The 225,099-nt window shown below is 56.2% G+C and carries 220 protein-coding genes and 1 rRNA gene; 151 read left to right on the top strand and 70 right to left on the bottom strand.

Annotated features, from left to right (window positions below; all coding sequences use genetic code 11):
• From rrf to birA, 4 genes are all read left to right on the top strand, one after another.
• Positions 1-77: ribosomal RNA gene (gene rrf, locus QZH36_RS21495) — 5S ribosomal RNA — on the top strand; the annotation flags it as partial.
• Between the two features lie 135 nt (positions 78-212).
• Positions 213-431, top strand: a complete 219-nt coding sequence (locus QZH36_RS19890) for a hypothetical protein (RefSeq protein ID WP_301730956.1) — start codon at positions 213-215, stop codon at positions 429-431.
• 66 nt (positions 432-497) lie between these two features.
• Positions 498-1,535: a UDP-N-acetylmuramate dehydrogenase gene (murB, locus tag QZH36_RS19885; RefSeq protein ID WP_301253351.1), complete on the top strand. Its 1,038-nt coding sequence runs from the start codon at positions 498-500 to the stop codon at positions 1,533-1,535.
• On the top strand, positions 1,532-2,497 hold the full coding sequence (birA, locus tag QZH36_RS19880) for a bifunctional biotin--[acetyl-CoA-carboxylase] ligase/biotin operon repressor BirA (RefSeq protein WP_125289992.1): 966 nt from the start codon (positions 1,532-1,534) through the stop codon (positions 2,495-2,497). The genes murB and birA overlap by 4 nt, the downstream gene beginning before the upstream one ends.
• A gap of 39 nt (positions 2,498-2,536) precedes the next feature.
• On the opposite strand, the gene QZH36_RS19875 is transcribed toward birA, so the two are convergent.
• Positions 2,537-3,358 carry an alpha/beta fold hydrolase gene (locus QZH36_RS19875; protein ID WP_301253350.1) on the bottom strand — a complete coding sequence of 274 codons (822 nt, stop codon included), beginning with the start codon at positions 3,356-3,358 and terminating at the stop codon, positions 2,537-2,539.
• A 298-nt stretch (positions 3,359-3,656) separates the two neighbouring features.
• Between QZH36_RS19875 and QZH36_RS19870 the strand changes: the two genes are divergently transcribed.
• Complete coding sequence (locus QZH36_RS19870; RefSeq protein ID WP_301730955.1) at positions 3,657-5,831, top strand: TonB-dependent siderophore receptor; 2,175 nt, start codon at positions 3,657-3,659, stop codon at positions 5,829-5,831.
• A 294-nt stretch (positions 5,832-6,125) separates the two neighbouring features.
• Complete coding sequence (locus QZH36_RS19865; RefSeq protein ID WP_301730954.1) at positions 6,126-8,216, top strand: hypothetical protein; 2,091 nt, start codon at positions 6,126-6,128, stop codon at positions 8,214-8,216.
• A gap of 42 nt (positions 8,217-8,258) precedes the next feature.
• Here the strand turns inward: QZH36_RS19865 and gorA are convergent, their stop codons facing one another.
• A complete protein-coding gene (gene gorA, locus QZH36_RS19860) occupies positions 8,259-9,611 on the bottom strand; it encodes a glutathione-disulfide reductase (protein WP_301253347.1) in 1,353 nt (450 codons plus the stop codon).
• A 177-nt stretch (positions 9,612-9,788) separates the two neighbouring features.
• Between gorA and rnz the strand changes: the two genes are divergently transcribed.
• Entirely contained in the window at positions 9,789-10,703 is a 915-nt protein-coding gene (gene rnz / locus QZH36_RS19855) for a ribonuclease Z (protein ID WP_301730953.1), read from the top strand.
• Positions 10,704-10,741: 38 nt separating this feature from the next.
• On the opposite strand, the gene QZH36_RS19850 is transcribed toward rnz, so the two are convergent.
• Entirely contained in the window at positions 10,742-11,584 is an 843-nt protein-coding gene (locus QZH36_RS19850) for a 23S rRNA (adenine(2030)-N(6))-methyltransferase RlmJ (protein WP_253457340.1), read from the bottom strand.
• 91 nt (positions 11,585-11,675) lie between these two features.
• On the bottom strand, positions 11,676-12,500 hold the full coding sequence (locus tag QZH36_RS19845; protein ID WP_301730952.1) for a CPBP family intramembrane glutamic endopeptidase: 825 nt from the start codon (positions 12,498-12,500) through the stop codon (positions 11,676-11,678).
• Positions 12,501-12,681: 181 nt separating this feature from the next.
• Here QZH36_RS19845 and prlC point away from each other — a divergent pair, with 181 nt between their 5' ends.
• Both prlC and rsmJ read left to right on the top strand, forming a co-directional pair.
• The gene (gene prlC / locus QZH36_RS19840) at positions 12,682-14,730 is read left to right on the top strand and encodes an oligopeptidase A (RefSeq protein ID WP_301253344.1); all 2,049 of its coding nucleotides are present in this window, start codon (positions 12,682-12,684) and stop codon (positions 14,728-14,730) included.
• Positions 14,727-15,485 (top strand): 16S rRNA (guanine(1516)-N(2))-methyltransferase RsmJ, encoded by a 759-nt coding sequence (gene rsmJ / locus QZH36_RS19835; RefSeq protein ID WP_253457348.1) that lies wholly within the window; start codon positions 14,727-14,729, stop codon positions 15,483-15,485. Before prlC ends, rsmJ begins: the two co-directional genes overlap by 4 nt.
• A 63-nt stretch (positions 15,486-15,548) precedes the next feature.
• Here rsmJ and uspA read toward each other — a convergent pair whose 3' ends face one another.
• A complete protein-coding gene (uspA, locus tag QZH36_RS19830) occupies positions 15,549-15,986 on the bottom strand; it encodes a universal stress protein UspA (protein ID WP_125289982.1) in 438 nt (145 codons plus the stop codon).
• Positions 15,987-16,361: 375 nt separating this feature from the next.
• Here uspA and uspB point away from each other — a divergent pair, with 375 nt between their 5' ends.
• Positions 16,362-16,697 carry a universal stress protein UspB gene (uspB, locus tag QZH36_RS19825; RefSeq protein ID WP_125289981.1) on the top strand — a complete coding sequence of 112 codons (336 nt, stop codon included), beginning with the start codon at positions 16,362-16,364 and terminating at the stop codon, positions 16,695-16,697.
• A 53-nt stretch (positions 16,698-16,750) separates the two neighbouring features.
• On the opposite strand, the gene pitA is transcribed toward uspB, so the two are convergent.
• Complete coding sequence (gene pitA, locus QZH36_RS19820; protein WP_301730950.1) at positions 16,751-18,253, bottom strand: inorganic phosphate transporter PitA; 1,503 nt, start codon at positions 18,251-18,253, stop codon at positions 16,751-16,753.
• A 243-nt stretch (positions 18,254-18,496) separates the two neighbouring features.
• Between pitA and QZH36_RS19815 the strand changes: the two genes are divergently transcribed.
• Positions 18,497-19,678, top strand: coding sequence for a BaiN/RdsA family NAD(P)/FAD-dependent oxidoreductase (locus tag QZH36_RS19815; RefSeq protein ID WP_253457354.1), 1,182 nt, complete (start codon positions 18,497-18,499; stop codon positions 19,676-19,678).
• 22 nt (positions 19,679-19,700) lie between these two features.
• Here QZH36_RS19815 and QZH36_RS19810 read toward each other — a convergent pair whose 3' ends face one another.
• Positions 19,701-19,955, bottom strand: coding sequence for a hypothetical protein (locus QZH36_RS19810; RefSeq protein WP_301730949.1), 255 nt, complete (start codon positions 19,953-19,955; stop codon positions 19,701-19,703).
• A gap of 396 nt (positions 19,956-20,351) precedes the next feature.
• Between QZH36_RS19810 and QZH36_RS19805 the strand changes: the two genes are divergently transcribed.
• The 3 genes from QZH36_RS19805 (at position 20,352) to QZH36_RS19795 (ending at position 27,223) form a co-directional block, all read left to right on the top strand.
• On the top strand, positions 20,352-23,837 hold the full coding sequence (locus tag QZH36_RS19805) for an autotransporter outer membrane beta-barrel domain-containing protein (RefSeq protein ID WP_301730948.1): 3,486 nt from the start codon (positions 20,352-20,354) through the stop codon (positions 23,835-23,837).
• A 129-nt stretch (positions 23,838-23,966) separates the two neighbouring features.
• Complete coding sequence (locus QZH36_RS19800; protein WP_301730947.1) at positions 23,967-26,099, top strand: TonB-dependent siderophore receptor; 2,133 nt, start codon at positions 23,967-23,969, stop codon at positions 26,097-26,099.
• Positions 26,100-26,116: 17 nt separating this feature from the next.
• Entirely contained in the window at positions 26,117-27,223 is a 1,107-nt protein-coding gene (locus QZH36_RS19795) for an ABC transporter substrate-binding protein (RefSeq protein WP_301730946.1), read from the top strand.
• Positions 27,224-27,281: 58 nt separating this feature from the next.
• Here QZH36_RS19795 and proP read toward each other — a convergent pair whose 3' ends face one another.
• Positions 27,282-28,787, bottom strand: a complete 1,506-nt coding sequence (proP, locus tag QZH36_RS19790; RefSeq protein ID WP_253457366.1) for a glycine betaine/L-proline transporter ProP — start codon at positions 28,785-28,787, stop codon at positions 27,282-27,284.
• A 418-nt stretch (positions 28,788-29,205) separates the two neighbouring features.
• Between proP and QZH36_RS19785 the strand changes: the two genes are divergently transcribed.
• A complete protein-coding gene (locus tag QZH36_RS19785) occupies positions 29,206-29,679 on the top strand; it encodes a hypothetical protein (RefSeq protein WP_301730945.1) in 474 nt (157 codons plus the stop codon).
• 58 nt (positions 29,680-29,737) lie between these two features.
• Here QZH36_RS19785 and QZH36_RS19780 read toward each other — a convergent pair whose 3' ends face one another.
• A complete protein-coding gene (locus tag QZH36_RS19780) occupies positions 29,738-31,306 on the bottom strand; it encodes an EAL domain-containing protein (protein ID WP_301253339.1) in 1,569 nt (522 codons plus the stop codon).
• Between the two features lie 204 nt (positions 31,307-31,510).
• Here QZH36_RS19780 and QZH36_RS19775 point away from each other — a divergent pair, with 204 nt between their 5' ends.
• Positions 31,511-32,275: a class II aldolase/adducin family protein gene (locus QZH36_RS19775; protein WP_301730944.1), complete on the top strand. Its 765-nt coding sequence runs from the start codon at positions 31,511-31,513 to the stop codon at positions 32,273-32,275.
• Positions 32,276-32,284: 9 nt separating this feature from the next.
• Positions 32,285-33,229: an ABC transporter substrate-binding protein gene (locus QZH36_RS19770; RefSeq protein WP_301730943.1), complete on the top strand. Its 945-nt coding sequence runs from the start codon at positions 32,285-32,287 to the stop codon at positions 33,227-33,229.
• A gap of 3 nt (positions 33,230-33,232) precedes the next feature.
• Here QZH36_RS19770 and QZH36_RS19765 read toward each other — a convergent pair whose 3' ends face one another.
• Entirely contained in the window at positions 33,233-34,294 is a 1,062-nt protein-coding gene (locus tag QZH36_RS19765) for an AI-2E family transporter (protein WP_253457379.1), read from the bottom strand.
• Positions 34,295-34,541: 247 nt separating this feature from the next.
• Here QZH36_RS19765 and QZH36_RS19760 point away from each other — a divergent pair, with 247 nt between their 5' ends.
• Positions 34,542-35,738: an MFS transporter gene (locus QZH36_RS19760; RefSeq protein WP_301730942.1), complete on the top strand. Its 1,197-nt coding sequence runs from the start codon at positions 34,542-34,544 to the stop codon at positions 35,736-35,738.
• Between the two features lie 307 nt (positions 35,739-36,045).
• Here the strand turns inward: QZH36_RS19760 and QZH36_RS19755 are convergent, their stop codons facing one another.
• On the bottom strand, positions 36,046-36,861 hold the full coding sequence (locus tag QZH36_RS19755) for a TIM barrel protein (RefSeq protein WP_253457385.1): 816 nt from the start codon (positions 36,859-36,861) through the stop codon (positions 36,046-36,048).
• A gap of 545 nt (positions 36,862-37,406) precedes the next feature.
• Between QZH36_RS19755 and QZH36_RS19750 the strand changes: the two genes are divergently transcribed.
• Both QZH36_RS19750 and iolB read left to right on the top strand, forming a co-directional pair.
• Positions 37,407-38,912: a CoA-acylating methylmalonate-semialdehyde dehydrogenase gene (locus QZH36_RS19750; protein ID WP_301730941.1), complete on the top strand. Its 1,506-nt coding sequence runs from the start codon at positions 37,407-37,409 to the stop codon at positions 38,910-38,912.
• A gap of 18 nt (positions 38,913-38,930) precedes the next feature.
• Positions 38,931-39,752 (top strand): 5-deoxy-glucuronate isomerase, encoded by an 822-nt coding sequence (gene iolB / locus QZH36_RS19745; RefSeq protein WP_253457391.1) that lies wholly within the window; start codon positions 38,931-38,933, stop codon positions 39,750-39,752.
• 61 nt (positions 39,753-39,813) lie between these two features.
• On the opposite strand, the gene QZH36_RS19740 is transcribed toward iolB, so the two are convergent.
• From QZH36_RS19740 to ygfK, 5 genes are all read right to left on the bottom strand, one after another.
• Positions 39,814-40,047, bottom strand: a complete 234-nt coding sequence (locus QZH36_RS19740; RefSeq protein ID WP_301730940.1) for a hypothetical protein — start codon at positions 40,045-40,047, stop codon at positions 39,814-39,816.
• Between the two features lie 236 nt (positions 40,048-40,283).
• Entirely contained in the window at positions 40,284-41,615 is a 1,332-nt protein-coding gene (locus tag QZH36_RS19735; protein WP_253457395.1) for a nucleobase:cation symporter-2 family protein, read from the bottom strand.
• 148 nt (positions 41,616-41,763) lie between these two features.
• Positions 41,764-41,919 carry a hypothetical protein gene (locus QZH36_RS19730; protein WP_253457399.1) on the bottom strand — a complete coding sequence of 52 codons (156 nt, stop codon included), beginning with the start codon at positions 41,917-41,919 and terminating at the stop codon, positions 41,764-41,766.
• A 58-nt stretch (positions 41,920-41,977) separates the two neighbouring features.
• Positions 41,978-43,303: a putative aminohydrolase SsnA gene (gene ssnA, locus QZH36_RS19725; protein WP_301251895.1), complete on the bottom strand. Its 1,326-nt coding sequence runs from the start codon at positions 43,301-43,303 to the stop codon at positions 41,978-41,980.
• Between the two features lie 2 nt (positions 43,304-43,305).
• Positions 43,306-46,413: a putative selenate reductase subunit YgfK gene (ygfK, locus tag QZH36_RS19720; RefSeq protein ID WP_301730939.1), complete on the bottom strand. Its 3,108-nt coding sequence runs from the start codon at positions 46,411-46,413 to the stop codon at positions 43,306-43,308.
• Between the two features lie 341 nt (positions 46,414-46,754).
• Between ygfK and QZH36_RS19715 the strand changes: the two genes are divergently transcribed.
• Positions 46,755-46,877, top strand: a complete 123-nt coding sequence (locus QZH36_RS19715) for an XdhC family protein (protein WP_301730938.1) — start codon at positions 46,755-46,757, stop codon at positions 46,875-46,877.
• A 141-nt stretch (positions 46,878-47,018) separates the two neighbouring features.
• Here QZH36_RS19715 and arcC read toward each other — a convergent pair whose 3' ends face one another.
• From arcC to ygeW, 5 genes are read right to left on the bottom strand one after another with little or no spacing between them, the layout of a single operon-like run.
• Positions 47,019-47,951, bottom strand: coding sequence for a carbamate kinase (gene arcC, locus QZH36_RS19710; protein ID WP_301730937.1), 933 nt, complete (start codon positions 47,949-47,951; stop codon positions 47,019-47,021).
• Complete coding sequence (hydA, locus tag QZH36_RS19705) at positions 47,948-49,336, bottom strand: dihydropyrimidinase (protein WP_253457414.1); 1,389 nt, start codon at positions 49,334-49,336, stop codon at positions 47,948-47,950. The genes arcC and hydA overlap by 4 nt, the downstream gene beginning before the upstream one ends.
• A 29-nt stretch (positions 49,337-49,365) precedes the next feature.
• A complete protein-coding gene (locus QZH36_RS19700; RefSeq protein WP_301730936.1) occupies positions 49,366-50,577 on the bottom strand; it encodes a YgeY family selenium metabolism-linked hydrolase in 1,212 nt (403 codons plus the stop codon).
• Between the two features lie 16 nt (positions 50,578-50,593).
• Positions 50,594-51,790 carry a diaminopropionate ammonia-lyase gene (locus QZH36_RS19695; protein ID WP_301730935.1) on the bottom strand — a complete coding sequence of 399 codons (1,197 nt, stop codon included), beginning with the start codon at positions 51,788-51,790 and terminating at the stop codon, positions 50,594-50,596.
• 43 nt (positions 51,791-51,833) lie between these two features.
• Positions 51,834-53,024, bottom strand: coding sequence for a knotted carbamoyltransferase YgeW (gene ygeW, locus QZH36_RS19690; RefSeq protein WP_301730934.1), 1,191 nt, complete (start codon positions 53,022-53,024; stop codon positions 51,834-51,836).
• Between the two features lie 355 nt (positions 53,025-53,379).
• Between ygeW and QZH36_RS19685 the strand changes: the two genes are divergently transcribed.
• Positions 53,380-55,164, top strand: coding sequence for a sigma 54-interacting transcriptional regulator (locus tag QZH36_RS19685; protein WP_301730933.1), 1,785 nt, complete (start codon positions 53,380-53,382; stop codon positions 55,162-55,164).
• 3 nt (positions 55,165-55,167) lie between these two features.
• Here QZH36_RS19685 and QZH36_RS19680 read toward each other — a convergent pair whose 3' ends face one another.
• From QZH36_RS19680 to QZH36_RS19670, 3 genes are read right to left on the bottom strand one after another with little or no spacing between them, the layout of a single operon-like run.
• Entirely contained in the window at positions 55,168-55,734 is a 567-nt protein-coding gene (locus tag QZH36_RS19680; protein WP_253457428.1) for a nucleotidyltransferase family protein, read from the bottom strand.
• A gap of 7 nt (positions 55,735-55,741) precedes the next feature.
• Entirely contained in the window at positions 55,742-56,203 is a 462-nt protein-coding gene (locus QZH36_RS19675) for a (2Fe-2S)-binding protein (protein ID WP_253457431.1), read from the bottom strand.
• A gap of 11 nt (positions 56,204-56,214) precedes the next feature.
• The gene (locus QZH36_RS19670) at positions 56,215-59,433 is read right to left on the bottom strand and encodes a molybdopterin cofactor-binding domain-containing protein (protein ID WP_301730932.1); all 3,219 of its coding nucleotides are present in this window, start codon (positions 59,431-59,433) and stop codon (positions 56,215-56,217) included.
• Positions 59,434-59,797: 364 nt separating this feature from the next.
• On the opposite strand from QZH36_RS19670, the gene QZH36_RS19665 reads away from it, so the two are divergent.
• The 3 genes from QZH36_RS19665 to fdhF are packed head-to-tail and all read left to right on the top strand — an operon-like array spanning position 59,798 to position 64,408.
• A complete protein-coding gene (locus tag QZH36_RS19665) occupies positions 59,798-61,741 on the top strand; it encodes a glutamate synthase small subunit GltD family protein (RefSeq protein WP_301730931.1) in 1,944 nt (647 codons plus the stop codon).
• The gene (locus QZH36_RS19660; protein WP_253457440.1) at positions 61,738-62,265 is read left to right on the top strand and encodes a 4Fe-4S dicluster domain-containing protein; all 528 of its coding nucleotides are present in this window, start codon (positions 61,738-61,740) and stop codon (positions 62,263-62,265) included. Before QZH36_RS19665 ends, QZH36_RS19660 begins: the two co-directional genes overlap by 4 nt.
• Positions 62,258-64,408: a formate dehydrogenase subunit alpha gene (gene fdhF / locus QZH36_RS19655; RefSeq protein WP_301730930.1), complete on the top strand. Its 2,151-nt coding sequence runs from the start codon at positions 62,258-62,260 to the stop codon at positions 64,406-64,408. Before QZH36_RS19660 ends, fdhF begins: the two co-directional genes overlap by 8 nt.
• Before the next feature lie 271 nt (positions 64,409-64,679).
• Here fdhF and QZH36_RS19650 read toward each other — a convergent pair whose 3' ends face one another.
• Positions 64,680-65,519, bottom strand: coding sequence for a MurR/RpiR family transcriptional regulator (locus tag QZH36_RS19650; RefSeq protein ID WP_253457446.1), 840 nt, complete (start codon positions 65,517-65,519; stop codon positions 64,680-64,682).
• Positions 65,520-65,784: 265 nt separating this feature from the next.
• Positions 65,785-67,704 carry a bifunctional 5-dehydro-2-deoxygluconokinase/5-dehydro-2-deoxyphosphogluconate aldolase gene (locus QZH36_RS19645; protein ID WP_253457449.1) on the bottom strand — a complete coding sequence of 640 codons (1,920 nt, stop codon included), beginning with the start codon at positions 67,702-67,704 and terminating at the stop codon, positions 65,785-65,787.
• Positions 67,705-68,232: 528 nt separating this feature from the next.
• Here QZH36_RS19645 and iolD point away from each other — a divergent pair.
• From iolD to iolE, 4 genes are all read left to right on the top strand, one after another.
• On the top strand, positions 68,233-70,173 hold the full coding sequence (iolD, locus tag QZH36_RS19640) for a 3D-(3,5/4)-trihydroxycyclohexane-1,2-dione acylhydrolase (decyclizing) (RefSeq protein WP_301730929.1): 1,941 nt from the start codon (positions 68,233-68,235) through the stop codon (positions 70,171-70,173).
• A 79-nt stretch (positions 70,174-70,252) separates the two neighbouring features.
• A complete protein-coding gene (gene iolG / locus QZH36_RS19635; protein ID WP_253457454.1) occupies positions 70,253-71,266 on the top strand; it encodes a bifunctional inositol 2-dehydrogenase/D-chiro-inositol 1-dehydrogenase in 1,014 nt (337 codons plus the stop codon).
• Positions 71,267-71,326: 60 nt separating this feature from the next.
• Complete coding sequence (locus tag QZH36_RS19630; protein ID WP_301730927.1) at positions 71,327-72,208, top strand: sugar phosphate isomerase/epimerase family protein; 882 nt, start codon at positions 71,327-71,329, stop codon at positions 72,206-72,208.
• Between the two features lie 88 nt (positions 72,209-72,296).
• The gene (gene iolE, locus QZH36_RS19625; protein WP_301251880.1) at positions 72,297-73,193 is read left to right on the top strand and encodes a myo-inosose-2 dehydratase; all 897 of its coding nucleotides are present in this window, start codon (positions 72,297-72,299) and stop codon (positions 73,191-73,193) included.
• A gap of 203 nt (positions 73,194-73,396) precedes the next feature.
• Here iolE and QZH36_RS19620 read toward each other — a convergent pair whose 3' ends face one another.
• Positions 73,397-73,954, bottom strand: a complete 558-nt coding sequence (locus QZH36_RS19620) for a DcrB family lipoprotein (RefSeq protein WP_125289947.1) — start codon at positions 73,952-73,954, stop codon at positions 73,397-73,399.
• A 133-nt stretch (positions 73,955-74,087) separates the two neighbouring features.
• Positions 74,088-74,753 (bottom strand): 7-cyano-7-deazaguanine/7-aminomethyl-7-deazaguanine transporter, encoded by a 666-nt coding sequence (locus QZH36_RS19615; protein WP_253457463.1) that lies wholly within the window; start codon positions 74,751-74,753, stop codon positions 74,088-74,090.
• Between the two features lie 195 nt (positions 74,754-74,948).
• On the opposite strand from QZH36_RS19615, the gene tusA reads away from it, so the two are divergent.
• Positions 74,949-75,194 (top strand): sulfurtransferase TusA, encoded by a 246-nt coding sequence (gene tusA, locus QZH36_RS19610; protein ID WP_253457466.1) that lies wholly within the window; start codon positions 74,949-74,951, stop codon positions 75,192-75,194.
• A 40-nt stretch (positions 75,195-75,234) separates the two neighbouring features.
• Here the strand turns inward: tusA and QZH36_RS19605 are convergent, their stop codons facing one another.
• Together QZH36_RS19605 and QZH36_RS19600 are read right to left on the bottom strand one after the other, a co-directional pair.
• Positions 75,235-77,457 carry a zinc/cadmium/mercury/lead-transporting ATPase gene (locus tag QZH36_RS19605; RefSeq protein WP_301730926.1) on the bottom strand — a complete coding sequence of 741 codons (2,223 nt, stop codon included), beginning with the start codon at positions 77,455-77,457 and terminating at the stop codon, positions 75,235-75,237.
• Positions 77,458-77,541: 84 nt separating this feature from the next.
• Positions 77,542-78,168, bottom strand: coding sequence for a lysoplasmalogenase (locus tag QZH36_RS19600; RefSeq protein WP_253457472.1), 627 nt, complete (start codon positions 78,166-78,168; stop codon positions 77,542-77,544).
• 132 nt (positions 78,169-78,300) lie between these two features.
• Between QZH36_RS19600 and QZH36_RS19595 the strand changes: the two genes are divergently transcribed.
• Complete coding sequence (locus QZH36_RS19595) at positions 78,301-78,651, top strand: DUF2500 domain-containing protein (protein WP_253457475.1); 351 nt, start codon at positions 78,301-78,303, stop codon at positions 78,649-78,651.
• A gap of 29 nt (positions 78,652-78,680) precedes the next feature.
• Here QZH36_RS19595 and QZH36_RS19590 read toward each other — a convergent pair whose 3' ends face one another.
• Positions 78,681-78,950, bottom strand: coding sequence for a DUF1145 family protein (locus QZH36_RS19590; RefSeq protein ID WP_253457478.1), 270 nt, complete (start codon positions 78,948-78,950; stop codon positions 78,681-78,683).
• The gene (rsmD, locus tag QZH36_RS19585) at positions 78,940-79,545 is read right to left on the bottom strand and encodes a 16S rRNA (guanine(966)-N(2))-methyltransferase (RefSeq protein ID WP_253457481.1); all 606 of its coding nucleotides are present in this window, start codon (positions 79,543-79,545) and stop codon (positions 78,940-78,942) included. Before rsmD ends, QZH36_RS19590 begins: the two co-directional genes overlap by 11 nt.
• A 166-nt stretch (positions 79,546-79,711) precedes the next feature.
• Here rsmD and ftsY point away from each other — a divergent pair, with 166 nt between their 5' ends.
• The 4 genes from ftsY (at position 79,712) to rpoH (ending at position 84,106) form a co-directional block, all read left to right on the top strand.
• A complete protein-coding gene (gene ftsY, locus QZH36_RS19580; protein ID WP_253457485.1) occupies positions 79,712-81,340 on the top strand; it encodes a signal recognition particle-docking protein FtsY in 1,629 nt (542 codons plus the stop codon).
• A gap of 5 nt (positions 81,341-81,345) precedes the next feature.
• Entirely contained in the window at positions 81,346-82,014 is a 669-nt protein-coding gene (ftsE, locus tag QZH36_RS19575; protein WP_125289938.1) for a cell division ATP-binding protein FtsE, read from the top strand.
• Positions 82,004-82,990 carry a permease-like cell division protein FtsX gene (ftsX, locus tag QZH36_RS19570; protein ID WP_253457488.1) on the top strand — a complete coding sequence of 329 codons (987 nt, stop codon included), beginning with the start codon at positions 82,004-82,006 and terminating at the stop codon, positions 82,988-82,990. The genes ftsE and ftsX overlap by 11 nt, the downstream gene beginning before the upstream one ends.
• Before the next feature lie 261 nt (positions 82,991-83,251).
• Positions 83,252-84,106 carry an RNA polymerase sigma factor RpoH gene (gene rpoH, locus QZH36_RS19565; RefSeq protein ID WP_125289936.1) on the top strand — a complete coding sequence of 285 codons (855 nt, stop codon included), beginning with the start codon at positions 83,252-83,254 and terminating at the stop codon, positions 84,104-84,106.
• 286 nt (positions 84,107-84,392) lie between these two features.
• On the opposite strand, the gene panM is transcribed toward rpoH, so the two are convergent.
• Positions 84,393-84,779: an aspartate 1-decarboxylase autocleavage activator PanM gene (gene panM / locus QZH36_RS19560; protein WP_253457491.1), complete on the bottom strand. Its 387-nt coding sequence runs from the start codon at positions 84,777-84,779 to the stop codon at positions 84,393-84,395.
• Between the two features lie 384 nt (positions 84,780-85,163).
• On the opposite strand from panM, the gene QZH36_RS19555 reads away from it, so the two are divergent.
• The 14 genes from QZH36_RS19555 (at position 85,164) to ugpQ (ending at position 97,995) form a co-directional block, all read left to right on the top strand.
• Complete coding sequence (locus QZH36_RS19555) at positions 85,164-86,276, top strand: branched-chain amino acid ABC transporter substrate-binding protein (RefSeq protein WP_253457494.1); 1,113 nt, start codon at positions 85,164-85,166, stop codon at positions 86,274-86,276.
• A 189-nt stretch (positions 86,277-86,465) separates the two neighbouring features.
• Positions 86,466-87,392, top strand: coding sequence for a high-affinity branched-chain amino acid ABC transporter permease LivH (gene livH / locus QZH36_RS19550; protein WP_125289933.1), 927 nt, complete (start codon positions 86,466-86,468; stop codon positions 87,390-87,392).
• Complete coding sequence (locus QZH36_RS19545; RefSeq protein ID WP_253457497.1) at positions 87,389-88,657, top strand: high-affinity branched-chain amino acid ABC transporter permease LivM; 1,269 nt, start codon at positions 87,389-87,391, stop codon at positions 88,655-88,657. Before livH ends, QZH36_RS19545 begins: the two co-directional genes overlap by 4 nt.
• Positions 88,654-89,418, top strand: coding sequence for a high-affinity branched-chain amino acid ABC transporter ATP-binding protein LivG (livG, locus tag QZH36_RS19540; protein ID WP_253457500.1), 765 nt, complete (start codon positions 88,654-88,656; stop codon positions 89,416-89,418). The genes QZH36_RS19545 and livG overlap by 4 nt, the downstream gene beginning before the upstream one ends.
• 1 nt (position 89,419) lies before the next feature.
• Positions 89,420-90,127 carry a high-affinity branched-chain amino acid ABC transporter ATP-binding protein LivF gene (gene livF / locus QZH36_RS19535; protein WP_253457502.1) on the top strand — a complete coding sequence of 236 codons (708 nt, stop codon included), beginning with the start codon at positions 89,420-89,422 and terminating at the stop codon, positions 90,125-90,127.
• 244 nt (positions 90,128-90,371) lie between these two features.
• Positions 90,372-90,974 (top strand): DUF8812 domain-containing protein, encoded by a 603-nt coding sequence (locus QZH36_RS19530; protein WP_301730924.1) that lies wholly within the window; start codon positions 90,372-90,374, stop codon positions 90,972-90,974.
• Positions 90,964-91,392, top strand: a complete 429-nt coding sequence (locus QZH36_RS19525) for a hypothetical protein (protein WP_301730923.1) — start codon at positions 90,964-90,966, stop codon at positions 91,390-91,392. The genes QZH36_RS19530 and QZH36_RS19525 overlap by 11 nt, the downstream gene beginning before the upstream one ends.
• Before the next feature lie 361 nt (positions 91,393-91,753).
• A complete protein-coding gene (locus QZH36_RS19520) occupies positions 91,754-92,359 on the top strand; it encodes a pesticin C-terminus-like muramidase (RefSeq protein WP_301730922.1) in 606 nt (201 codons plus the stop codon).
• The gene (locus QZH36_RS19515) at positions 92,356-92,772 is read left to right on the top strand and encodes a hypothetical protein (protein ID WP_301730921.1); all 417 of its coding nucleotides are present in this window, start codon (positions 92,356-92,358) and stop codon (positions 92,770-92,772) included. The genes QZH36_RS19520 and QZH36_RS19515 overlap by 4 nt, the downstream gene beginning before the upstream one ends.
• A gap of 286 nt (positions 92,773-93,058) precedes the next feature.
• Complete coding sequence (gene ugpB / locus QZH36_RS19510; RefSeq protein WP_301730920.1) at positions 93,059-94,375, top strand: sn-glycerol-3-phosphate ABC transporter substrate-binding protein UgpB; 1,317 nt, start codon at positions 93,059-93,061, stop codon at positions 94,373-94,375.
• Between the two features lie 78 nt (positions 94,376-94,453).
• The gene (ugpA, locus tag QZH36_RS19505) at positions 94,454-95,341 is read left to right on the top strand and encodes a sn-glycerol-3-phosphate ABC transporter permease UgpA (protein ID WP_301730919.1); all 888 of its coding nucleotides are present in this window, start codon (positions 94,454-94,456) and stop codon (positions 95,339-95,341) included.
• Positions 95,338-96,186 carry a sn-glycerol-3-phosphate ABC transporter permease UgpE gene (gene ugpE, locus QZH36_RS19500; protein WP_253457522.1) on the top strand — a complete coding sequence of 283 codons (849 nt, stop codon included), beginning with the start codon at positions 95,338-95,340 and terminating at the stop codon, positions 96,184-96,186. The genes ugpA and ugpE overlap by 4 nt, the downstream gene beginning before the upstream one ends.
• A gap of 1 nt (position 96,187) precedes the next feature.
• Positions 96,188-97,255, top strand: coding sequence for a sn-glycerol-3-phosphate import ATP-binding protein UgpC (locus tag QZH36_RS19495; protein WP_301730918.1), 1,068 nt, complete (start codon positions 96,188-96,190; stop codon positions 97,253-97,255).
• Entirely contained in the window at positions 97,252-97,995 is a 744-nt protein-coding gene (ugpQ, locus tag QZH36_RS19490; RefSeq protein WP_253457528.1) for a glycerophosphodiester phosphodiesterase, read from the top strand. The genes QZH36_RS19495 and ugpQ overlap by 4 nt, the downstream gene beginning before the upstream one ends.
• Before the next feature lie 244 nt (positions 97,996-98,239).
• Here the strand turns inward: ugpQ and QZH36_RS19485 are convergent, their stop codons facing one another.
• Positions 98,240-98,530 (bottom strand): DUF2756 domain-containing protein, encoded by a 291-nt coding sequence (locus QZH36_RS19485; RefSeq protein WP_253457530.1) that lies wholly within the window; start codon positions 98,528-98,530, stop codon positions 98,240-98,242.
• 155 nt (positions 98,531-98,685) lie between these two features.
• Here QZH36_RS19485 and ggt point away from each other — a divergent pair, with 155 nt between their 5' ends.
• Positions 98,686-100,428: a gamma-glutamyltransferase gene (gene ggt / locus QZH36_RS19480; protein ID WP_301730917.1), complete on the top strand. Its 1,743-nt coding sequence runs from the start codon at positions 98,686-98,688 to the stop codon at positions 100,426-100,428.
• A 33-nt stretch (positions 100,429-100,461) separates the two neighbouring features.
• Here ggt and QZH36_RS19475 read toward each other — a convergent pair whose 3' ends face one another.
• Positions 100,462-100,959, bottom strand: a complete 498-nt coding sequence (locus QZH36_RS19475) for a GNAT family N-acetyltransferase (RefSeq protein WP_301730916.1) — start codon at positions 100,957-100,959, stop codon at positions 100,462-100,464.
• A gap of 387 nt (positions 100,960-101,346) precedes the next feature.
• Between QZH36_RS19475 and QZH36_RS19470 the strand changes: the two genes are divergently transcribed.
• The 4 genes from QZH36_RS19470 to gntU all read left to right on the top strand — a co-directional run bounded on the left by QZH36_RS19470 (position 101,347) and on the right by gntU (position 105,251).
• The gene (locus QZH36_RS19470; RefSeq protein WP_253457539.1) at positions 101,347-102,042 is read left to right on the top strand and encodes a pirin family protein; all 696 of its coding nucleotides are present in this window, start codon (positions 101,347-101,349) and stop codon (positions 102,040-102,042) included.
• A gap of 94 nt (positions 102,043-102,136) precedes the next feature.
• Positions 102,137-103,132, top strand: coding sequence for a gluconate operon transcriptional repressor GntR (gene gntR, locus QZH36_RS19465; RefSeq protein ID WP_253457542.1), 996 nt, complete (start codon positions 102,137-102,139; stop codon positions 103,130-103,132).
• Positions 103,133-103,370: 238 nt separating this feature from the next.
• Complete coding sequence (gene gntK, locus QZH36_RS19460) at positions 103,371-103,904, top strand: gluconokinase (RefSeq protein WP_253457545.1); 534 nt, start codon at positions 103,371-103,373, stop codon at positions 103,902-103,904.
• Positions 103,905-103,910: 6 nt separating this feature from the next.
• Positions 103,911-105,251, top strand: coding sequence for a gluconate transporter (gntU, locus tag QZH36_RS19455; RefSeq protein WP_125289912.1), 1,341 nt, complete (start codon positions 103,911-103,913; stop codon positions 105,249-105,251).
• A 420-nt stretch (positions 105,252-105,671) separates the two neighbouring features.
• Here the strand turns inward: gntU and QZH36_RS19450 are convergent, their stop codons facing one another.
• On the bottom strand, positions 105,672-106,151 hold the full coding sequence (locus QZH36_RS19450) for a hypothetical protein (RefSeq protein ID WP_301730915.1): 480 nt from the start codon (positions 106,149-106,151) through the stop codon (positions 105,672-105,674).
• A gap of 190 nt (positions 106,152-106,341) precedes the next feature.
• Complete coding sequence (locus tag QZH36_RS19445; RefSeq protein ID WP_125289910.1) at positions 106,342-106,935, bottom strand: YhgN family NAAT transporter; 594 nt, start codon at positions 106,933-106,935, stop codon at positions 106,342-106,344.
• A gap of 241 nt (positions 106,936-107,176) precedes the next feature.
• Here QZH36_RS19445 and asd point away from each other — a divergent pair, with 241 nt between their 5' ends.
• A complete protein-coding gene (gene asd / locus QZH36_RS19440; protein WP_253457550.1) occupies positions 107,177-108,286 on the top strand; it encodes an aspartate-semialdehyde dehydrogenase in 1,110 nt (369 codons plus the stop codon).
• Here asd and QZH36_RS19435 read toward each other — a convergent pair.
• Entirely contained in the window at positions 108,266-108,442 is a 177-nt protein-coding gene (locus tag QZH36_RS19435) for a hypothetical protein (RefSeq protein WP_253457553.1), read from the bottom strand. The two genes, asd and QZH36_RS19435, sit on opposite strands and share 21 nt — an antisense overlap.
• 385 nt (positions 108,443-108,827) lie before the next feature.
• On the opposite strand from QZH36_RS19435, the gene glgB reads away from it, so the two are divergent.
• The 7 genes from glgB (at position 108,828) to QZH36_RS19400 (ending at position 119,073) form a co-directional block, all read left to right on the top strand.
• Positions 108,828-111,014, top strand: a complete 2,187-nt coding sequence (gene glgB / locus QZH36_RS19430; protein ID WP_253457556.1) for a 1,4-alpha-glucan branching enzyme — start codon at positions 108,828-108,830, stop codon at positions 111,012-111,014.
• Complete coding sequence (gene glgX / locus QZH36_RS19425) at positions 111,011-112,996, top strand: glycogen debranching protein GlgX (RefSeq protein ID WP_301730914.1); 1,986 nt, start codon at positions 111,011-111,013, stop codon at positions 112,994-112,996. The genes glgB and glgX overlap by 4 nt, the downstream gene beginning before the upstream one ends.
• A 12-nt stretch (positions 112,997-113,008) precedes the next feature.
• Positions 113,009-114,298, top strand: a complete 1,290-nt coding sequence (gene glgC / locus QZH36_RS19420; protein ID WP_253457562.1) for a glucose-1-phosphate adenylyltransferase — start codon at positions 113,009-113,011, stop codon at positions 114,296-114,298.
• Positions 114,299-114,373: 75 nt separating this feature from the next.
• Entirely contained in the window at positions 114,374-115,807 is a 1,434-nt protein-coding gene (gene glgA / locus QZH36_RS19415) for a glycogen synthase GlgA (protein ID WP_125289905.1), read from the top strand.
• Between the two features lie 19 nt (positions 115,808-115,826).
• A complete protein-coding gene (gene glgP, locus QZH36_RS19410) occupies positions 115,827-118,274 on the top strand; it encodes a glycogen phosphorylase (protein ID WP_301730913.1) in 2,448 nt (815 codons plus the stop codon).
• 210 nt (positions 118,275-118,484) lie between these two features.
• Positions 118,485-118,805: a type II toxin-antitoxin system RelE/ParE family toxin gene (locus tag QZH36_RS19405; RefSeq protein ID WP_301730912.1), complete on the top strand. Its 321-nt coding sequence runs from the start codon at positions 118,485-118,487 to the stop codon at positions 118,803-118,805.
• A complete protein-coding gene (locus QZH36_RS19400) occupies positions 118,795-119,073 on the top strand; it encodes a helix-turn-helix domain-containing protein (RefSeq protein WP_301730911.1) in 279 nt (92 codons plus the stop codon). Before QZH36_RS19405 ends, QZH36_RS19400 begins: the two co-directional genes overlap by 11 nt.
• 75 nt (positions 119,074-119,148) lie before the next feature.
• Here the strand turns inward: QZH36_RS19400 and glpD are convergent, their stop codons facing one another.
• Positions 119,149-120,657, bottom strand: coding sequence for a glycerol-3-phosphate dehydrogenase (gene glpD, locus QZH36_RS19395; protein WP_301730910.1), 1,509 nt, complete (start codon positions 120,655-120,657; stop codon positions 119,149-119,151).
• Positions 120,658-120,883: 226 nt separating this feature from the next.
• On the opposite strand from glpD, the gene glpE reads away from it, so the two are divergent.
• The 6 genes from glpE to QZH36_RS19365 all read left to right on the top strand — a co-directional run bounded on the left by glpE (position 120,884) and on the right by QZH36_RS19365 (position 128,475).
• Complete coding sequence (gene glpE, locus QZH36_RS19390) at positions 120,884-121,213, top strand: thiosulfate sulfurtransferase GlpE (RefSeq protein ID WP_253457575.1); 330 nt, start codon at positions 120,884-120,886, stop codon at positions 121,211-121,213.
• A 48-nt stretch (positions 121,214-121,261) separates the two neighbouring features.
• On the top strand, positions 121,262-122,074 hold the full coding sequence (gene glpG, locus QZH36_RS19385; RefSeq protein ID WP_253461197.1) for a rhomboid family intramembrane serine protease GlpG: 813 nt from the start codon (positions 121,262-121,264) through the stop codon (positions 122,072-122,074).
• A 19-nt stretch (positions 122,075-122,093) separates the two neighbouring features.
• Positions 122,094-122,852, top strand: a complete 759-nt coding sequence (locus QZH36_RS19380) for a DeoR/GlpR family transcriptional regulator (protein WP_253457578.1) — start codon at positions 122,094-122,096, stop codon at positions 122,850-122,852.
• A 147-nt stretch (positions 122,853-122,999) separates the two neighbouring features.
• Positions 123,000-125,420 (top strand): maltodextrin phosphorylase, encoded by a 2,421-nt coding sequence (gene malP / locus QZH36_RS19375; protein WP_301730909.1) that lies wholly within the window; start codon positions 123,000-123,002, stop codon positions 125,418-125,420.
• On the top strand, positions 125,413-127,491 hold the full coding sequence (gene malQ / locus QZH36_RS19370) for a 4-alpha-glucanotransferase (protein ID WP_301730908.1): 2,079 nt from the start codon (positions 125,413-125,415) through the stop codon (positions 127,489-127,491). Before malP ends, malQ begins: the two co-directional genes overlap by 8 nt.
• Positions 127,492-127,956: 465 nt before the next feature.
• The gene (locus QZH36_RS19365) at positions 127,957-128,475 is read left to right on the top strand and encodes a ClbS/DfsB family four-helix bundle protein (RefSeq protein WP_253457587.1); all 519 of its coding nucleotides are present in this window, start codon (positions 127,957-127,959) and stop codon (positions 128,473-128,475) included.
• Here QZH36_RS19365 and QZH36_RS19360 read toward each other — a convergent pair.
• The 3 genes from QZH36_RS19360 to gntX all read right to left on the bottom strand — a co-directional run bounded on the left by QZH36_RS19360 (position 128,467) and on the right by gntX (position 130,123).
• A complete protein-coding gene (locus QZH36_RS19360) occupies positions 128,467-128,592 on the bottom strand; it encodes a hypothetical protein (protein WP_301289650.1) in 126 nt (41 codons plus the stop codon). The two genes, QZH36_RS19365 and QZH36_RS19360, sit on opposite strands and share 9 nt — an antisense overlap.
• Before the next feature lie 215 nt (positions 128,593-128,807).
• Positions 128,808-129,383, bottom strand: coding sequence for a Fe-S biogenesis protein NfuA (gene nfuA, locus QZH36_RS19355; protein WP_125289892.1), 576 nt, complete (start codon positions 129,381-129,383; stop codon positions 128,808-128,810).
• A gap of 59 nt (positions 129,384-129,442) precedes the next feature.
• Positions 129,443-130,123: a DNA utilization protein GntX gene (gene gntX / locus QZH36_RS19350; protein ID WP_301730907.1), complete on the bottom strand. Its 681-nt coding sequence runs from the start codon at positions 130,121-130,123 to the stop codon at positions 129,443-129,445.
• Between the two features lie 34 nt (positions 130,124-130,157).
• Between gntX and bioH the strand changes: the two genes are divergently transcribed.
• Together bioH and QZH36_RS19340 are read left to right on the top strand one after the other, a co-directional pair.
• On the top strand, positions 130,158-130,934 hold the full coding sequence (bioH, locus tag QZH36_RS19345) for a pimeloyl-ACP methyl ester esterase BioH (protein WP_253457593.1): 777 nt from the start codon (positions 130,158-130,160) through the stop codon (positions 130,932-130,934).
• Between the two features lie 142 nt (positions 130,935-131,076).
• Positions 131,077-131,346, top strand: coding sequence for a YdgH/BhsA/McbA family protein (locus QZH36_RS19340; protein ID WP_253461199.1), 270 nt, complete (start codon positions 131,077-131,079; stop codon positions 131,344-131,346).
• A gap of 18 nt (positions 131,347-131,364) precedes the next feature.
• Here the strand turns inward: QZH36_RS19340 and QZH36_RS19335 are convergent, their stop codons facing one another.
• The 5 genes from QZH36_RS19335 to greB form a co-directional block, all read right to left on the bottom strand.
• Positions 131,365-133,074 (bottom strand): alpha-amylase family glycosyl hydrolase, encoded by a 1,710-nt coding sequence (locus tag QZH36_RS19335; RefSeq protein WP_301730906.1) that lies wholly within the window; start codon positions 133,072-133,074, stop codon positions 131,365-131,367.
• Positions 133,075-133,169: 95 nt separating this feature from the next.
• Positions 133,170-135,473, bottom strand: a complete 2,304-nt coding sequence (gene feoB / locus QZH36_RS19330) for a Fe(2+) transporter permease subunit FeoB (protein ID WP_301730905.1) — start codon at positions 135,471-135,473, stop codon at positions 133,170-133,172.
• A 13-nt stretch (positions 135,474-135,486) separates the two neighbouring features.
• A complete protein-coding gene (locus QZH36_RS19325) occupies positions 135,487-135,711 on the bottom strand; it encodes a FeoA domain-containing protein (RefSeq protein ID WP_125289886.1) in 225 nt (74 codons plus the stop codon).
• A gap of 224 nt (positions 135,712-135,935) precedes the next feature.
• Entirely contained in the window at positions 135,936-138,251 is a 2,316-nt protein-coding gene (locus tag QZH36_RS19320) for a Tex family protein (RefSeq protein ID WP_301251846.1), read from the bottom strand.
• 98 nt (positions 138,252-138,349) lie between these two features.
• Positions 138,350-138,829, bottom strand: a complete 480-nt coding sequence (gene greB, locus QZH36_RS19315) for a transcription elongation factor GreB (protein WP_253457608.1) — start codon at positions 138,827-138,829, stop codon at positions 138,350-138,352.
• Positions 138,830-139,119: 290 nt separating this feature from the next.
• Between greB and ompR the strand changes: the two genes are divergently transcribed.
• Together ompR and envZ are read left to right on the top strand one after the other, a co-directional pair.
• Positions 139,120-139,839: an osmolarity response regulator transcription factor OmpR gene (ompR, locus tag QZH36_RS19310; RefSeq protein ID WP_001157751.1), complete on the top strand. Its 720-nt coding sequence runs from the start codon at positions 139,120-139,122 to the stop codon at positions 139,837-139,839.
• Positions 139,836-141,185 (top strand): two-component system sensor histidine kinase EnvZ, encoded by a 1,350-nt coding sequence (gene envZ, locus QZH36_RS19305; RefSeq protein ID WP_253457611.1) that lies wholly within the window; start codon positions 139,836-139,838, stop codon positions 141,183-141,185. The genes ompR and envZ overlap by 4 nt, the downstream gene beginning before the upstream one ends.
• 58 nt (positions 141,186-141,243) lie before the next feature.
• Here the strand turns inward: envZ and pckA are convergent, their stop codons facing one another.
• The 4 genes from pckA to QZH36_RS19285 all read right to left on the bottom strand — a co-directional run bounded on the left by pckA (position 141,244) and on the right by QZH36_RS19285 (position 146,726).
• Positions 141,244-142,857: a phosphoenolpyruvate carboxykinase (ATP) gene (pckA, locus tag QZH36_RS19300; protein WP_253457614.1), complete on the bottom strand. Its 1,614-nt coding sequence runs from the start codon at positions 142,855-142,857 to the stop codon at positions 141,244-141,246.
• A gap of 286 nt (positions 142,858-143,143) precedes the next feature.
• Positions 143,144-144,022: an Hsp33 family molecular chaperone HslO gene (gene hslO, locus QZH36_RS19295; RefSeq protein WP_253457617.1), complete on the bottom strand. Its 879-nt coding sequence runs from the start codon at positions 144,020-144,022 to the stop codon at positions 143,144-143,146.
• 23 nt (positions 144,023-144,045) lie between these two features.
• Positions 144,046-144,447: a ribosome-associated heat shock protein Hsp15 gene (hslR, locus tag QZH36_RS19290; protein ID WP_301251843.1), complete on the bottom strand. Its 402-nt coding sequence runs from the start codon at positions 144,445-144,447 to the stop codon at positions 144,046-144,048.
• A gap of 140 nt (positions 144,448-144,587) precedes the next feature.
• Positions 144,588-146,726 (bottom strand): intracellular growth attenuator family protein, encoded by a 2,139-nt coding sequence (locus tag QZH36_RS19285; protein WP_301251841.1) that lies wholly within the window; start codon positions 146,724-146,726, stop codon positions 144,588-144,590.
• A gap of 406 nt (positions 146,727-147,132) precedes the next feature.
• Between QZH36_RS19285 and nudE the strand changes: the two genes are divergently transcribed.
• Entirely contained in the window at positions 147,133-147,699 is a 567-nt protein-coding gene (gene nudE, locus QZH36_RS19280; protein WP_253457626.1) for an ADP compounds hydrolase NudE, read from the top strand.
• A gap of 83 nt (positions 147,700-147,782) precedes the next feature.
• Here the strand turns inward: nudE and mrcA are convergent, their stop codons facing one another.
• Positions 147,783-150,329 carry a peptidoglycan glycosyltransferase/peptidoglycan DD-transpeptidase MrcA gene (gene mrcA / locus QZH36_RS19275; RefSeq protein WP_253457629.1) on the bottom strand — a complete coding sequence of 849 codons (2,547 nt, stop codon included), beginning with the start codon at positions 150,327-150,329 and terminating at the stop codon, positions 147,783-147,785.
• Between the two features lie 116 nt (positions 150,330-150,445).
• On the opposite strand from mrcA, the gene pilM reads away from it, so the two are divergent.
• The 12 genes from pilM (at position 150,446) to trpS (ending at position 160,372) form a co-directional block, all read left to right on the top strand.
• Positions 150,446-151,270 carry a pilus assembly protein PilM gene (gene pilM / locus QZH36_RS19270; RefSeq protein ID WP_301730904.1) on the top strand — a complete coding sequence of 275 codons (825 nt, stop codon included), beginning with the start codon at positions 150,446-150,448 and terminating at the stop codon, positions 151,268-151,270.
• Positions 151,270-151,809, top strand: a complete 540-nt coding sequence (locus QZH36_RS19265; protein ID WP_301730903.1) for a PilN domain-containing protein — start codon at positions 151,270-151,272, stop codon at positions 151,807-151,809. Before pilM ends, QZH36_RS19265 begins: the two co-directional genes overlap by 1 nt.
• On the top strand, positions 151,802-152,299 hold the full coding sequence (locus QZH36_RS19260) for a HofO family protein (RefSeq protein WP_301730902.1): 498 nt from the start codon (positions 151,802-151,804) through the stop codon (positions 152,297-152,299). The genes QZH36_RS19265 and QZH36_RS19260 overlap by 8 nt, the downstream gene beginning before the upstream one ends.
• Positions 152,289-152,741, top strand: a complete 453-nt coding sequence (locus tag QZH36_RS19255) for a hypothetical protein (protein WP_301730901.1) — start codon at positions 152,289-152,291, stop codon at positions 152,739-152,741. Before QZH36_RS19260 ends, QZH36_RS19255 begins: the two co-directional genes overlap by 11 nt.
• Positions 152,641-153,903, top strand: coding sequence for a DNA uptake porin HofQ (gene hofQ / locus QZH36_RS19250; RefSeq protein ID WP_253457643.1), 1,263 nt, complete (start codon positions 152,641-152,643; stop codon positions 153,901-153,903). The genes QZH36_RS19255 and hofQ overlap by 101 nt, the downstream gene beginning before the upstream one ends.
• 389 nt (positions 153,904-154,292) lie before the next feature.
• Complete coding sequence (gene aroK / locus QZH36_RS19245; protein WP_034934892.1) at positions 154,293-154,814, top strand: shikimate kinase AroK; 522 nt, start codon at positions 154,293-154,295, stop codon at positions 154,812-154,814.
• Between the two features lie 38 nt (positions 154,815-154,852).
• Entirely contained in the window at positions 154,853-155,944 is a 1,092-nt protein-coding gene (gene aroB / locus QZH36_RS19240) for a 3-dehydroquinate synthase (protein WP_253457647.1), read from the top strand.
• A gap of 62 nt (positions 155,945-156,006) precedes the next feature.
• Entirely contained in the window at positions 156,007-157,014 is a 1,008-nt protein-coding gene (locus tag QZH36_RS19235; protein WP_301251834.1) for an SPOR domain-containing protein, read from the top strand.
• A 119-nt stretch (positions 157,015-157,133) separates the two neighbouring features.
• Positions 157,134-157,952, top strand: a complete 819-nt coding sequence (dam, locus tag QZH36_RS19230) for an adenine-specific DNA-methyltransferase (RefSeq protein WP_301730900.1) — start codon at positions 157,134-157,136, stop codon at positions 157,950-157,952.
• A 53-nt stretch (positions 157,953-158,005) separates the two neighbouring features.
• A complete protein-coding gene (rpe, locus tag QZH36_RS19225; protein ID WP_125289868.1) occupies positions 158,006-158,692 on the top strand; it encodes a ribulose-phosphate 3-epimerase in 687 nt (228 codons plus the stop codon).
• Positions 158,676-159,353: a phosphoglycolate phosphatase gene (locus QZH36_RS19220; RefSeq protein WP_253457655.1), complete on the top strand. Its 678-nt coding sequence runs from the start codon at positions 158,676-158,678 to the stop codon at positions 159,351-159,353. Before rpe ends, QZH36_RS19220 begins: the two co-directional genes overlap by 17 nt.
• Before the next feature lie 17 nt (positions 159,354-159,370).
• Complete coding sequence (gene trpS / locus QZH36_RS19215) at positions 159,371-160,372, top strand: tryptophan--tRNA ligase (protein ID WP_125289866.1); 1,002 nt, start codon at positions 159,371-159,373, stop codon at positions 160,370-160,372.
• A 59-nt stretch (positions 160,373-160,431) separates the two neighbouring features.
• Here the strand turns inward: trpS and cysG are convergent, their stop codons facing one another.
• The 3 genes from cysG to nirB are packed head-to-tail and all read right to left on the bottom strand — an operon-like array spanning position 160,432 to position 164,708.
• Entirely contained in the window at positions 160,432-161,796 is a 1,365-nt protein-coding gene (gene cysG, locus QZH36_RS19210) for a siroheme synthase CysG (RefSeq protein WP_301730899.1), read from the bottom strand.
• A gap of 57 nt (positions 161,797-161,853) precedes the next feature.
• Positions 161,854-162,180, bottom strand: coding sequence for a nitrite reductase small subunit NirD (gene nirD, locus QZH36_RS19205; protein WP_301730898.1), 327 nt, complete (start codon positions 162,178-162,180; stop codon positions 161,854-161,856).
• Entirely contained in the window at positions 162,177-164,708 is a 2,532-nt protein-coding gene (nirB, locus tag QZH36_RS19200; RefSeq protein WP_301730897.1) for a nitrite reductase large subunit NirB, read from the bottom strand. Before nirB ends, nirD begins: the two co-directional genes overlap by 4 nt.
• Positions 164,709-164,927: 219 nt before the next feature.
• Here nirB and QZH36_RS19195 point away from each other — a divergent pair, with 219 nt between their 5' ends.
• Positions 164,928-166,208 (top strand): cytosine deaminase, encoded by a 1,281-nt coding sequence (locus tag QZH36_RS19195; protein ID WP_301730896.1) that lies wholly within the window; start codon positions 164,928-164,930, stop codon positions 166,206-166,208.
• A gap of 30 nt (positions 166,209-166,238) precedes the next feature.
• Here the strand turns inward: QZH36_RS19195 and tsgA are convergent, their stop codons facing one another.
• The gene (gene tsgA, locus QZH36_RS19190) at positions 166,239-167,420 is read right to left on the bottom strand and encodes an MFS transporter TsgA (protein WP_253457673.1); all 1,182 of its coding nucleotides are present in this window, start codon (positions 167,418-167,420) and stop codon (positions 166,239-166,241) included.
• Between the two features lie 266 nt (positions 167,421-167,686).
• On the opposite strand from tsgA, the gene ppiA reads away from it, so the two are divergent.
• The 4 genes from ppiA to argD all read left to right on the top strand — a co-directional run bounded on the left by ppiA (position 167,687) and on the right by argD (position 170,804).
• Complete coding sequence (gene ppiA, locus QZH36_RS19185; protein ID WP_253457676.1) at positions 167,687-168,259, top strand: peptidylprolyl isomerase A; 573 nt, start codon at positions 167,687-167,689, stop codon at positions 168,257-168,259.
• Between the two features lie 73 nt (positions 168,260-168,332).
• Positions 168,333-168,893 (top strand): putative adenosine monophosphate-protein transferase Fic, encoded by a 561-nt coding sequence (locus QZH36_RS19180; protein ID WP_301251824.1) that lies wholly within the window; start codon positions 168,333-168,335, stop codon positions 168,891-168,893.
• Between the two features lie 32 nt (positions 168,894-168,925).
• On the top strand, positions 168,926-169,501 hold the full coding sequence (locus QZH36_RS19175; RefSeq protein ID WP_253457682.1) for an aminodeoxychorismate synthase component II: 576 nt from the start codon (positions 168,926-168,928) through the stop codon (positions 169,499-169,501).
• Between the two features lie 85 nt (positions 169,502-169,586).
• A complete protein-coding gene (gene argD / locus QZH36_RS19170) occupies positions 169,587-170,804 on the top strand; it encodes a bifunctional acetylornithine/succinyldiaminopimelate transaminase (protein ID WP_301730895.1) in 1,218 nt (405 codons plus the stop codon).
• A 94-nt stretch (positions 170,805-170,898) separates the two neighbouring features.
• On the opposite strand, the gene QZH36_RS19165 is transcribed toward argD, so the two are convergent.
• Both QZH36_RS19165 and crp read right to left on the bottom strand, forming a co-directional pair.
• Positions 170,899-172,977 (bottom strand): YccS/YhfK family putative transporter, encoded by a 2,079-nt coding sequence (locus QZH36_RS19165; protein WP_253457687.1) that lies wholly within the window; start codon positions 172,975-172,977, stop codon positions 170,899-170,901.
• A gap of 58 nt (positions 172,978-173,035) precedes the next feature.
• Positions 173,036-173,668 (bottom strand): cAMP-activated global transcriptional regulator CRP, encoded by a 633-nt coding sequence (gene crp / locus QZH36_RS19160; protein WP_017803012.1) that lies wholly within the window; start codon positions 173,666-173,668, stop codon positions 173,036-173,038.
• Positions 173,669-173,973: 305 nt separating this feature from the next.
• On the opposite strand from crp, the gene QZH36_RS19155 reads away from it, so the two are divergent.
• Positions 173,974-174,378, top strand: coding sequence for an OsmC family protein (locus tag QZH36_RS19155; RefSeq protein WP_301730894.1), 405 nt, complete (start codon positions 173,974-173,976; stop codon positions 174,376-174,378).
• Here QZH36_RS19155 and QZH36_RS19150 read toward each other — a convergent pair.
• The 3 genes from QZH36_RS19150 to QZH36_RS19140 form a co-directional block, all read right to left on the bottom strand.
• Positions 174,371-175,240, bottom strand: a complete 870-nt coding sequence (locus QZH36_RS19150; protein WP_125289852.1) for a phosphoribulokinase — start codon at positions 175,238-175,240, stop codon at positions 174,371-174,373. The two genes, QZH36_RS19155 and QZH36_RS19150, sit on opposite strands and share 8 nt — an antisense overlap.
• 221 nt (positions 175,241-175,461) lie before the next feature.
• On the bottom strand, positions 175,462-175,677 hold the full coding sequence (locus QZH36_RS19145; RefSeq protein WP_253457694.1) for a YheU family protein: 216 nt from the start codon (positions 175,675-175,677) through the stop codon (positions 175,462-175,464).
• Positions 175,634-176,668 (bottom strand): hydrolase, encoded by a 1,035-nt coding sequence (locus tag QZH36_RS19140; RefSeq protein ID WP_301730958.1) that lies wholly within the window; start codon positions 176,666-176,668, stop codon positions 175,634-175,636. Before QZH36_RS19140 ends, QZH36_RS19145 begins: the two co-directional genes overlap by 44 nt.
• A gap of 83 nt (positions 176,669-176,751) precedes the next feature.
• Here QZH36_RS19140 and QZH36_RS19135 point away from each other — a divergent pair, with 83 nt between their 5' ends.
• From QZH36_RS19135 to tauD, 5 genes are all read left to right on the top strand, one after another.
• A complete protein-coding gene (locus QZH36_RS19135; RefSeq protein WP_301730892.1) occupies positions 176,752-177,354 on the top strand; it encodes a LysE family translocator in 603 nt (200 codons plus the stop codon).
• Between the two features lie 277 nt (positions 177,355-177,631).
• Positions 177,632-178,609, top strand: coding sequence for a taurine ABC transporter substrate-binding protein (gene tauA / locus QZH36_RS19130; protein WP_253457700.1), 978 nt, complete (start codon positions 177,632-177,634; stop codon positions 178,607-178,609).
• A 9-nt stretch (positions 178,610-178,618) separates the two neighbouring features.
• Entirely contained in the window at positions 178,619-179,386 is a 768-nt protein-coding gene (gene tauB / locus QZH36_RS19125) for a taurine ABC transporter ATP-binding subunit (RefSeq protein ID WP_301730891.1), read from the top strand.
• Positions 179,383-180,210 (top strand): taurine ABC transporter permease TauC, encoded by an 828-nt coding sequence (gene tauC / locus QZH36_RS19120; RefSeq protein ID WP_253457706.1) that lies wholly within the window; start codon positions 179,383-179,385, stop codon positions 180,208-180,210. The genes tauB and tauC overlap by 4 nt, the downstream gene beginning before the upstream one ends.
• Entirely contained in the window at positions 180,207-181,064 is an 858-nt protein-coding gene (gene tauD / locus QZH36_RS19115) for a taurine dioxygenase (RefSeq protein ID WP_125289843.1), read from the top strand. Before tauC ends, tauD begins: the two co-directional genes overlap by 4 nt.
• 10 nt (positions 181,065-181,074) lie before the next feature.
• Here the strand turns inward: tauD and QZH36_RS19110 are convergent, their stop codons facing one another.
• Positions 181,075-181,800: an NUDIX hydrolase gene (locus tag QZH36_RS19110; RefSeq protein ID WP_253457709.1), complete on the bottom strand. Its 726-nt coding sequence runs from the start codon at positions 181,798-181,800 to the stop codon at positions 181,075-181,077.
• Positions 181,801-182,010: 210 nt separating this feature from the next.
• On the opposite strand from QZH36_RS19110, the gene prs reads away from it, so the two are divergent.
• Positions 182,011-182,883, top strand: coding sequence for a ribose-phosphate diphosphokinase (gene prs, locus QZH36_RS19105; protein ID WP_301251819.1), 873 nt, complete (start codon positions 182,011-182,013; stop codon positions 182,881-182,883).
• A complete protein-coding gene (locus tag QZH36_RS19100; RefSeq protein ID WP_253457716.1) occupies positions 182,873-184,360 on the top strand; it encodes a nicotinate phosphoribosyltransferase in 1,488 nt (495 codons plus the stop codon). Before prs ends, QZH36_RS19100 begins: the two co-directional genes overlap by 11 nt.
• A gap of 37 nt (positions 184,361-184,397) precedes the next feature.
• On the opposite strand, the gene QZH36_RS19095 is transcribed toward QZH36_RS19100, so the two are convergent.
• On the bottom strand, positions 184,398-186,299 hold the full coding sequence (locus QZH36_RS19095) for an ABC transporter ATP-binding protein (protein WP_301730890.1): 1,902 nt from the start codon (positions 186,297-186,299) through the stop codon (positions 184,398-184,400).
• 125 nt (positions 186,300-186,424) lie between these two features.
• Here QZH36_RS19095 and kefG point away from each other — a divergent pair, with 125 nt between their 5' ends.
• The 4 genes from kefG to slyD all read left to right on the top strand — a co-directional run bounded on the left by kefG (position 186,425) and on the right by slyD (position 189,719).
• Complete coding sequence (kefG, locus tag QZH36_RS19090) at positions 186,425-186,976, top strand: glutathione-regulated potassium-efflux system ancillary protein KefG (RefSeq protein ID WP_125289994.1); 552 nt, start codon at positions 186,425-186,427, stop codon at positions 186,974-186,976.
• On the top strand, positions 186,977-188,782 hold the full coding sequence (gene kefB / locus QZH36_RS19085; RefSeq protein ID WP_253457721.1) for a glutathione-regulated potassium-efflux system protein KefB: 1,806 nt from the start codon (positions 186,977-186,979) through the stop codon (positions 188,780-188,782).
• 67 nt (positions 188,783-188,849) lie between these two features.
• The gene (locus QZH36_RS19080; RefSeq protein WP_125289837.1) at positions 188,850-189,044 is read left to right on the top strand and encodes a YheV family putative zinc ribbon protein; all 195 of its coding nucleotides are present in this window, start codon (positions 188,850-188,852) and stop codon (positions 189,042-189,044) included.
• A gap of 126 nt (positions 189,045-189,170) precedes the next feature.
• The gene (slyD, locus tag QZH36_RS19075) at positions 189,171-189,719 is read left to right on the top strand and encodes a peptidylprolyl isomerase (protein ID WP_125289836.1); all 549 of its coding nucleotides are present in this window, start codon (positions 189,171-189,173) and stop codon (positions 189,717-189,719) included.
• 51 nt (positions 189,720-189,770) lie between these two features.
• Here slyD and QZH36_RS19070 read toward each other — a convergent pair whose 3' ends face one another.
• Positions 189,771-189,989, bottom strand: coding sequence for a protein SlyX (locus tag QZH36_RS19070; RefSeq protein ID WP_125289835.1), 219 nt, complete (start codon positions 189,987-189,989; stop codon positions 189,771-189,773).
• A gap of 275 nt (positions 189,990-190,264) precedes the next feature.
• Between QZH36_RS19070 and fkpA the strand changes: the two genes are divergently transcribed.
• The 43 genes from fkpA to QZH36_RS18855 all read left to right on the top strand — a co-directional run bounded on the left by fkpA (position 190,265) and on the right by QZH36_RS18855 (position 215,578).
• Positions 190,265-191,095, top strand: coding sequence for an FKBP-type peptidyl-prolyl cis-trans isomerase (fkpA, locus tag QZH36_RS19065; RefSeq protein ID WP_253457725.1), 831 nt, complete (start codon positions 190,265-190,267; stop codon positions 191,093-191,095).
• Positions 191,096-191,274: 179 nt separating this feature from the next.
• Positions 191,275-191,997 carry a helix-turn-helix transcriptional regulator gene (locus tag QZH36_RS19060; RefSeq protein WP_253457728.1) on the top strand — a complete coding sequence of 241 codons (723 nt, stop codon included), beginning with the start codon at positions 191,275-191,277 and terminating at the stop codon, positions 191,995-191,997.
• On the top strand, positions 191,997-192,383 hold the full coding sequence (gene tusD, locus QZH36_RS19055) for a sulfurtransferase complex subunit TusD (RefSeq protein ID WP_253457730.1): 387 nt from the start codon (positions 191,997-191,999) through the stop codon (positions 192,381-192,383). The genes QZH36_RS19060 and tusD overlap by 1 nt, the downstream gene beginning before the upstream one ends.
• Positions 192,383-192,742: a sulfurtransferase complex subunit TusC gene (gene tusC, locus QZH36_RS19050; RefSeq protein ID WP_301251816.1), complete on the top strand. Its 360-nt coding sequence runs from the start codon at positions 192,383-192,385 to the stop codon at positions 192,740-192,742. The genes tusD and tusC overlap by 1 nt, the downstream gene beginning before the upstream one ends.
• Positions 192,743-192,749: 7 nt before the next feature.
• Positions 192,750-193,037: a sulfurtransferase complex subunit TusB gene (tusB, locus tag QZH36_RS19045; RefSeq protein ID WP_253457734.1), complete on the top strand. Its 288-nt coding sequence runs from the start codon at positions 192,750-192,752 to the stop codon at positions 193,035-193,037.
• A 124-nt stretch (positions 193,038-193,161) separates the two neighbouring features.
• Complete coding sequence (gene rpsL, locus QZH36_RS19040; RefSeq protein ID WP_075182598.1) at positions 193,162-193,536, top strand: 30S ribosomal protein S12; 375 nt, start codon at positions 193,162-193,164, stop codon at positions 193,534-193,536.
• A 96-nt stretch (positions 193,537-193,632) separates the two neighbouring features.
• Positions 193,633-194,103 (top strand): 30S ribosomal protein S7, encoded by a 471-nt coding sequence (rpsG, locus tag QZH36_RS19035; protein ID WP_125289829.1) that lies wholly within the window; start codon positions 193,633-193,635, stop codon positions 194,101-194,103.
• Between the two features lie 87 nt (positions 194,104-194,190).
• Positions 194,191-196,305 (top strand): elongation factor G, encoded by a 2,115-nt coding sequence (gene fusA / locus QZH36_RS19030; protein WP_253457736.1) that lies wholly within the window; start codon positions 194,191-194,193, stop codon positions 196,303-196,305.
• 70 nt (positions 196,306-196,375) lie between these two features.
• Positions 196,376-197,560, top strand: a complete 1,185-nt coding sequence (tuf, locus tag QZH36_RS19025) for an elongation factor Tu (RefSeq protein WP_246761077.1) — start codon at positions 196,376-196,378, stop codon at positions 197,558-197,560.
• 171 nt (positions 197,561-197,731) lie between these two features.
• Positions 197,732-197,926, top strand: coding sequence for a bacterioferritin-associated ferredoxin (gene bfd / locus QZH36_RS19020; protein WP_125290986.1), 195 nt, complete (start codon positions 197,732-197,734; stop codon positions 197,924-197,926).
• Positions 197,927-198,009: 83 nt separating this feature from the next.
• Positions 198,010-198,483 (top strand): bacterioferritin, encoded by a 474-nt coding sequence (gene bfr, locus QZH36_RS19015; protein ID WP_125290985.1) that lies wholly within the window; start codon positions 198,010-198,012, stop codon positions 198,481-198,483.
• Positions 198,484-198,812: 329 nt separating this feature from the next.
• Positions 198,813-199,124, top strand: coding sequence for a 30S ribosomal protein S10 (gene rpsJ / locus QZH36_RS19010; protein WP_001181005.1), 312 nt, complete (start codon positions 198,813-198,815; stop codon positions 199,122-199,124).
• A gap of 32 nt (positions 199,125-199,156) precedes the next feature.
• A complete protein-coding gene (gene rplC / locus QZH36_RS19005) occupies positions 199,157-199,786 on the top strand; it encodes a 50S ribosomal protein L3 (RefSeq protein ID WP_301253465.1) in 630 nt (209 codons plus the stop codon).
• 10 nt (positions 199,787-199,796) lie between these two features.
• Positions 199,797-200,402, top strand: coding sequence for a 50S ribosomal protein L4 (rplD, locus tag QZH36_RS19000; protein WP_125290983.1), 606 nt, complete (start codon positions 199,797-199,799; stop codon positions 200,400-200,402).
• A complete protein-coding gene (gene rplW, locus QZH36_RS18995; protein ID WP_125290982.1) occupies positions 200,399-200,701 on the top strand; it encodes a 50S ribosomal protein L23 in 303 nt (100 codons plus the stop codon). The genes rplD and rplW overlap by 4 nt, the downstream gene beginning before the upstream one ends.
• Positions 200,702-200,718: 17 nt before the next feature.
• The gene (rplB, locus tag QZH36_RS18990) at positions 200,719-201,540 is read left to right on the top strand and encodes a 50S ribosomal protein L2 (RefSeq protein ID WP_125290981.1); all 822 of its coding nucleotides are present in this window, start codon (positions 200,719-200,721) and stop codon (positions 201,538-201,540) included.
• A gap of 16 nt (positions 201,541-201,556) precedes the next feature.
• On the top strand, positions 201,557-201,835 hold the full coding sequence (rpsS, locus tag QZH36_RS18985) for a 30S ribosomal protein S19 (RefSeq protein ID WP_013204132.1): 279 nt from the start codon (positions 201,557-201,559) through the stop codon (positions 201,833-201,835).
• Between the two features lie 12 nt (positions 201,836-201,847).
• A complete protein-coding gene (gene rplV / locus QZH36_RS18980) occupies positions 201,848-202,180 on the top strand; it encodes a 50S ribosomal protein L22 (RefSeq protein ID WP_000447532.1) in 333 nt (110 codons plus the stop codon).
• 17 nt (positions 202,181-202,197) lie between these two features.
• A complete protein-coding gene (gene rpsC, locus QZH36_RS18975) occupies positions 202,198-202,896 on the top strand; it encodes a 30S ribosomal protein S3 (protein WP_002919766.1) in 699 nt (232 codons plus the stop codon).
• 12 nt (positions 202,897-202,908) lie between these two features.
• On the top strand, positions 202,909-203,319 hold the full coding sequence (gene rplP / locus QZH36_RS18970) for a 50S ribosomal protein L16 (protein WP_002438716.1): 411 nt from the start codon (positions 202,909-202,911) through the stop codon (positions 203,317-203,319).
• The gene (gene rpmC / locus QZH36_RS18965) at positions 203,319-203,510 is read left to right on the top strand and encodes a 50S ribosomal protein L29 (protein ID WP_024966580.1); all 192 of its coding nucleotides are present in this window, start codon (positions 203,319-203,321) and stop codon (positions 203,508-203,510) included. Before rplP ends, rpmC begins: the two co-directional genes overlap by 1 nt.
• Positions 203,510-203,764 carry a 30S ribosomal protein S17 gene (rpsQ, locus tag QZH36_RS18960; RefSeq protein WP_024966581.1) on the top strand — a complete coding sequence of 85 codons (255 nt, stop codon included), beginning with the start codon at positions 203,510-203,512 and terminating at the stop codon, positions 203,762-203,764. The genes rpmC and rpsQ overlap by 1 nt, the downstream gene beginning before the upstream one ends.
• A 245-nt stretch (positions 203,765-204,009) precedes the next feature.
• A complete protein-coding gene (locus tag QZH36_RS18955; RefSeq protein WP_301730888.1) occupies positions 204,010-205,485 on the top strand; it encodes an 8-oxoguanine deaminase in 1,476 nt (491 codons plus the stop codon).
• Positions 205,486-205,790: 305 nt separating this feature from the next.
• On the top strand, positions 205,791-206,162 hold the full coding sequence (rplN, locus tag QZH36_RS18950) for a 50S ribosomal protein L14 (protein ID WP_002919748.1): 372 nt from the start codon (positions 205,791-205,793) through the stop codon (positions 206,160-206,162).
• Positions 206,163-206,172: 10 nt separating this feature from the next.
• A complete protein-coding gene (rplX, locus tag QZH36_RS18945; RefSeq protein ID WP_020322770.1) occupies positions 206,173-206,487 on the top strand; it encodes a 50S ribosomal protein L24 in 315 nt (104 codons plus the stop codon).
• A 14-nt stretch (positions 206,488-206,501) separates the two neighbouring features.
• On the top strand, positions 206,502-207,041 hold the full coding sequence (gene rplE / locus QZH36_RS18940; RefSeq protein WP_024966584.1) for a 50S ribosomal protein L5: 540 nt from the start codon (positions 206,502-206,504) through the stop codon (positions 207,039-207,041).
• Between the two features lie 14 nt (positions 207,042-207,055).
• Complete coding sequence (gene rpsN, locus QZH36_RS18935; RefSeq protein ID WP_052902737.1) at positions 207,056-207,361, top strand: 30S ribosomal protein S14; 306 nt, start codon at positions 207,056-207,058, stop codon at positions 207,359-207,361.
• Between the two features lie 30 nt (positions 207,362-207,391).
• Entirely contained in the window at positions 207,392-207,784 is a 393-nt protein-coding gene (gene rpsH / locus QZH36_RS18930) for a 30S ribosomal protein S8 (RefSeq protein WP_052902739.1), read from the top strand.
• An 11-nt stretch (positions 207,785-207,795) separates the two neighbouring features.
• Entirely contained in the window at positions 207,796-208,329 is a 534-nt protein-coding gene (rplF, locus tag QZH36_RS18925; protein WP_253457742.1) for a 50S ribosomal protein L6, read from the top strand.
• A 9-nt stretch (positions 208,330-208,338) separates the two neighbouring features.
• Entirely contained in the window at positions 208,339-208,692 is a 354-nt protein-coding gene (rplR, locus tag QZH36_RS18920; RefSeq protein ID WP_004160572.1) for a 50S ribosomal protein L18, read from the top strand.
• A gap of 14 nt (positions 208,693-208,706) precedes the next feature.
• Positions 208,707-209,207 carry a 30S ribosomal protein S5 gene (rpsE, locus tag QZH36_RS18915; RefSeq protein ID WP_004160571.1) on the top strand — a complete coding sequence of 167 codons (501 nt, stop codon included), beginning with the start codon at positions 208,707-208,709 and terminating at the stop codon, positions 209,205-209,207.
• Positions 209,208-209,212: 5 nt separating this feature from the next.
• Complete coding sequence (gene rpmD, locus QZH36_RS18910) at positions 209,213-209,392, top strand: 50S ribosomal protein L30 (protein ID WP_004160569.1); 180 nt, start codon at positions 209,213-209,215, stop codon at positions 209,390-209,392.
• Positions 209,393-209,395: 3 nt separating this feature from the next.
• Positions 209,396-209,830: a 50S ribosomal protein L15 gene (gene rplO, locus QZH36_RS18905; RefSeq protein WP_125290979.1), complete on the top strand. Its 435-nt coding sequence runs from the start codon at positions 209,396-209,398 to the stop codon at positions 209,828-209,830.
• A gap of 7 nt (positions 209,831-209,837) precedes the next feature.
• The gene (gene secY, locus QZH36_RS18900) at positions 209,838-211,169 is read left to right on the top strand and encodes a preprotein translocase subunit SecY (protein ID WP_124233601.1); all 1,332 of its coding nucleotides are present in this window, start codon (positions 209,838-209,840) and stop codon (positions 211,167-211,169) included.
• Between the two features lie 32 nt (positions 211,170-211,201).
• Positions 211,202-211,318: a 50S ribosomal protein L36 gene (gene rpmJ, locus QZH36_RS18895; protein WP_004160566.1), complete on the top strand. Its 117-nt coding sequence runs from the start codon at positions 211,202-211,204 to the stop codon at positions 211,316-211,318.
• Positions 211,319-211,453: 135 nt separating this feature from the next.
• Positions 211,454-211,810 (top strand): 30S ribosomal protein S13, encoded by a 357-nt coding sequence (gene rpsM, locus QZH36_RS18890; RefSeq protein WP_048917626.1) that lies wholly within the window; start codon positions 211,454-211,456, stop codon positions 211,808-211,810.
• Positions 211,811-211,826: 16 nt separating this feature from the next.
• Positions 211,827-212,216, top strand: coding sequence for a 30S ribosomal protein S11 (gene rpsK, locus QZH36_RS18885; protein ID WP_034899652.1), 390 nt, complete (start codon positions 211,827-211,829; stop codon positions 212,214-212,216).
• Positions 212,217-212,248: 32 nt separating this feature from the next.
• Positions 212,249-212,869, top strand: coding sequence for a 30S ribosomal protein S4 (gene rpsD / locus QZH36_RS18880; RefSeq protein WP_004160561.1), 621 nt, complete (start codon positions 212,249-212,251; stop codon positions 212,867-212,869).
• Between the two features lie 25 nt (positions 212,870-212,894).
• Entirely contained in the window at positions 212,895-213,884 is a 990-nt protein-coding gene (locus QZH36_RS18875) for a DNA-directed RNA polymerase subunit alpha (protein WP_002919219.1), read from the top strand.
• Between the two features lie 40 nt (positions 213,885-213,924).
• Positions 213,925-214,308, top strand: coding sequence for a 50S ribosomal protein L17 (gene rplQ, locus QZH36_RS18870; RefSeq protein ID WP_120458461.1), 384 nt, complete (start codon positions 213,925-213,927; stop codon positions 214,306-214,308).
• Between the two features lie 116 nt (positions 214,309-214,424).
• The gene (locus tag QZH36_RS18865) at positions 214,425-214,808 is read left to right on the top strand and encodes a DnaJ family domain-containing protein (protein WP_253457745.1); all 384 of its coding nucleotides are present in this window, start codon (positions 214,425-214,427) and stop codon (positions 214,806-214,808) included.
• Positions 214,796-215,218 (top strand): Zn(2+)-responsive transcriptional regulator, encoded by a 423-nt coding sequence (gene zntR, locus QZH36_RS18860; RefSeq protein ID WP_253457748.1) that lies wholly within the window; start codon positions 214,796-214,798, stop codon positions 215,216-215,218. Before QZH36_RS18865 ends, zntR begins: the two co-directional genes overlap by 13 nt.
• A gap of 54 nt (positions 215,219-215,272) precedes the next feature.
• Entirely contained in the window at positions 215,273-215,578 is a 306-nt protein-coding gene (locus tag QZH36_RS18855) for an alternative ribosome-rescue factor A (RefSeq protein WP_301730884.1), read from the top strand.
• Here the strand turns inward: QZH36_RS18855 and mscL are convergent.
• The 5 genes from mscL to def all read right to left on the bottom strand — a co-directional run bounded on the left by mscL (position 215,511) and on the right by def (position 220,304).
• Positions 215,511-215,921 carry a large-conductance mechanosensitive channel protein MscL gene (gene mscL / locus QZH36_RS18850; RefSeq protein ID WP_125290976.1) on the bottom strand — a complete coding sequence of 137 codons (411 nt, stop codon included), beginning with the start codon at positions 215,919-215,921 and terminating at the stop codon, positions 215,511-215,513. The two genes, QZH36_RS18855 and mscL, sit on opposite strands and share 68 nt — an antisense overlap.
• A gap of 140 nt (positions 215,922-216,061) precedes the next feature.
• Positions 216,062-217,438 (bottom strand): Trk system potassium transporter TrkA, encoded by a 1,377-nt coding sequence (gene trkA / locus QZH36_RS18845; RefSeq protein WP_301253468.1) that lies wholly within the window; start codon positions 217,436-217,438, stop codon positions 216,062-216,064.
• A 54-nt stretch (positions 217,439-217,492) separates the two neighbouring features.
• A complete protein-coding gene (rsmB, locus tag QZH36_RS18840) occupies positions 217,493-218,782 on the bottom strand; it encodes a 16S rRNA (cytosine(967)-C(5))-methyltransferase RsmB (RefSeq protein WP_301730883.1) in 1,290 nt (429 codons plus the stop codon).
• Positions 218,783-218,825: 43 nt separating this feature from the next.
• Entirely contained in the window at positions 218,826-219,770 is a 945-nt protein-coding gene (gene fmt, locus QZH36_RS18835; protein ID WP_301730882.1) for a methionyl-tRNA formyltransferase, read from the bottom strand.
• A 24-nt stretch (positions 219,771-219,794) separates the two neighbouring features.
• Entirely contained in the window at positions 219,795-220,304 is a 510-nt protein-coding gene (gene def, locus QZH36_RS18830; RefSeq protein WP_125290972.1) for a peptide deformylase, read from the bottom strand.
• A gap of 119 nt (positions 220,305-220,423) precedes the next feature.
• Between def and dprA the strand changes: the two genes are divergently transcribed.
• The 6 genes from dprA to QZH36_RS18800 are packed head-to-tail and all read left to right on the top strand — an operon-like array spanning position 220,424 to position 224,208.
• The gene (dprA, locus tag QZH36_RS18825; protein ID WP_301730881.1) at positions 220,424-221,548 is read left to right on the top strand and encodes a DNA-protecting protein DprA; all 1,125 of its coding nucleotides are present in this window, start codon (positions 220,424-220,426) and stop codon (positions 221,546-221,548) included.
• A complete protein-coding gene (smg, locus tag QZH36_RS18820; RefSeq protein ID WP_125290971.1) occupies positions 221,520-221,993 on the top strand; it encodes a DUF494 family protein Smg in 474 nt (157 codons plus the stop codon). The genes dprA and smg overlap by 29 nt, the downstream gene beginning before the upstream one ends.
• 25 nt (positions 221,994-222,018) lie before the next feature.
• Positions 222,019-222,576 carry a DNA topoisomerase family protein gene (locus QZH36_RS18815; RefSeq protein WP_253457762.1) on the top strand — a complete coding sequence of 186 codons (558 nt, stop codon included), beginning with the start codon at positions 222,019-222,021 and terminating at the stop codon, positions 222,574-222,576.
• Positions 222,566-223,138, top strand: coding sequence for an L-threonylcarbamoyladenylate synthase type 1 TsaC (gene tsaC / locus QZH36_RS18810; protein WP_394150428.1), 573 nt, complete (start codon positions 222,566-222,568; stop codon positions 223,136-223,138). Before QZH36_RS18815 ends, tsaC begins: the two co-directional genes overlap by 11 nt.
• Positions 223,139-223,141: 3 nt before the next feature.
• Positions 223,142-223,960, top strand: a complete 819-nt coding sequence (gene aroE, locus QZH36_RS18805; RefSeq protein ID WP_301253473.1) for a shikimate dehydrogenase — start codon at positions 223,142-223,144, stop codon at positions 223,958-223,960.
• The gene (locus tag QZH36_RS18800; protein ID WP_301730880.1) at positions 223,957-224,208 is read left to right on the top strand and encodes a DUF1488 family protein; all 252 of its coding nucleotides are present in this window, start codon (positions 223,957-223,959) and stop codon (positions 224,206-224,208) included. The genes aroE and QZH36_RS18800 overlap by 4 nt, the downstream gene beginning before the upstream one ends.
• On the opposite strand, the gene QZH36_RS18795 is transcribed toward QZH36_RS18800, so the two are convergent.
• Positions 224,184-224,738 carry a gamma carbonic anhydrase family protein gene (locus QZH36_RS18795; protein WP_253457770.1) on the bottom strand — a complete coding sequence of 185 codons (555 nt, stop codon included), beginning with the start codon at positions 224,736-224,738 and terminating at the stop codon, positions 224,184-224,186. The two genes, QZH36_RS18800 and QZH36_RS18795, sit on opposite strands and share 25 nt — an antisense overlap.
• Positions 224,739-225,099: the final 361 nt, after the last annotated feature.

The raw sequence follows: 225,099 nt of genomic DNA, 5'->3' as shown, positions 1-225,099 counted from the left end.
CCGAACTCAGAAGTGAAACGCCGTAGCGCCGATGGTAGTGTGGGGCCTCCCCATGCGAGAGTAGGGAACTGCCAGGCATCAAATTGCGATAACCCCGACCTCACGGTCGGGGTTTTTTGCGTTTGTGCGCCGGGAAAACCCGGATAGCGATCGTAAATACTCAGGCTAACAGAAGGACAGACGTAATCACCCGAGCCAAACGCGTATAAAAGATGCATAAAAGCTCGCCTCGTCCCACTGCTATCATATTTCAGCCCGCCACCAGGCTTGCTATTCAGCTTTTGGCTATTTTAAACGCCACTCAACGCTTTTTTTTGCTGCAAAAATATGCGAAAGTAGAGCCAAAAAAGCTTTTTTCCGTCATTATTTTTCTGCGTGCACAGCAGTTTTTTGAGCCTGCTCATCCTGGCGTAAGCGCCATTTCGCAGTAAATCCTTCCACGCTTCCACTCTGAAATCGGGTAAACTACGGGCAGATAAATTTGTTAAGGCCGTCTCATGTCCAGCCAGCAGCACTCTTTACAACCTTTCAATACATTTAATCTTGATGTCTCTGCACAAAATATCGTTATTGCTACCACGGCAGAAGCGTTAAGCGCCGCCTGGCAGGAAAGCCAGCGCCAGCAGCGACCGGCACTGTTAATAGGCGAAGGCAGCAATATCCTGTTTTTAAAGGACTTTAACGGTACCGCCATCGTCAATCGTATCAAAGGCATAACGGTAAAAGAGAGCGCGGAAGCCTGGCATCTGCATGTAGGCGCCGGAGAAAACTGGCATCAGCTGGTTCAGTACACGCTGGAAAACGGGCTGCCAGGGCTGGAAAACATGGCGATGATCCCCGGCTGTACGGGATCGGCACCGATTCAGAATATCGGCGCCTATGGCGTCGAGTTAAAAAACGTCTGCGAGTATGTCGATATTCTGCATCTGTCTGATGGTCAGGTCAGCCGCCTTTCTGCGCAGGACTGCCAGTTCGGCTACCGTGACAGTATCTTCAAACACCAATATCAATGCGGCTACGCCATTATCGCCGTTGGTCTGATCCTGCAAAAGCAGTGGTCACCTGTCATCACCTACGGCGATTTAAGCAGGCTTTCTTCAGCTACGGTCACGCCACAGCAGATTTTCGACTCGGTATGTGCGATGCGCAGCAGCAAGCTGCCCAATCCTGCCGAAACGGGCAATGCCGGCAGTTTTTTTAAAAATCCGGTGATCGCTGCGGAACAGGCGGCCGCTATTGCGGCAGACTGGCCAGATATGCCGCGCTATCCGCAGGCTGACGGCAGCGTAAAGTTGGCTGCGGGCTGGCTGATCGATCGCTGCGATCTTAAAGGCTATACGGTAGGTGGCGCGGCGGTTCATCAGCATCAGGCGCTGGTCTTGATCAATAAGGATCGGGCGACCAGTGACGATATTGTGGCGCTGGCGCATGAAGTTCGTCAGCGTGTTGGACAGAAATTCAATGTATGGCTCGAACCTGAAGTGCGCTTTATCGGCGCCGAAGGCGAGCAGGATGCCGTCGGAGTCATTGCATGAAAGATCAAACCGTTCCGTTAAAACTTGTCGCCATTCTGGCCGACGGCGAATTTCATTCCGGCGAACAGCTGGGCGAGCGGCTGGGCATGAGCCGTGCCGCCATTAACAAACATATTCAGACGCTCAAAGAGTGGGGCATTGATGTTTTTACCGTAACCGGTAAGGGCTATAGCCTGTCAGGCCCGATCCAGCTGCTGAATGAAGAAACAATCCTCTCACAGCTGGATCAGGGCGGCCTGGCGGTGATCCCGGTGATCGATTCCACCAATCAGTATTTGCTGGACAGAATGGCTACGCTTCAATCCGGCGATGCCTGCGTGGCGGAATATCAGCAGGCGGGTCGCGGTCGTCGTGGGCGTCAGTGGTTTTCTCCCTTCGGCTCCAACCTTTATCTCTCTATGTACTGGCGGCTGGAGCAAGGCCCGCTGGCTGCGATGGGGTTAAGTCTGGTTATCGGCATTGTGACGGCGGAAGTCTTACAGGCGCTGGGCGCAAGCGATGTCAGGGTAAAATGGCCAAACGATCTTTACCTGAACGATCGTAAACTCGCCGGCATTCTTGTGGAATTAACGGGAAAAGCGGGCGATGCGGCGAATATCGTGATCGGCACAGGCATAAACCTGGCGATGCGCTCGCCGGACGCCAGCGTAGTTAATCAGGCGTGGATTAACCTGGAGGAAGCGGGTGTCACCATAGACAGAAACAAGCTGGCTGCCAGCCTGGTCAATAATATGCGCGGATCCCTTCAGCTTTTTGAGCGTGAAGGCCTGGCACCTTTTATTGAGCGCTGGAGTAAGCTGGATAATTTCCTGAACCGGCCGGTGAAGCTGCTGATAGGCGACCGCGAGATACCGGGCATCGCCAGAGGCATCGATCAGCAGGGCGGCTTGATCCTGGAGCAGGATGGCGTGCGCAAATCCTGGGTTGGCGGCGAAATCTCTTTGCGTCCACAGGATAAATAAAAAGGGGCCGTAGCCCCTTATCGTCCTCTCGTGAAAGCGTTAACGGGCTTGCAGGAAAGCCAGCAGATCCTCGTTAAGCTGCTGCTGATGCGTAACGGCGAAGCCATGCGGTGCGCCGTCGTAAATTTTTAGCTGCGCGCCCGTGATGGTTTCGGCGGCCAGCTTGCCGGTAGCCTCAAAAGGCACGACTTGGTCGCTGCTGCCGTGAATAACCAGCGTCGGCACGTCGATCTTCTTCACGTCCGGGCGGAAATCGGTTTCTGAGAAAGCGGTCACGCAGTCGATAGTGCCTTTCAGCGAAGCCAGCAGCGCGATATTCAGCGTCTGCGTTTTTACGCCTTCCGATACCGTCATTCCCTTGTTGAGGCCGTAAAAGGGCGTGGCGAAATCGCTGATAAACTGCGCGCGATCCTTACGTAATCCTGCCTTGATATCGTCAAAAACAGATTTGTCCACGCCTTCCGGATGGTCATCGGTTTTGATAAAAATCGGCGTAACCGCACCCAGCAGCGCCAGGGCGCTAACACGTTCGGTGCCATAGCGGCCAATATAGCGGGTCACGTCGCCGCCACCCATCGAGAAGCCGACCAGCGTAATATCGTGCAGATCGAGATGTTCGATTAGGTCATTAATATCGGATGCGAAAGTGTCATAGTTATACCCTTCCCATGGCTGATCGGAACGGCCAAAACCACGACGGTCGAAGGCAATAACGCGGTAGCCGCGTTCGGCCAGAAAATTCATCTGGCTGTCCCACATATCGGCATCCAGCGGCCAGCCGTGACTGAACAGAACCGGCTTACCCTTGCCCCAGTCTTTGTAATAAATCTGCGTACCATCCTGCGTCCTGAACGTGCTCATGCGTGTTTCCTCAGCTTATGGTTGGGTTGACTCGTTAACCTTAGCCTCAATTACGCCAGAAAGAGAAAGCAAAATATTTAACAAGCGATGAAATAATGATGGAGATCCGCCTGGCTTAGATAACGCGTAGTCTGACTACTGCTGCTGGCAGTGACGCCCCTGCCATCAAAACCTGTTTTACCCGCTGCTTTGCAAGGAAAAGTAAATTGTGAAGTTCATCCTTTATTATTCAAAAGAGAATAGTTATCGTTATCATGCGCATTTACTAAATCATGATAAATAATCAGGGATATGATTAATGGTTGAAACAAAGAGTTTTAAAATCAAGCCGTTGGCGATGGTTATCGCCTGCTTTGCAAGCGGCCCGGCCTGGACGGCTGAAACAGAAGCAGTCAAAGATGACGAGGCGGAAATGGTGGTGACCCGCTCTGCTGAAGAGCAGTTAAAACAGCAGCCGGGCGTTTCTGTCATTACTGCGGAAGATATTGCCAAAGAGCCGCCCGTTAACGATCTTTCCGACATTATCCGCAAGATGCCCGGCGTAAACCTGACCGGCAACAGCGCCACAGGCAGCCGCGGTAACAATCGACAAATCGATATTCGCGGCATGGGGCCGGAAAACACGCTGATCCTGATTGACGGCATACCGACGAGGTCGCGCAATTCTGTGCGCTACAGCTGGCGTGGGGAACGCGATACGCGCGGCGACAGCAACTGGGTGCCGGCAGAGATGGTCGAGCGTATAGAAGTACTGCGCGGGCCAGCGGCGGCGCGCTACGGCTCCGGCGCGGCGGGCGGCGTGATCAATATCATCACCAAACGCCCCACCAACGACTGGCACGGTTCACTGTCGCTGTTTACCAGCCAGCCGGAAAACGACAAGGAAGGCGCCACCAGACGCGCCAACTTCAGCCTGAGCGGCCCGCTGGCGGGCGAAGCGCTGACCGCGCGGCTGTATGGCAATATCAATAAAACCGACGCCGATGCTTACGATATCAATACCGCAGAAAACGGTAGCCACGCGGCGGGTCGGGAAGGGGTACGCAACAAAGATATTAACGCGCAGCTCTCCTGGAAAATGACGCCGACGCAAATTGTCGATTTCGATGTGGGCTACAGCCGCCAGGGCAATATCTATGCGGGCGATACGCAGCACAGCAACGGCAATATCAGCGATCTGGTGCCGACGCTGTACGGCCAGGAAACCAACCGCATGTATCGTCAGAGCTATGGCATCACGCACAATGGCGTCTGGGACTGGGGGCAGTCAAAAGTCGGTTTCTACTACGAGAAAACCAACAATACCCGTCTGCATGAAGGCACGACAGGTCGCGTAGAGGGAATGATCGACAGCGAGACTTATGACACCAGCCGTCTGCAAAATTACCGCACCAGCGGCGAAGCAACTATCCCGCTGGAAAAATGGCTGGAGCAAACGCTGACGCTGGGAGCAGAGTGGAACCGCGAAGTGCTGAACGACCCCGCTTCGATGCGCGCTACCAATGCCAGCGGCGTATCGGGCAGCGGCATCACGGACAACCGCAGCGCTAAAAACAGCGCGGAGATGAGCGCGTTTTATCTGGAAGATAACATTGAGCCGGTCGTCGGCACCAACCTGATCCCCGGTTTACGCATTGACTATCACAGCAAGTTTGGCGCTAACTACAGCCCCAGCCTCAATGCTTCTCAGGCATTAGGTGAACACTTCAAGCTGAAAGCCGGTATCGCGCGCGTATTTAAAGCGCCTAACCTCTATCAGTCCAGCGAAGGCTATTTGCTGAAAACGCGGGGCAACGGCTGCCCGATCGGGATCGACAGCAAATGTTATTTGATGGGCAACGACGATCTGGATCCGGAAATCAGCATCAATAAAGAGGTTGGTCTGGAGTTTGCTAACGCGGGCTATGCGGCAGGGATTACCTATTTCCGTAACGACTACAAAAATAAAATCGTCTCCGGCACGGATTTTATTGGCATAGCTTCGGATGGTTATCATGTTCTGCGCTGGGAAAACGGCGGCAAGGCGCTGGTGGAAGGACTGGAAGGTAGCCTGACTATTCCTTTGATCGAAGAAATGCTGGAATGGCGTACCAATGCGACCTATATGATCACTTCGGAAAATAAAGACACCGGCAATCCGCTGTCGATTATTCCTGAATACACCATTAATACGATGCTGGATTATAAGGTGACCAGCAAGCTTTCTACCAACCTGAACTGGACGTTCTACGGCAAGCAAAAACCTCGTCAATACGCTGAAAGTAATACCGAAAATGGTTCACTTTCCGATAAGGAAGTTGCACCTTACTCTATCGTGGGCGTTGGCGTGAACTATGCCGTAATAAAGGATGTACAGCTGAAAGCGGGCATCAACAACCTGTTCGACAAGCGTATTTATCGTGAAAACGAAGGGGCTTCGACCTATAACGAGCCTGGCCGCGCCTGGTACGCGGGCGTTACGCTTTCGTTTTAAGCACGGATAAAGCCAGCCCCGGCTGGCTTTTATTTCCCTTCGCCGCTGGTGATTGATCGCGTACGCGGCCGCCACATTCGTTTTTTATTTTGAAATTACCTTTTCCCCTGCAGGTCGTTCCCTGCGTAAATATAAGCGTGCCTATACTCCCTTCAATATCCTCAGAAAAAGGCCCTAATCGCCTTACTACCAACGCAGCGGCAGACTTAACAAGGGGCGTCCACTATGGCCAGGCTAAAAGCATTTATTCGTTCCCATCGCTGGCTAACTTTACTGGCAGGATGCTTCATATTATTGGCCCTGACGCTTATCGCCTGCCGTTTATTTAGCGGTATGGCTGCTGAAAAAGTTTTTCCGGATCTGGCGCAGCCGGAAGAGACGGAAGCGCCTTCCACCTTTACCACCTACCGCGCTTCGCTGGCTACGGAAGCGATTCTGGGCGGCCAGGGCACGGGGCTGAACTGCTCCATCCCGAAACTGATGGAAAAAATCGCTTTCAGTCCTGCGGAAGACGGGTCGGCTATTTCTCTGCGCTTTCGTCAGGCCTGCGTGATGCACGACCTCTGTTACCGCCATGGCTATGCGACCTACGGTTATACCCAGGCGGACTGCGACAGCCAGCTCCAGCAGTCCGCCTATCGTTTATGCCGACAGATCAACCGGCAGGGAAACTCTCAGGATCCGCTGTCGGCGTACGCGGCTTGCGAACACGAGGCGAAAGAAGTGCTGCTGGGCGTAACGCTGGGCGGAGCAGGCTCTTTTCACAGCAGAAGAAGCTCGACCTGGTTTGAGTACGATCCGCAGCCGGCCAGGGCCGACGATTACATTGTAGGACGTGCCGTACCCCAGGAAACCGTCAGCGATCCGGGCCGGGATTTTGGCGTTCGCACCTTCTACTTTCGCCGCAACACCGTAAAAATGCGCGTGCTGGCGACGCCGCCGGAAAGCAGCCGCGTCAGCGCGCTGCCTTTTCCCGGCGTGCTGGTGGTCACGCCGCCGATAGTAACGGACAGGCCCTCAGGTGAAGATGCCGCGCTGCCGCCGCTGGTTTCCCTGGCTCGTAACTCCTATAGCGATACCAGCGTTCACCTGATCCCGTTTGCCATCGCCCGGCAGGAAACGCCGCAGAAGTCGAGCCATGCGCTGAGCTTTCCCGGCTGTGCTCAGGATGCCTGTTCGCAGGATGCCGACGCCTCAATCAATAAGCTGGCCGTTATTGATAACCAGCCGGTGCTGGTTTCGTTGACCCATCGCGGCGTACTGAGCAGCAACAAAACCACGGTAAAAATCGAGCAGAACGCGTTTATGCCGGGCGATGTCAGAAAGCCCATGACCGATTACGCGCTGAACGGCCCGTCAACCTCCGTCCACAATCAGTATCGCTTCCTGTCACACGATATGCTGTTTGAACGGGACGACGTCGGCCATATCACTCATGCGCTAGTTTTTGCTCGCGGCGTAGGGGTTTCGGCAGACGGCAGGCAGTTTATTCGCGATGACAGCGGGGAAGATTACGCCACGCGCGTGGCGGTAGCGCGGCAGAGGCTGGGCAACGGCCACACGGGAGAGATCCAGCGCTTCTTTTTAAATGCCGCAGAGACGGATGAGCCGCTATCGTCGGTTCGGTTGGGTAAAGCGCAGGGCACGGCGCTGCTGGCGCTGGCGTGGTCGGCAGCCGATCTGCGGCGGGTAGAGAGCGGAAAACCGGCAAACCATCCGCCGCTGGTCAAAATCTGGCGGCTACCGCTAAACGGCGCCAGGCCGGATCCCGTACCGCAGGCGCTCAGCGTGCCCGTACCCGTGCCTAACGGCTACATCAGCCTGCCGCCGATTATGGCCCGCCTGAGCACGCAGGAGGCGCCGCTGATGATCCTGACCCGCGTCGCGCCGGATCGCTGGCAGAATGAGAATACCCGTCCGACAGCGGTTATAACCGATACGCTGGCGATCGATTTCGTGATGACATCGCTGCTTACCGAAGCCGACGGAAAAAACCGTTTTGCCAACAGCTACCAGCTGCGCTGCGAAATTAGCCTGGATAAGCAGCTTCAGTCCCCGGAGGCCAGCTCGCTAAGGCAGCGTGCTTATCGCATCCGCTATGGGCGCTATAACCCGACGCTGGAGGCGCAAAACCCTGCCTGGCAGCTTAACGTCGTTAAATCCGATCTGGCCCGTCGCTGGCGGATGAGCCAGCCGATTGTTTCGGAACGGCAGCTTGCTGACGGCCCGGTGATGGCGCTGACAATGGTTTTTAACGGGTTTCCGGCCATGTCTTTTCAGGCGTTGTTAAAGGCGGAAAACGGGCAGCTGCGCTATTTGCCTGCGGACACCCTGCCGCGTTTTATCAACAGCTGCTCGTTAAAGGCGCTGGCAAACGGGCAATAAAAAAGGCCAGCGAAGGCCGGCCTTTTTTTATGGGATGCGCCGTTAGCGCATGGTGACAAACTCTTCCGAGCCGGTTGGGTGGATAGCCACGGTATTGTCGAAGTCTTTCTTGGTCGCGCCCATTTTCAGCGCCACCGCGAAGCCCTGCAGCATTTCATCCATGCCGTAGCCAATGCCGTGGATGCCGACGATCTTCTCATCTTTGCCCACGCAAACCAGCTTCATGCGGCACGGCTGGCGGTGCTGCGTTACGGCGGTATACATAGCGGTAAAGGCGGATTTATAGACCTTCACTTCGTCATCGCCATACTGCTCGCGCGCCTGCGGCTCGCTCAGGCCCACGGTGCCGATAGGCGGATGGCTGAAGACCACGGTTGGCACGTTGCTGTAATCCAGATGCTCGTCCGGCTTGTTGTTAAACAGGCGTTCGGAAAGACGACGACCGGCGGCTACGGCTACCGGCGTCAGCTCGACGGCACCGGTGTTGTCGCCCACGGCGTAGATGCCTTTCACGTTGGTGTTCTGATACTTATCAACGTTGATATAGCCTTTCTCGTTCAGCTCAACGCCGGTCACGCTCAGATTCAGGTTGTCGGTAGCGGGTTCACGACCGATGGCCCAGACCAGACAGTCTACGGTCTGCTCTTTGCCGTTTTCCAGCTGCAGCGTCAGGCTGCCGTCGGCGTTTTTAATCACCGCTTTCGGAATCGATTCGGTATGCAGCGTCGGGCCTTCCGCGTTCATCACTTCCACCAGCGTATCCACAATCAGCGGATCGAAGGTACGCAGCGGCGCGTGTTTACGCACGAACAGGTGAGTTTCAGAGCCTAACGCGTTAACCACGCCTGCGATCTCAACGGCGATATAGCCAGCGCCGACCACGGCAGTGCGTTTTGGCAGCGCGTCCAGGTCAAAGAAACCGTCAGAATCGATACCGTATTCCGCACCCGGAATAGACGGATGGACTGGACGGCCGCCGGTCGCGATCAGAATATGATCCGCCGTGATCTTCTCACCGTTCACTTCCACCGTATGGGCGTCGACAAAACGAGCGAACCCTTTGATGACGTCTACGTTATTTTTGCCCAGCACGTTATCGTACGAGGTATGAATACGGTCGATATAGGCGCTACGGTTCTTAACCAGCGTCGCCCAGTCAAAGCTGTTGACGGTGGTATTAAAGCCGTAGTCAGGGCCATACTGATGAATCGCTTCGGCGATCTGCGCGGCGTGCCACATCACTTTTTTCGGCACGCAGCCGACGTTCACGCAGGTGCCGCCAAGGTCTTTCGCCTCGATCAGCGCGCATTTTTGTCCATACATGGCCGCACGATTAATGGAAGCGATGCCGCCGCTGCCGCCGCCGATAGCAAGGTAGTCATAATGTCTGGTCATCGAAAGAGTTCCATAAGGGTCGAATTAATTGGCACTAGTGTAACGCCTGACGGCCAAATGCCGCAAAGTTTGCGTCTATGATTGTGATAGGGCGGGCGCGTCAGAAGCGCGGATAAACGGCATAAAGCGTGCCGTAAATCGCTATTTTTGATTTAAAAACCGGCAAAGAGAGACGGAATGGAACTGCTTTTTTTAGGTACCGGCGCGGGGACGCCAAGCCGCCAGCGCAACGTTACCAGCATCGCTTTAAATTTACAGGGCGTACGCAGCGGCAGCTGGCTGTTTGACTGCGGCGAAGGAACGCAGCATCAGATCCTGCGCAGCGCGGTCAAGCCCGGCAAACTGGAAAAGATTTTTATCACTCACCTGCACGGCGATCATATTTTCGGCCTGCCGGGTCTGCTGACCAGCCGCTCGATGAACGGCATCAGCGAGGGGATCACGCTCTACGGGCCGCCAGGCATCAAAACCTTTGTGGAGATGTCCCTCAGCCTGAGCGGCTCGTGGCTGACTTTTCCGCTGGAGATTGTGGAAATCGGCGCCGGAGAGCTTTTCAGCGACGAGCATTTCCGCGTCACGGCCTTTCCGCTGACGCATCCGGTGGAGTGCTACGGCTTTCGCATCGAAGAACATGACAGGCCCGGCATGCTGGACGCGGAACGGCTGCTGGCGGACGGCATCAAGCCCGGACGGCTGTTCCAACAGCTCAAGCTGGGCAAAACGGTCACGATGGAGGATGGGCGCGTAGTGGACGGCAGCCGCTATCTTGGCCCGGCGATTAAAGGGCGGACGCTGGCGATTTTCGGCGACACGGCGCCCACGGCGGCGGCAAGCGCGCTGGCGGCTGAGGCTGACGTCGTGGTGCATGAAGCGACGCTGGAAGCCGCCATGGAGGAGAAAGCCAACGGTCGCGGCCATTCGTCAACGGTGCAGGCGGCCACCATGGCAAAGGACGCGCGGGCGAAAAAGCTGATTATTACCCATCTCAGCTCGCGCTATCTGCGTGAGGATGCGGAACGACTGCTGGCGGAGTGTCGGGCGATTTTTCCGGCTACCGAAATGGCGCACGATTTTGCGCTGTTTCCGCTATAGCTAACGCGGTCGGGCAGCGCCCGACCGGCAGGCCGGGCTTATTCCGGCACGATCCAGCTGACTTTGGTATGGCCGGTGCCCGTTGGCACCAGCTGCTTATGCAGCCACGGCAGCACGTTTTTCATCTGCTGCTCCAGCTTCCACGGCGGGTTAATCACGATCATGCCCGATGCGGTCATGCCACGGCGATCGCTGTCCGGCAGTACCGCCAGTTCGATTTGCAGAATGCGGCGAATGCCCGTCGCTTCCAGCTCGGCAAACATACGTTTGATCTGCTGGCGCAGTACCACCGGATACCACAGGGCGAACACGCCGGTGCCGAAGCGCTTGTGGCCTTCCTGAATGCTTTTCACTACCGCCTGGTAATCCGTTTTGATTTCGTAAGGCGGATCGATCAGCACCAGACCGCGACGCGACGGCGGCGGCAGTTTGGATTTCAGCTGCTGGTAGCCGTCCGCTTTTTCCGTCCGCGCGCGCTCGTCTTTCTGAAACTCATTGCGCAGCAGCGGATAGTCGCTGGGATGCAGCTCGGTCAGGTTCAGCTTGTCGTAAGGGCGCAGCAGATGGCGCGCAATCAATGGCGAGCCGGGATAAAAACGCAGCCTGCCGTTAGGATTAAGCGCTTTCACACAGGAAAGGTAGCTTTCCAGCTCTTCCGGCACGTCGTCCTGCTGCCAGATTCGGGCAATCCCTTCCAGATACTCTCCGGTCCGTTCGGCATGTTCGCTGCCCAGCTGATAGCGTCCGGCGCCCGCGTGAGTATCGAGATAGAGGTAGGGTTTATCCTTCTCGTTAAGCGCGTTAATGATCAGGCTCTGAACGGTATGTTTGAGAACGTCGGCGTGGTTGCCGGCGTGAAAACTGTGGCGATAACTCAGCATGTCGTGGGATTTGTCCGGTGGGAAAAAAGCAAGTGTGCCGCACGAGCGGCACGATTCCTGCCCAGTATAACCGTCTGGCGGAAAAAATGCGCTATCCGGGCTGATGCAGCCAGAAGGGATAGGTAAAAAACAGCAGCTGCAACAGATTAAAAGCAAAATGCACCAGCGTGGAAACCCAGACGCGTCCGCTCCACAGCCAGGCCAGGCCGTAAATCACGCCGGCCAGCGCGGCAAAAAAGACCAGCATCGGCCCGCCTGGGTAATGTACCAGGCCGAACAGCACGGCCGTAATCAGCAGCGCCCACACGTTGCCGAGCCGCTGGCTCAGGCGCTGCTGCACGTAGCCGCGAAACAGCGCTTCTTCGGCCAGCGAAACAAAAAACAGGTTAGCCAGCATAAAAGCGCCGAGCCAGGCCGGCTGATGCAGCTCCACTTGCAGGCCGCCAGCCAGCGTGGCGATCAGCAGCAGCGTGGGCATAGAGAGCAGCAAAACCAGCCACCACAGCCGGTTAGCGGGCGGCGCGGCCGGACGTTTCAGCAGCGTTGGCAGGCAGCCCAGCAGCACAAAGGGGATCAGCGCCTTGTCAAAGTTGTAATAGAAGGTAAAAGGCGCGCTCTCTGGCCCAACCTGCACGCCGGAAACGATGCGCAAATTATTAAAGCCCGGCACAAGATGCAGCATCAGCGCAACCGCACTCAGCAACAGCAAGGCTTCTCCGACCGCGCCCAAAGCGTTTCGCGCCTGCTGCCTGTAACAAAAAAAGGCGACGGTGCCCATTGCCGCCAGCGCGCCGAGCGCCGGTAGCTGCACGGTATGATTGCTGACGCCCACAATCAGCGAGACAGCCAGCAGGGTCAGCGAAACGCGGCGGTAAAAAGGCAGAAAGAACAACGATGCGGCAAGGCAGTACCACATAAAGACGCTCCCTGTGAGTCAACAGAATAAATTGCGGAAAAAGTATGCTCCCGCTGCGCTTTGCAGGCAATTGCCTTTTTTAAGCCCGCCGGTGCCCCATTGATTTTCGCTACACTTAACCTCATGTTAGCTTAATCGCGCGCGGCAACGCGCCCCATACATCGATAACAAGGACTGCGCTATGACCAATCCGTTGCTGACTTCTTTTACGCTTCCGCCTTTTTCCGCTATTAAGCCAGAACACGTGGTGCCAGCCGTAACGACCGCGCTGGAAGAGTGCCGTGCGGCGGTGGAAAAGGCTGTCGCCCAGGGCGCGCCTTATACCTGGGATAACCTGGTGCAGCCGCTGTCAGAAGCCGACGATCGCCTGAGCCGCCTGTTCTCGCCGGTCAGCCATCTGAACTCGGTCAAAAACAGCCCGGAGCTGCGTCAGGCCTATGAGCAAACGCTGCCGCTGCTGTCGGAATACAGCACCTGGGTGGGTCAGCATGAAGGCCTGTATCAGGCTTACCGCAACCTGAAAGAAAACAGCTTTGACGCGCTGAGCGCGCCGCAGAAAAAAGCGGTAGATAACGCGCTGCGCGATTTCGAACTGTCCGGCATCGGCCTGTCGAAAGAGAAGCAGAAGCGCTACGGTGAAATCGCCGCTCGCCTGTCCGAGCTTGGTTCGACCTACAGCAACAACGTGCTCGACGCCACAATGGGCTGGAGCAAGCTGATTACCGACGAAAGCGAGCTGGCCGGAATGCCGGAAAGCGCGCTGGCCGCGGCCAAAGCGCAGGCGGAAGCCAAAGAGCAGGAAGGCTGGCTGCTGACGCTGGATATTCCAAGCTATCTGCCGGTTATGACCTACTGCGACAACCAGGCGCTGCGCGAAGAGATGTATCGCGCCTACTCCACCCGCGCCTCCGATCAGGGGCCGAACGCCGGGAAGTGGGATAACAGCGAAGTGATGGCGGAAACGCTGGCGCTGCGTCATGAGCTGGCGCAGCTGCTGGGCTTCTCTTCCTATGCCGAAAAATCTCTTGCGACCAAAATGGCCGAGAACCCGGCGCAGGTCACCGACTTCCTGACCGATCTGGCGAAGCGCGCCCGTCCGCAGGCGGAAAAAGAGCTGGAGCAGCTGCGCGCCTTCGCGAAAAAAGAGCACGGGATCGACGAGCTGAACCCATGGGATCTGACCTACTACGGTGAAAAACAGAAGCAGCACCTGTACGCCATCAGCGACGAGCAGCTGCGTCCTTACTTCCCGGAAGAGCGCGCCGTCAACGGCCTGTTCGAAGTCGTTAAGCGTATCTACGGCATTACCGCTAAAGAGCGTAAAGATGTGGATGTTTACCACCCTGACGTGCGCTTCTTCGATTTGTTCGACGAGAGCGGCGAGCTGCGCGGCAGCTTCTATCTGGATCTTTACGCGCGTGAAAACAAACGCGGCGGCGCGTGGATGGACGATTGCGTCGGCCAGATGCGTCGTGCCGACGGCAGCCTGCAAAAACCGGTCGCCTATCTGACCTGTAACTTCAACCGCCCGCTGAACGGCAAGCCGGCGCTCTTTACCCATGATGAAGTCACCACGCTGTTCCACGAGTTTGGTCACGGCCTGCACCACATGCTGACCCGTATCGACACCCCGGGGGTTTCCGGTATCAGCGGCGTGCCGTGGGATGCGGTAGAGCTGCCAAGCCAGTTTATGGAAAACTGGTGCTGGGAGCCGGAGGCGCTGGCCTTTATTTCCGGCCACTATGAAACCGGCGAGCCGCTGCCTCAGGCGCTGCTGGACAAAATGCTGGCGGCGAAAAACTACCAGGCCGCGCTGTTTATCCTGCGCCAGCTGGAGTTCGGCCTGTTCGACTTCCGCCTGCACGCCGAGTTCGATCCGGCGAAGGGCGCGCAGATCCTGGAGATGCTGAAAGAGATTAAAAAGCTGGTGGCCGTGGTGCCAGCCCCGTCATGGGGCCGCTTCCCGCACGCCTTCAGCCATATTTTCGCTGGCGGCTACGCGGCGGGCTACTACAGCTATCTGTGGGCGGACGTGCTGGCGGCGGATGCCTATTCGCGATTTGAAGAAGAGGGCATTTTCAACCGCGAAACGGGCCAGTCTTTCCTGGACAATATCCTGACGCGCGGGGGTTCCGAAGAGCCGATGGCGCTGTTCAAACGCTTCCGTGGCCGCGAGCCGCAGCTGGACGCGATGCTGGCGCACTACGGCATTCAGGAACCTGCTGAGTGAAGATCTGCCTGATTGACGAAACGGGCGCCGGAGACGGCGCCTTATCTGTTTTGGCCGCACGCTGGCAGTTAGAGCACGACGAAGACGCGCCGATGGCGCTGGTGATGACCGACGCCCGTCTGGAGCTGCGCAAACGCGATGAGCCGAAGCTGGGCGGCATTTTTGTGGACTTTGTCGACGGCGCGATGGCGCATCGGCGTCGCTTTGGCGGCGGGCGCGGCGAAGCCGTCGCGAAAGCGGTCGGCGTCAAGGGCAGCTATCTGCCGGTGGTGACTGACGCCACGGCGGGACTGGGACGAGACGCCTTTGTCCTCGCCTCGCTGGGCTGCCGCGTGCAGATGCTGGAAAGGCATCCCGTGGTCGCTGCACTGCTGGACGACGGCCTGCAGCGCGGCTACCGCAACGCGGAAATCGGCGGCTGGTTACGGGAGCGCCTGACGCTGGTGCACGCTTCCAGCCTGGAGGCGCTGGCAGCGATCGGCGAAAAGCCGGACGTGGTTTATCTCGATCCCATGTATCCGCACCGGCAAAAAAGCGCGCTGGTGAAGAAAGAGATGCGCGTGTTTCAGACGCTGGTAGGCGCGGATGACGATGCCGACGGGCTACTGGAACCGGCGCGACGGCTGGCGAAAAAACGCGTGGTGGTCAAGCGGCCCGACTATGCGCCGCCGCTGGCAGGCGTCGCCACGCAGTCCGCCGTGGTCACCAAAAGCCACCGTTTTGATATCTATCCGCCGCTGAACACCGGGCAGTAGCAGGCAGTAAAAAGCCGCTTCCCCTGAACCAGCGGAAGCGGCTTATCGCACGATAAAGAAACCTTAATCCTCTTCTTCATCGCGCAGCGGCACAATCAGCATATCGATATGCACGGTATTAATCAGCTGGCGGGCCGAGGACATCAGCTTGCTCCAGAAATCCTGATGATGGCCGCAAACCACCAGATCCACATCGTAACGTTTGATGGCGTCCACCAGTACCTGACCCAAATCGCCGCTGCCGCTAAGGGTTTCGGAAATCGGGTAGCCAGCGCTGTTTGAAATATCAGAAAGCGCGGAGTGGGTTTCTTCAGAAATCCTTTTTTGCATATCGCCCAGGTTTACGTCGATCAGGCCGGTATAGAGATCGGAGTAATTAACGTCAACGTGGATCAGCGACACTTTGGCGTCGTAAGGGCGGGCCATAGATACCGCTTTTGCCACCAGCAGTTTACTTTCTGGTGAAAGATCCACGGCAATCAGAATGTGTTTGTAAGACATAATGCTACTCCTTCCATTCGGTGCGGCTGCATACATGCAGGCAGTCTGGCATCATAACACATTGAATTAATGCGATGTGGCAGGGTTCCCCGCGCCTGTCGCGACGCGTTTTTTATCTTTACAGTATAGCGAAAAATGTTAACAAATCCCGGTCAGCGCCTCACCTTTGCGAGCGGGATCAAAATGAATCTGCGCCTCTTTTTATCTCCAGACTCGCGCATGCTGGAAAAAATTTCCTTCCATCTCCTAAACTGAAGAAGAGAATAAAAACGCTGGACGGCAACGTTGCCGTTACCATAGCCCGGTCCTGGGGTTGGCTACACTCTGTTTAAGCATCATGACGGCGGCTGGCAGAGTATCGTCGTGGAGGGGAGCATGATTAGCACGATTGCACTTTTTTGGGCTCTTTGCGTGGTTTGTCTGGTAAATATGGCGCGTTACTTTTCTTCCCTGCGCGCGCTGTTGGTGGTGCTTCGCGGCTGCGATCCTTTGCTTTATCAGTACGTTGACGGCGCGGGCTTTTTTACCTCTCACGGCCAGCCCGGCAAACAGGTGCGGCTGGTACGCTATATCTGGATGCAGCGCTACCGCGACCATCACGACGAAGAATTTATTCGCCGCTGTGAACGGGTACGCGGCCAGTTTCTGCTGACCAGCGCGCTGTGCGGACTGGTTTTTATCAGCCTGATCGGCCTGCTTATCTGGCATTGAGGCATAAAAAAAGGCGGGGAAATTTCCCCGCCCTGAGCTTACTTCATGCTGGATTACGGCACCAGCTTCAGCGCCAGCCAGTAAAGGCTACCCGACAGCACGATGGATACCGGCAGGGTAAAGACCCAGGCCAGCAGAATGTTTTTAATCGTGCGGCCCTGCACGCCGCCGCCGTCTACCAGCATGGTGCCGGCAACGGAAGAGGAGAGCACGTGGGTCGTTGAAACAGGCATCCCGGTGTAGCTGGCCACACCGATAGAAACCGCCGCAGTCATCTGTGCGGACATCCCCTGAGCGTAGGTCATGCCTTTCTTACCGATCTTCTCGCCGATAGTGGTGGCGACGCGGCGCCAGCCCACCATGGTGCCCAGCGACAGCGCCAGGGCAACGGCGATAATGATCCAGACCGGTGCGTATTCCACGGTATTCAGCATGTCGCCTTTCAGCTTGCCGAGGAAACGCTGATCTTCAGCAGAAACGCTTTTCAGCTTGGCCGTTTTATCGGCGGTATCCGAGATACACATCAACAGGCGACGCAGCTGGCCACGCTGCTCGACGTTTAACGCGTCGTAGCTTTGCAGGTTATTCAGCAGGCTCTGGGTGCGCTCGATAGCAGACATCACGCGCGAAACATCGCAGTGAAACTCTTTCGGGCTACCCGGATTCTCTTCCGGCGTCGGCAGCGCAGGCGGCGCCATCTGCACCATCTGCGTCAGCGAATCGCCGTGCTGCCGGTAATACTGCTCCAGATGATTGACCGCATCGCGCGTGCGCGTGATGTCATAGCCGGAGGCGTTCATATTGACGACAAAGCCCGCAGGTGCCACGCCAATCAGCACCAGCATAATCAGGCCAATGCCTTTCTGACCGTCGTTAGCGCCGTGAGAGTAACTCACGCCGATAGCCGAGACGATCAGGGCGATACGGGTCCAGAACGGCGGCTTTTTCTTGCCGTCGATCTTTTCGCGTTCCGCAGGCGTCATATGAATACGGCGGCGTTTTTTATTGCCGCTCCAGCAGCGGCGCAGAATAAACACCATGCCGCCAGCCAGCACCAGGCCGACAATCGGAGAGATAACCAGCGACAGGAAAATGCCGATCATTTTTGGGATGTTCAGCGCATCAACGACCGACGTGCCGGTCAGCAGTGCGTTGGTCAGGCCAATGCCGATAATGGCCCCGATGAGGGTATGGGAGCTGGAAGCAGGCAGGCCGAAATACCAGGTGCCGAGATTCCAGATGATAGCGGCCAGCAGCATGGAAAAGACCATGGCCAGACCGTGAGCCGACCCGACGTTAAGCAGCAGATCGGTGGGTAGCAGATGAACGATGGCATAAGCAACGCTTAGCCCGCCCAGCAGTACGCCAAAGAAGTTAAATACGCCGGCCATGACCACCGCCAGTTGCGATCGCATTGCTCGGGTATAGATAACGGTAGCCACCGCGTTTGCCGTGTCGTGAAAGCCGTTAATGGCTTCGTAGAACAAAACAAAGAGCAGGGCAAGGACGAGTAACAGGCCGGTATGGTAATCAAGACCAGCAAACAGATGTAGCATAAGCGTTACGCCATTTTGGAGGACATGAACGCGGCGCATTATCAGCGAGAAACCGCGCCTGGGGAAAGTGAAATATAGACTTTTTTTGACATTAATGCGTCAGGCGGAGTAAATAGCGGCCCTGAAGCGTATGAAAATCATTCAGTTATAAACGCGGTCGCGCATGACGCTTTTGTGACGCTGGCGGGAAGCGCGCCTTGTCATTACAATCAGCGTTTTTTAAGCAGCAGGCCGGAGAGCAGTGTGGAAAAATTTGACGTTATCATTATCGGTGCGGGTGCGGCTGGCCTGTTTTGCGCCGCCCAGGCAGGGCAGCGAGGCAAGCGCGTGCTGGTGCTGGATAACGGCAAAAAAGCGGGACGCAAAATCCTGATGTCGGGCGGCGGCCGCTGTAATTTCACCAACCTTTATACCGAGCCTGCGGCCTATCTGTCGCATAATCCCCATTTTTGTAAATCTGCGCTGGCGCGTTATACGCAGTGGGATTTTATCGACCTGGTTAATCGGCACGGCATTCAGTGGCATGAAAAAACGCTGGGCCAGCTCTTTTGTGACGACTCCGCTCAGCAAATCGTGGATCTGTTGTTGAAAGAGTGTGAAACCGGCCAGGTGACGCTGCGGCTGCGCAGCGAAGTGCTGAAGGTCACGCGCGACAACGGCTATACGCTGGAGCTGAACGGCAGCGTAGTGCAGGCCGACAGGCTGGTTATCGCTTCCGGCGGGCTTTCCATGCCCGGCCTGGGCGCTTCGCCTTTCGGCTATAAAATTGCCGAACAGTTCGGCCTGAAGGTATTTCCCACGCGGGCGGGACTGGTTCCGTTTACGCTACACAAACCGCTGCTTGAGCAGCTGCAAACGCTTTCCGGCGTCGCCGTGCCTGCCGTAATGACGGCGGAAGACGGCACCGTGTTCAAAGAGGCGCTGCTGTTTACCCATCGCGGGCTTTCCGGCCCGGCGGTGCTACAGCTTTCCAGCTACTGGCAGCCTGGCGAATTCGTCACCATCAACCTCTCGCCGGAAAGCGATCTCAATGCTTTACTCAGCGAAGAGCGCGAAATCCATCCGAATCAAAGCCTGAAAAATACATTGGCTAAAGTACTGCCTCGCCGGCTGGTGGAATGCCTGCAGCTATTGGGCATGGTGCCGGAATGCACCCTGAAACAGCTGAACGGCCGACAGCAGGCAGAGCTGGCAGAAACGCTGCACGGCTGGCGCGTGCAGCCCAACGGTACGGAAGGTTACCGCACTGCCGAAGTGACGCTGGGCGGCGTCGATACCGACGCGCTCTCGTCAAAAACGATGGAGGCGCGGGACGTGCCGGGCCTCTATTTTATTGGGGAAGTGGTGGATGTTACCGGCTGGCTTGGCGGCTACAATTTCCAGTGGGCCTGGAGTTCCGCTTGGGCATGCGCGCAGGCGTTGTAAATGACCTCCCGGCCAGTCTCTGTTACTCAGGCCGGGCGGCTGTTGCCACAAGCAGCGCAGCCTGATTAACGGACATAGTCGGCCAGAGGGATAGCGGCGCGCGGCTGGCAGCCCCTTTATTCGGCTTAATATCACGCTTACCGCCTGGAAAAAGGGTGATAAATTTTAAAAAATGTAAAACAGCAGGACTGGCTATTTCCCTTTTTACTTTCCTGCTGTCTTCTTTTAAATAACAACACTGTGTTATCAGGTAATGTAATTTTTTCGGGAAAGGCATGCCTTAAACAGGCCTGGTCTGCGATACCATAAATAAAATAACGTTGCCGCTCACGCGGCTATATTAAGTCCGTCATTAAGATGCTTACTGGAGTTTTCACTCCATAACAAGCATGCCTTTTTAGGTTAATTTCCATTGTTTCCTGTTGCAGTATTGAGTAACACTTCTGATTATATAAAATATTTTTTAAAAAAAAGCCTTCTTGCTGTTAATAGGATCAACTAATATAACCCCATGGATGACCGGATCTGCTGGCATTATGGCGCAGGAAGCATTGCTATATTTCCATTTTTACTGTCAGCCTTTTTATATAAACCCTCTCCGGCAGACAGCGCCCTCCCTCAGATACGGTAGATGTATTTATAGTTATTATGGATATTAACGAAAGGAAGCATTATGGCTATGATATTAAGGCCTTTTATCCACGGTATTATGCTGTCTTTACCGCTTTACGCTGCGGCGGCTTCGCCGTGGGTCGTCACCGATGGATCCACGCTACAGGTCACTGCCGGTTATTCCTCTGTTGAAAAAGGCGATGTTCCCCTGGTGGTGTCGGGCGCGGGCAGCCAGCTTACTACCGACAGCGGCCTGACTTTTACTACTTCGCACGCCGGGACGAGAGGGGCCAGGGTAACCGAACAGGGCAGCCTGAATCTGAATGGCGTGACGTTATCAACCAGCGAAGAAAACTCCACGGCGATCTATGCTGATTCTGGCACGCTGACCATCACCGACAGCACGATCGCTACACTGGGCAGTCAAAGCCGCGGGATCCGGGCCAAAAACAGTGATGTTACTATTATTAATTCTACGCTTACGACTAACACAATTGACGGCGCTATCGAAGTATCGGGCGGGGTGCTGAAAGCTGATGGACTAACTATTACTAGTCCTGTTGCCGGCATTGAAGTCTATGCACATGAAGGCGTGTATGGCAACGCCACGCTAAATAATATCCATTTCACGCTGACCGGTGACAAAGCCATTCAGGCTATTTTTGCGCGCAGAGGCCATGTTACCGGCACCAATATCACTATCGATACCGCTTCTGAATACTTTTCGGCTATTGAGATCGGCAACGGTACAAACAGCACGTTGATCTTAAACGACAGCACTATCAATGCGGCCTATGTCGGCATCCGTACATTGGGCGGTCATGCAACCCTAAATAACGTTGATATCACGACAACAGTGAATGATAACAATCATGCGCATAACGCCCTTGAAATAAGCGGGCAGGGCGATAGCGCTACCATTAACGGCGGCACGTTTCAAACCTCTAAGGTCAAGTCCCACGGCATTTATATGCCGCTCAGCAGCACTATACTGGACGCCACCGGCGTTAATATCCTCACCCACGGCGGCAGTTCCCATGGGATTATGGCGGGTGGCAAAGTTAATCTGACTGACGCTACGCTACTTACCTCAGGTAGTGGGAGCTACGGTCTTTATGCCACGGTAAGCTATTCCTATGCAGGAAACGTCACGGGCGACGGGATAACGGTTAATACCTCTGGCGAACAGGGCTACGGCGTGAGGGCTGCCCAGGGAGCCATAATAGACCTTAACAACAGCAACATAACGACAAGTAACGCCCAGGCGTATGGCGCAGTCGCCTCTGACGCTGGCGTATTGACGCTGACTAATAGCGCTATCACTACGGCCGGCGAGTTTTCAGTTGGCACCTATCTTACCCGCTCCGGCAAATTAACGTTGCACGACACGCAGATAAATACTTCTGGCGACAGTGCTTATGGCATCCTGGCTATGACAAACAGCACCGCAACGCTGGTCAATCCAGCCATTACCACCAGCGGTAAAGAGGCGCATGGCGTTGCCGCTACCGCCAGCAGCGTGGTTACTATCACCGGCGGCGAGATTGTCACTACCGGCGAAGGCGCCGGGGGCATCTATGCCGGAAGTGCGGCAACCGTTACCGCCGCTAACGTCGCCGTTACCGCTTCCGGGAACAACGCGTTTGGTTTAATTGCCAACCTTGGCAATATAGAAATGACCGACAGCACCATCGCCAATACGGGAACGGCTACAGCATCAAAAGGACCGCAGGCGGCCGGGCTGTACGCGAACATCTATTCCGATACCCTGAGCAGCGCAGTCACGCTGAATAACACAACGCTGCGTAGCGAAGCGGGAAGCGGCGTGCTGGTTAAAGGCTCCGCGCTGGATCTGACGCTCAGCAACGGTAGCCTTGTTTATGGCGGCAACGGTACGGCGCTCAGCGCTGGCGCAAACGTTAATGACAAAGGCGAGGTTTTTCTTTCGACGGTGAACGTGACGGCGAACGGCGCCTCGCAGCTGCTGGGCGATGTTATCGTCAGCGACGACAGCCTCGTTAACCTGACGCTGAACGACGGCTCCACGCTGAGCGGGGCGACGCAAAACGTTAATCAGCTAATCCTCAACAGCGCCAGCAGCTGGCTGGTAACGGCCGATTCCAACCTGAACACGCTGACGATGGACGGCGGCTCGGTGGTGTTCAACAACGCTTCGGGCTTCAGCTCGCTCGCCGTGAAAGGCGATCTGGCCGGCTCCGGTTCGTTTGCGTTTAATACCCAATTGGGCGGCGACGATTCACCCAGCGACAGGCTGCTGGTAAACGGCAACGCTTCGGGCAGCTATGATGTCAGCGTCAACAACAAAGGCGGCACGGGCGCGCTGACCCACAGCGGTATTCTGCTGGTGCGCGTGGAAGGCGATGCTGATGCCGCGACCTTTAATCAGAAAAACGCCGTGGTGGCCGGTAATTATCAGTACTTCCTGAATAAAATCGGTGACAAGGACTGGTACCTGCAATCTTCGCTGACGCCCGTTCCGCCACCGGATGACGCCACAGAGATCGATGAGGATCCCATTATTCCTGATGTGCCGGATACGGATGAGGTTGTTGAGCCGGATACGGATAAGAGCGACGAAACAGGTAATGACGCGGCGGCGCCAGAGCCGGAAGTTATTGCTTACCGCCCGGAAACAGCAGGTTACCTTATCGCGCCTTATCTGAATTCGACCTACGGATTTGACACCATCGGCACCTGGCACGAACGCCTGGGCGCTTACCAGGGCGGCACGGCCTGGGCGCGAGTCTCAGGCCGTCACGACAGGTATGCAGCCGGACGCTTTGCTTTCAACGTGAATACCACTTTCGTCCAGCTGGGCGGCGATGTCGTCACGCGTCAGTTTGCCGACGGCTGGCATCTGACGGCTGGCCCGATGATGACGCTTGGCCATCAGCGCAGTAACAACAAAGACACCGCGCGCAGCCTGAGGTCGGAACTCTCCGTTGACGTGGGTAAAGTGACCACCAACGCTTACGGCATCGGCGGCTATCTGACGGCATGGAACGACAGCGGCGCTTATCTGGATAACGTTGTGCAGCTTACGCGCTACAGCAACGAGTTCTCCAGCCTGACCCGCGCCAAAATGGACAGCTACGGCGTCGTCGCCTCGGTGGAAACCGGTATCCCGCTGACTTTAGGCGACCGGTTCAGGCTGGAACCCCAGCTACAGGCGATGGGCCAGTACATGAACATCAGCCAGACCTATTCCAGCGGCGTTAAGCTGAAGGATCAGAACCTGATGGTCGCCCGGCTGCGCGAAGGTCTGCGGTTCTATTACGATAATCCCGTGCTGAAGCCTTACCTACAGGCAGACGTGGTGCAGTTTCTGGGCCACACGCCGGGCGTTGATATGAATAACGAAACGATGCGGCCGGACGTACGTCGTGGCTACTGGCAGGCGGGCGCCGGTGTCAGCAGCCAGCTCAATCCGCACTTCAGCGTGCATGCTCAGGTAAAATATGCCCACAGCTTTGGGCCGGGTACGGAAGGCTATACCGGCAACATGGGGATACGTTACAAGTTCTGACCGCTTCAGCGGTTGCTGAAAGGGCCTGCGGGCCCTTTTTTGTTGCGCCAGACGGCTTTTTGAAATTGCTAACGGTAATGAAAATTATTATCATCCGCAGCAATTATAACTCTACCTGCGCGTTTATTGATGAAAACACCTTTCGCTCTTCCTTTTGCCGTTGGGCATTTTACCGGGAAAATTCCCCTGCTGTTACCTGGCTTACTGTTCAGCACGGCCGCGCTGGCAGCGGGCACCGCAAAAGATCCGACGCTGACCGTGACCGCCGACGGCACCGGCGAGCCAGGCAGCTACAGCCAGGATACCGCGAGCGCGGCCAGCAAAATGCCGCTGCCGCGAAATGAAACGCCGCAGTCCGTCAGCGTGGTTACGCCGCAGGTGATAGAAGATTACCAGGTGAAAAGCGTGAACGACGCCATGAAGTTCGTCAGCGGCGTCAGCCAGGGCAACACGCTGGGCGCTATTGAGGACGGTTTCGTCAAGCGCGGCTTCGGCAGCAACTCTGACGGCTCGATCTTTATCGACGGCGTACGCAGCAACCAGGGGCTGTCGATGGACAGCACCATCGATCATGTGGAAGTGCTGAAAGGCTCGGCCTCGCTACTGTACGGCATTCAGAATCCTGGCGGCATTATCAACTTGGTCAGCAAAAAGCCGCAGTATGAATGGCACACGCATCTTGCCGGCGAAACCACCAGCGTCGGCGGCGGCGCGGGCAGCGTGGACATCACCGGGCCGCTGGGCGACGGCTTTGCCTTTCGCCTGATTGCCGAGCGCCAGCGCGAGGATTACTGGCGTAATTTTGGCGCTAATGAACATACGCTGCTGTCGCCATCGCTGAGCTGGTATGGCGAAAAAGCCGCTTTCAACATCAGCTATACCGAATATAAGTTTGATATTCCGGTCGATCGCGGCACCGCGTTTATCAATAAAAAACCGGTAAATATCCCCTATAACCAGCGTCTGGACGACAGTGCCAACCACGCCTGGGGGAAAAACAAGCGCCTGAATATCAGCTACGCCTACAGCCTGGATGAAACCTGGGAAACCCATCTCAACTACGCCTGGATGCAGCGTCGCTACGACAGTAACGAAGTCCGCGCTACGGCGGTCAACGCCGCCACCGGCATTGTCTCTCGCCGCGCGGACGCGAACCGCGGCTTCAATCACCAGACCACTTATCTTGCCTGGGACATAGGCGGCAGCCCGCAGATTTGGGGCATGCAGCACGATATTATGCTGGGCGTTGACTACGAGCAGAATGAAACCTACAAGGCCTGGTCCTATCGCGGCAAGGTGTCAAAAACCTTCAACATGTACGATCCGATCTATGGCGAAGAGCCGCCGATCAACGCCAGCACGGTGGCCGATGCGCAGAGCAATCTGCGCACCAACCTTTACAGCCGTTCGCTGTTTGCCAAAGACAGTATCCATCTGACCGATAAATGGATAGCGGTAGCGGGCGCCCGCTATCAGCGCTACACCCAAACCGCCAGCAGCGGCTGGGCCGATCCGCAGAGCACGCTCAACGATCGCGGCGATGCTTTTCTGCCGCAGGCGGGGCTGGTGTATAAGGCGCGGCCCGATCTTTCACTCTACGGCAGCTACAGCAAATCGTTTACCCCTTCAACGCAAACCGATGACGACGGCAACGTCGCCTCGACGGAAAAAGGCACGACTTATGAAGTGGGCGCAAAGTGGCAAATGTTGCCCGCTGTGTCCGCCACGCTGGCGCTGTATCGCATTGACGAGAAGGATATGTCGGTGTTAATCAACGGCAGTACGCGCAACATTCCTGAGGCGCGCTCTACCGGCGCGGAGGTGGAGATCAACGGTGAGCTGGCGCCGGACTGGAACCTGATAGCCACCTATAGCCACGATAAAACGGAAATCGTTGAGGATGACGTTAATCCGGCTAACGAGGGCAATCGGCTGGTCAACGCACCAACCAACAGCGGCAGTCTCTACCTGACGCACGCCATACGTTTCTCCTGGCTACCGGGCGAGGTGCGCGTCGGCGGCGGCGGGCGCTACGTCGGTTCCCGCGCGGGCGACCCGGAAAACAGCTTCACGATGCCGGACTATACGGTGGCGGACGCTTTCGCCGCCTGGGACAGCAAGCTGGTGGGCAAACATACTCAGCTGAAGATCAACGTCAACAACCTGTTTGATAAAGCGTATTACGGATCCAGCGGCGGCAACCTGCGTGTTAGCGAAGGCGCCCCGCGTGAAATCGTGGTTTCCGCGTCCGTTGATTTCTGATCGTAATGGGAAACCTCATGAAAAAATGGCCTATCCTGCTGCTGCTGTTAGCCTGCAACGCGCCGCAGGCAAAAATGCTTACCGATATTTTGCAGCGCAAGGTCACGGTGCCGGACAATCCGCAGCGCATCGTACTGGGCGAAGGACGGCTGCTCTATACGCTGGCGCTGGTGGAACAGGGCAACCCGCTGCGGCGCGTGGCGGGCTGGCCTGGCGATCTGCCGCATTACGATCGGCAGACCTGGGCACGCTACAGTGCCGCTTTCCCCGCCATCAAAAAAATTCCCCTGATTGGCGGTGCTAATCCGGGCCAGCTCAGCGTGGAAAAAATCATCGCGCTGCGGCCGGATTTGGTGATCCTGCCGCTTTACGCCAAAAAGCCTGCGGCGCAGGACAGCACGCTGATGCAGCTGGACGCGGCGGCCATTCCGGTTATCTACGTCGATACGCGGGTAGATCCGCTGAAAAATACCGTACCGAGCCTGAAAATTTTGGGTGAGGCGCTGGGTGACCAGCAGAAAGCGCAGCGCTTTATCGCCTTCTATCAACGGCATATGGCGCTAATTCATGACCGGCTGCGTCAGGCGGCTCCAGTCAGGCCGCGCGTGATGCTGCAACTGCATATAGGGCGGCGGGAGGTGTGCTGTACCACGGTGGGACACGGCAATCTGGCCGATCTGCTGGCGTATGCGGGCGGCGACAATATTGCGGCCGGTCAGTTTAGCAGCGTATTTGGTCAGCTAAGCGCGGAGGCGGTGCTGGCTGCCCGTCCCGATTTCTTTCTGGCAACCGGCCTGGGCGATGCGCAGCAGCCGCATCGGCTACAGCTTGGCCCGCAGGTCGCGCCGGCCACGGCAAAGCAAAGTTTTTCGCAGGCGCTGGCGAGCGAGCGGGTTATCGCCCAGCTGGCGGCCATTCGTCAGGGCCGAACCTTAGCCGTGTGGCACAATTTTTATCTGAGCCCGTGGCATCTGCTGGCGGTCGAGGTTATTGCTAAAACGCTGCATCCGCAGCTGTTCCACGATCTGGAACCGGCCGACACGCTGCGTGAAATGAACGAGGAATTTTTGCCGCTGCCGGAAACCGGCACCTACTGGACAAGCGGCGAAAAAAGCGGAAGGTGAAAGAAAAAGCCCGCGGCTGCGGGCTTTTAAACTGACTTGCTAATGCAAACCTGTAGGCTTACTCGTTAATGCGGGGATGCTGGTTAATCAGATGCTTACGCTTCTCTTCCAGCTCGGCGATCTGCTCGCTAATATCTTCGATCTTGCTCTCGATATTGTCGTGATGCTCCTGCAGCAGCTCTCTTGCCTCGGCAATATCAGAGGCGGCAGGCGTTGCACCACGCAGCGGCATATTGGCCGTTTCCTTCATCATGATACCGGTAATCAGACCCACAACCGCTACCACCATCAGATAGTAGGCTGGCATATACAGGTTGGCGGTGTACTCCACCAGCCACGCCGCCAGCGTTGGCGTCAGGCCCGCTACCAGAATAGATATATTGAAGGCGCTGGCCAGCGCGCTGTAGCGAATATGGGTAGGGAACATCGCCGGCAGCGACGAAGCCATTACGCCCGTAAAGCAGTTCAGGATCACCGCCAACAGCAACAGACCGGCGAAAATCAGGCCCATCACGTTACTGTTAATCAGCATAAAGCACGGGATCGCCAGCAGCAGCAGCGCAATACTGCCGATAATCACAAACGGGCGACGGCCGAACTTATCGCTCATCAGGCCCATAACCGGCTGCACGAACAGCATACCAATCATAATCGCGATAATAATCATTACGCCGTGATCTTCGGAGTAGTGAAGGTTATGCGACAGGTAGCTGGGCATATAGGTCAGCAGCATGTAGTAGGTGACGTTGGTAGACAGCACCAGACCGATACAGGCCAGCAGGCTTTTCCAGTGTTTGGTAGCGATGTCCTTAAACGACACTTTCGGGCCGTCGGCCAGACCTTCGCGATCGCCCTGTTCCAGTTTCTCAACGTGCTGCTGGAACGCAGGCGTTTCTTCCAGCGCGTTACGCAGATAGATGCCGATCAGGCCCAGCGGCAGCGCCACGAAGAACGGAATACGCCAGCCCCAGTCAAGGAAATTCGCTTCGCCGACCACGGTAGAAATCAGCACCACCAGGCCTGCGCCTGTCACAAAGCCGACGATAGAACCGAAGTCCAGCCAGCTGCCCATAAAGCCGCGCTTGCGGTCAGGCGAGTATTCGGCCACAAAAATAGAGGCACCGGTATATTCGCCGCCTACCGAGAAGCCCTGCGCCATTTTACACAGCAGCAGCAGGATGGGCGCCCAGATGCCGATAGAGGCATGAGAAGGTATCAGGCCGATACAGAAAGTACTGACCGACATAATGACAATGGTAATGGAAAGGATTTTCTGACGACCATACTTATCGCCCAGCGCGCCAAAGAACAGGCCGCCAAGCGGGCGGATCAGGAAAGGAACGGAGAAGGTCGCCAGCGCGGCAATCATCTGCACGCCAGGGTCGGCGCCGGGGAAAAATACCTGGCCCAGCGCATAGGCGACAAAGCCGTATACCCCAAAGTCAAACCACTCCATAGCGTTACCGAGCGACGCTGCGGTAATGGCTTTGCGTAACCTGGCATCATCAATGATCGTTACGTCTTTTAAGCCAATCGGCTTAACACGCTTCCTACGTAGCTTCATATAAAGCACCCTGTAATTGACTGTTTCCCGGAAAAATCTTCCGCTCCGCTCGCGCCGTCGCAGCGGGAAAGCAGAGCGAATAGCGTACGGGCTTTCGCCCTGTCGACGGAGATAAGTAGCAAATTTGTTCGTTCGTTAACAAATATCCGTCTGCTTTCAGTATATCGTTTCTGCGCTGTGTAACATAATTTCTACCTGAAATTAGATTGTGTAACCAGCGGTTAACGGACGCAACCGCGCCCTCGACGCAGCCGAAAACGCCAGAAAAATTCACGGCGAAGGCCAGCCAGGTGAGGGGGAATAAGAAGACATTGCCCACTTTTTTATAATGAGATTAAGTCAGGCTACCTGCCAATATTAGTATTGCGCCTGCTGGCTCGATCGGTAATACTGCCGTTCGCAGTCTTGCGGGGGGGTAATGAATAATAAAAAACACGTTCATTTTAAAAACTATTGGCTGGAAAGCACAGAAGCTAATTTAAAATTCTTCCGGCCTCAGCAAACTTTTCTCCTTAATAACGGTAGGGTTTATTCACAAAAACAGATAAAGCCTGAGAGTGGAGAAATTACAGACAAAACAGGGTCTGAAGAACGCGCTTTGCTAATGGCTAAGTGGCCAGGCTTGATGCGAATGAAATTTATTCAATGTATTGATAACATTAGGTTTATATTAAAGTATCGCTTCCTGAAATATCAGCGAAAAAGCTATTGGGATATATATCAGGAGCACCAGCAGGTTTCGTCGCAAATTATCACAATGCTGGACAGGATTAATGAACGGACGAAAGCCCGGTACGAAGAGGCAGGGATAACCCATAGCGAACAAAAAACGTTCCCCGAGGACGACGCCGTCAGGATTGCATTGCGGGCGGCGCTAAAGCTACGTAAATGAAATTGAAAATCGTTACGCTTTTTCGCCGTCGGCGTTAATTCAGCCTGTACCCGACTATTTAAACCAGCGGGCGTTGACCTTCCTGCTGCATCCAGGACATAAATAGCCGGTTGTCCATTGGGCGGGCGTAATAATATCCCTGAATAAATACTACTCCGCGCGCCTGCAGATAATGAAGCTGAGTGGCGTTTTCTACGCCCTCCGCCACAATCTTCAGCCCCAGCTTGTGGCTTAGCGTGATGATGGCGTCCAGCACCGGCGCTTCGCCCGTGGTTGATTCGATGGCATTGACGAAGCCGCGGTCGATTTTCAGGTAATCCAGCGGGAAGGTTTGCAGATAAGAGAGCGAGCAGTGGCCGGTGCCAAAGTCATCAATGGCGATATGGATACCTTCATTACGCAGCAGCTGGAGCTTTTGCACGACGTCTTCTCCGTCGGAAAGCAGGCTGCGCTCGGTCAGTTCCAGCGTGATATCCGGTCGATGTATCGCCATGCCACGAGCAAAATAGCGGATATCCTCGACAAAATCGTCGTGCTGGACGTGCGCGGCGGCCACGTTAAGCGCCAGACGGAAATCCGGCGGCAGACTCCACTGTTTGGCATCCTCCAGCACCAGCTCCATCAGATGGCGGGTCAAAGGTATGATCATCTCTTCCGCTTCCGCCGCGGTGATAAACATATCTGGCCTTACCCAGTGGCCGTCGGGCCGCTGCCAGCGCATCAGCACTTCAGCGCCGCTGGCTTTACCTGTAACCATATGATAAACAGGCTGATAATTAACGGAGAATTCGCGATGCAGTATGGCTTTCCGCAGCTGGTCGCGGGGAGAAAGCTTACGTTTCAGCCAGTTGTTGGTCACGGTCATCAACAGCAGCGACAGGATCAGCGCCATCGGCACGAAGGTAAACAGACCCTGACGCCAGGTAAAGGCAATATCGCTGGCGGGCGAGGTCACCTCGACGCCGATAGGGTAGCGGCTGGAACGTTCGCTGAGCGTCACGGGCTGGAGCAGTCCCGACGGCTGATTGCCGTTTGCGCCGCTGCGCAAGGCGAAGCCGCCACCGAACTGTAGCCGGATACTGTTATGCTGGCTTTTGCCGACCGCGCTCATCACATCCAGCAAATACTGGCCGTCAACGATCACAAAAGCGCCGGAATGCGCGGGCGTATCGTGCATAAAAATCACGGCGGGCCTGTCTCTCACCGCCCAGGTTTGGCTTAACGAAAGCATCCACTTCGCTTTTCGATCCGTCGGCGGCTGACGCTGAATAACGGTAGCGATATCGTTATGTATCCCGCCGAATGCGGAAGAGCAGGTTATGCGACCCTCACGCATAACGCCTATTGAGCGAAAATAGGGGGACAGCGCCGCATACTTTCTCAGCTCGTCATTGATCTCTTCGCAGGGTCTTTTCGGAAACGCCTGAAGTTCGTCAAGGGTATCCCAGGCCCGGTCGCCGATTGCTTCGGCATGCGCCAGCAGCATACCCGCCGTCGCCGCCTGCTGGCGCTTAACGATCTGTCTGGCGTCGATAAAAGTAAAGATCAGACAAAGGAGCAGCGGCACTATGCCAGCGACCGCCAGCAGCACGCCTCTTTTTTCACTGCTTCTTTTCGGCCGATCCATTCATTGTCCTCTGTTAGCGGCATCCCTGCGCCGCCTGAAAAGGTAAAGGTAGCATGGCGCGGAAAAAAAAATCAGGTGCGCCGTCGCTTAGCTAATTTTATGCAATTTATTCTCAGATTGATCGTTTCCGCCATACGTTTCTTCTGTGTCAGGATGCCCTGACCCGGCTTCGGGCTTCCATCACGCTGTATTCAGGAGGATTTTATGAGTGGCGCACTGCATTCCGCCGAATCGCTTCGCGCGCGAATTACCAACGCGGAGTGGCAGGCTCGCGTCAAACTGGCCCAGTGTTACCAGCTGGCCGCGCGGCTGCGCTGGACCGATCATATCTACACCCACTTTTCGCTGCGGGTGCCGGGCGACAAGCCGCATTTCCTGATCAACGCTTACGGACAAACCTTCGACGAAATTGCGCCGGAAACGCTGGTGAAAGTCGATCTGGACGGCGAAATCATTGACGATCCTGTCGGCTCAGGCATCAACCCGGCTGGCTACGTTATCCACAGCGCTATTCACCGCGCCCGCCCGCATACGCACGCCGTTCTGCATACCCATACGGCGGCGGGCATTGGCGTGGCGGCGCAGAAAAACGGTCTGCTGATGATTTCGCAGCACAGTATGCGTTTTTACCGCAGGCTGGCCTATCACGATTACGAAGGCATCGCGCTGGATCTGGATGAACAGCAGCGTATCGTCGCCGATCTGGGCGATCTGAACGCGCTGATCCTGCGTAATCATGGCCTGCTGACCTGCGGTGAAAATCTGGAAGAGGCCTTCTACAACCTTTATTACCTGGAAAGAGCGTGCGTGGCGCAGTTGGCGGCCCAGTCTGGCGGCGCAGAGCTGAGCATTGTGCCCGACAGCGTGGCCGAAAAAGCCGCGCGGGTTTTTGATAACGGCATAAAAAATAAAAAGTATCTGCTGCACTGGGATGCCTATATTCGTCAGCTGGCGCGTAACGCGCTTTAAGGAAAAAAGATGAAAGCGGGAAAAAGCGCGCTGGCGCTGCTGCTGGGCATAAGCCTGATAGCCAGTGCGGCAAAAGCGGAAAAAGTGACGCTGGTACTGGGCGACCAGGCGCGGAATCTACGGTCGCTGGTGGAGGCTTCCGGCGTAATGAAAGACGCGCCTTATGACTACCGCTGGGCCAACTTTCAGGGCGCCGCGCCGATGTTTGAAGCCCAGCGGGCTGGCGCAGTGGATACCTCTTACGCAGGCGACCTGCCGGTGCTGATGGCGGCCTCGGGCGGCGTCGATCTGAAAATTATCGCCACCAACGTGGGCGACAGCGCGAGCAATGGACTGATCGTACCCGCTGATTCACCGCTGCACAGCGTCAGGGATCTGGCCGGAAAAACGGTGGTGGTCTCCTCCGCACGCGGCAGCATCTCGCAGCATTTGCTCTATGAAGCGCTGGAAGAGGCCGGAGTGCCGCAAACGGCGGTTTCCGTACGCTTTGTTCTGCCGACCGACGCCAGCGCCGCCTTTAATTCCGGCCAAATTGCCGCCTGGGCCACTTTCGATCCCTATCTTGGCATTGCTGAACAGCACGGCGCGCGGCTGCTGCGCGACAGCAAAGGGCTGACCACCTCGCTCTCGTTTGTCACCGCTACCGGCAGCTCGCTAAAAGATCCGCAAAAGCGGTTGGCTATCGCCGATTTCGCGCGCCGACTGGTGCAGGCTCGCGCCTGGGGGATAGCGCATCCGGTTGAGTATAATAAGGTTTATTCGTCGCTGACTCGTCTGCCGCCGGAAGTGTCGAAAGGCATTACCGGCCGTATTTCTCATGGCATACGGCCGGTTACGGCAGAGGATATCGCTAAAGTTCAGCAGGTTGCCGATCTCTTCTCCTCGCTGGCTATCTTGCCCAACAAGGTTGAGGTGCGGGCAATAACCGATACCAGCGTCTTTGACGCGCGCTGACGACTATTTTTGCAGTTTGGGTTTTGCCGTCCTCGGCGGTCTGCCGTTGCCTAGCAGGATCGCCAGTTTGCTGCCGCCCGGCGTGGTTTCCATCAGGATTTTACACACGCTGGTGAGCGGTACGGAGAGCAGCATTCCTACCGGCCCCAGCAGCCAGCCCCAGAAAATCAGCGACAGGAACACAACCAGGCTGGAAAGCCCCAGTCCTTTTCCCATCACGCGCGGCTCCAGCATATTGCCAAACACCATATGGATCGCGCTGAAAAGCGCTGCGACCAATGCCGCTTCATACACGCCGTTTAGCAGCAGCGCCTGTAGCGTGGGCGGAATACCGGCAATAATAGGGCCGATATTGGGAATATAGTTTAAAACGAACGCCACTACGCCCCACATTAGCGCGAACTGCACATCCAGCAGCATCAGCACCAGCCAGACGGAAAACCCGGTAATCAGGCTAATCAGCGTTTTCAGCGCCAGGTAATGGGTAACGCCTTTCAGCGCTTTATGCAGCCCGGCGATGCGAATTTTAGGATTGATCAGCGCGAAACGCAGCTTGTAGGGCAGGTGATGCACTTCAAACAGCATAAACACCACTGTCATAATCAGCAGCACCAGGTTGGTCAGCGCGCCGGAAAACTGGCTGAGGATCAGCGTCGCCATGCCCATAATGGCGTTGGGATCGAGCCGCGCCGCCAGGCTGTTGGTAGAAAGATTAATATGAAAAGGCGCGGCAATATGTTGAAGCTGCGCCAGCCTTTGCGTCATTTGCTGCTGAAGCTGCGGATAAACGGTAGAGAACTCATCCGCCGAACCGGCAATCATCGCCACCAGCAGCCCGAATGCAACCAGCACCGCCGCGATCACCAGGCTGATAGCCATACCGCGCCGGACGCCGCGCCGCATCAGGATGGTAACCAGCGGGTTTAAAATAATGGCCAGAAACAGGGCCAGTAAAAAGGGAACCAGGATAGCCGATGCCGCCTTGATGCCGGCTAAAACCACGACCAGCGTCGCCATTTTTAGCAGCATATTCTGCCCCATCTTCTCCTGCTGTGGTGCGTTCATTCCTTCTCCTTCAGGCTTTTTGTGATTAAGTGTAGCGACTGTTTTCCGGCAGGCTTCTGATTTCAGGAAAGGTCTCAGAACCGGGATATTTTGTTCAACGCAGAGCAGGATACGTCAGCAATAGCTGGTCTGGCTGCAGGCCGTGTTAAAAATAGCGTGCCGCATAATTTATGCACTGGCCGCCTGCGGGCCGGGAAATCAGGTTATAGTTATTATTCATGTCATTTCGGACAGGATATTCTTCGCTATGCCTGAACAACCCGCCCCGGAGGCTCCGGGCGCTTTACGTCTGAATCTGCGCATCATTTCCGTTGTGATTTTCAATTTCGCCGCTTATCTGACTATTGGCCTGCCGCTGGCAGTGCTGCCTGGCTATGTCCACGATGTGATGGGCTACAGCGCATTTTGGGCTGGATTAGTGGTAAGCCTGCAATATTTCGCCACGCTGATCAGTCGTCCGCACGCGGGGCGCTTTGCCGACCTGCTGGGCCCGAAAAAAGTCGTGGTGGCTGGGCTTTGCGGCTGTCTGATCAGTGGGCTGTGCTATGCGCTTGCCGCGTTAACCGCAACGCTCCCGATGGTTAGCCTGCTTTTGCTTTGCTTTGGCCGGATCGTGCTTGGCATAGGGCAAAGTTTTGCCGGAACCGGCTCCACGCTTTGGGGCGTCGGCGTAGTGGGATCGCTTCATATAGGACGCGTAATTTCCTGGAACGGCATTTTCACCTATGGCGCGATGGCGATTGGCGCGCCGCTGGGCGTGGGCATTTATCGCTGGGGCGGCCTGCTGCTGCTGGCCGGCGTGGTAACGGCTATCGCGCTGCTGGCGGTGCTGATGGCGCTGCCGCGACCTGCCGTCAAAAGCAGCAAGGGCAGACCGCTGCCTTTTCGCGCCGTGCTGGGCAAGATCTGGCGCTTCGGTACCCTTTTGGCGATGGGATCCGCCGGCTTTGGCGTGATCGCTACCTTTATTACGCTCTTCTACCAGGACAAAGGCTGGGACGGCGCGGCCTGGGCGCTGACGCTGTTCAGCGGCGCTTTTGTCGGTACGCGCCTGCTGTTTCCCAACGCCATTAACCGGCACGGTGGACTGATGGTGGCGGCGGTCTGCTTTGCTGTAGAAGCCGTCGGTTTATTTCTGGTCTGGGGTGCGGCGGATCCGTGGATGGCAAAGCTGGGCGCGCTGCTGACCGGTGCCGGCTTCTCGCTGGTTTTCCCGGCGATTGGCGTGGTGGCGGTGAAGGCCGTGCCCGCGCAGAATCAGGGCAGCGCGTTGGCAACCTATACGGCCTTTATGGATCTTGCGCTGGGCATCACCGGGCCGCTGGCCGGGCTGGTAATGAGCTATGCCGGCGTCCCGGTTATTTATCTGGTTAGCGCGCTGCTGGTCTGTCTGGCGATGTTGCTGACGTTGAAGGCCCGTCATGCAACAGCGGAAAGCGCCTGAGCAGCATTTCCGTTGCGCAGGGCGCCAGATACGGTTGAACATTGTAAATATTATGCAAAAGACTTTTTGATCAGGCGCCAGGGCGCGGCGTTGAGTGGCTGTCGATGATGCATGTTGCGCAGGAAGGTTGTTGATAACGCTCGTCACGCGGAAAGCTGTCGACGCCGCGTGCTGCGTGGGAAAGCTGTTGATACCGCAAAAGCGCTAAAAAAAGGGCGGTCATCAGACCGCAAGATACGACACAGATAAAAGAGAGGGAATCAGGGGCAGAGCGCAGCCACAGCACCGGGCCGCGCGCTAAAAAATTTTATGCCTGCAACAGCTGAATGCTTTGACGGATTTCCCGCTCAATATCCGCAGCGCGCCAGTTTTCCATAACAGAAGAAAAAGGTTCCAGCGCGTACACGCCCCGATACCCCATGCGTTCCAGGCGCTGTACCTGAGCCACGCTTCTCAGCAGGTCACCTTCACTCAGCATAATGCGTTCTTCGTCGGTCAGTTCCGCCGTTGGCCTTGTATCCTCGACGCCCGAAAGGTGGACCAGGCCAATATTGTCGATATCGATCCCGCTTTCAAATTCCGCTTCCGCCTTTTCGTACAGATGATGGTGGAAGGTATCCACTAACAGGCGGAAAGGCACGTTGGCATCGCGGATTAGCGCCTGGGCGTGGACGGCGGAACGCAATGAACTGATCGGAAAGCCGAGAGGCTCAACCAGGCCTTCAATGCCATATTGCTCAAACAGCGGCGCCAGTTTTTTCAGCGCGCTGATAGTTTCTTCCGCAGAAATTGGCGTACCGTCATTTAACGGACAGAGCACCAGCGCTTTTGCGCCTACGCCCCTGGCGTCCTTCAGCAGCGCTTCCGTTTTTGCCAGCAGGGCTTCGTCCACCTGGTTGAAAGGATAGACAGCGTTGATGGTAACAATTTCCAGACCGTATCGCTGCGCCAGCTCGCGCACCTCTTCGTGGCTCAGATTGTCCGTCACCTTGCCGCTGGACATATCGTTGCGCAGCTCAACCTTATTCAGACCGAGCCCGTGAACCAGTTTGAAAAATTGCTCAATGCCAAGGCCGGGAGCAATTTTACGGTTAATACAGATACGGGTTGGATCAATCGCCATCTTGCAGCTCCTGCAAAGTAAAAGAGATAAATGTCGGGCTGTTGGCAAGGGCTTTGGCTGGCCTGCACCATCAGCAATCAGACCAGCCCCGATAACCTGAACTTTCAGCCTGTACCGCGACCTGTCGAACGTTGTGCAACAGAAGAACATTTATTTCATTAATGGGGAATGATGAAACTTAAATTTTTAGATCTTCCTCGCAAAATTTCGTTTTGAGCAGGCTTTATACATGAAATCCCGCTCCTTCCGGAGCAAGTGAAATCAAATGAATGCGCGAGGAAAAAAGCCTCTATTAAAGCTCCTGGCCCCCATCAGCACTGGATTATTTATTTTAACGCTCCGCGCTGACGCAGCATAAAATCAGCCGACAGAGCGAAAAGAAAAATGCGATCTATGCCGCTAAAAACAGATTTTCTAAAGTGGAATATTTGAAAAATTTATTCCAATATAATAGTGTCTTTGCACGCATTCGGGAGTTGTCCGGTTGGGCCGTCCGCTAAAAGGCAACCGCCCACAGGGAATACCACCATTTAAGAGGCCAGAACATGACTATTACAGGAAACTTTATCGGCGGAAAAACGTCTTTGAGCGCCAGTAACGAAACAATTCCGGTTTACGATCCGGCGACCGGCAAACCGGTGCGTGAGGTGACGCAAAGCACGGCACAAGAGGTCGCTCACGCCATCGAAGTCGCGCATAACGCCTTTGAAGGCTGGTCCCGCACATCGCCGCTGCGCCGCGCCCGCGTCCTGTTTAATTTCAAGGCCCTGATGGAGCAGCATCGCGACGAGCTGGCTGCGCTAATCGTTAGCGAGCACGGTAAAGTCTGGTCAGACGCGCTGGGAGAACTGACGCGCGGTATGGAAGTCGTGGAGTTTGCCTGCGGTATTCCTCATTTGATTAAAGGCGAAAATTCGGCGGACGTCGCGACAGGCGTGGACAGCTATTCGCTGATGCAGCCGCTGGGCGTCGTCGCCGGCATTACGCCTTTCAACTTCCCGGCGATGGTGCCGCTGTGGATGTTCCCTATCGCGCTGGCCTGCGGCAACACCTTTGTGCTTAAGCCGCCGGCGCTGGATCCCTCCGCCTCCGTGCGTATGGCTGAACTGCTGACGGAAGCCGGCCTGCCGGATGGCGTCTTTAACGTTATTCACTGTTCCAATGAAGATGCTGAACAGCTTTATACCGATCCGCGCGTTCAGGCCGTCAGCTTTGTTGGCTCTTCTGGCGTGGCGGAACATATTTATAAAACCGCAAGCGCACATGGCAAGCGCGTGCAGGCCTTCGGCGCGGCCAAAAACCATGCGATTGTCATGCCGGACGCAGATTTAGACGCCACGGTCAATGCCATTATGGGCGGTGCCTTTGGTTCTGCGGGCGAACGCTGCATGGCGCTGCCGGTAGTGGTCGCGGTGGGCGATGATACGGCCGATAAGCTGATTGCCGCGCTGACGCCGCTGGTCAAGGCTCTGCGTGTCGGGCCCGGCATGCAGAAAGGCAGTGAAGAAAACGAAATGGGGCCGGTAGTTTCCGCCGCACACCAGAAAAAAGTGCTGGGTTATATCGACAAAGGGGTAGAGGAAGGCGCGAAACTGGTTGTCGATGGGCGTAATTTCCAGGTGCCGGGCCATGCGGAAGGTTACTACGTAGGCGGAACGCTTTTTGATAACGTCACTGCTGATATGGTTATCTGGCGCGAAGAGATTTTTGGCCCGGTGCTGAGCATCATGCGCGCGCCGGATTACGAGACGGCGCTAAAACTGGTTAACAGCCATGAGTTCGGCAACGGCAGCGCGATCTTTACCAGTAACGGCCATACAGGTCGCGACTTTGTACGCGAGGTGCAGGCGGGCATGGTAGGCGTTAACGTACCGGTTCCCGTACCGATGGCATTCCACAGCTTCGGCGGCTGGAAGCGTTCCGTGTTTGGTGCGCTGAACGTTCATGGGCCGGACGGCGTGCGTTTCTACACCCGAATGAAAACCGCGACCGTTCGCTGGCCGAGCGGACAAAAGACCGTTTCTGAATTCAGTATGCCAACGCTGGGCTAACGCATAAGGAGGAGCACCATGTCATTGCTGTCCAAAGCACAACGTCCGGATGCGCAGGGACGTATCCAGCAGATTACGCCGGAAAGCGCAAACTGGCGCTATGTCGGCTTCGAGGCCTGGCAGCTGAAAAAGGGCCAGACCCTGCAGCTGGAAAGCGGCAGTCAGGAGCTGTGCCTGGTGCTGGTCGCCGGGCTGGCGTCGGTAAAAACCCGCGACGCAGAGTTTCCGGATATCGGCAGACGCATGTCGCCTTTTGAACGCACGCCGCCTTACTCCGTTTACGTGCCGCATAACGATCGGGTAGAGGTTCGGGCCGATTCCGATCTGGAACTGGCGGTCTGTCGCGCGCCTGGCAAGGGTAACCTGCCGGCACGCCTGATTGCGCCTGGTGACGTGGGCGTGGAGAGGCGCGGCAAAGGGCGTAATAAACGGCTGGTGCATAATATTCTGCCGGATGACCAGCCCGCTGACAGCCTGCTGGTGGTCGAGGTGTATACCGACGAGGGCGATACCAGTTCTTATCCCAGCCATAAGCACGACAGGGAGGATTCAGAAACCGAAACCTATCTGGAGGAAACCTATTACCACCGTTTTAATCCGGAACAGGGCTTTGCAATGCAGCGAGTCTATACCGACGACCGCTCGCTGGATGAGTGCATGGCGGCCTATAACCACGATGTGGTAATGGTGCCGCGAGGCTATCATCCGGTGGCGACTATCGCCGGTTACGACAATTATTACCTGAACGTAATGGCCGGGCCGGTTCGCCTGTGGAAATTCAGCTGGGAAAAAGATCATGCCTGGGTAAACAGCGAAGATTACCCGCGTAAAGAAGGTTAAGAACCCTTTCGGGTGGCCGCTCGCCACCCGTTTTATCTTTTCACCCTGGCTTCCGGCTATTTTACCTCTTCCTGTTGTGCTTGCTGGCGTAATCATCAAGCCTGATCTTTCTGACCTTTCTGACCTTTCTGACCTTTCTGACCTTTCTGACCTTTCTGACCTTTCTGACCTTTCTGACTGTTCTGGCCATCCTGACTGTTTTGACCGTTTTGACCGTTTTGACCGTTTTGACCGTTTTGACCGTTTTGACCGTTTTTCCGCTAAACGATATGGCTTGCCGGTACGGGTCACGCACTCAGTCGCTCCTGGTCGTGTTTGAGCCGTGTCGGTCAGGGATAATGAATATAAATATGTCGGCACAGGCTATCGGTATCAAAATACTGCGTCACAACTTTGACAGCATGGCGATACGCAGGGGCTAATATTTATTCTTTCCTGAAGCCAGCCTCTGCAGCTGGCTGCTCTCTGGATAAGATGCCAGAAATAGCGGCCTCAGGTTAATTGCTACCCGGTTTTAGCTGTACGAATTTTTCAGCCGGACTGACTTTCCTGCACGTCTGGCGTTCCTTTGATGGTGTTAAACACAATATTCAGCAGCACGGCAACCACGCAGGCGGCGCTAATGCCGGAGTGGAAAATCGTTCTGATCCAATCCGGGAAGCAATCGTAAAACGTGGGCATCACAATGGGGATCATGCCAAACGCAATAGCCGTTGCTACCACTACCAAATTCATCGTGTCTTTATAATCGACTTTTGCCAGCGTACGAATACCGGATGCCCCCACGGTACCAAACAGTACCACGCCCGCACCGCCCAGTACCGGAGCCGGAACGGCTGCGACTATCCGACCCAGCACGGGCAGACAGCCAAGCAGCACCAGGATAATGCCGCCCGCCGCCACTACATAGCGGCTTTTGATGCCGGTAATGGCAACAAGACCAATGTTCTGTGCAAATGCGCTTTGTGGAAAGGAGTTAAACAGCGGCGCGAGCGCGCTGGCTAACATATCCGCCCGCAGACCGCTGGCGATACGTTTGCCGTCGACCTCCGTGTCGATAATCTCGCCAATAGCGATCAGTCCGGCAGTGGTTTCCGTCAGCAGAACCAGCACGATAAGCGTCATGGACAGAATGGCCGCTACGTTAAAAACCGGCAGCCCAAAGCTGAGGATACCCGGTAGCGCTATCATCTCGCCGTGCAGGACATCAGTAAAATGCGCTTTGCCGCTGACAAAGGCAAACAGCGTGCCCAGAACTATTGCCGCCAGAACGGCCAGTCTTTTCATCGCGGCATTACCCACGCGATGAAAAAGCAGCACCAGACCTAAGGTCAGCGCGGCCAGCCCGATATTGCCTGGCGATCCCCATTCCGGCGCGTCGGCATCGCCACCCATCGCCCAGCGGGCGGCAACCGGCATCAGCGACAGACCGATGACCGTAATCACCGTCCCGGTAACGACGGGAGGGAAGAAGCGGATGACATGAGCAAACAGCGGCGCAATCAGCAGGCCAATCAGCGACGAGGCTATTACTGCGCCAAACACTACCGGTAAGCCACCGTCTCCCGCCACCAGCGCCATCATGGTCGCCACGCCCGCAAAAGAGACGCCCTGTACCAGCGGCAAACGGGAGCCAAAGAAGGGCACGCCCAGCGCCTGCAATAAGGTGGCACAGCCGCTGACAAACAGCGCAGCCGTGACCAGCATGCCCAGTTCGGCAGCATGCAGCCCCGCTGCCGAGCCGATAATCAGCGGCGGCGCGATAATGCCGCCATACATCGTCAATACGTGCTGCAATCCCCAGACAAAGGATTTGCCTACCGGATAAAGTGTATCTTCTGGCCTGACGCGATCGATGCTCATAACAGTTGTCCTTTATCGGGGAGTAGCCCCGTTACTGTCTGCCTTGCAGGCCGCGATTTCACACTGCCTGCGGAAGAAATGCTGCGGCGGCAGCGAGGTGGCAAAGCGACAGACCACCAAAGCGCAGCCGGACGGCACGATAATCCGTTTACCGGCTATGCCAGACGCCGTGCCGATGGCCAGCGGCACGGCATACCAGCACATGCTCCAGGCCAAAGAGGGTCGGGTGTCCGGCGGGCAATACCCGATCGACAGGCGGCGCAGAAACCGGAAGCGGTTCAGGACGAGCGACAGAAGCGTTCATTAATGTATCTCCCTTACGGCCGGGAACGCACCCGGCTACGATTCGAAGGCGTACAGATCTACAGCTTTGCCATGTTTTGCCACAGCCTGGCTGCGGCTTTGCGCGCCCGCGCATAGAGCGGTGCAATGTCGGAGGGGAACTGACGATCTTCATAGACCAGCCGGCCGGCGATAATGACGCTGTGCACCGCCGCGCTGTTAAGTCCAAAAGCCAGATGCCCGGCGAGATTTTCCGCCTGCAACGGCGTCGGTGAAACGTAGTCGCAGATGGTCAAATCGGCGGTATAGCCCGCCGCCAGCTGACCAAAAGGTTGGGCAAAATTACGCTCCAGCAAAATATTGCCGTTATGCAACATGCGCAAAAAGCTGTCAGGCCAGAGCGGGCCGCCCGCGTCCCGGTGTTTGAAATAAGCGAATTTCAGCTCCTCAAACATGTCGGCACCGATACCGTCGGTGCCAAGCGCCGCCAGCTGGTAATCAGCCAGATGATGGTTGTAGCCGACATGATTGTTCATGTTGGATCGCGCATTGTGCGCCAGGCAGGCGCTACGCTGGTTCAGCAACGCAATCTCATCGGCCGAGAGCCAGAGTCCATGGGCGATAAGCGTTTTCTCATCCAGCAGGCCGAATTTATCAAGGCGGGCAATAGGATCCATGCCGTATCTGTCGTGACTGTGTGAAACATCGTAACGATCTTCCGCTACGTGGATATGCAGGCCGCGCCCCGTTTCCTGCTTCGCTTCGGCCAGCATCGTCAGGCCGCTGTCCGGCACGGTGAAGGGAGCGTGCGCGCCGATATGGCATTCCACCAGGCGCTCTTCCAGGCTATCGTTTCGCCGGGCGTCAATCAGCCGGGCAAAATCGATATTTTCCGCGATGCCTGCTTCCAGCTCCTTCAGGCCGCCGTTGCGATCCGTGGTTTCAAAACAGGTCATGCCGCGCAGTCCGGCTTCAATAAAGCCGCGCCGCAGGATCGCCAGCGATCCTTTGATAAGATTTGGCGAAGCATGATGATCGATAACCGCAGTGCAGCCGTGGCGGATGGCCTCCAGCGAACAGATCAGGCCGCTGTAATAGAGCGACTCTTCATCCAGTGCGCGATCCAGCCGCCACCAGAGGTTTTTTAACGTAGAGATAAAGTCCGGGCAGGGCGCTATCGGCGCCATGATCCCCCGCGAGAGGCCGGAGTAAAAATGATTATGCGCACAGACCAGCCCTGGCATAACCAGTTTGCCGTGCAGATATTTGCATTGCGCATGAGGATAATCCGCCGACAAATCGCCGCCGACGGCAATAATTTTTTCGCCATCGATGGCGATATCACCGTTTTCGACAACCCGGGCGGGATTGAAATTTATTAGGGTGCAGTTTTTTAGCAGCAGCATGGTTATTCCTCCACTCTGCTCAGCAGATAAGAATGCTGCTGACGCGTGTAGCTGATGATGCGGGCCATTGTCTTTAAGTCTTCAGGCAGCGCTTCCGTGATTTCGCCCCGGTCGTCAACGTTTAGCTGCCAGACACGGTTGTTCAGGCGTAGCCGCACGCTCTGCTTATCCAACAAAAATCCGGGGTTGCTGCTGTTGTCAAAATCATCCTGACGACTGAACAGGGTAATCTTGTCCTGATAAGGTTTGCCCCGCCACGGGCAGAACTGTGCGCAGTTGCCGCATTCGTTGCAAAGCGCATCCAGATGCAGGATCTGTTGACGACTGCTGAAACCCGGCACGGCAAGCGCGACGTTGGCACGGTTTGGACAGACATCAACGCAGCGCGCACAGACGTAGTTGCATTCCAGGCATCGGGCCGCTTCCTGCCTGGCAAAAGCTTCCTGGTCGTCTGCATCAATCTGCCGTACGGCAACAATGCCGCGTCGCTGATAAATGGTGAGGGGATTGCTGTTCAGCCAGCGCTTGTGCTCGTCGTCGCAGTGGATATTTTCCCGCTGGAGGATAGTGCGGGTCGCTTTACGGGCGTCGCCAATTGCGGCCACGACCGAAGCGGGGCCGCTCTGTACGTCGCCGATTAAAAAAACGTTCGGCAGGCTGGTTTCCAGCGTATGCGGGTCAACGTCAACCTGCCCGGAAGCGGAGAGCGGCAGGCCGATTTGCCGGAGTATTTCGCCGTCCGGTTTTTCTCCGGTAGCGGCTATCAGGGCGTCAAAGCGTTGGTTCAGCGTTTGTGATGTGGCTAACGGACGACGGCGCCCCTGTGAGTCAGGCTCGCCGGGCTGCATCACTCGCAGCGTCAGGCCTCCGTCAGGCGTAAAAGTTTCCGGATTCACCAACGTCATAAACTGCACGCCATCCTGCCTGGCTTCCGCTATCTCTTCCGGCCAGGCGGGCATATCCCGCTCTTCCCGACGATAAAGCAGCGTTACCGATCGCACGGCTGGCACCTTCAGCGCGGCCCTGGCGCAGTCCATTGCCGTATTGCCCGCGCCGACTACCGCCACATCGCCCTGAATAGCCGGATCGACTCGCTGCTGGTTAAATTGCTGCAAAAAGCCAAAGGCGTCGAACACGTGCGGATTGCCGCCTGCCAGCGACAGCGCGTTGCTTTTTCTCGCGCCAATACCTATGCAGATCCAGCGGAAGCCCTGCTGACGAAGCTGCTCAAGCGTCAGATGAGGGTCACAGTTGAAAACGAACCTCACGCCGTGGTCGGCAATAAACTGAATGTCCTGCTCAATCAGGTGCGCCGGAATGCGAAAACGCGGCACGATATGCTGCACGATGCCGCCTGGCGTGGCTTCCCGCTCAAACAGCGTAACCGGATGGCCCGCCCGCGCCAGAAAAAAGGCGGCGGCAAGCCCTGCCGGGCCGGCACCCAGGATCGCAACGGGGTGTTTATCGCCCGAGCCTGCCGGTTTGTGCCAGCGTTGACGATAGGTCTCCCAGCCTTTTTCCAGCACAATTTTTTTGATACGCCGAATATTCAGCGCCTTGTCGTAATCCAGTCGGGTGCAGTTGTTCTGACACTGATGGTCGCAAATATGGCCCGTAATGGCCGGTAGCGCATTGCGTTGATAGATAAGATCCAGTGCCTCGACATAACGGCCTTCTCCCGCCAGCCGCAGGTATTCCGGAATATCCTGATGAATAGCGCAGGCGGTGACGCAGGGCGCGACATAGCAATCCGTCAGCGGCAGCGGGCCGCCTACGTCTATCTGCTCGCGAGATTTCCATGACTTTTGCGCCCATTGGGCGGACAGGGCATCATCAGCCAGCTTTTGCAGCCCGGCAACATCGATGCACTGGCGTTCCCAGCCCTGACTGTTTTCCAGGATTTGCGCGCAGGTCTTCAGCCGCAGATAGCCGCCGGGCTTGAGCAGGTCGGTAGCCAGGGTGATCGGTTGGATGCCAGTCGCGAAAATATCGGCGATATTGTACTGGCTGGCACCGCCCGAATAGGAGATGGGCAGCCTGCCGGCGAAATGGGTTGAAAGCAGCGCCGCAACGTTAATCGATAGCGGATAGAGGGCGCGCCCCGACATATACATCTCTTCGCCCGGCAGGCGATGCTTATGATTACGAGCGCCCAGCGTATTGGTCAGTTTTACACCGAAAGTCCGCTGTTTTTCCCGCCCCAGCGCCATTAATCTTTCAAGCATTCCCAATGCTTGCCCAAGCGGCAGATCGTGGCTGAAAGACGCCTCGTTCAACTCGATATAGTCAAAACCATTGTTATCGAGGATCTGACGCACGCGCTGATATCCCAGCAGCGTGGGATTCAGCTTAACAAAGGTGTGCAGCTGCTTCTCTGTCAGCATATAGCGACAAATAGACTCGATTTCGTCAGGCGGGCAGCCATGCATGGTGGAAAGCGTCACGCTGTTGACCATGCGGCTGGAAATGCGTGCGGGCAACGCCTGTAAATCAGCGGGCTGGGCTTTTTGCAGCAGCTGCCAGTCGCCCTGAGTAATAAAACGCTGCAGCTTTTGTTGATAAAGCGCGAATTTCTCATTCTGAGCGGCGTCCAGCATCTCATTGATAAAGGTCTGCATAGCGGGCTGCTTTATGCCCTGCAGGTCGTAGCCGACGCTCATATTAAAAATAAAAGAGCGTTTTGCGCCGTCGCGCCGTGGCGTATAAATCGTTTCCAGCAGGTGCAGGATAAACCAGGCCTTCAGGTATTCGTCCCAGGCCTTCTTCAGCGTAAATTCGGTGGACCACTCGGTGTTAAAAGCTTCGTCGCTGGCATCAATACAGGGCTTTTCAAGCTCCAGCCTGTCCAGGATCTGCACGGTTTTCAACTCGATAAAACTGCCGCCGGTCAGCCAGGACACGATGATATTTTGCGCCAGCTGCGTATGCGGCCCGGCGGCCGGGCCGACAGGCGTGTCGCAGCTTTCGCCAAACAAAGCGATTTGGCGACGCGGATCCCGTTGATAAAATTCCGTTTCCGGGATGCCGAAAATCGAACGATTCTCTTGATATTCCGCGCAGGTTCGCATCAAAAGTTCATCGAAAGGGATGGGACGCATGATGTCACCCATAAGTAGCTCCTTAATGCTGCTGAGCGATGCCGCTCGTGTAAACAAATGCAGTTTTGTCAGTGCTTAGCAACAAGTGAGCCAGAGGCGTTTAGCGATGTCTTTTCATGCAGGTTTCGTGACACTATTCGCAAAATCATCGTCTGCCTGCCCGTAGAAAAGCAGGTAGTGAGAATGAGTAGCATCCAGAATGGCCAGGCCTGGCGCGACATGGGGAAATCTTCGCAATATAAGAACGTAAGCTCTCATTATGAGAAGGCTTGCCCTGGCCAGTTGCCCGTCGCGCTGAAAAAAGCGGCACAACGGTTGCAGCAGACTAAAAGATCCACATTCAGGAGAAGGAGGTGAGCCTGTCTGCTATAGCCAGCCGTCTGGGGAAGGAAAACCGCGCTTTTGCGCTATTACATGTCGTCGAGAGTCGCGGCTCTGCACCGCGTCACGTAGCCACCATGCTGGTGCGAGAATAGGGCAAAACGGACGGGACGATTGGAGGGGGAATGATTGAACGTCTGGCGCCGGAAGAGATAGCGGTAAGCATTGTGGCCGCGCCCATCCGACGCGTCGGCGGCAGGGCAGGCCTGAAACAGCCGCCGATGCGCGCTCTGCCGCTACTGTTGAATAAGCGTGCCGGTCTGGCCAACAATCCCTTCTCTGGCCTTAGAAAGCAGCGTAATCAGGGCCTGACGGCCAGGCTTTGATTCGGCAAACGCGACGGCCGCTTCGACTTTCGGCAGCATCGAGCCTGGCGCGAACTGATTATCAGTAATATGGTGCAAAGCTTCCTGCGGCGTCAGCGTGTCCAGCCAGCGCTCCGTCGGCTTACGGAAATCGATAGCAACTTTTTCGACCGCGGTCAGAATAATCAGCATATCCGCATCGATATCCTGAGCCAGCACCGCGCTGGCAAGATCCTTATCAATAACGGCATTTGCGCCCTGTAGATGATTTTCCTGGGCTACCACCGGGATGCCGCCGCCGCCAGCGGTAATCACAATCTGACCGGCTTCCAGCAGGGTTTTTACCGCGCGCGCTTCGACGATCTCCAACGGTTTGGGCGAGGCAACTACCCGTCGCCAGCCGCGCCCGGCATCCTCCATCAGCAGCATCCCTGTTGATTTCAGCTTGCGCGCCTCCTCTTCTGACAGAAAAGAGCCGATCGGCTTGTCGGGATGAGTGAAAGCGGGATCGCGCGCGTCCACGCGCACCTGCGTGATCAGCGATACCACGTTTTTATCCATGTTCTGATTAAGCAGCGCTTCCCGCAGCGCGTTTTGCAGATCGTAACCGATATATCCCTGACTAAGCGCCACACATACCGACATCGGCAATACCGGAGAATGCGCCGCCGTGTGGGCCGCCGCTTCAAAGGCCTGATGGATCATCCCTACCTGTGGGCCGTTGCCGTGGGTGATCACCAGCTCGTGGCCTTCGGCTATCAACGCCACAATGGTTTCCGCCGTATTCTGCACGGCCTGCATCTGCTCCATCAGCCCCGCGCCAAGCGCGTTGCCGCCCAGCGCCAGTACTATCCTCTTTTTCATAGGTGACTCCCTGTTACAAATGGCTTGCGAGAAATAAAGCGGCCGTGTCCTGCCTGACCGGTAAAGCGGCCTTCCCGACAGACCACTGTTCCACGTGAAAGGGTCATAACCGGCCAGCCCTGACAGCAGAAGCCTTCATAGGGCGTATAGTCGCCGTTATCATGCAGATCGGCATGGTGGATAATCTGCTGACGTCGGGGATCGAAAAGCACCAGATCGGCATCCGCGCCGGGCTGTAGGCTGCCTTTTTCCGGCCACAGACCAAACAGTTTTGCGGGCATCGTGCTGGTTAGCGAAACAAAGCGTGAACGGCTGATACGCCCTTTCATCACGCCTTCGGAAAAAAGCAGGGCCAGGCGATTCTCTACGCCCGGCAGGCCGTTGGGGCAGCGAGTAAAATCGTTGGCTGCCATCTGTTGGCGTTGCCGGTAAGGAAAATTGCAGTGGTCGGTAGCCAGGGTATCAATCGCGCCGTTGGCGATACCAACCCATAATTTATCCCGCTCGCTGCATGGCCGCAGCGGCGGGCTGAGGATGTATTTCAGCCCGTCAGGCCGCAGGTAGCGGTTGATGTCCAGCAGCAGATACTGGGGGCAGGTTTCTGCCCATACCGGCTGGCCGCTGGCGCGCGCCATACGGACATAATCCAGCCCGAGGCCGTTGGAGAGATGAACGATATATAAAGGCGCATTGTCCGCCAGCCTGGCCAGGTTGATAGCGCGCGCGATCGCCTCCGCTTCGCAGGCCAGCGGACGGCTGTGAGCGTGCCAGACGGGCGCCGTTTTCCCCTGTTGCTTAAACTGCTGTCGTCGCCAGCGTATGGCCGCATCGTTCTCCGGGTGCACCGTGGCCAGCGCGCCCGCTTCGTTAAGGCGCTGCAGCACGTTCAGGACATCTTCATCATGCAGCATATAATCGTAGGTCAGATAAAATTTGAAGCTGCTGATCCCCTCATGCTGCGCCATCGGCGCGATCTCCTCCAGAATTTGAGGCGTCACATGCTGGATCACGCCGTGAAAACTGTAATCGATAACTGCCTCGACCGCGTCGCGATGATATTTCTCCAGCTGGTGGTGCAGCGTGCAGCCTGGCGGGCCAAAGCCCATATGATCGACAATAGTGGTGGTACCGCCGCAGGCTGCGGCGCGCGTACCGGCAAAAAAGTCGTCGCAGCTCTGCGCGATGCCGACGTCGATATTAAAATGGGTATGCACATCCACACCGCCCGGCATTACCAGTAGCTCACGAGCGTCGATAATGTTCATGGTTTCGTCCGCCTCGATTTGCGGCGCGCGACGAACGATTTTTCCCTGCATGATCAGCAGATCCTGGCGGTATTCCCCGGCGTCATCTACCAGGGTGCCTCCCTTCAGTAACGTTTTCATCCCCCTCCTCCTGTCGACGCCGGTTGCCGTCAGGCCTGCTGCTGTAGCCAGGTCAAAGGCGTGGCGGCATAGAGTGCGGCGCAGGTGACCAGATGCGCTTTCCAGGTTTTTTCATTCGGCGCGTGGGCTTCTGGCTCTTTACCTGGCCCAAAGCCGATAACGGGAATGCCATGACGGCCCATAATGGAAACGCCGTTGGTGGAAAAGGTCCACTTATCCACCACCGGCTCGCGTTTAAACAGGCCCCGATAGGCCGCGCTAAGTGTTTTGACGGTGATGTGGTCAGGCTCCACTTTCCAGGTAGGAAAGTAGCAGTCGGTTGGGTAGACCAGCCCCGTCCAGGAAGGGCGCTCGTAGGTATAAAGCGAGACTTCTGCCTTAGCCGACTTAACGGCAGGCAGAGCGCGGATCTCCTCCAGCGCGTTTTCCCATGTTTCGCCCCAGGTGAGACGACGATCGATGGAAATGGCGCAGCTGTCTGCGACGGCACAGCGGCTGGGCGAGGTGAAAAAGATTTCCGAAACGGTCAATGTGCCTTTACCCAGGAATTCGTCATTGCCCAGCTTGCCGGACAGCGCCTGCAGCTCGGTCAGGATGGGCGCCATTTTGAAAATCGCGTTATCGCCGCGTTCCGGCGCAGAGCCGTGGCAGCTGACGCCCTGTACCTCTACCCGTATTTCCATGCGGCCACGGTGTCCGCGATAGATTTGACAGTCGGTAGGCTCCGTACTGATGACAAATTCGGGCCGGATATTCATCTGCTCAATAAGATATTGCCAACAAAGGCCGTCACAGTCCTCTTCCTGAACCGTTCCGGTAATCAGCAGCGTGTAGTCGTCTTCCAGCCGGAGATCCTTGATGATCTTTGCCGCGTAAACCATTGCCGCCATGCCGCCTTCCTGATCCGAGGAGCCACGCCCGCCGATCAGCTCGTTATCCTCCATGCCTTCGTAAGGATCGAAACGCCAGTTTTTGCGATTGCCGATGCCCACCGTGTCGATGTGGGCGTCCATCGCCAGCAGGCGTGGGCCGTGGCCGATATAGCCCAAAATATTTCCCATGGGATCGATCTCGATTTTATCGAACCCTACTTTTTCCATCTCCTGACGTATGCGCGCGACCACAAGCTTTTCATCGCAGCTTTCGCTGGGAATGGCGATCATCTCACGCAGAAAACGCGTCATTTCCGGCTGGTATTTATTTGCCAGAGCAAGAATATCGTCGAACGGAACGGATTTCATGGTTAACTCCTGTTAATTAAGCGGTAATGCCGTCTTTTCCTTCCCACACCACTTCCCGGTAGTGCTGAGGATCGGTGTCGCCTTCGGTGCTGAGCAGCAGCACGCGCGAAGCCGGGGTAAGCCTGAGTTTTTCTTTTAGCGCCTGCGACTGGGGATGATGCAGAACGGCAGCCAGCACGCCTGCGCTGACCGCGCCCGATTCGCCGGATATAATGCGTGGATCGTCGCCCAGCGGATTACCCAGCACGCGCATCCCCAAAGCGGCGACGCGATCTTCGCAGGAGATAAACTGCCGGGCGCAGCCGCGCAATAGCGGCCAGCCAAGCGGATTGGGCTCGCCGCAGGCCAGCCCGGCCATAATGGTATTCATCTCGCCGCCCACGTTGACCATTTCGCCCCGTTTGGCGGAACGAAAGAGACAGTCGGCTTTGTCCGGCTCTACGACCACGGCATGCAGGCTGGCGGCCTCGTATACGTCGCACAAATAGCCGAGCACGCCAGCAGCCATTGCTCCCACGCCCGCCTGCAAAAAAACGTGGGTCGGCGAAGTGCCCAGCGCCTGCATTTGCTCTACGGCTTCATCCGCCAGCGTGGCGTAGCCCTGCATAATCCAGGTGGGTACCTCGCGATAGCCTTCCCAGGCGGTGTCCTGCACGACTTTCCAGCCCTGCTTTTCGGCATTGCGCATGGTCAGACGCACCGTGTCGTCGTAGTTCATTTGGGTAACGATGCACTCGGCGCCCAGGTCGGTAATATGTTTGACGCGGGCGGGCGAGGAGCCTTTAGGCATATAGATAACGGCATGTTGTCCCAGCTGGAGCGCCGCCCAGGCGACGCCGCGCCCATGGTTGCCATCTGTGGTGGTCGCAAACGTCATGGGTACGCGCTGCTGCTGACGAAAGGCGGCAAAGGAAAATTCGTTAATATCGCTGCCGGTTTCTTTGCAGAGCAGGCGGGCAATAGCCCATGCGCCGCCAAGCATTTTGAAAGCGTTCAGACCAAAGCGTTGCGACTCATCCTTAACCAGGATTTGTTCAACGCCGAGCGCGGCGGCCAGAGCGGGCAAAGAGAGCAGCGGAGTCGGACGATAGCCCGGCAGCTTGCTGTGAAAAGCCCGTGCGGCCCTGGCGGTACGGCGATTGAACAGGTCGGACCGTTCAGGCGCATATGCCGCGTTGTCTTCAATAACCATTTTTAACTCGAAGCTGGACATAGCTGACCTTTCCTCAAAAAAGTGATCGGGAACCGTGGTTTTTTCAGCATTTAATCCTTGGCTGCGCTTCCTGGAGGCAGCGGGTCAGCACGGCAGCGGGATCGGCAAATTTTCGGGCCAGGATCATGCTGGCGATGATCCACGGTTTCCAGCTGGCCTCTTTATAGGTGGCAATGCGATAGCGCTCAAAAACGCTGGCGGCGACCTCGCCCGCCTCGCAGGAAACGTCGGTGATGTCGGCGGGCAGACAGTGCATATAGAGTGCGCTGCCGTCGCGGGTCAGCTTCATCATCTCTTCCGTACAGTGCCACTGCTGATGACGCGCATTTTGTTGCAGACAATGCTGCTCAAGGGCTTTTAGTCCGGCGGTATCCTGATTGCGCAGCAGCATGGTTCTTTGCTGCATCACTTGCCAGGGCGCCCAGGATTTTGGATAGACGATATCGGCGTCGCGGAACGCCTCTTCCATCGTGCTGACCTGACGGAAGCTGCCGCCGGACGCTTTGGCGTTGCGCTGGGCCACTTCCAGCACGTCGGGGATAAGGTCGTAGCCCTCGGGATGCGCCAGCGTGACTTCCATACCAAAACGGCTCATCAATCCAATAATGCCCTGAGGTACCGAAAGCGGTTTGCCGTAGCTGGGCGAATAGGCCCAGGTCATGGCGATTTTTTTGCCTTTCAACTGGTCCAGCCCGCCGAAATGTTCTTTAAGCCAGGCCAAATCCGCCATGGACTGCGTGGGGTGATCGATATCGCATTGCAGATTGACCAGGGCAGGTCGCTGGGGCAGAACGCCCTGGCTAAAGCCCTCATCCAGCGCTGCACCGACTTCCCGCATATAGGCGTTACCCGCGCCCAGATACATGTCGTCGCGAATGCCGATCGCATCCGCGCAAAAGGAGATCATATTGGCGGTTTCACGTACCGTTTCGCCATGCGCGATCTGCGATTTGCCCTCGTCCAAATCTTGTTGCGTCAGCCCCAGCAGATTCAGCGCCGAGGCGTAGGAAAAACGCGTACGGGTGGAGTTGTCGCGGAAAACCGAAATACCGAGCCCACTATTAAAAATCCGGGTATCGATGTTTTTCTCACGCATGATTTTCATCACCTGAGCAATATCCAGCACTTGCTCAAGTTCTTCGCGGGTTTGCTCCCAGGTAAGCAAAAAATCTTTACTGGCCAGGCCAGTTTTCCTCTGGCCAATGGTCCGTAGCAGTGCGCCTGTCTCTTCCATTTAAGCGATTCCTTATAGCGATACGTTATCCCTGCCGCTAACGACATGGCAGGAAGCCTGACCGCTGTAATCAACTTCTGTGCCAGGAGTGGGAGACGCGGCTATCGGTGGCAGAAAAACGTGATCTGTCGCCGAATTTGCGAGATATGTAGCAATTTTAAAACGATGTGGTTAATGAAGAGGGCTTGAGTAGGGTAACGGGCATGACAGCCAAGGGCATGACGGAGTATGGTGTTACGCGATCGTTGGATTCTCAGCGCTCAAAATGATAAAGCCTGCTGTTTCTCTCAAAATGAGATTCAGCACATGACTCTCCAGGATGAGAGAAGGGATTGTGAACAAAAGGATGCACGTCATGGATGAAGCTCCATCGTTACCCTCTGGTCTGATGGCCATACAGCCGACCATTCTGAATTTCAGCAGCCTGCTGGCTAACGTGCTGGAAATGGAAGTGGAGGTTGTCGATCGCCACCTCATTCGCATTGCCGGCACCGGCCCTTACAGTTATCGCTTCGGACATAGTCCGGAAAGCAATAACCATCTGCTCAGAAACGTCATCGAAACGCAAAAGGAAATGGTTGTCGTCGACTCGCGGTACAACCCCCTGTGCAAAGCCTGTCAGCACCGACAGTTTTGCAAAGAGCGAGCTTTTATCGGCGTACCTATCCTGGCCCCTCACCGTTGTCTGGGCGTCATCAGCCTTATTGCCGTCAATAATGAGCAGCACCGAAAACTCAGCGATAACGCGGATATGTTTGTGCAGTATATGCGGCACGTTTCCCGACTGCTGGTGGCTAATCTCGCCAGCGCTCAGCCACGGCAAACGCAAAGCGATGCCGTCTGGCACACGCTGCTAGGCAGTATGGATCAAGGGGTGATCCTGCTGGATCGGGACGGTAAAGTGAAAGCCGTTAACGATCGTGCGCTCAGCCAGCTGGATGCCACTCACGAAAGTTTAACGGGAAGATCCCTGGCTATTGAGCCGCTCAGCCGTCAGCGGAAAGCGGCTCACGGTCATGCCCAGCACCGCGTGATTATGGGCGACCAGCAGATGCTGTTGACGGGGCAGCTACATCATATCGGTCAGCAAAAACTCTTTTTAATGGCTTTTCATCAGGACGCGCTGGCTGCTTCTTTGCTGACTGAAAACGAGCCGCCCGGCATTGAACGGCTGGTAGGAAAATCCAAAGCAATCCACAAACTGAAACGGCTGATTATGCGCATCGCCTCCAGCCCTTCCAGCGTGATGATACTGGGGGAAAGCGGCACCGGAAAAGAGGTGGTGGCGCGGGCTATCCACAGGCTCAGCAAAAGGCACGACAGGCCGTTTGTGGCGATAAACTGTGCGGCCATTCCTGAAAACCTGCTGGAAAGCGAGCTGTTCGGCTATGTAAAAGGCGCTTTTACCGGCGCGGCGCCCGGCGGACGGGCGGGGCTGATCCAGTCAGCCAATGGCGGCACGCTGTTTCTGGATGAAATTGGCGATATGCCGCTGAGCCTGCAGGCTCGTTTACTGCGGGCGATAGAAAACCGCGAGGTGCTGCCCGTTGGCGCAAGCCGCCCTGTGTCTGTCGATATTCGAATTATTTCCGCTACGCATCAAAACCTGCGGCAATTTATTGAGGAGGGAAAGTTCCGGGAGGATCTCTACTATCGCCTGAACGTTATTCCGCTGGAGGTGCCGCCGCTGCGCGATCGCGAAGGGGATATCGAACTTTTGATGCACTATTTTCTTAATCATCACTCGCAGCGCATCGGCTGCGCCTATCCGGGTATCAGCCGGGAAGCGATAGAGCTGTTACAACGCTATCTGTGGCCAGGCAACGTGCGCGAGTTAAGCAATCTGGTGGAGTATCTGGTCAATATCGTTCCTGAAGGGGAGATAATAGACGGCGCCTTACTGCCTCCGCTGTTCCATACCACAATTCGTTCTGTGCCGTTGATGGCGTACCCGCCGAAAACGGTTTGCGGCCCGGTCGAAAAAGAGGAAGAGGAAGGGGCAAAGCTGAAATCAGTAGAAAAAAGCCTGATAGAAGAAGCGCTGCAGCGCACCCGTAATAAGAAGCAGATAGCGGAAGAGCTGGGCATTGGCGTAGCGACGCTGTATCGGAAAATAAAAAAATATGGCCTGCAGGCCTGAGCTTCAGCAGGCGTTGCTAAGGCGTTGCTGATACTGTGCGGGCGTGTCTAAATCCCAGTGAACGGTTGGGCTGTCGATCGGTACGCTGATGCAGCCATATTCCTGAATCAGCTTGCGCAGCGTACTTTGTTCAGGCGCTGCGGTTATTCGCGCCGCCATCCCGGCAGGCAGAAGCACCGGATGCCCATTTTTGCCCGCGTAGCAGGGCAGTTGGCAGCAGAGACTTTGATGCCGCCACAGCTGTGCATAGATGGTCGGATCAATCGCGGGCATATCTCCGGGTACAACGAAAAAGCGCCCGCCGGAAAGCACGGCGGCACCGCAGCGTACCGAAGAGAACATCCCTGCCTGGTAACCGGCGTTGTGGCAAACATCCACGGCAGGCCAATGGGCGTAACGCTGATGAAGCTCTTCAGCACGATAGCCTGTTACCAGGATAACTCTGTCGCAGAACGCCAGCGCATTGCGGATGGCACTGTCCAGCACCGTCGTATCCTGCCATGGCAGCAGCATTTTCCAACATCCCATACGCGATGAGCGTCCGGCCGCCAGCATAATACATTCCTTCATAATGGCTTTACTCCGTCTTCAGCACCGCCTTAATTGATTTAATAATTGGCTTGTAACCGGTACAGCGGCAAAGATTTCCCTCCAGCGCTTCTGCAATCTGCTGGTCGCTCGGGCGAGGGTTTTTATCCAGCAGCGCTTTGGTGCTCATCAGCACGCCCGGCGTGCAAAAGCCACACTGCACGCCGCCGTGGCGCACAAATTCCTGCTGCAGTTTTCTACCGGTTTCATCCTGGTGTAGTGCTTCAATAGTGCTGACCGTCGCACCATCGCACTGCGCCGCCAGCACCAGGCATGAACAGACAGCCTTACCGTTCATGATCACCGTACAGGCGCCGCACTCGCCTACCGAGCAGCCCTCTTTGGTGCCGGTCAGCTGTAAATCTTCCCGTAAAAAATCAAGCAGGCGGCGATTATCCTCAACCGTTTTCTCAACCTGAACCCCGTTTACTGTCAGCCCGATCCTGTTCATTTTTTTGCTCCTTATTTTGTCCCGGCTTCACGGGCTTCCTGCAACATTTGACGCAGCATATTTAACGCTACCGGCACCTTGTACGCGGCGGACCAACGGTTGCCTATCGCCGCCATTAGCAGGGCTTCCAGCGCGCTGGCACCCGCCTCTATCTGTGCGACCGTCAACGCCTGTCCGGTCAGAACTTTCTCTACCGCAATCAAGCGTTGAGGTTTACTCAACAACGCGCCATCTACCAGACGACAGCGAACCAGCATCCCCGCATGATTGAAGGTAAACTGGCCGGTAAAGCTCTGACGGGTAATGTTCAGCGCATTGCGACGACCCAGCTGTAGATAGCGTTGCTCAAGGCCAGGATCGCGATAGGGCGCGGGCAGTATCACCGCGGTCAGCAACTCGCCAGGCTGTAGCCGGGTACGATAGCCTGCGGTAATAAAGTCCGACAGCGGCATGCGGCGCTGCGCCTGCTGGCTCTGCAGCACGACGATAGCGTCATAGATAATCAGCGGCGGTACGGAGTCTGCGCAGGGCGCGGCATTAACGATATTGCCACCCAGCGTCGCCCGATTACGGAGCTGTAGTGAACCAATGGTGTTGCAGGCGCTAATTAATAGCGGATAGTGCTCCTGAAGCCGCTGGTCAGCCGTCAAATCACTAAAGCAAACGCCAGCCCCAATGGTCACGCCCTCATCGCAGAGGGCGATACGCTGTAGTTCTTTCAAACCTGAAATATCCACCAGCGGCAGCGGCACCGTACTAAGCCGCGCCTGTACCAGCACATCCGTTCCGCCTGCAATCGGCCTGGCCTGGCCGTCGGCCAGCGCCCGTAGCGCGTCATCCAGCGTGTCCGGGCGGTAAATTTGTAGCGTGTTCAGCCGTAAAACCTGTTTTTTACCGCCCGATTCAGCCTGTAGCTCGCTCTGGCGGACCGGTTTTTTCAACGCGTAGCCCAGGCGAACCTGCTCCAGCGTCAGCGGCAGCGTATAGTTGCGACGTCCAAGCGCGAAGCTCACGGCGTTATTTAGCGCCGCGCCGCCAAGCTCCAGCACGGGTTCGCCAATAACTTTGGCGCCATAGGGGCCAGCCTTGTCATGGTTTTCTACCGCGACGATGTCGATATTCGGCACGTCTTTAATCGTGGGCAGCAGATAGGTATCAAAGTTCTCAGACTTAACCTCGCCTTGCTCTGTATTGAACTCTTCCAGCATGGCGTAGCCGATCATGCCCTGAACCAGACCGCCGTAGACCTGCCCTTCAAAGCCGACTTTGTTGATCACTTTGCCGACGTCATGCACGGCCGTGGCGTTGTTGAACGTAATTTTTCCGGTGCGGGTATCCAGCGCGATATCGGCGACCTGACAGCCGTAAACCCAGGTAAAGTAGGGGCTGCCGCTTCCTTTTTCTTCGTCCCAGTGGATAGCCGGCGCGACGTGCCAGCCGTAAGCCGAAAGATTGGCACCGGCAGCTTTGGTCACGTCAACGACCTGCCGGAACGGCAGTCGCTTAGAGGGTTGTCGGCGGTGAAATACGGTGCCGTTTTCCCATACCAGATCGTCGGGATCGGTTACATCCAGCGTTTGCGCCAGCGCTTTAGCCATGCGTCGCTTGATGGTATTCGCCGCGCTAAGCACCGCCTGTCCGCCCATTAGCGTGCCGCGCGACGCGACGGTAGATCCCCCATCAGCAATCATGGCGGTCGGCGGATCGGTGAAATGAATCTGTGTCAGATCCAGACCAAACGCTTCCGCTGCAATAAGCGACATGGTGGTCTGCAATCCCTGGCCGTTTTCAGACACGGAGGTGGAAAGATTCAGGCTGCCGTCGGCATTGATCTGTATCAGCGCGGAAGAGGCATCCAGCCCCTCGGCGCCCAGCGAACAGCCCCGATGACTGAGCGCCAGCCCAATACCATACTTAATCGGCCCGCCCAGCTGATTGAGCTGCCGATAGTGCTCCCGCTTCGCCAAAAACTCGGTTTTGTCGATAGCCTTTTGCAGGACTTCCTGCGCGGAGACCTGATGCTCGCTGAGAACCTGCCCAGCCATGCTGGTGTCGTTCTGGCGCAGTACGTTTCTCAGGCGCAGCTCGACGGGTGACAGCCCCATTTTTTCCGCGACCTCGTCCATCAGCGATTCGTTGGCAAAAATAACCTGTGGCGCGCCAAAGCCGCGATAGGCGGAGGTATAATTATTGTTGGTGTAGACGCCGGTAATATCGACGCGCACGTTGGGAATATTATAAGGCCCGGCAGCCTGTACGGAGCTACGCCAGGTGACAAAAGGCGTTTGCCCGGCATAGCTGCCGCCATCCGCAAGGATATCTATTTTTATTGCCTGGATACGCGCCCGATCGTCCAGACCGATTTTATAATGCATCTGATAAGGATGGCGTTTATAGCTTTCACGCATTGACTGTTCGCGGTTATAGGTCATTTTTACCGGGCGCGAAGTCAGCACGGCCAGCAGCGCCGCGCGGCAGGCAAGATGATCGATAATATCGTCTTTGCCGCCGAAAGATCCGCCCAGTACGGAGCGCTTCACGTTAACCTTCGACTGCGGCAGATCCAGATATTTCGCCACCATGCCGCGCACGCGATGCGCGTTTTGTATTGACCCATAAATCGTGACGATCTGTTCATTATCGTCGTAGCCAACGGTGATCGACTCTGGCTCAATATAGGCGTGCTCCTGAAAGCCGACCTCAAAATCGCGCTCAAAGATATAGCTGGAGGCCGCAAAGCCCGCCTCAATATCGCCCTTAATCGTATGGTGATGATTAATAATATTATTTTCTTTGTCACTGTGGATGGGCCGTGCCCCCGGCCTGATGGCTTCTCTCACCGATGTTATCGGTGTCCAGGGCGTATAGGCTACGCGGATTTTATCGGCGGCCTGGCTGGCTATTTCATAACTTTCCGCCGCGATCACGGCAATGACGTCCCCCCGAAAAGCAATTTCGCTCTCAACGATAGGCGGATAGTCCGGGATAACCACGCCGATACAGCGCTGGCCTGGGATGTCCTTCCAGGTGGCGATTTTCACCACGCCAGGTAGTTTTTCCGCTTCCGAGATATCCAGCGAGGCGATTTGGCCTGCGGCGATATCAGCGTAGCGACACACGCCATAAAGCATGTTTTTCAGCACAATATCGTCACCATATACGGCTGCGCCTCTGACTTTCGCCTTGCCGTCGACGCGCGGTACTTCATTGCCCACTAAAAGAGTTTTCACGGATTTTGGCCCTCCAGATGCTTCCCGGGACAGCCCTAAGCAAGTGATATGCCAGAGTGTGAAGATGTCCGCGACAAGCGACAGGGCTGTGAGGCATCTCGAAGAAACTGATTTAAAACAAGTCCGCTGCTCGCGCGTGTGTCGCTGGAGTCGTTTCACTTTGAGGTTTTTTTCTCAAAATGAGACGGTAATTCTCCTGTCTACATCTGCCATAGCGGCGACATCCCTCTGTCAAACCGACGTTCTCGTTAGCAACTGCGTAATGCCTCACAAAAATCAGTTCTGAATGGCTTTTTTCCGCAAATGTGCCCTTTTTTTGCATAACCCGACGAAAGGGATCTGTGCGGCATAAAAAGGAGTAAAAATGAACCGGTTTGTCACTGTTAATCCCAGCGAGTGTATCGATTGTCATGTTTGTGAAGTGGCCTGCGCACTAGCGCACGGCGATGGCGAATGGCCAGCCCATCGTGGGCAGTTTCGGCCGCGCATTCATCTTGTCAAAGGCTGCGGCCCCGTTACCTGTCGTCAGTGCAACAAAGCGCCCTGCGTCGCCAGTTGCCCAACTCAGGCGCTTGTTTTTCAATACAACAGCGTGCGGCTGCATGAGGAAAAGTGCATAGGCTGCAAAAATTGTCTGCTGGCCTGCCCGTTTGGTGCGATTGAACCGGCTGCTTCTGAAGACGTGATGAGTAAGTGCGATCTCTGCGAGCAAACCGAGCAGGGCAAGCCCGCTTGCGTGGCTTCCTGCCCGACCCAGGCGCTACAGGTGATGGATGAAAATACATTGACGCGGCTTCGGCAATACCGTCAGTACGCCACCGCTGACGATAAAGCGCTGCGGCCAGTAGCCGGACGCGCCGCAAAGGCGTTGGATAAGCTGCCGCGCATTGGCGCCCGCAAGCTTAAACCCACGGAGCGCGCCAGGCATTTCTGCGAGATTTATCAGGGCCTCTCGCCGTCGCAGGCGGGCTATGAGGCCGAGCGCTGCCTTTATTGCGCGCAAAAAGCGTGGTGCGGCTGGGCCTGCCCGCTGCACAACGCCATCCCCGATTTTATCCGCCTGGTGCAGGAGGGGCGAATTATCGATGCGGCAGAGCTGTCGCACCAGACCAGCAGCCTGCCGGAAATTTGCGGGCGCGTCTGTCCACAGGATCGGCTCTGCGAAGGCGCATGTACGCTCAGCGGTCGGTCGGGCGCGGTTTCGATAGGTAACCTCGAGCGTTACATCACTGATGAAGCGTTCAGGCAGGGCTGGCGCCCGACGCCGCCAGCGATTGAGGCCCGGCGTGAAAAGGTAGCGGTGGTGGGCGCCGGGCCTGCCGGGCTGGGCTGTGCCGATATCCTTGCGCGCAGCGGCGTTCAGGTGGATGTCTACGATCGCCATCCCGAAATCGGCGGGATGCTGACCTTTGGGATCCCCTCTTTCAAGCTGGATAAACAGCTGATGGCAACCCGCCGCGCTATTTTCAGCGAAATGGGAATTAAGTTTCACCTTAGCTGCGAAATTGGCCGCGACCTTCCTTTCTCTCGTCTGCTGGCGGATTACGACGCCGTCTTTTTGGGCGTGGGCACCTATAAATTGATGCAGGCGGGCCTTGAGCATGAGGATGCGCCCGGCGTTATTCAGGCGCTGCCCTATCTGACCGCTAATACGCGACGGGTCATGGGGCTGGCAGAGGATGAACAGCAGCCTTATGTCTCGCTGAAGGGAAAAAAAGTCGTAGTACTGGGCGGCGGCGATACGGCGATGGACTGCGTACGTACCGCCATCCGGCAGCAGGCGAAACAGGTAATTTGCGCCTATCGACGCGATGAAGAGAGTATGCCTGGCTCTAAAAAAGAGGTCGCCAACGCGCGCGAAGAAGGCGTGGAATTTATGTTTAACCTGCTGCCGCAATATATCGAGCTGGATAAGGGCGGTCGCCTGAGCGGCATAGGGATGATCCGCACCGTTGCCGGTGAGCCAGGCAGCGACGGGCGTCGACGACCGCAGCCGGTCAAAGGATCTGAATTCGTGCTGGCTGCCGACGCGCTGATCCTGGCCTTTGGCTTTCAGGCGCACGAGATGCCCTGGCTGGCGGGACAGGCGATTCGTTTCGATCGTTGGGGGCTGATTAAAACAGGCCAGGCGGGCCGCACAACGCAAACGCATCATCCAAAAGTGTTTGCCGCCGGGGACGCCGTGCACGGTGCCGATTTGGTGGTAACGGCTATGGCGGAAGGGCGTCGCAGCGCGCGAGAGATGCTGGCGATGTTTGAACAGAGCGCGGAAATGACCCGCGCAGAAAGAAAGGAGCGGGCCTTATGAGCCAGTTTATCGTCGCCCAGCCTGAAAAATGTATCGGCTGCCATACCTGTGAGGTTGCCTGCGCCGTGGCGCATACGGGCACGCCGTTACTGGCTGCGCAGCGCTATTTCCCTCGCCTGAAGGTTATTAAATCGTCGCAGGTTAGCGTACCCGTTATGTGCCATCAGTGTAATAACGCGCCCTGCGTCTCTGCGTGCCCTGTTGCGGCGCTGTATAAGGGCGAGCTGGGTATGATAGCAACCCGCCGTCACCGCTGTATTGACTGCAAAAGCTGCGTTATCGCCTGCCCGTTTGGCGCCATTGAAATCGTCAGCAAGCCTGAAGAAAAGCCGCTGATAGTGAAATGCGATCTTTGCGCGGGTCAATCCGACGGGCCTGCCTGCATCCACGTGTGCCCAACCGGCGCGTTGACTTTGATGACCGCCGCCGGACTGACACAGCGACAGCAGCAAAAGCAGCAGCGAGCCGCAGCAGAAAGCCAGCTGAACGGCCCTTATTTACAGGAGGTGGAGACACATGGATAAAGCGATTGTTGTTTGTCCCTACTGCGGCTGCGGCTGCAAAATTGCGTTGCAGATTGCAGACGGGAAAGTCGTTGGCGCGGAAGGCGCGCCCGGCGTAACCAATGAGGGAAAGCTTTGCCTGAAGGGCTACTTCGGCTGGGAGTTTTTGAATAATACCCGCCTGCTGACGCCGCGCTTGCAGCATCCTGCCATTCGTCGTAAACGAGGCGGGCCTTTTGAAAAAGTCAGCTGGCAGGAAGCTATCGATTTTGTCAGCAGGCGGCTGCAAAAAATTCGCGCTCGTTCAGGGCCTGAAAGCATTATGGTTACCGGATCTTCACGCGGGCCGGGAAACGAAACCAACTATGTTATGCAGAAGTTTGCGCGCGCCGTATTGGGAAGCAATAACATCGACTGCTGCGCCAGGGTGTGCCACGGCCCTTCCGTCGCCGGCCTGCGGGCGACGCTGGGCAATGGGGCGATGAGCAACGGCATGAAGGATATTGAAGAAAGCGATTGCCTGCTTATCTTTGGTTATAACGCTGCGGATTCTCATCCGATCGTGGCCAGACGCATTCTGCATGCCAAAGAGAAAGGGGCCAAAATTATCGTCTGCGATCCGCGCTATATCGAAAGCGCCCGGCTGGCCGATCTGTGGCTACCGCTAAAAAACGGCAGCAATATGGCGCTGGTGAACGCGCTTGCTCACGTGCTGATCGCTGAAAAACTGTGGGACAAAAGCTATATCGATAAGCATACGGAAGGGCTGGAAGCGTGGCGGGAAGGCGTCCAGCGCTATTCGCCGGAAGCGGTGGAAGCCATCACAGGACTCAAGCCGGAGCTTATTCGCCAGGCTGCTCGCCTTTATGCCAGCGCCCGCAACGCCACTATTTTATGGGGAATGGGCGTGACCCAGTGGGGGCAGGGCGTGGATGTGGTGAAAGGATTGGCCAGCCTGGCGCTGGCTACCGGCAATTTCGGACGGCCGGGCGTCGGCGTGGGGCCGGTCAGAGGGCAAAATAACGTGCAGGGTGCCTGCGATATGGGCGCTCTGCCAGATGTTTTCCCCGGCTATCAGCCCGTAACGGATAAGGCGGTACGCGAAAAATTTGCCGCCGCCTGGGGCGTTGACTCGCTCAGTGATAAACCCGGATACGCCATTACCGATGTTCCCCATTTAGCGCTGGAGGGCAAGCTGCGTGCCTACTGGATTATGGGCGAAGATCCGCTGCAAACCGAACCGGATCTCGCCCTGATGCGTCAGGCGATGGCAAAGCTGGATCTGATCGTGGTGCAGGATATTTTTATGACCAAAACGGCAGAGCTGGCGGATGTCCTGTTGCCCGCCACCAGCTGGGGCGAGCATGAGGGCGTTTATACCAGTGCCGATCGAGGGTTCCAGCGCTTTGAAAAAGCTGTAGAGCCGCAGGGCGACGTCCTGCCGGACTGGGAAATTATCTGCCGCGTGGCGCAGGCGATGGGGTATCCCATGCGCTACGAAAACAATAAAGCGATCTGGGATGAATTGCGCGCGCTTTGCCCGCTGTACACCGGCGCCACCTGGGAGAAAATGGCCGGGTTCGGCTACGTGCAGTGGCCCTGTCCTGATGAAGCACATCCCGGCACGCCTTACCTCTATGAAGGAAACCGCTTTTCGCGTCCTTCCGGTAAAGGGCTGCTGTTTGCCTGCGACTGGCAGCCGCCCGCCGAAGCAACCGATGAAGCCTGGCCGCTGGTGCTCTGTACGGTGCGTGAAGTGGGCCACTACAGCTGCCGCTCGATGACCGGCAACTGCCACGCCCTGGCGGCTCAGGCCGATGAACCCGGCAGGATCCAGATGAATACGGCAGACGCGCGTGCGCTGAATATTCATAACGGCGAACTGGTATGGGTAGCTTCGCGGCGCGGCAGGGTGCTTAGCAGAGCTGAAGTCAGCGACAGAACAAATCAGGGCACGGTCTATATGACCTATCAGTGGTGGATAGGTGCCTGTAATGAGCTGACCCTCGATCATGTCGATCCGGTAGCGAAAACGCCGGAGTTTAAACACTGCGCTGTCAGGGTAGAGAAAATCGCCGATGCGCAGTGGGCGGAACAGCAGGTTACGGAGCGCTATCGACAAATGAAGGATCGCCTGGCGAAAGCGGCGGCGCCGCTGACGTAAGGCCTGGCGGTTTGCAACCCTCGGTTCTGGCGGTTTACAACCTCGGATCCGCGGCTTTTAACTCGCAAAACTGGCTATTTCTAACCTTCAGGTCTGGCGGTTTGCGACCTTCGGGTCTGGCTGTGTCTAACCTTCAGGCCTGGCGGTTTGCGACCTTCGGGTCTGGCTGTGTCTAACCTTCAGGCCTGGCGGTTTATGACCCTCGGGTCAGCGGCTTTAAACTCCCGGGCAGCCGCTGCCTGGTTTTACACTAACGCCATCAGGCGGCCGATCAGTCCTTGACGTTGTGCAGCGCCAGAGAAACGGCCAGCGTCTGCGCAAGGCACAGCGAAGCAACCTGTGAACGGAAGCCGTCAACCTGGGCTTCACGCACCACAAAGCAGACGTCGCTGAAGGCGGCCAGCGGGCTGACCTGGCTGTCGGTAATGGCAATCTGCTGCGCGCCGCGTTTAGCACCCAGCTCAACCAGCTCGACGGCTTCACGCGCATAGGGCGAATAGCTGATAGCGATCACCACGTCTTTAGGGTTCACCATGCTGAGCTGCTCGGTAAACATCCCGCCCAGGCCGTCGATTAAAAAAGCGCGACGTTCCAGATGGCGCAGCGCATAGGTCAGATAGGAAGCGACGCTGAACGAACGACGCAGGCCAATCACATAGATATTTTCCGCCTGCGCCAGCAGCTCTACGGCTTTATTCAGCTGTTCCGGGTTGGTCTGCATCGCCAGCTGCTGCAAAGCCTGGGAATTGACCATGGTAAAGACGTTGAGAATTTCAGCCGGGTTTTCCGGCGGCGTGGCCGTTTCATCCGTCGAGGTCTGGCGGAACAAACGCGCGCGCTCGGTATAGTTAACGGTTTCTTCCATCAGATGCTGACGAAACACCTGCTTCATTTCGTTAAAGCCGCTGAAGCCAAATGCGTTGGAGAAGCGAATTAGCGTAGAAGGCGGCACGTCGGCCTGCTGGGCGATAGAGGCTACGGTGTCAAAAGCGATACTGTTGCTGTTGTCGAGGATATAGCGAGCCACCTGTTTAAGGCGCTTACTCAGGGTATCGTAGCGACGACGAATATCGTCCTGTAACAGGGAAAGCTGTGTTGGGGTAATAGTCATTGACTCAGGCTCGCTAAATTTTAGTCATATTCTTCTGGCGGTTATTCTATCAGATGAACAAAAAATTTCACTTGCTAACGAAATTCAGCGGTTCTATTTCATCGCTATATGAATTCCATCACAGAAAAAAACACGATCGCTGCGGCTTTGCCGACGTTCGCCTTTTTTAAAAACGTAAACCGGGAGGAAGTCAAAAAACAGGTGAAATTAACCGCACCGCCAGCGGACGGAAAATGAAGCTGGCGGGCGGCACAGGCACGGAAGGTCAGGTTGCAGGACGGACTTCCCGCCAGTAGTCGATCAGGCGCAGATAATTCCCTTTTACCTCAGCGATCAGGGCTTCGTCATTAAGTTCACCTTGCAGCCACTGGCGTGAAGGCTGGCCAAAAATAGTGCGGCCTACCGCAAAACCTTTTACCCAGGGAGCCTGCGCCGCCGCGGCGAATCCCGCCTTCAGCTTCTCTTCCGGCGCATCCAGTCCCAGGATCAAAATGCCGCGACACCAGGGATCCTGCTGCTCAATCAGCCCGCTGATGGCCTGCCAGCTTTCCAGGCTCAGCGGCGGCAGTTTCCACCAGTCCGGCTGGATGCCCAGCGAATAGAAGTGGCTCAGCATCTCCAGATAGTAAGACTCTTGTTTATCCGGATTATTTTCCGGCAGGATCACTTCCAGCAGCAGTTCATGGCCGGTCTTATTACAGCCTTGCCAGACGTCAAGGATGAGCTCGTCCTGCTCTTTACGCAGCTCGGCGCTGTCGTGCGGATGATAGAAAACCAGGCACTTCACCACATGCTCCTGCGGCCAGTCCACCAGCTGCGAACCGATATTGCCATGCTCCAGACGCAGCGGCCTTGAGCCTGGCATCTCAATCGGGCGACCGATCCACCAGCCTTTGCCGGTAATCGCATTCAGCGTGGATTGCCCGAAGGTGGTATCGGCCAGAATGCCGCTACGGCGATCCAGCCCGGCTTCCGTGGCGGCTTCCTGCGCCGCGCGCAGCAATAGCGTTTTCAACTCCGGCAGGCGGGTCGTGTCCACGCCCGCCTCGTTTGCCATATCTACCAGCTGTTTACGATGGTCAAAAGCGAACACGCACAGCTCCGGCCACTGCTGTTTACGCGTGGTAACGCGATGCAGGTGATTCAGGCGGCTGTCCAGGTCGGGCCGCTTAACTTCTTTATCGCGGCTCAGGAAGTCATCCAGCTCGGCTTTGGTCGGCATCGCCGGCGCGCAGCCGTGACGCGAAACCACCAGCGCGCCGCAGGCGTTGGCGTAGCGGCACGCCTGTTCCCAGCTCTCATCGTTCAGCCAGCCGCGCAGCAGGCCGGACATAAAAGCATCGCCCGCGCCCAGCACGTTCAACACTTCCACGCGCACGCCGCTTTGCAGTTTCGTCTGCTCCCAGCTTGTCGGGATTTCGCCCTCCAGCACCACGCAGCCCAGCGCTCCTCGTTTGCAAACCAGCGTCGCTTTAGTTGCCTGACGGACGTTTTTCAACGCGGTCAGCGTATCGGTACTGCCGCCGGCGATATGAAACTCCTCTTCGGTGCCGACCACCAGATCGAAATAATGCAGCACTTCCTGCAGCTGCTGCGTCACGTGGCTGGATTCGATAAAGCGGGTTTCACCGTCACCGAGCGAGGTCAGCCCCCACAGAACCGGACGATAATCAATGTCCAGCGCGGTGCGCAGACCGTGGCGACGAGCGATGTCCAACGCCTTCAGCACGGCAGCGCGGGTATCAGGATGAGACAGATGCGTGCCGGTCACCGCCACGGCGCGGGAAGAGGCGATGTAATCTTCCTGAATATCTTCAGGCGTCAGGCCCATATCAGCGCAGTTATCCCGATAGAACACCAGCGGGAAAGTATCCTGATCTTTGATCCCGAGGATCACCAGGCCTGTCAGGCGGGTTTTATCCGTGATCAGGCATTCGGTATCCGCACCTACGCGCTGCAGCTCTTCCCGCAGAAAGCGGCCCATATGCTCATCGCCCACGCGGGCCAACATACCGGATTTCAGCCCCTGAATGGCCGTACCGTAAGCGACATTGCCGGACGACCCGCCCAGATATTTGGAAAATGTGCTCATATCTTCCAGCCGGGCACCAATCTGCTGACCATAGAGGTCAACGGCAATGCGCCCGATACAGATCACATCAAGCCGCTTCTGTTGTGTACTCATTCTGTTTCCTTCTGTGATAGGCCAGCCGCGCTGTGTCAGCGCATCCTCCTGAACGCATAGCGGCGTCCGGATATGAAGTGAAAATCAGTATGGGGAATAAATATTTCAACTTCAACCAAGAATGAAATTTATACCCCAAAAATGTGAAGTGGCTAAAACTCTCGCATTTTGCGGCGATATGGCGCTGTCACGGCACTCTTTTCATGGTTTCAGCCAGGCAACAGGCAGGTTAAAAAATGTGTATTTATATTAATTATTTATTTGATATATAAAGAAATAATCCGCATTTTTGTTGCTGGCATCCGGCCATGCTGCCGCTGCCCGGCCAGGCATTCCGGCGATGTGCGTTGCAGGGCATAATTTGATCTCACTCGCAAAATGAAATGTTTCTTCTGTAATGTGGTTTAGTGAAAAAAATATTTGTTTATAATCGCCTCACGTTTCATTTTCGGCCATTACCGCAGTGGCGATTACTCGGGCGAAACGCGGCAGACCGACGGTCTGTCGCCGTACCGTAAGGAAGAGCAAATGGGCAAGATCAGATTAACCACGGCACAGGCTTTAGTCAGATTTCTCGACAATCAGTATCTGTCGGTAGATGGCGTCGAAACCAAGTTTGTGAAGGGCATTTTTGCTATTTTCGGCCACGGCAACGTGCTGGGACTGGGGCAGGCGCTGGAGCAGGACAGCGGCGATCTGATCGTGCGTCAGGGGCGTAACGAACAGGGCATGGCGCACGCCGCTATCGGCTACGCCAAGCAGAAGCTGCGGCGGGAGATCATCGCCTGCACCTCTTCCGTGGGGCCTGGCGCGGCCAATATGATCACCGCTGCGGGCACCGCTTCCGCTAACCGTATTCCTTTACTGCTGCTGCCTGGCGATGTGTTTGCTACCCGCCAGCCCGATCCGGTGCTGCAACAGATTGAACAGAGTCACGATCTTAGCATCAGCACCAACGATGCGTTTCGCGCGGTCAGCAAATACTGGGATCGGATAAACCGCCCGGAACAGCTGATGACCGCCTGCATCAACGCCATGCGCGTGCTGACCGATCCGGCAGAAACCGGCGCCGTTACCCTTTCGCTGCCGCAGGACGTGCAGGGCGAAGCCTGGGATTATCCCGACTATTTCTTCCAGAAGCGCGTGCACCTGCTCGATCGCCGTCTGCCGACCGAAGCCCAGCTGGCGGCCGCGCTGAAGCTGATCGCCGGCAAACGCAAGCCGCTGATTGTCTGCGGCGGCGGCGTGAAATATTCCGAAGCGGGCGAGGCGCTCCGCCAGTTTGCCGAGCGTCATCAAATCCCGTTTGCGGAAACGCAGGCCGGTAAGGGCACGATCCTTTCCGATCATCCGCTGAACGTCGGCGGCGTGGGTGAAACCGGCTGCCTGGCGGCCAACCTGCTGGCGAAGGAGACCGATCTGGTGATTGGCGTCGGCACGCGTTACACCGATTTCACCACCGCCTCAAAATGGATCTTCCAGAACCCGGACGTCAGCTATCTCAACGTTAACGTCAGCAGCTTTGATGCCTGGAAGCTGGACGGCGTACAGGTGGTGGCCGATGCGCGCGAGGCGCTTACCGCACTGGATAACCGGCTGGCCGCTCAGGGCTTCACCAGCGGCTGGGGAGAGAAAATTGCTCAGGCACAGAGCAAATTATTGAAGGAAACGCAGCGCGTTTATCAGGCGGTTTACAGCAACGAGGGTTTTGTGCCGGAGATTGACGATCGTCTGGATCGCGAGGCCGTTTTTGCCGAATTCAACCGGCTGACCGATTCGTTCCTGACGCAAAGCAGCGTGCTGGGTACGCTAAATGAAAATCTCCCAAAGGATGCGGTGATCGTCGCCGCGGCCGGTAGCCTGCCGGGCGATCTGCAACGCGTGTGGCGCAATAAGGATTACAACGGCTATCACGTTGAGTACGGCTATTCCTGTATGGGCTACGAGGTCAACGCCTCGCTCGGGGTCAAGCTGGCCGAGCCGCACCGGGAGGTCTACACGCTGGTCGGCGATGGCTCCTTTATGATGCTGCACTCCGAGCTGGTGACCTCTCTCCAGGAGAACGCCAAGATCAACGTGGTGCTGTTCGACAACATGACTAACGGCTGCATCAACAACCTGCAAATGGAACACGGCATGGACAGCTTTACCACCGAGTTCCGCTTCCGCAATGCCGAAGGCGGCAAGCTGGACGGCGGCCTGATCCCGGTGGATTTCGCCGCCATCGCCGCTGGCTACGGCTGTAAAACATGGCGCGTCACCACGCTGGCGCAGCTGAAGCAGGCGTTGGAAGAAGCGCGTCAGTCGCCGGTATCCACGCTGATTGACATTAAAGTGCTGCCAAAAACCATGGTGCACAAATATTTCAGCTGGTGGCACGTGGGCGGCGCGCAGGTATCGCAGTCCGAACGCATTAACGCCGTGGCCCACATGCTGAACGAGCATCTCGACCAGGCACGTAAATACTAATTCATTCTCTGTGGCCTGAACCGGACGGGTTTTCCCGTCCGGAAGACTCCCCTATACCCTACATTCGAACGGAGTAGTTATGACACTGAAACTTGGCGTAATCGGCACCGGCGCAATCGGTCAGGAACATATTCGTCGCTGCAGCAAAGTGTTGCAGGGCGCGAAAGTGGTGGCCGTCTCCGATATTAATATCGAAGGCGCTAAAGGCGTGGTTAGCCGTCTGGGTCTGGAGGCGGAAGTCTATGCCAACGGCCACGATGTTATTCGCTCCTCTGACGTTGACGCGCTAATCGTCACCTCCTGGGATCCCACGCATGAAGAATTTACGCTCGCGGCCATCGCGGCGGGCAAACCGGTATTTTGCGAAAAGCCGCTGGCGCTGACGGCTGAAGGCTGCCGCCGCGTGGTGGAGGCTGAAATTGCCCACGGCAAGCGTCTGGTGCAGGTGGGCTTTATGCGTCCTTACGATACCGGCTATCGCGCGTTAAAGCAGGTTATCACCAACGGCGATATCGGCGAGCCGCTGATGCTGCACTGCGCCCATCGCAACCCAAGCGTACCAGAAAGCTATACCACCGATATGGCGATCACCAGCACGCTGATCCACGAGCTGGACGTGCTGCGCTGGCTGACCGAGGACGACTATAAAACGGTTCAGGTGGTTTTCCCGCGTGATACCAAAAATACGCATGCGAAGCTGCGCGATCCGCAAATCGTGCTGTTTGAAACGCAAAAAGGCGTGCGCATCGACGTCGAAATCTTCGTTAACTGCGCCTATGGCTACGACATCCAGTGTGAGGTCGTGGGCGAAACCGGGATCGCCAGACTGCCGGAGCCAGCCTCTGTCCAGCTGCGTAAAGAGGCGAAGCTCTCCACTTCCATTCTGACCGACTGGAAGGATCGCTTTATCGATGCCTATGACGTTGAGCTACAGGCGTTTATCAATGACGTCACGGCTGGCCAACTGCACGGCCCTTCCGCATGGGATGGCTATGCGGCTTCCGTAGCGGCAGATGCCTGCCTGAAGGCGCAGGAAAGCGGGGCGATTGAAAGCGTTGAGCTGCCGCCGCGTCCGGCGTTTTACAACAAATAATGCCGACCGACTCCTCTGCGCAGGCAGAGGGGTTGTCAAATGATTAGCAGGGAGAAACCGATGAAAATCGCCTTTGATGTAGACGTCATTAAAGATTTGGGCATCACCAAAATGGTTCACCAGGTGGCGGAGTGGGGCTACAAATATATTGAGCAGTCGCCGCATCCGCAGATTAATCCGTTCTACAAACATCCCAGGGCCAGCCGGGAAATCATCACCGAATACAAAAACGCGCTGCGTGAAACCGGGCTGGAAATCTCTTCCTATATCGTGGTCTACCGTTGGTCAGGCCCGGATGAGGCACGTCGCCAGGCGGCCGTGCGCAACTGGAAGCGTATGATTGAAATCGCGGTGGAAACTGGCGTGCAGGTTATCAATACCGAGCTTTCCGGCACGCCGAACGAACCGGAGATCTGCGAAGAGATGTTTTACCGCTCTATGGAGGAGCTGCTGCCCATCGTCGAGCGGGAAGGTATTCGCATTGAAATTCAGTCACACCCCTGGGATTTCTGCGAAGAAAACAACGAAACTGCCGATCTGGTGAAGTCGTTCCGCAGCGAAAACGTCAAATATCTTTATAGCGTGCCGCATACCTTCTTCTACGACAAAGGCAAAGGCGACGTAAAAAGCATGCTGGAATATGCGGGCGGCGAACTTTCACACGTGCTCATCGCCGATACCATGAACCACACCAAACACTGCCGCTATATCGTCAATCCGCCAGGCGTGGATGCCACCATCCATCAGCACGTGGGCGTGGGCGAAGGCGAAGTGGATTTCGATACGCTGTTTAAAACCCTGCGCGAGATGGATTTTGCCAACCGCACTCATAAAGTCGGCGGCGAGTCGATAGTTGCCGCCTCGCTGTTTGGCTATCCGGAAAAAATGAAATATCAGGCCGTGGAAACCCGTGAGCTGATCGAGCGCGAACTGCTTCGCTAACCTTCAGGCGCAACAGGCCGATCCTACGCGCGGAAAGCCCAGGCAGGCGCGCCGCGCCATCTTAATGACAGACCGCTGAGGCACCACCATGAACAAAGAGAACGTAAAGCTGGCGATAGCCCCGATTGGCTGGACCAATGACGATATGCCTGAGCTGGGTGCAGAAAACACTTTCCAGCAAATCGTCAGCGAAATGGCGCTGGCTGGCTTCACCGGCAGTGAGGTCGGCAGTAAATATCCGCGCGATCCGGCGGTGCTGAAACCGATGCTGAACATTCGCGGTATTCAAATCTGCAACGCCTGGTTCAGCACCTTTTTCGCCAATGGCGACAGGGCAAAAACCATTGATGAATTTATCAACCATCGCGACTTTCTTCACGCGATGGGCGCTAAAGTGATCGGCTGCTCCGAGCAGAGCAAAAGCATTCAGGGCACCACGCTGGCGGTGCTGGAAGAGAAGCCGCATTTTACCGAGGAGGAGTGGCGGCTGACGGCGAAGGGCTATAACGAGCTGGCCGCGCTGGCGGCGGAAAAAGGCATGCAGGTTTGTTTGCACCATCATATGGGGACGGCCATTCAGACCGCGGCAGAGATCGACAAATTTATGTCGTTGACTCAGGACAACGTTTATCTGCTGTTCGATACCGGCCATGCCTACTACTCGGAAGGCAGCCAGGCGCAAATGCTGGCCATTCTGGAAAAATATCTGCCGCGAATCAATCACGTACATCTGAAGGACGTGCGTGATGAGGTGGTGGCACAGGTCAGAAGCCAGCGGCTCTCTTTCCTGGACGGCGTAAAAAAAGGTACCTTTACCGTTCCCGGCGATGGCGTGATTGATTTTGATCCGGTGTTTAAAATCCTGGACGAGTCGGGTTACAAAGGCTGGATGGTGGTGGAGGCGGAGCAGGATCCGGCGCTGGCGAATCCGTTCGAATATGCCGTTAAGGCCCGAAAATATATTCGCGAACACGCAGGTCTGTAAGCCGATCTGTCAGGCATTGCCCACAGGGAAATGTTAGCCAGTAAGGAGTAAGCCGGGAAAGTGATGGTCAGGCATGCGTTTCCCATCACAACGGCAACAGGACTTAGTAAACGGCGCGGTCGGGAAAAGGCTGTTGCAAAACCGCCGCGTAAATAAAAATAGCGCCCGATATTTCCGCCGGGCGCTATTTTTTTAAAGGGAAATTATTTCAGCACTACCGTGTTGATAATATTCTCTGCTTCGGTCTGCGACTGCTGCTGATTGTCCGCAGGCAGCGTAATCTGCAGGGTCAGCAGTTTGCCGTCAACTTTCGCCAGCAGCACTGACGACCAGGAAGACTGGCCCTTGGCCGAAATCACCGAATCCAGCTGCTGTGCTGGCTGGCCTTTCAGCTCGACAGATTTATTGGTCACTACCTGCAGCTGCGCATCGCGATTACGCTGCTGATCTTCCAGGCGCTTCGCCAGCACGTCCAGGCTTTCATTCGTGGCGTCGCCCGCAATCACGATAATCGCTTTCTGGCCGCTGGCATCGGCGTACACGTGCATATTATTGGCCTGCGTGCCCATTTTTCCACTTTGATCGGACATGCCTGCCGGCAGCGAGAAGCTGAGCTTGCCGTCCATCAGGGTAACGGTCTGGCTGCTTTGGCTGCTGCTGACGCCGTTATCATCGGCGGCGGCTTTATCATCTTTGCCGTCGCAGGCGGCCAGTCCGACCACCAGTAAACCGATACCGGCATATTTCAGTAAGTTACGCATCGTGATCCCTTTTACGTTAGTCGTTCGCGCTGTTCAGCAACTTATACAATAGTAATCAGCGGCTAAAAGCAACCTGCCGTGGCGCGCTGCCCGCCAAAACCCATGGCCGGGCGCGACGCCACAGAGTGACAGACTAGCCGAAGTTGACCTGAGCGCCAGAGGATTTTTCCGTTATCCGCTTCAGCGTGGCGTTTAACAGCACGCCATAGGCCGGCAGGAAGAAAATCATGCAGATAAGCACCTTAAAGCTGTAGTCCACCAGCGCAATTTCTACCCAGTTCTGAGCCATAAACGGATCGGGGCTTTTGTAGAAAGCGATAAAAAAGAACGCCAGCGTGTCGCTGATATTGCCCAGGAACATAGCGGAGGCGGGGGCTACCCACCATTGCGGCAGCTTGCGCAAGCGGTTAAAAACGTGCACGTCGAGGATTTGTCCCAGCGCATAGGCCATAAAGCTGGCGCAGGCGATACGAGCGACAAACAGGTTAACGCTTGCCAACGCGCCCAGTCCCTGCCATTCGCCCTGATAGAACAGCGCAGAAATGCTATAGGAGATAAACAGCGCCGGGATCATCACCGCAAGAATAATTCGTCGGGCCAGCGGCGCGCCGAAAATTCGTACCGTTAAATCGGTAGCCAGAAAGATAAAGGGAAAGCTGAACGCGCCCCAGGTGGTATGGAAACCAAAAATCGAAATGGGCAGCTGCACCAGATAATTACTGGAGGTAATAACCAGCAGATGGAACAGCGATAGCCAGATCAGCGCATGTGTACGCTGACGAGAAGAGAAAGAGATCATCGATGTAGCCTTTTTTAACTATGGGGTGAGGGAACCCAAAAAATTGTCTCGCCTGAGCGATTGCGCGGCATCTTACCGAATCAGCCTGCTAATGCAATGGTTAATTTTAGCGCAAACGTTGTCGTTCAGAGCCTGGCTTGCACATACCGACGTCGGGGGTAAAATAGGGGCATTTCCTGTCTGATTGAGAATGTTATGAGCGAACCGTTCGCAAATCCCGACCAAACCCTGGATGCTTTGGGCCTGCGCTGTCCTGAGCCGGTGATGATGGTGCGTAAAGCCGTACGCCATATGCAGGAGGGCGAAACGCTGCTGGTTATCGCCGACGATCCGGCCACCACGCGCGATATCCCCGGTTTCTGCCGCTTTATGGAACATACGCTGCTGGCACAGGCAACCGAGGAATTACCCTATCGCTATCTGTTAAAAAAGGGGTTGTAGCGCCGCGTCCTGCCCGTATCACCACGGGCAGGTTGTAAAGTTAGCGCTTACTCAGCAATCGTAGCGCGTTCGCCGTGACCAACGCGGTGGCGCCGGAGTCCGCCAGCACGGCCAGCCACAGCCCGGTAATGCCCAGCAGCGTGGTGACCAGAAATACCCCCTTCAGCCCGAGCGCCAGCGCAATATTCTGCCGGATATTGGCATGGGTGGCGCGTGCCAGGCGGATCATCGTCGCCAGGCCCGCCAGCCGGTTATGCGTCAGCGCCGCGTCGGCGGTTTCCAGCGCGACGTCGCTGCCGCCGCCCATCGCAATGCCCACCGTTGCCGCTTTCATTGCAGGCGCATCGTTGATGCCGTCGCCGACCATCGCTACGGCGCGCCGTTGGTTTAGCTCATGAATGGCCGCTACTTTGTCCGCAGGCAGCAGGCCCGCGCGATAGCTGATGGCAAGCTCGTTGGCGATAGCGGCCGCCGCGCGCGGGTTGTCGCCGGTCAGCATGACCGTTTCTATGTTTAAAGCATGAAGTTCGCTCAGCGCGGCAACAGCGTCCGCACGTAGCGTATCGCGCAGTGCGATAAGTCCGATCGGCATAGCATCCTGTACGATAATGACCACCGTATTTCCCGCCGACTCCAGCTCCGCCACAATCTTCAGCTGTTCTGCTGTCAGCCTTAGTCCAGCGGGCGCGCAGATTAAAAGTTTGTGACCGCTCACTGTTGCTTCTATACCGCTTCCTGCCACCGCCCGCTGCGCCGTAGCGGCAGGTATAACAAGCTGGCGCTGCTCTGCCAGCCGCACAATCGCCCTGGCCAGCGGATGAGAAGAACCCTGTTCAACGGCAGCGGCTTTAGCCAGCAGTTCCGCTTCGCTAAGGGCAGTAAAGGTCTGAATGCTCTCAATACGGGGTTTGCCTTCGGTCAGCGTGCCGGTTTTGTCGAACGCCAGCGTGCGCACGCCGTTGAGGCTTTCCAGCGCCGCGCCGCCCTTAATCAGTACGCCATGGCGGGCCGCAGCGGCCAGGCCGGAGGTGATCGCCGCTGGCGTAGAGATCACCAGCGCGCAGGGGCAGCCGATCAGCAGCAAAGTCAGTCCTTTATAAATCCATGACGGCCAGTCGCCGGCAAAGAACAGCGGCGGCACGGTTGCCACCAGCAGCGCGACAGCCATCACCAGCGGCGTGTAAATGCGGCTAAAACGATCGAGAAAACGTTCGACCGGCGCGCGGTTAGCGTCTGCTTCTTCAATCAAATGCAGGATACGGTCGATAGCGCTCTGGCCAGGTTTTGACGTGACTTTCAGCCTCACCAGGCTATCGACGCTCAGGCTGCCTGCCGCCACGGCTTCGCCTGCCTGCCGCTCTACCGGCATGGATTCGCCAGTCAGCGCGCTTTCATCAAAGCTGGCGAAGGATGTGACCAGGCTGGCGTCGGCAGGCAGGCGCCCGCCTGCGGCAACCTCAATAAGATCGCCAGGCCGTAGCGCGCTCACGGCCACGGTTTCACGCACCTCGTTCCGGATGCGCAACGCCTGCTCGGGTTTTAACGCCATCAGCGCCGTTACGCCACGGCGCGCGCGCCCTGCGGCAAAAGCCTCCAGACGTTCCCCAAGCATAAACAGCAGCAGCACCATGGCCGCCTCTGCGGTCGCACCGATAAAAAGCGCGCCAAGCGCGGCTACGGTCATTAACGTTTCAATGGCAAAAGGCGTCCCGCTGCGCATCAGGCGCAGGGCGGTACGGGCAACGGGCCAGCAGCCCGTCAGCGTGGTGACGATAAACGCGACTTTCCCGGCCTGCGGATCGATCGTCTGTAGCAGCCAGCTGGCGAGCAGCAGCCCGCCGAGCAGCAGCAGCATGCCGTTTTCCCGCCAGAACCCGGCTGACTTTGCCGCTGGCTGCGTGGCAGAGCGCAGGGTAAACCCGGCTCTGGCAACCGCCTGCTCAACCTGCTGCTGCACATCTTTATCGGCGCTTACCACCAGCTTTTCCGTAGCGAACAGGACGCGAGCCTGAGTGACGCCTTGCAGCTGGCCTACGGCGTTTTCGATTTTCCTGGCGCAGCCCGGACAGTCCATGCCGCCGATTTGCCAGCTATAGTCCGCGCCGATGCTTTCTTCTTTCTCAGGCAGCGGATCGCTGGCGGTGGCGCACTGGATGTGAAAAGAGGTGATTTTCCCCAGTTCGGGACGCGGCCTGCTGCAACCTTGCTGTCCGGCCGCGTGGCGCTGCCCGCAAGGGCAGGGAGAAGATGTGTGTTGTTGCATGACGCCTCCTGATAAGCCTGACGGGCTGCTTCCCCGCCAGGCTTATCTTACACTCTGGAGCTGACTCCAGAGTCAAGGCATAAATCAGAGATAGAGCGAGCGGACGATCATAAAGTGACCCGCGAAATAACAGGCGGCCGTGATGGCACTGTCGGCGGCAAAGCGGCGACGATAGTGGCTAACCAGCCAAACGATATTGGCGAGCAGCAGCAGCGACGTTCCGACCATTAATGAGAAACCGTAGTCCGTCGGCCGGAAAACGTATTGCTCGGTAGTCAGCCAGACCATCAGCAGCGTCATGCCGATAAAGGTGCAAACCGGCCAGCGCAGATCCTCCAGCTTTGTCCAGATAGCCGCAATCAGCAGCGCGCCGATAACCAATACGGTCAATGGGATCGGCCAGAAGAACGTCAGCGTCATATGGCTGGCGAAGCAGATGGTATAAAGCAGATGCGAGAGGAAAAATGCGCCGATAGCGTAGAGCATCCGCCGTTCGGGCAGCAGCATCAGCGCATCGCCGACCAGCGTCGCCAGCAGACCAAACAGAATGAGATAATCCGTGGCGCTTAACGCTGGCGCTTGCCAGGCCCAGGCGAGCAGCAGTAAAAGCGTGACCGGTTTAAAGACCCAGCGCTGCCATTGCGGGCCACGGTAAGTAGCGTCAACGTACAGCCAGCCGGAAAAAAGCACTGCCAGAAACGACCAGATCATAATGTGTCCCTTTGTTTTTAGATGCTAAATTCCACAGTTCTGGTTTTAGTTTAGGACAGGGGTCAACGATGTGACAATGAGAGGTCTCTGGTTGTATTCTTTCTGTTTACGCTGCAAAAAAGAGGAAAAGTCGTGAAGCCACCCCTGATTTTTTTTATTACGCTGGCCATTATCGCCGTGCTGGCAACCCGGCAATTTATCAAACAGCGACAGGAAGTGGCGGTCAACGATGCTTCGCCCGTACGCAGCCTGCCGGTCGAAATCAAAGACAAACGGGAAGTCTCCACCTCTGCCCTCCGCTCGCGCCAGCGTGAAAATATTCCGGTCGAAACAATGCGATACGAAGCGTGGTTCCATCCGCTGAACGGCGCGGGAGATTTTAAGCTGGTGCTGAAAGCCAGCGACTATCACCAGCTGGCACGGGGAGAAAAGGGCGAACTACAGGTACAGGGCACGCGATTTATCGCCTTCCGGCCGCGCTGACGGCATGGCCGGAAAGACGACCCGGCCGCCTACTGTTTGGGAAACTGCTTTTTCTGCCAGGCCAGCAGTTCAAACACGCCAAAAAAGAAGATCTTAGCCTGAAGCGCGCCGCTCAGTTTTGGCGCCTCTTTAGCCTGCGTGGCGCGCATCAGCACCAGCTGTAAGCCGTGCATAATCACCATAAAGAACAGCGCGACGTTAATAAAATATTTTAGCGGCGCGGGGTAAGGATGGATCAGGTTGAGCAGCAAAAAGGCCCATACGCATACCATCAGCGCTCTGCCCAGATTAATCAGCATGGCTTTCTCTCTTCTCAGGGGAACGACGAACATAAAGACGACAGGCAACCTGTCCGGCGACCTTCTCGCGGTACAGCTGCCAGTTTACCGGCACGGGCGGCACGCCGCTTTCCACTTCGCTTTCTACATAGATTAAGGCTTCTTCCGCCAGCCAGCCCTGGCTTTCCAGCAGCGTCAGCGTTTCTTCCAGCAGCCCTTTGCGGAACGGCGGATCGATAAAGGCCATCTGGTGAGGTTCGCCAGGCTTCGCCAGAAACTGTAGCGTATTGGTATTAATCACGCGGCCGTTTGCCGCGCCCAGCGTAGCCAGGTTTTTCTCCAGCTGCTGCGCGACCGGGCGCTCCAGCTCCAGCAGCGTAGCCGAGGCCGCATGGCGCGACAGCGCTTCCAGCCCCAGCGCGCCGCTGCCGGCAAAGCAGTCCAGACAACGCGCGCCCTGAATATCGGGCGCCAGCCAGTTAAACAGCGTCTCACGCACGCGATCGGTGGTAGGGCGCAGTCCGGCACTGTCGGGCACCGGCAGCTTTCTGCCGCGCCACTGGCCGCCAATGATGCGGATCTGTCCGGCGCTGCCGCCGCGAGGTTTTTTATTCATCTGACTTAACTCTTCATAATTTGTTGCACAGTTTAACGGGCTTACCGGGCAGAGGAAACGTAAAAAGGGTGCTGTGTTGCGTCAGCAGGAAAGTGTTAGACTAGGGGATTAAGATTATTTTCAGAGACCTGACGGTTTTTTTCCCCGCGAGGAGTGTGGTTGCACCATGGCAAAAAATAAAAAACGTGGCTTTTTTTCCTGGCTGGGATTAGGACGCGAAGAAAAAGCGCCTGAGGAAGAGGTCCAAACGTCAGAACAGCAGCAGAGCGAAACCGCAGACGCCGCCACGCCCCCTGACGTGGAGCAGCGCGCCGAAGCCGTTGTAGAAGTGACGGAAACCGTCGCTCGCGAGCAGGCAGTACGAGACCCGAACGAACAGGCCAGAACAGAGCCGGAAGCGCGCGCAGCCGCTAAACCTGCCGCCAGGACGGAGCCGAAAGAGGAGCCGTTGCCGGAAGAGCTTGCGGTCGCTAAGGCGGAGCCAGAAGAAGAGTGGCTGCCGGAAGCGAGCGTAGCCGCCAGGCCGGAACCGGAAGAAGAGCCGTTGCCGGAAGAGCTTGCGGTCGCTAAGGCGGAACCAGAAGAAGAATGGCTGCCGGAAGAGACGGCGGCCGTACAGGCGGAGCCGGAACCTCTGCCTGAAGAGATTGTTGCTAACGCGCCGGAACCGGAAGAAGCTGCGATCGCCGCCGAACAGGCCGATGACATCACGCCGGAAGAACTGGAAGCCGCCGCGCTCTCTGCCGGTGCCTCAGAAGCTGAGCTGAAGGTCATTGAGGAAGAAGAATCCGTCGCTGCCGCGCTGGTTAAAGTTGAGCAGGCTAACGCCGCTGAAGAGCAGGAGCAGGCTGCGGAAGAGCAGGCGCGCCCGACCAAAGAAGGCTTCTTCGCCCGCCTGAAGCGCAGCCTTGTCAAAACGCGACAGAATTTAGGTTCCGGCTTCGTCAGCCTGTTCCGCGGTAAAAAAATCGATGATGAGCTGTTTGAAGAGCTGGAAGAGCAGCTGCTGATTGCCGACGTAGGCGTCGAGACCACACGCCGCATCATTACCAACCTGACCGCTCAGGCAAGCCGCAAACAGCTGCGCGACGCCGAAGCGCTATACGGGCTGCTGAAGCAGGAAATGGCCGACATTCTGGCGAAAGTCGAGGCGCCGCTGGACGTCACCGGCAAAACGCCGTTCGTTATCCTGATGGTCGGCGTCAACGGCGTGGGTAAAACCACCACCATCGGCAAGCTGGCGCGCCAGTATCAGGCGGAAGGCAAATCGGTCATGCTGGCGGCGGGCGACACCTTCCGCGCGGCAGCGGTCGAACAGCTCCAGGTCTGGGGGCAGCGTAACAACATTCCTGTTGTCGCCCAGCATACCGGCGCGGATTCCGCCTCGGTCATTTTCGATGCGATTCAGGCGGCTAAAGCGCGCAACGTCGACGTCCTGATTGCCGATACGGCAGGCCGTTTGCAGAATAAATCGCACCTGATGGAAGAGCTGAAGAAAATCACGCGCGTGATGAAAAAACTGGACGAGCAGGCGCCGCACGAGGTCATGCTGACCATTGACGCCAGCACCGGCCAGAACGCCATCAGCCAGACTAAGCTGTTCCATGAGGCGGTGGGCCTGACGGGCATCACGCTGACCAAGCTGGACGGCACCGCCAAAGGCGGCGTGATCTTCTCGGTGGCCGATCAGTTCGGTATTCCTATTCGCTACATCGGCGTCGGCGAAGGCATTGAAGATTTACGCTCGTTCAAGGCAGACGATTTTATAGAGGCACTATTTGCCCGAGAGGACTAGTTAGGATGATTCGCTTTGAAGAAGTCAGTAAGGCTTATCTCGGCGGTCGGCAAGCGCTACAGGGAGTGGATTTTCATCTGCAACCGGGAGAAATGGCGTTTCTGACCGGGCATTCCGGGGCGGGGAAAAGCACCCTGCTGAAACTGATCTGCGGCATCGAGCGCCCCAGCGCCGGCCATATCTGGTTCAGCGGGCACGACATCAGCCGCCTGAAGAGCCGGGAAGTGCCTTTTTTACGCCGCCAGATCGGCATGATTTTCCAGGATCACCATCTGCTGATGGACAGGTCCGTCTATGACAACGTGGCTATTCCGCTGATTATCGCGGGCGCAAGCGGGGAAGATATCCGCCGTCGCGTGTCTGCCGCGCTGGATAAAGTCGGTCTGCTGGACAAAGCGAAAAGTTATCCTATTCAGCTGTCGGGCGGCGAACAGCAGCGTGTTGGCATCGCTCGCGCGGTGGTTAACAAGCCTGCGGTGCTGCTGGCGGATGAACCAACCGGCAACCTGGATGAAGCCCTGTCCGAAGATATCCTGCGCCTGTTTGAAGAGTTCAACCGCGTGGGCGTGACCGTGCTGATGGCTACTCACGACCGGGCGCTGATCGCCCGCCGCAACTATCGTCTGATGACGCTGAATCAGGGGCGTCTGCACGGAGGCAACTATGGCGAATAAGCGTAACCCGCGTCCGGCCGCGCCAAAAGCGGCGAAGCAGCCTTCCAAAAGCAAAGCGCTGAAGGGCGGCTGGCAGGAGCAGTGGCGCTATGCGCTGCGCGGCACCCTGTCCGACATGTGGCGTCAGCCGCTGGCGACGCTATTGACGGTGATGGTGATCGCCATCTCTCTGACCTTGCCAAGCGTGTGCTTTATGGTGTGGAAAAACGTCAGCAGCGCGGCGCAGCAGTGGTATCCCGCGCCGCAGCTGACGGTGTATCTGAGCAAAACGCTGGATGACGACGCGGCGGAGAACGTTGTGGCCCAGCTGAAAAAAGAAGAGGGCGTGGATAAGGTTAACTACCTGTCGCGCGAAGAAGCGATGGGCGAGTTCCGCAACTGGTCCGGCTTTGGCGGCGCGATGGATATGCTGGAGCAGAATCCGCTGCCGGCCGTAGCCATCATCACGCCGCAAATCAATTTTCAAAACTCAGACACCATGAAGAATCTCAGCTCCCGCGTGGCGAAAGTGCAGGGCGTGGATGAAGTAAAAATGGACGACAGCTGGTTTGCCCGGCTGGCGGCGCTGGCAGGTTTGGTCGGCCAGGTAGCGACCATGATCGGCATCCTGATGATCGTGGCGGTCTTCCTGGTGATCGGCAACAGCGTGCGGCTCAGTATTTTTGCTCGTCGCGACACGATTAACGTGCAGAAGCTGATCGGCGCGACCGACGGCTTTATTCTGCGACCGTTTCTGTATGGCGGCGCGCTGCTGGGCTTCTGCGGCGCGCTGCTGTCGCTGGCGCTGTCCGAAATCCTGGTTTTCCGCCTGGAATCGGTGGTCACCCAGGTTGCCGCCGTGTTCGGCACCACCTTTAGCCTGCACGGGCTGGCCTGGGATGAAAGCCTGCTGCTGCTGCTGATTTCGGCCATGATCGGCTGGGTTGCCGCCTGGCTGGCGACGGTGCAACATTTACGTCGATTTACGCCGCAGTAACCTCTTCTCATTTTTTTTGGTATACTATTCCTCTGTTGCATGAGCATCGTGCCGCAGAGGAAGTCCTCCTCGTAAAAATCTTTCCGGCCTGCTCCCCTTCCCGAGAAATGTGTGTATATTACGCACAGCTGATAGTGAACTTGTGGATAACTTTGTAGTCGAAGTAGCACAGATTGCTCTCCTTTCTCGTTATCGTTCACGTAGTCTTGTGAACCGCTCAGGGAAAGTGCGGCAATATTGCTTAATACAGAGAGGGTTTGAATGACCAAAGAAATGCAAACTTTAGCTATTGCTCCTTTAGGCAACCTGGATTCCTATATCCGGGCGGCTAATGCCTGGCCTGTGCTGACGGCAGAAGAGGAAAAAGCGCTGGCTGAACGGCTGCATTACCAGGGCGATCTGGAAGCAGCCAAGAAGCTGATCCTGTCCCACCTGCGCTTTGTTGTTCATGTCGCTCGTAACTATTCCGGCTACGGTCTGCCGCAGGCGGATCTGATCCAGGAAGGTAACATCGGCCTGATGAAAGCGGTACGCCGCTTTAATCCGGAAGTGGGCGTGCGCCTGGTCTCCTTTGCCGTGCACTGGATCAAAGCCGAAATCCACGAATACGTTTTGCGTAACTGGCGCATCGTTAAGGTCGCTACCACCAAAGCGCAGCGCAAGCTGTTCTTCAACCTGCGTAAAGCCAAGCAGCGTCTGGGCTGGTTTAATCAGGATGAAGTTGAAATGGTGGCGCGCGAGCTGGGCGTAACCAGCAAAGACGTGCTCGAAATGGAGTCGCGCATGGCGGCCCAGGATATGACCTTTGATCCGACGCCGGAAGACGAAGGCGAAGGTCGCTCAATGGCACCAATGCTTTATCTGCAGGACAAATCTTCTGACTTTGCCGACGGCATTGAAGAAGACAACTGGGATAACCACGCCGCAGACAAGCTGAGCGACGCCATGCAGGGCCTGGACGAGCGCAGCCAGGACATTATCCGTGCCCGCTGGCTGGACGATGACAACAAAACCACGCTGCAGGAACTGGCCGACAAATACGGCGTTTCCGCCGAGCGCGTCCGTCAGCTTGAAAAGAACGCGATGAAAAAACTGCGCGTCGCGATTGAAGCGTAATTCGCAGCGGTAAAAAAGGCGGCCTTCGGGTCGCCTTTTTTGTTTTCAGGCTCCGCACGCTGCTAAGCTTTCTTATGCTGAAACCCCAGGCCCGACGTGCCAGACCTCAGGTTCGAACCCCAAAGCCCAAAGCCCAAAGCCCAAAGCCCAAAGCCCAAAGCCCAAAGCCTGAATCCTAATCCCGGGCCTGAATCCTGACCCCAGGCCCGGACTTTACAGCCCGAGGCCTGAATCCTGACCCGGACTTTACAGCCCGAGGCCTTATACCTGAAGCGGCTCTTGCTGCCTAAGCCCGCTGCCAAACCCAGCCGTCTGCGTCGGCGATAAATCCTTGCTTGCGCATAAAAGTCGAAAGCCCTTCGTCACCCGTCTTCGCCATCCTCCAGCGTGTTACGGCCGCGTTTTGCGCCAGCACTTCTTCCAGCAGATAGCTGCCGACGCCGCGCCTTCTGGTGACTTCCCGCACCATAAAATCCTTCAGCTCGCCCTGCGCTTCATTCAGCGTCACTTTCACCGCCGCCAGTAGCCGATCGTTGAACTTTGCCGCATAGAGCCGATGACGATCGTCCAGCCTGTTTTCCAGATCTGCCGGATCGTCTTGCGGCCAGATTTTGCTCAGATCCACAAGATCCTGAGCGCTTAAGCGTTGCAGCCTGAGAATAGTCAGTTTCATAAAAAGTTACCGTGCCGACGTGAGAGGCAGATTGTAGCGAAAACGGACGTGAAGAGGCGCGTAACTTTTTTTGTATAAAAACAAAGCAATCTGTCAGGGTGGCGTTTAAAGTTAAAGATAAACGCTGAGTTAATGCGATGAATGCAGAATAACCCGCTGGCTGAATGCCCAAACAGCCCGCATTTGTACCAGTCATTTATGCTAAAGCTGGCGGTAATATCACATGAAGTCAGTTGATTTACAGAAGAAAATTCCTGTTTAATAACCTGAAATTTATAGTCTTATTAATAAAAATGGCTGTATCCCGCGTTAACCTGTTCTTCTTATGGCGTTTATCGACGGGAGCAGTATAAAAAACAGCAAACACAAGATGGGGTAGTCAGGATGAAAATGAAAGGTAGCGCGTTTTTAGCAGGCTGCATGGCGTTGGCGCTCAGTCATGCCGCCGCCGCAGAAGACATTAAAGTAGCCATCGTTGGCGCTATGTCTGGCCCGGTCGCGCAATATGGCGATATGGAGTTCACCGGCGCGAAACAGGCTATTGCCGATATCAATGCCAAAGGCGGCGTCAACGGCAATAAACTGGTCGGCGTGCAGTATGACGACGCCTGCGATCCCAAACAGGCGGTTGCGGTCGCTAACAAAGTTATCAACGACGGTATTCGCTACGTTATCGGCCACCTTTGCTCTTCTTCCACCCAGCCCGCTTCCGATATCTATGAAGACGAAGGCGTACTGATGATTACTCCGGCGGCCACCAACGCCGACCTGACGACCCGTGGCTATAAAATGATTATGCGCACCACGGGCCTGGACTCCGATCAGGGCCCGACCGCGGCGAAATATATTCTTGAACAAATCAAACCGCAGCGTATCGCCGTGATCCACGATAAACAGCAGTACGGCGAAGGGCTGGCGCGCTCCGTGCAGGCGAGCCTGAAAAAATCGGGTGGCAACGTGGTGATGTTTGAAGGCGTGACCGCAGGCGATAAAGACTTCTCCACGCTGGTGGCGCGCCTGAAAAAAGAGAACGTCGATTTTGTCTATTTTGGCGGCTACTACCCGGAAATGGGGCAGATCCTGCGCCAGTCACGCGCGGCCGGGCTGCAAACCCGTTTTATGGGGCCAGAAGGCGTAGGCAACGCTTCGCTCTCTAATATCGCCGGCGCGGCTTCCGAAGGCATGCTGGTTACGCTGCCGAAACGTTACGATCAGGTGCCGACTAACCAACCCGTTGTCGATGCGCTGAAAGCGAAAAAGCTTGATCCAACCGGCCCGTTTGTCTGGACGACCTATGCCGCGCTACAGGCTTTAACCACCGGCATGGAGCGCAGCAAAAGCGCCGAGCCGGAAGAGATTGCTAAAAACCTGAAAGAGGGCGCGCCGGTGCCAACGGTAATGGGTGACTTAAGCTGGGACGCCAAAGGCGATCTGAAAGGCTTTGAGTTCGGCATCTTCACCTGGCATGCCGACGGCTCTTCTACCGCGGTAAAATAATAATAGCGGACGTCATACGCTGACGTCCGTAGCGCGATGCTTCACGGGCTGCCCGCATCATTGCTTACCAGGGTTTGAAGGGGTGGAAATATCGGGGTGCCGGATCGGCCCCGATAACGGACTGCTTTCCGCCCGTGTTGTTAAAGCATCTCTCTTTCCGCCTGGGCGGATAGCAGTAAGGTATTCTTTATGTCCGAGCAGTTTCTCTATTTCCTGCAGCAGATGTTCAACGGCGTCACGTTGGGCAGCACCTATGCGCTGATCGCCATCGGCTACACCATGGTGTACGGCATCATCGGCATGATCAACTTCGCTCACGGCGAAGTGTATATGATCGGCAGCTACGTCTCTTTTATCGTCATTGCCGCGCTGATGATGATGGGCATTGATGCCAGCTGGCTGTTGATCGGCGCCGGTTTTCTGGTGGCTATCGTTATCGCCAGCGCCTATGGCTGGAGCATCGAACGCGTGGCCTATAAGCCCGTGCGTTCCTCCAAGCGGCTGATCGCGTTGATATCCGCCATCGGTATGTCTATTTTTCTACAAAACTACGTCAGCCTGACTCAGGGCTCGCGCGATCTGGCCCTGCCGGGCCTGGTCAGCGGGCAGTGGACGCTGGGCGTCAGTAACGGTTTTGCCGCCACCATCTCCACTATGCAGGTAGTGATTTGGGTGGTGACCTTTGTCGCTATGCTGGCCCTGACGCTGTTTATTCGCTACTCGCGCATGGGTCGCGCCTGCCGCGCCTGCGCCGAAGATCTGAAAATGGCCAGCCTGCTGGGCATTAACACGGATCGCGTGATCTCGCTGACCTTTGTGATCGGCGCGGCAATGGCGGCGGTAGCGGGCGTTCTGCTGGGCCAGTTCTACGGCGTCATCAATCCTTACATCGGCTTTATGGCCGGGATGAAAGCGTTCACCGCGGCCGTGCTGGGCGGCATAGGCAGCATTCCCGGCGCGATGCTGGGCGGCCTGATCCTGGGCATTGCCGAAGCGCTGACCTCCGCCTACCTCAGCACTGAATATAAAGACGTGGTTTCTTTTGCGCTGCTGATCGTTGTGCTGCTGGTAATGCCAACCGGTATTCTGGGCCGTCCGGAGGTAGAAAAGGTATGAAAAACCTGCTTAATGCCTCTGTTTCCGCGCTGATGCTGGTGGTGCTGGCCGCGTTCTTTATGGGGATGCGCCTTAGCCTGGACGGCACGCATCTGGTGGTTAACAACGCCGGCAGCGTGCGCTGGAACTGGATCGCCCTCGGCTGCGCCGTGGTCTTTTTCTTTCAGCTGCTGCGGCCGGTTTTTCAGCGCGGGCTAAAGAAAATTTCCGCGCCTTCGCTGGTGCTGCCGGGCATTGACGGCTCCACGCCAAAGCAGAAACTCTTTTTGCTGCTGCTGATCGTCGCCGCTGCGGCCTGGCCTTTTATGGTGTCTCGCGGCACGGTCGATATCGCCACGCTGACCCTGATTTATGTAATGCTGGGCCTGGGACTGAACGTGGTGGTCGGGCTTTCCGGCCTGCTGGTGCTGGGCTACGGCGGCTTTTACGCCATCGGCGCCTACACCTTTGCGCTGCTTAATCACTACTTCGGTCTGGGCTTCTGGGAATGTTTGCCGCTGGCGGGCATCGTGGCCGCGCTGTTCGGCCTGCTGCTGGGTTTTCCGGTACTGCGCCTGCGCGGTGATTACCTGGCGATAGTCACGCTGGGCTTTGGCGAAATCGTCCGTATTCTGCTGCTGAACAACACCGAGATCACCGGTGGGCCAAACGGCATCAGCCAGATCCCGAAACCGTCGTTTTTCGGTCTGGAGTTTAACCGCAGCGTGCGCGACGGCGGCTGGGACACCTTCCACCATTTCTTTAACCTGAAATACGATCCCAGTGACCGCATTATCTTTCTCTATATGGTGGCGCTGCTGCTGGTTGTGCTGACGCTGTTTGTGATCAACCGGCTGCTGAGAATGCCGCTGGGTCGCGCCTGGGAAGCGCTGCGCGAGGATGAAATCGCCTGTCGTTCGCTGGGCCTCAGCCCGACGCGCATCAAGCTCACCGCCTTTACCATCAGCGCCGCTTTTGCTGGTTTCGCGGGGAGTCTGTTCGCTGCGCGGCAGGGCTTTGTCAGCCCGGAGTCTTTTACCTTCGCCGAATCGGCCTTTGTGCTGGCTATCGTGGTGTTAGGCGGCATGGGGTCGCAGTTCGCCGTGATCCTCGCTGCCGTGCTGCTGGTGGTTTCACGCGAGCTGATGCGCGATCTGAATGAATACAGCATGCTGGTGCTGGGCGGCCTGATGGTGCTGATGATGATCTGGCGACCGCAGGGCCTGCTGCCGATGCAGCGTCCGCACCTGAAGTTAAAAAGCGTGAAAAAAGGAGAGCAGCCATGAAGCCTTTATTGGCCGTAAACGGCCTGATGATGCGCTTTGGCGGCCTGCTCGCGGTCAACAACGTCGAGCTGGAGCTGCGAGAGCAGGAGATCGTCTCGCTGATTGGCCCCAACGGCGCGGGTAAGACTACGGTATTTAACTGCCTGACCGGTTTTTACCGGCCGACGGGCGGCAGTATCAGGCTGGGCGAGCGCCAGCTGGCGGGCCTGGCGGGGCAGGAGATCGCGCGGATGGGTATCGTGCGCACTTTCCAGCACGTTCGCCTGTTCCGTGAAATGACGGTGATTGAAAACCTGCTGGTAGCGCAGCATCAACATCTGAAAAGCGGCGTGTTTGCCGGACTGCTGAAAACGCCGGGCTTCCGTAAAGCGGAAAGCGAAGCGCTGGACCGGGCGGCCAGCTGGCTGGATCGCGTAGGATTACTGACGCTCGCTAACCGTCAGGCGGGCAATCTGGCCTACGGTCAGCAGCGTCGCCTGGAAATCGCCCGCTGTATGGTTACGCGCCCGCAAATCCTGATGCTGGATGAACCGGCGGCGGGCCTGAACCCCAAAGAGACGCTGGAGCTGGACGAGCTGATCGCCGAGCTGCGCAACGAACACAAGGTGTCGGTACTGTTGATTGAACACGATATGAAACTGGTCATGGGCATTTCCGATCGCATCTATGTGGTCAATCAGGGCACGCCGCTGGCAAACGGCACGCCGGAAGAGATCCGCAACAACCCGGACGTGATCCGCGCTTATCTGGGAGAAGCATAAAATGGCTATGCTTTCTCTGGAAAACGTCAGCGCGCACTATGGAAAAATCCAGGCATTGCACAGCGTCAGTCTGCATATCAATCAGGGCGAAATCGTTACGTTGATTGGGGCTAACGGCGCGGGGAAAACCACCATTCTGGGTACGCTCTGCGGAGAACCGCGTGCGACTCAGGGACGGGTGGTTTTTGACGGCAAGGATATTACCGACTGGCAAACGGCGCGCATTATGCGCGAGGCGATAGCCATCGTGCCGGAAGGCCGCCGGGTCTTTTCCCGCATGACGGTAGATGAGAACCTGGCGATGGGTGGTTTTTTTGCCGATCGTCAGCAGTATCAGTCACGTATCAGGCGCGTCTACGAGCTTTTTCCGCGACTTTATGAACGCCGCGTGCAGCGTGCGGGCACCATGTCCGGTGGCGAACAGCAGATGCTGGCGATTGGCCGCGCGCTGATGAGCCAGCCGCGCCTGCTGCTGCTGGACGAGCCGTCGCTGGGGCTGGCGCCGATCATTATTCAGCAGATCTTCGACACCATCGAGCAGCTACGTCAGGAGGGAATGACCATCTTCCTGGTGGAACAAAACGCCAATCAGGCGCTGAAACTGGCCGATCGCGGTTACGTGCTGGAGAACGGCCACGTGGTGCTGAGCGACAGCGGCGAGGCGCTATTGGCTAACGAAGCGGTACGCAGCGCCTATCTGGGCGGCTGAGATTACGGGGCTGGTTTACCGGCCCCTTTATTATTTCCGGTACTTTTTAATTAATAGTCTGCTTATTTTCCACGTTATTAAAATGTTCTCCCGCTTATTCTCTTTCTGAAGTTTTCTGTATTTATTTTTCAAGCCAACGCTGCGTAACCTTAGAAAATGCCGCCTTAAAATATTGCAGATAGCTACGTAGTAGGAGTATGATTTTTGTGCAGTAGTGAATGGAAAACAAGCACAAGGAGAGGCTATGTCGGAACCAAAGGAAGGGCTACTGACTTTTCGCGCGGAAGGCAATAATTTCAGAGGAAGTCGTTATTATTCCAGAGTTATTCACTGGCCTGGCAATGCCTCAGCTTGTCAGGGGGATGCGTCGGGCGTGACGATTGGACGCGGATTCGATATGGGCAGCAGAACCAAAGCCGAATCCTGTGGTTATTTGATAAAGGCCGGGGTAGAGGCGAAAAAAGCAGAAAAAATTTCTACAGGTAGCCGGCTTAAATTTTGTCAGGCTGAAAAATTTGTCAGACAGCATAAAAATGAAATTGGTGAGATAACCGAATTACAGCAGCTGATGCTGTTTGAAGCTGTTTACCCTGAATATACTAATAAAGCTAAGCGTTTTTATAATAAATATAAGGGCGCTAATGCGGTAGCCTGGCGGGAGCTACATCCGGTTTTAAAAGAGGTATTTATTGATATGCGCTATCAGGGGGCAATGACAATTGGTTATGTATCCTCTTTTAAGCGTAACGATATTGGCAGTGCTTTAAAATTAATTGAATCGATTGGGGATTTATATGGCAAGGACAGATATATAAGAAGAAGGGAGGCGTTAAAAAATGCTTTATAAAAAAATAAAATTGATGATTGTTATTATGATGAGTATTGTGCCACTGCCCCTATTTTCTCAGGCGTCTACAGTAGAAGAGAGTACCATAGCATTCTGCCTTAATGAAGGCTCTGTTAGCGCTATAGCGGGCTGTTTTACGGCGCTGGAGTTAAAACGTAATGCGGATTACAATCGCACTTACCAAACGTTTATTAATGAAATAATAAAAAATAAAAGTAATTTTTTGAATTACAATGGGTTTCTTCAGAAAACCAAAAAAGCTAAAGGCTATTTTGATAAATATATGCAAAGTGAATGTCAGGCCTGGGCCGATCAGGTTATAATAGATTCGCCAGCATGGCATACGCTTTATAGTCAGTGCATGATAAGATTTTATGAAAAACGCATAAATTTTTATAAAAAATATGACTTTCAATAAATCACAGGTTTTATTTCAGGGATGTTTTTAAACGGTCAAGTTCATCACGAAAAAATTGTCGAATACGATTGGTCGATAATTATTATAGGGTGTAATTAGATTTGTGTAATACCCTGCTTTTCTATTCTCTTATTAACTACAAAGGCAGGCAAGTTATGGATAACAAACAACGCAAATTTCTTATATTAAATCTGGTAAAATCCTTAAAATCCAAGTGATATCAATCATTTTTCTGGAATGGTGACGAATATAACTAACGACTCTTAATACTGAACTGATCGAAAATTTATTGCGGATATGCACGAAGCAGGCGTATGATTTTTGTTCATATTTGAATGACGAATAAGCACAAGGAGAGGCTATGTCGGAACCAAAGGAAGGGCTACTGACTTTTCGCGCGGAAGGCGATAATTTCAGAGGAAGTCGTTATTATTCCAGATTTATTCACTGGCCTGGCAATGCCTCAGCTTGTCAGGGGGATGCGTCGGGCGTGACGATTGGACGCGGATTCGATATGGGCAGCAGAACCAAAGCCGAATCCTGTGGTTATTTGATAAAGGCCGGGGTAGAGGCGAAAAAAACAGAAAAAATTTCTACAGGTAGCCGGCTTAAATTTTGTGAGGCTGAAAAATTCGTCAGACAGCATAAAAATGAAATTGGTGAGATAACAGAAGTGCAGCAACTGAAGCTGTTTGAAGCAGTCTATGATGAATATATCATTGATGCAAAAAGATTTTACAATAAGTACTGCAAGCCTGCCTCGATCTCATGGTTGGATTTAGACCAAAGAATTAAAGATGTTTTTATTGATATGAAGTACCAGGGCGTGCTTCGTACTGACATGGTCAGATTTTTTTCAAATAATGACAAGAATGATGTTGTCAGGCTGATAAAAACGCACTCCCGACTAAAAAAAGATGATGAAAATCGGCAAAGGATAAAATATTTATTGGAAAATAGAAAATGAAAATAAAGTTGATTTTTATAATTATGTCGGCACTGTTTTATACCTTTCCTTGCACTGTAAACGCGCAGGTTGAGTTTGAACAGGTGAACTTTATCGGAGGTGCTTATAATATATATATCAACGATAGTGACTGCCAGGTTTTGACTGATTGCAAAAAAGTTAAAGCTGAAATAGTTGATAAGGGGAAAAAGAAAAAGTATAGCGTCTTTGGGGAGACTATTACAACAGGATTCGGGCATAATCTAAGAGGATATAATTTTTATCGAGGAAAATATAAGTATGAAATATATCGCCCAGAGAAAAGATTAAACAATCAGTCAGACCTGAGTAAATGGGTTTTAACCATTTATAAAAAAAATGGTCGTGAGGGTTTTAACAAAATTTTTAGCGAGGAAGGCGAGATGAATATTTGATACTTCCTCAATCAAACCGCGCAGAAGAATTTCATGCTGTGCTTAGCTGTATTTGTAACGATAACCTGTTATCGCCGTTATCGCCGTTATCGCCGTTATCGCCGTTATCGCCGTTATCGCCGTTATCGCCGTTATCGTCGCTACCTCCGTCTTCTCTCCGTCACCAGCCCGTCATCCGGCTGTCATGCCATTGTTATCTTTCCGTCATTTTTGCATGTCATTTTACCTGCCGAAGCGTTACAGGGCGCGGCTTTGCGCGTAACAACACCGGGTACAGGAAACCGACATGCCATTGTTCTTCCGACATACCATATGTATTGCACTGGGGCTGGCCTTTAGCGCACAGGCGCTGGCTGTCACCGAGATCCCTTTCTGGCACTCGATGGAGGGCGAGCTGGGCGTAGAGGTCAATTCGCTGGCGCAGCGCTTTAACCAATCGCACCCTGATTACAAAATAGTGCCTACCTATAAAGGTAACTACGAGCAAAGCCTGGCTGCGGGGATCGCCGCCGTGCGTTCTGACCGCGCACCTGCCATTCTTCAGGTTTATGAAGTCGGCACCGCCACGATGATGGCTTCACGGGCAATTGTGCCGGTGTACGAGGTTTTTAAAAACGCGGGTATTGCCTTCGATGAAAAACAGTTTGTGCCGACGGTAGCGGGCTATTACAGCGATGCCAAAACCGGCCACCTGATCTCCCAGCCTTTCAACAGTTCTACGCCGGTGCTTTATTACAACAAGGACGCTTTTAAAAAAGCGGGTCTGGATCCGGAGCAGCCGCCGAAAACCTGGCAGGCGCTGGCTAAAGATGCCGAAGCGCTGCGTAAAGCAGGCATGAGCTGCGGCTATGCCAGCGGCTGGCAGGGCTGGATCCAGATCGAGAACTTCAGCGCCTGGCACGGCCTGCCGGTCGCTACAAAAAATAATGGCTTTGACGGCACCGATGCAGAGCTGGAATTTAATAAGTTGACCCAGGTACGCCATATTCAGCAGCTCGCAGAGATGAATAAAAAAGGCGACTTTACCTATTTTGGCCGTAAAGACGAATCCACCGCCAAGTTCTATAACGGCGACTGCGGTATCACCACGGCATCCTCCGGCTCGCTGGCCGATATCCGTCACTATGCCAAATTTAACTATGGTGTCGGCATGATGCCGTACGACGAGACGGTGCCGAACGCCCCACAAAACGCCATTATCGGTGGCGCCAGCCTGTGGGTAATGAAAGGGAAAGATGAAGCGACCTATAAAGGCGTGGCATCGTTTATGCAGTTCCTGACACAGCCGGAAATCGCCGCCGAATGGCACCAGAAAACAGGCTATCTGCCGATCACCACGGCGGCCTACGAGCTGACCCGTCAGCAGGGCTTCTACGAGAAAAATCCGGGCGCCGATATCGCTACGCGTCAGATGCTGAACAAGCCGCCGCTGCCGTTCACTAAAGGGATGCGGCTGGGCAATATGCCGCAGATCCGCACTATCGTGGATGAGGAGCTGGAAGGCGTCTGGACCGGCAAAAAAACGCCGCAGGCCGCGCTGGATAACGCAGTGAAGCGTGGCAATCTCCTGCTCAGGCGCTTTGAGCAAACCGTTAAGCCATAATCTGTAGCGCTGCCGTGCTATACAGCGTACGGCAGCGCCTCGCTAAAACCCTCGCGCCGCACCGTTATCGAGCTTTATATGTCCTCTTCACGCCCTGTTTTTCGTTCACGCTGGCTGCCTTATTTATTAATGTTGCCGCAGCTGTTGATTACGCTGATTTTTTTCCTGTGGCCCGCTGGTGAAGCCTTATGGTATTCGGTGCAGCGCGTCGATCCTTTTGGTCTTTCCAGCACGTTTGTCGGCATGGAAAATTTCACCAGGCTGCTGGACGATGAGTACTATCTCGATTCCTTTAAAACCACGCTGATTTTTAGCGGCCTGGTTACGGTCATCGGCCTGATCGTTTCGCTGTTTTTTGCCGCGCTGACCGATCATGTCCTGCGCCTGAAGCGCTTTTATCAGACGCTGTTTCTGCTGCCTTATGCAGTAGCGCCTGCGGTAGCGGCGGTGCTGTGGATGTTCCTGTTCAGTCCGGGGCAGGGCCTGATTACGCATTTTCTGGCGCAGCTGGGCTATAGCTGGAACCATGCGCAAAACAGCGGCCAGGCGATGACGCTGGTCGTGCTGGCTTCCGTCTGGCAGCAAATGAGCTATAACTTCCTGTTCTTTTTTGCGGCGCTTCAGTCCATTCCCAAATCGCTGATCGAAGCGGCGGCTATCGACGGCGCAGGCCCGGTACGCCGTTTTTTTTACCTCTCGCTGCCGCTGATTACGCCGGTGGGCTTCTTTCTGGTGGTGGTCAATCTGGTATACGCCTTCTTTGACACTTTCCCGGTGATCGATGCCGCCACGGGCGGCGGGCCGGTGCAGTCCACCACCACGCTTATCTACAAAATCTATCGCGAAGGCTTTGCCGGTCTGGATCTCTCTTCTTCTTCCGCACAGTCGGTGGTGCTGATGGTGTTGGTCATCGGGCTGACGGTGATCCAGTTCCGTTTTGTTGAGAAAAAGGTGCGCTACCAATGATTGAAAACCGACGCGGGCTGGCCCTTTTCAGTCAGATCATGCTGGGTCTGGGCGCGCTTACCGTGCTGTTTCCGCTCTATGTCGCTTTTGTGGCCGCTACGCTGAACGACAGCGAGGTGTTCCGGGTACCGATGTCGCTGATCCCCGGCCGTTCGCTGTGGCACAACGTGAGCTTTATCTGGCAGCACGGCGTGGGACAGAACAGCGCGCCTTTCGGCAGGATGCTGTTTAACAGCACGCTGATGGCGCTGGCGATAACCACAGGGAAGATTTCGGTTTCTATCCTCTCCGCTTTTGCGCTGGTCTGGTTTCGCTTTCCGCTGCGCGGCCTGTTTTTCTGGATGATTTTTATCACGCTGATGCTGCCGGTCGAGGTGCGCATTTTCCCGACGGTAGAAGTGATTGCAGACCTGAAGATGCTGGATAGCTATAGCGGGCTGACGCTGCCGCTGATGGCCTCCGCCACCGCCACCTTCCTGTTTCGCCAGTTTTTTATGACGCTGCCTGACGAGCTGGTCGAAGCGGCGCGCATCGACGGCGCCGGGCCAATGCGCTTCTTTTGGGACATTGTGCTGCCGCTGTCGAAAACCAATCTGGCCGCGCTGTTTGTTATCACCTTTATCTATGGCTGGAACCAGTATCTCTGGCCGCTGCTGATTATTAATGATGTTGATTTGGGCACCGCCGTGGCGGGCATTCGCAGCATGATCGGCACCGGCGACGGCACGCCCACGCAGTGGAATCTGGTGATGGCCGCAATGCTGCTGACCATGATCCCGCCGGTAGTGATTGTTTTAGTGATGCAGCGCGCTTTCGTTCGCGGGCTGGTAGAGAGCGAGAAATAGCATGGCAGGGGTAAAATTTCAGGCCGTTACCAAAACGTACGACGGTAAAAACCAGATTATTCAGCCGCTTGACGTCGATATTCGCGACGGTGAGTTTATGGTGATGGTTGGCCCTTCCGGCTGCGGTAAATCGACGCTGTTGCGCATGGTCGCCGGGCTGGAAAGGGTCAGCAGCGGCGATATCTATATCGACAGCGAACGCGTCACCGAGCGGGAGCCGAAAGATCGCGGCATCGCGATGGTTTTCCAGAACTATGCGCTTTATCCCCATATGAGCGTGGAAGAAAACATGGCATGGGGGCTGAAAATTCGCGGCATGGGCAAAGCGCATATCCGCCAGCGCGTGCTGGAAACGGCGAAAAGCCTGGAGCTGGAAGCGCTGCTGCACCGTCGTCCGCGCGAGCTTTCCGGCGGTCAGCGGCAGCGGGTGGCGATGGGTCGCGCTATCGTTCGCGAACCGGCGGTTTTCCTGTTTGATGAGCCGTTATCGAATCTGGACGCGCGGCTGCGGGTGCAGATGCGGCTGGAGCTACAGCAGCTGCATCGTCGCCTGCAGACTACCAGCCTGTACGTGACGCACGATCAGGTGGAGGCGATGACGCTGGCGCAGCGGGTGATGGTGATGAACAAAGGCGTGCTGGAGCAGCTGGGCACGCCGGTAGAGATTTATGAGCGTCCGGCTACGCGCTTCGTTGCCAGCTTTATTGGCGCGCCTGCGATGAACCTGCTGGAAGGCGAGATCGATCCGACCGGCACGCGGCTGCTGCTGGGCGACAGCGCCGTGCCGCTGCCTCAGGCCAGGCCGCAGTGGGTCGGACGCCGATTGACGTTGGGGATCCGCCCGGAGCATATTAAGCTGGCCGATCGGCAAAGCGGGCTGGCGCTGACGGTGGAAACGCTGGAAATGCTGGGCGCGGACAACCTGGCGCACGGGCGCTGGGGCGGCCACAATATGGTGGTGCGGCTGCCGCACATCGAGCGCCCGGCCATCGGCAGCCTGCTGTGGCTACAGCTGCCGGCTGATTCGCTACACTTCTTTGATACTGACAACGGACAACGGCTCGAATGACTGCTAAAGCCTGGCCTTACCCGACCATCGTCGCGCATCGCGGCGGCGGCAAGCTGGCCCCGGAAAACACCCTCGCCGGTATTGATACCGGCGCGCGGCTGGGGCACAAGATGATTGAGTTCGACGTCAAGCTCTCGCTGGACGGCGAAATTTTTTTGCTGCATGACGACACGCTCGACAGAACCAGCAACGGCTGGGGCATCGCCGGACAGCTGCCATGGGAAAAGCTGATCCAGCTGGATGCGGGCGGCTGGTTTGGCAAAGATTTCACCGGCGAGCGTCTGCCGCTGCTGTCTCAGGTGGCGCAGCGCTGCGCTTCTTACGGCATGATGGCAAATATTGAAATCAAGCCCACAACCGGTCTGGAAGCGGAAACCGGACGCGTGGTGGCGCTGGCCGCGCGCGAGCTGTGGCATCGGCAGACCGCGCCGCTGCTCTCCTCGTTCTCTTTTGAAGCGCTGGAAGCCGCCATGCAGGCCGCGCCGGAGCTGCCGCGCGGGTTGCTGCTGCACGAATGGCATGACGACTGGCAGCAGCTGACGCAGCGGCTGGATTGCGTCTCGGTACATTTCAATCATAAGGTGCTGGATCGGGAGAGAGTGGCGGCGCTCAAAGCGGCGGAGCTGCGGATTCTGGTTTATACGGTTAATCAACCCGAAAGGGCAAAAGAGCTGCTGGACTGGGGCGTTGACGCCATCTGTACCGACCGCATTGACCTGATAGGCGCAGATTTCACTTGAAGACGCTGATACAGCTAGCGCCTTACTGAACGCGCGCCGGCTGCTGGCCTGACCTTAATGTGTATTCTGGCTGAGTGGTGCTGCCGGGCTGCGATTGATAGCACCGAATCGTCGAACCGACGCGATTCGGCTACAGTCCCATCTTAATCCCTATTCTGCTGCACCAACGGCTGAGTAATGCTACCGGGCGGTGATTGATATCGCCGGATCGTCCAACTGGGGCAATCCGGCTGTTGGCCTGACCTTAATTTGTATTCTGCTGCACCGACGGCTGAGTAGTGCTGCCGGGCTGCGTCTGCAACACGCGCTGGGAAGCGCTGTTACGCTGATCCTGCACCTTTCGCTGTAGCTGCTGGCTTTGCTGCTGCTGATCCTGCTGCAGTTTCCGCTGTTGCTGAACCTGCTGCGTCTGCATCTGCTGCTGCATCCGCTGCGAACTGGGGTTATAGCCCGGCTGGTTAGGCTGATTATTATTTAGCATATTGGCCATGCCGCTTAACGGCAGCAGCGCGGCACACACGAGTAACCATTTCATCAAATACCTCCCTAAGCTGTCTATCCAGTGTATGTCAGCCGCGCTGTTCTGGCCTGAGGGCCAGTCTGAATTTGTAGGTTTTCTCGCCTTTTCGCTTGTTTTGTGCATAGTTAGAGACGGTAAACAAACGTAAATAATTCTAATAAGAGGTGAATATGGGGCAGGGCAGAGTGACGCTGGCAGCATCGCTGATAGCAGGACTGATTTTCTGGCAGGGCGCGACGGCAGCGCCCACCGCGCCGCCAATCTCGTACGGCGTGGACGCCGATACTTTCCATCCGGTAAAAGAGCAGCACGGCATGGTCGCCTCGGTAGATGCGCTCGCCACCCAGGCAGGCGTGGACGTGCTGAAACGCGGCGGCAATGCGGTAGATGCCGCCATCGCCGTCGGCTATGCGCTGGCCGTCACGCATCCGCAGGCCGGTAACCTTGGCGGCGGCGGTTTTATGCTAATCCGCACCGCTTCCGGCCATGCTACCGCCATCGATTTTCGTGAAATGGCACCGATTAAAGCCAGTCGCGATATGTTTTTAGACGCCCAGGGCAACGCCGACGGTAAAAAGTCGCTGACCTCCCATCTGGCTTCCGGCGTGCCGGGCACCGTGGCCGGTTTCGCGCTGGCGAATAAAGAGTACGGCACGTTGCCGCTGGCGCAGCTGATCGCACCGGCCATCAGGCTGGCGGAAAAAGGCATCGTGGTTAACGAAGCGCTGGCTGATGATTTGAAAGTGTACGGCAAAGAAGTGCTGATTACGCACCCCAACAGTAAAGCCGTTTTTTATAAAGCAGACGGCCAGCCCTACGCGCGCGGCGAAAAGCTGGTGCAGCATAATCTTGCCCGTAGCCTGCGGCTGATTGCGACGCAAGGCCCGGACGCTTTCTATAAAGGGGAGATCGCCTCGGAAATCGCCGCGGAAATGGCGGCGAACGGCGGCCTGATCGGCAAAGCGGATCTGGCCAATTACAAAGCGATCGAGCGTAAGCCCATCAGCGGCACCTATCGCGGTTATGAAGTCTTTTCTATGCCACCGCCTTCTTCCGGCGGGATCCATATTGTGGAAATCCTCAATATCCTGGAAAACTTCGATCTGGCGAAAATGGGCTTTGGCAGCGCCGACGCCATGCAGGTGATGGCGGAAGCGGAAAAACATGCCTATGCCGATCGTTCTGAGTATCTGGGCGATCCTGATTTTGTGAAAGTGCCGTGGCAGGCGCTGACCAGCAAAGCCTATGCAAAATCGCTGGCGCAGCAGATTGACGTGAACAAAGCGCTGCCTTCGACAGAGATTAAACCCGGCAAGCTGGCGCCTTATGAGAGCAACCAGACCACGCATTTTTCCGTGGTGGACAAGCAGGGCAATGCGGTCGCGGTGACCTATACGCTGAACACCTATTTTGGCAGCGGGATCGTGGCGGGCAAGAGCGGCATTTTGCTCAACAACGAAATGGACGATTTTTCCGCCAAGCCGGGCACGCCGAATATTTATGGTCTGGTCGGCGGCGAGGCAAATGCGGTGCAGCCTTACAAAAGGCCGCTCTCTTCCATGTCGCCGACCATCGTCGCCAAAGACGGCAAAACCTGGCTGGTGACGGGCAGTCCGGGCGGCAGCCGTATTATTACAACCGTGCTGCAAATGGTCGTTAACAGCATCGATTTCGGTATGAACGTGGCGGAAGCGACCAACGCGCCGCGCTTTCATCATCAGTGGTTGCCGGATCAGCTGCGCGTGGAGAAAGGCTTCAGCCCGGATACGCTGAAGCTGCTGGAGGCAAAAGGGCAGCACGTTAAGGTACTGCCTGCGATGGGCAGCACGCAGAGCATTATGATCGGCCCGGACGGCACCCTGTATGGCGCTTCCGATCCTCGCTCTGTTGACGATCTGACGGCAGGTTATTAACGAGAAGGGGCGATATTTTATCGCCCCTGTGTTTTAAGCGGCGCGCAAACGCGCCATATAGAGCGCATCCACCTGTTTGCCGTTGCGTACGGCATAGCGTCGCGCCACGCCTTCCGTTTCAAAACCAAACCGCTGATACAATCTTACCGCCGTGTCGTTGTCGGCAAATACCGTTAGCTCAATGCGCTCGACGCTCAGCCAGCTATCGCACAGGCTGACCATCTCCTGCATCAATGCGGAGGCCACGCCGCGACCACGGTAGTGATAATCGACGCAGAGTCCAAAAGTCGCGGTATGCCGCCGACGCGCGCGGCCGTTAACCTCCAGATATAAGTCGCCGACCACCTGTCCATCAACGCAGGCGACCAGCCGCTGCATGCCGGGCTGAAGTTTCTGTAGACGTTCCTGAACAAGCTGAAGCGAGGGATGAGGAAGCTGTAGCGTGTCGGTGTAGGTTTCCGGCTGGCTGACAATACGATGCAGCGCGGCAGCGTCTTCAACGACGGCGTGTCTTATCACTATCTCACTCATTCTCTCGCTCCTTTTGGTTATTTCCTGCTTAAATTCAGGGGATTCTGGCGCAAAAGCAAGCGAAAAAAATGCCGCAGAGGCTTTACAAGTGCGAATGATAATGATTATTATTGTCATGCGTTTTTGACTTGGGCTTCACGGACCGGTCGGGAAGGCACGACATTGCTCACATTGCTTCCAATATTATTTAGCCAGCTCGGGTGCTGGCTTTTTTTTTGCCTGCCCGGCGGCAACCTCCGTTTTCTCCCTTCTTATCTGCTTGCGCAAACGGTCTGAAAGACGCCTGTTAATTTCATCGAATAATTTGAACAGAGGAGACAATTTTCTCCGCTATCTTCCCGGTCAGCACAGGTCCAGACTATGTGAAAACGTTGAGGAGGATTGAACATGATTTACTTACGCAAAGCACAAGAACGCGGTCACGCTAACCACGGCTGGCTGGACAGCTGGCACACGTTTTCTTTCGCTAACTACTACGACGCCAACTTTATGGGCTTCTCGGCGCTGCGAGTGATTAACGAAGATGTTATTGATGGCGGCCAGGGCTTCGGCACTCATCCCCATAAAGATATGGAAATCCTGACGTATGTGCTTTCCGGTACCGTTGAGCATGAAGACAGCATGGGCAATAAGGAGCAGATCCCGGCGGGTGAGTTCCAGATTATGAGCGCCGGCACCGGCGTGCGTCACTCTGAGTACAACGCCAGCAAAGACGTGCCGCTGCACCTGTATCAGATCTGGATTATTCCGGAAAGAACGGGCATCACGCCACGTTACGATCAGCGTCGTTTCGCGGATGTTCAGGGCCGCCAGCTGGTGCTGTCGCCGGATGCGCGTGAAGGCTCGCTGAAAGTTTATCAGGATATGACGCTTTCCCGCTGGGTGCTGAAGCAGGGCGAGCAGGATACCGTACAGGTTGAGCCGAACCGTCGTATCTGGATCCAGGTGGTGAAAGGCGACGTCACGGTCAACGGCGAAAAAGCGGGCACCAGCGACGCTTTCGCTATCTGGGATGAAGCTTCGCTGAGCCTGGAAGCCGCCAGCGACGCCGAAATCCTGCTGTTCGATCTGCCGCCGGTTTAAGATCACACTTTGGGCGCGGCCTGCCGCGCCCTTCACCGTTTTCCCGCCAATTTTGTTACACTCAAGCGATCCACCCTCTGACTCCCTGAAAATAATGAAGAAGAAAAGACCGGTGCTACAGGACGTTGCCGATCGTGTGGGCATCACCAAGATGACCGTCAGCCGCTATCTGCGCAATCCCGATCAGGTTTCCGTTGCCTTGCAAAGCCGTATTGCCGCCGCGCTCGATGAGCTGGGCTATATCCCTAACCGCGCGCCCGATATTTTATCTAACGCCACCAGCCGGGCGATCGGCGTGCTGCTGCCTTCTCTTACCAACCAGGTTTTCGCCGACGTGCTGCGCGGCATCGAAGCCGTAACCGATGCGGCAGGTTATCAGACCATGCTGGGCCATTTTGGCTACAGCGCGGAAAAAGAAGAGCTACAGATGCGCTCGCTGCTGGGCTGGAATATCGACGGGCTGATCCTGACCGAACGCACCCACACGCCAGCCAGCCTGCGGATGATCGAAACCGCAGGGATCCCGGTGCTGGAGATGATGGACTGCGTTTCGCCTTGCCTGGATCTGGCGGTAGGGTTTGATAACGTCGAGGCGGCGCGGCAGATGACCCACGCTATCCTGCGCAAGGGACATCGCCGCACGGTTTATCTGGGGGCGAGGCTGGACGAACGTACTTTGCTGAAGCATCAGGGTTATGAACAGGCGATGCGCGAAGCGAACCTGGAGCCGCGCAGCATCATGATGGAAGAAGCCTCTTCTTTTTCGATGGGCGGCACGCTGATGCTGGCGGCGCAGCAGCGCTATCCTGATACAGACAGTCTGTTTTGCACCAACGATGATTTAGCGATAGGCGCCATGTTTGAATGCCAGCGGCAGGGGCTGCGCGTGCCGCAGGATATTGCTATCGCGGGCTTCCACGGCCACGACATCACCCAGGTGGTCACGCCAGAGCTGGCCACCGTGCTGACGCCGCGTGAAAAAATGGGGCAGGTTTCCGCCTCGCTCCTGCTGGCGCGCATTCGCGGCGAGCAAACCGGATCGCAGCAGATCGACGTCGGCTTTACGATTTCTGAAGGCGGCAGTATTTGATTCCATAGAGCCGATCCCGTCGGCTCTGTTTGATCCCATAGAGCCGATCTGCCCGGTTCTTTGTCCCTTTGTGCCGCAGCCACTCCTAATCTGTCATTTTTTTGAACCATCTCACATTTACCAGCTTTTTCCGCTCTGGCTGTTGCCATACTTCACGGGCGTCCAGACAATGTTACCGATAACAACATAACGCTAACAATAATGGGCAGGTCCCTGACATCTTCGCCGGAGTAAAACAATGAACAACTCTTTTCCGTCCAATCATGTATTTGTGCTGATGGGCGTATCCGGCAGCGGCAAATCGGCCGTTGCCAATGCCGTCGCTTATCATCTGAAAGCGGCCTTCCTGGATGGCGATTTCCTGCATCCTCGCAGCAATATTCAAAAGATGGCGGACGGTCATCCCCTGAACGACGACGACCGCCGTCCCTGGCTGAAGGCGATTAACGACGCCGCGTTTGCTATGCAGCGTACCAATCAGGTTTCGCTGATCGTTTGTTCCTCGCTGAAAAAGAGCTACCGCGACATTCTGCGCGAGGGCAATGACAACCTGTCGTTCATCTATATGAAGGGCGATTTCGATACCATTGAGGGCCGTCTGCGCGCGCGTAAAGGGCACTTCTTCAAGCCGCAGATGCTGGTCACGCAGTTTGAAACGCTGGAGGAGCCGGGCAGCGACGAGCGCGACGTGCTGGTCGTGGATATCAACCAGACGCTGGATGAAGTTGTGGCTACCACTATCGCCACCATCGAAGGTGCGATAAATAAGTAGGGTGTCATGGCAACTGCAACACTGGTATTAACCGCGGCAGGCTCTGTCCTGCTGCTGCTGTTCCTCGTGATGAAAGCGCGGATGCACGCCTTTCTGGCGCTGATGCTGGTCTCTGTCGGCGCCGGGATCTTCTCCGGAATGCCGCTGGATGACATTGCCGCCACCATGCAAAAAGGCATGGGCGGCACGCTGGGCTTCCTGGCCGTGGTCGTCGCGCTGGGTGCGATGTTCGGTAAAATTCTGCACGAAACCGGCGCGGTCGATCAAATAGCGATCAAGATGCTGAAAACGTTTGGTGAAAGCCGCGCGCATTACGCGATGGGCATCGCCGGGCTGATCTGCGCGCTGCCGCTGTTCTTTGAGGTGGCGGTGGTGCTGCTGATCAGCATCGCCTTCGCCGTGGCGCGCCGCACCGGCGACAACCTGGTCAAGCTGGTTATCCCGCTGTTTGCTGGCGTGGCGGCGGCGGCGGCGTTTTTGCTGCCCGGCCCGGCGCCGATGCTGCTGGCTTCGCAGATGCACGTCGATTTCGGCTGGATGATCCTGCTCGGCGTCTGCGCGGCGATCCCCAGCATGCTGATCGCCGGCCCGCTGTTCGGCAACTTTATCAGCCGACACGTGGAATTTACGCTGCCGACAGAGGACAACCATCCTGAGTTTGATGAGAGCAAGCTGCCCTCGTTCGGCTTCAGCCTGTCACTGATCCTGTTTCCGCTGGTGCTGGTCGGGCTGAAAACCATCGGCGCGCGCTTTGCGACCGAAGGCACTTCGCTCTATGAGTGGCTGGAATTTATCGGCCATCCGTTTATCGCCATTCTGCTCGCCTGTTTGCTGGCTATTTATGGCCTGGCGTATCGTCAGGGGATGGATAAAGAGCGGGTGATGCAGATTTGCGGCAGCGCGTTGCAGCCGGCGGGTATCATTCTGCTGGTGATTGGCGCGGGCGGCGTCTTTAAGCAGGTGCTGGTGGATTCGGGCGTTGGCCCGGCGTTGGGGCATGCGCTGACCGGCGCGGGCCTACCGGTGGCGCTGGCCTGCTTTATCCTGGCGGGCGCGGTGCGCATCATTCAGGGCTCCGCAACGGTCGCCTGTCTGACGGCGGTAGGACTGATTATGCCGGTAATTGAACCGCTGCATTATTCCGGCGCGCAGATGGCGGCATTATCCATCTGTATCGCGGGCGGTTCGATCATTTTCAGCCACGTTAACGACGCGGGCTTCTGGCTGTTCGGCCGTTTTACCGGCGCAACCGAAGGGCAGACGCTGAAGACCTGGACGATGATGGAAACCATCCTCGGCACTACCGGCGCTATCGTGGGTATGATCGCCTTTGCGCTGCTTTCTTAATGTATTGATCGGCGGGCGGCTTAGCGCCGCTCGCCTTTTTCTTTTGCTGAAGGAGGAAAAATCAGAAAGGGGAACAGCAGGTAGGGCGCAATAACTAATAAGGCAACCATCCCACGAGAATAGCCGGCGTCGTTGGCTCTGCGGACGCCACGACCAGACCGATCCCAAACAGTAAAATCTTGCCGTCAGCAGCCACTCTTTGACAGTCGCGATTGATTGTTATGCAGGCAACGGCTTCTGAATTACTTCTGAACCGAGCGGCGTAACATCGCATCCGGCAACGGTGCTCCCAGATTTCCGATCCCGCCAGCTTCACGAATGGCAGATGAAAGTTCGATTGCTCGCTGGGTTTTATGCTGTCGAGCCATACGCATTACCTCTTCACGAGTTAACCCGTGTGCTGAATGCCCGGTTTCACAATCAGGTTTCAATGACATAGGTCCCCCATTCCCTGTATTTTGAGACGTAATGATAGCCTGAATTTTGTTCATTTTCACTCAGTACTTCGTCATATAGCTTGCCAAGCCCGGGCCGGACGGGAATAGCTACCACGGCCTGCGGCGCGTATTTAGCAACAAAATCCGTGATTGCTCCGCCCACTGCTTTTAACATAAATTCTTTCAGCTCGAGCCAGGAAAAATTCATTTCTTTACCCGGCGAAAATAGAGGGGAATCGGTCATGACTGCTTCTAACGTGTAAAAATTGAAGAGATAAAAATCGTTTTGAAGGGTGTGAGGAGAATAGTCACCTGCGAAAATTTCATGAAACTGACTGGGCAGGCGTTCTATATCAATAATGTATTCCTCTGTCTTATCCGCTCTTTTTTCAACCGTAGCGATATAGCAGACGTTTCGGGTACGCATCGGCAGCTTAAAAGGCTGTACCGTAATTTTCATCATTGCCAATCCTTTGGACTTATCTTATCCGCTGTCAGTTAATAAATTCGCCTGAAAATTATACAGACCTTCAGAGAGTACAGACAGCGTTTGTTACTGTACTACCGAATAACTGATGCCCTGTTCAGGGGGTAAAGGCGCAATGCCGCCCGACAGAAGCGGCAAAACATTTCACATAGTGGTTGTGTCCCAATCAGAGCTTCAGATAAGCGCGGATCCCGTCCAGGAACATCTGTGTGGCCAGCATAATCAGGATCAGGCCCATCAGACGCTCCAGCGCGTTAACGCCTTTTTCGCCCAGCAGCCGTAAAAACAGCCCCGAAAAGAGCAGGATCGCCACCGTAGCGCCCCAGGCGATCAGCAGCGAGCCCGCCAGGTAGCCGATGTTGTTGGGATACTGATGCGACAGCAGCATTAGCGTCGCCAGCAGCGAAGGGCCAGCCACCAGCGGAATGGCCAGCGGCACCAGAAAAGGTTCTTCGCCTGCGGGCAGGCCACTGCTGTTGCTTTCGTGCGAGGGGAAAATCATCTTGATAGCGATCAGAAACAGGATAATGCCGCCGGAAATCGAGACGGTCTCCGTTCGCAGGTTCAGAAACGCGAGAATTTTTTCACCGGCAAACAGGAACAGCAGCATAATCGCCAGCGCGATCAGCATTTCCCTAATCAGCACCGTCCGACGACGTTTCGGCTCCAGATGCTTTAAAACCGACATAAAAATCGGCAAATTGCCCAGCGGATCCATAATAAGCAGCAATAATATGGTCACCGAAATCATCTCTGTCATGGGTTTCTCCTTCTTTCCACCGGGGCTGGTCTTCCGTTATAAGCAGCTCTGCTAAAAAAGCCGCGCTAATCGAATTAATTCACTTGCCACTTTTGCTGCATTTTGTAAGGTGATAGCCATATTTCTTTCTTATCACTTACTCTAACAGGTCAGGCGTTTTTGTCGCAGACAGTTTGCCTTTCGCCAGCGGGCGGCTCAAGGCTACTCGCAGACGGGCAAACCAGCCTGAAACAGGTGCAATATGAAATCAGTAGGCTTAATTGGTTGGCGCGGCATGGTCGGTTCCGTGCTGATGCAGCGGATGACGGAAGAGCGCGACTTTGACGTCATTCGCCCGGTATTTTTCTCCACGTCTCAGCATGGTCAGGCCGCGCCGCAGTTTGGCGGTCAGTCTCCGGGCCTGCTGCAAAATGCGTATGACCTGGACGCGCTGAAGGCGCTGGATATCATTATCACCTGCCAGGGCGGCGACTACACCACCGAGATTTATCCAAAGCTGCGTGCGGCAGGCTGGCAGGGGTACTGGATTGATGCGGCCTCCACGCTGCGTATGCAGGACGACGCGCTGATTATCCTGGATCCGGTCAACCACCACGTTATTCGTCAGGGTCTGGACAAAGGCATTAAAACTTTTGCGGGCGGCAACTGCACCGTCAGTCTGATGCTGATGTCGCTGGGCGGCCTGTTCGCCCAGGATCTGGTGGAGTGGGCGTCAGTGGCGACCTACCAGGCGGCTTCCGGCGGCGGCGCGCGGCATATGCGTGAGCTGCTGGCACAGATGGGAATGCTGCACGACGGCGTGGCGAAAGAGCTGCAAAATCCGGCCTCCGCTATCCTGGATATCGAACGCAAAGTCACCGAGATGAGCCGCAGCGGCGTGCTGCCAACCGATAACTTCGGCGTACCGCTGGCGGGTAGCCTGATCCCGTGGATCGACAAACAGCTGGAAAACGGCCAGAGCCGCGAAGAGTGGAAAGGCCAGGCGGAAACCAACAAGATCCTGCAGCCGGCGCGCACTATTCCGGTCGACGGCCTGTGCGTGCGCGTTGGCGCGCTGCGCTGCCACAGCCAGGCGTTTACGCTGAAGCTGAAAAAGGATGTGCCGCTGGCGGAAATCGAACAGCTGCTGGCTGCCCATAACGAATGGGCTACCGTGGTGCCAAATGACCGTGAGCTGACCCTGCGCGAGCTGACGCCAGCGGCGGTGACCGGCACGCTGAAAACGCCTGTGGGCCGTCTGCGCAAGCTGAATATGGGGCCGGAGTATCTTTCTGCCTTTACCGTTGGCGACCAGCTGCTGTGGGGGGCCGCCGAGCCGCTGCGCCGGATGCTACGACTGCTGGTGGATTAAGACCGCCTCGCCCTGCCAGAACGGCAGGGCGCTTTCACCTGCACGCGGTCGTGCCTGTCGTGCCGCGAAGGTTACTTTTCCATTTTTAATTTCCATATCTTTCCCAACATTAACGATAACAGTTGCGCTGTTTAAACATTCATCAACGGTCAACATGTCGCGATCGGTGAAAGCGGTTAACCGTGCCCCTTAACTGCATTTGTTCCCTGAGGGGAATTTTATCGCTCCGGCTTCCCTGCTTTTCCATGCCGCTTACTAATCTGTGAAAGTTTGATCTGAAAGCAATATTTTTTCTTCATTCGACCCTGGCTTTACTGGCGCCCTGGCTATGCTTAGCTGTATCGCCCGATTACGGGATGTTTGGCGCTGTCTGCCACGTCCGATCACGTTTTGAGTATTCAACAGAAGTTGTCGCACGCTGCGGCGGTTTTTTGCACAGGATGTCAGGCCGTACCCGCCAGCGTGCTTTTGGCTCAATGAAGAGCAGCGCATTCGTTTTTTTCTGAAAAAGGATCGCCTGCCATACATTACAGGTACAGTCATGTCAGAGCTTACGGATCGCCGGTTAATTAATGCGTTAATTTCCGGTCATTATGCTGACCCCTTTTCGCTACTCGGCATGCATCAAACCCCAAAGGGATTGACGGTGCGCGCCCTGTTGCCGGACGCCACCGAAGTTTGGGTAATCGAAACCAATACCGGCCGGAAATGTGCTCAGCTGGAATGTATTGATTCACGGGGATTTTTCGAAGGCGTGATCCCACGCCGCAAAAATATGTTCCGCTACCAGCTGGCCGTCACCTGGCACGGTCAGCAAAACCTGGTGGATGATGCCTATCGCTTTGGGCCGCTGCTGAAAGAGCTGGACAGCTGGCTACTGGCGGAAGGCACCCACTTACGTCCCTATGAGAGCATGGGCGCGCACTCGGACGTGATTGACGGCGTTATCGGCACCCGCTTTTCCGTATGGGCACCTAATGCCCGTCGTGTCTCCGTGGTCGGCGATTTTAACTTCTGGGATGGCCGTCGCCATCCTATGCGGCTGCGTCAGGAGAGTGGCGTCTGGGAGCTGTTTGTGCCCGGCGCCGTGCAGGGGCAGCTTTATAAATATGAAATCATCGATAAAAACGGGCAGCTGCGGCTGAAATCCGACCCGTATGCTTTTGAAGCGCAGATGCGGCCGGACAGCGCCTCGATGATTTGCGGCATTCCGCCTAAAACCACCATGTCGGAAGCGCGCCAGCGGGCCAACGATTTTGACGCGCCCATCTCTATTTATGAGGTGCATCTCGGATCGTGGCGTCGCCATACGGATAACAACTACTGGCTGAGCTACAAAGAGCTGGCCGAGCAGCTGGTGCCTTATGCCAAAGAGATGGGCTTTACCCATCTTGAACTGATGCCGATCAACGAGCATCCGTTTGACGGCAGCTGGGGCTATCAGCCTACCGGCATGTATGCGCCGACCCGTCGTTTCGGCACGCGCGACGAGTTCCGTAACTTTATTGCCGTTGCCCATCAGGCCGGCCTGAACGTGCTGCTGGACTGGGTGCCGGGACATTTTCCTTCCGATGATTTCGGCCTCGCTAAATTTGACGGCACCGAGCTGTATGAGCACGGCGACCCGCGCGAAGGCTTTCATCAGGACTGGAACACGCTGATTTATAACTTTGGCCGTCGTGAAGTCAGCAACTATCTGACCGGCAACGCGCTCTACTGGATCGAACGTTTTGGCATCGACGGCCTGCGCGTGGATGCCGTTGCCTCCATGATCTATCGCGACTACAGCCGGGCGGAAGGCGAATGGATCCCTAACCATTTTGGCGGCCGGGAAAACCTGGAAGCTATCGCTTTCCTGCGCTACACCAACCGCACGCTGGGCAACGCCGCGCCCGGCACCGTGACCGTGGCGGAAGAGTCCACCGATTTTCCGGGCGTCACGCGTCCGTCCGAAACGGGCGGCCTGGGCTTCTGGTACAAGTGGAACCTGGGCTGGATGCACGACACCCTGGACTACATGCAGGTAGATCCGCTCTACCGCAAGCATCACCACAACAATCTGACCTTCGGAATGCTTTACAACTCCACCGAAAATTTCGTGCTACCGCTGTCGCACGATGAAGTGGTGCACGGCAAGCGTTCTATTCTGGATCGGATGCCCGGCGACGTCTGGCAGAAGTTCGCCAATCTGCGCGCCTACTACGGCTGGATGTACGGCTTCCCCGGCAAAAAGCTGCTGTTTATGGGCAATGAGTTCGCGCAGGGCAAAGAGTGGAATCACGATATCAGCCTGGACTGGCATCTGCTGGAGGGCGAGGACAACTGGCACAACGGCGTGCAGCGCCTGGTGCGCGACCTGAACCATACCTACCGCGAGCATCCGCCGCTGTATCAGCTTGATTTTGACCAGATGGGCTTTGAGTGGCTGGTCGTGGATGATTTTGATAACTCGGTGTTTGTTTTTGTGCGCCGCGATCGTGAAGGCAATGAACTGATTGTAGTCAGCAACTTTACGCCTGTTACGCGCTACGACTACCGTTTCGGCGTTACGCAAGCGGGAAGCTGGCAGGAAGTGTTGAATACCGATTCCGCGCATTATCACGGCAGCAATGTCGGTAATCTGGGATCGATTAGCAGCGAGGCTATTCCGAGCCATAACCGCGAACACTCAATCAGTATGACCTTGCCGCCGCTTGCTACGGTGTGGCTGGTCAGGGAGGCCTCATGAGTCAATTGCAGCCCGGTAAATCCACGCCGACAGGCGCGACCTATGACGGCAAGGGCGTAAATTTTACGCTGTTTTCGCAACACGCCGAGCGGGTAGAGCTTTGCCTGTTTGACGAGCGAGGCATTGAAACGCGAATGGAGCTGCCCGCCCGCACCGGCGATATCTGGCACGGCTATCTGCCCGCCGCCAAACCAGGCCAGCTTTATGGCTACCGCGTTCACGGCCCCTGGCAGCCCGAAGCCGGGCATCGCTTCAACCCACACAAGCTGCTGATTGACCCCTGCGCGCGCGAAGTGATCGGTGAAGTTACTGACGATCCTCGTTTTCAGTGCGGCCCACAGGTTTTGGATACCAAAGACAGCGCGGCAGTTGCACCGCGCAGCGTGGTCGTGGCCGATGATTTCGACTGGGAAGACGACAAATCGCCGCGCGTGCCGTGGGGCTCCACCGTTATTTACGAGGCTCACGTACGCGGCCTGACCAAACGCCATCCCGGTATCCCGAAAGAAATCCAGGGCACCTATGCCGCGCTGGGTCATCCGGTGATGATCGACTACTTCAAGCGGCTGGGCATTACCACGCTGGAGCTGCTGCCGGTCGCCTTCTTCGCGCACGAGCCGCGTCTGCTGCGGCTTGGGTTGACCAACTATTGGGGCTACAACCCGCTGGCGCCTTATGCGCTGGATTCCCGCTACGCTTCCGGCGTGAACGGCGTGCATCCGCGTGATGAATTCCAGCAGGCGGTGAAAGCGCTGCATGCGGCAGGCATCGAAGTGGTGCTGGACGTAGTGTTTAACCATACGGCCGAGCTGGATGAAACCGGGCCGATGCTGTCGAAGCGCGGCGTGGATAACAAAAGCTTCTACTGGCTGGACGAGCAGGGCAAGTATGAAAACTGGACCGGCTGCGGCAACACGCTCAACATCAGCCATCCTAACGTGCTGGACTGGACGCTGGAGTGCCTGCGGTACTGGGTTGAGGTTTGCCACGTCGACGGCTTCCGCTTTGACCTGGCGACGGTGCTGGGCCGCACGCCGGAATACCATCCGCACGCCTCTATTTTTGAAGCGATGCAGGAAGATCCGCTGCTCTCCCAATGCAAGCTGATTGCGGAACCCTGGGATATCGGCCCGGACGGCTATCAGGTCGGCAACTTTCCGCCGCCGTTTGCCGAATGGAACGACCAGTACCGCGACACGATGCGGCGCTTCTGGCTGAACGGCGACAGCAGCAATGCTGAGTTCGCCAAACGTTTCGCCGGCTCCAGCGATATCTTTAACCAGCAAGGGCGGCTGCCTTCGGCCAGCATTAACCTGATCACCGCGCACGACGGCTTTACCCTGACCGACCTGGTCTGCTTTAACGAAAAACACAACGAGGCCAACGGCGAAGATAACCGCGACGGTCACAACGGCAACTACAGCTATAACCACGGCGTCGAAGGGCTGAACGCGCCGCTGCTGGTAGCCGAGCACCGTTTGCGCAGCGTACACGGCTTATTGACCACGCTGCTGCTCTCGCAGGGCACGCCGATGCTGCTGGCTGGCGACGAACACGGCCACACTCAGCACGGCAACAACAACGCCTACTGTCAGGATAACGAGCTGACCTGGCTCGACTGGGAAAACAACAACAGCGGACTGTTTACTTTTACTGCTGCCCTGATCCACCTGCGCAAACGCATTCCTGCGCTTCAGGCCGATCGCTGGTGGCAGATTGACGACGGCAACGTGGAATGGCTTGGGCCAGACGGTCAGCCGCTGTCTGCCGACGCCTGGCACCACGGCGAACGCAGGATGCAGATCCGGCTGTCGCAGCATTGGCTGATCGTGATGAACGCCACCGAAGAAGTGTGCGACATCACGCTGCCACCAGGGCGCTGGCACGCCATTCCGCCCTTCGCCGGGGAAAACAACCCCGTTCTGTTAACTGTCTGGCATGGAGCCGCGCACGGTGTGTGCGTGTTCCAGGAACAACCATAACAGGAGTCAGGCATGGCCACTTTAGATAAGAACGACCCTCTGATGTTGGCAAGACAATTGCCGTCGCAAACTGTAGCCCTGATCCTGGCGGGCGGACGCGGCACGCGCCTGAAAGACCTTACCGCCAACCGCGCCAAGCCTGCCGTCCATTTCGGCGGCAAGTTCCGCATTATCGATTTTGCCCTGTCAAACTGCCTGAACTCCGGGATCCGACGGATTGCGGTGATCACCCAGTACCAGTCGCACACGCTGGTGCAGCATATCCAGCGAGGCTGGTCGCTTTTTAACGAGGAGATGAACGAGTTCGTCGACCTGCTCCCTGCCCAGCAGCGCCAGACTACCGAGCACTGGTATCGGGGCACGGCGGATGCCGTGACGCAGAATCTGGATATTATTCGGCGCTATGAAGCGAAATATATCGTGATCCTGGCCGGCGACCATATCTACAAAATGGACTACTCGCGCATGCTGCTGGACCACGTGGAGAACGGCGCGAAATGCACCATTGCCTGCCTGCCGGTGCCGATTGAAGAGGCCAGCGCCTTCGGCGTGATGGCGGTCAACGATCAGAACAAAGTCGTCGATTTCCTGGAGAAACCGGCCGATCCGCCGTCGATGCCGGGTAACGATACCCTGGCGCTGGCGAGCATGGGCATCTATACCTTTAACGCCGACTATCTTTATCAGCTGCTGGAAGACGATCTGAAAATTCCCGAATCGAACCATGACTTCGGCAAAGATATTCTGCCGAAGATCGTAGCGACCGGCGAAGCGCTGGCGCACTCCTTCAGCCTTTCCTGCGTGCAAAGCGATAAAGACGCGCCGCCTTACTGGCGCGATGTCGGCACGCTGGAAGCTTACTGGAAAGCCAATCTCGATCTGGCGTCGGTGACGCCGGAGCTGGATATGTACGACCGTGAATGGCCTATCCGTACCCATATGGAGCCGCTGCCGCCGGCGAAATTCGTGCAGGACAGGTCAGGCAGTCATGGAATGACGATGAATTCACTGGTATCGGGCGGCTGCATTATTTCCGGCTCGGTGGTAGTGAATTCCGTTTTGTTTTCACGCGTAAGAATCAATTCTTTCTGTAATATCGAATCCTCTGTGCTGTCGCCGGATGTGGTAGTGGGGCGCTCCTGTCGCCTGCGCCGCTGCGTTATAGATCGTGCGTGCGTGCTGCCCGAAGGAACGGTAATCGGTGAGAATCCGGATGATGACGCGCGCCGTTTTTACCGCTCGGAAGAAGGCATTGTGCTGGTGACGCGTTCCATGCTGGCGAAGCTGGGCTGGCGCAGTTAACCGCATAAAGTACAAAAATAAAGCACAGGTATTTGATGCGGAGGAACGCGTCAGAACAAGGTAAAGGAGCCGATAATGCAGGTTTTACATGTCTGTTCAGAAATTTTCCCGCTGCTGAAAACGGGCGGGCTTGCTGATGTTGTGGGAGCATTACCGGCGGCGCAAATTGCACAAGGGATTGATACTCGCGTATTGATCCCGGCGTTTCCGGACTTGAAAAAAGGGATACCGGATACCGAAGTGGTCGCCCGACTGCATACTTTTGCCGGCTATGTCGAGCTGCTTTATGGACAGTACGACGGCGTAGGCATCTATCTGATCGACGCGCCGGGACTGTACGATCGCCCCGGCAGTCCGTATCACGATGAATCGCAGTTTGCCTATACGGATAACTATCTCCGTTTTGCGCTGCTGGGCTGGATGGGCTGCGAAATTGCCTGCGGACTGGACACCTTCTGGCGACCGGAAGTGGTTCACGCGCACGACTGGCACGCCGGTCTGACCTGCGCCTATCTGGCCGCCAGAGGCCGTCCGGCAAAATCCGTGTTCACCGTACACAACCTGGCGTATCAGGGGCTGTTTTACGCGCATCATCTGGACGAAATCCAGCTGCCGTGGTCTTTCTTCAATATGCACGGCCTGGAATTTTATGGACAGATCTCCTACCTCAAAGCTGGTCTGTTCTATGCCGATCATATTACGGCGGTCAGCCCGACCTATGCGCGCGAGATCACCCAGCCGGAATTTGGTTACGGTATGGAAGATCTGCTGAAGCAGCGGCAGATGGAAGGGCGGCTGACCGGCATCCTGAACGGCGTGGATCCGCTGATCTGGGATCCGGAGCAGGATCTGCTGCTGACTACGCGTTATAACCGCGACGTGTTAGACGCCAAGCAGGAGAACAAGCGCCAGCTGCAAATTGCGATGGGGCTGAAAATTGACGAAAAAGCCCCGGTGTTTGCCGTGGTCAGCCGCCTGACGAAGCAGAAAGGGCTGGATCTGGTGTTGGAGGCGCTGCCTGGGCTGCTGGAGCAGGGCGGTCAGCTGGTGCTGCTGGGCGCGGGCGACGCGGTGCTGCAACAGGGCTTCCTGGCGGCGGCCGCGGAATATCCGGGTCAGGTTGGCGTGCAGATTGGCTACCACGAAGCCTTTTCGCACCGCATCATGGGCGGCGCCGACGTGATTATGGTGCCGAGTCGCTTTGAGCCTTGCGGGCTGACGCAGCTTTACGGCCTGAAGTACGGCACGCTGCCGCTGGTGCGGCGTACCGGCGGCCTGGCCGATACGGTCAACGACAGCTCGCTGGAGAACCTGGCCGACGGCATTGCCAGCGGTTTCGTCTTTGAAGACAGCAATGCCTGGTCGTTGCTCCGTGCCATTCGCCGCGCCTTTGTGCTCTGGTCGCGCCCTTCGCTGTGGCGTTACGTACAGCGTCAGGCAATGGCAATGGATTTTAGCTGGCAGGTGGCCGCCGTGGCCTACCGCGATCTCTATCAACGTCTGCTGTAAAGAACCCAGGAAAATTGATATGAACGCACCTTTCATCTATACCGCCCCAACGCTCAGCGTCGAGGCACTGAAGCACTCCATCGCCTATAAATTGATGTTCACTATCGGCAAGGATCCTTCCGTTGCCAACAAACATGAATGGCTGAACGCCACGCTGCTGGCGGTGCGGGATCGGATGGTGGAACGCTGGCTGCGTTTTAACCGGGCGCAGCTGTCGCAGGATGTGCGTCAGGTCTATTATCTGTCGATGGAATTCCTGGTAGGCCGCACGCTTTCCAATGCGCTGCTGGCAATGGGTATTTACGAAGACGCGCGCGCCGCGCTGGAAGAAATGGGTTTCGATCTGGAAGATCTGATCGGCGAAGAGAGCGATCCGGGGCTGGGCAATGGCGGTCTGGGCCGCCTGGCCGCCTGCTTCCTGGACTCGCTCGCCACGCTGGGCCTGCCCGGACGCGGCTACGGCATCCGCTACGATTACGGCATGTTTAAACAGAATATCGTTGACGGTCGCCAGGCGGAATCGCCGGATTACTGGCTGGAGTACGGCAACCCGTGGGAGTTCCAGCGCTTTAATACCCGCTACAAAGTCCGCTTCGGCGGACGTATTCAGGTAGAGGGCAGCCGTTCCCGCTGGCTGGAAACGGAAGAAGTGCTGGCGATGGCCTATGATCAGATCATTCCGGGCTTTGATACCGACGCCACCAACACGCTGCGCCTGTGGGGCGCGCAGGCGAGTAACGAAATCAACCTGGGGAAATTTAATCAGGGCGACTACTTTGCGGCGGTGGAAGATAAAAACCACTCGGAAAACGTCTCGCGCGTGCTTTACCCGGATGATTCGACCTACTCCGGGCGCGAGCTGCGTTTACGCCAGGAATATTTTCTGGTGTCGGCCACGGTGCAGGATATTCTTAACCGGCACTGGGTGATGCATCAGACGTTCGATAACCTGGCGGATAAGATTGCCATCCATCTGAATGATACCCATCCGGTGCTGGCTATCCCGGAGCTGATGCGCTTGCTGATCGACGAGCATAAGTTCAGCTGGGACGACGCGTTTGAAGTGACCTGTCAGGTCTTCTCCTACACCAACCATACGCTGATGCAGGAAGCGCTGGAAACCTGGCCGGTAGATATGATCGGCAGGATCCTGCCGCGCCATCTGCAAATTATTTTCGATATCAACGACTACTTCCTGAAAACGATTCAGGATTACTATCCCGATGACTGGGATCTGCAGTCGCGCATCTCGATCATTGATGAGAACAACGGTCGTCAGGTACGGATGGCCTGGCTGGCGGTCGTGGTCAGCCACAAGGTCAACGGCGTGTCCGAACTGCACTCTAACCTGATGGTACAGTCGCTGTTCGCCGACTTTGCCGCGCTGTTCCCTGGCCGCTTCTGCAATAAAACTAACGGCGTGACGCCGCGTCGCTGGGTGGCGCTGGCCAATCCTTCGCTTTCAGAAGTATTGGACGACACCATTGGCCGCAACTGGCGTACCGACTTAAGCCAGCTTGACGAGCTGAAGCAGCATATCGACTATCCTGGCTTTTTGAAAAGGATCAGCGATTCCAAGCTGACCAACAAAAAGCGGCTGGCGGCGCATATCGCCCAGAAAATGGATATCGTTATCGATCCTCACGCATTGTTCGACGTGCAGATCAAGCGTATCCACGAGTACAAACGTCAGCTGCTGAACGTGCTGCATGTGATCACCCGCTACAACCGGATCAAGGCCGATCCGGATGCCGACTGGGTACCGCGCGTGAATATTTTTGCCGGTAAGGCCGCGTCGGCCTACTACATGGCAAAACATATTATTCATTTGATCAACGATGTCGCGCAGGTGATCAACAACGATCCGCAGGTGAAAAATAAGCTGAAGGTCGTGTTTATCCCCAACTACAGCGTCAGCCTGGCCCAGGTCATTATCCCGGCGGCCGACCTTTCCGAGCAGATTTCTCTGGCGGGCACGGAAGCGTCCGGCACCAGCAATATGAAATTTGCCCTGAACGGCGCGCTGACCATCGGGACGCTGGACGGCGCTAACGTCGAGATGCTGGAGCACGTCGGTGAGGAGAATATCTTTATCTTCGGCAACACCACGCCGCAGGTCGAGGAGCTGCGCGCCCAGGGCTATAACGCACGTAAATACTACGAACAGGACGCCGAGCTGCATCAGGCGCTGACGCAGATCGCCACCGGCACCTTCAGCCCACAGGAGCCTGGCCGCTATCGTAATATTTATGATTCGCTGGTGAATCTGGGCGACCACTATCAGCTGCTGGCGGACTATCGCAGCTACGTGGATACGCAGGACAAGGTGGACAAGCTGTACCGCCATCCGGAGGAATGGACGCGCAAAACGCTGCTGAATATCGCCAATATGGGCTACTTCTCGTCGGATCGCACCATTCAGGAATATGCCGATGAGATTTGGGGCATCAAGCCGATCCGTCTCTAAGCTCTGCCGTGACTAAAAGCTTTACCTGAAGACTCGCTGTGCTGTATTTTTATACAGCTCAGCGAGAGTTGGCCTGAAGAAGTTTCTCCCCGTTCTGTCGGAATTCCCTCTGGATCTTCATTTTTCTGACTCCCGCTATGTCTGTAACACGCATCGCACATAGTTGAGCTAAATTAGCTTAAAGGCTATTATTTCTCAGGGAGTGAGAGCATGTTTACCGTTATCTGGCATGACAAGGCGGAAGCGGAGCTGAAAGCGCTACCGATAGCCGTCAGGGTAAAACTGGACAGATTAATTGGGAAGCTGGAAGAGAACCCTCGTCTGTTACGTGAACCTGATACCAGGCCCCTCGGAAAAGGTTTGTACGAGGTCAGAACAATGGGCAGCGACATTGCTCGTGGGCTATGGGTATATCAGGCAGGGAGCAAAATTTATCTGTTGCGCATTTTTATTAAGAAAAAGCAAAAAACACCGCGTGCGGAAACAGACTTAGCCTGGCAGCGTCTGGAGGAGATGAAACGTGAAATATAAAACGCATTCACAGATCCATGAAGAGATGATGGGCGATCCTGAGTACCGTGCGGCCTGGGAAGCGGCGGAAAGAAAAGAGCGCTTACAGGCATTGTTGCTTGAATGGCGTTCCAGAGCCGGGCTAACCAGCGCACAGGTCGCTGAACGCATGGGAATAAAGCCGCCCACCATTTCCAGGATGGAAAAAAATATCACTTCAGCCAGCCTGGAGACGCTTGCGCGCTATGCCAGAGCCTGCGGTATCGATAACGCTACGCTCTACTTCTGATAGCGAACTGAGCCTGACGACAAAAAGGGCGGAAATCAATTCCGCCCTCTGTATTACCGCTTTAGCCGTCAGCCCTTATGAGGCCAGCGATAAAACCGGTTTTTTACCGTGCTGGGCCAGCCATTCACCGACGCGTGCGCGCTCCTGCTCGTTCAGGAACATGCCCATTTTGGTACGGCGCCACAGCGCATCGTCCTGCTCGCGCACCCATTCCTTCTCGACCAGATAACGCAGCTCCGCTTCGTAGAAGTGGTGGCCAAAGCGTTCGCCCAGATCGTCCAGGCTTTTCGCCGGTTTCAGGAACAGCTCGGTGTTGCTGCCGTAGGTACGGGCATAGTGGCGAGCCATCGCTTCGGTAATAAACGGATAGCGGCGACGCAGGCTGGCGGCGTAATCCTCACGCGTGCCGGCGATATCGCCTCCGGGCAGCACGCAGCTGCGCGTCCAGGCCGGGCCGGCTTTCGGATAATACTTAGACAGCTTTTCCATCGCATGCTCAGCCAGCTTGCGGTAGGTGGTCAGCTTGCCGCCGAAGACCGACAGCAGCGGCGCCTTACCGTTATCGTCACGCACGTCCAGCGTGTAGTCGCGGGTGATGGCCTGCGGCGAATCGGATTCGTCATCGCACAGCGGGCGCACGCCGGAATAAGACCAGACGATATCTTCCTTGCTCAGCGTCTTCTTAAAGTGGTTGTTAAACACTTTCAGCAGATACTCGGTCTCTTTCTCGTCGATATGCACGTTTTTCGGATCGCCTTTGTACTCCACGTCGGTGGTACCGATAATGGAAAACTCATCCATCCACGGGATCACAAAAACGATACGGTTGTCTTCGTTTTGCAGGATATAAGCCTGCTTTTGCGTATGCACGCGCGGCACCACGATATGGCTGCCTTTGATCAGGCGAATACCGTAAGGTGATTTCAGCTGGAGGCCGTCGTCAAACAGCTGCTTCACCCAGGGGCCAGCCGCGTTGACCAGGCCTTTAGCCTGCCACGTATGGGTTTTGCCGGTATCGATATCTTCTGCTTCTACCGTCCACAGGTCGTTCTCACGCCAGGCGCGAGTGACGCGGGTGCGGGTACGGACTTCGCCGCCGCGCTTTTCCACTTCCTGTGCGTTGAGCACGACCAGGCGCGCATCGTCTACCCAGCAGTCGGAATATTCGAAACCGCGCGTAATTTCCGGCTTCAGCACCGAGTCTGATTCAAAACGCAACCCTTTGCTGCCCGGCAGGCTGGTGCGTTTGCCCAGATGATCGTACATAAACAGACCCACGCGGATCATCCATGCCGGACGCAGGTGCGGGCGGTGCGGCAGGCGGAAGCGCATCGGGAAAGCGATATGCGGCGCCATTTTCAGCAGCACTTCACGCTCGGCCAGCGCTTCGCTGACCAGGCGGAATTCGTAGTGTTCCAGGTAGCGCAGGCCGCCGTGGATCAGTTTAGAGCTGGCGGAAGAGGTAGCGCAGGCCAAATCTTGCGCTTCCAGCATCAGCACAGACAGGCCGCGTCCTGCAGCATCTGCTGCAATGCCAGCGCCGTTGATACCGCCGCCGATTACGATCAAGTCTTTGGTTTCCACGTCATCTCCTCCGATGTTCGGAATAGTTCTTAAATGTTCGTTTTCGAGCATTATAATAATCGCAAAGCGACACTGATGCCAGCCTTAACCGAATAAAAACATTTATGCGTGATGCAGGTAACAGAATTGTTCACGAAAAAGCCGTATAGCCCTGCATTTCGTTGGGTTATTGTCGGCTTTGTTCGCGATACAATAGCGGCCGCTTGTCATTATTCGAGAATCGATCATGGAACAATTTGAGTGCATCAACGTGCAGCAGGCGCAGGCTTTGCTGACCCAGGACAACGCCCTGCTGGTCGATATCCGCGATCCGCAAAGCTACGCTATCGGACACGCCAGCGGCGCTTTCCACCTGACTAACACCACGCTCAGCACCTTTATCCAGCAGAGCGATCTCTCTGTGCCGGTACTGGTGATGTGCTACCACGGCAACAGCAGCAAGGGCGCGGCGCAGTATCTGCTGACGCAGGGCTTCAAAGCGGCCTACAGTATTGATGGCGGTTTCGACGCCTGGCGCGCCGCTTTTCCACAGCAGGTTGATTCCGCCGCGGACTAACCGCAGACAGGAAACCATTTTTCAGCAACAGGGACTTTACCGGCGATGATGCGCATTACCGATTTTGCCAGCCAGCGCATGGCGCAGGCTTTTGTGGATTATATGGCGACGCGCGGCGTCACGCTGCGGATTGAGCAGGACAGCCGCTACACGCTGTGGCTGGATAACGATGCCCAGCTGGAGCTGGTCGAAAACGAACTTAATCAGTTTATCCGCGACCCGAATCATCCGCGTTATCAGATGGCCAGCTGGCACTCTGGCACCACCAACAGCGGCATTACCTATAGTCATTCCTCGCTGATGGCTAACCTTCGTGAACGCGCCGGGCCGCTGACTTTGATCGTAATGGCGGCCTGTATCATCGTGTTTATCCTGATGCAGATTGTCGGCGACGGCACCGTGCTGAGCTGGCTTTCCTGGCCGGATGTCGATCAGCATTTTCAGCTGTGGCGCTGGTTCAGCCACGCGCTGCTGCATTTTTCACTGGTGCATATCCTCTTTAATTTGCTCTGGTGGTGGTATCTGGGCGGCGCCATAGAAAAACGGCTGGGCAGCGGTAAGCTGTTTGTGATTATGCTAATCTCCGCGCTGCTCAGCGGCTGGATGCAGGCGAAGTTCAGCGGCGTGCTGTTTGGCGGCCTTTCCGGCGTGGTTTACGCGCTGATGGGCTACGCCTGGCTGCGCGGAGAGCGGGATCCCGCCAGCGGTATCTTCCTTGAGCGCGGCCTGATGGCGTTTTCCATCGTCTGGCTGGTGATTGGCTATATGGGCTGGTTCGGCCTGTCGATCGCCAACGCCGCTCACGTTACCGGGCTGCTGACAGGCCTGGCAATGGCCTTTGTAGACACCCGAAAAAAATAACGGGCAACAGGAGAGCTTTGTGAAGCAGACGCAACGACACGACGCCATTATCGATCTGGTTCGTCGTCAGGGCTATGTCAGTACCGAGGAGCTGGTGGATCACTTTACCGTCAGCCCGCAAACCATCCGTCGCGATCTGAACGAGCTGGCGGAGCAGAATAAGATCCAGCGTCATCACGGCGGCGCGGCGCTGCCCTCCAGTTCGGAAAATACCGCCTGGCAGGATCGTAAAATGATGTGGTCGGCGGAAAAAGCGCGCATCGCGCAGCGAGTGGCCAGCCAGATCCCGGACGGCGCTTCGTTATTTATTGATATCGGCACCACGCCGGAAGCCGTTGCGCACGCGCTGCTGAACCATAACAACCTGCGCATTGTCACCAACAATCTTAACGTGGCGATGCTGCTGATGAGCAAGCCCGACTTCAGCCTGATTGTGGCGGGCGGCGAAGTCCGCACGCGTGACGGCGGCATCATGGGCGAGGCGACGCTGGATTATATTTCTCAGTTTCGTCTGGACTACGGCATCCTGGGCATCAGCGGTATTGATATGGACGGCTCGCTGCTGGACTTCGACTATCACGAGGTGCGCACCAAGCGGGCGATTATCGAAAACTCGCGCTGCGTGATGCTGGTGGCCGACCATTCAAAATTTGGCCGTAACGCGATGGTCAACCTGGGCAATATGAGCCTGATTGACTATCTCTTTACGGATGAGGTGCCGCCGCCCGGCGTGTTGAAAACCATCGAGCAGCACGAGGTTCATCTGGAACTGTGCTAAACCCTGCCTGATAGCGAACCAGCCATCGACGCCCTGTCGATGGCTTTTTTAATTTTATCATCAGCCTGCATGAGCATTTTTTACTGTTCAGGTCTTAACTGTATGTGTTCCGCCAGTGTTCCTCTTACTCTTTTAAAAGGAAGCGGTATGTCGCAGCAGAAATTTAATCAGGCTCGTTTCGAGGCGGCGTTGGCCCGCCAGTGGCAGCGCACCGGCCTTTCTTCAGCAGATGAAATGACGTCTCACCAGTGGTGGCAGGCGCTCAGCGGCGCGCTGGCCGAGATGTTGGCCGCTGCCGCGCCCGCAAAGCCGGCAAAGCAGCAGCGCCACGTAAACTATATTTCCATGGAATTTCTGATTGGCAGGCTGACCGGCAACACGCTGCTGAACCTGGGATGGTATGACGAGGTAAAAGCGGCGCTGGCCGCTCACCAGTGCAGCCTGAGCGAGCTGCTGGAGGAAGAGGTCGATCCGGCTCTGGGCAACGGCGGGCTGGGACGGCTGGCCGCCTGTTATCTGGATTCAATGGCGACGGTCGGGCAGTCCGCCACCGGCTACGGGCTGAACTACCAGTACGGCCTGTTTCGCCAGTCCTTTGACGATGGCCGCCAGATCGAGGCGCCGGACGACTGGCATCGCGAGCGTTATCCGTGGTTTCGCCACAATAGCGCGCTGGATGTTAACGTCGGTTTCGGCGGGAAAGTCACCAAAAACAACGAGGGCAGCGTCGACTGGCAGCCCGCTTTTATGCTGCGCGGCGAGGCCTGGGATCTGCCGGTGGTCGGCTACCGCAACGGCGTAACGCAGCCGCTGCGGCTCTGGCAGGCCAGCCACGCGCATCCTTTCGATTTGACGCTGTTTAACGACGGCAAATTTCTTCAGGCGGAGCAGCAGGGCATCGAGGCGGCAAAGCTGACCAAGGTGCTTTATCCCAACGACAACCATCAGGAAGGCAAGCGCCTGCGTCTGATGCAGCAATATTTTCAGTGCGCCTGCTCGGTGGCGGATATTCTGCGCCGCCATCATCTTGCCGGACGCCATCTTGCCGAACTGCCTGACTACGAAGTGATCCAGCTTAACGATACCCATCCCACTATTGCCATTCCGGAGATGCTGCGCGTGCTGCTGGACGAGCACCAGCTGGCGTGGGACGACGCCTGGGCCATCGTCAGTAAAACTTTCGCCTATACCAACCACACGCTGATGCCGGAAGCGCTGGAATGTTGGGATCAGCGGCTGGTGCGGGCGCTGCTGCCGCGCCACTTTATGATTATCAAAGAGATCGACAGGCGCTTTAAAAAGCAGGTCGATAAAGTCTGGCCGGGCGACGAGGCGGTTTGGGCAAAGCTGGCGCTGCTGCATGACAACCAGCTGCGCATGGCGAACCTGTGCGTGGTCAGCTGTTTTGCGGTGAACGGCGTGGCGGCGCTGCATTCGGCGCTGGTGGTTAAGGATCTGTTCCCGGAATACCACCGGCTCTGGCCAACCAAATTCCATAACGTCACCAACGGCATTACGCCGCGCCGCTGGCTTAAGCAATGCAATCCACAGCTGGCGACGCTGCTCGACGACACGCTGAAAGTGGAGTGGGTCAACCATCTGGAGGCGTTACAAGGGCTGGAAGCGTTCGCCGACGATGCGGCTTTCCGCCAGCGCTATCGCCAGATCAAATATGATAATAAGGTGCGGCTGGCGGACTATATTCACCGCGTGACCGGGATCAAAGTCAGTCCCGAAGCGCTGTTCGATGTGCAAATCAAGCGGCTGCACGAATACAAGCGTCAGCATCTTGGGCTGCTGCATATTCTCTCCTGCTACAAAAGGCTGCGTGAAGATCCCGATATGGCGTGGGTGCCGCGCGTCTTTCTGTTCGGTGCTAAAGCCGCGCCGGGCTATTACCTGGCAAAAAATATCATTTATGCCATCAACAAAGTGGCGGAGAAAATCAATAACGATCCGCTTATCGGCGACAAAATGAAGGTCGTGTTTATCCCGGACTATCGCATTACCGCTGCGGAACTGATGATCCCGGCCGCGGATATTTCGGAGCAGATTTCTACGGCGGGCTATGAGGCTTCCGGCACCGGCAATATGAAGCTGGCGCTAAACGGCGCACTGACCGTCGGCACGCTGGACGGCGCCAACGTGGAGATTGCAGAGCAGGTAGGCGAAGAGAACATCTTTATTTTCGGCCACACGGTAGACGAAGTGAAAGCGTTGCGGAAAAAAGGCTACGCGCCACTGAAGCTGCGTAAAAAAGATAAGCATCTCAACGCCATTCTGAAAGAGCTGGAGAACGGCTTCTTCAGCAATGGCGATAAACAAGCCTTTGCGCCGCTGCTTAACAGCCTGGGCGAGGGCGGTGATTACTGGCTGGCGCTGGCCGACTTCGCCAGCTATTGCGAAGCGCAAAAGCGCGCCGAACAGCACTATCTTGACCAGGAAGCCTGGACAAGGATGACCATCCTTAATACCGCGCGTTGCGGCATGTTCAGCTCCGACCGTTCTATTCATGACTATCAGCAGCGTATCTGGCAGGCCAAACGTACAGGGAGCAGCAATGGATAAAAAGAAATTTGAGCAGGCAGCAGCAGCGGCAGGTATCGCCGCCCAATACATCAACGCCAAAGGCGAGCAGGAAGAAATTTCCCCCGACATTCGGCAGCGCCTGCTGGCAGCGATGTCAACCAACCGCAGCAAACCCGGCCCAATCCCGCCGTGCAAGGTTTTCCTGCGCAAGCGGACAATGACGCTGGAAATCGGCGGCAAAGGCAGCTACCAGTGGCAGCTGACCACCGAAAAAGGCCGTGACTATCAGGGCGAGATCAGTGCCGGAGAAGCCCTCACGCTGCCTTCCTCGCTGGCCTATGGCTATCACACGCTGTCCCTGCGTCAGGGGAAAAAAAGCTGGCCGTGCCGGATTATCATTGCGCCGAAACGCTGCTACGAGCCGGAGCCGCTGCGCCAGGGCGAAAGGTTGTGGGGCGCCTGCGTACAGCTTTATACGCTACGCTCCGAACAGAACTGGGGAATTGGCGATTTTGGCGATCTGAAGCAAATGCTGACTGAAATTGCCGAGCGCGGCGGGTCGTTTATCGGCCTCAATCCTGTCCACTCGCTTTATCCTGCCAGCCCGGCAAACGCCAGCCCATATAGCCCCTCTTCGCGGCGCTGGCTCAACGTTCTCTATATCGACGTTAATGCCGTCCCGGAATTTCAGGAAAGCAAAGAAGGCCAGCGCTGGCTGCGCGGTAAGGCCATCCAGAGTCGCCTGCAGCAGGCCAGAGAGGCCGAGTGGGTAGATTATGACACGGTAGGGGAGCTGAAAATGACGGCCCTGCGCTATGCCTGGCAGCGGTTCAGCCAGCGTCAGCAGGATGATGCCAGCCAGGCGCATTTCACCGCCTTTATCGAAAAGGGCGGTGAAAGCCTTTACTGGCAGGCCGCTTTCGACGCGTTGCATGACGCCATGCGGCGCGAAAATAAAGATGCCTGGGGCTGGCCGGTGTGGCCGGAAAATCTGCGGGAAGCACATGGCGAAGCCGTACAGCAATTCTGCCGCGACAACGAGGACGAAGTGCGTTTCTGGCTGTGGCTGCAATGGCTGGCAAACCGACAGTTTGAAGAGTGTTGGCAGGTCAGCCAGCAGCACGCCATGCCGATTGGACTTTATCGCGATTTAGCGGTGGGCGTGGCGGAAGGCGGCGCGGAAACCTGGTGCGATCGCGAACTGTACTGTATGGACGCATCGGTAGGCGCGCCGCCGGATATCCTTGGCCCACTGGGACAGAACTGGGGACTGCCGCCGATGGATCCGCATATCATGACCGCGCGCGGCTACCAGCCTTTTATCGACCTGCTCAGAGCGAACATGATGAGCTGCGGCGCGCTGCGTATCGACCACGTGATGTCGCTGCTGCGCCTGTGGTGGATCCCCTACGGTGAAACCGCCAATTACGGTGCTTATGTCTACTATCCCGTTGACGATCTGATGGCGATCCTGGCGCTGGAAAGCCAGCGTAACCAATGTATGGTGATTGGGGAAGATTTGGGAACGGTGCCCGTCGAGATCGTCTCAAAGCTGCGGCAAAGCGGCATCTACTCCTGGAAAGTGCTCTATTTCGAGCAGGAAAAGCCCGATCGCTATCGCGCGCCGGACAAGTGGGCGCGTCAGGCCATGGCGAGCGCCACCACGCACGACCTGCCGACGCTGCGCGGCTTCTGGAGCGCCGTCGATCTGGAGATGGGCGAGAAGCTGGGTCTGTATCCCGATAAGGTGGTGCTGCGCGGTCTTTATGAAGACAGAGCGCGGCAGAAACAGGCGCTGCTGGAGGCGCTGCATCGCTACGGCTGCGTGCCGAAAGACAGTGGCAAAAAGGCCGCCCTGGTGAAAATGACGCCGCAGCTGAGTCGGGGAATGCACCGTTTTCTTGCCGACACCGACAGCGCACTGCTGGGGCTTCAGCCGGAAGATCTGCTGGATATGGACAAGCCGGTTAACGTGCCGGGCACCACGGATCAGTATCCCAACTGGCGTCGTAAGCTCAGCAAAACGGTGACAGAAACCTTTGCCGACAAGCAGGTCAATCTGCTGCTGAAGGATGTGGACCGGCGGCGCAGGGTTGGGAAGAAAGCGTAGGCGACGGCAGTAAATTACCTCCTTTGCCGTTACGCAAAGGAGGTAAGATTAAAGCTCATGCTTAGCGATAATATAGCCGTTAAATCTTACGCTGTACTCATCGTTATTAACGATCGCAGTGGTATAGAAAGTATTACGCATTGCTACTTCATTTTCATAAATGAACCTACTATTAAATTCCTGGCTTCGTTATCCAGATAGATCCTCCTGTAGTCTTTCACTGAAATCCACCTACCAGAAGATTGCTTTTCTTCTTTAACCGCATACAGTATGACAATATTCTCATCTAATTTGCTATTTTCTGTCATTAATCGGTAATTTTGGCCCGGTGAAAATCTCAGTTCGGCATTACTGTTTTATTGTTTCGTTATGTTTTTATCTGTCAGAGATACAAAATCAGACAAAAGGATAAAGGGAAAAAAGTAATATAAATAAAGGCTATTTTAAAACGAAGAGGGAATTTCCATGAGCGTACCACAAACCCGAACGGCATTATTATCGGCAATTGATAAAAACTTCGCTAAGCTACAACGTTATCTTGAGGTGATTCCTCCAGAACTTACCCTGAGCAAAACGATGGAAGGCCATGCTAAAGGCACCCAGATCAGCGTCTGCGATCTTATTTGTTACCTGCTGGGCTGGAATAACTTAGTGATAAAATGGATCAACCAGGGCGAAAAAGGGCAGCCCGTTGATTTTCCAGAATCCGGCTATAAATGGAATCAGCTGGGCCTGCTGGCGCAAAAGTTTTATCAGGATTACCAGCATCTGGATTACGGAACGTTAATCCTCAACCTCCAGTCCGCTAACAGGAAGATCGTCCAGATGATTGAGAACCGCACCGACGAAGCGCTCTATGGAAAAGCCTGGTACGGGAAATGGACGATGGGAAGGATGATCTCTTTTAACACCTCCTCGCCTTACGCTAATGCCTGTGCACGATTAAGGAAATGGGCTAAAGAAAACGCCGTTCGCTTACAATAGTTTTTCCCGCAGTAGCTGTAGGCCGGTTGCCAGGATTAGCTCGTCAGCCACCCGCTGGATCTCTGCGCGCTCGGCCTCTGAAAATTGAGCTTTCAGGTAATCCTTCAAATCGGTCATTTTTCTTTCCTCTCCATTTTCGGTATCTGGCATAAGGGATAGTTTATACATCCAAACGATCATAAAGAAAATGGCGAGACAGATCTGATAAAACCACGCGACTGGTTGCGATGACAAAGGCGGTTTGGCAGGAATTTTGAACAGTGAATAAAAATGCCAGATCGGGATCTGGCATTCGGGAAAAGGCAACGTTGGCTTTATCGGGCCGCTAACGCTTAGTAGAAAGAGTGTTCGCCACGCTGGTGCTCGGTCAGATCGCGCACGCCTTTCAGCTCGGGGAAGGTCGCCAGCAGCTCTTTCTCGATACCTTCTTTCAGCGTCACATCAACCATTGAACAGCCGTTACAGCCGCCGCCGAACTGCAGGATAGCGAAGCCGTCGTCGGTGATTTCCATCAGCGATACCTTGCCGCCGTGGCTCGCCAGCTGTGGGTTAATGGTGGCCTGGAGCTGATATTCCACGCGCTCGATCAGCGGCGCGTCGTCGCTCACCTTACGCATTTTGGCGTTTGGCGCCTTCAGCGTCAGCTGGGAACCCAGATTATCGGTGACGAAATCAATCTCGGCGTCTTCCAGGTAGGGCGCGCTCAGTTCATCAACGTAGGCGGAGAGCTTCTCGAACTTCAGCTCGGTGTCGGTGGCTTCTACCGCATCGGGTGGGCAGTAAGAAACGCCGCATTCCGCACCGGGCGTACCCGGATTGATAACGAATACGCGAATCTGGGTGCCCTCTTCCTGTTTTGACAGCAGTTTTGCGAAGTGCTCTTGCGCAGAATCAGTAATTCGGATCATGGCGATTGCTCAATAGTTGACTAAATTAGTGGGTTTATTTTACGCTCATCGCCGACGCTCTACAAGGTGCGGCAAAGGCACAGGACCTGTACGCTGGCCGCACCCGCACGCAGCAGGAGCCGGGCGATTTCTTCAACGGTGCTGCCGGTGGTGACGACGTCATCCAGTAAAGCGATATGCCGTCCTTTCACCTCGATTTCAACCTTAAAGGCGCCCCGCAGATTACGCCGTCTGGCGCGGGCCGATAAAAAGTGCTGAACCCGCGTCCTTTTTTTCCGGCTCAGGCCGCCCGGCGCGCAGGGAATGGCAAGCCAGCGCGCCAGATAGCGGGCCATATCGTCCAGCTGATTATAACCACGCCGCCAGGCGCGGCTGCGATGCAGCGGAACGTAGAGCAGCAGATCGGGACGCTGGAGCCTGCCTTCACGACGGGCCGTTAACCAGGTTAGCAAAATCAGGCGCGCCAGCATCACCGATAGTGCTGTTTGCTGCGAAAACTTCAGTTTTTTGACCAGCTCTTTTAGCGGCGGCTGCCAGTCGGCGACGAAAATCAACCGCTGCCACGAGGGCGGATGACGCTGGCAGCGGCCGCACTCCTCATTGGGATAAAAGGTAGATAAGCCACAGCGCGGACAGCAGCAGGGCGGTTTCAGGGCGCGCTGGCAGTAACTGCATATACCGTGATGGGCCAGCGTCAGCGGCATCCGGCATAGCCAACAGGCGGCGGGCATTGTTAGCATAGCGTCCTCCATGACAAAAACAGGATAGTAATAGATGGCTCAGCTTTACTGGCAGACAATCGGCACGGGAGATCGCGATCTTGTGATGCTCCACGGATGGGGACTGAACGCGGGCGTCTGGCAGAACATCATTGCGCGACTCAGCCCGCATTTTCGTCTGCACCTGGTGGATCTGCCCGGTTATGGCCGCAGCGAAGGGTTTCCGGCGATGGGCGTGGAGGAGATGGTGGCGAACCTGCTGCCCTTTGCGCCTGCCCGCGCCGTCTGGCTGGGCTGGTCGTTAGGCGGCCTGGTGGCGAGTTCGCTGGCGTTGCAGCATCCGCAACGCGTCAGCGGGCTGGTCAGCGTGGCTTCTTCCCCCTGTTTTACCGCGCAGGACGACTGGCCGGGCATCAAACCCGAGACGCTAAGCAATTTTCAGCAGCAGCTGAGCGAGGATTTTCAGCGTACCGTCGAGCGCTTCCTGGCGCTGCAAACGCTGGGCACGGAAACGGCCAGGCAGGATGCGCGCCAGCTCAAAAGCGTGGTGCTCTCACTGCCTGCTCCGGAAGTCAGCGTGCTGCAGGGCGGGCTGGAAATTCTGCGCACCGTCGATCTGCGCGAACCGATGCAGGCATTACAGGTGCCACTGCTGCGTATTTACGGCGCGCTGGACGGCCTGGTGCCGCGTAAAATCGCACCGCTGCTGGATGCGCGCTGGCCCGACAGCGAAGCGGTTATCATCGACAAGGCCGCACACGCGCCTTTTATTTCCCATGCCGAAGCGTTCTGCAAGCAACTGATTGATTTTGGATTGAAATTGCCGCGTTAATTTTGTTCAGAAAACTGGCGAATTGCGGGTTACCGATAATAATTATCAGGGGCTGCTGACCGCTTTACCTCTGAGTGGACAGGCTTCCTGTCCAGCATTCTCATCCGGCAGCCGACGACAATAACATTAACCGGGAGTGTCTCTGATGAAATTAAAAACGATGGCCGTTGCCTTTCTGGCGCTGTCCCTGCCTTTTGCCGCGCTGGCGGCGAAAGAGGTGACCCGAGAAGAAGTCAAAACCATGAACCTGGAAAAAATCGGCACGGTGCACACCACGGCGGAAACCACTTCGCCAATGGATGCCAAAGCGGTGCTGTCGAAGCTGGCGGATGAGAAGGGCGGCAAATACTATCTGATTATCGCCGGCCGTGAACACGGTAAATTCAGCGCGACCGCAGACGTTTATAAGTAAGCTTTCGGCAGGCAGAATTCATTCTGCCTGCTGTTTCTCTCCCACATTTTTCAGCCACAGAAAGTGCCACGGCGGCAGCGTCAGCGGATGATTACTGTTAAAAATGCTGTTACCGGCAATATTACGGTAGAGCCGATCGTCCGGCAGCGTCCAGCTAACTTCTTTACCGCTCAGATTATAAATACAGAGCATCTCTTCATGCGTCTGCGCCGATCGACGTCGCAAAATAAACAGTGAGTTATCGCTTTCCAGCACTTCGGCAGGGTTATCGGGATGAAAAGCGGGCTGGCGCGTTCTTAACTGAATCAGCTGGCTCAGCCCATGGTACACCTTATGGCGTAAAGAGTGGGTATCGCTGAGCGCGGCTTCAATCTCGCCGATAGCGTATTTTTCGCGGTTAATGGCCCGGTTGTGGCCCGCTACTTTTACCCCTTCCATATCGTTACGTGAACCCAAAATGCTCTGAATATAAACCGCCGGCACGCCGGGAAAAGCCAGCAGGACCGCATGCGCCAGCATAAAGCGCTGGAAGCGCACCTCGTCGCTGTCCTCTTTTTTATTCAGCGCATCCATATAGGTAACGTTGATCTCATAGGGGCTGCTGGTGCCGTCAGGATTGTTTTTATAGGAGATCAGCGCGCCTTCAAGCGCCAGATCCCTGACCAGCGACACGATTTCGGTTTCCGGCAGGATGCCGCGCAGCGGATTCAGGCCGATGCCGTCGTGCGAGGCCAGAAAGTTAAACCAGGTGGTGGTGCCGTTGCCGACGCCCAGCGAGGCTGCCCACTGCTTGAGCGCGCGTGAGGAGCCATAATGGATAGCGTGCAGCAACAGCGGCGGCAGCGAGAACTGATAGACCATCTGCGCTTCATCGCGCCCGTTGCCGAAGTAGCTGATATTGTCTTTATGCGGCACGTTGGTTTCGGTAATGATCACCGTGCCGGGCGCGACTTCCTCCGCGATAGCGCGGAACAGCTTCACCAGCAGGTGCGTTTTTTCCAGATGGATGCACGAGGTGCCGGGCGTTTTCCACATATAGCCCACCGCATCCAGCCGCACGTAGTCCGCGCCCTTTGCCAGATAGTCGAGCAGCACCCTGACCATGCTCAGCAGCACCTCTGGCCTGGCGAAATTCAGGTCGATCTGATCGGCGCTGAAGGTGGTCCAGATAAAACGGGTTTCGCCGTTTGCCAGCGTAAAAGGCGTCAGCAGCGGCGAGGTTCTGGGCCGCGTTACCGCGCTGAGATCCGTGCCGGGCGGCATACTGATAAAGAAATCGTCCCAGCCGGGATCCTGTGCCAGATAGTGCTTAAACCAGGCGCTGTGGGCAGAAATATGGTTGCAGACGAAATCGAACATCAGCCGCGTATGCTGATGCAGTTCCGCCACGTCTGACCAGTCGCCGCAGATGGTATTGACCCGATGATAGTCAATGACCGAAAAGCCATCGTCGGAGGAGTAGGGGAAAAAAGGCAGAAGATGAACCAGGGTAAAGCACTTGAGATGCTGCTGATAAAAGCGGGAGAAGGTGCGCAGCGTGGGCGCCTCGCGCTCGCGGAACTGATCGGCGTAGGTAATCAGCACCACATCTTTTTCGTCCCAGTGCGCTTTACGCTGGTAGCCGAGTTCTTTTTGCGTCTGCCTGATGGCTTCCGTCAGCTGGTTCAGCGTATCGGCGGGAAAAGCGCCCTCATAGATCTTATCGATTAAGTTATTGATAATTTCCATTTTTATAAAGTGAGCCACCGCATTGGTTTACAGCCACGTAATGTTCACTGTAGACCCTGGAAGCGAAATCGCAACTTCCTGCGGCGGCTGACGCTTTAGTGGCAGCTGCCTTTTTTACTGCATCCCATGCAGCCATTGGCATCAAGGGTTCTGACCGACAGCCGGGCTGGCGGCAGCCTGATGTTTTTCATCACCGCCAGCAGCAGCAGATTAAACAGGGCGACCGCGACCAGGACTATCGCGCTTGACTGCGGATGGCTGGTGAAGGTGGCAAGCTGATAAAACGTTGCCGCCAGGCTGTAGGCCAGGCTCAGCCCCCAAAAGTTTGAGAACAGCATCCAGCCGGTGCTGCTTTCGCGCGCTACCGCGCCCATCACCGACACGCAAGGCACGTAAAGCAGCACGAAAATCAGATAGCTATAGGCGGCGGTATCGCTGGCAAATTTGCTGTGCATCATGCCCATCGCGCCGCTTGCCATATCGCCGTCGCCTTTACTGGCATCAAGCGGATGCAGCAGCACGCTCAGGCTGAATGTTTCCTTCACGCTTTGCCAGGTTTCCGTTACCGCCCCTTTCAGCTCCGCCAGCAGGCTATAGCTCTGTGGATCGAAGGTTTCTTCGTGCAGCGCCTCGGCGGTATAAAGCGTATTCAGCGTGCCGATAACCACTTCTTTCGCCATCGCGCCGGTGAGCAGCCCGACCGTAGCCTGCCAGTTATCGCTGCTGACGCCAATCGGAGCGAGCAGCGGGGTCAGCTGACGGCTTACCGTCGCCAGCGCCGAATCGTTGATGCTGGAAACGGGCTGGCCGCTGAACGAAAAGCTGTTCAGACCGCCGATAATCACGCTCACGATCACGATGACCTTGCCGGCGCGCAGCACAAAGCTTTTCAGCCGCTGCCAGGTTTGCAGGCACAGGCTTTTCAGATGCGGCACGTGCCAGGCAGGCATTTCCATCATAAAAGGCGTCGCCTCGCCGCGCAGCAGCGTGTGCTTCAGCACCAGGCCAGTGACGATCGCGGCCAGGATCCCCAGCAGATAGAGGCTGAATACCACCAGCGCACCGTGCTGGCCGAAGAAAGCCGAGGCGAAAATGGCAAAGATAGCCAGCCGCGCGCCGCATGACATAAAGGGCGCCATCAGCAGCGTAATCAACCGTTCGCGCGGCGCGTCAAGCGTGCGGGTGCCCATCACCGCAGGCACGTTGCAGCCGAAGCCGACGATCAGCGGCACAAAGGATTTGCCGGGCAGCCCCAGCGCCTGCATCAGCCGATCCACGACAAAAGCCGCGCGGGCCATATAGCCGGAATCCTCCATAAAAGAGAGAAACAGATACATCAGGCCAATCTGCGGGATCAGCGGCATCACCGTATTGATGCCGCCGCCGATGCCCTGCGCCAGGAACAGCGTCAGCATGCCAGGGAAGTGCAGCGTTGCGCCCAGCCACTGCATGCCGTCGACAAAGATGGCCGCGCTACCCTGTTCAAACAGCGGTTGCAGCGCGCCGCCCAGGTTGATGGCGAGAAAGAACATCAGATAAATCACCGCCAGGAAAATGGGGATACCCAGCCAACGATGCAGCACCAGTGCGTCAAGCAGCCCGAAGAGACGAGGCGGAATGGCCGTCTGTTTTCCCCTGGCGCGCTGGCACAGCTTTTCAATCGCGGCATAGCGAGCCTGGCTGATGGCAAGCGGCGCTGCTTCCGGGCCGATTTGCGCCGCCAGCGCTGCGGCGCGCTCACCGGCCTGAATACGGCACCAGACGTCGCCTTCCAGCATCTGCAGGGCCAGCCAGCGCCGACGCGAAAGCGGCAGCTGAACCGGCATGGCGGCCTGGAGCGTGGCAACGTGGCGCTCCGTTTCTTCGGGATAATCAACGGTCAATACCCTGGCCCGACCGTCAAAGTCGTCAATCGCCGCCTTCAGCCGATCGATGCCCGTGCCGCGTGTGGACACCAGCGGCAGTACAGGGCAGCCCAGCGCTTTTTCCAGCTGCGCCACATCAATATGGATATGCTGACTTTCCGCAATATCCAGCATGTTCAGCGCGACGATGCAGGGCACGCCCAGCTCGCGCAGCTGTAGCGTCAGGTACAGATTGCGGGCCAGGTTGCTGGCGTCAACCACGTTGATCAGCAGATCCGCCTCGCCGCTCAGAATATAGCTACAGGCGATCTGCTCATCCAGCGAGCCTTGCTCCGACATGGTGGTCAGTGAATAGGTGCCAGGCAGATCCACCAGCTGCACCTTGTGCTGCGCGGTGGTAAAGAAACCTTCCTTGCGTTCCACGGTGACGCCAGCCCAGTTGCCGACGCGCTGGCGGGCGCCGGTCAGCTGGTTAAACAGGGTCGTTTTCCCGGCGTTGGGGTTGCCGATAAGGCCGATCGTCGTGGTTTTCATAGTTCGCTCGCTTTCAGTTCAGGCAGTCAAGCTGGATAAGGGAAAGATCTTTGCGGCGCAGCGCCAGGCTGGCATAGCCGTTTTCGATTTTGACAGGGCCGCCGAACGGCGCCACGGCCTTAACCTGAAAGCGAGAGCCGGGACAAAGCCCCTGCAATAGCAGTTTTTGCCGGAAGCCCGGACTGATAGCCGGAGAGAAACCTTTGATTGTGTAATAGCGATTGGCAAGAAATTTCATAGCACCACCCTGGCAAGTTACGCTGCCGTGATAATTGACGGGGGTGATTATATTGAGAATGATTATTACTTCAGTTGATGTAGGACAAATTTACGCCGAAGGAAGTTATCTGAAAAGTAAACGGGAAACCAAAAAGCGAATGGCGCGCAAAAAAATCGCCGGTTAAGCGTGCGGATCGGGCGAGCCGCACGCTTTTTGCAGAACGGGCGCGTTAGCGCCCGCGATCAGGACTTCTTGCCGAAGGCGGCGGCCAGCGCATCACCCATCGCGCTGTTGCCCGCAGGCTGTGCGGCAGGACGCGGACGCGCTTTATTCTGCGCAGGGCGACCGGCGTCGCGACCGGCGCTGCGGCGAGCGTTGGTTTCGCCCGGCTGCTCGTCAAGACGCATGGTTAAGGCGATACGCTTGCGCTGGAGATCGACCTCCATCACTTTGACTTTGACGATATCGCCCGCTTTCACCACCTTATGCGGATCGTCGACGAACTTGTCGGCCAGCGAAGAGATATGCACCAGGCCATCCTGATGCACGCCGATATCGACAAAAGCGCCGAAGTTGGTGACGTTGGTGACGGCACCCTCCAGCACCATGCCCGGCAGCAGGTCATTCAGGGTTTCCACGCCTTCCGCAAACTGGGCGGTTTTGAACTCGGGACGCGGATCGCGGCCCGGTTTCTCCAGCTCTTTGAGGATGTCACTGACCGTCGGCACGCCAAACTTCTCGTCGGTGAAATCCACGGCGCGCAGATCGCGCAGCGCGGTTGAGTTGCCCATCAAATCGCTCAGCGCCTGCTCGGTGGCGGCCAGGATGCGCTCGACGACCGGATAGGTTTCCGGGTGAACGGTTGAGGCATCCAGCGGGTTATCGCCCTGGCTGATACGCAGGAAGCCCGCGCACTGTTCAAAGGCTTTCGGCCCCAGGCGGGCGACCTTCAGCAGCTGCTGGCGATTGCGGAAGCGGCCGTTCTCGTCGCGCCAGTTAACGATATTCTGCGCAATCATCTTGCTCAGGCCGGCGACGCGGGTCAGCAGCGGCACGGAAGCGGTGTTCAGATCCACGCCCACGCCGTTAACGCAGTCTTCCACCACCGCATCCAGCTTTTTCGCCAGCTGGCTTTGGCTGACGTCGTGCTGATACTGACCGACGCCGATCGATTTCGGATCGATTTTCACCAGCTCGGACAGCGGATCCTGCAGGCGACGGGCAATGGAAACGGCGCCGCGCAGCGAAACGTCCAGATCCGGAAACTCCAGCGCGGCCAGCTCGGAAGCAGAATAGACGGAGGCGCCCGCTTCGCTGACGATGACCTTCTGGCCTTTAACCTGGGGGAACTGCTTTTGCACATCCAGATAAAAACGTTCGGTTTCGCGCGAGGCGGTGCCGTTGCCGATCGCCACCAGCTCAACCTGATGCTTTGTGCAAAGCGCGGCGACCGCAGCGGCGGCTTTGGCGGCCTGGCCGGTATGCGGATAAACCGTATCCGTAGCGACCAGCTTGCCGGTGGCGTCCACCACAGCGACCTTCACGCCGGTGCGCAGGCCCGGATCCAGGCCCATCGTGGCGCGCATACCCGCAGGCGCGGCCATCAGCAGATCGTGCAGATTACGGGCGAACACGTTAATCGCCTCGTCTTCCGCGCGTTCGCGTACCGTGCCCATCAGCTCGGTTTCAAGATGCAGCATCACTTTAATGCGCCATGTCCAGCTCACCACCGCTTTGCGCCAGCTGTCCGCCGGGGCGTTGTTCAGGCGCAGGTTGAGATGATTGGCGATGATCTGTTCGCCCTGGCTTTCGCGCGGCGGCTCGTCAAACTGCGGATCGGCGTTCAGTGCAAGCTGGAGTACGCCCTCGTTGCGGCCACGGAACATGGCCAGCGCGCGATGCGAAGGCACGGTAGACAGCGGTTCGTGATGATCGAAATAGTCGCGGAACTTGGCGCCTTCTTCCTGCTTGCCTTCCACCACTCGCGATACCAGATGGGCGTTTTTCCACAGATAGTCACGCACTTTCGCCAGCAGCGTGGCGTCTTCCGCAAAGCGCTCCATCAGGATATAGCGCGCGCCGTCCAGCGCGGCTTTGGTGTCGGCCACGCCTTTTTCGGCATCGACAAAGCCTGCGGCAAACTGCTCCGGCTCGTGGGAGGGATCCTGCCACAGGGCGTCGGCCAGCGGCGCCAGGCCCGCTTCGATAGCAATCTGTCCACGCGTGCGGCGTTTCGGCTTGTAGGGCAGGTAAAGGTCTTCCAGCTCGGTTTTGCTCAGCGTGCTGCCGATAGCCTCGGCCAGCTCGTCGGTCAGCTTGCCCTGGTCGCCAATGGATTTCAGGATCGACTGACGGCGCTCTTCCAGCTCGCGCAGGTAGCCCAGGCGCGCTTCCAGCTGGCGCAGCTGGGTATCGTCCAGGCCGCCGGTCGCTTCCTTACGGTAGCGTGCGATAAACGGCACGGTGTTTCCTTCATCCAGCAGACGGACAGCGGCATCAACCTGTTCTGCCCGTGCCTGCAGCTCACTTGCAATTATGCGGCTCAGCGAATCTTTCATTGTCGGTTACTTTATGGCTTGAGAAACTGCGGCAAGTCTACGGATTGCCGACGGCAATTGCCAGCGTATGGCCTTAAGGAGGCCGCAGATCCGCAGGATTAGGATTGTTTAACGTAGGTGATGTCGTTGACGTACCAGCCCGCCTCGCCAACGGGCGTCTGCACCACGGCCAGATCGCCTACCTCTTTTTTCAGCAGCGCGCGCGCCATAGGCGAGTCGATAGAAATGTAGTCTTTGCGGCCGAAGATCTCGTCGTAGCCGACGATGCGAAAGCGCTTGAGTTCCCCGTCGTCGTTTTCCACTTCGACCCAGGCACCAAAGAACACTTTGCCTTCCTGCTGCGGCGAATAGTCCACGATGCGCAGCTGCTCCAGACACTTGGTCAGGTAGCGCACGCGGCGGTCAATTTCACGCAGGCGTTTCTTGTTGTACTGGTAGTCGGCGTTTTCGCTGCGGTCGCCCAGGCTGGCGGCCCAGGTCACTTTTTTTGTCACTTCCGGACGCTCTTCGCGCCAGAGATAGTCCAACTCGGCTTTCAGCTTGTCGTAACCTTCGCGGGTGATCAGTTTGGTTTTCATTGTCGTCCTTCTCTTTCTCGGGAGTGCGCGCATTATTTTGTTGCGGCCCGGCCGGCGATGCAAATACCTTCACGTTTTTTCTGGCCCGCCGTTACTGATTGTTTGTCCTGATCTTTCAGTGCAAAAAGAGGGCGGCTGAAGGGGTAGTTTCGCGGATAAATTAAAGATAAGCTGCTGTTTAATATGCTTTGTAACAATTTCGGCTAGAATATAAACCATTATTGACTGTTACATTCAGGCATCTTTTTTAAGAATACCGGCGCAGGCAATAGCGCCTTTGGAGTATCGAAATGCAAGAAAACTACAAAATCCTGGTCGTGGATGACGATATGCGTTTGCGCGCGCTGTTAGAACGTTATCTGACCGAGCAGGGTTTCCAGGTGCGCAGCGTCGCGAACGCTGAACAAATGGATCGTCTGCTGACCCGCGAATCCTTCCACCTGATGGTGCTGGACCTGATGCTGCCGGGCGAAGACGGTCTTTCTATCTGCCGCCGTCTGCGTAGCCAGAGCAACCCGATGCCGATCATTATGGTCACGGCGAAAGGGGAAGAAGTGGATCGTATCGTAGGGCTGGAAATCGGTGCCGACGACTATATTCCCAAACCGTTTAACCCACGCGAACTGCTGGCCCGTATCCGCGCCGTGCTGCGTCGTCAGGCCAACGAGCTGCCGGGCGCGCCTTCGCAGGAAGAAGCGGTTATCGCTTTCGGCAAGTTTAAGCTGAACCTGGGCACGCGCGAAATGTTCCGCGAAGACGAGCCGATGCCGCTGACCAGCGGAGAATTCGCCGTGCTGAAGGCGCTGGTGAGCCACCCGCGCGAGCCACTTTCCCGCGACAAGCTGATGAATCTGGCGCGCGGCCGCGAATACAGCGCGATGGAGCGTTCTATCGACGTGCAGATTTCCCGTCTGCGCCGCATGGTGGAAGAAGATCCGGCCCATCCGCGCTATATCCAGACCGTGTGGGGTTTAGGCTACGTCTTTGTACCGGACGGCAGTAAAGCATGAGGCGACTCCGCTTCTCTCCCCGCAGTTCCTTTGCCCGCACGCTGCTGCTGATCGTCACCCTGCTGTTTGTCAGCCTGGTGACGACCTATCTGGTGGTGCTGAATTTCGCCATTCTGCCCAGCCTGCAGCAGTTTAATAAGGTGCTGGCGTATGAGGTGCGAATGCTGATGACCGACAGGCTGCAGCTGGAGGACGGCACGCAGCTTGAAGTGCCGCCAGCGTTTCGCCGGGAAATCTATCGCGAGCTGGGTATTTCGCTGTATACCAATGCGGCGGCGGAAGAGAGCGGATTACGCTGGGCGCAACACTACGAGTTTCTCAGCCAGCAGATGGCGCAGCAGCTCGGCGGCCCAACCGACGTACGCGTCGAAGTAAACAAAAATTCGCCGGTTGTCTGGCTGAAAACCTGGCTTTCGCCCGATATCTGGGTGCGGGTGCCGCTGACCGAAATTCATCAGGGCGACTTCTCGCCGCTGTTCCGCTACACGCTGGCGATTATGCTGCTGGCGATAGGCGGCGCATGGCTGTTTATCCGCATCCAGAACCGACCGCTGGTGGAGCTGGAGCACGCCGCGCTTCAGGTGGGCAAGGGCATTATTCCGCCGCCGCTGCGGGAATACGGCGCGTCTGAAGTGCGATCGGTGACGCGGGCGTTTAATCAGATGGCGGCAGGCGTGAAGCAGCTGGCCGACGACCGCACGCTGTTGATGGCAGGCGTCAGCCACGATTTGCGCACGCCTTTGACGCGTATTCGCCTGGCCACTGAAATGATGTCGCAGGAAGACGGCTACCTGGCGGAATCGATCAACAAAGATATTGAAGAATGCAACGCCATTATCGAGCAGTTTATCGACTACCTGCGTACCGGGCAGGAGATGCAGACCGAGCGTGCGGATCTCAATAGCGTGGTGGGCGAGGTCGTGGCGGCGGAAAGCGGCTACGAGCGGGAAATCGAGAACGCGGTAATGCCGACGGAACTGATGCTGGATATCAATCCGTTGTCGATCAAGCGCGCGGTCGCCAATCTGGTGGTTAATGCCGCTCGCTATGGCAACGGCTGGATCAAGGTCAGCAGCGGCAGCGAGCTACAGCGCGCCTGGTTCCAGGTAGAGGATGACGGGCCGGGGATTAAGCCCGAGCAGCTTAAGCACCTGCTTCAGCCTTTTGTGCGCGGCGACAGCGCCCGCAGCACCAGCGGTACAGGGCTGGGGCTGGCGATCGTGCAGCGCATTATCGATGCGCATCAGGGATCGCTGGAAATTGGCGAAAGCGAGCGGGGCGGATTATGTATCCGCGCCTGGCTGCCTTTGCCGCCCAGCACCGCGCCTGCGGTCGTGACGGGATAAGCCGCAACAATGAAAAAGGCCGGATGTCAGACATCCGGCCTTTTTTATCACGCCTGGCCTACAGCTGCGGGCCGGCGGATACCAGCGCCGCACCGGCGGCCGTATCGGTATACTTATCAAAATTAGTAATAAACAGCTGCGCCAGGTCGCGCGCTTTCTCTTCCCACCGTGCGGCATCGGCGTAAGTATTGCGCGGGTCGAGGATCGCACTGTCCACGCCTGGCAGCGCCAGCGGCACCGTCAGGTTAAAGATCGGCAGCGTGATGGTTTCCGCCCCGGCAATCTCATCGCTGAGGATAGCGTTGATAATGGCGCGTGTGTCCTTCAGCGAAATACGTTTGCCGCTGCCGTTCCAGCCGGTATTGACCAGATAAGCTTCCGCGCCCGCCGCCGCCATGCGTTTTACCAGCACCTCGGCGTATTGCGTCGGATGCAGCGTCAGGAACGCCGCGCCAAAGCAGGCGGAAAAGGTCGGCGTCGGTTCGGTGACGCCACGCTCCGTACCGGCCAGCTTGGCGGTAAAGCCCGACAGAAAGTGATACTGCGTCTGATCCGGCGTCAGGCGCGACACCGGCGGCAGCACGCCGAAAGCGTCCGCCGTCAGAAAGATCACCTTACGGGCGTGTCCCGCTTTCGACACGGGCTTCACGATGTTGTCGATGTGGTAAATCGGGTAGGAGACGCGGGTATTCTCGGTCTTGCTGCCGTCGTCATAGTCCACCGAACCGTCGGCGCGTACCACCACGTTTTCCAGCAGCGCATCGCGACGAATAGCGTGATAGATTTCCGGCTCCGCCTGTTCAGACAGCTTGATGGTTTTGGCGTAGCAGCCGCCTTCAAAGTTAAAGACGCCGTCATCGTCCCAGCCGTGCTCATCGTCGCCGATCAGCTGGCGGTTTGGATCGGTCGACAGCGTGGTCTTGCCGGTGCCGGAGAGGCCGAAAAACACCGCCACATCGCCTTTTTCGCCAACGTTGGCCGAACAATGCATCGACGCGATACCCTTCAGCGGCAGCAGATAGTTCATAATGGCGAACAGCCCTTTCTTCATCTCGCCGCCGTACCAGGTGCCGCCAATCAGCTGGATGCGCTCGGTCAGGTTAAACGCGACAAAGTTTTCGGAATGCAGCCCCTGCTGTTGCCAGTCGGGGTTAGTGCATTTCGCGCCGTTCATCACCACAAAGTCAGGTTCAAAGCTGGCCAGCGCCGCCTCATCCGGCCGGATAAACATGTTCTTAACGAAATGCGCCTGCCAGGCCACTTCGGTAATAAAACGCACGCTGAGACGCGTATCCGGGTTAGCGCCGCACCAGGCATCCACAACAAAAAGACGTTTGCCGGAGAGCTGTTTGGTGACTTTGGCTTTCAGATCCTGCCAGATTTCCTGCGAAAGCGGCTGGTTGTCATTTTTGCCTTTGCCCTGATCGTTCCACCACAGCGTGTCGCGAGTTGTCTCGTCACGCACGATATATTTATCTTTGGGGGAACGGCCGGTAAAGATGCCGGTATCGACGGCAATCGCGCCGGATTGCGTTTCGATACCGCGTTCATATCCGCTCAGTTCGGGACGCGTTTCTTCCCTGTACAGCGTGTCGAAATCCGGGTTGTAAAGGATCTCAACCACGTCCGTGATGCCATAATCGACGAGATCCTGCTGGGTCAGGTCACGCATGTTACTGCTCCTTTGTCGGGTCGGTTGTAATTACAGATGAAGGGAAATCACGTGCCGTTAACCGTAGTGGTTATCAAATTCTTAATAAAGTGTAAATTGCGATCGCGCGCAGTTTACACGGCTAAAGGCAGAGGAAAAGCAACAGGAGGCAGAAATGAGAGGCGACACATGAAACGCTTATTATCGCCTCAGCGTATGCATTTGCGTAAGGGTTTTGCGGAATGACTACGGTAAAAAGGCATAGGGTGGTCAGAGAGATGCGCCGCCTGGCGACGGCGCAGTATTATCAGTGCACGCGCTCGTCGCCGGCGGCAGAGTCGTTGCGGATCGCTGCGATATCTACAGCATCGTAAATATAGTGGCTGCCGCAGTAGTCGCAATGCATATCGATCTTGCCGTCTTCGGCCAGGATCTCATTCACTTCTTCTTCCGGCAGGCTGCGCAGAACTTCACCGCAGCGTTCATGCGAACAGGTGCAGCGGAAGATCACGTCCTGCGGATCGTAGAGCGTGACTTCTTCCTGATGATACAGTCGCCACAGCACTTCGTTGGCCGGCAGGCCCAGCAGCTCTTCCGTTTTAATGGTGTCGGTCAGCGTCGCCAGATGCTCGAAGTCCTCTGTTTTGGCGTCCTGCGCGGGCAGAACCTGCAGCAGAATACCACCTGCGCCAGCCTGGCCTTCCGCTTCGCCGGTACGGATAAACAGGCGGGTCGGCAGCTGCTCCGAACGCATAAAGTAGTCTTCCAGACACTCGGCCAGGGTTTCGCCTTCCAGCCCAACCACGCCCTGATAGCGTTCGCCTTTGGCCGGCGTGATGGTGATCACCAGGTAGCCGTTGCCGACCATCTCTTTCAGGCTGCTGTCCGGCGCGATCTCGCTGTTAACACGGGCCACGCCGCGCATTTCCTGACGATTGTTACCGTTGATCACGGCCAGGTTCAGCGGGCCGTCGCCCTGAAGCTGCACGGTGATGTCGCCGTCGAACTTCAGCGTGGCGGTCAGCAGGCTGGTGGCGACCAGCAGCTCGCCCAGCACTTTCTGTACCGGCAGCGGGTAATCGTGACCGTTGATAATCTGCTGCCAGGTGTCGGAAACCGTCACCAGTTCGCCGCGTACGGCGTAATTTTCAAACAGATAACGGTGCATTTGGTCTTGATGAGCCATAATTCTCTCTCGTTGTGGCAAGCTTATTCGTCGCCAGAATTTTTAAATTTCATCAGGTCCCGGCGCTCTTTTTTGTCAGGGCGACGGTCAGGATGCGGCATAGTCAACGCGTTCATTTTTCGCGCCAGCGCTATCTTTTCCCGCTTCTCAATACTTTCAGCCGTTTCGGCATACATCTGCTGGGCTTCTGCGGCCGGACGACGCTGGTCACCCGTTGCCAGAACGATGATCGTACGTTCATCATTGCCCTGGCGTAAGGTTAGCTGGGCGTTCAGCTCCACCAGCTTGCTCGGCTTGCTGCGCTGGCCGTTGTAGTGCACTTTGCCGCCTTCAATCATCTCACGTGCGACCGCGCGGGTTTTATAGAAGCGAGCGGCCCACAGCCATTTATCGAGCCGAACCGCTTCTGCGGATTTCTCTTTCATCGCTGCTCCTGTTTGGGAATATCCCTATGTATGGGTTGCCTGTCGGAAATCAAGGTGCCTCTCCGGCTTAAGCCGGAGAGCGTCATGCGGGATGGCGCAGAGAGGACGATAACCTTAAAAATAGCATAAAACCGACGGGCTCAGAACAGCGGTCGGATAGTCTGCGGCGTGCTTAGCGCGGGGTTAAAACACTTATCGTAATAGTCCTGAATCGCCGTGGTGCGCACGCGATTGAGATGAATACGTCTGAGGGCCAGCAGACCGTTAAAGATAAAGCTTAAGGCAACGATCAGTAGCAGCAGGGTGGTGCCGAGATAGTGGCCCAGTCGGGTGGCATCCGGCTCGCTGTGCAGCGCGATATGCCGCGTGCCGTTGGCGTCGGTGGTAATGCTGGTCACGATGCCGCTGGCGGAAAACGGCGTGTGCAGCAGCATGCCCGCCAGGCGCTGTAATTCCGGCCACTGGTCGGGCGCGTTGAAGTCGAACAGGGAGATGCCGGGCGCCTGCTGATTGACCAGCTGGCGGCCTTCATCGCTGAGGATCAGAAAACCGCCGGGCGGCGGGCTGTTAAGCGCTTCCGCCGCGCGTCTTGTTTCCCGATAGAAAAACGAAGAGGTGGCGGTGTTAACCAGGTTTTCCAGCGCTTCGGCGCTGACCGGTCGCAGCAGCACATTGGTGCCGGCCAGCGCGCCAGAGTCCGCCCGACGCACCAGCGTTTCCCAGTCTTTAGCGTTGCCAAGGTTGACCAGCGCGTTTTTCAGCCTGACGCAGTCCTGCTCCTGGCTGCACAGATCCTGCGTTTTCAGCACGATATCGGAAAAGTCATCCAGCAGGATCATGCCTGATTTTTGGATAGCCGTGGCGAGCTGCGGATTAAGCTTGGGATCGGTGCTGTTCTGTGGATGCAGCTGCAGGCTGGTGGTGTTCAGCAGGGCGGTAGCCTTATCGATAATATCCGACTGCGGCTGGGGCAGGGGAGCGGCGTTATTCCAGTAGACGGCCGAACAGTCGAAAGGCATAAACGCGTAGCTGCGGTTGCCCTGATAGGTCGCCGGGACTGAACACATGCCTTCACCGCTGACTTTAAGGGAGTCGCCGATGCGCAAGGCAACGTTTTCCAGATCGCCCACGCTGTGCACCTGGACGCTTTCGGTGCCTTTCAGCCAGGCGATGCTTAGCTTGAGCGGCATACTTAGCGGCACCAGAAAAACCAGCAGCACCAGCACCAGCAGCGAACCCGTAGCCAGCACCAGGTTTTTGCGCCAGCGATGAATAGGGAAATTGCGGACTTCATCCTGTAGTGACAGAAAGCGGCCCTGACGCACGACCTGACGGTTAAGATAGATATCCACTTCGGTAGGCTGGCCTAAATCGTGCGCCACGTAAGGCTGCCAGTGGGGAGGATAGATCAGATCGATAATGCCGAGTGAAATATTGCTGACCTGGCCCTGGTTGGATTCGCCGAACAGACCCCAGCGTTTGGGCGCGCCGCGCAGGCAGTGGATTTCCCGCAGGTCTTTCTCGCCTGGCCGCCGCCAGAGCGACCAGGCGCTGATAAGGATAATGACCAGCGCGGTGACCACCAGCCACGGCATCATTACCGCCGGGCTAATCAGGCTAAAAAAGAGCAGCAGCAGCCCCAGGCTGATAGCTACCGCCTCGCGCGTGCCGTCGGGACGGCTGAGCATATACTCTTCAGGCGTCTCTTTACGCACGCTAAGCAGCTCAATGTTTTCGCTTTCTTCTTTTCTGATCGAGGCGTTTTGCGCCGCAGGCCGCGTTACCGTCCCCAGCGCAGGCGGCTCGTAAACGTAGTTGACCAGCGAATGCCCGTTGAGCGAAACCACCAGCGGAATAGTTTGCGTTTTGATCAGCTCGACGTAATTTTCTTCGGCGATGTACTGTTCCCACAGCGGCGGCAGATGCACTTCAACCGCATCCAGATAGTAACGCCATTTGTGCGGATCGTCGGTGGAAAGGCCGTAGCGGGTAATAGAGCGGGTAACCGGATAGACGTTGCTGCTTTGCGAGGTTAGCGCCAGATTATCGTTTGCATGTGTATTGCCGCCGGGAAGCGGAATGCTGCGGTGCTTCGCTAAAGAGCCGATGTAGCGTTCAACGGCTTTACGCTCGTCGTCGCTCAGCTTGCGAAAAGGCGGACTAATGAATGGCAGCGGTTTCGCCAACGGCGGGCGATGCCGCATAGCGTACCAGAAAAAACAACCCGCTCCGAGTGAACAGGCCAGCATTACAGCCAATATAATGACTATTGTGCTCATGCTTTTCTCCCTGCCATCCTGCTCCTGCCATTGTGCTGGAAATTACCGGCCTGAATCATAGTTATATCGATATTGTGACGGCTTCAGGCAGCGCTGGCAATCCGCGAAGTTTAATAAAATAACGCGCAAAATCATAAAATTAGAATAATAGTAGATTAGCCCCGACCGAGATGGTAACAAGCCATAGGCCGTAGCAATATCGGTATATTCTTATTTTGTAAAACACGCATTGACTTTTTTAAAACTTTTTAATTACTTACGGGTGGATTTGTTATAACGGTGTAAAATAATTCATGCGCTGATTGGCAACCTTCTTTCACTGCCGCACAATAGCGTAACTGTCGGTAAATTTACCGCGACTGGCGAGCTATTACGCTCATTTTTTTGGCTTTTCCCTGGGGCCACTATGACCGGACAACTGCAAAAACCCAAAATCCTGAATGTTGAAACCGTCGCGCGGTCGCGTCTGTTTACCGTGGAGGCCGTGGATTTAGTGTTCAGCAACGGTGCTGAGCGCGTTTATGAGCGAATGAAACCCACTGAACGTGAAGCCGTGATGATCGTCCCCATTGTGGACAACCATCTTATTCTTATCCGGGAATATGCCGTCGGACTGGAAAATTATGAGCTGGGGTTCCCTAAAGGCCTGATCGATCCGGGCGAAACGCCTGCGGAAGCCGCCAACCGCGAGCTGAAGGAAGAGGTAGGTTTTGGCGCACGTCAGCAGGAATGGCTGGGCAAGCTCACCATGGCGCCGTCCTATTTTTCCAGCAAGATGAATATCATCGTGGCGGAAGATCTTTACGAAGAGCGGCTGGAAGGCGACGAGCCGGAACCGCTGCCGCAGGTTCGCTGGCCGTTGGATAACCTGATGGCGCTGCTGCAGGAGCCTGATTTTTGCGAGGCGCGCAACGTCAGTGCGCTGTTTATGGTGCGGGAGTGGTTAATTCGCCAGGGGCGGCTGAGCTACTAAAAACGCGACAGCATTCCAAAGAAAAGCCCGGTAAAAACCGGGCTTTTTTTGTGGCCATCAGGCACGGGCGACAGGGCCCGGCATCAGAACAGCTCGTGGCTTTCGCCGTTGTCCATCAGCGTGGTGCCGACATCATGGACGGAATACTCGGTCGGCTGTGTGCCGTTGATAAAGTACTCCTGACGGGTATTGCCGCCGCCGTTGGCCAGCTTGCCGGTACGGCGATCGATGGTGACGGTAACCACGCCTTCAGGCGGCGTCAGCGGCTGCACCGGTACGCCATCCAGCGCGACCTTCATGTAGTCGTCCCACGCTGGCTGAGCGCTCTTCGCGCCGCCTTCATAGCCTGAAATCTGATCTTTAATCGCGCCGGAAGCGGTCGTTCGGCCCAAATCGCGGCGGTGATCGTCAAAGCCGATCCACACAGAGGTCACCACGCCCGGACCATAGCCTGAGAACCAGGCGTCTTTCGAGCTGTTGGTGGTGCCCGTTTTACCGCCGATATCGTTGCGCTTCAGATCGCGTCCTGCGCGCCAGCCGGTGCCCATCCAGCCCGGTTCGCCAAAGATATTGGAGTTCATCGCGCTTTTGATCAGGAAAGAGAGCGGCGTGTTGATCACGTGCGGCGCGTACTGTTCATCCTGCTGTGGCGGCTGGGAAACCTGCTCCAGCTGCGGCTGCGGAACGACTGCGTTGCCGCCCTGCTGCGATACCGTCGGGTTTTCCACGCTGTCTTCATTCAGCGCTACCGCTTTCTGCGTCTCGCCGTAAATCACCGGCAGATTGCATTCCGGGCAGGCTACTTTCGGCCTGGCTTCAAACAGCGTATTGCCCTGTTCATCCTCGATCTTGCTGATAAAGAAAGGATCGACCAGGAAGCCGCCGTTGGCCATCACCGAATAGCCGCGCACCATCTGCAATGGCGTAAACGAAGCGGAGCCAAGCGCCAGCGATTCGGTGTGCACGATATTCTGCGCCGGGAAGCCAAAGCGTTGCAGATACTGCGCGGCGTAATCAACGCCCATCGCACGCATAGCGCGCACCATGACCACGTTCTTGGACTGACCCAGCCCCTGACGCAGGCGGATCGGGCCGTCGTAGGTCGCCGGTGAGTTTTTTGGCCGCCAGTCGGCGCCCGAGCCGGCATCCCAGCGGGAGATCGGCACGTCGTTCAGGATAGAGGCCAGCGTCAGCCCGCGATCCATCGCTGCGGTATACAGGAACGGCTTGATGTTCGAGCCTACCTGGCGCAGCGCCTGGGTCGCGCGGTTAAATTTGCTCAGGTTAAAGTCGAAACCGCCTACCAGTGCGCGAACGGCGCCGTTGTGCGGATCCAGCGAAACCAGCGACGAGTTAACGTCCGGCACCTGCGCCAGCCACCAGCCGGTATCCATCTGGCGAACCCAAATCTGCTGGCCCGGCTGCACCACTTCGGTCACGGAAGTCGGCGTGCGGCCCTGGACGGTATCGGATTTATAAGGCCGCGCCCAGCGTACGCCAGCCAGGTTCAGCGTCACGCTGCTGCCGTCGCGCATCAGTACCGTGGCTTCTTCGCGGTTGGCTTCGGTTACCACCGCCGGGAAGAGCGGGCCGTAAACCGGCAGCGCCTTCAGCGTTTTCAGGATCTCCGTACGGCCCCAGGCGGTCTGGCCGACTTTCCACAGCACGTTGGCCGGGCCGCGGTAGCCATGACGCATATCGTAATTCAGCACGTTGTCCTGCAACGCTTTCTGCGCGCCCAGCTGTAATTTACGGGTAATGGTCGTGGTGACTTTAAAGCCGTCGTTATACGCGTTGTCGCCGTAGCGTTTCACCATCTCCTGACGCACCATCTCGGTCAGATAAGGGGCGGAGAAGGCGATTTCCGGCGCGTGATAGTGCGCTTCCAGCGGCGAAAGGCGCGCTTCGTCATACTGCGCCTGCGTAATGTAATTCTGATCCAGCATGCGGCTGAGCACGACGTTGCGACGAGACAGCGCGCGCGTAGGGGAATAAAGCGGGTTAAAGGTCGATGGCGCTTTAGGCAGACCGGCGATCATCGCCATCTCGCCCAGCGAGAGTTGATCGACATTTTTGCCGAAATAGACCTGTGCGGCAGCGCCCACGCCGTAGGCGCGGTAGCCCAGATAGATTTTGTTCAGGTAAAGCTCAAGGATTTCGTCTTTGCTCATCATTTGCTCAATGCGAATGGCGAGAAAAGCCTCCTTGATTTTACGCATCAGCGTACGCTCGGGGCTGAGGAAAAAGTTACGGGCCAGCTGCTGCGTGATGGTACTGGCGCCCTGGGAAGCGTGGCCGGAAACCAGCGCAATGCTTACCGCGCGGAAAATGCCGATAGGATCGATACCGTGATGCTCATAAAAGCGGCTGTCTTCGGTAGCGATAAAGGCCTTGACCATGACGGGCGGGATCTGCCCAAGCTTTAACGGGATGCGGCGCTTTTCGCCGTATTGAGCAATCAGCTCGTTATCCGCGCTGTAGACCTGCATGGGCGTTTGCAGCCGGACATCTTTCAGCGTGGCGACGTCGGGCAGCTGCGGCTGTATGTACTGATACAGACCATAAATCGAGCCGGCTCCCAACAAAATGCAACACACTGCAAGGATCAAAAAATACTTTACGAACTTCACCTGATATTTTCCATCTTAAGTCGCCTGGACAGTTTATAAACAATCGCGCGGTAGTATAAAGGCAAGCCAGAGGCCTGGATACATCATTTTTCTACTGAGCAGGGAGACCGCGCGAAATGGCATTTCAGACATGGCAAGTCGGCCTGGATATTCAGAACGGACAGCTTTGCGCCCTGGGTATTCAATACCGTCGTAACGGCTGGCAACTGCGCCACTGGTGGCAACATGCGCTGCCGCACGATACGTTAACCAACGGGCTGGTGCAACGGCCCGACCCGCTTATTCCCCTGCTGCGACAGTGGCGAAAACGGCTGCCGCGGCAGATCTCGCTGCGCGTCGGCTTTCCCGCCCGGCTGGCGTTGCAGCACGCGCTGGCGCTGCCGCAAACCTCACTGCGTGAACCAGAGCGTAGCAGCTATATCGCGGCCGCGGCGAAGCGATTTTTTCCGATAGAGCCTGAAAAACTTGCGCTTGACTACCGCCAGGCAGCTGCCGACAGCGGGCAGCTGTGGCTGACCGCCGCCCGTCGGGACGCGGTTCATGACTGGCTATCGATGCTGAAGACGGCGGGACTCAACCCTCGGGTGCTGGAGCTGGCCCCGGCCGCGCTGTTTGCGCTGGCGCAAAGCCTGCGGCTCAGCCCGGATGCCGTGCTGGTGCACCGTTTACCCGACCACTGGCTCTGGTTTGGCGCGCGGCTACAGCCGCCATGGGGGTGGTGTCCCGCTGATGAAGCGGCCAACCTGGCGGCGCTGCGCGAAAAATACCTCGCCGATGCGGCCACGCTTTACTATAGCTCGGCCTTGCCGGAAGCGCTGCCTGCCGATGCGCTGTGGCTGGAGCCGCTGGCGGCTTTCGCTTTTAAGTCGCTGCCGTTGCCCGCGTACAGCGGCGCTTTTGCGCTGGCCGCCGGGCTGGCGCTGCGGCCGGAGGACGCCTGATGGTCTGGGTAAATTTTCTTCCCTGGCGTCAGCAGCGGCAGCGTCAACAGCTGCGCCGCGACGGCCTGTTGCTTATGGCGCTACTGGTTCTGTTGCTCGCGCTGACGATGCCCTTGCTGGAGCAGCAGACGCTCGGCAAGCGGCAGCAGACCGGCTTGCGCTGGCTGAAAGAGACTAACGACCAGCTCGACAGGCTCAGCGCTCGCCTGGCTCGTCTGGAAGCCCGGCGCGATACGCTTCGACGCGCGCTGGCCATCAGTGAAGGCAGGCAGGCGCGCCTGCGCGAGTGGCAGGCATTTACGCGTGACCTGGCCGCAACCCTGCCAGCGGCGCTCTGGCTGAGCGAAATCAGCAAAACCGCGCAGAGTCTGACCGTCACCGGATTTTGCCTGCGGCTGGCTGAAGTTGAGGCGTTTCGTCAGCAGTTAGAGCGGTTTCACCTGTTTCAACAGGTCAACACCGGCAGGCTCAGCCGCGACGGAAAGGGCATTATCCGCTTCAGCCTGGAGGCCACGCTGCCGGAACAGGAACATGAGTAGCGTTCTGCTGCATCGCTGGCTCGCTTTGCCGTTCTGGCTAAGGCTGCTGTTGCTGGTGTTCTGCTTTATCACGGGCGCGCTGATGGTACGCCAGGTCTGGCTGCGGCCTCTTCAGCAGCAGGCTTTACAGGTGGCGCAGCAGCGGCAACAGGAGCACAAGCGCTATCGGCTGCTGCTGCGCAATTTGCAACAGCGAAGCTCGCTGCACGAAGCCGAAGCGGATATCGCTGGCCTGCAACTGGCGTTACGGCCTGGGGCGGCGCGGCCTTTCTCGTGGCTACAGCTGAGCGAGGCGGCGGGCAACCGTTTACAGGGCTGGCAGCCAACGCCTCAGGGCGGCGAATTAACCCTGCTGCTTAGCTGGCCGCAGCTGCAGTCCGCGTTTCGCTATCTGAGCGAGCGGCAACCCGCCGTCAGGCTGGCGCAGTTCAGCCTGAAGCGGGTGGATGAACAGCTGCGGTTAAATCTGGTGGTGCAATATGAACGCTAGTGCCTTTTTAAAAGATTGGCTAAAACGCCCGGTAATACTGGTGGCTGCGCTGCTGCTGGGGTGTAGCGCGCTGGCGGCCCGCGATCCCTTTTCGCCGCCGGAAAACATGCTTTGTGACTCCCTGTTACCCATGCCGCCGCCGCAGCTGCGCGGCATCATCGGTCGGCCAGCGAACTACCGCGCCTTGCTGGTGACCCGTAGCGGCAGCGGTAAATTATGGGCTGCACAGAGCTGGCCGGACGCTTACTGGCAGCTGCGGGACGTCACCGCGCTGGGCATTACGCTGGCGGCCGCCACGCCGTGCAGCGCGCCCTTAAGGATTAACTTGCAAGGAAGCCTTTATGAAACGCATTCGCCTGTGGAAAGTTCTTCTCCTGCTGCCGCTATGGCTGGCAACGCCATTGCGGGGCAGCCCGGCGCCGCTTTCCCTGGCGTTCGATGACGCGCCTGTCGGGCAAATTCTTCAGGCGCTGGCGGACTATCAGCAGCTGAATTTGCTGGTTGCGCCCGGCGTCGAGGGACGGCTTTCCGTCCGTTTAAAAGAGGTCAGCTGGCAGCAGGCGCTGACGCTGGTTTCCCGCCTGGCGAAGCTGAAGGTGAATAAAGAAGGCAACGTGCTGCTGGTTTTCCCGCAGGGCTGGCAGGAAGAGCAGCAGCGACGGCAAACGCTTGAGCGGGAGGAGGCGGAAAAGGCGCTGCCGCTTGATACGCTGGCGTTGCCGCTGCGCTATGCAGAGGCGGAAAAAGTCTACGGCAGCCTGCAGAGCGCGCAGGCGAAGCTGCTGAGTTCGCGCGGCAGCGTGACGGTAGATAAACGCACCAACAGCCTGATCCTGCGCGACACCCGAGCCGCGCTGAACGAGATCCAGCGCTGGGTCACGGCATTGGATACGCCGCTGGAGCAGGTCGAACTCGCCGCGCATATCGTTACCCTCAGCGAAGAGAGCCTGCGCGAGCTGGGCGTGCGCTGGGGCCTGGGCGGCGAAGAGCAGATCGCCCGCGCGCTGCGGGTCAGCCAGCTGCGCGTTGATCTGCCGGTGGCTAATCCCGCACTGGCCTTAGGCTTTACCCTGGCGCGCCTGAACGGCAGGATGCTGGATCTGGAGCTGAACGCGCTGGAGCAGGAAAACAAACTGGAGATTATCGCCAGTCCCCGACTGTTCACCTCGCATCAGCAGCCCGCCAGCATTAAGCAGGGCACGGAAATTCCCTATGAGGTCTCCAGCGGCAGCAACGGTAAAACCAGCGTGGAGTTCAGGGAGGCGGTCTTAGGCATGGACGTAACGCCTTACGTGCAGCCGAACGGCCGCATCATGCTAAAGCTGCATATCAGCCAGAACCTGCCCGGCAGTACGGTACGCAGCGGCGAGGGCGAATATATCGCCATCGATAAACAGGAGATCCAGACCCAGGTCACGCTGAAAGATGGTGAAACGCTGGCGCTGGGCGGCATCTTCCAGCAGCAGCGCGCAAAAGGGCAGAGCCGGGTGCCGTTTCTTGGCTCTGTACCGCTGTTGGGCGCGCTTTTTCGCCATGCGACTACCGGCCAAAAAAAACGTGAGCTGGTGATCTTCATTACCCCAAGACTGATTCGTGACGAGTAAAGCTTTTTTGTAACAAACTGAGCGAGCGAGTGCTTTTTTAGCGGATTGCAGCCATATGCGTTTGACGCAAGGGCGGAATTAGCTTACAAGGTTTAGCGATTTTTGAATTACAGGCCTCGGTTTGGCTTTAAGAAAAAGCATTTACCCGTTTTTTATCGTGCGCAACCGGCGTAACCGATGCTGTGACATCGGCGTGATAAATGAAGCGGACTGAACGCGCCAGCTGTGGGCGCAATGGGCAAGGTCAATTTAATCGGTTGCCAAAACACCTTCAGTGTTGAGATAATTTTCCTCTGACTCTCGCACTATCGCTCATGAGGTTTCAGTTCATGTCCTGTCCGCTGTAGGACGGGGTATCATTAACGAATTGTCTTAGTAATACCGAAAAAATGGCAGAGAAACGCAATATCTTTCTGGTTGGGCCTATGGGTGCCGGCAAAAGCACTATTGGGCGTCAGTTAGCTCAGCAACTCAATATGGAATTTTTCGATTCCGATCAAGAAATTGAGCGACGTACCGGAGCGGATGTGGGCTGGGTGTTCGACGTCGAAGGCGAAGAAGGCTTCCGCGATCGCGAAGAAAAGATCATTAACGAACTCACCGAGAAGCAGGGCATTGTCCTGGCGACCGGCGGCGGTTCCGTTAAGTCTCGCGAAACACGCAACCGTCTTTCCGCTCGCGGCGTGGTGGTCTATCTGGAGACCACGATCGAAAAACAGCTGGCTCGTACGCAGCGCGATAAAAAGCGTCCTTTGCTGCAGGTGGATTCTCCACCGCGCGAAGTGCTGGAAGCGTTGGCGGACGAACGTAATCCGCTGTATGAAGAGATTGCTGACGTCACCATTCGTACCGATGACCAAAGTGCTAAAGTCGTCGCAAATCAAATCATTAACATGCTGGAAAAGAGCTAGCGGCTCTGCTCCGCCTGCGGGCCGAAAAGGAGTGCTTCATGGAGAAGATTACCGTCACTCTGGGGGAACGCAGTTACCCCATTACCATCGCTGCCGGACTGTTTAACGATCCGGCTTCTTTTTGGCCGCTTAAGGCGGGCGAGCGGGCAATGCTGGTCACTAACGACACGCTGGCACCGCTTTATCTTCAACCTGTTCGTCAGCGGCTGGAAAGCGCTGGTATAGAAGTGGACCAGGTGATCCTGCCCGATGGCGAGCAGCACAAAACGCTGGCGGTGATGGATCGGGTCTTTACCGCGCTGCTGGAAAAACCGCACGGTCGCGATACCACGCTGATTGCCCTGGGCGGCGGCGTGATTGGCGATCTGACCGGTTTCGCGGCGGCCAGCTACCAGCGCGGCGTGCGGTTTATTCAGGTTCCTACCACGCTGCTGTCGCAGGTGGACTCCTCCGTTGGCGGCAAAACGGCCGTTAATCATCCCCTTGGCAAGAACATGATCGGCGCGTTCTATCAGCCGGCTTCGGTAGTGATCGATATCAACTGCCTGAGCAGCCTGCCCGCTCGCGAGCTGGCGTCAGGTCTTGCGGAAGTGATCAAATACGGCATCATCCTCGACGGTGAGTTCTTCTGCTGGCTGGAAGCTAACCTGGATGCGCTGCTGGCGCTGGACGGCAAGGCGATGGCCTACTGTATTCGCCGCTGCTGCGAGCTGAAAGCCGAGGTCGTCGCCGCCGACGAGCGCGAAATGGGGCAGCGCGCGTTGCTGAATCTGGGCCACACTTACGGACACGCCATCGAAGCGCATATGGGCTACGGTAACTGGCTGCATGGCGAGGCCGTGGCGGCCGGCATGGTGATGGCCGCGCGTACCGCAGAGCGGCTGGGCGAGTTTTCCGCTGGCGATACCGACAGGATCATCAGCCTGCTGCAGCGTGCCGGACTGCCGGTGCACGGCCCGGAGAGCATGGCGGCGACGGATTATCTGCCGCATATGCTGCGTGATAAAAAAGTGCTGGCGGGCGAGCTGCGTCTGGTGCTGCCGCTGGCTTTAGGACAGGCCTGCGTGCGCGGCGGCGTTGCGCATGATACGGTGCTGGCAGCGATTAACGACTGTCAGAAACCGGCCTGAGCCGTTAGTTAACTACTGGCGTACACGTAAAGCGGCGCGGCTGCTTTACCGGAGGAGGTGAAATGGACGATTTTAAACCGGAAGATGAGTTAAAGCCTGATACCAGCGATCGCCGTCCACAGCGAGCGCGAAAAACGTCCTCTGCCCCTAAGGTGCCGGTATCACGCCAGCATCTGATGATGGGGGTAGGCGTGCTGGTGCTGCTGCTGATCGTGCTTGGCATCGGTTCAACGCTGAACTCGTCGGACAGCGGCGATAAAAAAGCCGCCCAGACGCCGGCCACCTCCGGCGGCAGCGATAAAAATATCGATCTGACCGGCTCTTCTTCCATGAGCGGACAGAGCGGCGCGCAGCAGCCTGGCGCTGATGCAAGCGCCTCTGGCGCGGGCGGGCAGCCTGCCGAGGGCTCAGCCGCATCCGGTAATGCACCTCAGGAACTGAGTGCCCCGCCGGTCGCCTCCACGCCGACCGAAGCGCAGCCCGTGCAGACCCCGGCGGGCCAACAGCGCGTCGAGCTGCCGGGCGATCTCAATAGCGCGCTCTCTAACCAGCAGAATCAGGTGGATGCGGCCAGCACGGATATGCAGGGCAGCTCGCTGCCGCTGGCACCGGCGACCGTTGCGGGCGGCGGCACTGCTGGCAAACCGGTCACCGCGCCGCAGACGTCTCAGCCTGCGCCTGCACGTTCGGCTACGCGTCAGCCTGCCGCGCCTCAGCAGCACACCAGACCCGCCACGCACAAACCTGCGGCGGCGAAACCGGTCGCGAAAGAGAGCCACAGCGCGCCGGTAGCCGCGCCTGCTGCGGTAACCGGCGGCAACTATACGTTGCAGCTGAGCAGCGCTTCGCGTCCCGATACGCTTAACGCCTGGGCGAAAAAGCAGAACCTGAGCGGCTATCACGTGTATAAAACCACGCGCAACGGCCAGCCCTGGTACGTACTGGTAAGCGGCGCTTACGCCACGCCGGCAGATGCAAAACGCGCGGTAGCTTCGCTGCCGTCAGAGGTGCAGGCGAAAAACCCCTGGGTGAAACCTGTCAGCCAGGTGAAAAAAGAGTCAGCAAATTAACGGCTATTGAGCCTGACGATGTTCTCTGCCAGCCCGCGTTATGCGGGCTGGTAATTTAAAGCGCAGATATGCTGTCGGTGTAACCGCAGCCAGAAGAGTAAGTGTAATAAAACGACGGCATGAAAAAAAATCGCGCTTTTTTAAAATGGGCGGGCGGCAAGTTCCCGCTGCTTAACGATATCCAGCGTCACCTGCCGGAAGGGGATTGCCTGATTGAACCCTTCGTTGGCGCAGGGTCCGTATTCCTCAATACGCATTTCTCGCGCTACGTGCTGGCGGATATCAACAAAGATTTGATCAACCTGTACAACGTGGTAAGAGATCGCGTGGACGAGTTTGTGGCGGATGCCAGCCAGCTGTTCACGACCGAAAGCAACGACGCTGAGTTCTACTACGCTCGCCGGCTGGAGTTTAATCGATCTACTGATGCCTGGCGCCGCAGCGTGCTGTTTTTGTACCTTAACCGCCACTGCTACAATGGACTGTGCCGCTACAATTTAAGCGGCGAGTTTAACGTACCTTTTGGCCGCTACCGCAAACCCTATTTTCCTCAGGATGAGCTGTACTGGTTCTCCGAGCGGTCGCAAAACGCCACCTTTATCTGCGAATCATACGCTGATACGCTGGGTCGGGCGGAGCCGGGATCGGTGGTCTACTGCGATCCGCCCTATGCGCCGCTGTCGGCCACGGCAAATTTCACCGCTTACCACACCAACAGCTTTAGCCTGGCGCAGCAGCAGCACCTGGCGGAGCTGGCGGAGAAGCTGGCGCGTGAAAGCCGTATTCCGGTACTGATCTCCAATCACGATACGCCGCTGACCCGCGAGTGGTATCAGGCCGCGCAGCTGCATCAGATTAAAGCTCGTCGCTCGATCAGCCGCAGCGGCAGCGGGCGTTTGCAGGTCAACGAGCTGCTGGCGCTGTTTAGCAGCGACTGATCCTCAACAGCACTACGTGCCTGTCGCCAGGCGCGCTAAATTGGGAGAAATGGATGAAAAAGTTTTTGCTCGCTCCGTCAATTCTGTCTGCAGACTTTGCTCGCCTGGGCGAAGACACGGCCAAAGCGCTGGCTGCCGGTGGCGATGTCGTGCATTTCGACGTCATGGATAATCACTACGTGCCCAATCTGACTATGGGGCCGATGGTGCTGAAAGCGCTGCGTGATTACGGCATTACCGCCCCGATCGATGTGCACCTGATGGTGAAACCGGTCGATCGCCTGATCCCCGATTTTGCCAAGGCTGGCGCCAGCTATATCACCTTCCACCCGGAAGCGTCCGAGCATGTTGACCGCACGCTACAGCTGATCAGAGAGCATGGCTGTAAAGCAGGGCTGGTGTTTAACCCGGCCACGTCGCTCAGCTATCTGGACTACGTTATGGACAAAATCGACGTGGTGCTGATCATGTCCGTTAACCCGGGCTTCGGCGGTCAGTCGTTTATTCCCGGCACGCTGGACAAGCTGCGCCAGGCCCGTAAGCTAATCGACCAAAGCGGCTACGATATTCGCCTGGAAGTGGACGGCGGCGTGAAGACAGAAAACATCGGCGAAATCGCCGCGGCCGGCGCCGATATGTTCGTGGCCGGATCCGCTATTTTCAATCAGCCTGACTATAAAAAAGTCATTGATGATATGCGCACGGAACTGGAGAAATCTCGTCATGGCTCATTTCACTGATATTCGCGCGCTGGCGTTCGATCTTGACGGCACGCTGACCGACAGCGCGCCGGGCCTGACCAGCGCGGTAGACGCCGCTTTGCAGTCGCTCAACCTTCCGGCGGCGGGTCTGGCGCGCGTCTCCACCTGGATTGGCAACGGCGCGGACGTGCTGATTGAACGCGCGCTGACCTGGGCGCTGGGACACGCGCCGGAAAGCGATCTGCTGCGCGACGCGCGGGTGCTGCTTGATAAGCATTATGCTGTCGTTGTCGAAAGCGGCAGTAAACTCTTCCCCGGCGTGAAAGAAGGCCTGCAAAAACTGGCGGCCACCGGGATGCCGATGGCTATCGTGACCAACAAGCCGACGCCGTTTGTCGCGCCTTTGCTGGCCTCGCTCGGCATTGACGACTGCTTTTCGCTGATTATCGGCGGCGACGACGTGACGGCGAAAAAACCGCATCCGGCCCCGCTGTTTCTGGTGCTGGGCAAGTTTGGCCTGCTGCCCGGCGAACTGCTGTTCGTGGGCGATTCCCGCAACGATATTCAGGCGGCGAAAGCGGCGGGCACGCCCTGCGTAGGGCTGACCTACGGCTATAACTACGGCGAGCCGATTGCGAGCAGCCAGCCGACGCTGGTGCTTGACCATTTTAACGATTTGTTGCCCGCATTAGGGCTGTAACGACCAGGACGAAAAAGATGAAACCCATCGTATTTAGCGGCGCGCAGCCTTCCGGCGAACTGACCATCGGTAACTATATGGGAGCGTTGCGTCAGTGGGTCAGCATGCAGGACGACTACAACTGCATTTACTGCATTGTCGATCTTCATGCCATTACGGTACGTCAGGATCCGGCTGCGCTGCGTAAAGCGACCCTGGATACGCTGGCGCTCTATCTGGCCTGCGGCATCGATCCCCAGAAAAGCACTATCTTCGTGCAGTCGCACGTGCCGGAGCACACGCAGCTGAGCTGGATCCTGAACTGCTATACCTATTTCGGCGAGCTGAGCCGCATGACGCAGTTCAAGGACAAATCCGCACGCTATGAAGAGAACATCAACGCGGGCCTGTTCGATTATCCGGTGCTGATGGCGGCGGATATCCTGCTTTACCAGACCACGCAGGTGCCCGTTGGCGAAGATCAGAAGCAGCATCTGGAGCTGAGCCGCGACGTGGCCGCGCGTTTCAATGCGCTCTATGGCGATGTGTTTAAGGTGCCGGAGCCGTTTATTCCGAAATCCGGCGCGCGCGTCATGTCGCTGCTGGAGCCGACCAAAAAGATGTCCAAGTCGGACGATAACCGCAACAACGTGATCGGCCTGCTGGAAGATCCGAAGTCGGTGGTCAAGAAGATTAAGCGCGCCATGACCGATGGCGACGAGCCGCCGGTCGTGCGCTATGACGTAAAAAACAAAGCGGGCGTTTCTAACCTGTTGGATATCCTGTCCGGCGTCACCGGCACCAGCATTCCCGATCTGGAAAAGCAGTTTGAAGGCCAGATGTACGGGCACCTGAAAGGCGCGGTAGCCGATGCGGTTTCCGGGATGCTGAGCGAGCTGCAGGAGCGCTATCATCGTTATCGCAATGATGAGGCTTTCCTGGAGCAGGTTATGCGTGACGGCGCGGTGAAAGCTCGCGCTCAGGCGCAGGAAACGCTGAAAAAAGTCTACGAAGCCGTAGGCTTTGTCGCCCAGCCGTAACGGCTAACCTGAACGGCGCCCTTGAAAGTCAGTCCGGGGCGCCGTTTTTTATGGGCTGTCTAAAACCAGCGCAGCGGCTCGCGTAAGGCCACCACCCGACCGATGATAATCAACGACGGGCTTTGCGCCTGCGTGGCCAGCTCGGCCAGCTCGCTCAGCTGCCCTGCCACAACGCGTTGTCGGGTCGAGGTGCCGTTTTCCACCAGCGCCACCGGCATCCCGCCGCTCATACCGTGCGCCAGCAGCTGCCGCTGGATCTCCGCCGCCTGCGTCAGACCCATATAGAACACCAGCGTCTGCCGCTCCGCCGCCAGGTTTTGCCAGTCCAACTCACCGTTTTTCTGCACGTGGCCGGTCACCAGCCGCACGCTCTGCGCATAATCGCGATGGGTAAGCGGGATGCCGCTGTAGGCCGAGCAGCCCGACGCGGCGGTAATGCCCGGCACCACGGAAAAAGGAATGCCCGATCCGGACAGCGCCTCCAGCTCCTCCGCGCCGCGCCCAAAAATAAAGGGATCGCCGCCTTTCAGCCGCACCACGCGTTTTCCCTGGCCCGCCTGCTCCAGCAGGATTTGATTGATCTCCTCCTGGGGTACGCAGTGATAGCCCGCGCGTTTACCGACGAAGATCCTTTCCGCATCGCGCCTGACCAGCTCCAGCACCTCTTCAGATACCAGCCTATCGTAAACCACCACGTCCGCCTGCTGGATCTGCTGTAGCCCTTTCAGCGTCAGCAGGCCCGCGTCGCCTGGCCCGGCGCCGACCAGCACCACTTCGCCCTGTTGCGCCAGCGGCTCGTTAAACAGCGCTTCCGTCAGCTTTTCCGCCTGCTTATCGTCCCTGTTGGCGAGCGTTTGCGCCAGCCGGTCGTGGTGGAACAGTTTTTCCCAGAAGCGCCTGCGCTGCCCGGCTTCGTTAAAGGTTGATTTTACCCGTGGTCGTAACGCGCCCGCCCACGCGGCAACTTTGCCCAAATGCTGCGGCAACAGCGCTTCGATTTTTTCCCGCAGCAGGCGAGCCATCACCGGCGCGTCGCCAGCGCTGGAAATGGCAATCATCAGCGGCGAACGATCGACCACGGAAGGCATGATGGCGCTGGCCCGGGCGGGCGCGTCCACCACGTTGCAGAACATCTGCCGGGCGCTGGCGTAGTCGCTGACCTGCTGATTGACCTCATGGCTGTCCGTCGCCGCTATTGCCAGCCAGCAGCCGTCAAGGTGTTCAGGGCTGAAGCGCGCTTCCCGCAGCGTCACCTTCCCGGCCTGCTGCCATTCGTAAAAGGGGGAGGAAAAATGCGTGGCGCAGACGCGGACATCCGCACCAGCCTTCAGCAGCAGCCGCGCTTTGCGCTCGGCCACGGCGCCGCCGCCGACCAGCAGGACGGTCTTATGGCGCAGGTCGCAAAAAAGAGGAAACCAGTTCACAGGAGGCTCGCAATAAAAAAGGGCCGCAATGCGCGGCCGTGAAAAAGAGAGAAGGGCTTATATCGCCACTTCCACCATGCCGTCGCGGACTCTGGCGGGCCAGGCGGGGATCGAGCTGCTCTCATCCTCCATACAGAGGCCGTCGCTCAGGCGAAAACGCTGCTTCTTCAGCGGGCTGGCAACCCACAGGCTTTGCTGGTGCTCGGCAATCAGGCCACGTGAGAGCACGCTGGCCTGGGCAAAGGGATCGATATTGCTCAGGGCGAACACCGCTTCATCGGCGCGAGGGCGAAACAGGGCAACCTGTTCCCCCGCCACCAGCGCACAAACGCCGGTGGCGGGCTGAATACTTTCTAAAGGGCAAACGCTATGCCACTGACTCATGGCTGTTCCTCCATAACAACGGGAATACGCTCTTCGGGCCGCGCGGGCCGGTGCTGCTGACGCTCCGGCACGCTCTGCACCAGCGGGTCGCGGCTGTCGCTGTTGATAAAGTGGCGGAAGCGGGCAAGCCGCTCCGGTTGCGCAAGGGTTGCCTGCCACTCACAGACGAAGCGCTCGCGCAGGCGGGCCAGGTCGGCCTCCAGCTGCGCGTTGAGGCCCAGCTTGTCGTGGATAATGACCTGGCGCAGATAGTCGATGCCGCCGTCCAGGCTCTCCAGCCACAGCGAGGTGCGCTGCAATTTATCGGCGGTGCGGATATAAAACAGCATAAAGCGATCCAGATAGCGGATAAGCGTGTCCCGATCCAGATCCGCCGCCAGCAGATCGCCGTGGCGCGGCTTCATACCGCCGTTGCCGCAGACGTAAAGGTTCCAGCCTTTTTCCGTAGCGATGATGCCGACATCTTTGCTTTGCGCTTCCGAGCATTCACGGGTGCAGCCCGACACGCCAAATTTCATCTTGTGCGGCGTGCGGATGCCCTTGTAGCGGTTTTCCAGCTCCACGCCCAGCCCCACAGAGTCGCCGACGCCGAAGCGGCACCAGCTGCTGCCCACGCAGGTTTTCGCCATGCGCAGCGCTTTGGCGTAGGCGTGGCCGGTTTCAAAACCGGCTTCGATCAGCGTCTGCCAGATGGCGGGCAGATCGTCTTTCTGCGCGCCGAACAGACCGATGCGCTGCGAGCCGGTGATCTTGGTGTAAAGGCCGTAGCGGCTGGCAACCTCGCCAATGGCTATCAGCCCGGCTGGGGTGATCTCGCCGCCCGCAGAGCGCGGGATCACGGAGTAGGTGCCGTCTTTCTGAATATTGCCAAGAAAGCTGTCGTTGCTGTCCTGCAAAGGCACCAGCGAAGGCTGGAGGGCATAATCGTTCCAGCACGAGGCAAGTAATGACGCTACCGTGGGTTTACAGACCTCGCAGCCATAGCCCTGGCCATATTTGCTAAGCAGCTGCTCAAAGGTTTGGATCTCTTCCACGCGGATCAGGTGATACAGCTCCTGGCGGGAATAGTGAAAGTGTTCGCAAAGGTGGCTGTTAACTTCAATGCCCTGGCGGCTCAGCTCGGCGTTCAGCACCTGGGTCATCAGCGGCACGCAGCCGCCGCAGCCGGTGCCGGCTTTGGTTTCCGCCTTCAGCGCCGCCACGGTATGGCAGCCGTTGTGGATCGCCAGCACCAGGTCGCCTTTGGTGACGTCAAAGCAGGAACAGATTTGCGCCGTTTCCGGCAGCGAATCCACGCCCAGCGCCGGTTTGCTTCCCGCATGGGCGGGCAGGATCAGCGTGTCGGGGTTGTCCGGCAGTTCGATGCCGTTAAGCATCAGCTGCAGCAGATTGCCGTAGTCGCTGGTATCGCCCACCAGCACCGCGCCCAGCAGCTTTTTATTGTCCGCGCTGACCACCAGACGCTTATAGACCTCTTTGTTTTCATCCAGGTAGAGATAGCTGCGCGCGCCTTCCGTCCGGCCGTGCGCATCGCCGATACCGCCGACGTCCACGCCCAGCAGCTTGAGCTTCGCGCTCATATCCGCGCCGGTAAAGGCGTTCTCCCGACCCAGCAGGCTGTCTGCCGTAACCTGCGCCATTTTGTAGCCCGGCGCCACCAGGCCATACACGCGTTCCTGCCAGGCGGCGCATTCGCCAATGGCGTAAATATCTGCATCCGTAGTGCGGCAGCTGTCGTCAATCATTACGCCGCCGCGCGGGCCAATGGCAAGGCCGGCTTCTCTGGCGAGACGATCCTGCGGGCGAATGCCGGTGGAAAACACGATAAAATCGACCGCCAGCTGGCTTTCATCCGCAAACTGCAGGATTTTTCCGCCTGACGGGCCGTCAATAATCTGTCGGGTATTTTTGCTGGTATGAACGGCAACGCCCATTCCTTCGATTTTTTTCCGCAGCAGCTTTCCGCCCAGCGGATCGAGCTGTTCCGCCATCAGCACGGGCGCGAACTCCACCACGTGCGTTTCCATGCCCAGATTTTTCAGCGCGCCGGCGGCCTCCAGCCCCAGCAGACCGCCGCCGATCACCGCGCCGCTACGGCTGTTACGGGCGCAGGCTTCGATTGCGTCCAGATCGTCCAGCGTACGATAAACAAAGCAGCTGTTCCCGTCGGCGCCTGCAATTGGCGGCACCCAGGGATAAGAGCCGGTCGCCAGCACCAGCTTATCGTAACTCACCGCGCGGCCCTGGTCGGAATACACCACCTTTTCCTGGCGGTCGATTGTTAAGGCCTTTTCACCAGTTAGCACGCTTATTTTATGCTTTTCGCAGAAGCCTTCCGCCACCAGCGAAAGGGCCTCGGCGCTGTGATGGGTGAAATAAGCGGAGAGATGCACGCGATCGTAAGCCACGCGAGGCTCTTCGCAAAAAACCGTGATGTCGAACTGCTCCGGCGCGGCCTTTTCGGCCAGCTCTTCCAGCAGGCGATGCCCTACCATGCCGTTGCCAATAATAACGAGTCGGGTGCGCATTTGTGCCTCACATTACAAAATAATGCCGCTACAATAGCGCGCAAAACTCCAGGGTTATTGATGTATATCAAGCCAGTTTTTAAATACCCCTTTATGGGTAGAGTGATGATTTTTAAGCTTTTTTAAGTAAGTTATGGATTTTACTGGTATTGCTCCCGTCTCGCTCCGCCACAAAGGATGGTATGGTTAAAAAAACCACCGACGTTCAGGAGCGTGTTTATGCAGGCTATTCCATTAAAAAGCATTCACCATGTGCGATTGCCGTGGCGTGAGGGACTCTGGCAGATTGCTATCCGCGACGGCAAAATCGCCACGATCTCGCCCCAGTCGCACGGCGCCGCGCCGGAAGGATCGCTGGATGCGGAGGGCGGGCTGGCTTTTCCGCCTTTTATTGAGCCGCATATCCATCTTGATACCACCCAGACCGCAGGCGAACCGGCCTGGAATGAATCCGGTACGCTGTTTGAAGGCATTGAGCGCTGGGCAGAGCGCAAAGCGATGTTGGATCATGAAGATGTCAAAACCCGCGCGCGGCAGACGCTGAAATGGCAGATCGCCAACGGTATCCAGCATGTGCGCACGCACGTAGACGTGTCCGATCCCTCGCTTACCGCGCTGCGGGCCATGCTGGAAGTGAAAAGCGAGATGGCACCCTGGGTCGATATCCAGATCGTCGCGTTTCCGCAGGAGGGCATTCTCTCGTACCCCGATGGCGAAGCCCTGCTGGAAGAGGCGCTGCGGCTGGGCGCGGACGTGGTTGGCGCTATCCCGCATTTTGAATTTACGCGCGAGTATGGCGTGGAGTCGCTGCATAAAACTTTCGCGCTGGCGCAGAAGTATCAGCGCATGATTGACGTGCACTGCGACGAAATCGACGACGAACAGTCGCGCTTTGTGGAAACCGTCGCCGCGCTGGCGCTGCGCGAGAAAATGGGCGCCCGCGTCACCGCCAGCCATACCACGGCGATGCACTCTTATAACGGCGCTTATACCTCGCGTCTGTTTCGGCTGCTGAAGCTTTCCGGCATTAATTTTGTCGCCAATCCGCTGGTGAATATCCATCTTCAGGGACGCTTCGACAGCTATCCCAAACGGCGCGGCGTAACGCGGGTAAAAGAGATGCTGGAGGCGGAGATCAACGTCTGCTTTGGCCACGATGACGTTTTCGATCCCTGGTATCCGCTCGGCACCGCCAATATGCTTCAGGTGCTGCATATGGGGATGCATGTTTGTCAGCTGATGGGGTATGGCCAGCTGGATGAAGGCATTAAGCTGATTACGCATAACAGCGCCAGAACCCTACAGCTGCAGGATTACGGCATTCAGAGCGGCAACAGCGCCAACCTGATTATCCTGCCTGCGGAGAACGGTTTTGATGCGCTGCGGCGTCAGGTGCCGACGCGTTATTCGATCCGTCAGGGAAGGGTGATTGCACAAACGCAGCCTGCGGCGAGCACAATTTATTTAGCGGAGAGCGAAAAAGTGGATTTTCGGCGCTAATAAAAAAGGCCGGTTTCCCGGCCTTTCCCGTTAGTGCGAGGACATATGCCCGTGCAGCTTGTGTTTGCTGACGAAGCCCAGCAGCAGGCACATCACGAACACCACCGCGTACAGCATGTTAGCGGTAGAGAGCGCCGCGTGAGCGCCGTGCTTATCCACAATCGGGCCGGTGACCACGAAAGTCAGCATGGTGCCAACGGTGCCGCAGGTCAGAATAAAGTTCACCAGCTTTGGCGAAGAGACTTTAGTCTGGAGCGATCCCAGCGTAATGATGGTGGTGTAGATGGCGCTGGAGAAGAAGCCCAGGCTCATCATGATCCACTTCAGCATACTGGCGTCGCTGCTGCTGATAAACCAGTACATCAGCGCCGTCGCCAGCAGCGCCAGTACGGTGACGATGCGCTGCGGATCGAAGAAGCGCAGAATGGCGCTGAACGCCCACATGCCGATCATATAGGCGGTCCAGAAGTTGCCGACCAGCGCGCCAGCCTGGGTCAGATCCATGCCCATGGTTTTTGTGGCGTACAGCGGCACCCAGCCGATAAAGCCAAGCTGGCCGAGGATGTAGCAGAGCGCGGCGACAGACAGGAACAGCACGCCGATGCCCCATTTCTCTTTTTCCACGTTCTGAACGGCGGCTTTTTTGCCCAACACGGGAAACTCAAAGCAGAGCGCCAGCACAAAAATAGCCAGGTAGATCACGCCGATACAGACATAAACCCAGTACCACGGCAGCGAACGCGCCAGCAGCGCGGCGGCGATAATGGGAAAAATAGTGCCCGCCATGCTGAAGAAGGAGTCGGTAAACAGCAGGCGCGAACCGCGCTGACGGCCTTCGTACAGATGGGTGATCAGGAAAGTACCAATCGACATGGTGATGCCGCTGACCACGCCCAACACGAACATACAGAGCGAGAAGACGCTCAGCGAGTGGCTGGTCATTAGCCCCAGTATGGCGAGCACCATCAGCACGAAGCCGAAAATCAGCTGTCGGCGCAGAGGAATGATTTCCATCAGCCAGGCGTTAAGAAACACGGCGACTAAAATGCCGGCGTTCAGGAAGGTGAAGGTGTTGCTCATCTGCGCAACTGGCAGATGAAAATAGTCAGCAATATTCTCCAATACCATACCGGTGACGATTACTACCGCGCCGGTTAGCGCATAGGAGAAAAAGCTGATCCAGGTAAGCCCGATTCGATCGCGATTAGTCATAGTTGTGGCCCGTGGAGTCAAGAATTGTGAGGCTGGACGCTCACGCTAAGCGCGGGCAGTTTAGCTGGATTCGTGATCTGCTTAAATAAATAATGCAAGTTTCCCCAGCGATTTCAGGATATTCGTGATGAATATCACCGTTTTTTGCCTGGCGAAAGCGTTTGCGTCGGCCCGGCACGCGTAAAAATAGGTAAAACGCTAGCGCAGGGATAAGCGCCTCTTTACAATCAGCTTTCGGCCTGTAGCCCTTAAGTAAGGAATCTTTTATGTTAAAACGTACTTTGACAGCGGTCGCCACCGTGTTTGCGTTATCCACGCTCTCTGCTTCCGCCCTGGCGGCAAAAGGAGATACGCACGTGCTGCTGACCACCTCTGCTGGCAATATTGAGCTGGAACTCAATAATCAAAAGGCCCCAATTTCCACGAAGAACTTTGTTGATTACGTCAACAACGGCTTCTACAACAACACCGTTTTCCATCGCGTGATCCCGGGCTTTATGGTGCAGGGCGGCGGCTTTACCGCCGATATGCAGCAGAAACCTGGCGCCGCGCCGATTAAAAACGAAGCGGATAACGGCCTGCTGAACAAGCGCGGCACCATCTCCATGGCCCGCACCGCCGATAAAGACAGCGCTACCAGCCAGTTCTTTCTCAACGTAGCGGATAACGCTTTCCTGGATCACGGCCAGCGTGACTTTGGCTATGCCGTCTTTGGCAAAGTGGTGAAAGGCCAGGAAGTGGTGGATAAAATTGCTCAGGTGCCGACCCAGAATATGGGGCCATACCAGAACGTGCCGGTTAAACCTGTCGTGATCCTTTCCGCAAAAATCCTGCCTTAACGCTCCGGTCGGGGGATTGCTGCTGATAATCAGCTAAGCTTTTAGCAGCAATTACCCCCTTCAAGGAGAACTCATGTCCAGAAAGCTCACCGACAAGCAAAAAAATACGCTCTGGCAGCAGCGTCTGCCGACCAACTTCCTGGCGAGCTTTTTATTAACGGGTTCCCTGCCCGAACTGGGCACGCGCAATCCGGGTCTGCCTCATCTGCGCGCCATGCACCGCGCGCTTTTTCAGGATGTGCTGGAGGAGGCGGGCGAGCTGCGCGAAGTCGATATCGCCATCGGCGACACGCCCTGCTGCCACTTTGAATACATCGAGAAAGAAGGCAACGCGCTGATGCAGGCGCTGGAAGAAGAGAACGGTCTGGCCGATCTGCCGCTGGATCGCATGGCGGAAAGGCTCGCCTGGTACTACTGCGAGCTGACCGTGCTGCATCCTTTTCTGCGCGGCAACGGACGCGCCCAGCGGCTTTTTTTCGAACAGCTGATTATCCATGCCGGTTGCGACATTCAATGGAGCCTGATCGACAGCGAAAGCTGGCAGGCGGCCGTTAAGGCAAGCCTGGCGGGGGACTTATCGCTGCTGGAAGCCGCTTTCGGCAAAGTCATCAGCGAGCGGGACGAAAACGCGTAGAATAGCGGCGTTTCTTTTTTCCCGGAGCTTGTATGCTGCTGCTGATCGATAACTATGACTCTTTTACCTGGAACCTTTATCAATATTTTTGTGAAGCAGGCGCAGATGTTCACGTCAGACGTAACGACGAGCTGACGCTGGCGCAAATAAGCGAGCTAAAGCCTGAACATCTGGTGATTTCGCCGGGGCCGTGCACGCCCAACGAGGCGGGCATCTCGCTGGAGGCTATCCGGGCCTTCGCCGGAAAAATCCCGGTGCTTGGCGTTTGTCTGGGACATCAGGCGATAGCGCAGGCTTTTGGCGCGCGTATTGTGCGGGCGCGTGAGGTAATGCACGGTAAAACCTCGCTGATTGAGCATAATAACAGCGGCGTTTTTAACGGCCTGAATCATCCGCTACGGGTAACGCGCTATCATTCGCTAATCGTCGAGGCTGCCTCGCTCCCCGCCGATTTTGAGGTGACGGCCTGGTCGCTGCGCGACGGCGAGAAGGACGAGATCATGGGCGTGCGGCATCGTGATTTGCCGCTGGAAGGCGTGCAGTTTCATCCGGAAAGTATCCTCAGCGAGCAGGGGCATCAGCTGCTGAAGAATTTCCTCAGGCAATAAATTTGATTGCCTTAAAGTGATTTTTTATGCATATTTTGTGATTATAATTTCAGTGGCTCTGTAACGTAAAAAGATGAGGTTGGCAATGGCAGCGGATAAATTAGCGGTAACGCGCTCGACGTTTGATGAAGTGATTTTGCCTGTTTATGCACCAGCGCAGTTTGTGCCGGTTAAGGGGAAAGGCAGCCGCGTCTGGGATCAGCAGGGTAAAGAGTACGTCGACTTTTCCGGCGGTATCGCCGTTACCGCGCTGGGCCACTGTCATCCGGCGCTGGTGGAAGCGCTGAAAACGCAGGGTGAAACCCTGTGGCACACCAGCAACGTCTTCACCAACGAACCCGCGCTGCGCCTGGCCAGCAAGCTGATTACCGCCACCTTCGCCGAACGCGTGTTCTTCGCTAACTCCGGCGCGGAAGCCAACGAGGCGGCCTTTAAGCTGGCTCGTTATTACGCGACTAAACGCCATTCGCCTTTTAAAAGCAAAATTATCGCGTTTCATAACGCCTTCCACGGCCGCACGCTGTTTACCGTTTCCGTCGGCGGCCAGCCGAAATATTCCGACGGCTTTGGCCCTAAACCGGCGGACATCGTCCACGTGCCGTTTAACGATCTTAACGCGGTAAAAGCGGTTATCGACGACCATACCTGCGCCATCGTGGTGGAACCTATCCAGGGCGAAGGCGGCGTGATGCCGGCTACTCAGGCGTTTATGCAGGGGCTGCGCGAGCTGTGCGACCAGCATCAGGCGCTGCTGGTGCTGGATGAGGTACAGAGCGGCATGGGCCGCAGCGGCAAGCTGTTTGCGTATGAACACTACGGCGTCCAGCCCGATATTCTGACCACCGCCAAAGCGCTGGGCGGCGGCTTTCCGGTCAGCGCCATGCTGACCACCAACGAGATCGCCTCGGTGATGGCGCCCGGCGTGCACGGCACCACCTATGGCGGCAACCCGCTGGCCTGCGCGGTAGCGGAAGCGGCGCTGGATATCATCAATACGCAAGAAGTGCTGAACGGTGTAGAGGCGCGCCGCGAGCAGTTTGTCGCCGCGCTGAAAGCGCTGGACGCGCAGCTGGATCTGTTCAGCGACATTCGCGGCAAAGGCCTGCTGATTGGCGCGGCGCTGAAGCCGCAGCATGCCGGTAAAGCGCGCGATATTCTGAACGCCGCCGCCGCCGAAGGCGTAATGATCCTCAATGCCGGGACGGACGTGATCCGTTTTGCGCCGTCGCTGGTCATTGAACCGACCGATATCGAAGAGGGCATGAACCGCTTCGCCACCGCCGTGAAAAAACTGCTGGCTTAACTCGTCAGGCCGGAAGCCTCGCGCTTCCGGCTAAACAGGCGCGTCGTCTGCACCAGGCCGCTTACACGCGCCGAAAAACTTCTGCTCAGCATCATCAGGCTGATTTCCGTAAATGGCGCGACAGCCAGCGGCCATGATGAGGTCGGCTGCTCCAGGCCAACGAAGAAATAGTGTGCATCACGCCAAGATGTTCCAGGATCCGCTTTATGTGCCTTTCCATCACCGTGGTCGCGCCCTGCTGAAAGGGCGTATCCGTCTCCAGCACGTTATTTGTGGAACTCGGCCCGTCATACTCCAGCCGCTGCTGGCAGCGCTGTAGCGCAATTTCGCACGCCTGTAGATAGCGCTCGGCCAGCTGCGGCGTCAGCATGGTATGTTCACGCGCTAAAATGGTCATGGCGTTGATATGCTCAACGATAAACTGACTGTGCGTAACCCAAAGCTTCATATCGGCCAGGTAGCGGGCGTCGAAACCCGGCTCCTGCATCGCCTGGTTCAGCGAGTTAAACAGCGCGTTGTGCGCCTGGTTAACGCGCATACGCTGCCAGGCAAGCTTCTGCGGACTCTCTTCGTCCCCCAGCAGTTTCTGGAGCGCTTCCTGATAGGTTTCCAGCGCGTCGTGCGCATTCTGCCGCAGCAGGCCGCTTTGCCACTGCGGCCACAGCCAGATCATCCCGGCAAAGGCGATCAGGCAGCCCATCAGCGTATCCAGCAGGCGCGGCAGCAGAAAGTCGGCGCCGTTCAGCGACAGCAGCTGAAGCGAATATACCGCCGTCACGGTAAAGCCGATCGTCGCCAGGCCGTAATATTTGCGGATCACCAGATAGCCCGCCAGCGTCAGCGTCAGCATCACCAGCAGCACAGCCGATTCCGGCACCTGAAAGCGTAGCGTCAGCGCGGCCACCACCAGCCCGCCCAGCGTGCCCAGCGCACGGTGCTGAATGCGTACCCTGGTCGCGCTGTAGCCGTTCTGGCTGACAAACATCACCGTCATCAGCAGCCAGTAAGGCTTGGGCAGATTAAAGGAGAGCGCCAGGGTGCTGGCGAAAGCGAGCATAACCGCAAACCTGGCGGCGGTGCGCAGCGCGGCGGATTTCAGCGACAGATAGCTTCTGATGGCAGATAGCAGCGGCAGTCGTTTCTGACGATCCGCCATCAGATCGCGCTGGTAAAGCGGACGCTGGGTACGCAGCACGCGGGCGATACGGCTGAAATGCCAGGCGCAAAAGTTGCCGACCGGGTTGGCGGGATGCTGGCGGGCAATTTTTTCCAGCGCCTGCAGCTGTTTATCCATGCTGAAACGTGTCGGCAGACGGTGATAGAGAATATCGTCCGCCAGCTCGCGCAGCCTGGCCGCAATGGTCTGCGCGTTCCAGCGGATCACCGCCTCGGCATGGCTCTGCTCCACCAGTTTTTGCACCTCTTCCGGCTGATGCAGGCTGACGGCGATATGCTCCTGCAAATCCAGCGCAACCTGAAAAGCGCGGGTCAACCGCTTATGGTGATTATCGTTGCTGGCGGCCAGCATGTGCATTTGCTGATAGCAGGTATTGATAAGGTCGACCGCTTTTTGCTGGCGAGCCAGCAGCGGCGGCAGCGTTTTTTCCGGGTCGGCAAGCTGCGTCAGCAGGCTGTATTTGGCCTCGCAGTAGCCGGCCAGCTCGCGATAAAGCAGGCTGAGCGTTTCCCGCATCGGCTGCTCTTTCCACAGCCAGAACCAGAACCAGTTAAAGAGGCCGTACCAGACCGTGCCCAGGATATAAAGCGACGGCGGCTGCCAGATGGGCATCCGACCGGCCAGGCTCAGGGTAAAGATGCCGGCAATCAGCGCGCCGGGCAGCAGTCTGCCATGCAGCGGGCTGATTTCGCCGGTCACGCCCAGCAGCATGGCCATGGAAAACAGGATAATGGGCAGGGGAACGGCATAGTCGCCAAGATACTGCACCAGAAAGCTGCTGAAGGCGAAAAGGCCGCCGCCGATCAGCAGACGTTTAAAGAAGCGTTTATGGGGCGTATCCAGACCGGCGATATTGCAGCAGGCCGGCACCAGCGAGAACAGCAGGCCGTTTTGCAAATTGCCCAGCAGCCAGCCGACGGCGACGGGCAGGCAAAGCACCAGCGTCTGCCGCAGGGCGTAGTTAACTTCGGGATGGTAGATGAGTCGGCGCCACATTGCTTTGTACCCGCTGAAAAGGCGCAACGAAGGCATTGCGCCATGCAATCAGAGCGGTTTAGCGTGTACCGTAGACCACGATGGTTTTACCGTGTGCGGAGATCAGATTCTGATCTTCCAGCATCTTCAGAATACGGCCGACGGTTTCGCGCGAGCAGCCGACGATCTGGCCAATCTCCTGGCGGGTAATTTTGATCTGCATCCCATCCGGGTGGGTCATAGCGTCCGGCTGTTTGGCCAGATTCAATAGCGTTTGCGCGATGCGACCTGTCACATCGAGGAAAGCTAAATTGCCCACTTTCTCGGAGGTAACCTGCAGGCGGCGCGCCATCTGTGAAGAGAGACGCATCAGGATATCCGGGTTGACCTGGATCAGCTGGCGAAACTTCTTATAGGAGATTTCCGCCACTTCACAGGCCGTTTTTGCCCGCACCCATGCGCTGCGCTCCTGGCCTTCTTCAAACAGGCCAAGCTCGCCGATAAAATCGCCCTGGTTAAGGTAAGACAGGATCATCTCTTTACCTTCTTCATCCTTGATGAGCACCGCTACCGCGCCTTTGACGATGTAGTAAAGGGTTTCTGCTTTCTCACCCTGGTGGATCAGCGTGCTTTTGGATGGATACTTATGAATATGGCAATGTGACAGGAACCATTCAAGTGTCGGGTCTGTTTGCGGTTTGCCGAGAACCATTCGCTGTTATCCTCTGTTGTTATCGTGCCTAAATACAGGGGCAGAGTTCCCTGACAGGCGTTGAAATAGTCAAGCGCTTCCCATGCAGGAAAGTTATTCGGCTCTCTGTTGAGTGCCGGGCTCGTTATGTCGTCCCGTTTCGTCTGGTCTGTAGAGTACTGACGAAATACAGCCTTGTTTGTAGCACAGCTTTGCATGGGTGTCTTCTGTTGTCTCGCTTCAGCATAGCGGGAAATCTGCCGCGCTGCTGTTTTAGTTGCCTTAAGCCGACCGCGGCTTAACTAAATGAATTAGAGGAGTTTGTTATGCAAGCGAGCGTCAAATGGGTGGAAGGGCTGACCTTTTTGGGAGGATCCTCATCGGGCCATCAGATCGTGATGGACGGCAACGCGGGCGATAAAGCGCCCAGCCCGATGGAAATGCTGCTGATGGCGGCAGGCGGCTGTAGCGCGGCGGAAGTGGTTGCCATTCTGCAAAAAGGGCGTTTCACGGTAGAGAACTGCGAGGTGAAGCTGACGTCAACCCGGCGCGAGAAACCGCCGCGTCTGTTTACCCGCATCAACCTGCATTTTATTGTCAGCGGCAGCGGGCTGACGGATAAGGCGCTGGCGCGCGCGGTCAGCCTTGCGGTCGGGAAATATTGCCCGGTCGCGCTGATGCTGGGTAAGGGCGTGACCCTTACCCATAGCCATGAGATGGGCGTTACTTGATAGCTTTGCCTTCCATCAGGCGCTTGACCAGCGGCCCCATAATCAGCTCCATTGCCAGGCCCATTTTGCCGCCCGGCACCACCAGCGTGTTGATATGGGAGATAAAAGAGCCTTGCAGCATCGCCAGCAGATAGGGGAAGTCAATCTGTTCCAGCGCCTGGAAATGGATAACCACAAAGCTCTCGTCAAGCGAAGGAATGCCGCGCGCGGCAAAAGGGTTGGACGTATCCACGGTAGGGACACGCTGGAAGTTAATATGGGTGCGGGAAAATTGTGGCGTAATGAAGTTAATATAATCGTCCATTGAGCGCACCACGGAATCCATCACCGCCTCGCGTGAATGACCGCGTTCGCTGGTATCGCGGATCATTTTTTGGATCCACTCCAGGTTGACGATAGGCACCACGCCCACCAGCAGATCTACATGCTGCGAGACATTGTTCTGCGGCGTCACCACGCCGCCGTGCAGCCCTTCGTAAAACAGCACGTCGGTGGGTTCCGGCAGCGGCTGCCACGGCGTAAAAGTGCCGGGCACCTGGTTCCAGGGCACCGCTTCGTCATAGGTGTGCAGATATTTTCTGGACTGGCCGCTGCCGCTGCGGCCATATTCCGCGAAGGTTTGCTCCAGCAGCGAAAAATCGTTGGCCTCCGGGCCGAAATAGCTGATATGGCGGCCCATATCGCGCGCTTTGCGGATTGCCATATCCATTTCGGGACGGGTATAGCGATGGAAGCTGTCGCCTTCCACTTCCGCCGCGTGCAGGTTCAGCTGCTGAAAAATTTTGCGGAAGGCCAGGCTGGTGGTGGTGGTGCCCGCGCCGCTGGAACCGGTCACGGCAATCACTGGATGTATGGCGGACATAAACGAGTTTCCTGTGAACGTTATTCCGCCATTGTTATCACGTTTTGCTATAGCCTGTCATCTTCTGCCCAGGGGTGAGCGCGCGGCAGAGGTTATGCAATAAAGCCAAGCGCGAACAGCGGTTTAGCCGTCAGGAAAACGAGATCGCCGTCTTCCGACTAGCCAAGCGGTAAGAAGAACACGGCGTCGCCGATAGGCTTTTGCCCCCTCAGCGGGAGGCGTTAACGGATCTGGCCTTTAGGCATGATATTGACCGTCTCGTGCAGCTCTGACCAGACCAGCACCGCCTCGCCGTTTGTCAGCTGACGACGAACGTCATTGACTTTTTGCTCCAGCGAGCGCTCCTGCTCGCCATAGTCGGTGCCTTCCCGCAGCACGAAGGCTTCAATCAGGTTAGCGAGCGTGTCCGGGTCCAGTTCTTTCCAGGGAATAATCATCGTTGTCCAGCCAGGTTGAAAGCCATTGCGGTATACGCTGCTCCAGCCACATTTGCGGCCTGCGCAGCGTTCCCCCCACGAATCCCACATGTCCGCCGTGCTGCGTCAGCTGATACGTTACGCAATCGGGCAGCCTCTCGGTTGCAGGAATGACCTCGTCGGTCATAAAGGGATCGTCTTTAGCATGAATAATCAGCAGAGGTTTACGCACGCCGGAAAGCAGCGGCAGCGCGCTACAGCGGCGATAGTAATCCGTCGCGTCCACAAAACCGTGCGCTCTGGCAGTAATGGCGTCGTCAAACTCCCTGAGTCTCTTAAGCGCCTTAAGCTGCGTCAGATCGACAGGCAGCGTGCCGGGCCAGGCGTGCAGTTTGCGGGTGGCGTTCTGCTTCAGCAAGTTTAGCAGGTAGCGCTGATAGACACGCGAGAATCCCTGCTCCAGCCGCTGGCTGCAGGGTTCCAGCATCAGCGGCGCGGAAACGATAACGCCGGCATCCAGCAAACAGCTGTCGCCCTGTTGGCCCATCAGGCAGCCCAGCATATTACCGCCAAGCGAAAAGCCCACGGCAGCGGTCGCCACCGTTCCCCAGGTTTCCCGTAGCCAGCGTAAAAAATAGCTGGCGTCTTCGGTTTCGCCCGAATGATAAATGCGCTCGAGACGGTTCGGTTCGCCGCCGCAGCCGCGAAAATGCATCACCACGCCCAGCCAGCCGCGCTGTCGACAGGCCTGCAAAAGCCCGTGCGCGTAAGGGCTGTGAAAGCTGCCCTCAAGGCCATGAAAAAGCACCACGCGCGGCTTGTGGCTCGCCTGCGCCGGATCTTCGCTCCAGGCAAGATCGACAAAATCACTGTCCGGCAGCGGCAGGCGCTGCCAGTGCGGCTGCAAAGCGATACGGCGACGGACCAGGCGCGGCAGGATGGTTTGCAAATGCGCGTTGCTCATGCCCGCCAGTGGACGAAAAGTATTTTCCAGCGACCCGTCAAAATTCATCTTCAAAAGGCTTCCCGGATCCTTGTCGTACTGTTAGCTTCGATAAGTTTGTTGTTAAGTGGGGTGAGGAGCGCCCGTTTCATATGGAACTGAAACTGTTTTTGTCGATGCTGGGTTTTTTGTGGGTCGCTGCGATCACGCCAGGCCCTAATAATATGTTACTCACCGCCTCGGGCGCCAACTTTGGTTTTCTGCGTTCGCTGTGGCTGCTGATCGGCATCATGATCGGGATGCAGGTCATGCTGCTGCTGGTCGCGTTCGGTATTGGCGGCCTGATCCTGCTTTATCCTGCTTTGCATCTGGTGTTGAAAATCGCCGGGAGCGTCTATCTGCTGTGGCTGGCGTGGAAAATCGCCACGGCGAAATATGAGCGGCTGGATACCGGCACTCTCCCCACAGCGCCAATGCCGTTCTGGCAGGGCGGCCTGCTACAGCTGATCAATCCCAAAGCCTGGCTGATGGCGCTGGGCGCGGTCGCCAGCTTCAGCCTGGGCGGTGAGGCTTATCGGGGATCGGTAATGGCTATCAGCTTTGCGATGGCGCTGGTCAACCTGGTTTCCGGCCTGATCTGGCTTGGCTTTGGCACGCTGATTGGCCGCCTGCTGCGCAGCCGTCGCGCCTGGACGCTGTTCAATATGGCGATGGGCGTGCTGACAGCGGCCTGCGTGCTGCTTATCTGGCGCTAAGCAGAGTGCCTGGCGAACGTCGCTTCAGGCAAAGTGCTTTCCCCATTCTCAATTCGTAAGCAGCGGGCGCCGTTACGGCGGGTTTTTGAACCCGCTACTTACGCTGCTGCCAGCCTCTGACGTCTTAAAGGCAATCCCACTCTCCGGCATTAAAATCCTGTTTTTCTTCTAAGGACTTATCGTTATAACCGATAATTTTTTATTACTTTATCGCGGCAAGTGCTCTCGGTTACAAAGGCGTTGTTCACTTTTATAACAATAACGACCGGAGCAAAGCATGGCGCATAAATTTACTCTTTCACTGCTGGCCTTCAGCCTTTCTTTTTCGGCGCTGAGCGCACAGGCTTTGGACGTTACCGTGGCGTATCAGACCTCGGCAGAACCGGCCAAAGTGGCCCAGGCCGATGACGCTTTTGCCAAAGCCAGCGGCGCAAAAGTGGACTGGCGCAAGTTTGACAGCGGCTCCAGCGTGGTCAGAGCGCTGGCTTCGGGCGATGTGCAAATCGGCAATATCGGCTCCAGCCCGCTTGCCGTAGCGGCCAGCCAGCAGGTGCCGATTGAGGTGTTTCTGCTGGCGTCGCAGCTCGGCAGTTCCGAAGCGCTGGTGGTGAAGAAAAGCATCAAGGATCCCAAAGATTTGATCGGCAAACGTATCGCCGTGCCTTTTATCTCCACCACTCACTACAGCCTGCTGGCCGCGCTTAAGCACTGGGGCATCAAGCCGGGCCAGGTGCAAATCGTCAATCTTCAGCCGCCCGCGATTATCGCTGCCTGGCAACGTGGCGACATTGACGGCGCCTACGTCTGGGCGCCGGCGGTGAACGAGCTGGAGAAGGAAGGAAAGGTACTGACCGACTCCGCGCAGGTCGGCAAGTGGGGCGCGCCAACGCTGGACGTCTGGGTTGTGCGTAAAGATTTCGCGCAGCAGCATCCTGAAGTGGTCACCGCTTTCGCCCGTAGCGCGCTGGAGGCGCAAAAAGCCTACCTGGACAGCCCTGAGCAGTGGCTGAAAGATGACAATCACCTCAACAAGCTGTCGCGTCTGAGCGGCGTGCCGACACAGCAGGTGCCGGGGCTGGTAAAAGGCAACACTTACCTGACGGCGCAGCAGCAGGTTGAACAGCTGGGCCAGCCGGTCGATAAGGCTATCGGCGATACCGCACAGTTTTTAAAAGAGCAGGGCAAAGTGCCGCAGGTTGCCAGCGATTACAGTGGCTTTGTCACCAACCGCTTTGTTAAAAATCTTACGCAGTAAGGAGCCGCCATGCTTTCAGTCTCGCATCTGACGGCCCGCTACGACGGCCACCTCGCGCTTGAAGATATTAACCTGACGATTGCCGGGGAAGAGCTGGTGGTGGTGCTGGGGCCTTCAGGCTGTGGCAAAACCACGCTGCTGAATCTGATTGCCGGTTTTCTGACGCCGGAGTCGGGCAGCATTACGCTGGACGGCCAGCGCGTAACCGGGCCGGGAGCCGAGCGCGGCGTGGTGTTTCAGCATGAAGGGCTGCTGCCGTGGCGCAACGTGCTGGATAACGTCGCCTTTGGCCTGCAGCTGGCCGGGATGGATAAAGCGACGCGCCATCAAACGGCCCGTCAGATGCTGAAAAGCGTCGGGCTGGGCGGCGCGGAAAAGAAATTTATCTGGCAGCTTTCCGGCGGGATGCGCCAGCGCGTAGGTATCGCCAGAGCCTTAGCCGCCGATCCGCAGCTGCTGTTGCTGGATGAGCCCTTCGGCGCGCTGGATGCCTTTACCCGCGAGCAAATGCAGGAGCTGCTGCTGAACCTGTGGCGGGACAGCGGCAAGCAGGTGCTGCTGATTACGCACGATATCGAGGAGGCGGTTTTTCTGGCCAGCGAGCTGATCCTGCTGTCGCCCGGCCCCGGCAAAATTACCGAGCGTCTGCCGCTGGCGTTTGGCCGCCGCTATGCCGCCGGCGAAGCCTGCCGCAGCATTAAATCCGATCCCGCTTTTATCGCCACGCGGGAATATGTATTAAGCCGGGTGTTCCAACAGCGCGAGGTGTTTTCATGAGCCTGTTATCCACGGAGAAAGTCGCGGTGCGCCGATTGAGGCTGCGCTGGCCGTTTGGCCGTCAGCTTACCCTGAGCGTGGCGACCCTGCTGGTGCTGCTGGGCATCTGGTGGGCAGTAACCGCTTTTGGCCTGATCGCGCCGCTCTTTCTGCCCGCGCCGCAGCAGGTTTTCCATCAGCTGCTGGTGGTTGCCGGCCCGCAGGGTTTTATGGATGCGACGCTCTGGCAGCATCTTGCCGCCAGCCTGACAAGGATAGCGATAGCGCTGCTGGCGGCCACGCTGATCGGCGTGCCGGTTGGTATCCTGATGGGGCTGAACGCCACCGCGCGCGGCATCCTTGACCCGCTGATTGAGCTGTATCGACCGGTGCCGCCGCTGGCCTATCTGCCGCTGATGGTGATCTGGTTCGGTATCGGCGAAACGTCCAAAATCCTGCTGATCTATCTGGCCATCTTCGCGCCCGTGGTGATGTCCACGCTGGCGGGCGTCAAAAGCGCGCAGCAGGTTCGTCTGCGCGCCGCGCAGTCGCTGGGCGCCAGCCGCTGGCAAACGCTGTGGTTCGTGGTGCTGCCCGGCGCGCTGCCGGAAATTTTAACCGGGCTGCGGATCGGTCTTGGCGTCGGCTGGTCAACGCTGGTGGCCGCCGAACTTATCGCCGCCACGCGCGGGCTGGGCTTTATGGTGCAGTCCGCCGGTGAATTTCTGGCAACCGATGTGGTACTGGCAGGCATCGCCGTTATCGCGCTGATTGCTTTTTCGCTTGAGCTGGGGCTGCGAGCCTTACAGCGCCGTTTAACCCCCTGGCATGGAGTCACATCATGAACGAACGTCTGTCTGTTACCGCGCTTGGCCCCTATATCGGCGCGCTGGTCGCTGACGTGGATCTCAGCCGCCCGCTGAGCGACGCGCAGTTTGAGCAGCTTTACCATGCGCTGATCCGTCATCAGGTGCTGTTCTTCCGCAATCAGCCCGTTACGCCTGCCCAACAGCGAGCGCTGGCGGCCCGTTTTGGCGATCTGCACATCCATCCCGTCTATCCGCACGCGCCGGATGTGGAAGAGATTATCGTGCTGGATACGCATGATGATAACCCGCCGGACAACGATAACTGGCACACCGACGTGACCTTTATCGAGACGCCGCCGGCCGGGGCGATCCTGGCGGCAAAGCAGCTGCCGGAAACCGGTGGCGATACGCTCTGGGCCAGCGGCATTGCTGCTTACAACGCGCTTTCAGAGCCTTTTAAGGCCCTGCTTGCCGGCCTGCGGGCAGAGCACGACTTCACCAAATCGTTTCAGGAATTTAAGTATCGCGGCAGCGAGGAGGAGCATGCGCGCTGGCGGCAGGCCGTGGCGAAGAATCCGCCGCTGCTGCATCCGGTCGTGCGCACGCATCCGGTTAGCGGCAAGTCGGCGCTGTTTGTTAATGAGGGATTCACCACGCGCATTGTCGATCTCAGCCCGAAAGAGAGCGACGCGCTGCTGAATTTCCTGTTTGCACATATCACCAAACCGGAGTTCCAGGTGCGCTGGCGATGGCAGCAGGACGATGTGGCGATTTGGGATAACCGCGTGACCCAGCACTACGCCAATGCAGACTACCTGCCTGCACGGCGGATTATGCATCGCGCCACTATTCTGGGCGACAAGCCTTTCTATCAGCCTGGCCGGGCATAAACGCCACGGCCTAATCGGCAGGCATAAGATTACGCGTAAAGTTGTGCACGTCGGCCTCTTTCCTGCGGCGGTACAGTTTGGCTTTGCGCGCGCCGGTAGCTACGCTCTCGCCCGTTTCCTCAAACATCTCTGAGGAATCAAAGCGGCGGATCAGGCTTTTCCGCTGCACCGGGCGGCCAAGGATGGCTTCGGTGGCTTCCTGTAGCTGAGTCAGCGTAAAGCGTTCCGGCAGGCAAAACACCGGCAGCAGCGTATACAGCGTTTTTTGCCGCAGCCTTTTTAAGGCGCTGGTAATAATAGTCTGGTGATCGAAGGCGATATCCTTGCGCTGCATCACGGTGTTGACCGGCAGCCACGCGGCGTCGCTGACATCGCCGCTGTACGATCGACAGCTCTCCTGCGCAATCAGCGCATACCAGGCGGTGGTCAGGCTCCAGCCGCGCGGGTCGCGATCGGGGCCGGAAAAAGTTTCGAGCTGTTCCAGCCACGGCGGAACCACGCCGGTTTTCTCCTGCAGCTTCCTTAACGCGGTGGCGCGCGTTGAGGCATCATGCTGCATATCGATAAACCCTCCCGGCAATCCCCACCAGCCTTTTTGCGGATGATTGGCCCGCTGCACCAGCAGTACGCAGAGCTGTTGCTCGTGCAGCGTAAAAAGTACGCTGTCGACGGTCACAATGGGAGAGGGGTAGCGCGAGGCGTCGTAGCTGGCCAGATACTCTGATTCTGAAAGCATAAGCTTTTCCGTAAATAATTGTCGCTCAGACACATTAGCATTGCGGACGGATATCCTGCAATGTACGACCGCCTTTTCATTTTTTTAATCATTATTAATCAGCTTGTTAATTGATTTTTCCTTCAGGGAGGTAAATTCCGCTTGCTAAATAATGTCACAGGGACAATTATATAAATGTCACAAAGACATTATTAGCCCCGGAGGAAAACAATGCTGCTGGAACTCTTTCTTGATGGAAACAAAGTCGCGCTGGAAACAGGCCGCTTTCCCGATGGCGCAGTCCGCGTAAGGCTGCTGCCGCCACGGCTTCCCCGGGCGGAAAAATTGAAAATCCGCGCCACGGCCATGCGCAATATGGACGATTTGATGCTGCTGGCGCAGGTTATGGACGCCGCCCGCAGCCAATACGATTTGCACTGGACAACGCTGGAGCTGCCCTGGCTTCCCTATGCCCGTCAGGACCGCAGTATGCAGGAAGGCGACAGTTTCGCCCTGAAGATCTTTGCCGGTTTTTTGAATCAGCTGGGCTTTGACCGGATACGGGTGCTGGATCCCCATAGCGACGTGGCGGGTGCCGTGGTCAATAACATGGTGGCTATTCCGCAGCACCTTTGCCTGCGACACAGCGCGAACCTGATGGAAAAACTGCAAAGCGGCATGATGCTGATGGCGCCGGACGCGGGCGCGCTAAAAAAAATCCACGCTGTTGCGCAGCAGGTGGCGGCCCGCGAGTACGGCATCCTGGGGAAACACCGCGACCTGAGCAGCGGTGCGCTGAGTGGTTTTTCACTGCTGCAGGGCGACGTAGCCGGCAAAGATGTGCTGATAGCCGATGATTTGTGCGATGCGGGCGGCACCTTTATCGGCTCGGCCGCGGTGCTGCGTGCGGCGGGTGCGCGTTCGGTCAGCCTGTACGTTACCCACGGCTTGTTTAGCCGGGGCGTCGCCGCGCTGTTGCAGCAGGGCATCGACCATATCTGGACGACGACTTCAGTAGCCGATCCGGCGATAGCCGGGGAGCGGGTTGAACTGATTGATATTGAAACTATTTATAACAACGAAGGAGCGGCCCATGCGCATTAATCCCATTCTGGCTATCGACGGCTATAAAACCTCCCATCGCGAACAGTACCCGCAGGGAACCAGCCGCATTTACTCAAATTTTACGCCGCGCGGTAACCGCTTTTTTACCTCGCCGCTATCGGATAACCGGCTGGTATTCTTTGGGCTACAGGGCTTTCTGCAGTGGTTTATGGTCGATCTGTTTAACGAGGCGTTTTTTGCCCGACCCGAAGAGGAAGTCGTCACGGAATACCAACAGCTGATGGACAGCTATCTTGGCAAAGCGCGTATTGATGTGGAACACATCCGGGCGCTGCATCGCCTGGGCTATCTGCCGCTGGAAATCAAAAGCCTGGATGAAGGCAGCAAGGTGCCGATGCAGGTGCCGGTTCTGACCATTACCAACACCGTTGATGATTTTTTCTGGCTGGTTAATTACCTGGAAAGCGTGATGTCAGCAGAATTATGGAAAGCCTCTACTAACGCCACTATCGCTTACCATTACCGGCTGGTCTGCGAGCGTTGGGCGGCCCTGACCTGTGATGACCAGAGCCATCTGGATTTTCAGTGCCATGACTTTTCGCTGCGGGGCATGTCCGGGCTGCACGATGCCGCCCAGGCGGGCGCCGGCCATCTGCTGAGCTTTACCGGCACCGACAGCATTCCTTCAATTCTTTATCTTCGTCAGTACTACACGCCGCCCAAAGACTACTTTATTGCGGGCAGCATTCCGGCGACGGAGCACAGCGTTATGTGCATGGGCGAAGAGCAGGGAGAGATCGCCACCTTTCGTCGTCTGATCACCGAGCTCTATCCCCACGGCTTCGTTTCCATCGTCTCGGATACCTGGGATTACTGGAAGGTGCTTACGGAATACAGCCGCGAGCTGAAAGCAGACATCATGGCGCGGCAGGGGCGTCTGGTTTTCCGCCCGGACAGCGGCGACCCGGTGGAGATCCTTTGCGGAACCGGCGACGATAGCGACAGCGATCCGGCGCGGACGCCACAGCAAAAAGGCTCGGTAGAGGTGCTGTGGGACATTTTTGGCGGCACCGTTAATGCGAAAGGCTACCGGGTGTTGGATGAGCACGTTGGGCTGATCTATGGCGACTCGATTACGCTGGAGCGGGCTAACCAGATCCTTGCCCGTCTGGAGGCTAAAGGTTTCGCCAGCAGCAACGTGGTCTTCGGCGTCGGATCTTATACTTATCAATACAGTACGCGCGATACATTCGGCTTTGCGATGAAGGCGACATGGGGCGAGGTGCAGGGCGTTGAGCGTGAGATTTTCAAGCAGCCAAAAACCGACGGCGGCCTGAAAAAATCCGCCAGAGGACTGCTACGGGTAGAGCGGGATAGCGCAGGCGACTACTACCTGTTGGATCGGCAGAGCCGGGAGCAGGAGCAGGGCGGCGAACTGAAAACCCGTTTTTTAAACGGCAAACTGCTTAACGCTGAGGATCTGTCCACGCTGCGTCGACGCCTGGCGGAGCGGTAATCAGGTCGGGAGAAAGAAACCTTTCTCCCGGCTCTGTTTATGAAGCCAGCATCGTTTCGAGCTGCTCCTGCGCATCCAGCCAGTCCATCTCGCACGCTTCCAGCGCGGATTTCGCTTCAGCCTGCTGCTGCAGCGCCGCCGTAAGATCGGCCTTGCGGCTCTGATCGTACAGCGCGGTATCCGCCAGCTTTGTTTCCGCATCGGCCAGCGTGGCGTTGAGTTTTTCCATCTGCTTTTCCAGCTTTTCGATCTGCTTGCGCAGCGGCTGCGTTTGCGTGCGCAGTTCCGCCTCGCGGCGCTTCTGATCCTTTCTGGCCTGCGCGCTGTTGCCGCTCTCCTGTTTAGGTTCAGCGGCGGCGCTGGTCTGCTTTTGCAGATCGCTCAACCACTGCTGGTAGTCTTCCAGATCGCCGTCAAAGGCTTCTACTTTACCGTCGTGGACCAGGTAGAGATCGTCAGTGGTGGAGCGCAGCAGATGGCGGTCGTGCGAAACCACCACCAGCGCCCCTTCAAAATCGATCAGCGCTTCGGTCAGCGCCTGGCGCATATCCAGATCGAGGTGGTTGGTCGGTTCATCCAGCAGCAGCAGGTTAGGGCGCTGCCAGACAATCAGCGCCAGCACCAGCCGCGCTTTTTCGCCGCCGGAGAAGCGTTCGGTCTGCTCGGTGACCTTATCGCCCTGAAAACCAAAGCCGCCCAGGTAGTCGCGCAGCTGCTGTTCCAGCACTTTTGGCGCCAGCCGCACCAGATGCTGCAACGGTGATTCATCCGCCCGTAAGAATTCCAGCTGATGCTGGGCGAAGTAGCCGAGCTTGATGCCTTTCGCCAGGCCGATATCGCCTTGCAGCGGGGCCAGCTCGCCGGCCAGCAGCTTAATCAGCGTGGATTTGCCCGCGCCGTTGCGGCCCAGCAGACCGATGCGCGAGCCGGGAACCAGGTTCAGCTTGATAGAATCCAGAATGATGCGATCGGCATAGCCCGCGCTGACTTTTTCCATCTTCAACAGCGGATTAGGCAGGCTTTCCGGCGCGCGGAAGCTGAAAGTAAAAGGATTATCGACGTGGGCGGGCGCGATAAGCTCCATGCGCTCCAGCATTTTGATGCGGCTTTGCGCCTGCTTCGCCTTGCTGGCCTTGGCCTTAAAGCGGTCGATAAAACTTTGCAGATGCGCCACCTTCTGCTGCTGGTTTTCAAACATCGACTGCTGCTGAGCCAGTTTGGTGGCGCGCTGGATCTCAAACGAGCTGTAGTTGCCGGTGTATTCAAAGATCGACTGCTGTTCGATATGCAGGATTTTATCCACCACGGGATCGAGAAAGTCGCGGTCGTGGGAAATCAGGATCAGCGTACCCTGATAGCTTTTCAGCCAGCGCTCCAGCCAGATCACCGCGTCCAGATCGAGGTGGTTGGTTGGTTCGTCAAGCAGCAGCAGGTCGGAGCGGCAAATCAGCGCCTGCGCCAGGTTCAGGCGCATCCGCCAGCCGCCGGAGAAGTCGCTGACGGGCCGCTGAAGCTGCTCCTGAGAAAAGCCCAAACCGTTAAGCAAGCTGGCGGCGCGCGACTGTATTGTCCATGCCTGGACGGCGTCCAGCTTGCCGTGCAGCGTGGCGATAGCGTGCCCGTCGTCGTTCTCGTTGGCCTTCGCCAGCTCCGCCTGCAGCTGGCGGTACTCGCGATCGCCATCAATGACATATTCGATAGCGGGCGTATTCAGCGCGGGCGTCTCCTGGTTAACCCAGGCCAGCGACCAGTTGCCCGGATAGGTAAAGCTGCCCGCATCGGCGCTTATCTCGTTCTTAAGCAGCGACAGCAGCGTGGATTTACCGCAGCCGTTTTTGCCTACCAGCCCCACTTTCTGACCGGGATTGATGGTGGCGGAGGCGTTATCCAGCAGGACGCGCACGCCGCGTCGGATTTGTAACGATGAGAAGAGAATCATAAGCGCCGTAATAACCAGAATATGTTAAATTGAAACATCATAAATGCTTTGCGGAATGCACGATTCCGCGGTGTCGAGCATGGTAGCGGAATTTCCCCGCCGTGACGACGATTTGGAGGGGATTGATGTCGCAGCCGCCCAAAGTTTTGCTGCTTTACGCGCATCCGGAATCCCAGGACTCGATTGCCAATCGGGTTTTGCTGGAGCCGGCTAAAGCGTTACCTAACGTGACCGTTCATGACCTGTACGCGCACTATCCAGACTTTTTTATTGATATCCACTACGAACAGCAGCTGCTGCGCGAGCATGACATCATTGTTTTTCAACATCCGCTTTATACCTACAGCTGCCCCGCGCTGCTGAAGGAGTGGCTGGATCGCGTGCTGTCGCGCGGCTTCGCCAGCGGCCCTGGCGGCAACGTGCTGGAAGGAAAATACTGGCGCAGCGTGGTGACCACCGGCGAACCGGAAACGGCCTACCACCAGGAAGGGCTTAACCGTTATCCGCTGTCGGCCATCATGCGGCCGTTCGAGCTGACGGCGCAAATGTGCCGTATGCACTGGCTGACGCCGATGATTATCTACTGGGCGCGACGGCAGACCCCGGAAGTCATGAAAAATTATGCGCGCGCCTACGGCGACTGGCTGTCGTCACCTTTGCCCTATGGAGGCACCTGAATGGAAGGACAAACCCTGCTCACGGCTGGCGTGGTCTATCTTTTTGCGGCGGTTATCGCCGTTCCGATCGCGGCCCGGCTCGGCATTGGTGCGGTACTGGGCTATCTGCTGGCCGGTATCGCTATCGGGCCGTGGGGACTGGGCTTTATCAGCGACGTAGAGGAAATTCTGCATTTCTCCGAGCTGGGCGTGGTCTTCCTGATGTTTATCATCGGCCTGGAGCTGAATCCTTCCAAACTCTGGGAGCTGCGGCGCTCGATTTTCGGCGTTGGCGCGGCGCAGGTTATTTTCAGCGCGGCGATACTGGGCGGCCTGCTCTGGCTGACCGACTTCTCCTGGCAGGCGGCGGCGATCGGCGGTCTTGGCCTGGCGATGTCCTCTACGGCGATGGCGCTGCAGCTGATGAGCGACAAGGGCATGAAGCGCAATGAATCCGGCCAGCTGGGCTTTTCGGTGCTGCTGTTCCAGGATCTGGCGGTGATCCCGGCGCTGGCGCTGGTGCCGCTGCTGGCGGGCGGCGACAGCGGCCACACCGACTGGATGAAAGTGGGCATGAAGGTGCTGGCGTTTGCCGGGATGCTGGTCGGCGGCCGTTTTCTGCTGCGGCCTATTTTCCGCTTTATCGCCGCTTCCGGCGTGCGGGAAGTTTTTACCGCCGCTGCCCTGCTGCTGGTGCTGGGATCGGCGCTGTTTATGGACGCGCTGGGGCTGTCGATGGCGCTGGGGACCTTTATCGCCGGCATTCTGCTGGCGGAAAGCGAATACCGACACGAGCTGGAAGTCGCTATCGATCCTTTTAAAGGCTTGCTGCTGGGGCTGTTCTTTATCTCGGTAGGCATGGCGCTGAATCTGGGCGTGCTTTATACCCATATCGTCGAGATTTTAGTGGGCGTGGTGCTGCTGGTCGCGATCAAAGCGGGCGTGCTTTATCTGCTGTCGCGTATCTTTGGCCTGCGCAGTTCTGAGCGGCTACAGTTTTCGGCGGTGTTGAGCCAGGGCGGCGAGTTCGCGTTCGTGCTTTTTTCCGCCGCCTCGTCGGCAAAACTGTTCAGCGGCGACCAGATGCCGCTGCTGCTGGTGACGGTAACGCTGTCGATGATGACCACGCCGCTGCTGATGCAGAGCGTGGATAAAATCCTGGCGAAGCGGTTTAACGACGGCGACGACAGCGAAGAGAAGCACTTTGTCGAAGACGACAAGCCGCAGGTTATCGTGGTCGGCTTCGGACGTTTTGGTCAGGTGGTGGCGCGTTTGCTGATGGCCAACGAAAAGCGGATCACGGTGCTGGAGCGCGATATCAGCGCGGTCAGCCTGATGCGAACCTATGGCTATAAAGTATACTATGGCGATGCCACCGAGCTGGAGCTGTTACGCGCCGCAGGCGCAGAAACGGCGCAGTCTATCGTCATTACCTGCAACGGCCCGGAAGACGCGATGGAAATCGTGCGGCTCTGCCAGCATCATTTCCCGCATCTGCAAATCCTGGCGCGGGCGCGCGGCCGCGTGGAGGCTCACGAACTGTTGCAGGCCGGCGTCACCCAGTTCTCGCGTGAAACCTTCTCCAGCGCGCTGGAGCTTGGCCGTAAAACGCTGATGTCGCTGGGGATGCATCCGCATCAGGCCTTTCGCGCGCAGCAGCACTTCCGCCGTCTGGATATGCGCATGCTGCGCGAGCTGATGCCGAACCACGGCGACAGCCAGCAGATTTCCCGCGTGAAAGAAGCCCGGCGCGAGCTGGAAGATATCTTCCAGGCCGAAATGCGGCACGAAAAGCGCCAGTTTGACGGCTGGGACGAATCGGAATAGGGCGGGGCGAAAGCCTCTTACTGAGTCGGCATCGCTTTGCGTTGCCTTTTATTTAATCGGAAAACCTATGCGTAAAAGATTTATTGCCGGGGCGACTTGTCCAAAGTGCCAGGCTAAAGATACCCTTGCTCTGTGGGTTGAAAATAATGTCGATGTGGTTGAATGCGTTAAGTGCGGTCATCAGATGCGCGAAGCAGACAAGCATGTTCGTGACGAAGTTCGCACTAATGAGCAAGTGATCGGAATTTTTCATCCTGAGTAGCGTTATGGCTCAGCTTTTTTTAAGCTGTATCTTACAGCGGCGTTGAAATTCATTACAATCAGCGCAAACTCAGAGCTTGCCGGCAAATCCGCCGATGTTTCAAGCTCTCAACGGTTAGGAGTAATCATGAAAGTAGCAAAAGACCTGGTAGTCAGCCTGGCATATCAGGTACGTACGGAAGACGGTGTGTTGGTTGATGAGTCTCCGGTGACCGCACCGCTGGACTATCTGCACGGTCATGGTTCCCTGATTTCTGGTCTGGAAAAGGCGCTGGAAAATCACGAAGCCGGCGACAAGTTTGAAGTGCACATCGCAGCTGACGAAGCCTACGGCCAGTACGACGACAACCTGGTGCAGCGCGTGCCGAAAGACGTCTTTATGGGCGTTGATGAACTGCAGGTTGGCATGCGTTTCCTGGCGGAAACCGACCAGGGCCCGGTACCGGTTGAAATCACCGAAGTGGAAGATGACCACGTGGTGGTTGACGGTAACCATATGCTGGCTGGCCAGAACCTGAACTTCAACGTGGAAGTGGTGGCGATCCGTGAAGCGACCGAAGAAGAGCTGGCTCATGGCCATGTTCACGGCGAGCACGACCATCATCACGATCACGACCACGATCATGACCACGGCAAAGGCGGTTGTGGCACCGGCGGCTGCGGCTGCAGCCACTAAGCTTAAATGAAAAAAGGCCACCGATAAGGTGGCCTTTTTTTTGGCGCGAAATCAATAGTGCGGCGGCGGCGTCTCTTCCGACTGCGAGGCGACCATTGACGGCGCTGCCGCCTTCAGTTTGTCGGTCAGCAGGCGCATCTGTTCGCGCAGGCGGGCCATTTCCAGCTCGTGATGAACCACCGTCTGGTTCAGCTCTTCGATAGTGTGCTCCTGAAAGGCCAAACGGCTTTCCAACAGCTCTAAGCGCTGCTCAAACACGGATTGTTGCATATTCTTTCCTCTTGCTGCCGCCAGGGCTGGATTGTTCCGATTCTAACGACAAAAACCGGGCCAGCACAGGCATAGCCGGTTTAATTTCGCCCTTACCGTTGAAAAAAGCCCTGGTTGCCTGCATCTTCATAGTGAAACTTTCGGACAGACAAGCGGTCGGAAGTAGTTAGTTTTCATTGCGAGAGTATGCAGTTTGCTCGCGCACGGTTGTTAGAGTACAGGCTCTGTCTGTAAAACGATTTCCGAGGTGAGAGGCTTCGGTTTTGGAGAAATGGATGAAATCACTATTTAAAGTCACACTGTTAGCCACCACCCTGGGCGTTGCGCTGAACGCACCGCTGGCCTCAGCAGCCGAAACCGCCGCGGCGCCATCAGCTCCAGCCGCACAGCAGGCACCGAAGAATGCCGCGTTTACAAACGAAGACCAGCAGTCTGCCTATGCACTGGGCGCATCGCTTGGCCGCTACATGGAAAACTCGCTGAAAGAGCAGGAGAAACTGGGCATCACGCTGGATAAGCAGCAGCTGATCTCCGGCGTCCAGGACGCTTTCGCCGGCAAGAGCAAGCTTTCCGATCAGGAGATCGAGCAGACCCTGCAGGCGTTTGAAGGCCGCGTGAAAACCGCCGCTCAGGCGAAGATGGAAAAAGATGCGAAAGAAAACACCGAGAAAGGCAACGCTTTCGCGACTAAATTCGCCAAAGAAAAAGGCGTGAAGAAAACCGAATCCGGCCTGCTGTATCAGGTAGAGAAAGAAGGCACCGGCGACGCGCCGAAAGACAGCGATACCGTAGTGGTTAACTACAAAGGGACGCTGATCGACGGCTCCGAGTTCGACAACTCCTACACGCGCGGCGAGCCGCTCTCTTTCCGTCTTGACGGCGTGATCCCTGGCTGGACCGAAGGCCTGAAGCACGTGAAAAAAGGCGGCAAGATCAAGCTGGTGATCCCACCGCAGCTTGCCTACGGTAAAAACGGCGTACCGGGTATCCCGGCTAACTCTACGCTGGTGTTCGATGTAGAACTGCTGGACATCAAACCGGCCGCTAAAGCGGACGCTAGCGCGCAGGCACCGACCGAAGCGCCAGCCGCTGCCCAGACCAAATAATGCCCGTGCCGCCACGCTCGTGGCGGCATTTTCCCCGCTTTTTCCTCCCCCGCGCTATGTCCACAAGAAATACATGACACAGGTCAGGACAGGCATTTCCGATATTTGCTAGACTGACGCTCTTCGAAACTAACCTGCGCGAGCCGCATACCGCGGGCTCTTTTAAGGGTGGTGTCTTAATGTCTGGTTCAATTTTTACCGGTGATGTGAACGATCTGGAATTACTGGAGCAGCATCCCTTCGAACAAACCGATTTTGATATTCTTAAATCTTACGAAGCCGTGGTCGACGGGCTGGCGATGCTGATCGGCTCGCACTGCGAAATCGTCCTGCATTCGCTGGAAGATTTGAAATGCTCGGCGGTCAGGATCGCTAATGGCGAACATACCGGCCGCAAAATCGGTTCACCGATAACCGATCTGGCGTTGCGAATGCTGCATGATATGACCGATGCGGAAAGTAATGTTTCCAGAGCCTATTTCACCCGCGCCAAAAGCGGCGTACTGATGAAATCCGTGACCATCGCTATCCGTAACGGCAAACAGCGCGTTATCGGTTTGCTGTGTATCAATATGAACCTGGACGTGCCTTTCTCGCAGATTATGGCGACTTTTATCCCGCCGGAAACGCCGGAGATGGACTCTTCCGTCAACTTCGCCTCCTCGGTAGAGGATCTGGTGATGCAGACGCTGGAGTTTACGATTGAAGAGGTCAGCAACGACCGTAATATCTCCAACAATGCCAAGAACCGCCAGATTGTGCTGAACCTCTATGAGAAAGGCATCTTCGACATCAAAGACGCGATCAATCAGGTGGCGGATCGACTGAATATTTCCAAGCACACCGTTTATCTCTATATCCGCCAGTTTAAAAACGGCGACTTCCAGGGAAGCGAGCGCTGATGCGTTACACGCTGTTAGTCACCGGCCCGGCCTACGGCACCCAGCAGGCCAGCTCGGCCTGGCTATTCGCGCAGGCGCTGCTGGCGGAAGGCCACGAGCTGGAAAGCGTCTTTTTTTATCGCGAGGGCGTACTTAACGCCAGCGCGCTGACCTCGCCCGCCAGCGACGAGTTCAATCTGACCCAGGCCTGGCAGCAGCTGCATCGTGACCATCACGTTGCGCTCAATATCTGTGTGGCCGCCGCGCTGCGCCGCGGTATCACGGACGAGCAGGAAGCGAAAAACCAGGGCCTGCCCGCCGCCAATCTGGCTGAAGGCTTTCAGCTTGCCGGCCTGGGCGCGCTGGCGGAAGCCGCATTAAGCAGTGAACGAATGGTGCAGTTTTGATGAAGCGAATCGCCTTTGTATTCAGCCAGGCGCCGCACGGTTCCAGCGCCGGAAGAGAGGGGCTGGATGCGGTGCTGGCCGTTTCCGCGCTTAGCGAGGACGTGGCGCTGTTTTTTATCAGCGACGGCGTAATGCAGCTGTTGGGCGACCAGCAGCCGGAAAAAGTGCTGGCGCGCAACTACGTCGCCACCTTTGGCGTGCTGCCGCTCTACGATCTGGAAAATTTTTATGCCTGTTCAGCTTCGCTGGCCGAGCGAGGCATTGACGCCGCCGCGTTAAAGGCGCTGCCAGTAGCGGTGCTGTCGCCTTACGCATTGCGTGCGGAACTGGAAAAATACGATCGAATAATTTCTTTCTGAGGGAAGTATGCTGCATACGCTGATCAACTCGCCTTTTAAGTGCGATTTCAACGCCATGCTGCGGCTGCTGGCGGAAGGGGACGAGGTGTTGCTGCTGCAGGATGGCGTGCTGGCGGCGCTGGAAGGCAGCCAGGCCCTTGAATCGCTGCGTGCCGCCCCCATTTCTCTTTACGTGCTGCAGGACGATGTTATCGCTCGCGGGCTTTCTGCTCAAATTTCATCCAGCGCGGCCGCAGTAAGCTATACTGAGTTCGTCGCGCTGACGGTAAAACAGACTCAACAAATGACCTGGTGAGTACGATATCCTGGTTATTTCTTGACACCTTTTCTGCTCAGCCCTAAAATTCCGCGTCCTCGTTATCTGACGAGGCGATTTATTACGTGTTTACGAAGCAAAAGCAAATTCCAGGAGCTATTTAATGGCAACAGTTAACCAGCTGGTTCGCAAACCACGCGCACGCAAAGTTGCAAAGAGCAACGTGCCTGCGCTGGAAGCTTGCCCGCAGAAACGTGGCGTATGTACTCGTGTGTACACCACTACCCCTAAAAAACCAAACTCCGCACTGCGTAAAGTTTGCCGTGTGCGTTTGACCAACGGTTTTGAAGTTACCTCCTATATCGGCGGTGAAGGTCATAACCTGCAGGAACACTCCGTGATCCTGATCCGTGGCGGTCGTGTTAAAGACTTGCCAGGTGTGCGTTACCACACCGTTCGTGGCGCGCTGGACTGCTCAGGTGTTAAAGACCGTAAGCAGGCTCGCTCCAAGTACGGCGTGAAGAAGCCAAAGGCTTAATGGTTCTCCGTTAAGTAAGGCCAAACGTTTTATCTTAAATGTCATAATAAACTCGTAGAGTTTTGGACAATCCTGAATTAACAACGGAGTATTTCCATGCCACGTCGTCGCGTCATTGGTCAGCGTAAAATTCTGCCAGATCCTAAGTTCGGATCAGAGCTGCTGGCCAAATTTGTAAATATCCTGATGGTAGATGGTAAAAAATCTACTGCCGAATCAATCGTTTATACTGCACTTGAGACCCTGGCTCAGCGTGCTGGTAAAGGCGAACTGGAAGCATTCGAAGTAGCCCTGGACAACGTCCGCCCAACCGTGGAAGTTAAATCCCGTCGCGTTGGTGGTTCTACTTATCAGGTACCAGTTGAAGTCCGTCCGGTTCGTCGTAATGCTCTGGCAATGCGTTGGATCGTTGAAGCTGCTCGTAAACGCGGTGATAAATCAATGGCTCTGCGCCTGGCGAACGAACTTTCTGATGCTGCGGAAAACAAAGGTACCGCAGTGAAGAAACGTGAAGACGTTCACCGTATGGCCGAAGCCAACAAGGCGTTCGCACACTACCGCTGGTAACAGCTCAGTAGTTGTTATTAACCCAGCGGGCGTTCAGTTGACCCCGCTGGGATTTAACTTTGAACGTCCTAGAATCAGAGGAATCAAATGGCTCGTACAACACCCATTACACGCTACCGTAACATTGGTATCAGTGCACACATCGACGCCGGTAAGACGACCACTACCGAACGTATTCTGTTCTACACCGGTGTAAACCATAAAATCGGTGAAGTTCATGATGGCGCAGCCACAATGGACTGGATGGCGCAGGAGCAGGAGCGTGGTATTACCATTACCTCCGCAGCGACTACCGCTTTCTGGTCAGGTATGGCTAAGCAGTTCGAGCCGCACCGCGTTAACATCATCGACACCCCAGGACACGTTGACTTCACCATCGAAGTAGAACGTTCCATGCGTGTTCTTGACGGCGCAGTAATGGTTTACTGTGCAGTTGGTGGTGTTCAGCCACAGTCTGAGACCGTATGGCGTCAGGCTAACAAATATAAAGTTCCACGCATCGCGTTCGTTAACAAAATGGACCGCATGGGTGCTAACTTCCTGAAAGTAGTTGGCCAGATTGAAGCACGTCTGGGCGCAACTCCGGTCCCTCTGCAGCTGGCTATCGGCGCAGAAGAGAACTTCACCGGCGTTGTTGACCTGATCAAGATGAAAGCGATCAACTGGAACGACGCAGACGCAGGCGTGACCTTCGATTACGAAGAGATCCCAGCTGATATGCAGGAACTGGCTGAAGAATGGCGCCAGAAACTGATTGAAGCCGCAGCTGAAGGCTCTGATGAGCTGATGGAGAAATTCTTTGGCGGCGAAGAGCTGACCGAAGAAGAGATCAAAACTTCTCTGCGTAAGCGCGTACTGAACAACGAAATCATCCTGGTTACCTGTGGTTCTGCATTTAAGAACAAAGGTGTTCAGGCGATGCTGGATGCCGTGATCGAATATCTGCCGTCACCAACTGACGTTACAGCGATCAACGGTATTCTGGACGACGGTAAAGATACGCCGGCAGTTCGTCACTCAGACGACAACGAGCCGTTTGCTGCGCTGGCGTTTAAAATCGCGACCGACCCGTTTGTTGGTAACCTGACATTCTTCCGCGTTTACTCTGGTATCGTTAACTCTGGCGACACCGTGTACAACCCGGTTAAATCTCAGCGCGAGCGTCTGGGCCGTATCGTACAGATGCACGCTAACAAGCGTGAAGAGATCAAAGAAGTTCGCGCAGGCGATATCGCTGCGGCTATCGGTCTGAAAGACGTGACTACCGGTGACACCCTGTGTGACCCGGACAACGTTATCATTCTGGAGCGCATGGAATTCCCTGAGCCGGTAATCTCTATCGCTGTAGAACCGAAAACCAAAGCTGACCAGGAAAAAATGGGTCTGGCTCTGGGCCGTCTGGCTAAAGAAGACCCATCATTCCGCGTATGGACTGATGAAGAGTCTAACCAGACTATCATCGCCGGTATGGGTGAGCTGCACCTCGACATCATCGTTGACCGCATGAAGCGTGAATTCAACGTTGAAGCGAACGTCGGTAAACCTCAGGTTGCTTACCGCGAAGCGATTCGCTCTAAAGTAACTGACGTCGAAGGTAAACACGCCAAGCAGTCTGGTGGTCGCGGTCAGTACGGTCATGTTGTTATCGACATGTACCCACTGGAGCCGGGTTCAAACCCGAAAGGCTACGAATTTGTCAACGACATCAAAGGTGGTGTAATTCCTGGCGAATACATCCCTGCGGTTGATAAAGGCATTCAGGAACAGCTGAAAGCTGGCCCACTGGCGGGTTACCCGGTAGTAGATCTGGGCGTGCGTCTGCACTTCGGTTCTTACCATGACGTTGACTCCTCTGAGCTGGCGTTTAAACTGGCGGCATCAATCGCCTTTAAAGATGGCTTTAAGAAAGCACAGCCTGTGCTGCTTGAGCCTATCATGAAGGTTGAAGTTGAAACGCCAGAAGAGAACACTGGTGACGTTATCGGTGACCTGAGCCGTCGTCGTGGTACGCTGCGCGGTCAGGAATCCAACGTGACTGGCGTTGTGATCCACGCTGAAGTGCCGCTGTCCGAAATGTTCGGATATGCTACACAGCTGCGTTCTATCACCAAAGGCCGTGCATCTTACTCCATGGAATTCCTGAAGTATGATGACGCGCCAAACAACGTCGCTCAGGCTGTTATTGAAGCCCGTGGTAAATAATCGGGTTTAACCAATTGATCCCGTGCTCTCCTTTCCACAGGGGAGAGCACAGAAAGTAAGGAATATCGCCGTGGCTAAAGAAAAATTTGAACGTTCCAAACCGCACGTCAACGTTGGTACTATCGGCCACGTTGACCACGGTAAAACTACCCTGACTGCTGCTATCACCACCGTTCTGGCTAAAACCTACGGCGGTTCTGCTCGTGCATTCGACCAGATCGATAACGCACCAGAAGAAAAAGCTCGTGGTATCACCATCAACACTTCTCACGTTGAGTATGACACCCCGACTCGCCACTACGCGCACGTTGACTGCCCTGGCCACGCCGACTATGTGAAAAACATGATCACCGGTGCTGCGCAGATGGACGGCGCTATCCTGGTTGTTGCTGCGACTGACGGCCCAATGCCGCAGACCCGTGAGCACATCCTGCTGGGCCGTCAGGTTGGCGTTCCTTACATCATCGTGTTCCTGAACAAGTGCGACATGGTTGATGACGAAGAGCTGCTGGAGCTGGTTGAGATGGAAGTACGTGACCTGCTGTCACAGTACGACTTCCCTGGCGACGACACCCCAATCGTTCACGGTTCCGCGCTGAAAGCGCTGGAAGGCGACGCCGAGTGGGAAGCGAAAATCATCGAGCTGGCCGGTCACCTGGATAACTACATCCCGGAACCAGAGCGCGCAATCGACAAGCCGTTCCTGCTGCCAATCGAAGACGTATTCTCCATCTCCGGTCGTGGTACCGTTGTTACCGGTCGTGTAGAGCGCGGTATCGTTAAAGTCGGTGAAGAAGTTGAAATCGTTGGTATCAAAGATACCGTGAAATCAACCTGTACCGGCGTTGAGATGTTCCGTAAGCTGCTGGACGAAGGTCGTGCGGGCGAGAACTGTGGTATCCTGCTGCGCGGCATCAAGCGTGAAGATATCCAGCGTGGCCAGGTTCTGGCTAAGCCAGGCACCATCAAGCCACACACTCAGTTCGAGTCTGAGGTTTACATCCTGTCCAAAGACGAAGGCGGCCGTCATACTCCGTTCTTCAAAGGCTACCGTCCACAGTTCTACTTCCGTACAACTGACGTGACCGGTACCATCGAGCTGCCGGAAGGCGTTGAGATGGTTATGCCTGGCGACAACATCAAAATGGTTGTTACCCTGATCCACCCAATCGCAATGGACGACGGTCTGCGTTTCGCAATCCGTGAAGGCGGCCGTACCGTTGGCGCGGGCGTTGTTGCTAAAGTTATCGCTTAATTGTAGATAACGGCAGAGTTCGCTCTGCTTGCTGATAAAAAGAGCACTTCGGTGCTCTTTTTTTATGGGCGCTATTCAGAAAGCGCAGGGTCAGAAAGGAAACCGCGTTCAGGTTGAAATAAAAACGATTCTCATTTACAATTTGATCGTTATTTGTACCGGAATAAAATTATGTACGTTTGCCTGTGTAACGCCATCAGCGACAAAACCCTTCGTGAAGTGGTTCGCCGCTACCAGCCCAAATCTATCCAGCAGCTGCGCAAGCTCCTCCCCGTGGGCAAGCAGTGCGGCAAATGCCTGCGCCTGGCGCACGACATCATGAATGAAGAGCTGCCGAACGCGCCGCTGTATAAAGAGATTGCCTGATAATCCCCTGCAATTTGTCATGCTTTTTTGACTTCCCGGATTGTGCATCTACGATCTGAATAACCGGAAGCGGAGGAAGCAAGATGAAGGGCGATGCCAAAATCATAAGTCATTTAAACAAACTGCTTGGAAATGAGCTGGTTGCCATCAACCAGTACTTTTTGCACGCGCGGATGTTCAAAAACTGGGGACTGATGCGCCTTAACGATATTGAGTATCACGAGTCGATCGACGAGATGAAACATGCGGATAAATATATAGAGCGCATTCTTTTTCTCGAAGGCCTGCCTAACCTGCAGGATTTGGGGCGGTTACGCATTGGCGAAGACGTTGAGGAGATACTGCGTTCAGATTTGGCGCTGGAACTGGAAGGGGCCAGAGATCTGCGCGAGGCTATCTCTTATGCCGACAAGGTTCACGACTACGTCAGCCGCGATATGATGATCGTCATTCTGGAAGATGAAGAGCACCATATCGACTTTCTGGAAACCGAGCTGGAGCTGATCGCGAAAATCGGTGTGCAGAACTATCTCCAGTCACAAATAAAAGTGGAATAGCAGGGCCCATGTTGCTGAATAAATATACGCCGCCGAAACAGTAACTTCGGCGGCATTTTTGTCTCTGCCGTCCTCTTATCCCTCTTTCATTATCCCCTTCATGCAGCGATGACGGCAAGAAACACCTTGCAAAGCCCGCCCACGTACGTATAATGCGCGGGCCTGTCAGAAATGACGGCCCGGTTCAATCTGAACCGCAGGCGAGCAATTAGCTCCCTGACAATACTCCCAATCGGGGAGTTATGTGCAGACGATTACACTCCCCCATCAATCGTAATGGGTGTGAGTAGTAATTTTTTTCGTTTATAAATAATTGGAGCTCTGGTCTCATGCAGAACCAAAGAATCCGTATCCGTCTTAAAGCGTTTGATCATCGTCTGATCGATCAATCGACCGCAGAAATCGTTGAGACTGCCAAGCGCACTGGTGCGCAGGTTCGTGGTCCAATTCCTCTGCCGACCCGCAAAGAGCGCTTTACCGTTCTGATCTCCCCGCACGTCAACAAAGATGCGCGCGATCAGTATGAAATTCGCACTCACAAGCGTCTGGTTGACATCGTTGAGCCAACTGAAAAAACGGTTGATGCTCTGATGCGTCTGGATCTGGCTGCAGGTGTTGACGTGCAGATCAGCCTGGGTTAATCAGGTCATTGAGCGATTGAGAGGTTGAAACAATGATTGGTTTAGTCGGTAAAAAAGTGGGCATGACCCGCGTCTTCACTGAAGACGGCGTATCTATCCCAGTAACCGTGATCGAAATTGAAGCAAACCGCGTGACTCAGGTTAAGAACCTGGAAAACGACGGCTACACTGCTATCCAGGTAACTGCCGGTGCTAAAAAAGCAAACCGCGTCACCAAGCCTGAAGCAGGCCATTTTGCTAAAGCTGGCGTAGAAGCTGGCCGTGGTCTTTGGGAATTCCGTACCGCTGAAGGCGACGAGTTCACCGTAGGCCAGAGCATTAACGTTGATATTTTCGCTGACGTGAAAAAAGTTGACGTGACTGGCACATCTAAAGGTAAAGGTTTTGCCGGTACTGTTAAGCGCTGGAACTTCCGTACTCAGGATGCTACTCACGGTAACTCCTTGTCTCACCGCGTTCCGGGTTCTATCGGTCAGAACCAGACTCCGGGCAAAGTGTTCAAAGGCAAGAAAATGGCAGGCCAGCTGGGTAATGAGCGCGTAACCGTTCAGAGCCTGGACGTAGTACGTGTTGACGCTGAGCGCAACCTGCTGCTGGTTAAAGGTGCAGTTCCCGGTGCAACCGGTAGCGACCTGATTGTTAAACCAGCTGTGAAGGCGTAAGGGGATAGCAATGGAATTAGTATTGAAAGACGCGCAAAGCGCGCTGACTGTTTCCGAAACTACCTTCGGTCGTGATTTCAACGAAGCGCTGGTACATCAGGTTGTTGTTGCTTATGCAGCAGGTGCCCGTCAAGGTACCCGTGCTCAGAAGACCCGTGCTGAAGTAACTGGTTCCGGCAAAAAGCCGTGGCGCCAGAAAGGTACCGGCCGTGCGCGTGCAGGTTCTGCAAAGAGCCCAATCTGGCGTTCCGGTGGCGTGACCTTCGCTGCGAAGCCGCAGGACCACAGTCAAAAAGTTAACAAAAAGATGTACCGCGGCGCGCTGAAAAGCATCCTGTCCGAGCTGGTACGTCAAGATCGTCTGATCGTTGTCGAGCAGTTCTCTCTGGAAGCGCCTAAAACTAAGCTGCTGGTAGAGAAACTGAAAGACATGGCGCTGGAAGACGTGCTGATCATCACTGGCGAACTGGAAGAGAACCTGTTCCTGGCCGCTCGCAACCTGTACAAGGTTGACGTACGTGATGCAGCGGGTATCGACCCAGTTAGCCTGATCGCCTTCGACAAAGTCGTTATGACTGCTGATGCAGTTAAGCAAGTTGAGGAGATGCTGGCATGATCCGTGAAGAACGTCTGCTGAAAGTACTGCGCTCGCCGCACGTATCTGAAAAAGCGTCTGCTGCGATGGAAAAAACCAACACCATCGTTCTCAAAGTTGCTAAAGACGCGACCAAAGCAGAAATCAAAGCCGCTGTACAGAAGCTTTTCGAAGTGGAAGTGAAGGAAGTTAACACCCTGGTCATGAAAGGGAAAGTTAAACGTTCCGGACAGCGTATTGGCCGTCGTAACGACTGGAAAAAAGCTTACGTCACCCTGAAAGAAGGCCAGAATCTGGACTTCGTCGGCGGCGCTGAGTAAGTCGGAGGAGAAGAACAATGGCAGTTGTTAAATGTAAACCGACATCTCCGGGTCGTCGCCACGTAGTTAAAGTGGTAAACGCGGAGCTGCACAAGGGCAAACCATTTGCCCCGCTGGTAGAAAAAAACAGCAAATCCGGTGGCCGTAACAACAATGGTCGCATCACTACCCGTCATATCGGTGGTGGTCACAAGCAGGCTTACCGTATTGTTGACTTCAAACGCAACAAAGATGGTATCCCGGCTACCGTTGAACGTCTTGAGTACGATCCGAACCGCTCCGCGAACATCGCGCTGGTTCTGTACAAAGACGGCGAGCGCCGTTACATCCTGGCCCCTAAAGGCCTGAAAGCTGGCGACCAGATTCAGTCTGGCGTTGATGCGGCGATTAAAGCGGGTAACACCCTGCCGATGCGCAACATCCCAGTGGGTTCCACCGTACACAACGTAGAAATGAAACCAGGCAAAGGCGGTCAGATTGCCCGTTCAGCCGGTGCTTACGTGCAGATCGTTGCGCGTGAAGGTTCCTACGTTACCCTGCGTCTGCGTTCTGGTGAAATGCGTAAAGTCGAATCCGACTGCCGCGCGACCCTGGGCGAAGTCGGCAACGCTGAGCACATGCTTCGCGTTCTGGGTAAAGCCGGTGCAGCTCGTTGGCGTGGTGTTCGTCCTACCGTTCGCGGTACTGCGATGAACCCAGTCGATCACCCGCACGGTGGTGGTGAAGGTCGTAACTTTGGTAAGCACCCTGTTTCACCTTGGGGCCTGCAGACTAAAGGTAAGAAGACCCGTAGCAACAAGCGTACTGATAAATTTATCGTACGTCGCCGTAGCAAATAATTTTAGAGGATAAGCCATGCCACGTTCTCTCAAGAAAGGTCCTTTTATTGACCTGCACTTGCTGAAGAAGGTAGAGAAAGCGGTGGAAAGCGGAGACAAGAAGCCTTTGCGCACCTGGTCCCGTCGTTCAACGATCTTCCCTAACATGATCGGTTTGACCATCGCTGTCCATAATGGTCGTCAGCACGTTCCTGTCTTTGTTTCCGACGAAATGGTCGGTCACAAACTGGGTGAATTTGCACCGACTCGTACTTATCGCGGTCACACTGCTGATAAGAAAGCCAAGAAACGCTAACAGGAGGAAGAGATGGAAACTATCGCTAAACATCGCCACGCTCGTTCTTCTGCTCAGAAGGTTCGCCTGGTAGCAGATCTTGTCCGCGGTAAGAAAGTGTCGCAGGCTCTGGACATTTTGACCTACACCAATAAGAAAGCGGCTGTACTGGTCAAGAAAGTTCTGGAATCTGCCATTGCTAACGCCGAACACAACGATGGCGCTGACATTGATGATCTGAAAGTCACGAAGATCTTCGTAGACGAAGGCCCAAGCATGAAGCGCATTATGCCGCGTGCAAAAGGTCGTGCAGATCGCATCCTGAAGCGCACCAGCCACATTACTGTGGTTGTGTCCGATCGCTGAGACTCTGGAGACTAGCAATGGGTCAGAAAGTACATCCTAATGGTATTCGCCTGGGTATTGTTAAACCCTGGAACTCTACCTGGTTCGCAAATACCAAAGAATTCGCTGACAACCTGGACAGCGACTTTAAAGTACGTCAGTTCCTGACTAAAGAACTGGCTAAGGCGTCCGTTTCTCGTATCGTTATCGAGCGTCCGGCTAAGAGCATCCGTGTGACCATTCACACCGCTCGTCCTGGCATCGTGATCGGTAAGAAAGGCGAAGACGTAGAAAAACTGCGCAAGGTCGTAGCGGATATCGCTGGCGTTCCTGCACAGATCAATATCGCCGAAGTCCGTAAACCGGAACTGGACGCTAAACTGGTTGCTGACAGCATCACTTCACAGCTGGAGCGTCGCGTGATGTTCCGTCGTGCGATGAAGCGTGCTGTACAGAACGCAATGCGTCTGGGCGCTAAAGGGATCAAAGTTGAAGTTAGTGGCCGTCTGGGCGGTGCTGAAATCGCGCGTACCGAATGGTACCGTGAAGGCCGCGTGCCGTTGCACACCCTGCGTGCTGACATTGACTACAACACCTCTGAAGCGCACACCACTTACGGTGTAATCGGCGTTAAGGTATGGATCTTCAAAGGCGAGATCCTGGGTGGTATGGCTGCTGTTGAACAACCGGAACCGGCTGCTCAACCTAAAAAGCAGCAGCGTAAAGGCCGTAAGTAAGGAGAGTCGCTGATGTTACAACCAAAGCGTACAAAATTCCGTAAAGTGCACAAAGGCCGCAACCGTGGTCTGGCGCAGGGTACGGATGTTAGCTTCGGTACTTTCGGTCTGAAAGCTGTTGGCCGTGGTCGTCTGACTGCTCGTCAGATCGAAGCAGCACGTCGTGCTATGACCCGTGCAGTTAAGCGTCAAGGTAAAATTTGGATCCGTGTATTCCCGGACAAACCAATTACCGAGAAGCCGCTGGAAGTGCGTATGGGTAAAGGTAAGGGTAACGTTGAGTATTGGGTTGCCCTGATCCAGCCTGGTAAAGTCCTGTATGAAATGGACGGTGTTCCGGAAGAGCTGGCCCGTGAAGCATTCAAGCTGGCAGCAGCAAAACTGCCTATCAAAACCACCTTTGTAACTAAGACGGTGATGTAATGAAAGCAACTGAGCTGCGTGAGAAAAGCGTTGAAGAGCTGAACACTGAGCTGCTTAACCTGCTGCGTGAGCAGTTTAACCTGCGCATGCAGGCAGCATCTGGCCAACTGCAACAGACTCATCTGTTGAAAAATGTTCGCCGTGATGTTGCACGCGTTAAGACTTTACTGACTGAGAAGGCGGGTGCGTAATGACCGATAAAATCCGTACTCTGCAAGGTCGTGTGACTAGCGACAAAATGGAGAAATCCATTGTTGTAGCTATCGAACGTTTCGTGAAACACCCTATCTACGGTAAGTTCATTAAGCGTACGACTAAACTGCACGTACATGACGAGAACAATGAATGTGGTATCGGCGACAAGGTTGAAATCCGTGAATGCCGTCCACTGTCCAAGACTAAGTCCTGGACCCTGGTTCGCGTTGTAGAGAAAGCGGTTCTGTAAGAACTTCTTCTCTCTGAAAAACCCCCGCTTGCGGGGGTTTTTTCTTTTCTGCTCTCCCGCTTTTCCCTCTGCAAAACCCTCTTCAATGAATGCTCGCCGATTGTGGCAGCCGCCCGATGATCCCGATCACGTTTAATCTTTCCATAATGCTTAAGATAAGCTTATCGTTCGGCGCTGCCGGACGGACTTGCGCAGGGCGCGTGGGTAGTCAGCCCTGTATCGGGAATACGACATGGAAAGTAATTATGCACAATCAACCAGACCAGACCCGTCGGCTGCTGCTGACTCTACCGCTGCTTGCCGCTTCCTCTAAACTTTTTGCCGTCTCGCCCTCTGCGGCCCCGGCTAAAGAGCATCATCCCGTAAAACCTGACCGGACGCTGCTGCTGAAAAACGCCGATATGATTGCCACTATGGATCACGAAAGGCGAGAGATCCGTCACGGCAGCATACTGATAAAAGGCAATGTTATTACGGCGGTCGGCAAAGCCGAAGAGCTACCGCAGCAGGCAGATGAGGTCATCGATCTGAAGGGACACATTGCCATTCCCGGGCTGATCAATACCCATCACCATATGTACCAGAGCCTGACACGGGTCATTCCTCCCGCCCAGGATGGCGAGCTGTTTAAATGGATCAGCAACCTTTATCCCATCTGGCAGAAAATGACGCCGGAGATGATCCGCGTTTCGACCATGATGTCGATGGCCGAGCTGATCCTGTCCGGCTGCACCACGACCAGCGATCATCTTTACCTTTATCCTGGTGGCTGTAAATTAGATGACAGTATTGACGCCGCCGCCCGGATGGGAATGCGTTTTCATGCCAGTCGCGGCAGCATGAGCCTGGGGCAGAGCAGGGGAGGACTGCCGCCGGATTCCCTGGTGGAAGACGAAGCGGCAATTTTGACCGACACCCAGCGGGTCATTGAGCGTTATCACGACGCCCGACGCGGCTCGATGCTGCGGATCGTAGTGGCGCCTTGCTCGCCTTTTTCCGTCACTCAGGATTTAATGAGGGAGTCGGCCAGCCTGGCGCGCAGCTATAAAGTGTCGCTGCACACTCATCTGGCGGAAAACGATAACGACGTTCGCTATAGCCAGGAAAAATTCAACCGTACGCCGGCGCAGTATGTTGAAGAGCTGGGCTGGGTCGGGCATGACGTGTGGCATGCCCACTGCGTGAAGCTGGATGATTACGGCATTAACCTTTTTGCCCGCACCGGCACGGGCATTGCACACTGCCCCTGTTCCAATATGCGGCTGGCCTCCGGTATCGCACCAGTAAGAACCATGCTCAATGCCGGCGTGAATGTGGGATTGGGCGTGGATGGTTCGGCGTCAAATGACACGGCGGATATGATAGCGGAAGTGCGTCAGGCGATGCTGTTGCAGCGGGTTGGCTTCGGCCCGGATGCGATGACGGCCAGGCAGGCGCTGGAACTGGCGACGCTTAACGGCGCAAAAGTGTTGAACCGTGACGATGTCGGCGCCATTGCGCCCGGTATGATGGCGGATATCGTCGCTTTCGATCTGAATCGTCCCGGCCTGGCAGGCGCCGGACACGATCCGCTGGCGGCGCTGGTCTTTTGCAATCCGGGAACGGTAGCTTACAGCGTGATTAATGGCAGAGTCGTGGTCGAGAAAGGGCAGATGACGGTGATGGATTTGGACAAAACCGTTGCGCAGCACAATGCGCTCGCCGCCACGCTTTATCCCTGAGCAGTGAAAATCGGCACAAAAGACGGTCAGAAAACCGTCTTTTTTACGAGCCGTTTCCAGAATTACGCCTTTAAACACCCATCAAGCTGAAGAAGTGTGCAGATTACGATTGCTACCGGGTGAACAATTCCTTAGAATGTCGCGTTCCTCAATTTAGAGGATCAAATATCGACTCGATATGAGTCGTTTATTTTTTCTACCCATATGCGAGATGCGGTGTTATAATGCTGCGCCCTCAATAATGGGGCTTTTATACGACCTGAATCAGGTCCCGAAGTAGTAGTTGACATTAGCGGAGCACTAAAATGATCCAAGAACAGACTATGCTGAACGTCGCCGACAACTCCGGTGCACGTCGCGTAATGTGTATCAAGGTTCTGGGTGGCTCGCACCGTCGCTACGCAGGCGTAGGCGATATCATCAAAATTACCATCAAGGAAGCAATTCCTCGCGGTAAGGTTAAGAAAGGTGATGTGCTGAAGGCGGTAGTGGTGCGCACCAAGAAGGGTGTTCGTCGCCCGGACGGTTCTGTCATTCGCTTCGATGGTAATGCATGCGTTATTCTGAACAATAACAGCGAGCAGCCTATCGGAACGCGTATTTTTGGGCCGGTAACTCGTGAACTTCGTACTGAAAAGTTCATGAAAATTATCTCTCTGGCACCAGAAGTACTCTAAGGAGCGAAAAATGGCAGCTAAAATCCGTCGCGATGACGAAGTTATCGTGCTGACCGGCAAAGATAAAGGTAAGCGCGGTAAAGTTAAGAATGTCCTGTCTTCTGGCAAGGTCATTGTTGAAGGTATCAACCTGGTGAAGAAACATCAGAAGCCGGTTCCGGCTCTGAACCAACCAGGTGGCATCGTTGAAAAAGAAGCCGCTATTCAGGTTTCCAACGTTGCGCTTTACAACACTGCCACCGGCAAGGCTGACCGTGTAGGCTTTAGATTCGAAGACGGCAAAAAAGTCCGTTTCTTCAAGTCTAACAGCGAAACTATCAAGTAATTTGGAGTAGTACGATGGCGAAACTGCATGATTACTACAAAGACGAAGTAGTTAAGAAACTCATGACTGAGTTTAACTACAATTCTGTCATGCAAGTCCCTCGGGTCGAGAAGATCACCCTGAACATGGGTGTTGGTGAAGCGATCGCTGACAAGAAACTGCTGGATAACGCAGCAGCTGACCTGGCAGCAATCTCCGGTCAAAAACCGTTTATCACCAAAGCACGCAAATCTGTTGCAGGCTTCAAAATCCGTCAGGGCTATCCGATCGGCTGTAAAGTAACTCTGCGTGGCGAACGCATGTGGGAGTTCTTTGAGCGTCTGATCTCTATTGCTGTACCTCGTATCCGTGACTTCCGTGGCCTGTCCGCTAAGTCATTCGACGGTCGTGGTAACTACAGCATGGGCGTTCGTGAGCAGATCATCTTCCCAGAAATCGACTATGACAAAGTCGATCGCGTTCGTGGTTTGGATATTACCATTACCACTACTGCGAAATCTGACGATGAAGGCCGTGCTCTGCTGGCTGCCTTTGACTTCCCGTTCCGCAAGTAAGGTAGGGTTACTTCATGGCTAAGCAATCGATGAAGGCACGCGAAGTCGTTCGCGTAAAACTGGCTGATAAATACCGCGCTAAACGCGAGGAATTAAAAGCTATCATCTCTAGTGTGAACTCTTCCGACGAAGATCGTTGGAATGCGGTTCTCAAGCTGCAAACTCTGCCGCGTGATTCCAGCCCGTCCCGTCAGCGTAACCGCTGCCGCCAAACTGGCCGTCCACATGGTTATGTGGGCAAATTCGGGTTGAGCCGTATCAAGCTGCGTGAAGCCGCCATGCGCGGTGAAGTGCCTGGCTTGAAAAAGGCTAGCTGGTAATTACCAATTGAATCACGGGAGTAAAGACAGATGAGCATGCAAGATCCGATCGCGGATATGCTGACCCGTATCCGTAACGGTCAGGCCGCGAACAAAGTTGCGGTCACCATGCCTTCCTCCAAGCTGAAAGTGGCAATTGCCAACGTGCTGAAGGAAGAAGGATATATTGAAGAATTTAAAATCGAAGGCGACACCAAGCCAGAACTGGAACTGACTCTTAAGTATTTCCAGGGCAAGGCTGTGGTAGAAAGCATTCAGCGTGTAAGCCGTCCAGGTCTGCGTATCTACAAACGCAAAGACGAACTGCCAAAAGTAATGGCTGGACTGGGTATCGCTGTTGTTTCTACCTCTAAAGGTGTCATGACCGATCGTGCAGCGCGCCAGGCTGGTCTTGGTGGCGAAATTATCTGCTACGTAGCTTAACGGAGGAAAGAATGTCTCGTGTTGCTAAAGCACCTGTCGTCATTCCTGCCGGCGTAGAGGTAAAACTCGACGGTCAGGTTATTTCGATTAAAGGTAAAAACGGCGAGCTGACTCGTACTATCAACAATGCTGTAGAAGTTAAGCATGCTGACAACACTCTGACTTTCGCACCACGCGAAGGTTTTGCAGACGGTTGGGCACAGGCTGGTACTTCTCGCGCACTGCTGAACAGTATGGTTATCGGTGTTACCGAAGGCTTCACTAAGAAGCTGCAGCTGGTTGGTGTAGGTTATCGTGCGGCCGTGAAAGGCAACGCTGTGAGTCTGGCCCTGGGCTTTTCTCACCCTGTTGAACACGCGCTGCCAGCGGGAATCACTGCTGAATGCCCAACTCAAACTGAAATCGTGCTGAAAGGCGCTGATAAGCAGATGATTGGACAGGTTGCAGCCGATCTGCGCGCCTACCGTCGTCCTGAGCCTTATAAAGGCAAGGGTGTTCGTTACGCCGACGAAGTCGTGCGTACCAAAGAGGCTAAGAAGAAGTAAGGTAACACTATGGATAAGAAATCTGCTCGTATCCGTCGTGCGACCCGCGCACGCCGCAAGCTCAAAGAGCTGGGTGCAACTCGCCTGGTGGTACATCGTACCCCGCGTCATATTTACGCACAGGTAATTGCTCCAAACGGTTCTGAAGTTCTGGTTGCTGCTTCTACAGTAGAAAAAGCAATCAGTGAGCAACTGAAGTACACTGGAAACAAAGACGCCGCCGCCGCTGTTGGTAAAGCAGTTGCTGAGCGCGCAATCGAAAAAGGCATCACTGGTGTTTCTTTCGACCGCTCTGGTTTCCAATATCATGGTCGTGTCCAGGCACTGGCAGATGCTGCCCGTGAAGCTGGCCTACAGTTCTAAGGTAGAGGTGTAAGATGGCACACATCGAAAAACAAGCTGGCGAACTGCAGGAAAAGCTGATCGCGGTAAATCGCGTATCGAAAACCGTTAAAGGTGGTCGTATTTTCTCCTTCACTGCACTGACAGTGGTAGGCGACGGTAACGGTCGCATCGGTTTTGGTTACGGTAAAGCGCGTGAAGTTCCAGCAGCGATCCAGAAAGCGATGGAAAAAGCTCGTCGCAATATGATCAATGTCGCGCTGAACAACGGCACCCTGCAGCACCCTGTTAAAGGTGTGCACACAGGTTCTCGTGTGTTCATGCAGCCGGCTTCTGAAGGTACCGGTATCATTGCCGGCGGTGCAATGCGCGCCGTTCTGGAAGTCGCTGGGGTTCATAACGTTCTGGCTAAAGCCTACGGTTCCACTAACCCGATTAACGTGGTTCGTGCAACGCTGGATGGCCTGGCCAACATGAATTCCCCAGAAATGGTCGCTGCCAAGCGTGGCAAATCCGTTGAAGACATTCTGGGGTAATGACCATGGCTAAGACTATTAAAATTACTCAAACCCGCAGTTCGATCGGACGTTTGCCGAAACACAAGGCAACGCTGCTTGGCCTGGGTCTGCGTCGTATTAACCACACCGTAGAGCGTGAAGACACGCCAGCTGTACGCGGCATGGTTAACGCGATTTCCTACATGGTTAAAGTGGAGGAGTAACAGATGCGTTTAAATACTCTGTCTCCGGCCGACGGGTCTAAACACGCTTCCAAGCGTCTGGGTCGTGGTATCGGTTCTGGCCTCGGTAAAACCGGCGGTCGTGGTCACAAAGGTCAGAACTCTCGTTCTGGCGGTGGCGTACGTCGTGGGTTCGAAGGTGGCCAGATGCCTCTGTACCGTCGTCTGCCGAAATTCGGTTTCACCTCTCGCAAATCTATGGTTACGACAGAAGTTCGTCTGTCTGACCTGGCGAAAGTTGAAGGCGGGATCGTCGACCTGAACACGCTGAAAGCGGCCAACATTATCGGTATTCAGATCGAATTCGCTAAGGTTATCCTGTCTGGCGAAGTCTCTGCTCCGGTAACGGTTCGCGGTCTGCGTGTCACTAAAGGCGCTCGTGCTGCAATCGAAGCTGCTGGCGGTAAAATTGAGGAATAAGTAGCAGATGGCTAAGCAACCGGGATTAGATTTTCAAAGTGCCAAAGGTGGTTTTGGCGAACTAAAACGCAGACTTCTGTTTGTGATTGGTGCGCTGATTGTATTCCGCATTGGCTCTTTTATTCCAATCCCTGGTATCGATGCCACTGTACTTGCCAAACTGCTTGAGCAACAGCGTGGCACCATCATTGAAATGTTCAACATGTTCTCTGGTGGTGCTCTGAGCCGTGCTTCTATCTTTGCCTTGGGTATTATGCCGTATATTTCGGCCTCGATTATTATCCAGCTGCTGACCGTGGTTCATCCCGCGCTGGCAGAAATAAAGAAAGAAGGGGAGGCTGGCCGTCGTAAGATTAGCCAGTACACCCGCTACGGCACACTGGTACTGGGCATATTTCAGTCTATCGGTATTGCTACCGGTCTGCCGAATATGCCTGGAATGCAGGGCCTGGTGTTAAACCCAGGCTTTGCCTTCTACTTTACCGCTGTTGTCAGCCTGGTGACCGGGACAATGTTCCTGATGTGGCTGGGTGAACAGATTACTGAGCGGGGTATCGGCAACGGTATCTCCATCATAATCTTCGCTGGTATTGTTGCGGGACTGCCGCCGGCCATTGGCCATACCATCGAGCAAGCGCGGCAAGGCGACCTGCACTTCCTCCTGTTGCTGTTGGTTGCAGTTCTTGTATTTGCAGTGACCTTCTTCGTTGTTTTCGTTGAGCGTGGTCAACGCCGCATTGTGGTGAACTATGCGAAACGTCAGCAAGGCCGTCGTGTCTATGCTGCGCAGAGCACACATTTACCGTTGAAAGTGAATATGGCAGGGGTTATCCCGGCAATCTTTGCTTCCAGCATTATCCTGTTCCCGGCGACCATAGCTTCATGGTTCGGGGGCGGAACCGGTTGGAACTGGCTGACGACTATTTCAATGTATTTGCAGCCTGGTCAACCGCTTTATGTGTTACTCTATGCGACTGCAATCATCTTCTTCTGTTTCTTCTATACGGCGTTGGTTTTCAACCCGCGTGAAACAGCAGATAACCTGAAGAAGTCTGGTGCATTTGTACCAGGAATTCGTCCGGGAGAACAGACGGCGAAGTACATCGATAAAGTAATGACTCGCCTCACGTTAGTGGGTGCGCTCTACATTACTTTCATCTGCCTAATCCCGGAGTTCATGCGTGATGCGATGAAAGTTCCATTCTACTTCGGCGGTACTTCACTGCTGATCGTAGTTGTTGTCATCATGGACTTTATGGCTCAAGTGCAAACTCTGATGATGTCCAGTCAATACGAGTCTGCATTGAAGAAAGCAAACCTGAAGGGCTACGGCCGTTAATTCAGGCGCTTGAGAAGTTACGGAGAGTAAAAATGAAAGTTCGTGCTTCCGTCAAGAAATTATGTCGTAACTGCAAAATCATCCGTCGTGATGGTGTCGTACGTGTGATTTGCAGCGCCGAGCCTAAGCATAAACAGCGTCAGGGCTAATATTTTTCTTGCAAAGTCGGGTTGAGCTGGCTAGATTAGCCAGCCAATCTTTTGTATGTCTATGCGTTTCCATTTGAGTATCCTGAAAACGGGCTTTTCAGCATGGGGCGCATATTTAAATAGTAGGAGTGCATAGTGGCCCGTATAGCAGGCATTAACATTCCTGATCATAAACATACTGTTATCGCACTAACCGCGATCTTCGGTATCGGCAAGACCCGCTCACAGGCTATCTGTGCATCAACGGGAATCGCTGAAAATGTTAAGATCAGTGAGCTGTCTGAAGAACAAATCGACATTCTGCGTGACGCAGTTGCAAAGTTTGTTGTTGAAGGCGATCTGCGTCGTGAAGTCACCCTGAGCATCAAGCGTCTGATGGACCTTGGTTGCTATCGTGGTTTACGTCATCGTCGTGGTCTTCCAGTGCGCGGTCAGCGTACCAAGACCAACGCACGTACCCGTAAGGGTCCGCGTAAACCGATCAAGAAATAATCGGGGTGATTGAATAATGGCAAAGGCACCAGTTCGTGCACGCAAGCGTGTAAGAAAGCAAGTCTCTGATGGCGTGGCTCATGTCCATGCATCTTTCAACAACACCATCGTGACCATTACCGATCGTCAGGGTAACGCGCTGGGTTGGGCAACAGCCGGTGGTTCCGGTTTCCGTGGTTCTCGTAAATCTACGCCGTTCGCTGCACAGGTTGCCGCTGAACGTTGCGCAGACGCCGTGAAAGAGTACGGTATTAAGAACCTGGAAGTTATGGTTAAGGGTCCTGGTCCAGGCCGCGAATCAACGATTCGTGCTCTGAACGCTGCTGGTTTCCGCATCACTAATATTACTGATGTGACTCCGATCCCTCACAACGGTTGTCGTCCGCCGAAAAAACGCCGCGTATAACGCTCGTTTTTTAGGAATGTTGGAGAAAGAAAATGGCAAGATATTTGGGTCCTAAGCTCAAGCTGAGCCGTCGTGAAGGTACAGACCTCTTCCTGAAGTCTGGCGTTCGCGCGATTGATACCAAGTGTAAGATTGAACAAGCCCCTGGCCAGCACGGTGCGCGTAAACCGCGTCTGTCTGACTATGGCGTACAGTTACGTGAAAAGCAAAAAGTTCGTCGTATCTACGGCGTGCTGGAGCGTCAGTTCCGTAACTATTATAAAGAAGCAGCACGTCTGAAAGGCAACACCGGTGAAAACCTGTTAGCTCTGCTGGAAGGTCGTCTGGATAACGTTGTTTACCGTATGGGCTTTGGCGCCACTCGTGCAGAAGCACGTCAGCTGGTTAGCCACAAATCCATCATGGTAAATGGTCGCGTTGTTAGCATCGCTTCTTATCAGGTAACTCCGAATGACGTTGTTAGCATCCGTGAGAAAGCCAAAAAGCAGTCTCGCGTGAAAGCCGCTCTGGAGCTGGCTGAGCAGCGTGAAAAGCCAACCTGGCTGGAAGTTGATGCAACTAAGATGGAAGGTGTGTTCAAACGTATTCCTGAACGTACCGATCTGTCTGCGGACATTAACGAACACCTGATCGTCGAGCTTTACTCCAAGTAAAGCTTAGTACCAAAGAGAGGACACAATGCAGGGTTCTGTGACAGAGTTTCTAAAACCGCGCCTGGTAGATATCGAGCAAGTGAGTTCGACGCACGCCAAGGTGACCCTTGAGCCTTTAGAGCGTGGCTTTGGCCATACTCTTGGTAACGCACTGCGCCGTATTCTGCTTTCATCAATGCCGGGTTGCGCGGTGACCGAGGTTGAAATTGATGGTGTACTACATGAGTACAGCACCAAAGAGGGCGTACAGGAAGATATCCTGGAAATCCTGCTCAACCTGAAAGGGCTGGCGGTAAGAGTTCAGGGGAAAGATGAAGTTATTCTTACTCTGAATAAATCTGGCATTGGCCCTGTGACTGCAGCCGATATCACCCATGATGGTGATGTCGAAATCGTCAAGCCGCAGCACGTGATCTGCCACCTGACTGATGAGAACGCGGCTATCAGCATGCGTATCAAAGTTCAGCGCGGTCGTGGTTATGTGCCGGCTTCTGCCCGAATTCATTCGGAAGAAGATGAGCGCCCGATCGGTCGTCTGTTGGTCGACGCCTGCTACAGCCCTGTAGAGCGTATTGCCTACAATGTTGAAGCAGCGCGTGTAGAACAGCGTACTGACCTGGACAAGCTGGTCATCGAAATGGAAACCAACGGCACTATCGATCCTGAAGAAGCGATCCGCCGTGCGGCAACCATTCTGGCTGAACAACTGGAAGCTTTCGTTGACTTACGTGATGTACGTCAGCCGGAAGTGAAAGAAGAGAAACCAGAATTCGATCCGATCCTGCTGCGCCCTGTTGACGATCTGGAATTGACTGTCCGCTCTGCTAACTGCCTTAAGGCAGAAGCTATCCACTACATCGGTGATCTGGTACAGCGTACCGAGGTTGAGCTGCTTAAAACGCCTAACCTTGGTAAAAAATCTCTTACCGAGATTAAAGACGTGCTGGCTTCTCGTGGTCTGTCTCTGGGCATGCGCCTGGAAAACTGGCCGCCCGCTAGCATCGCTGATGAATAACCCGATCACAGGTTAAGGTTTCACTGAGAAGGATAAGGTCATGCGCCATCGTAAGAGTGGTCGTCAACTGAACCGCAACAGCAGCCATCGCCAGGCTATGTTCCGCAACATGGCAGGCTCTTTGGTTCGTCATGAAATCATCAAGACGACCCTGCCAAAAGCGAAAGAGCTGCGTCGTGTAGTTGAGCCGCTGATTACTCTTGCCAAGACCGACAGCGTAGCTAATCGTCGTCTGGCATTCGCCCGCACTCGTGATAACGAGATCGTGGCAAAACTGTTTAACGAGCTGGGCCCGCGTTTCGCGAGCCGTGCCGGTGGATACACTCGTATTCTGAAGTGTGGCTTCCGCGCTGGTGACAACGCTCCGATGGCTTACATCGAGCTGGTTGATCGTCCAGAAGCTCAAGCAGAAGCAGCAGAGTAATATCTGCCGCAATCTGGAAAAACCGGGCGTATGCCCGGTTTTTTTATATCTGAAATTTCCCCTCCCTTTTACAACGCGCTATCCTGTTTGTTCTTTCCCCCGTCCACGAGGTCATGATGTGGTTATTTGACCAGCTGGTAGAACAGCACATTGCTGAAGCCCAAAAAAAGGGTGAATTCGATAATCTGCCCGGCAGCGGTAAAAAGCTGGCGCTGGATGACGACAGTCACGTGCCGCCCGAACTGCGCGCGGCGTATCGCCTGATGAAGAATTCCGGTTTTCTCCCGCCCGAGCTGGAAATGCGTCGCGAAGCGGTGGAGCTCAACGAACTGCTTGCCGGTATCGAACCCACGGATGAGCGCTATGCTCAACATGCTAAACACCTCGCGCTTTTAGAAAGCAAGCTCAGGCAGGCAGGGATGAGTACCGACTTCCTCAGGAGCGAGTATGGCGGGCAATTACAGCAGCGGCTTTTTGGAGAAAAGGCATGTATAAAATAGGTCAGCTGGCGAAACTGGCGGACGTAACGCCCGATACGATCCGCTATTATGAAAAGCAGCAAATGATGGATCATGAGATCCGCACGGAAGGCGGTTTCCGGCTCTATAGCCAGAACGATCTTCAGCGGCTGCGGTTTATTCGTTATGGCAGACAGCTGGGCTTTAGCCTGGAAGCCATTCGTGAACTGCTTTCAATCCGCATCGATCCTGAACACCATACCTGTCAGGAGTCGAAAACTATTGTGCAAACGAGACTGCAGGAAGTCGAAAGCATGATCGCTGAACTGCAACATATGCAGCGTTCACTGACCAGGCTGAATGATGCCTGCTGCGGGACGGCTCACAGCAGCGTTTACTGCTCCATACTGGAAGCGTTAGAAAAAGGCGCGCTGGCCCCGACGGCGGATTGATCTTTTGCCGTTTGAGTTCTATATTCATTGCCGATTCAACCATAAGGAAGGTATATGACTAAATATCAGCACAAGAAAGGCACCATTCGCGATAACGCGCTGGAGGCTTTACTACACGATCCGCTGTTCAAAACGCGTATCGAAGCGAATAAAAAAGGCAAAGGCAGCTATCGGCGTAAGGACAAGCACGTAGCCCGGGAGGCCAGTGGTAAAGCAGACTTTACCACTGGCCTTCTGCTTTCAGGCCATAAAAAAACCGCCCTGGAAGGCGGTTCTTTTTTTACTGGTGCTGTCAGATCTGACCGTTTTTCTGCTTCAGCAAATCACGGATTTCAGTCAGCAGCGTTTCTTCCGCGCTGATTTTAGGCGCAGGCTTTTCAACTTCTTTCTTCTTGTGCAGCTTGTTCATCAGCTTAATAGCCAGGAAGATAGCGAAAGCCACGATGATAAAATCAAAAACGTTCTGTAGGAAGATACCGTACTGCATCACAACCGCAGGCGCATCGCCGACGGCAGGTTTCAGTACCCAGCCAAACTGTTTAAAGTCTATTCCACCAATCAATAATCCCAGCGGCGGCATAATAATGTTCGCCACTAAAGAAGAAACGATCTTACCGAATGCGGCACCAATAATTACACCGACCGCCAGATCGACAACGTTGCCGCGCATAGCGAAATCGCGAAACTCTTTGAATAAACTCATTGTTATCTCCTTTCCTGTGCCAGTGAGTAAGTCTAACAAACGAACCGGCTTTTGCCATGTTAACGGCGGAGAAAAACAAGACGGGTGAAAAGAGCAGCGCTAAGGGGTAACACGGCGCCAGTCCCTGGCAGCGCGAAGCGTTATAAAAAGAACGGGCTGGGCTGGAACAGTCTTTCCACGTCTGGCACAAATTTCTTGTCGGTCAGGAACATGATCACATGATCGCCTTGTTCGATCCGCAGATTGTCGTTAGCGATCATTACATCATCGCCGCGCACAACCGCGCCAATAATAGTCCCCGGCGGCAGCTTGATATCGTCAATCGATCTGCCGACAACGCGCGAGGTGGTTTCGTCCCCATGCGCGATCGCCTCGATCGCTTCGGCCACGCCACGGCGCAGCGAGGAGACGCCGACAATATCGGCCTTACGCACGTGGCCCAGCAGCGCAGAAATCGTCGCCTGCTGCGGCGAGATGGCGATATCGATCACGCTGCCCTGCACCAGATCGACGTAGGCTTTTCGCTGGATCAGCACCATCACTTTCTTCGCGCCCATCTTCTTCGCCAGCATTGCCGACATGATATTAGCTTCGTCGTCATTGGTAATGGCAATAAAAAGATCGATCTGATCGATATGCTCTTCGGCCAGCAGTTCCTGATCCGACGCATCGCCGTAAAAGACGATGGTGTTTTGCAGCAGCTCGGCCAGCTCGGCGGCGCGCTGCTGATTACGTTCAATCAGTTTTACGCTGTAATTTTTTTCCAGCCGCTGTGCCAGACCCGATCCAATATTACCGCCGCCAACAATCATAATGCGCTTATAGGGCTTTTCCAGACGCTGGTATTCGCTCATTACGGCACGGATATGCTGGCTTGCGGCGATAAAAAAGACCTCGTCGCCTGCTTCCACAATCGTTGAACCCTGCGGACGGATAGGGCGGTCCTGACGGAAGATAGCGGCGACGCGCGTATCAATGTGCGGCATATGCTCACGCATGATCGCCAGAGGATTACCGACCAGCGGCCCGCCATAATAGGCTTTTACTACCGCCAGGCTGACCTTGCCTTCGGCGAAATTGACCACCTGTAGCGCGCCCGGATACTCGATTAGCCGGTAAATATTGTCGATAACCAGCTGTTCTGGCGAGATCAAATGATCAATCGGCACGGCTTCCGGGATAAAGAGCCGCTCGGCATCGCGCAGATAGTCCGGCGCGCGGATACGGGCGATACGGTTTGGCGTATTAAAAAGAGAGTAGGCTACCTGACAGGCAACCATATTGGTTTCGTCCGAGCTGGTTACCGCTACCAGCATATCGGCATCTTCCGCGCCCGCTTCACGCAGCACCCGTGGATGGGAACCGTGGCCCTGCACAACGCGTAAATCGTATTTATCCTGTAACTGACGCAGGCGACCGGAATCCGTATCCACCACGGTAATATCGTTGTTTTCACCTACCAGGTTTTCGGCAAGCGTGCCGCCGACCTGACCGGCGCCAAGAATAATGATTTTCATTGTGCTTCAGTCTGTTCAGGAAAATGGATTAGGCCGGACGTGCCGGCCGCTACGTTATTTTTTTACCAGCTTCGCATAATAAAACCCGTCACCGCCCTGAGCATCAGGAAAAACCTGAATCCCTGGCTGCTTTTCGTCACCGGTATCACTCAGCGTAGCATCAGTATGACGCGCTAAGAATGCCGCAACCTGCAGATGGTTTTCTTCCGGCAGAACCGAACAGGTAGCATAGAGCAAAGTCCCGCCGGGCTTCAGATGTGGCCAGACAGCATCCAGAATTTGCTGCTGAATAGCCGCCAGTTCGGGAATATCGCGGTCGCGACGCAGCCATTTAATATCCGGATGACGACGAATAACGCCGGTTGCCGAGCATGGCGCATCCAATAAAATGCGATCGAACTGCCTGTCGCCGCACCATTGTTCAGGCGCTGTCCCATCGCCGACTTTCACTTCGGCAGTCATATTCAGCCGCTGCAAATTTTCGCTGACCCTGGCCAGCCGCTTTGCATCGATATCTACGGCCAGCACGCTGGCTTCAGGCGCGACTTCCAGAATATGCGTGGTTTTACCGCCCGGCGCGGCGCAGAGATCCAGAATCGTTTCGCCGTTTTGCGGATCGAGCAAGGCGACACAGCCTTGGGCAGAGGCATCCTGTACCGTTACCCAGCCCAGATCGAATCCGGGTAGCTGCGAGACCGGGCAGGGAGCTTCAAGCCGTAGAGCATCCTTGTGCACCGGATGCGGCTCGGCATTTTTACCGGCTTCCTGCAGCAGCGTCAGCCACTCTTCACGGCTGTGATGCTGTCGATTAACGCGCAGCCACATTGGCGGGCGCTGGTTGTTAGCGTCCACGATTTGCGGCCACTGCTCGGGCCAGGCGTTTCTGAGCCTTGCCAGCAGCCATTTCGGATGCAGGTACTGCTGATCGCCTTCGGCCATCGCCGTCGTCAGTTCCTCCTGCTTGCGCTGGAACTGGCGCAGTACGCCGTTGATCAGCCCCTTCAACTGCTGCCGTTTGAGTGCGACCGCGCCTTCCACCGTCTCCGCCAGCGCGGCGTGAGCAGGGATACGGGTAAACATCAGCTGGTAAAGACCCACCATAATCAGGAAATGAACGGCGCGTTGCTTTCCGGTAAGCGGGCGCTCCATCAGCTGACTGATAACCCACTCCAGCTGCGGCAGCGTACGCAACACGCCATAGCAAAGCTCCTGTAGCAGCGCGGCGTCTTTTTCCGCCAGCAATTTTTGCGCGACAGGCAGCACGGTGCTTAATGACTCGCCACGCTCGACTACTTTCTCAATAGTCTCGGCAGCCACGCTGCGCAGATTGGTATTTTTTTTCATAGGATCGCTTTAAATATCGCCCGACACGAGGTCGGGCGAGGAGTCAGGCAAGGATGTTGCCAGGATTAAACCATTCACGGCGGGAGTTCAGCAGGTCCTGCGCCTTCATGGCTTTTTTACCGGCAGGCTGTAGCTCTTCGATATTGAGAACGCCATCGGCCGTCGCAATCTGGATGCCGTTTTTGTCCGCCTGCACAATTTCGCCAGGCTGTTTTGCCACGTGCGGCAATACCGAGGCTTTCCACACTTTGACCGGCTGGTCGTCAATAGTGAAATAGCTGACCGGCCAGGGATTAAAAGCGCGAATGCAGCGTTCCAGCTGGGCGGCGGATAGCGTCCAGTCCAGCTTCGCTTCTTCTTTACTGAGCTTTTCCGCATAGCTAACCAGCGCTTCATCCTGTACTTTCGGCTGCGCGCTGCCGCTGGCAAGCTGCTCAAGCGTGGTCAACATGCCCTGCGGGCCAAGTTCGGCCAGCTTCTGATAGAGGCTGGCGCTGGTATCGTCCGCTTCAATCGGGCAGGCCAGCTTGTGCAGCATATCGCCGGTATCCAGGCCTACATCCATCTGCATGATGGTCACGCCGGTTTCCGCATCGCCAGCCCAGAGCGAACGCTGGATAGGCGCCGCGCCGCGCCATTTTGGCAGCAGCGAACCGTGTACGTTAATACAGCCCAAGCGCGGCATAGCCAGCACGGCGGCCGGCAGGATCAGGCCATAAGCCACCACGACCATAACGTCAGCATGCAGATCGGCAACCAGCTGCTGGTTTTCTTCGGGACGCAGGGATTTTGGCTGAAACACGGGAATGCCATGCTGCTCAGCCAGCTGTTTAACCGGGCTGGCCGTCAGCTTGTTGCCGCGGCCCGCCGGACGGTCGGGCTGGGTAAAAACGCCTACTACTTTGTGGCTGGACGACAGCAGCGCATCAAGATGACGCGCTGCAAAGTCAGGCGTGCCGGCAAAGATAATGTTTAAAGAGTCGGACACGGGGTTCCCTTCTTCAGATGTTCATCAGTCCTGAGCTGTCTGGCGATAGAGTTTCTCCAGCTTTTTACGAATACGATCGCGCTTCAGCGGCGACAGGTAATCGATAAACAGCTTGCCGACCAGATGATCCATTTCGTGCTGAATACAGATAGCCAGCAGGCCGTCCGCTTCCAGCTCATAGCTTTTGCCTTCACGATCCAGCGCGCGGATTTTCACTTTTTCGGCGCGCGGCACCAGCGCCCGCTGTTCCGGAATAGAGAGGCAGCCTTCTTCAATACCGGTATCGCCGCTTTTTTCCAGCAGCTCCGGGTTGATCAGCACCAGACGCTCGTCGCGGTTTTCTGAAACGTCGATAACGATAATGCGCTGATGAATATCGACCTGCGTCGCCGCCAGGCCAATACCTTCTTCGGCATACATGGTGTCGAACATATCATCAACGATACGCTGAATATCGGCGTTTACTTCCGCCACGGGCTTAGCGACGATGCGAAGACGATCGTCGGGATAATGTAATACCTGCAAAACGGACATAACTTTCCAGATTTGTGTTCAAGGAATAAGAGATTTATCCCTCTTATTGTAGACATTTCGCCTCATGATTGACAGCATTCCCGCTACGTTAACCAAAGCCCAGGGCAGGGATGGCACCGATGACGGCAACGGAGATTTGGCTGCGTCTGTCAGCCGTAAAGCAATTGTCCGCGCTACAGCGTGAAGCGATCGTCGCCAGGCTGCAATGCAAGACGGCGCTGGATAAAAATACGCTTCTTGAAGCGGGCCTGCGGGCTGAGCAAGCCGAGGCTTTTCTGGCTTATGACCGAACGGTCATCAACAGCACGCTCGCCTGGCTGGAACAGGATAACCACTACTTTATTGCCTGCGACAGCCCTGCGTATCCTCCTTTACTGAAAAACATCCACGATTTCCCCGCCGCCCTTTTTGTTCAGGGCGATCCGGCGCTGCTGACCACGCCGCAGATAGCGGTTATCGGCAGCCGCAGCTGCTCCGCCTACGGCAGAAACTGGGGAACCTTCTTTACACAAACGCTGGCGCTCAGCGGCATTACCATTACCAGTGGGCTCGCGCTGGGCATCGATAGCGTTGCCCACAGGGCCGCATTAGAGGTAAAGGGAAAAACGCTGGCGGTATTAGGGGGCGGGCTGATGAAAATCTATCCTCGTCAGCATCTTTCGTTGGCGAAAGCGATTGTTGCCGGGGGCGGCGCGCTGGTTTCTGAATTCCCGCTTGCCGCTGCGCCGTTCGCCTGGCATTTTCCCTGGCGTAACAGAATTATCAGCGGCTTGAGCCTGGGCGTGCTGGTGGTGGAAGCGGCCCTGAAAAGCGGCTCGCTGGTAACCGCCAGGCTGGCTTTAGAGCAAAATCGTGATGTTTATGCGTTGCCTGGCGCAATCGGCAATCCCGGTAGTGAAGGCACGCACTGGCTTATTCAGCAGGGCGCGCTGTTGACCGCGCATCCCAATACTATCCTTGAACAGTTACAAAGCGATTTGAAATGGTTACCCCTGGCGAAAAACTCAACAATATATTCTGCTGTGGAAGACAATAGTTCATTGCCATTTCCCGAGGTGTTGGCTAACGTAGGAGATGAGGTTACACCTGTTGACGTCGTCGCTGAACGTGCCTGCCAGCCTGTGCCAGTTATCGTAGCTAAGCTGCTTGAGCTGGAGTTAGCAGGGTGGATCGCAGCTGTACCCGGCGGCTATGTCCGATTGAGGAGGGCAAGCCATGTTCGACGTACTGATGTATTTATTTGAAACGTATATTCATAGCGAAGCAGAGATGCGCGTCGATCAGGATAAATTGACGGACGATTTGACCGACGCCGGTTTTCATCGTGAAGATATTTATAATGCGTTGAACTGGTTAGAAAAGCTGGCGGATTATCAGGATGGCCTGACGGCGCCTTTTTTGCTGGCGGCCGATCCGCTTTCCATGAGGATTTATACCGAAGAAGAGAGCCAGCGGTTGGATGCCAACTGCCGGGGATTCATTCTGTTCCTGGAACAAATTCAGGTGCTGAATCTGGAAACCCGGGAAATGGTTATTGAGCGTATTATGGCGCTGGACACGCTTGAGTTCGATCTGGAAGATCTCAAATGGGTGGTGCTGATGGTATTGTTTAACATCCCCGGATGTGAAAACGCCTACCAACAGATGGAAGAACTTCTTTTTGACGTCAATGAAGGAATAGTGCACTGAAGAACGTCTTCGTGTCGTAAATGCTATGAATAAAACAGCGCTTTTCGCTGTGCGAAAAAATGAGCCTTGCCCACAGTGCGGGGCGGAACTGGTCATTCGTTCAGGAAAGCACGGCGCTTTTCTGGGATGCTCAGCGTATCCCGAATGCGACTATATCCGCCCCCTTAAAAACCAGGCCGACGGCCATATTGTTAAAATCCTTGAAGGCCAGTTTTGCCCGGTTTGCCAGGCGGAGCTGGCTTTACGTCAGGGACGCTACGGCATGTTCATCGGCTGTAGCCGCTATCCCGACTGCACGCATACGGAACTCATCGATAAGCCCGACGAAACCACGCTTGCCTGTCCACAGTGCGAGAAGGGAAAGCTGGTGCAGCGGCGTTCACGCTACGGCAAGACGTTTCATGCCTGCGATCGTTATCCGGACTGCCAGTTTGCAGTTAATTTTACACCGGTAGAGGGAGAGTGTGAGTTTTGCCATTTCCCTCTATTAATTGAGAAAAAGACCGCGCGCGGCGTCAGGCGCTTTTGTGCCAGCAAAGCCTGCGGCAAGCCCGTTACAGCAGGAAACAGCATTGAAGAATAACTACCCGGCAGGCTCGCTGGATGCCTGCCTTGCGCACTTACGACAGGATGCCGTCATCGCTTATCCCACCGAAGCGGTATTTGGTCTGGGATGTAACCCGGACAGCGAAACAGCCGTCATGGCGCTACTGGCGTTAAAACAGCGTCAGGTCGAAAAAGGATTAATCCTGATTGCGGCGGATTATCAACAGTTGCAGCCCTACCTTGATGAAACACAGCTGACGGCAGAACAGAAAGAAAAGATGTTCTCGTTCTGGCCTGGCCCGGTGACCTGGGTAGTGCCGGCGCGCAACACTACGCCTCGCTGGCTGACAGGGCGGTTTGATTCGCTGGCGGTGCGGGTCAGCGACCATCCCGATGTTCGTCAGCTATGCGAGGCTTTCGGCAAGCCGCTGGTGTCCACCAGTGCCAACCTTACCGGCCTGCCGCCTTGCCGCCACGCTGCGGAAGTTCATCAGCAGTTTGGTAAAGATTTCCCCGTTTTGCAGTCTGAGACAGGCGGACGGAACAATCCTTCTGAAATTCGCGATGCTTTAACCGGCGAACTGATTCGACAGGGATAAACAATGCGAAATTTTGCGGTATTCGGTAATCCGATTAATCACAGCAAGTCGCCACGGATCCATCAGCTTTTTGCAGAGCAGACCGGTATCCCTCATCCCTACGGTCGTATTTGCGCGCCGGTGGATGAATTCGATCGTTCAGTAGCGGACTTTATTGCTCAGGGCGGCGCGGGCGCTAACGTGACGCTGCCTTTTAAAGAGCAGGCTTACCGGCTGGTGGATGAACTGACCGAGCGGGCTTCGCTGGCGGGCGCGGTCAATACTATAAAGAAGCTGGACGACGGGCGGCTGCTGGGCGACAACACCGATGGGATTGGTCTGCTGACCGATTTAGAAAGACTGTCGTTGATCAAGCCTGGCGACCGGGTACTGCTGGTGGGCGCGGGCGGCGCTGCTCGCGGTGTGATCCTGCCTCTGCTGTCTTTGCGCTGTGATCTGACTATTACTAACCGCACGCTGGCGAAGGCGCAGACATTAGCTGAGCTTTTTCGGCAGGCTGGCGAAATCACTGCCGAACCGATGGACAGCCTGGAGGCAAGGCAGTTTGATCTTATTATCAATGCCACTTCCAGCGGCGTTGGCGGAGAAATACCGGCTATACCGGCATCGCTAATCGGCCCGCAAACCCGCTGCTACGATATGTTTTATCAGCCTGGCGCAACGCCGTTTCTGCACTGGTGCCGGGAGCGGGGCGCAACGCATAGGGCGGACGGGCTTGGAATGCTGGTAGGGCAGGCGGCCTGGTCATTCTTTTTATGGCACGATGTGTTTCCTGATGTCGCGCCCGTGATTGCTACTTTGCAGGCGGAACTTCAGGGATGAACCAGGCGATCCTGTTTCCCGATCGTGAATGGTGGGATGAGTCGGCGAACGCCATCTGCTTTCCCGCTTTGGTCAACGGCTTTCAGATCCTTTGCGCCATTGACGGCGAATCGCTGATCCGCCGCTTTGGTAAAGATAAAGAAGTAATAGAAAGCTTCCGCCAACATCGTTGGGATCTGGAGGAGGAAGCAGAAGCGGCGATCAAGGCGGAAAAGGAAGACACTCAGGGCTGGATCTGGCTTTCCTGAGCCAGATAGTCATCTTTCCATTTCACATAGTTGTTAGATGAATAAAGCAGGCCGCTGATTTCAGCTTCAGTAAGCGGCCGAATCTGTTTTACCGGGCTGCCTAAATAAAGAAAGCCGCTGGCCAGCCGTTTACCCGGCGGTACCAGGCTACCTGCACCAATTATGACGTCGTCTTCTACTATTACGCCATCCAGCAGTATCGAGCCCATGCCAACCAGTACACGATTACCAATGCTGCAACCATGGAGCATGGCCTTATGGCCAACCGTAACATCTTCCCCGACCATCAGCGGAAAGCCTTCCGGGTTAGCAGAAGACCTGTGGGTAACATGCAGTACGCTGCCATCCTGAATATTACTGCGTTTACCGATAACAACGCGATTTACATCCCCTCGGATGGCAACCAACGGCCAGATACTGACGTCATCATTTAACTGCACCTCACCAACCACCACGCTTGAAGCATCGACCATGACGCGTTCGCCGCATTGGGGATACGTATCTTTATAAGGACGTAAATTTCCGGACATAACTGCCTCTCATTTATAAAAGGATCCATGAAGCCTGGCATCCCAGGCTAATAACGATCAATAACTTCACTAAAATCAGCGCTATTTTTGTGCAAATTGTCCGTTATCACAACGATAAGCGTGAAAAATCAGCGGTCGAAAAGAAAGATCAAAAAAAGGGTTGTGCTATCCGAACGGATCCCTATAATGCGCAACCACTGAGACGGCACAACGGCTTACAGCCAGCGGCTCAGGAGGTTCAGGAAGCTGAATCGCCGGAGAAAACTTCTGAAAAAGAGGTTGACTCTGAAGGAGGAAAGCGTAATATACGCCACCTCGCGGCAGGAAGCGAAAGCACTGGCCGCAACGCTCTTTAACAATT

The organism is Erwinia wuhanensis (assembly GCF_030484085.1).
Taxonomy (GTDB): Bacteria; Pseudomonadota; Gammaproteobacteria; order Enterobacterales; family Enterobacteriaceae; genus Erwinia; species Erwinia aeris.
This window is presented reverse-complemented; position numbering and strand designations above follow the sequence as displayed.

Excerpts from the sequence above, each read along its gene's own strand:
- iolG (WP_253457454.1), top strand. The coding sequence starts at position 70,253 with ATGACACTGAAACTTGGCGTAATCGGCACCGGCGCAATCGGTCAGGAA.
- rpsK (WP_034899652.1), top strand. The coding sequence starts at position 211,827 with ATGGCAAAGGCACCAGTTCGTGCACGCAAGCGTGTAAGAAAGCAAGTC.
- rplX (WP_020322770.1), top strand. The coding sequence starts at position 206,173 with ATGGCAGCTAAAATCCGTCGCGATGACGAAGTTATCGTGCTGACCGGC.
- rplQ (WP_120458461.1), top strand. The coding sequence starts at position 213,925 with ATGCGCCATCGTAAGAGTGGTCGTCAACTGAACCGCAACAGCAGCCAT.
- QZH36_RS19265 (WP_301730903.1), top strand. The coding sequence starts at position 151,270 with ATGGTCTGGGTAAATTTTCTTCCCTGGCGTCAGCAGCGGCAGCGTCAA.
- bfr (WP_125290985.1), top strand. The coding sequence starts at position 198,010 with ATGAAGGGCGATGCCAAAATCATAAGTCATTTAAACAAACTGCTTGGA.
- QZH36_RS19645 (WP_253457449.1), bottom strand. The coding sequence starts at position 67,704 with ATGAGTACACAACAGAAGCGGCTTGATGTGATCTGTATCGGGCGCATT.
- QZH36_RS18875 (WP_002919219.1), top strand. The coding sequence starts at position 212,895 with ATGCAGGGTTCTGTGACAGAGTTTCTAAAACCGCGCCTGGTAGATATC.
- iolE (WP_301251880.1), top strand. The coding sequence starts at position 72,297 with ATGAACAAAGAGAACGTAAAGCTGGCGATAGCCCCGATTGGCTGGACC.
- QZH36_RS19135 (WP_301730892.1), top strand. The coding sequence starts at position 176,752 with ATGGAACTGAAACTGTTTTTGTCGATGCTGGGTTTTTTGTGGGTCGCT.
- secY (WP_124233601.1), top strand. The coding sequence starts at position 209,838 with ATGGCTAAGCAACCGGGATTAGATTTTCAAAGTGCCAAAGGTGGTTTT.
- rpoH (WP_125289936.1), top strand. The coding sequence starts at position 83,252 with ATGACCAAAGAAATGCAAACTTTAGCTATTGCTCCTTTAGGCAACCTG.
- ygeW (WP_301730934.1), bottom strand. The coding sequence starts at position 53,024 with ATGGAAGAGACAGGCGCACTGCTACGGACCATTGGCCAGAGGAAAACT.
- QZH36_RS19615 (WP_253457463.1), bottom strand. The coding sequence starts at position 74,753 with ATGATCTCTTTCTCTTCTCGTCAGCGTACACATGCGCTGATCTGGCTA.
- rnz (WP_301730953.1), top strand. The coding sequence starts at position 9,789 with ATGGAACTGCTTTTTTTAGGTACCGGCGCGGGGACGCCAAGCCGCCAG.
- rplN (WP_002919748.1), top strand. The coding sequence starts at position 205,791 with ATGATCCAAGAACAGACTATGCTGAACGTCGCCGACAACTCCGGTGCA.
- rsmB (WP_301730883.1), bottom strand. The coding sequence starts at position 218,782 with ATGAAAAAAAATACCAATCTGCGCAGCGTGGCTGCCGAGACTATTGAG.
- rplO (WP_125290979.1), top strand. The coding sequence starts at position 209,396 with ATGCGTTTAAATACTCTGTCTCCGGCCGACGGGTCTAAACACGCTTCC.
- asd (WP_253457550.1), top strand. The coding sequence starts at position 107,177 with ATGAAATCAGTAGGCTTAATTGGTTGGCGCGGCATGGTCGGTTCCGTG.
- QZH36_RS19875 (WP_301253350.1), bottom strand. The coding sequence starts at position 3,358 with ATGAGCACGTTCAGGACGCAGGATGGTACGCAGATTTATTACAAAGAC.
- QZH36_RS18815 (WP_253457762.1), top strand. The coding sequence starts at position 222,019 with ATGAATAAAACAGCGCTTTTCGCTGTGCGAAAAAATGAGCCTTGCCCA.
- proP (WP_253457366.1), bottom strand. The coding sequence starts at position 28,787 with ATGAAGCTACGTAGGAAGCGTGTTAAGCCGATTGGCTTAAAAGACGTA.
- ugpE (WP_253457522.1), top strand. The coding sequence starts at position 95,338 with ATGATTGAAAACCGACGCGGGCTGGCCCTTTTCAGTCAGATCATGCTG.
- fdhF (WP_301730930.1), top strand. The coding sequence starts at position 62,258 with ATGGATAAAGCGATTGTTGTTTGTCCCTACTGCGGCTGCGGCTGCAAA.
- QZH36_RS19890 (WP_301730956.1), top strand. The coding sequence starts at position 213 with ATGCATAAAAGCTCGCCTCGTCCCACTGCTATCATATTTCAGCCCGCC.
- QZH36_RS19660 (WP_253457440.1), top strand. The coding sequence starts at position 61,738 with ATGAGCCAGTTTATCGTCGCCCAGCCTGAAAAATGTATCGGCTGCCAT.
- rpsN (WP_052902737.1), top strand. The coding sequence starts at position 207,056 with ATGGCTAAGCAATCGATGAAGGCACGCGAAGTCGTTCGCGTAAAACTG.
- ftsY (WP_253457485.1), top strand. The coding sequence starts at position 79,712 with ATGGCAAAAAATAAAAAACGTGGCTTTTTTTCCTGGCTGGGATTAGGA.
- rplR (WP_004160572.1), top strand. The coding sequence starts at position 208,339 with ATGGATAAGAAATCTGCTCGTATCCGTCGTGCGACCCGCGCACGCCGC.
- QZH36_RS19545 (WP_253457497.1), top strand. The coding sequence starts at position 87,389 with ATGAAAAACCTGCTTAATGCCTCTGTTTCCGCGCTGATGCTGGTGGTG.
- QZH36_RS19770 (WP_301730943.1), top strand. The coding sequence starts at position 32,285 with ATGAAAGCGGGAAAAAGCGCGCTGGCGCTGCTGCTGGGCATAAGCCTG.
- malQ (WP_301730908.1), top strand. The coding sequence starts at position 125,413 with ATGGATAAAAAGAAATTTGAGCAGGCAGCAGCAGCGGCAGGTATCGCC.
- glgP (WP_301730913.1), top strand. The coding sequence starts at position 115,827 with ATGAACGCACCTTTCATCTATACCGCCCCAACGCTCAGCGTCGAGGCA.
- gntK (WP_253457545.1), top strand. The coding sequence starts at position 103,371 with ATGAACAACTCTTTTCCGTCCAATCATGTATTTGTGCTGATGGGCGTA.
- QZH36_RS19530 (WP_301730924.1), top strand. The coding sequence starts at position 90,372 with ATGTCGGAACCAAAGGAAGGGCTACTGACTTTTCGCGCGGAAGGCAAT.
- QZH36_RS19515 (WP_301730921.1), top strand. The coding sequence starts at position 92,356 with ATGAAAATAAAGTTGATTTTTATAATTATGTCGGCACTGTTTTATACC.
- livF (WP_253457502.1), top strand. The coding sequence starts at position 89,420 with ATGGCTATGCTTTCTCTGGAAAACGTCAGCGCGCACTATGGAAAAATC.
- glpE (WP_253457575.1), top strand. The coding sequence starts at position 120,884 with ATGGAACAATTTGAGTGCATCAACGTGCAGCAGGCGCAGGCTTTGCTG.
- QZH36_RS19760 (WP_301730942.1), top strand. The coding sequence starts at position 34,542 with ATGCCTGAACAACCCGCCCCGGAGGCTCCGGGCGCTTTACGTCTGAAT.
- QZH36_RS19735 (WP_253457395.1), bottom strand. The coding sequence starts at position 41,615 with ATGAGCATCGATCGCGTCAGGCCAGAAGATACACTTTATCCGGTAGGC.
- QZH36_RS19845 (WP_301730952.1), bottom strand. The coding sequence starts at position 12,500 with ATGTGGTACTGCCTTGCCGCATCGTTGTTCTTTCTGCCTTTTTACCGC.
- QZH36_RS19525 (WP_301730923.1), top strand. The coding sequence starts at position 90,964 with ATGCTTTATAAAAAAATAAAATTGATGATTGTTATTATGATGAGTATT.
- rpmC (WP_024966580.1), top strand. The coding sequence starts at position 203,319 with ATGAAAGCAACTGAGCTGCGTGAGAAAAGCGTTGAAGAGCTGAACACT.
- rplD (WP_125290983.1), top strand. The coding sequence starts at position 199,797 with ATGGAATTAGTATTGAAAGACGCGCAAAGCGCGCTGACTGTTTCCGAA.
- QZH36_RS19870 (WP_301730955.1), top strand. The coding sequence starts at position 3,657 with ATGGTTGAAACAAAGAGTTTTAAAATCAAGCCGTTGGCGATGGTTATC.
- QZH36_RS18955 (WP_301730888.1), top strand. The coding sequence starts at position 204,010 with ATGCACAATCAACCAGACCAGACCCGTCGGCTGCTGCTGACTCTACCG.
- feoB (WP_301730905.1), bottom strand. The coding sequence starts at position 135,473 with ATGAAAACCACGACGATCGGCCTTATCGGCAACCCCAACGCCGGGAAA.
- QZH36_RS19285 (WP_301251841.1), bottom strand. The coding sequence starts at position 146,726 with ATGAGCACAATAGTCATTATATTGGCTGTAATGCTGGCCTGTTCACTC.
- dprA (WP_301730881.1), top strand. The coding sequence starts at position 220,424 with ATGACGGCAACGGAGATTTGGCTGCGTCTGTCAGCCGTAAAGCAATTG.
- slyD (WP_125289836.1), top strand. The coding sequence starts at position 189,171 with ATGAAAGTAGCAAAAGACCTGGTAGTCAGCCTGGCATATCAGGTACGT.
- rplP (WP_002438716.1), top strand. The coding sequence starts at position 202,909 with ATGTTACAACCAAAGCGTACAAAATTCCGTAAAGTGCACAAAGGCCGC.
- QZH36_RS18800 (WP_301730880.1), top strand. The coding sequence starts at position 223,957 with ATGAACCAGGCGATCCTGTTTCCCGATCGTGAATGGTGGGATGAGTCG.
- QZH36_RS19495 (WP_301730918.1), top strand. The coding sequence starts at position 96,188 with ATGGCAGGGGTAAAATTTCAGGCCGTTACCAAAACGTACGACGGTAAA.
- QZH36_RS18855 (WP_301730884.1), top strand. The coding sequence starts at position 215,273 with ATGACTAAATATCAGCACAAGAAAGGCACCATTCGCGATAACGCGCTG.
- QZH36_RS19155 (WP_301730894.1), top strand. The coding sequence starts at position 173,974 with ATGCAAGCGAGCGTCAAATGGGTGGAAGGGCTGACCTTTTTGGGAGGA.
- QZH36_RS19665 (WP_301730931.1), top strand. The coding sequence starts at position 59,798 with ATGAACCGGTTTGTCACTGTTAATCCCAGCGAGTGTATCGATTGTCAT.
- fusA (WP_253457736.1), top strand. The coding sequence starts at position 194,191 with ATGGCTCGTACAACACCCATTACACGCTACCGTAACATTGGTATCAGT.
- ssnA (WP_301251895.1), bottom strand. The coding sequence starts at position 43,303 with ATGCTGCTGCTAAAAAACTGCACCCTAATAAATTTCAATCCCGCCCGG.
- tusA (WP_253457466.1), top strand. The coding sequence starts at position 74,949 with ATGAGCGAACCGTTCGCAAATCCCGACCAAACCCTGGATGCTTTGGGC.
- QZH36_RS19450 (WP_301730915.1), bottom strand. The coding sequence starts at position 106,151 with ATGATGAAAATTACGGTACAGCCTTTTAAGCTGCCGATGCGTACCCGA.
- QZH36_RS19325 (WP_125289886.1), bottom strand. The coding sequence starts at position 135,711 with ATGAAATTTCTTGCCAATCGCTATTACACAATCAAAGGTTTCTCTCCG.
- nudE (WP_253457626.1), top strand. The coding sequence starts at position 147,133 with ATGACCGGACAACTGCAAAAACCCAAAATCCTGAATGTTGAAACCGTC.
- QZH36_RS19590 (WP_253457478.1), bottom strand. The coding sequence starts at position 78,950 with ATGCTGATTAATCTGGGCAGAGCGCTGATGGTATGCGTATGGGCCTTT.
- livH (WP_125289933.1), top strand. The coding sequence starts at position 86,466 with ATGTCCGAGCAGTTTCTCTATTTCCTGCAGCAGATGTTCAACGGCGTC.
- QZH36_RS19220 (WP_253457655.1), top strand. The coding sequence starts at position 158,676 with ATGGCTCATTTCACTGATATTCGCGCGCTGGCGTTCGATCTTGACGGC.
- tauA (WP_253457700.1), top strand. The coding sequence starts at position 177,632 with ATGGCGCATAAATTTACTCTTTCACTGCTGGCCTTCAGCCTTTCTTTT.
- rpsH (WP_052902739.1), top strand. The coding sequence starts at position 207,392 with ATGAGCATGCAAGATCCGATCGCGGATATGCTGACCCGTATCCGTAAC.
- QZH36_RS19320 (WP_301251846.1), bottom strand. The coding sequence starts at position 138,251 with ATGAAAGATTCGCTGAGCCGCATAATTGCAAGTGAGCTGCAGGCACGG.
- rplV (WP_000447532.1), top strand. The coding sequence starts at position 201,848 with ATGGAAACTATCGCTAAACATCGCCACGCTCGTTCTTCTGCTCAGAAG.
- QZH36_RS19620 (WP_125289947.1), bottom strand. The coding sequence starts at position 73,954 with ATGCGTAACTTACTGAAATATGCCGGTATCGGTTTACTGGTGGTCGGA.
- QZH36_RS19800 (WP_301730947.1), top strand. The coding sequence starts at position 23,967 with ATGAAAACACCTTTCGCTCTTCCTTTTGCCGTTGGGCATTTTACCGGG.
- glgA (WP_125289905.1), top strand. The coding sequence starts at position 114,374 with ATGCAGGTTTTACATGTCTGTTCAGAAATTTTCCCGCTGCTGAAAACG.
- tauC (WP_253457706.1), top strand. The coding sequence starts at position 179,383 with ATGAGCCTGTTATCCACGGAGAAAGTCGCGGTGCGCCGATTGAGGCTG.
- trpS (WP_125289866.1), top strand. The coding sequence starts at position 159,371 with ATGAAACCCATCGTATTTAGCGGCGCGCAGCCTTCCGGCGAACTGACC.
- crp (WP_017803012.1), bottom strand. The coding sequence starts at position 173,668 with ATGGTTCTCGGCAAACCGCAAACAGACCCGACACTTGAATGGTTCCTG.
- QZH36_RS19360 (WP_301289650.1), bottom strand. The coding sequence starts at position 128,592 with ATGACCGATTTGAAGGATTACCTGAAAGCTCAATTTTCAGAGGCCGAG.
- greB (WP_253457608.1), bottom strand. The coding sequence starts at position 138,829 with ATGAAAACCAAACTGATCACCCGCGAAGGTTACGACAAGCTGAAAGCC.
- QZH36_RS19700 (WP_301730936.1), bottom strand. The coding sequence starts at position 50,577 with ATGAAATCCGTTCCGTTCGACGATATTCTTGCTCTGGCAAATAAATAC.
- rpsS (WP_013204132.1), top strand. The coding sequence starts at position 201,557 with ATGCCACGTTCTCTCAAGAAAGGTCCTTTTATTGACCTGCACTTGCTG.
- ompR (WP_001157751.1), top strand. The coding sequence starts at position 139,120 with ATGCAAGAAAACTACAAAATCCTGGTCGTGGATGACGATATGCGTTTG.
- rplE (WP_024966584.1), top strand. The coding sequence starts at position 206,502 with ATGGCGAAACTGCATGATTACTACAAAGACGAAGTAGTTAAGAAACTC.
- hslO (WP_253457617.1), bottom strand. The coding sequence starts at position 144,022 with ATGGCTCATCAAGACCAAATGCACCGTTATCTGTTTGAAAATTACGCC.
- gorA (WP_301253347.1), bottom strand. The coding sequence starts at position 9,611 with ATGACCAGACATTATGACTACCTTGCTATCGGCGGCGGCAGCGGCGGC.
- livG (WP_253457500.1), top strand. The coding sequence starts at position 88,654 with ATGAAGCCTTTATTGGCCGTAAACGGCCTGATGATGCGCTTTGGCGGC.
- malP (WP_301730909.1), top strand. The coding sequence starts at position 123,000 with ATGTCGCAGCAGAAATTTAATCAGGCTCGTTTCGAGGCGGCGTTGGCC.
- pckA (WP_253457614.1), bottom strand. The coding sequence starts at position 142,857 with ATGCGTGACCTGACCCAGCAGGATCTCGTCGATTATGGCATCACGGAC.
- rpsE (WP_004160571.1), top strand. The coding sequence starts at position 208,707 with ATGGCACACATCGAAAAACAAGCTGGCGAACTGCAGGAAAAGCTGATC.
- QZH36_RS19140 (WP_301730958.1), bottom strand. The coding sequence starts at position 176,668 with ATGAATTTTGACGGGTCGCTGGAAAATACTTTTCGTCCACTGGCGGGC.
- QZH36_RS19475 (WP_301730916.1), bottom strand. The coding sequence starts at position 100,959 with ATGAGTGAGATAGTGATAAGACACGCCGTCGTTGAAGACGCTGCCGCG.
- QZH36_RS19600 (WP_253457472.1), bottom strand. The coding sequence starts at position 78,168 with ATGATCTGGTCGTTTCTGGCAGTGCTTTTTTCCGGCTGGCTGTACGTT.
- QZH36_RS19680 (WP_253457428.1), bottom strand. The coding sequence starts at position 55,734 with ATGAAGGAATGTATTATGCTGGCGGCCGGACGCTCATCGCGTATGGGA.
- panM (WP_253457491.1), bottom strand. The coding sequence starts at position 84,779 with ATGAAACTGACTATTCTCAGGCTGCAACGCTTAAGCGCTCAGGATCTT.
- trkA (WP_301253468.1), bottom strand. The coding sequence starts at position 217,438 with ATGAAAATCATTATTCTTGGCGCCGGTCAGGTCGGCGGCACGCTTGCC.
- def (WP_125290972.1), bottom strand. The coding sequence starts at position 220,304 with ATGTCCGTTTTGCAGGTATTACATTATCCCGACGATCGTCTTCGCATC.
- QZH36_RS19755 (WP_253457385.1), bottom strand. The coding sequence starts at position 36,861 with ATGGCGATTGATCCAACCCGTATCTGTATTAACCGTAAAATTGCTCCC.
- aroK (WP_034934892.1), top strand. The coding sequence starts at position 154,293 with ATGGCAGAGAAACGCAATATCTTTCTGGTTGGGCCTATGGGTGCCGGC.
- QZH36_RS19810 (WP_301730949.1), bottom strand. The coding sequence starts at position 19,955 with ATGCCTTTCCCGAAAAAATTACATTACCTGATAACACAGTGTTGTTAT.
- birA (WP_125289992.1), top strand. The coding sequence starts at position 1,532 with ATGAAAGATCAAACCGTTCCGTTAAAACTTGTCGCCATTCTGGCCGAC.
- QZH36_RS19110 (WP_253457709.1), bottom strand. The coding sequence starts at position 181,800 with ATGCTTTCAGAATCAGAGTATCTGGCCAGCTACGACGCCTCGCGCTAC.
- hslR (WP_301251843.1), bottom strand. The coding sequence starts at position 144,447 with ATGAAAGAGAAATCCGCAGAAGCGGTTCGGCTCGATAAATGGCTGTGG.
- iolD (WP_301730929.1), top strand. The coding sequence starts at position 68,233 with ATGGGCAAGATCAGATTAACCACGGCACAGGCTTTAGTCAGATTTCTC.
- QZH36_RS19785 (WP_301730945.1), top strand. The coding sequence starts at position 29,206 with ATGAATAATAAAAAACACGTTCATTTTAAAAACTATTGGCTGGAAAGC.
- glgX (WP_301730914.1), top strand. The coding sequence starts at position 111,011 with ATGAGTCAATTGCAGCCCGGTAAATCCACGCCGACAGGCGCGACCTAT.
- QZH36_RS19780 (WP_301253339.1), bottom strand. The coding sequence starts at position 31,306 with ATGGATCGGCCGAAAAGAAGCAGTGAAAAAAGAGGCGTGCTGCTGGCG.
- QZH36_RS19060 (WP_253457728.1), top strand. The coding sequence starts at position 191,275 with ATGTCTGGTTCAATTTTTACCGGTGATGTGAACGATCTGGAATTACTG.
- kefB (WP_253457721.1), top strand. The coding sequence starts at position 186,977 with ATGGAAGGACAAACCCTGCTCACGGCTGGCGTGGTCTATCTTTTTGCG.
- QZH36_RS19405 (WP_301730912.1), top strand. The coding sequence starts at position 118,485 with ATGTTTACCGTTATCTGGCATGACAAGGCGGAAGCGGAGCTGAAAGCG.
- QZH36_RS19080 (WP_125289837.1), top strand. The coding sequence starts at position 188,850 with ATGCGTAAAAGATTTATTGCCGGGGCGACTTGTCCAAAGTGCCAGGCT.
- QZH36_RS19435 (WP_253457553.1), bottom strand. The coding sequence starts at position 108,442 with ATGTTGACCGTTGATGAATGTTTAAACAGCGCAACTGTTATCGTTAAT.
- tusD (WP_253457730.1), top strand. The coding sequence starts at position 191,997 with ATGCGTTACACGCTGTTAGTCACCGGCCCGGCCTACGGCACCCAGCAG.
- tusB (WP_253457734.1), top strand. The coding sequence starts at position 192,750 with ATGCTGCATACGCTGATCAACTCGCCTTTTAAGTGCGATTTCAACGCC.
- QZH36_RS18865 (WP_253457745.1), top strand. The coding sequence starts at position 214,425 with ATGTGGTTATTTGACCAGCTGGTAGAACAGCACATTGCTGAAGCCCAA.
- prlC (WP_301253344.1), top strand. The coding sequence starts at position 12,682 with ATGACCAATCCGTTGCTGACTTCTTTTACGCTTCCGCCTTTTTCCGCT.
- rpsD (WP_004160561.1), top strand. The coding sequence starts at position 212,249 with ATGGCAAGATATTTGGGTCCTAAGCTCAAGCTGAGCCGTCGTGAAGGT.
- smg (WP_125290971.1), top strand. The coding sequence starts at position 221,520 with ATGTTCGACGTACTGATGTATTTATTTGAAACGTATATTCATAGCGAA.
- QZH36_RS19145 (WP_253457694.1), bottom strand. The coding sequence starts at position 175,677 with ATGATTATTCCCTGGAAAGAACTGGACCCGGACACGCTCGCTAACCTG.
- ftsE (WP_125289938.1), top strand. The coding sequence starts at position 81,346 with ATGATTCGCTTTGAAGAAGTCAGTAAGGCTTATCTCGGCGGTCGGCAA.
- QZH36_RS19650 (WP_253457446.1), bottom strand. The coding sequence starts at position 65,519 with ATGACTATTACCCCAACACAGCTTTCCCTGTTACAGGACGATATTCGT.
- zntR (WP_253457748.1), top strand. The coding sequence starts at position 214,796 with ATGTATAAAATAGGTCAGCTGGCGAAACTGGCGGACGTAACGCCCGAT.
- kefG (WP_125289994.1), top strand. The coding sequence starts at position 186,425 with ATGTCGCAGCCGCCCAAAGTTTTGCTGCTTTACGCGCATCCGGAATCC.
- QZH36_RS19470 (WP_253457539.1), top strand. The coding sequence starts at position 101,347 with ATGATTTACTTACGCAAAGCACAAGAACGCGGTCACGCTAACCACGGC.
- QZH36_RS19235 (WP_301251834.1), top strand. The coding sequence starts at position 156,007 with ATGGACGATTTTAAACCGGAAGATGAGTTAAAGCCTGATACCAGCGAT.
- tauB (WP_301730891.1), top strand. The coding sequence starts at position 178,619 with ATGCTTTCAGTCTCGCATCTGACGGCCCGCTACGACGGCCACCTCGCG.
- QZH36_RS19850 (WP_253457340.1), bottom strand. The coding sequence starts at position 11,584 with ATGCTGAGTTATCGCCACAGTTTTCACGCCGGCAACCACGCCGACGTT.
- QZH36_RS19445 (WP_125289910.1), bottom strand. The coding sequence starts at position 106,935 with ATGACAGAGATGATTTCGGTGACCATATTATTGCTGCTTATTATGGAT.
- QZH36_RS19775 (WP_301730944.1), top strand. The coding sequence starts at position 31,511 with ATGAGTGGCGCACTGCATTCCGCCGAATCGCTTCGCGCGCGAATTACC.
- nirD (WP_301730898.1), bottom strand. The coding sequence starts at position 162,180 with ATGAGTCAGTGGCATAGCGTTTGCCCTTTAGAAAGTATTCAGCCCGCC.
- QZH36_RS19750 (WP_301730941.1), top strand. The coding sequence starts at position 37,407 with ATGACTATTACAGGAAACTTTATCGGCGGAAAAACGTCTTTGAGCGCC.
- glgC (WP_253457562.1), top strand. The coding sequence starts at position 113,009 with ATGGCCACTTTAGATAAGAACGACCCTCTGATGTTGGCAAGACAATTG.
- QZH36_RS19335 (WP_301730906.1), bottom strand. The coding sequence starts at position 133,074 with ATGGAAATTATCAATAACTTAATCGATAAGATCTATGAGGGCGCTTTT.
- rpe (WP_125289868.1), top strand. The coding sequence starts at position 158,006 with ATGAAAAAGTTTTTGCTCGCTCCGTCAATTCTGTCTGCAGACTTTGCT.
- pitA (WP_301730950.1), bottom strand. The coding sequence starts at position 18,253 with ATGCTACATCTGTTTGCTGGTCTTGATTACCATACCGGCCTGTTACTC.
- arcC (WP_301730937.1), bottom strand. The coding sequence starts at position 47,951 with ATGAAAAAGAGGATAGTACTGGCGCTGGGCGGCAACGCGCTTGGCGCG.
- bfd (WP_125290986.1), top strand. The coding sequence starts at position 197,732 with ATGTACGTTTGCCTGTGTAACGCCATCAGCGACAAAACCCTTCGTGAA.
- prs (WP_301251819.1), top strand. The coding sequence starts at position 182,011 with ATGCTGCTGGAACTCTTTCTTGATGGAAACAAAGTCGCGCTGGAAACA.
- rplW (WP_125290982.1), top strand. The coding sequence starts at position 200,399 with ATGATCCGTGAAGAACGTCTGCTGAAAGTACTGCGCTCGCCGCACGTA.
- ugpB (WP_301730920.1), top strand. The coding sequence starts at position 93,059 with ATGCCATTGTTCTTCCGACATACCATATGTATTGCACTGGGGCTGGCC.
- gntR (WP_253457542.1), top strand. The coding sequence starts at position 102,137 with ATGAAGAAGAAAAGACCGGTGCTACAGGACGTTGCCGATCGTGTGGGC.
- QZH36_RS19675 (WP_253457431.1), bottom strand. The coding sequence starts at position 56,203 with ATGAACAGGATCGGGCTGACAGTAAACGGGGTTCAGGTTGAGAAAACG.
- tusC (WP_301251816.1), top strand. The coding sequence starts at position 192,383 with ATGAAGCGAATCGCCTTTGTATTCAGCCAGGCGCCGCACGGTTCCAGC.
- tsgA (WP_253457673.1), bottom strand. The coding sequence starts at position 167,420 with ATGACTAATCGCGATCGAATCGGGCTTACCTGGATCAGCTTTTTCTCC.
- QZH36_RS19070 (WP_125289835.1), bottom strand. The coding sequence starts at position 189,989 with ATGCAACAATCCGTGTTTGAGCAGCGCTTAGAGCTGTTGGAAAGCCGT.
- fkpA (WP_253457725.1), top strand. The coding sequence starts at position 190,265 with ATGAAATCACTATTTAAAGTCACACTGTTAGCCACCACCCTGGGCGTT.
- rsmD (WP_253457481.1), bottom strand. The coding sequence starts at position 79,545 with ATGAATAAAAAACCTCGCGGCGGCAGCGCCGGACAGATCCGCATCATT.
- pilM (WP_301730904.1), top strand. The coding sequence starts at position 150,446 with ATGGCATTTCAGACATGGCAAGTCGGCCTGGATATTCAGAACGGACAG.
- ygfK (WP_301730939.1), bottom strand. The coding sequence starts at position 46,413 with ATGGGTGACATCATGCGTCCCATCCCTTTCGATGAACTTTTGATGCGA.
- QZH36_RS19195 (WP_301730896.1), top strand. The coding sequence starts at position 164,928 with ATGCAGGCTATTCCATTAAAAAGCATTCACCATGTGCGATTGCCGTGG.
- uspB (WP_125289981.1), top strand. The coding sequence starts at position 16,362 with ATGATTAGCACGATTGCACTTTTTTGGGCTCTTTGCGTGGTTTGTCTG.
- QZH36_RS19365 (WP_253457587.1), top strand. The coding sequence starts at position 127,957 with ATGAGCGTACCACAAACCCGAACGGCATTATTATCGGCAATTGATAAA.
- QZH36_RS19100 (WP_253457716.1), top strand. The coding sequence starts at position 182,873 with ATGCGCATTAATCCCATTCTGGCTATCGACGGCTATAAAACCTCCCAT.
- QZH36_RS19555 (WP_253457494.1), top strand. The coding sequence starts at position 85,164 with ATGAAAATGAAAGGTAGCGCGTTTTTAGCAGGCTGCATGGCGTTGGCG.
- QZH36_RS19165 (WP_253457687.1), bottom strand. The coding sequence starts at position 172,977 with ATGTGGCGCCGACTCATCTACCATCCCGAAGTTAACTACGCCCTGCGG.
- ppiA (WP_253457676.1), top strand. The coding sequence starts at position 167,687 with ATGTTAAAACGTACTTTGACAGCGGTCGCCACCGTGTTTGCGTTATCC.
- QZH36_RS19520 (WP_301730922.1), top strand. The coding sequence starts at position 91,754 with ATGTCGGAACCAAAGGAAGGGCTACTGACTTTTCGCGCGGAAGGCGAT.
- hofQ (WP_253457643.1), top strand. The coding sequence starts at position 152,641 with ATGAAACGCATTCGCCTGTGGAAAGTTCTTCTCCTGCTGCCGCTATGG.
- ggt (WP_301730917.1), top strand. The coding sequence starts at position 98,686 with ATGGGGCAGGGCAGAGTGACGCTGGCAGCATCGCTGATAGCAGGACTG.
- nirB (WP_301730897.1), bottom strand. The coding sequence starts at position 164,708 with ATGCGCACCCGACTCGTTATTATTGGCAACGGCATGGTAGGGCATCGC.
- glpG (WP_253461197.1), top strand. The coding sequence starts at position 121,262 with ATGCGCATTACCGATTTTGCCAGCCAGCGCATGGCGCAGGCTTTTGTG.
- rpsL (WP_075182598.1), top strand. The coding sequence starts at position 193,162 with ATGGCAACAGTTAACCAGCTGGTTCGCAAACCACGCGCACGCAAAGTT.
- QZH36_RS19255 (WP_301730901.1), top strand. The coding sequence starts at position 152,289 with ATGAACGCTAGTGCCTTTTTAAAAGATTGGCTAAAACGCCCGGTAATA.
- dam (WP_301730900.1), top strand. The coding sequence starts at position 157,134 with ATGAAAAAAAATCGCGCTTTTTTAAAATGGGCGGGCGGCAAGTTCCCG.
- mscL (WP_125290976.1), bottom strand. The coding sequence starts at position 215,921 with ATGAGTTTATTCAAAGAGTTTCGCGATTTCGCTATGCGCGGCAACGTT.
- QZH36_RS19485 (WP_253457530.1), bottom strand. The coding sequence starts at position 98,530 with ATGAAATGGTTACTCGTGTGTGCCGCGCTGCTGCCGTTAAGCGGCATG.
- rpsG (WP_125289829.1), top strand. The coding sequence starts at position 193,633 with ATGCCACGTCGTCGCGTCATTGGTCAGCGTAAAATTCTGCCAGATCCT.
- uspA (WP_125289982.1), bottom strand. The coding sequence starts at position 15,986 with ATGTCTTACAAACACATTCTGATTGCCGTGGATCTTTCACCAGAAAGT.
- QZH36_RS19605 (WP_301730926.1), bottom strand. The coding sequence starts at position 77,457 with ATGCAACAACACACATCTTCTCCCTGCCCTTGCGGGCAGCGCCACGCG.
- QZH36_RS19730 (WP_253457399.1), bottom strand. The coding sequence starts at position 41,919 with ATGAACGCTTCTGTCGCTCGTCCTGAACCGCTTCCGGTTTCTGCGCCG.
- murB (WP_301253351.1), top strand. The coding sequence starts at position 498 with ATGTCCAGCCAGCAGCACTCTTTACAACCTTTCAATACATTTAATCTT.
- aroB (WP_253457647.1), top strand. The coding sequence starts at position 154,853 with ATGGAGAAGATTACCGTCACTCTGGGGGAACGCAGTTACCCCATTACC.
- aroE (WP_301253473.1), top strand. The coding sequence starts at position 223,142 with ATGCGAAATTTTGCGGTATTCGGTAATCCGATTAATCACAGCAAGTCG.
- QZH36_RS19095 (WP_301730890.1), bottom strand. The coding sequence starts at position 186,299 with ATGATTCTCTTCTCATCGTTACAAATCCGACGCGGCGTGCGCGTCCTG.
- QZH36_RS19765 (WP_253457379.1), bottom strand. The coding sequence starts at position 34,294 with ATGAACGCACCACAGCAGGAGAAGATGGGGCAGAATATGCTGCTAAAA.
- QZH36_RS19805 (WP_301730948.1), top strand. The coding sequence starts at position 20,352 with ATGGCTATGATATTAAGGCCTTTTATCCACGGTATTATGCTGTCTTTA.
- rplF (WP_253457742.1), top strand. The coding sequence starts at position 207,796 with ATGTCTCGTGTTGCTAAAGCACCTGTCGTCATTCCTGCCGGCGTAGAG.
- QZH36_RS18795 (WP_253457770.1), bottom strand. The coding sequence starts at position 224,738 with ATGTCCGGAAATTTACGTCCTTATAAAGATACGTATCCCCAATGCGGC.
- QZH36_RS19630 (WP_301730927.1), top strand. The coding sequence starts at position 71,327 with ATGAAAATCGCCTTTGATGTAGACGTCATTAAAGATTTGGGCATCACC.
- glgB (WP_253457556.1), top strand. The coding sequence starts at position 108,828 with ATGTCAGAGCTTACGGATCGCCGGTTAATTAATGCGTTAATTTCCGGT.
- QZH36_RS19260 (WP_301730902.1), top strand. The coding sequence starts at position 151,802 with ATGAGTAGCGTTCTGCTGCATCGCTGGCTCGCTTTGCCGTTCTGGCTA.
- tauD (WP_125289843.1), top strand. The coding sequence starts at position 180,207 with ATGAACGAACGTCTGTCTGTTACCGCGCTTGGCCCCTATATCGGCGCG.
- rplC (WP_301253465.1), top strand. The coding sequence starts at position 199,157 with ATGATTGGTTTAGTCGGTAAAAAAGTGGGCATGACCCGCGTCTTCACT.
- QZH36_RS19795 (WP_301730946.1), top strand. The coding sequence starts at position 26,117 with ATGAAAAAATGGCCTATCCTGCTGCTGCTGTTAGCCTGCAACGCGCCG.
- hydA (WP_253457414.1), bottom strand. The coding sequence starts at position 49,336 with ATGAAAACGTTACTGAAGGGAGGCACCCTGGTAGATGACGCCGGGGAA.
- iolB (WP_253457391.1), top strand. The coding sequence starts at position 38,931 with ATGTCATTGCTGTCCAAAGCACAACGTCCGGATGCGCAGGGACGTATC.
- bioH (WP_253457593.1), top strand. The coding sequence starts at position 130,158 with ATGGCTCAGCTTTACTGGCAGACAATCGGCACGGGAGATCGCGATCTT.
- QZH36_RS19150 (WP_125289852.1), bottom strand. The coding sequence starts at position 175,240 with ATGTCCGCCATACATCCAGTGATTGCCGTGACCGGTTCCAGCGGCGCG.
- envZ (WP_253457611.1), top strand. The coding sequence starts at position 139,836 with ATGAGGCGACTCCGCTTCTCTCCCCGCAGTTCCTTTGCCCGCACGCTG.
- ugpQ (WP_253457528.1), top strand. The coding sequence starts at position 97,252 with ATGACTGCTAAAGCCTGGCCTTACCCGACCATCGTCGCGCATCGCGGC.
- rpsQ (WP_024966581.1), top strand. The coding sequence starts at position 203,510 with ATGACCGATAAAATCCGTACTCTGCAAGGTCGTGTGACTAGCGACAAA.
- rpmJ (WP_004160566.1), top strand. The coding sequence starts at position 211,202 with ATGAAAGTTCGTGCTTCCGTCAAGAAATTATGTCGTAACTGCAAAATC.
- QZH36_RS19695 (WP_301730935.1), bottom strand. The coding sequence starts at position 51,790 with ATGTCCAGCTTCGAGTTAAAAATGGTTATTGAAGACAACGCGGCATAT.
- gntX (WP_301730907.1), bottom strand. The coding sequence starts at position 130,123 with ATGCTAACAATGCCCGCCGCCTGTTGGCTATGCCGGATGCCGCTGACG.
- ugpA (WP_301730919.1), top strand. The coding sequence starts at position 94,454 with ATGTCCTCTTCACGCCCTGTTTTTCGTTCACGCTGGCTGCCTTATTTA.
- QZH36_RS19175 (WP_253457682.1), top strand. The coding sequence starts at position 168,926 with ATGCTGCTGCTGATCGATAACTATGACTCTTTTACCTGGAACCTTTAT.
- ftsX (WP_253457488.1), top strand. The coding sequence starts at position 82,004 with ATGGCGAATAAGCGTAACCCGCGTCCGGCCGCGCCAAAAGCGGCGAAG.
- nfuA (WP_125289892.1), bottom strand. The coding sequence starts at position 129,383 with ATGATCCGAATTACTGATTCTGCGCAAGAGCACTTCGCAAAACTGCTG.
- rpsJ (WP_001181005.1), top strand. The coding sequence starts at position 198,813 with ATGCAGAACCAAAGAATCCGTATCCGTCTTAAAGCGTTTGATCATCGT.
- rpmD (WP_004160569.1), top strand. The coding sequence starts at position 209,213 with ATGGCTAAGACTATTAAAATTACTCAAACCCGCAGTTCGATCGGACGT.
- QZH36_RS19180 (WP_301251824.1), top strand. The coding sequence starts at position 168,333 with ATGTCCAGAAAGCTCACCGACAAGCAAAAAAATACGCTCTGGCAGCAG.
- rplB (WP_125290981.1), top strand. The coding sequence starts at position 200,719 with ATGGCAGTTGTTAAATGTAAACCGACATCTCCGGGTCGTCGCCACGTA.
- argD (WP_301730895.1), top strand. The coding sequence starts at position 169,587 with ATGGCAGCGGATAAATTAGCGGTAACGCGCTCGACGTTTGATGAAGTG.
- QZH36_RS19685 (WP_301730933.1), top strand. The coding sequence starts at position 53,380 with ATGGATGAAGCTCCATCGTTACCCTCTGGTCTGATGGCCATACAGCCG.
- rpsC (WP_002919766.1), top strand. The coding sequence starts at position 202,198 with ATGGGTCAGAAAGTACATCCTAATGGTATTCGCCTGGGTATTGTTAAA.
- gntU (WP_125289912.1), top strand. The coding sequence starts at position 103,911 with ATGGCAACTGCAACACTGGTATTAACCGCGGCAGGCTCTGTCCTGCTG.